This is a genomic window from Polaromonas sp. P1_E11 (assembly GCF_056405995.1).
Map to the genome: position 1 here is coordinate 847,667 of NZ_JBFUBA010000002.1, position 226,227 is coordinate 1,073,893.

Consider the following 226,227-nt stretch of genomic DNA (forward strand, 5'->3'; position numbering starts at 1 on the left):
GCCGCGAGTTGAGACGCATCGGGCAGTACACGCGGCGGCACGGCCTGGACCACAGGGGCGGCGGCGTCCGCAGGAAGGTCATAGCGCCACTTGAGGCTCAGCCGGCGTTCAAGCCAGTCAATCAATTCGGTGTGGCGCACCGGTTTGAGGATGAAGTCCTCGGGAAGGATGCCGGCATCGTTCTCGGCGCCCTTGTCGAATGCGTTGGCGGAAACAATGGCGAGGTGGATGTCCTCATGCCCCGACGCACGCACACGGCGCAGGGTTTCCCAGCCATCAATCCCCGGCATGGCCAGATCCATAAAGATCACGTCGGGCCGGTACCCGCTGGCCAGCAGGTCCATGCAATCGTGACCGCTGGCGGCGGTACGCAATTCAAACCCCATGGGCTCAAGCAGTTGCACCAGCAGTTCACGGTCAGGCTCTTCGTTGTCGACTACCAGCAGCTTGCGGCGGGCCCCGTCATAGCCGCGCGGCTGGCGCCTTGCCGGTTTGGTGGCGGCATCCTTGACGGCCCCTGCGGCCATGTGCACTTCGGGCAAAAACAGCCGGATGCGGAAAATCGAGCCTTCGCCCGGGGTGCTGACCACCGTCATCTCGCCACCCATCAGGTCGGTCAGCATCTTGGCAATCGTCAATCCCAAACCGGCGCCCGGTGTGCCTTCCGCGCTTTGGCCGGCTGTAGCCCCCCGCGCAAAAGGCTCAAAAATCCGGGACAACTCCGCCTCACCCATGCCCGGGCCGGTATCTTCAATGTCGATGTAAGCCATCTCGCGCGCATGGCGTAACCTGAAAATCACCTGGCCCTGCGCCGTAAACTTGATGGCGTTGCCCAGCAAATTGATGAGAATCTGCCGAACGCGTTTCTCATCGGCCCGCACCAGCTCCGGCAGATGACCGCTGGTCTCAAAGCGGAACCCGAGACCCTTGGCGGCGGCCTGCAGCTCGAACATGCCGGCCATCTCGTGCACACAGTCGGCGAAATGCATGGGCTTGACATTCAACGTGAGCTTGCCCGCCTCGATGCGGGCAATATCGAGCGTTCCCTCGATCAGCGAGAGCAGGTGTTCGCCCCCGCGCTTGATGACGCTGACGGCCTGTTTGCGGTGCGGCGGTATGGCGTTGTCTTCACCCATCAGCTGCGCGTAACCCAGGATGCTGTTGAGCGGCGTGCGCAATTCGTGGCTGATGGCGCTGATATAACGGCTTTTCGCCTGGTTGGCCTGGTCGGCATGGCGACGGGCCTCTTCTGCCACCAGCCTGGCCTGTTGCAGCGCCTCGTCTGTTTGCCGGTGCGACTCGATCTCCCGCATCAGCAAATGAGTCTGGCGGTTCGATTCTTCCTGGGCCACCTGGCGGCTTTTATGCGCCAGCACCAACCACCAGGCCACCAGGCCGGCGATGACCAGCAAGGCCATGTACGCCTTCATGAAACCTGAACGCAAAGCCGGCTCAGAGGGTTCGATGTCCGCCAGCGCGCTGATTTCCTGGTGGTACAGCAGGCCGAACACGCTGGCCAGCAGCGGCACGATGATGAGCATGAGCAGCAGGAAATGGCCCAGGCCCGTATCCAGGTAAGGCCAGGTGCGGCGCGGCAGCAGCCAGCGCAGCGCACCGGACCACTGCGCCGAGAGGCTGGCGTGCGGCTTGCACAGGTCGCCGCAGCGCGCGTCCAGCGTGCAGCACAGCGAGCAGATGGGGCCCTGGTAGGCGGGGCAGTGCGCCATGTCCGGGCCTTCGTAGGCGCGTTCGCAAATGACACACTGCTGCGTCGCATAGCGCTTGTAGGAACCGTCGGAAGCAGTCGCTCCGGAGCTGCGCGCAATGTAGTAACGGCCCTGGGTCGCCCAGGCGATCAAGGGTGCGGCCACAAATGCAGTACCCATGGCGATCACCGCGGAAAAAGCCCGCGCCGTTTCGCCGTAAAGCCCCAGATGCGCTGTGACCGACAAGAGCGAAGCCAGCGCCATGGCGCCCACGCCGACCGGGTTGATGTCATACAGGTGAGCCCGCTTGAACTCAATACCTTTGGGAGAAAGACCCAAGGGTTTGTTGACGACCAGGTCGGCGACGACAGCCATCACCCAGGCGATGGCGATGTTCGAATACAGCCCCAACACGTCGCCCAGTGCCTGGAACACATTCATCTCCATCAGCATGAAGGCAATGAGCGTGTTGAACACCACCCAGACCACCCGCCCGGGGTGGCTGTGCGTGATGCGCGAGAAAAAATTCGACCACGCGAGGGAGCCAGCGTACGCGTTGGTCACATTGATCTTGAGCTGCGACACCACCACGAACAGCGCCGTGGCCGCCACCGCCATGCCGTAATTCGGAAAGACATACTCGTAGGCCGCAAGGTACATCTGGTTGGGGTCTACGGCCCGGTCCAGCGGCACCATGTTGGAAATGGCCAGATAGGCCAGCAAAGCGCCGCCTAGCATCTTCACCACGCCGAGTAACACCCAGCCAGGCCCGCCCGCCAGCACACCCGCCCACCATCGCCAGCGGTTGGCCTCTGTCTGCACCGGCATGAAGCGCAAATAGTCGGCTTGCTCGCCCATTTGGGTAATCAGTGCGATTCCGACCGTCAAAGCAGCACCAAACAGGTGCAAATTGAATTCGCCGTTTGTTCCAGTCTCCCCTCCGTAGTGCAGAACACCCGAAAACGCACCGGGATCGCGCAGAAAGACATAAACAAAAGGCACCACCAGCATGACCAGCCACAAGGGCTGCGTCCAGACCTGCAGGCGGGAGATTGCGGAGACGCCGTGGGTTACCAGTGGAATAACCACTAGCGCGCAGATCAGGTAACCCCAGCTGGGCGGGATACCCAGGGCGAGGTCCAGCGCGTAAGCCATGACCGCCGCTTCCAGCGCAAAAAAGATAAAGGTAAATGAGGCGTAGATCAGCGAGGTCAGCGTGGAGCCGATATAGCCGAAACCGGCGCCGCGCGTCAGCAAGTCCATGTCGACGCCATAGCGCGCCGCGTAAATGCTGATGGGCAGGCCCGCCATGAAAATGATGAGCCCGGTGGCCATGATCGCCCAGAAGGCGTTGGTAAACCCGTACTTCACCAGCAGCGTGGCGCCCACGGCTTCAAGGATCAGGAAAGAAGCCGCGCCGAACGCGGTGTTGGCAACCCGCCACTCGGACCACTTGCGAAAGCGCTGCGGCGTGAAACGCAACGCGTAGTCTTCCATGGTTTCGCTCGCCACCCAGCTGTTGTAGTCGCGCCTGACCTTGATGATGCGCTGCACCGGCGCGTCGTTGCCTGACCCGGGCGTGGCAAAGGCCGCCGCATCGGACGCATCGGCAGGAAGTGGCGGTAGCGGTGGCGTAGCCGGTGCGTCCATGGGGGTGGGGCAAATGCGCGAGCGCGGAGTGGGGAACCGTACAGCGGTGCAGGTTCTATGCCATGACCCCAACCGGAGGGCCGAGCCTTGGCCTCTCCAGGCTCTTGTGGCACCATTCTTGCACCCCGGCAAGCATCCCCAAGCCGGCAGCCTGCCCTGAGAGAGCCCCATGGAATTGACGCCCCGAGAAAAAGACAAGCTCCTTATTTTTACCGCTGCCCTGCTGGCCGAAAGGCGCCGCGCCCGTGGCCTCAAGCTCAACTACCCCGAGTCCGTAGCGCTCATCAGCGCCGCCGTCATGGAAGGCGCCCGCGACGGCAAATCCGTCGCCCAGTTGATGAGCGAGGGCCGCACGGTGCTGACCCGCGCCGATGTGATGGACGGCATCCCCGAGCTGATCCCCGACATCCAGGTCGAAGCGACCTTTCCCGACGGTACCAAGCTGGTCACCGTGCACCAGCCGATTGTTTAAGTATTACCCGAGATCGCCACCATGCAAATCAAAGCCAAAAATGCTCTTTTTTTGATAGCTGCTTGCGCACTGTCGGCGGGCGCTAGCGCCCATATTGACCATCATTCCGGCGCTGTGGCGCATGACCACGCCAGCGCCTTCTTCAGCGGCTTCATCCATCCACTGACAGGCATGGACCACCTCGCGGCCATGGTGGCCGTGGGCCTGTGGAGCGCGCTGGCCGCGCGGCGTGCCGGGCCCGGGCTGTTGTGGGGCCCGCTGGGCTTTGCCGGCATGCTGCTGGCAGGCGCCCTGCTGGGCCTGCAGGGTCTGCAGATTCCCGCCGTCGAGCCCATGATCGCGGCTTCGCTGCTGGTCACGGGGCTGCTGGTCGCGACGCGCTGGCATGTGCCGGGTATCGCGGCCGCCCTCATCGTCGGTGTGTTCGCCGTCTTCCATGGCCTGGCCCACGGTTATGAACTGGCTCAAGCTCCCAGCGCCTGGGCCACGCTGTCGGGCATGCTGGCCGCGACGCTGCTGCTGCACCTGGCGGGCCTGGCTGCGGGCTGGGCGCTGCGCAGCGCCAGCGTCTGGCTGCCGCGCGCGGCTGGCGCCGCCGTCGCCCTCTTCGGCGTGACCCTGCTCGCCCAACTGGCCTGAGGCGCACCATGATTCCCGGCGAACTCATCACCGATGGCCCCGACCACGTACTCAACGCAGGCCGGCGCACGCTGACCGTCGTGGTGCAGAACACGGCAGACCGGCCCATACAGGTCGGCTCGCATTACCACTTCGCCGAAACCAACGGTGCGCTTGGCTTTGACCGTGATGCCGCGCGCGGCATGCGGCTGAACATCGCGTCGGGTACGGCGGTGCGCTTTGAGCCGGGGCAGCAGCGTACTGTCGAGTTGGTGGACTTCTCGGGTGATCGAAACATCTACGGCTTTCGCGGCCTGATCCAAGGAAAACTCTAATGGCAACCATTGGTCGCCGCGCCTACGCGGAAATGTTCGGCCCCACGGTCGGTGACCGCCTTCGGCTGGCCGACACCGAATTGGTGGTCGAAGTCGAAGCCGACTACACCTTGCGCGCCGGCAGCTACGGCGAGGAAGTCAAATTCGGCGGCGGCAAGACCATACGCGACGGCATGGCCCAGTCGCAAAAAACCCGTGCCGAAGGCGCGATGGATTGCGTGATGACGAATGCGCTCATCATCGACCACTGGGGCATCGTCAAGGCCGACATCGGCCTCAAGGGCGGGCGCATCGCCGCCATCGGCAAGGCCGGCAACCCCGACACCCAGCCCGGCGTTGACATGATCATCGGCCCCGGCACCGAGATCATCAGCTGCGAAGGCATGATCGTCACGGCCGGCGGCATTGACTCGCACATCCATTTCATCTGCCCGCAGCAGATCGAGGAAGCGCTGACTGCCGGCATCACCACCATGCTGGGCGGCGGCACCGGCCCGGCCACAGGCACCTTTGCCACCACCTGCACGCCCGGCCCCTGGAACATCGAGCGCATGCTGCAGGCAGCCGACGCCTTTCCGATGAACCTGGGCTTCCTGGGCAAGGGCAATGCCAGCCTGCCCGCCGCGCTGCACGAGCAGATCAACGCTGGTGTCATTGGCCTGAAGCTGCACGAGGACTGGGGCACCACGCCCGCGGCCATCAGCAACTGCCTGGATGTTGCGGAAGAAACCGACACACAGGTCGCCATCCACAGCGACACACTCAACGAGTCGGGTTTTGTCGAGAACACGATTGCCGCCACCAAAGGCCGCAGCCTGTGCGCCTTCCATACCGAAGGCGCGGGCGGCGGCCATGCGCCTGACATCCTGCGCGTGGTGGGCGAGGAGAACTTCCTGCCCTCCTCCACCAACCCGACCATGCCCTACACCGTCAACACGCTCGACGAGCACGTCGACATGCTGATGGTGTGCCACCACCTGGACGCCGGGATCGCCGAAGACCTGGCCTTTGCCGAAAGCCGCATCCGCAAGGAAACCATCGCAGCCGAAGACGTGCTGCACGACCTGGGCGCCATCAGCATGATGAGCAGTGACAGCCAGGCCATGGGCCGCGTCGGCGAAGTCATCATCCGCACCTGGCAGACCGCCCACAAGATGAAGCAGCAGCGCGGCAAGCTGCCCGGTGACAGCGACCGCCATGACAACTTCCGGGCCAAGCGCTACATCAGCAAATACACCATCAACCCCGCGATTGCCCATGGCATCTCGCACGAGGTCGGATCGGTCGAGCTGGGCAAGTGGGCCGACCTGGTGGTCTGGAAACCGGCCTTCTTCGGCATCAAGCCTTCAGTCATCCTCAAGGGCGGCTTTATCGCCATGGCGGCCATGGGTGACCCGAATGCCTCCATCCCTACGCCGCAGCCGGTGCACTACCGCCCCATGTTCGGCGGCTTCGGCGGCGCGATTGCCAAAGGTTCGCTGACTTTTGTCTCGCAAGCGGGGCTGAACGCTGGCGTCAAGGAACGCTTCGGCCTGGCCAAGACCGTGAGTGCCGTGAAAAACGTGCGCGGCGTGCGCAAGCAGCACATGGTCCACAATGCCTATCTGCCCAGGATGGAGGTTGACGCCCAGACCTACCTGGTGCGCGCAGACGGCCAGCTGCTGACCTGCGAGCCGGCCACCAGCCTGCCGATGACGCAACGATATTTCCTGTTTTAAGGTTCCATGCTCCAGGTTTCCAAAGTTATTTCGCAGGGCGCGGGCCTTGCGCCTGTTCTCGTCAAGCGCGCCTCCAGCATCGAGCTTGACTGGGACGTCCGCCAGAAAAGCCGGTTTGACGGTACCGATTCGCTGGGCCGGCAGCTCGGTATTTTTTTGCCGCGCGGCACGCTGGTGCGTGGCGGCGACGTGCTGGTGGCGGAAGACGGCTCCATGGTCAAAGTGATCGCCGCGCCTCAAGCCGTGCTCCGCATCACCGCTTGCCCGTCGCACGGCTCCCCTTTCGACCTGACGCGCGCCGCTTACCACCTGGGCAACCGGCATGTGCCGATTGAGCTCAAGCCCGACCACCTGAAAATTGAACCCGACCATGTACTGGCCGACATGCTGCGTGCCATGCACCTGATCGTGAACGAGGTTGAAGAAGCGTTCGAGCCTGAAGGCGGTGCCTACAGCGCCGGCGGCCACAGCCATGGGCATGACCACAGTCATGCGCAGCCCAGCCCCGCGCCGCACGTGCATGGCCCGGACTGCAACCATGGGCATGACGACCACACCCACGAAGCCCAGCCGGTCGCCATCCAGATCCACAGGCACAAGCCACACTAGGCCGCGTTGATGGACATGTCCGCCGCGCCTGCCGGGCAGCTATCGGCCGCCAGCCTGCTCCAGCTCATCTGGCTGGCCTCTCCGGCCTTGCCGGTAGGCGGTTTTTCATACTCGGAAGGGCTTGAAACCGCCATGGAACGGGCGCAACCCGCTACTGAAATAATAGCAAGTGACTGGTTAACCGACCAGCTTCAGCTGAGCCTGGCGCGCGGTGACCTGGCGGTGATTGCCCAGGCTATTCCCGCCTGGCGCCTGGGCGACCTGCAGCGCGTGCAGCAACTCAATGCCTGGGTGCTGCAAACCCGGGAAACCAGCGAACTGCGTGCCCAGGCCGAGCAAATGGGCAGGTCCCTGCTGGACTGGCTGCGCAACCATGACGATGCCAGCGCAGCGCACATTGAGGCCTGCGCGCAGATGCAGCCGACCTTCCCCGTCGCCTTTGCGCTGGCCGTTTCACAGACCGAGGCAGGCGTGCGCGACTGCCTGCTGGCTTACGCTTTCGGCTGGGCCGAAAACATGACACAAGCCGCCATCAAATCCGTGCCTTTGGGCCAAAGCGCCGGCCAGCGCATGCTGGCGCGCCTTGCCGGCGGCATACCTGCAGCGGTCGAGGCCGCCATGCAGTTGCCGGATGAGGAACGCCAGGCCTTTTCACCCATGCTGGCCATTCTTTCGTCACAGCATGAAACCCAGTATTCGCGGCTGTTCCGCTCCTGACTTCCCACTGCAAATTTCACTGCAAACCTCACCGCAATTCCAACAAAGCCCCCCATGAGCCTGCATCACATTGCCAACCGCACCAAAAAACTTCCCCCCTTGCGCGTCGGCATAGGGGGCCCCGTCGGTTCCGGCAAAACCACCCTGCTTGAAATGCTGTGCAAAGGCATGAAGGCCAAATACGACCTGGTCGCCATCACCAACGACATCTACACCAAGGAAGACCAGCGCATCCTGACCGTCAGCGGCGCGCTGGACGCTGAACGCATCATGGGCGTGGAAACCGGCGGCTGCCCGCACACCGCCATACGCGAAGACGCCTCTATCAACCTCGAAGCCATAGACCGCATGCTGGTGGACTTTCCCAACGCCGACGTCGTGTTTGTCGAATCCGGCGGCGACAACCTGGCCGCTACCTTCAGCCCCGAACTGAGCGACCTCACCATCTACGTGATCGACGTGGCCGCGGGCGAGAAGATTCCGCGCAAAGGCGGGCCGGGCATCACCAAAAGCGATCTGTTCGTCATCAATAAAACCGACCTGGCCCCACATGTGGGCGCTGACCTGGGCGTGATGCAGGCGGACACCATACGCATGCGCACCACGGCCAAGGGCCTGAAGCCTTTTGTCATGACCAATCTCAAGACCAATGCCGGCCTTGCGGAAGTCATTGCGTTTATCGAGACAAAAGGGATGCTGCTGGCCCAGCCCGAAGCCGCGTAGGGAGAGCAGGCAAAAAAAAGCCCGGAAGACCGGGCAGTAAAACTGGCTTCGCCAGTGGAGGGAGGTGCGACCCAGGACGGGCCGCAAGGAAAGTTTAGCCAGCGGCTGGCTGGCGGTGTGTAGGACAAGGTCGTGAATGCCGCCTGCGGACAGGGTTTCGGCGACAGGCCCTGGCCCCGACGGGCCGCTGCCTCATATATATAGCAGTCATATAGCAGGCCATTCTGACGTCCTTACAGCTCAAACTCGCTGGGGTGAACGGTTTCGAACATCCTGCCGTCCCGGAAGAAAACAACCATCCAGTTTCCAAATCGTTGCGTGGGATGCGCCGGAATGACCTGGTTCAGGGCATGTGCAATGGATTTCTTGACGGGTAACTCAATTTCCTGGATTTCTGGGGAAAGTGAGTCCACGCTAATCAACATGAAGGTTCCACGGTCCTGCACTTCGACCCGCGGAAACGACCAGCGGGCGCCAGTGGCATGCACAAACGCCGTAGTAACCTTCTCTGCCGCCTCGGGGGGGAATGCTTGAGCAGTCATATTTGTGTCCTCTAAAAGTGCTGTAACTGAATGTTTCAATCATGGCTGCGCCAGCGCCTTTAGTCACCGTTCCAAAAAACGTTTAGGAAGCGGAGAGGAAATAGTTCCAGGAAATAAGTCCGTTTTTTTGGCTCTATTTGCTTGACAGTCACAAAGTGACCAATGGCGTACCAAAAAGAGGTGGACTTCAGCCCTCTATTTTTGGCAGTACCCTGCCCTCGCGAATAATTCCCAGGTCTGGAAGGCAGCCGATGCGCCCGGCGCGCCTGTTGTCCAGGCTGCGAGACCGCATTTATCGACAGCGCCCCACCAACGAGCCAGATGACCGCTGACTAGCGGTTAAACTATGCGGCTCGGAAGCGTGGCAGAGCGGTTGAATGCAGCAGTCTTGAAAACTGCCGAGGATGCAAGTCCTCCGTGAGTTCGAATCTCACCGCTTCCGCCACTTGTTGGCACTGGCTTTTAGCTGCTCTAAAAGTGTGCTCTCCGGTTCAGCCTCAAGCGCTGCAACCGCAATCCAGTGCTCTGGATTTCTCCTAATTTGATAGCAAGATTTCCAGCAAGCCTAGGATTTAGGCGTTCCTGCTTCTGCGCCGTGGAGATCACGATGGCATTGCAGAGGATTGCGATGGCGAACCGAGCTCGAGCACAGAGAAAGCGACCCCTTGCGGCCGCTCCAAGCAAATTTCGTTTCGCATGCGAAACCGCTAGCCTTAAACTTCACCTCAACAAAACGAGGGGGGATTTATGAGAGAGTGGGTTCGAATTCTTTGTCTGACTCTTTTGGCGATGCTCATAAACACGAGCGGAAATGCGCAAACTCCTGTGCCCTCCGCCGGCGCTCAGGTCACTGCATATACGCCGACTCAAATCACTGAGATCGTTAAAACATCCTTCCAGAAGGATGATTTTGCGACGCTGGACAAGATGGCAACTCAGTTCCGGACCACCAAGAGCCGGTCCTCTTCTGGAAGCTGGAATCTCGCGATTTTCTACAGTAATTTCAGAGATGCGATGTACGAGGGAGGTAAAGCAAATTCAGATGAGCAGTGGCAGCGTATCGAAGAAAAAATCTCGCGCTGGGTTGCCAACAATCCGAATTCAGCAACTGCACCCATTTTTCTTGCATGGGCTCAGCTTCGACACGGATGGTTTTATCGAGGCAACGGTACTGCAAACACGGTAACCGAGGAGGGGCGGAGGCAATTTTCTCGATATGTATCGATGTCCGCAAATACCCTGGAGAAACATAAGCGCGTTAGCAGTATTGACCCAGAGTGGTACGTCATGATGCTGAGCTTGGCCAAGCATCGCATCATGAAAGACGGTGAATACGCATTGCTGTATGAGGAGGCGCTGAAGGTCGAGCCTCTTTATCACGATATCTATAAAGTCGTTGCGGATGCTGTGTCGCCAGCGTGGGGCGGTAGTATCGCGCAACTCGACGCGCTCGCAGCCGACGCTGTTAGACGGACAACTGCGGTTGAGGGAAGAGCGCTCTATGCCCGCATTTTCTGGTCTGTTTTGGATCGAAACAGCAACACTTTCGGCCAAGTCATGTCCTCCGGTAGTTGGACTCTCATGAAAACGGGCTTCGAAGACATGATCAGGCAATACCCTGACGATTGGAACAGAAACGCGTACGCAAAATTCGCATGTCAAGCAGGCGACGTGGATACGTTTATAGCAATGGCTAGAACCTTTAATGGCAAGCCCATGGAAGATGCATGGCCCGGCGACTACTTTCGAAAATGCAAAGAGTACGCTGCGAAGCTGCGACCAAATAGCCTACTTTGATTCTTTCCCACCATCTCCGGCACATTAAGTCGCATCAGCCAATATGGATCTCGACGGAGTACTCTCCCTCATCCTTCTTGTCTTGCATTGGCGCGTCGTGCTGTGCCTTATTACTAGTAGCGCGCTGGCGATTGCCCTGGTGCATCTGTTTCCCTGGTTGAGTGGCTTCCAGGGTGTCGTTCTTGCCCTGCTCGGTCTCGTTGCCGGCCTGATCTGGGAAACACACGCCACAACGCCAGAACAGGCAGAGGCGCAAAGGCCTTCCGAAACTACCGTCGGCGTAGCTTGCGCGAGTGCGCTTATAGCCGGCGCCACATGGGGGGCTTGCAGCGCAAGCTCTGTACATTCGTTCCTTGCCGGTGCAGTGATCTTCGTCATAGCCGCGTGGGGATGGATCTGGTTTGTGGGCGTTGCCCCGTCCTCGACGGCCAAGGGACGAATCTATCTCTGCATCGCCCTTGCAGCATTCGCATTTCCCATCGCGGCGGTGGTCACTCAAACTGTGCTCTAACCCGTCCTTCGAGCGGACCGCCTTCCGTGCTCCGCCTCAATCAGAACTGTCGGTTGCACATTCATCGAGATCATGTCGGTAATTCGAGGTTTTTCTTATCCCTCAATTAGAGGGGGCGGCGATTTGAACCAGCGAGTATGTTTGAAGCTTCGAGTCTTTCAGGTTCGCATAGTCAGTGTATTGCCCACAACACAAAGACAGGAAACGGAGGAAACACATGAACAGACTAGCCGCAATAGCCGCCATCCCATGGAGCGTTCTATTAGTGCTGACTCTCCTAGCCTCATGCGCATCGACACCTAAAGATGAGCCACCGCAACAGGAGAGACTCTCGGTCACAAGAAGGCTTTCTGCTGAAGAGGTCACCCGTCTATTGAACAGCCTGCCCCGATCCGAGCGGGAAGTTTGCAGGCGCCATTGCGGCGTTCGACTTTGCCCAATGCCGCCCAAATACGATGCTGCTGACTGTGGCTGGGTCTGCGAAGAAACTTGTCAATGCAGCCCCGGCTCTGCCTGCTAGAGCGATTAAAGAGCGGCCCCGACACTAGTCGCCAGTTCAGGCAAGAAGAGCTATGCAACGCATCATCGTTTTGCTTATCGTCGCCGCGCTTGGCTGGTATGGCTATGGAAAATACCAAAATCGGCTGAAAACCCAGCGTGCCGTTCAGGCTGAGGACTGGTCATCAAAACCGCCCTTGGCAAGCGAGCCGATATCTGCGCCGAAGCTTTTGCCCCCCAACACTTCGGCTTTCAAGTGCGATAGCCGAACGTACTGTTCCCAGATGACTTCTTGCGCGGAGGCCACATACTTTTTGAAAAACTGCCCTGGCACAAAGATGGATGGCGACAAGAACGGTATTCCCTGTGAAAAACAGTGGTGCCACTAGCTAGCGCCCGATCGTCTTGTCTCGCGCAAGAGCCAGTGAGCCTAACCTTTTCTTCAAGTGACCTGTCCTCACACGGGACGAGATCTTGTGGGTGACTCAGCGACAACCAGGGCAGCGCGGTTTTTTCACAGGGGCAGGCCCGGCGCCCGCAGCCGACGTGACACAAAGCAAAGCGACTGGCACCCAAGGGTGCAGCCGGGCCGGGTTATGGGCAGCGATGGTCAAACACAACGGAATGGGCTGTTTGGGCTGCTCTCGTCCATATTGAGGAGGTGATAACCACACTGTCCACCTAGAATCGGTTTGCGGGGTTTGGTCCCTTTTTTATCGACCTGAGTGAAACTCAAAATGGGCAATAAGTCTTTCAATAACAAGCACTTGGCTGGGTTTTCAGCGGCCAGGTTATACCGCAGACGCGATGTTATACCGCAGACCTTGCGGTATACATTACGTTAGGCATCGCGAGCGACACACCTATGGACTACGCCGATACCAAGTTCATGGAGCACATGGCTGCTAAGTCACCGCTCTCGCTGGACCAGATTTGCGAGATTGCGCAGCGTGCTCTGGATCTTCCTGAGTTCGATTTCGACGCTGAGAACGAAACGGAATGGGGCATCTCCGTCAAAGACGGTGTCGAGTACAACATCTCACGCCCATACAAGGAAGCAACACTGCAGGCGTGGGACCCAACGGTTCCCGAGGGCTTCAACATTGGGCTAATCCTGATCTTCCGCGAAGACACTGCGCTCCCATCCTCCACGTCCAACGCACTGGTTCAACACGTCGCTCAAACGCTCGCAGCGGCGCTCGGCACGCCCATTGCGCATCACCGCACTTGGCTTGGCGTTGGCAACGACGTCCCGAGAAGCGCACTATTCCTTCCCGGGCCAAGCGATGCCTAACCCTTCCATCGAGGGGACGTCACAAAGGCCGCTTCGCGCCCTTTGCGCCGCCCCTCATGTCAAACGTTAAGTCGCATGAAATACGCCGCGCTTTTTTTCATGCTGTTTGCGTCGGGAGCTTTCGGACAAACGGAGTGTGATCGAAACTGCGCACAATCGAAAGCGGGTTCGGAGTTCGAGAAGGTGGATGCCGAACTCAACCTCGTTTATCGGCGGTTAATGTCGTCACTATCGCAGGCTCAGAAAGATAAGCTTCGCGTCGAACAACGACTTTGGATTCATGAGGTTAGAGACGCTTCTTGCGCAAAGCGGATCGAGACAGAATGGGGAGGGTCTTGCCCAACCACTTGGTGTGTTATTGCCGAGGAGCAGTGCCGGGTGTCTGAAACCCAGGAGCGCACGAAGCAGCTTGAACAAATGGTTGAGGGAGTAATACGATGAGCATTCAACTTAATTGGTCGCCCGACACGGACACGCAACATCAGGCCATCGCTTCGCGGCGAGCGTTGCGTGCCGGTCAACTCCGACGTTAGACAGCACGTAGAGATGCGCCTAAACGTCCTCCGCACTGTGGGCCTCGCCCTTATTTGCTTGCTCACATCAGCGCAGGCGAGTGCAGATGCAGACCCGCCCGTTTCCTCCGCTACCATTCGCGTCTGCCTTGAATTTCAGTCTGAGGGGCGCGTCACGCAATCTAGCGAAGTGGCTCTCGCCCGGGCGATGGAGTTCATCGGCAAGCGACGCATTTCGAGCATTCAGGGAATCGTCTCGACGCCTGGTGCGGCCACTTATGAGGAAGTCGCTCGGGGCTACGTTCCGAACGACGCACAAATTGAGTTCACGATGTCTCGACTTCGCGCACTGGAGAATCGGATTGAAGCCTTTGTCCGAGAACGAAGGCCGCAGCATTGGAGTGTCGCCGCGCTGCCTGGCGGCCTTGTGCCGGGCTTTGGCTCCTGCCCAACTTTGATCATGTTCAATGTGGCTCCGGACGCAGCGCTCTGTGCTGGCCCGCGGTGCGAGTTCAGTTGTACGGATTTGGGCTGCGGGAAGGCACAATGAACCGAACTCACATGTGCGCCATGCTGTCTAACTTGGCAATCGACACGGACATCCTATCAGCCGGCTTTCGCCCGCCTACTGTTCGCCGGTCATTTCTACGTTAAAAGGCAACATGCGCCAATTCCTAGCCATCCTGATTCTGTCCGTCTGCTCTCAGGCGAACAGCGCCGTGACGTACAGCGACTCTGATTTCTCGTTGGTCCTTGGCGGGGATTGGGTGCAGGTTCGCCTATTGTTCGCGGAACATGTTGTCTTTCGCTCGAAGGCGCTGGGCTTGCACGTGAAGATCATGGGCATTACACAGCCGGTCCGACCTGATCGCACCCGGCTAGTGGCGACGAAGCTCCTCGAAGAGTCGATTCGGCGCGAGCACGCGAATGCCAAGGCAGGTGTGACCGTCACAATCACGAAGCAGGAGATATATGCCTTGAGTGATGGCACTGCCGGAACTTACAGGGGATTCGACAGCTCGGGGCGTTCATTCGTGACGGTGGAGCACACTCGCCCCATCAGGTCGGTATTGATGTTCTTCGAAGCGCCGACGTCGAACGCCGCCAACCTCGACCAAGCGGTTGAAGAGGTTGTTCAAGGACTATCGCAATGAATTGCGATTGCTCAGAGTCGCCCTCTAACTTGTCGCCCAAGGCGGACGCCTGTGGCGCCGCTTGTCTCCAACGTTAGACCGCATACAACCATGACGTTGCCTTTTGAGTATCAGAATCCAACTCTTCAGTTCGAACGTTTCATGGTCGACGCTCGCGATTGCGCGAGTCTGGCTACGACGAATATGGCCTGGAACATGGTGGTTGGTGTCTTGCACGCCTTTCGCCATCGCCTTTCAGTGAACCAGGCATTGGCCTTCGCCGCAGTGCTTCCACCAATGATTCGCGCCCTCTTCATTGAAGATTGGAACCCACAACAAGCTGTCCTGCCCTTCGGCGAGCCGGCTGACTGGCTCGCTGACGTCCGCTCGGTTCGTCCCGAACACAATTTCTCGCCGCCCGATGCCGTTGTCTCGGTAGCTACTGCACTGAGCAGGCACGTAGATACACAAGCTTTCGAAAGAGTTCTCGCTCTCCTGCCCGCAGAAGCTCGGCGCTATTGGCAGCCAAGAAATCCATCAAGTTCTGGGCCTGCCTCAAATGCGGTCTAACCCTTCCATCCCGCGGACATTCATGTCAAACGTTAGAGCTCACATGTGCAAAGTTGCACCACTCTCATTTCTCCTAGTCTTCGCTCTTATGGTTGGGTGCGATCAACCCACTTCAAAAGCGACAGCACCCGTACCGTCCCGGTCGGTTCAAATCGAGCAAGCAGAGTTCGGTTTGTTTACGATTGAAGACGGCAAAGCAAGTTTTACCCCTTCAAAGACCGTTCCCTTGTCGATCAATCAAGCCTACGGATGGGTTGTGAAGCTAAGAACAAAGCAAGAGACGGTCAAGTGGCGGGAGGAATTCACTCTGCCGTCAGCTCCAACTATGTGGGGTAGTCCGCCAGGGAGTTCTCAAGAATTTTCGGCCGATAAAAGGACGTCCATTCTTGAGCGAGAAGTTGCCCCCCAAAACGGAACAATTTTTAACTCATGGTCTGTCGCTGCTGGCGACCCACCGGGCCGCTACACCATCCGCCTATCAGTTGCAGATGCGGAGCCAGTAGTTTTCGAGTTCGAGGTCCGGTGAGCCCCAGCCCTTCCATCGAGAGGACGTCTTGCAGCTGGCTGCGCCAGCTGCGAGGCGCCTCTCATGTCAAACGTTAGATGCCATGGAAACTCTGCTCGTCCCGGCGCTCGCGCTTTTTGGGTTTGGCTTCGCGGTTGGCGCATTCTTGAATCATCCAGACGAACTCCCAACGCACCGGCTTCGTAGGTTTCTGTGGATCGGGTGGATAGGATGGACCATCCTCTGCGGTGCACTGTTGCACCTTGCGAACGAAAGGCTTTGTCCCCCCGGCGGTTGCATCGGAGTGGCCTTAGGGCTTGCGTGGTTCGGACTGGCACTAGTGTGGTTAGTTGGCGGGCTGTGCACGACGGCTGGTATCTATACTGCCCGGAACTATCTGAGGAATCACTAGTGGCAATGACATCAAACAAGTCGTTCGACACTGACGCCCAAGTGCTTCAATGCGCTCCGCGCACACGCCTCCCGCTCGCCGATCAACTCCAACATTGGGCCGCGCCATGAGAGTCATTGCAATTGTTTCGCTTCTTGTTCTGCCTGGTCCGATATTCCTGGCTTACTCGCAATTCATTGGCACCACGGGCTTTGAGTGGAAACACTTTTTGGCGAACTATGCCTGGTGCTCTGCCGTCTTGTATTGCTCCGGGTTGATTTTGATGGGGGCCCGTGCGAGCGTCACGCTATGGCTTGCTACCCTCGCCGCGGGGAATGCAGCTCTCATTGCATTCTGTGTTTGGATGGCCAGCCTCTTAGCGAAAAACTACAGGGACACCGAAATCGCATGGGTACTCCTCTTTCCAATTCAGGCACTGGTCATTGCGCTCGCGGTGTTGGCCTATTGGATTGCGCATCGGAAAAATGAGGGGCCTGGCCATGTTGCTTAAGCGCAGCGACTGGCATCCAAGGGTGCAGCCGGGCAGGGTTTCGGGGAGCGATGGTTAAACACAACGGGATCGGCTGTTTGGGCCACGCTCGTCCATATTGAGGAGGCGGTTACCACACTGCCCGCCTAGAATTGGTTTGAGGGGTTTGGTCTTTTTTTATCGACCTGAGTAAAACTCAAATAGACAATAAATCTTTTAATAACAGGCATTTGGTTGGCTTTGCAGCGGCCGGGTTATACCTCAGGGACGACGTTATACCGCAGACCTTGCGGTACACATTACATTAGACCCTTATCAGGGAGGAGATCATGCTTCGCGGCTACAAGAAGGCAGGAAACATCGCGCTAGGTATTGCTGCTGTCTGTGCGGCAGCAATCGTAGTACTCGGTCAGAAATCAACGAACGGAAACGTCTGGGGCCCTGGCGGCGCGCCACCGGTTCTGATGTACGCCACCGGTTTGAGCGTCGTAGCCATGTTCTGGGCGTACGTTAAGGCCAAAGGCCACTCAGGCTGGCTCGGAGTGTTATTGCCATTACTCAGTATCGTGGGGCTGGCCGTCCTGCTGAGGCTCACCGACAGGCATCCACAGACAGAAGTGCCGAGTACCAAGCAAGACGCAGCAAAGACCTGGGCCACCTACGCGCTTGTTACGGTCGGTCTCGGAGCTATGGCTTATGTCGTCTTCGTCATTAAGAGCAACGGGGTCTAACCAGTCATTCCACTGGACTGCCTTCGGCGGCCGGTGAATTCAAACGTTAGGCCACATAAATGCACCTCACAGACACCATTGGGTCACGCCTCTGCGTGCTAGCGTCGCTCGCGGCCCAGGAGCGATACATGGTCAACGCCACATCAGCGGAATACCTGCTTCCAGTCGAAGCAATCAATGACGCCTATACGGTAGTTCAAGAGTTCAGCAGCAATGGGCCGCGCCAAAGTCAGGTCGAGTACCGCGTAGTAGAGGCAGTTAACCACTTCGCTCTCGTGCTCAAGACTGAGAGCGAACACATTGACGCTCTCCTTGAACTTCCTTGGAAAGATCTGGTTCACAAGAATGCGTCATGGGCGGCGCTCAGAGAGGCCGCCGGAGCCTGTTTGCTAAGCATTGGGTTTGATCTTGCCCAATGGGAGCAGAGCCAGGGCTATGCGGCCTAATCCTTCAATCAACCGGACAAACCCCGGCAAGCCGGGTCACGCAGCTCTTGTCAAACGTTAATCCTCATATCAGATGTTGCATCTAACCTCAAACTCGCTCGTCTTCGCGGCGTTCTTTATTTCTGGCTGTGTCGCGACAGCGCCTCTATACACACCTCCTGCATCGGAGCGGAGTGCTTCTGTTTCTTTCGAAACGACGGTTACCGTTCCTACGCGTCACGCGTATGTCAGTGACTCTGGCACCTGCGCGGATCGAGGAAAGGTACAAAGTCCCGGAGAGTCGCGAGTTCCAGCCGAGAAAAAGGTGCTCATCCAGCAAGGCTTCTTTTCGATCTGGGCCCTCCATACTCAGCACTGCAATCTGGCGGCCACATTCACTCCCGTATCTGGTGAACGGTATGTGTCGTCATATCGAATGAATGGCGAAACGGGAGTGTGTCAAATGGATATCTCAAGAATAAATCGAGACGGAACGCGTTCGCCCGAACCTACTGCTGCCAAGGTTTCCTCGTGCCCAAGGCCATGACTTGGAAAGGCTGCGGCAAATGAAGGTTAACAGGTTAATCAACTCGGACGCTCAACGGCGTCCGGCCGCAGGCGCGGTCACCTTGAGTGGGCGCCGGTTACTTCTACGTTAGCCCTCATGGAGACTGTTCAGCTACTTGTCGTCGAAGAGCGATTCCAACTGAGTGTGATCGGGCTCACCGTGGTGCCAGACTTCCCGATGCCTAAAGGTTGCTGGTCTAACATTGAGGAAGAGGTCGTAGTAGTGACGCCCGCTGGTGAGAGTTTCAACACACTCGCTCAATTCAACATGACTCACTTCAATTTTGGCGGACGCGAGGTAGACCTCGACAAGCTTTGGAGGGTTGTGGTTTCCTTGCCATATCTCGAGAAGCCGGCTCTCCCAGTCGGCAGTCGTGTTTTGGTCCGCCCTGAGCTTCTTCACGCCATCACTGTTGGTAATGAGCGCTAACTTGTCAATCGATACGGGCCCCGCGACAGCGGAAGGCTGCTTCGCCACGAAGCGTCGTGGTCTGGTCATTTTTACGTTAAAAGAGAAAACTCAATGAAACTCGGTCCACTCCTTCTTGCTGTTGTGCTTTTTGCTAGCGGATGCGCATCAACCCCTCGCGCGCCGCAAGCCGTAGGGACTGCGAAGGAGGCAGCAGAAAAGCGAATTCGAATCACGGCTGACTCGCAAAGGGAACGCACTCTCCTTGCTGGGCTGGACAAGCGCCTCTACATCACCCACGTCGATGATGAATCGACCAATACAGCTTGCTTCCACTGGCCTGATTGTTATGCCGAAGAAGTGCTTGTCGCCCCTGGGAGGCACTACCTAAAGTTGAAGTTTGCGCACCTCGCCAGTTTCGCTCGCAGTACGGTGTGGTTCGACGCAGAAGAAGGAAAGAGCTATGTTGTTCGAAAGCGTCTTTCTGGCTATGGAGTGCAGTTTTGGGTAGAGGACGCGTCTACCGGGCGACCTGTAGGCGGACTTCCCGGTGCTGAAGAAGAAACTAAGAAGTGACTCCGTTGGCGGCTTTTTAACATGTCAGCCAACACGGACGCCTAAGAGGATTCGGCAGCTCTGCGGTCAACTCTTGGTCGCCGGTTGCCTCTACGTTAGACCACTCAATTGGAGGTGACAGTTATATGTACATCGATCCGCTTCTCGCATCCTTCATGGCGTTCGTTGCTGCCGTGATTCTGTTGGAGATCACGCGCGCCAAACGCATTTCCAGCAAGGGGCTCAACTTTATCCTGATTGCGATTGCCCTCTTGCTGTCGCTTTTTCTGTCAGCGTATACCTCTCGGTCACCGGAGGCGTCAGGCGGGCATCTGTTCTACTTTTGGGTCGCGTACGCCATCTTTTCGTCGTTCGTACGCAAGAAGAAGCGCGCGCGCGTAGAGGCTAACGAAGGGGCGACCGATGACCCCGCGACCTGACAGGTTGTTCGACATGGACGTCAACGGTCTTTCGCGCCTGCGGGGCTCCGTTCCGTTTTCCGCCGGTCAACTCCAACGTTAGACGCTCCATCATGCTCCTTGTCCGCTCGCTTGTTCTTGCACTCGTCGCCTCCGGCGCCCTGCCAAGTTCTGTTCGTGCTGGAACCGAGAAGACTCCAGCGGAAATCAGTTCCAGGTTGGAACAGTTGGAGCGTGAGCAAGCGAAATTACGGAAGCGGATCACGGAACAGCTCGATCAAATGGACGATGGGCCGCGCCGCGAGGAGCTAAAGGGCCTGCTCGCCGAGATCGAGCGCCGAATGATCAATTCGCGAAAACTCTATCTGGCACCGTCGGCGCGGATGACCGAGGAGATGAAGATTTATCACGCTCGGTTGATCCGAAGGATCGAGGACTGCGGCACCAGGAACTTTCCGAAAGAGAACGGCAAGAGCATCTATGGAAAGGGACTGATGGCAGTCACCCTGGACCGTGCGGGAAAGGCTGTGGAAACTGAAATCCTTGAATCTTCCGGAAGCAAGGCGCTCAATTCTCATATGGCGAGAATCGTGCGTGCGTCTTCGCCGTTCGGTCCGATACCGAAGCAAGTACGCGCGGAAGGCGAACAGCCCTTTGAACTCCTTGTTGTGCTCACACGCTTCGACTTTACCCACGATGCCGGCCCGACCCAGGATCTCGACGAGAAGGAGAGATGTCGGTGGAAATAGTTGAGTTAGTGACAGTAGGTGCGTCTAACATGTCCGTCAACGTGGATGCCAAAAGCCGCCCTGCAGTTGCGCCGCGTCGTTCTATGGTCGCTGGTTACGTCCGACGTTAGCCATTTCCGGAGTACCCTGGTCATGCTCAGAAAAATCATTGCCTTTTGCGCCGTCATCCTTTCAACACTGGGAATCCAGTCTGCGTATGCGAACGACTCGGCCACCCGAGGCGGCAAGCTCTCGGTAAAACCTGGCGATTTGATCGTTCAACAAGGCAAGGACGGCTGGAGGGCCATCATGATCCTCGCCGTGGACTCTTGGCCCGACGGATCGTTTGCGGCTCACTGCCTTACGTACAAGCCTGTTCTCACCAAGCCAACCGTTGAAACCGTTCGCCAAGCTCCCGTCTTTGTATGGCACGCGCCCATCGATGCTGGCAGCTTCCAGCAGGGGTGGGAGCGAATTGGCAACCAAGCACCATCAAAGGAAGAACTCGTCGGCTTTGTCGAGTACCTCAAGTTGACCGACTTTCCGCGATACCTCGCCTTCACGGGTCAAGACTCCAAGGAAATAGTCCGTAAAGCGAACGAGCACTACAAGCGTGCTTACGCGCTCGGTGACCAGGGCAAGAGGACGGAGGCGATTGACGAATACGGCCAAGCAATTGACCTTTTCCCTCTCTTCTACGAAGCCATCGACAACCGCGCTTTCACCTATATGGAACTTGGGCGGTTCAACGAAGCTCTCCACGATTTTGAAGAATCGTTACGAGTGAATCCAATTGGAGTGAGTGCATTTTTCTCCAAAGGAGAGTGCCTAATGAAGCTCGGCGAGCTGAAGGCCGCCGAGGCAGTCTTTCAGGAAGGGCAGAATCGCTTTCCAGCGCAACGCGCAATGTTCACAGAATTCCTGGAGCAGGTCCGGGTTCGGAAAAAAAATGGCTAACCCTGCATTCCGGCGGACGCCTAACGGTGCCGCTGAATTTGAACGTTATCTGGCTCGGGAGTGTCCGTGAGCTCCAGCAACAAAGGCCCGAACGCGAATCCCCTTCGCTCATTGATGGCCGAGGCGGCTGGCGAGAAGCACGTCTCATACGCGAACTTGGTCGAGGCCAAATTAGACCGCAATAGCGTTGCCGTCCTCGAAGGTGATTGGGGCGGCCAAATTTACTTGGTCGTGCGAGCCTCACATGTGCAGTGCGACGAGGTCCAACTTCAAACTCTTTTGGCCGAGCTCGACGACTTGGAGTGGGCAGAGCCGGATGGCGCTGGCCTCTACTTTGAATCGCGTGAAATTGGCCAGCCCGTACCAGGTGGTATGGGTGGAGGTGCGGTCGCTGCCGAATTCTGGCTGCATCCGAGGCTCGTTGCACACGAGGCAGGAGTCAGGGACGTTTTGAGCGGTGCTCAATCCAGCATTCATCCTGGAGCCAGATAACATGTCAATCGACATTGGCCCACAACAGCAAGCTGCGGCTTCGCCGCGAGTGTTGGTGGTCCGGTCATTTTTGCGTTAGCCGGCCCGAAGACCGGCCTCTGCTCCTTTCCCCACACAAAAAACCTATGACCCTCCGAACGAAAATGTTGTTGGTCCTCGCTGTCGTAACAGTCAGTCTCTCCACCACCTGTCTTGGGCGCGAGGATCAAGCTTCGGGGTATAGGGCCACCGACTCCAGTTACAAGGCTACTCTCGACGAAGCTGTCGCATTGCTCGACAGTTGGCGTGGAGATTCGTCGGTGCTCAACACAGCCAGAGTCAAGCTTGACAGCATCCTCCGCTCAAATCCCAACGTTGCAGCCGCCCATCGTGAATACGCTCGCTATCACATCATGAGTGGTTACATCAGCGGCAATCGCGTTGCACCGGCCTCGCTGGCCGCCGCCGAACGTTCTCTGAACGAGTCTCTCAGGCTCAATCCCAGGTACGCGGAAGCATATGTACTCGCGGGACACCTGTACTTCCTGCAGAATCGTTTGCCGGACGCAATGGATGCGCTAGCCAAGGCAAAGGCAATAGGCACCTCGGACCCATGGCTGCCGCTGAATACAGCAGATGTTTTGATTGCTCAAGGCAAGCTAGATGAAGCCGCGCTCAACTATCAGAGTGTTATTGCCAGTGGCACAAAGAACTCAAAAGCCATGCTGGCTGCATTCTCCGGCCTCATTCGGTGCTACGAGAACACCGGGCAGCTCCAGAAGGCAGACGAAGCATACAAGCGGAAAATTGCTTACGAACCCCAGTCTGCGTGGTCGTATGGGAACTATGCTGCCTTCTTGCTCTGTACAAAGGACGATGCAGAAGCGGCGATTGCTCAGTTCAGAAAGGCACTTGATCGAATGAACTATGGGATGGCGCGCAGCGGGCTCGCCGCGGCGCTGTACCGAAAGGGGGCCATGGGAGCAGAGGGCAGACATCCAACCGACGCCAGCGCCCTATTGAGAGAGGCGCAAAGTCTTCGCACCGGCACACCTGCAGAAGTTGTTACTTCATTCTGCGGAGGTGGCCCGGCTGTTTCGGCGGTATTGAGAGCAACAAATCAACCGTCTCCACCACCCTCGCGCTGAGGCCGGCCAACCCTTCCATCGAGAGACGTCGCCCGGCAAGCCGAGCGTCGCCTATCATGTAAACGTTAGAGCGCATATGATGACTGATCGCGATTCCACCAGGCTGACCGCTTTATCCGTGCTGCTCCGAATCGTGATTGCCGCAATCGGAGTTTTTCTTGGTCTATTTTTCCTTGTAATCATTGGGCTTACGGGCAGCAGCATCTACGCGCCGCGCCTTGCCATCGAAATATCCAAAGTGGCCATTTTGGTTGCGACAGCGTCCATCGTTGCTTGCTGCATGACACCCCCCAGGATTCTTCGCGGGAGATCTACCCAAGCGAGAGTCTTTAAGTACCTGCTAGTGTTTCTTGCTGCTCAGCCACTGATAACCGTACCCATTGCATACAAGTTCTTTCGGCATGCACTCTAACAATTCATTCAAGCGGACCCGTCTTCGGCGGTCCGCTTAAGTCAGACGTTAAGCGTCATAGGTAGACAGCATGCGTGACGACCTTTCAGAATCTGAAGCACAGCGGCTCATCGAGGCGCTTCTTAGCCCCGCTGAACGCGCTCGGGCTACTCACGAGCTTGCGACCTACGGCGCAAACGCTGTCCCCGTGCTGCGCTCGATTTTTGATGGAACAGCAAAGAATCAATTCGGCGTTTCCTATTGCAAGCTTGGTATACCTATTGACTGTGCGCTAGTGATCGTCTCTCTTCTCGGGCAGGTTGCAGCACCATTGGAGGAGTTTGTTCGTCAGCAGTTGACGGCAGACCATCCTTATGCAGAGAATGCCTTATTGGCGTTGAGGAACAACGGATGATCTCAAAACATTCGCGAACTGACGCTCAACCCTGCATTCAAGCGGGCCTGCACCAGCTAAGCGGGCTAGTCCGCTAAATTTGAACGTTGGGACTCAACGATGCAACATGTCTGGCTCGCTCTGGTGTTCGTACTTGCCGCAGTGCCGGCTCTCGCCGCCGGCCCTACGGAGAATGCAACCTCTCGCCATGCACAAGCGTATGGAAGTGATGAAAAGTGGTGGAAGTGCAATGCACTCGAACCTGCGAAGGGTTGCGATACCGGGCCGTTGAACGTTCTTGGTCTCTCCAAAGAAGAGGAGGCTTTCGTGAGGGATAAGCTGGATCGCATTGCATGGCGACCGCAGAAATTCGACAAGGAAGCGGTTGCCAAGCTTCTGAGCACCAAACCCTCGATGGATATTGCAGGGAGGCAAGCCTATAGCGCCGTGGGGCCTGGCGCAGATACCAACCGCGGTGTCTCCTTGTACTACGACGGAGGCGCCGTCTTCATGATCCATTGGTATCAACCAGGCCGCTTTCTCCTGGTTAAGGCGAGTTCGCTTTGAGTCCTAATCAGCTAGTCCACACGGACATCCAAGGACGTCCTCTCATTTGGCGCCGGTCACGCACGCGTTATGGGCCGTAGGCACCCTCTTGTCGTGCTGGTAGCTCAACAAGAAAAAAACGGGATGACCCGGTTGTCGCTATGAAACCTTGGGTCTGCGGGCTGATCTGCGCGGCCCTTATCGTTGTTGGCGCTGTCGTGACGCTTGCCATAACGCTTTGGTAGGCTACTTCGTCATCGGCCCTAAACGGGCATAGGATCAGTATCGTGAAACGTTGGTGGCACAGCCCTTATTTTTCCCTGATTGGCAACATTGCCGGACTTTGCCTCGCGCTTATTCTGGGATGGGTTTGCCTCGATGCGATGCTCACTGGCGAAATCAAGTTCAGTAAAGCCAATCGATGGATTCGATTGGAAAGCGAGCCAACTGTGTTTTGGCTCGCTTTCTGGTTTCAATTTGCCTTGGCGGTTTTCGTTGTTGCGGTGACTCCCAGATCAATACGCAAAGACATTCGTGCCATCCGGGAAAGTCGGGCGCAGTCCAAGAATACTTGATGACAGCTTTGGACTCATTGCAGTCTTCTGTAGCCCGTAATGGATCAAAATTTATGAACCGCGCTCCTCACGCTTGATCCGCTGTTTGACCGCCAGCCTGCGCATTTCCCAGCATCAGCCAGGTACTGATGCCGGCAACGACAGTGGACCAGAAGTAGACGGCACGGCCGGACTATGCGGCTTCTATCCTGTGGAAAGAACGAGGCAGAGCCCTGACATGTGACACCCCACAGATCACGATGGCGTTGCAAAACATCGCCATGACCGGGAGCCGACCGCTGCGAATTGCCATTCCGACCGGGATATCAGGTGCGATACCATGCCCTAGGTGAAGGGGATGAGCGTTATGCAACTTGTCGGAATCGTGTTGGCGATTGGTATTGGACTCGTGAGTTGGCCGGCAGCACTAGCACTGGGTGGATGGGGTTCTCCATTACGCGCTCTTGATTCACTTTTACTCTGGGCTCCCATAGTTGGCGCGGCAGCACCAATCGCTTTACTCTTATTTGTGAAAGGGGCAAAGGCATCCGGGGCGTGGGTGGTGGCGTTGGCTCCGCTTCTCGGTGTGCTGAACGTACTTTGGAGTGTCGACTTCTATACGGCTTACCTTGGATCCAGTCTTCTCTCGTCCGACCCAATCCCATGGACATTCGTGGTCTATTCTGCAATGTGGCTTCTGCCCTGGTTGTATGTGATCACTGCATTGAGCAAAAGAAGACTGTCCACATGAGCATGGTGCAGTATTCCGGGACATACAGCTATGCGCATGGCGCCGAGCAGATTGTTTTTGCGAATGACGGAGCAACGTTGCGAACTGAGATTCGAAGAATTCATAAACGACTGAGATTTAACGACGCAGACGCGTTGGTAGTCCGGTCACTTTGACGTTAGGCTCCAGAACATGCGACCCGGCACCGCCGTCCTTCTTGCCTTTCTTATAGTACTCCTGTCGATCGGCGCGTTCGTGGGTCTCGAGCTGGCAAGCATTCCCAAACTAGTGCCGTACAAGCTCCTCAACTTGGTCGGCATCGTGTATGGATTGCTAGGTCTGTTGGTTCTCTCTGAACTTGTCGCACCCACTGAGCGAATAAAAGCATTTTTGGTTCATTGGGTAGCTGGCGGCGTTCTCTGGGCCAGTACAGTAATCCCGCTGGGTGGGCTTATTGGTGCCGCTGTAGGCCACGAGTTGCCATCTGCCGGAAGCGCTGGCAAGTTCTTCGGAACATTTCTAGCCTATTCGCTGGGAGTTCTAACTCTTCTGGAGGTCACAGTGGTTAACCCAGAGGCCAAGTGGCTTAGGTTTGTGGCAACCCGCCATCAGTTTTTTGGACTAGTGCTGCTGCTCTCAAGTGCGGTCGCACAACTGGCTGCCGCATTTCAGGATCTGTACTCGTAAACCTAACCAGTCATTCCAGCGGATTGCCTGCCGCAGCCGCTGAATATCAGTATTAGGCGCCTCACGAATCCCATGGAGTTTCAACAAAAACAAGCTCTAGATATCGCTGAGGCGTCAGGGTACCTCCCGCATATTCGCGCGATCGCTCAGAGCGCCACAGCTGCGCTGTGGTGGTCCCGCGCTTCTTTGCCTATAGGGAGCGCCGTACTCCACAACGGAACACTTTGCGCAATAAACACGGGTGAGAAGACAATCTGCGTAACGGCAGGCCATGTGTACAGCAAGTACCTTGAGCACAAAAGAGCATTCGCCGACATCGAGTGCCAGGTCGGCAGTGTTCGAGTCAATCTTGAAGACTATCTAATCGATCACAACACCAGCCTAGACCTTGCGACCTTTGAAATATCGCCCATTCTCTTGGCGAGTTCTCGTGTTTCCGCTCACGGAGTACTGCAGTGGCCTCCTACGCAACTTCTAGAGTCGGAGATCGTGATCCTTGGTGGGTATCCTGGAAGGCTTCGCATCGAGCAATCAGGCAAACTGGGAACGCCGTTTGTGTCATTCATAGCCCGGGTCGCTCAGGCATCTACTGATCATTCGGCGATCCAACTGAATCTTGAGGACTCATATTGGCCTGACGGTTCTGGCGGGCTTGCGCCCCAATCCGAGCTAGGTGGCATGAGTGGCGGTCCGCTATTCCGATACCGGTCTGAAAACCTTGAATATCTTGAACTCGCCGGCTTCATCTACGAGGCTAGTGCATCGTATGGCATTCTTTTTGCCAGACATGCATCTTGCATTGATGGAGCTGGGCGAATTGCAAGCGACTCCTAACCCTTCCATCGACGCGGACGCCGTATTGGCAGGCTTCGCCAACGTATTGGCAGCCGGTCTCCAGCCTTAGTGTTCTGGGAAAAATCTCGCATAGCGCGTTAGCTCGTGTAAAGCACGCACCGCCTCACTTTCTTCGACTGGTCCCATTGCCCTCGGCCCGCCAGGCTTAGAACCTCGACGCATCGGGACGTGTAATCCTGCCCGGGTACGTACAGGCACAGGCCTGGCGCCCGCCGCCGACATGACACCCAGCGCAGCGACTGGCACCCAAGGCAAAGGCGCGGCCGGGTTACGAGGAGCGATGGTCAAACACAACGGAACCGGTTGTTTAGTCTGTGCTCGTCTATATGGAGGAGGCGGTTGGCAGACTGTCTACCTAGAATTGGTTTGCGGGGTTTGGTCTTTTTCTTATCGAGCTGAACGAAACTCAAAATAGACAATATGTCTTGTTAATAACAAGCACTTGGCGGATTTTCGGCGGCCAGGTTAAACCGCAGACCTTGCGGTATACATTACGTTAGCCGTCTTAGGGAGTTCCTTGTGCGCTATCTTCGCCTCGACATGCTGCATACAGGTGACGTACTCCTGGTCAAGAGTCCAGGCATGGGAAGCAACCTCATAGCGAAGGCGACCGGCGGCCCATACTCGCACGCCGCGCTCTATGCCGGCGACTTTCGCTTGTTTGAGGCTCTGACAACCGGAGTGGCGTACACAAGCCTTCCGCTGGTGAAGGTCGAGGTGCATGACGATGGTTCTTGGCATCAGTTTTGCGATATCACAGCATACGACCGTATCGAGGTATTTCGCGTACCGGAGAGTTCGCGTCCCAGCGACTATGGGTCAGACGCGTTCAAAGGAAAATTCTCTGACATTCTCTGGAAATACAACGGCCTGGACTATTCGAAACTCAATAGGCTCGCTAAAGCCGCCGCAATTGGTCGCGCGTTGCCCAAGGTTTCGGCCGCCGTCATGCACGTCCTGGGCGCGGCAGCGCTAGGTGATTCGCGCAAGGAATTGCCTGGTCCGTTCTGCTCTGAACTTGTTGTAGAAGCGCTAACCAAAGCGGGCTTCGACTTGTTGAAGGAAAGGCGGGACGCCAGCGCCGTTTCGCCGTCCGATCTCTCCGATCTATCGGTCACAACACTGGCGTTAGTGGATGGATGTTTTGACGAAATCAATGACTCGATCCCCGCTGATATTGAGAAGCAAAGAATGATTGAGAACCTTCCGTGGCCCGCCAGTAGCGACGTCGGCGGATCAAAGGCGCAGTCAAAGCGCATCAATGACTACGTTGATCGCTATACGCCGAAAGACGACTAGGCGTCAAAGAAATAGCCATGGCTCGAACGGACGACATGCTCTTTTTAGAAACCGACGGCGCGTGCGCGTGCTGCGGACTCAAGGATATTCGGGCGTTGACCATTCATCACATGGTCCAGTCCAGCCCCAAGGATGAGAGTTACGACAACAAGCTTGTGCTGTGCCATAACTGTCATCAGCGTCACCATCTAGGCAAAGGCCCCTCGGAGGAGGAGTTAAGAGTTATCAAACGGCGTCTGATCCTTAAAACGCTGACCACCCATGGGGCCAATGCGATGAAACAGGCGTATCGCCATGATGGTGTGGTTGCGATGCCATTCTTGGTAAATCATCTTGTCGAGTTCGGCTACATGCGCCAAGGTGAGGCAATCCGATTCGACACGGCGGACAACGGTGTTGAAGTAGTAACAGACGCCTCATACACACTGACAGCAGACGGTCGTAGTCTCATGGAGAAGTGGGACCTACGGTGAGTACTGACGCCCAACAAGTGCTTGCAGTGAACGTCCTCGCCCTCGGCGAGGCCACCTCTGAAGCTGAGCTGTTGAATTCCGTCGAAATCTGACCCAGTTATGGAGTGACCCCCTCGGACTGGACCACGGTGCTCACTCCAATAACCGGGACGGGGTCTTGCGGGGGGATTCAGCAGCGACCGGGGTAGCGCGGTTTTTTCACAGGGGTAGGCCTGGCGCCCGCAGCCGACGTGACACAAAGCAAAGCGACTGGCACCCAAAGGTGCAGCCGGGCCGGGTTAGGGGTGGTGATGGTCAAACACAACGGAATCGGCTGTTTGACCGGTACTCGTCCATATGGAGGAGGCGGTTAGTAAACCATCTACCTAGAATGAAATTGCGAGATTGGTTCTCGGTTTTTTCGAGCTGAATGAAGCTGGAAACGGATGAAGAGTTTTTCGTTATGCCCCCAAACGAGCCGCGTGGCTCATCAATCGAAGGAGAGAAACAATGTCCGATCAATCAAACCTCGACGCGCAAATGGCGGAGTTGAGGATGAAGCTGAAGACCAATCGAATGTTCTCGATCGAGTTGCTTGGGGCTATTTCACAAGTCTGCAGGCAAAACAATGTCACCCTTAGCAATGATCTGATTGGCCGTCTTGTGCTGGCTCGGCAAGATGAACTTGTTCAAGGCTTGAGTGTCCCGGAGTTGCCAGGCGGTACAAACTGCTAGTAGTCGAGGCATGCAACTACCCCAATACAGACAGTTAGGTCCGGGCGTGCTTTCACTGCATGCTTTGGATCGACATGACTGCGAGGCGATGATTGAGGAGGCAGAGTCGGGTGAGTGGACGCAAGCTGAGATCACAAACTACGACGATAGAGGCATGTTTACCCAGTACGTTGATCTCAAATCACGCAATGTTCAAGTAAAAGGGCCGGCGAAGATTCCTGACTTGTGCCAAATGTTTTCGGAAATTCTGACCAAGCGAGGCTTACTCGTCATCCACAACCATTGGGGCATAACGGACCTTCGGCTCAGTGGGCCACAGCTCGCCAAGTATGAGCCTGGCAGCCACATACGAGCTCACAATGACACTGCTACTGAGTTCTCGTCGAGGTGTGTTTCCGCGCTTTTGTACCTCAATGAAGAGTATGAAGGGGGCAGTTTGCTTTTCCCACGTCTAGGCTTAGAGCACAAGCCTGCGACCGGAGAGCTTGTTCTTTTTCCATCAGAATACCTTCACGCGGTTACTCCAGTAGTCTCAGGAGTTCGGTACTGTTTCGTCGGCTTTTATCTTGCCGAAGCCTTCGGAAATTGGGTTGAAAGGATGCATAACCTTTCGTTCCAGCCGACGGCTTCCGGCCGCAACTGAACACAACGTTAGACCGCAAATGCCAAGTCCCGAGCAGATCGTGAAGGACCAGTTCGCGAAGATCTTCGAATCCGGCGACTGGACTCTCTTCAAGGAAGTCGCGGAGGCCAACCTCCTAGAAGCAGCAAAGCTGAAGAAGGCTGCCTTCCCGCATGTCCGTCCCAAGCTCCAGTTGCTTATGCGGAATGCTCGCAAGCGCCTTTTGATTGGCGTGGGGATTGAGTTGCTTCTGAAGTCCATCTACTTAAAGCAGGGCTATGCCATCAATCAGCCGAAGAACGGTGTCGTGGGCTTGCAATTCCCGTTCAAGCTGATTGACGTGCATGCGAATGACTTGGATTCAAATCAGACCTACACTCTTGCAAGACTAATAGACAAACTCGGAAAGGTCGTCATTTTGGACGACGCCAAGGCTATCGACGAGGGCCTCCGAATCGCAAAAGTGTTTCGGAACAAGGAGGGGCACGTGGTGACGGCTACGCATAAGTTCGAGCCTGGAAACTACAAGACGGTCGCCACCTCGCTCGTCCTGATGTACGACGAGGTCTTTGAGCGGGAACTGGCAGTGAACTTCTCGCTCGCGCCAAATGAGAAAGGCGAGTGGCGAGTTGCGGTCTAACTTTACGTTAGAGGACAAGGACAACTACGTGGCAGCGCAAACGTGGCACAAAGCCTGGGTCCGGGAGAAGTGCGACATTGCGGGCCGACTTGCCCGAGGCGAGGCAGGCGGTGGCTATGCTGAGGCCGCTATCTTGCTCTGCGCTGCCCTGAGCGCGTTGGCGGCCGAAGCATGGCCGGGTCCAGGTAAGGACAGGGTACGCTTCGTTGAATTGCTCGTTCGCCTAGGCAAGTTCCGAAACCTCTGCACGACTATCAGCGTTCCGCTCCTCGTTCAAGCACTTGAGCTACAGGGCCGCAGACCTGACGCAGTGGCTCTCCGACGAGCAACGTCGCTGCCGGACTCAGCTCGCATACTCGTCGGACCGGAGGTGGATCGCTCTGAAGCAGAGGTGTTGGCAGTCTGCCCTTCATTTGATCCTGTGTTTTTGCGAACGTTCTCGTATGGGGCGTTGCTGTATCAGGAAATCCGCTCCTCCTATGCTCACGAGTACAGGCCGGGAGCGTCCGCCAACTCAGCGCCCATGACCGCGGCTCCAGACCAGGCTGTGAGCTATGTGAATCAGCTCAGAGAGCCAACATTCACATGCATTGATAGAAGCATCCACTTTCATGTGCCTTGGCTACGCGAGTTAGCGCGTGATTTGGCTGACGCTGTAGACGCCGCGAACCTTCCACAGATGGAGCCAGCCGTTTGATGGGTCAAAGGAGGGTAGGTAAGCGCGGAGACTCAGCGGCGACGGGGGCAGCGCGGTTTTTTCACAGCGGTAGGGCTGGCGCCCGCAGCCGACGTGACACCAAGCGCAGCTACTGGCACCCAAGGGTGCAGCCGGGCCGGTTTATGGGGAACTCTCCGCGCATAAAAATAAATCAGCTTCTGTATTTGCATTACTTCAATTTGAGGAGGTAATTGGCAGTTCGGACACCTAGAATGATCTGGTTAGCCAATTAGAGATGAAGAAGCATGATGCGTGCGGCGTCAGCCACATCGCCTATGTCACTCGCGATAAGAACATGAGGGGAAACAATGTCTGCCTGGACCAATTTTCTTGACGAAGTTAGAGAGGCCGAGCGAAATCTCGGAAGCCCGCCGGAGCCGTGGTACAGGGGACACACTAATCACAGCTGGCAACTAGTGCCAAGCCTACCAAGAGAATCGAACTGGGAAATAAAGGAGAAACAGCTGTTCTTCGAATTCAGTCGGACGGCATCTCGCCTCTTCGAGAAACGAACGAGCGATTGGGAAACGCTCTTCGACATGCAACATTATTGGGTACCTACGCGCCTACTTGATTGGACTACCGTGCTGGGTGTGGCCATCGCATTCATTCTCCACGGCGACTACTCAGACACGGAGGACAGCGCACTGTTTGTCCTAGATCCGATTGCACTTAATCGGCTCAGTGGACGTCCCGAAGTGATTAACATTCCAGAAGACAAAGGGTTCGACTACAAGACTATCTACTGGGAAAATCGCCCTTTCCAAATCGAACGACCATTAGCGGTCCGTCCAAGTCAACAGATCAGTGACCGGCTCCGAGCACAGCAGGGGACCTTTACCGTATACGGTACTGGTGCGGCCATGTTCGAAGTGGCTCCTACTACCAACTGCTTCCGAAAAATCATCCTTCCTGCAGCTGCAAAAGCTGAAGCACGTGAATTTTTGAGATGGGCAAATCTCGACGAATACACAATCTATCCTGATATCGTCGGGATGGCACATCACATTAAGCGCAAGATTCTCTAAGGATCAGTACTATGGAACTTAATAAACGAGATAGATTACTACTTATCAACCAATACAAGATTCTCGCCAGCCTTAACAAGGATGAAGCGGATCACTATCAGGAATTGATCAGCATTCTTGAGAATGGGTATGCAGTTTTCTACTCACAGTTTGATGAAGGGGTATGGGACGACATGTCACAAGAGGATGGTCAATTCGTCCTAAATATCTTGGATCTTTATCGCGCTATTGAAGATGTTAAACGCTCCACAAAGGACAAGCAGTTACTCCTTCACGCTTACTCCTTCTTCCGTGGTTTTGACGGAAATAATGAAACGGGTCACATGAGCTTTTGCCGTTTTCTGATAGAGACGCAAGGGAAATTCCAAGAGCAGCAACAGTACCTCTTAAAGAACGATAACTTAAATAGTCACATGCCAATGATCGATAAGTACAGCCGCATGTTGGACATGGCCAAAACGCTTCCGCATATATGGACAATGAATCCAGAGCAAGCTCTTACTGTTCTGGACGCTTAGAGTTCGTTCAAAACAAAGGAGGTCGAGGACAGTCGAACTCGACCGCCGATGAAGTTGCTTAGCTTAGACTTGAATGCCCCGGCTTTAGAACCCTGTAAATTGACCGTTTCACGCTTGAGGGGTGGGCGTTAAAAATCGCTGCAAGCGAATCCATGGTGTATCGGTTCGACTGACTGAATGAATAACGGTACGGAGAGATGAGTTCGATTTATGACCAACTATGAACTAGACAAAGACAATTCATTGTGGGTGAAAGGGTGGGGAGTATTTCGAAATAACCCATGGCATTTTGATCAATTATTTCCAACTAAATCTGAAGCAGAAGCTAGACGCAATCAGCTAGGTCAAACTTATGTTGTGGAATTTGGGTCTCGTCGATTAGCCACAGATGATTTCGTCGTTTCCTCGCCAACGGAATAATCTTTGGATTCAGACATGCGACGCTATTGCAAGCGGTCGCTTTAAATATCTCGCCAGGAGGCGTAAATATGCTTTGGCACGTTACTAACACGAGCCTCCACATCCTGGGATCGATTCACTTGACGGATGAGCCATTGCTCCTAAGCGAGAAAATGACTACGGCGGTGGACCGTGCGGAAGTTCTGGCGTTTGAAGCGAATCTGGATGCACCGCCTGATCCTCTCATCGGTAGATACAAGCGCGGTATTCGCCTAAGCAACAGTATTGCTGAGGATCTTTTTCGTGAGACCGTTAGTTTGTGGGATCAATTTCAATTTGATCGAGATGAACTTGAAAGCCTTCAGCCGTGGTTGGCTGCTACTCGGTTGACGAATGCCCTCGCACAACAGCACGGTCTTAAGTACGATGACGGCATCGATCGAAAGATATTCAACCAAGGCAAGCGCTTACGCAAAAAACACTTTTTCCTAGAATCAGTGAATGTTTTTTCAAACATCATGAGTCAATCGCCTCTTATAGAACAGGAGCGATACCTTGCCCTAATCGTGCGGGAGCCAAAGGAAGAAATGCAGCGTATACGACAAATGGTTGCAGCGTGGAAAGCTCAAAGGCCAGACGATTTGACCCCCATAGTCGAAAGAGAACTTAAGCTTCTTCCAAGCATCTTTGCAACTGGCGTTGATGGTCGAAACAGGAATTGGCTTCCCCAGTTATTGCGCCTAGTGCGAAGTGGAAAGGATACTGTAGTGATAGTTGGAGCTCTACACATGATAGGTCCGGGAAACCTCTCGGATTTGCTTCTGGATCACGGTTTCTCTTGTGTTCGGTGTACTTAGTCTCTGAGGGAACACCACCATTTCAGCGCAGGCTCGAGTGATCTGGTTTGAGTACTCAATAGATCGTGCGCTTCACGCCAATTGATTCAGCATTCAACTCAACCCCCACATGCGACAGAGTGCCATGGGATAAGCTTTAAAAGCTTCAACGAAAGGACCTTGCCATGCGCACGCTTTCCCCCAACGCTCTTGCACTTGCCTTCTCTACAGCTCTGTCCGCCTGCGCAGGAGGCCCTGCTGTATCAACGCCGGCATCTGCGCCGCCAAGCGGACCTTGCAACGCCGCACCAGCCCAATTCGCCGTGGGCCGCAATGTGAGCGCAGCGCTTCAAGAAGAAGCCCGCACACGCGCCGGCACCAAAGCCGTCCGGGTGCTGAAGCCCGGGCAGATCGTGACGATGGAGTTCAATGCTGATCGGCTGAGCCTGACTGTGGATGATGCTGGGCGCGTTACGCACGTCAGCTGCGGCTAGAAAAACCGCCGTGAAGCCAGTCAGCGCTTGCGGCTTTTGGCTTCTTCTTTTTCCAACTGCTGAAGCTGCCGCTTGCGCTTGGCCTTGTTGAGGGACTCGGGTTCTGGGGGGCGGTTGCGCAATGCTTCGGCTTCGCGTGCCTGCAGTTTTTCTTTGCGCTTTTTGTCGCGAAAGTGCACAAACAGCCGGCCCAGCGCGAAGCTGACGGCGCAGCTGATAACCAGAAAAATGACGGCTGGTGTTTCCATAGATCTTGTAGACGGGATGTTGCGTTGACGTTGACGTTGACGTTGACGTTGACGTTGACGTTGGCGTTGGCGTTGGCGTTGGCGTTGGCGTTGGTGTGCGGCGTTGACGTGGGCGCTAGTCGGCCAAAAACAATGTCTGCAGGTCGTTCAAAAAATCAAAGCCGCGCTCGGTGGGTTTGATGCGTATGAAGTCTCGCTCGATCAGGCCCTTGCGCTCGGCTTCTTCGAGGCCTCGCTGGATGGCGGTGACTGGCAGGCCGGTTTTTTCGGTGAAGTCTTGCAGCTTGAAACCGTCGCGCAGGCGCAAGGCGTTGAGCATGAATTCGAACGGCAGGTCGGCGCGGCTGACTTCTGTTTCTTGCGTGACGGCTTCGCCGGCCAGGGCCTTTTCCATATAGAGCTTGGGCTCACGGTAACGCACCTGGCGGACCACACGGTGGGCAAAGCTGAGCTTGCTGTGGGCGCCGGCGCCTATGCCGAGGTAGTCGCCAAACTGCCAGTAGTTGAGATTGTGAAAGCAGCGATGGCCGGGCTTGGCGTAGGCGGACACTTCATAGCGCTGCAACCCGGCGGCCTGCGTGATCTCGGTGATTTTGTCGAGCATGGCGTAGGCAGTGTCTTCTTCAGGCACTACGGGCGGAAATTTGGCGAAGTAGGTGTTGGGCTCGATGGTGAGGTGGTAAATCGAGATGTGGGGCGGCTGCAGCGCCAGCGCCTGCCGCATGTCCTGCTCCAGGCTTTCCATGGTCTGGCCGGGCAGCGCGTACATGATGTCGAGGTTGAAGGTGTCGAAGGCTTGTGCGGCTTCTTCTACCGCGGCGATGGCCTGGGCGCGGTCGTGCACGCGGCCGAGGGCTTTGAGGTGCTTGTCGTCAAAGCTCTGCACACCGACGGACAGGCGCGTGACGCCGGCGCTGCGAAAGGCCTTGAAGCGGTCTTTTTCAAAAGTGCCGGGGTTGGCTTCGAGCGTGATTTCGCAGTCGGCTTCCAGCCTGAGGCGTGCGCGGATGTCGGCGAGCAGGCGGTCTATGGCCTGGGGTGAAAACAGGCTGGGTGTGCCGCCGCCAATAAAAATACTGTGCACCATGCGACCCCAGATCAGGGGCAGCGCTGCCTCCAGGTCGGCCACCACGGCGTCGATGTAGCGCTGCTCTGGCATTTCACCGGCGACCTCGTGCGAATTAAAGTCGCAGTAAGGGCATTTCTTGAGGCACCAGGGCAGGTGCACGTACAGCGACAGCGGCGGCAACGCGGCCAGCTGCAGCGTGCCGCTGCGCATGTAGTGCTGGATGTCTTGCTGGGCCATGAGAGGAAGAGTGGTTACAGCCAACGCTCGCGCATGAGTTCGATCATTTGCTGTGCGGCCTTGCCGCGGTGGCTGTTGGCGTTTTTGACTTCAACAGGCAGCTGCGCGAAAGTTTGGCCGAACTCGGGGATGTACATCACAGGGTCAAAGCCGAAGCCGTTGCTGCCGGCGGGTACCGGTGCGATTTCTCCGGCCACGCGGCCTGAGGCGATCAGTGGCTCCGGGTCTTCTGCAGACCGGACCGCCACCAGGGTGCTGACCAGTGCCGCGCGGCGCTGGGCGGGCTGCGTCAGGCCGGCCATCTGCTCGAGCAAAGCCTTGACGTTGTTGTCGTCGCCCTTGGCATAGCCAAACTGCGTGGCGTAAAACGCGGTGTCCACGCCGGGCAGGCCGCCGAAAGCGTCTACGCACAAGCCGGCGTCGTCGGCCAGCGCGGGCAGGCCACTGAGGCGCGACGCCTGGCGGGCTTTGGCGAGTGCGTTTTCCACAAAGGTGCGAAAGGGCTCGTCAGCCTCCGGCAGGCCCAGCTCGGCCTGGCTGACCAGCGTCAGGCCCAGAGGGAGGAACATGGCCTTGAGCTCGGCAAGTTTGCCCTGGTTGTTGGATGCCAGTACGATTTTCATAAACAAAAATGGCTCTAAGCCAATGAGATCGGGCGCGAGCAGCTATTAATTTGATAGCGACTGTTTCTGCATGCCGACCAGCTCGACGATGCCTTTTTCGGCCAGCACCAGCAGTGCGTCCATTTCCTTGCGCGAGAATGCCGCGCCTTCGGCAGTGCCCTGCACTTCCACATAGTTGCCGGCGCCGGTCATGACGACGTTCATGTCGGTATCACAGGCGAAGTCTTCGGTGTATTCGAGGTCCAACAGGGGCGTGCCCTGCACAATGCCGACCGAGATTGCGGCCACGTGGTCGATGATGGGCGTTTGCTGGAGCTTGCCGCTGGCGAGCAGGGTGTTGACGGCGTCTTGTGCGGCCACAAAAGCGCCGGTGATGCTGGCAGTGCGGGTGCCGCCGTCGGCCTGGATGACGTCGCAATCGAGATGGATGGTGCGCTCGCCGAGTTTCTTGAGGTCAAACACCGACCGCATCGACCGGCCGATGAGACGCTGGATTTCCTGGGTGCGGCCGCTTTGCTTGCCTCGGGCGGCTTCGCGGTCGCCGCGGGTGTGCGTGGCGCGGGGCAGCATGCCGTATTCGGCGGTGACCCAGCCTTCGCCGCTGCCCTTTTTATGGCCGGGCACTTTTTCTTCAACGGAGGCGGTACACAGCACCTTGGTGCCACCGAACTCGATCAACACCGAACCTTCGGCGTAGGCTGTGTAGTGGCGGGTAATGCGCACGGGGCGCAGGGCGTCGGCCGCACGCGCGCCGCTTCGTTCAAACTGACTCATGGTGGATGGCTTTCTGGCAAGGCGCCGAACTAAATGGCGGAATTGAAGGGAATGGAACTGGAATGGAGCGGGAACGGGAACAGCAAGCGGCGCCGAAGGCGCAGCCACCGAAACGGCTAACCCGGGGTATCAGGCTTTTCTTGCGGCCGAGCGGCGAATGGCTTCGTTGATTTCAGCGATGGAACGTTCAATGGTCGCTTCGTCAAGGTCGTCCACCACGGTATCCAGCACGCCGGCCTGGATGGTCGAGGCGAAAACGCCGTCCATGATGCTGTCGGTAGACACGCCCCGGGTGGACTCGAAGGCATCGGGCGTTTCCCACTCCATGGCCAGCACGGTGACGTTGTCGCTGTGCTCGCCGCCGGTGCGCAAGGCATTTTCGACCAGATCGGGGACGGCATCGGAAACGCCTTTGCTGGCCAGCTGGCGGACAATTTCCGCGTCGCTCAGGCTGCCCCAGAGGCCGTCGGAGCACAGCAGCAGCTTGTCGCCCTGCTGCAGGGTCACGGGCCCGGCAACGTCAAAAACAGGTTTTGTCGGAGAACCGAGGCAGGTAAACAGAATGTTGCGGTTGATGCGTTCGAGCTTGATGACGCCGGCGCTTTGCTGTTCCAGGTAGGAGTGGTCGCGGGTGCGCGTCAGCAGTTCGCCGTCGCGCACCACATACAGGCGTGAATCGCCGCAATGGACCCAGGTGGCTCCAGTGCCCTGCAAAATCGCAGCGACCAGCGTGGTGCGGGGCGTGTCGAGCATGCCTTTTTCGCTGGCGTAGCGAATGATCTGGTGATGCGCCGCCATCAGCGCGGTGGAAAGAAACTCGGTGGTGTCTTCAATGACGGGACGCGCTTCTTTCTGGTACAGCGCGGAAATGGTCTGTAGCGCAAGCTGCGCCGCCACTTCGCCTTCAGGATGGCCGCCCATGCCGTCTGCCAGCACAAACAGGCCCGACTCTCGCGTGTAGCAATAGCCCATGCGGTCTTCGTTCTTCTCGCGCCCGCCTTTTCGGCTTACCTGAAAGACTGAGAATTTCATTTGAATTTAGTCGCGTAGCCAGTGGCTTTGCGCGCTGTTTTTTTCGTGTCAGACACCATGTTGTCAAACTGAAGGCGAACCTTTTCGCTGACGGTGAGTTTGGTGTAACGACGCTCACCTTCCCTGCTCAATTCTTTTTGTAATGCAAATACCGACTGGGGCCGTGACAAGGGGTCAAGGGACATGCACCACTCTACAACTTCAATCAGGTTGTCGGAATACACGCCACGCAAACGGGACAGGGCCAGCGACAAACGGTCCTTTTCAAGGCGTTGCGGCGCATCATTGGGGGGATAGCCCTGCATGGTGGCGTAAATGCAGGCACCGATCGCGTAAATATCGGTCCAGGGGCCCATGGAAGAGTCCCGGCGGTACATTTCGGGCGCGGCAAAACCGGGGGTGTACATGGGGCGGATGAAGTTGCCTTCCTTGCTCAGCACTTCCCGGGCTGCCCCGAAGTCGATCATGACGGCACGGTTGTCGTCGGTAATGAAAATGTTGGCAGGCTTGATGTCCAGGTGGAGCATCTTGTGCTGGTGCACGATGCGCAATCCGCGAAGGATTTCGTCGAAAAGCGAACGAATGGTTGACTCGCGGAAGACCTTCTGCTTTTTCAGCTCACGGGCCGTGATGATGAAATCCTGCAGGGTTCCGCCCTCCAGGTAGTTCATGACCATGTAAACAGTCTCGTTTTCACGGAAGAAATTCAGCACACTGACAACGGAGCCGTGTGAAATCTGGGCCAGCGAACGGCCTTCTTCGAAGAAACTTTTGAGTCCCAGGCGGTACAGCGAGAGTTTTTCAGCCTGAACCTGCGGAAGCAATTCCCCCGGGGCGCGGCCAGCCAGGGACGACGGCAGGTACTCCTTGATGGCAACCTGCTGGCCCTCGTTGTCGACGGCCAAGTAAACTACGCCAAAGCCACCGGCTGAAAGCTTTCGCACAACACGATAGCCACCAATCACGGTGTCGGGCGGCAATGGTGCGGGCTTGACCTTTGACATAATTTGGGATGAGCCAGAATGACTTGGTCAGTCTGGGTCTTGTTCTCTCTCTAGTAAAGCGTATTTTTAAATGTCAGTTTACAGCATGACGGGTTATGCAGCCGTGCAATCGAGCATGGCGCAATCCGCCCCGGAAACTGAATCGGGCGCGGATGCCAGCTCCCGTCTGGGCGTCGAAATACGCTCCGTCAACAGCCGGTTTCTTGATTTGGCGTTCCGCCTGCCCGACGAATTGAGGCAGGCCGAGCCCGCATTGCGCGAATTGCTCACCGGCAAGCTCAAGCGCGGCAAGGTGGAAGTGCGGGTTTCGCTGGAAAGTACCTCGGCCAGCACCCTGCGCGCGCCGTCTTCAGCCACCCTGCAACGGCTCGGGTCGCTGGAGGACAGCATCAAATCCTGGCTGCCGCAGGCACCCGCGCTCAGCGTGGCGGATATTCTGCGGATCGCCACCAATGAGGACAAAAAACCACATGACTACAGCGATGAGCTGCTCAAGCTGGCCAAAAAAGCCTTGAAAGAGCTGATGGCGGCCCGCGAACGCGAAGGCGCCCGGCTGGCCGACATGCTGCTTGACCGCACGGGACAGCTGCGTGCGCTGGCAGCGCTGGCGGTGCCCATGGTGCCCAAACTGGTTGAGCAGCAGAAAACCCGCTTCCTGGAACGCTGGAAAGAAGCCATGGCGCTGTCGGACGGCGCCACGCTGCCGGAAGTTGCACAGGACCGGGCGCTGACAGAGGCGACAGCCTTTGCCATCCGCATTGACGTCGCGGAAGAAATCACCCGCCTCTCTTCGCACCTGGATGAGATTGACCGCCTTCTGGCAAACGGCGGGGAACTGGGCAAACGCCTGGATTTCCTGATCCAGGAGCTGCACCGCGAAGCCAATACACTGGGCTCCAAATCGGCGTCCCTCGAGCTGACACGCATTTCTGTCGACATGAAAGTGCTTATAGAGCAGATCCGTGAGCAGGTCCAGAACGTCGAATAGCCCGCCCCCTAGCCTAAAACACCAAAATTACCGCCCAGGACGCATGGACTACCCCGGAAACCTCTTTGTTGTAGCCGCCCCCAGCGGGGCCGGCAAATCCAGCCTGGTCAAAGCCCTTCTGGAACTGGATTCACGCATCCAGCCCGCAGTGTCACACACCACACGCCCTCCGCGCGGCCAGGAAAAGCACGGCAGGGAGTACTTTTTTCTCTCGCCCGAGGATTTTGACGGCATGGTGCTGCGTGACTCCTTCCTGGAATGGGCACATGTGCACGGCCACCGCTACGGCACCTCGCGGCAGACCATTGAAGAGCGAATCGCCACCGGCGCCGACGTGATTCTGGAAATAGATTTTCAGGGTGCGATCAACATCAAACGGATTTTTGCCAATGCGGTGCTGATTTTCATACTCCCGCCAAGCTGGGAAGAGTTGCGCTCGCGCCTGCAGCGGCGGGGCGAAGACAGTGCCGAAGTCATCGAATTGCGGCTCAAAAACGCGGCCACCGAGATGGCCCAGGCCCGCGAATTCGACTTCGTTATAATTAACGAGTTATTTGAGCGGGCAGTTTTCGACCTGAAAACCATTGTGCATGCCCAACGGCTCAAGTTTTCGGCCCAGCGGCGAGCCCGCGCCGAAACCTTCCAGGCCCTTCAAATTCCCTGATTTCACCGCTTTACCCGTTATCGATCACACCGGAGATCACCATGGCCCGCATTACCGTTGAAGACTGCCTCGAAAAAATCCCGAACCGCTTCCAGCTGGTTCTGGCTGCCACCTATCGTGCACGCATGCTCAGCCAAGGGCACGCCGCCAAGATTGAAAGCAAGAACAAACCTGGCGTCACCGCTCTGCGCGAGATAGCAGAAGGCAAGATCGGCCTTGAAATGCTGAAAAAAGTGCCCTCCTGAGTCAACTCTGGCAACGCAAAAAAGCACCGCAACGCGGTGCTTTTTGCATTTATGGCGTCATAAAGTCCATTTTTTTTACGATTTATTCATGCCGCGATACATTTAAGGCATGAGCGCCATGCTTTCGCCTGTTGTTTCCAGCAAGTCGACCCCCGCCGCCGCCAACGCAGCAGCGGCAAGCTTTGCTGCGCTCACGGCGAAACTCGACTACATGAGCGCTGCCGACATTGACAATGTCCGGCGCGCCTATCGCTTTGCAGATGAGGCCCACCTGGGCCAGCTGCGCAACAGCGGCGAACCCTATATCACCCACCCTATAGCCGTCGCACAACAATGCGCCGAGTGGAAGCTGGATGCCCAGGCGCTCATGGCCGCCCTGCTGCATGACGCCATTGAAGACTGCGGTGTCACCAAGCCCGAGCTGATCGAGCGTTTCGGCGCGCCGGTGGCTGAACTGGTGGACGGGCTGACCAAACTCGAAAAGCTGGAATTCAACACCCGGGAAGAAAACCAGGCGGAGTCTTTCCGCAAGATGCTGCTGGCCATGGCACGCGACGTGCGGGTCATCCTGATCAAGCTGGCTGACCGGACGCATAACATGCGCACGCTGGGCGATGTCCCGCGCGCCAAATGGACCCGGATCTCGCGCGAAACCCTGGACATTTACGCGCCCATCGCCCACCGCCTGGGCCTGAACACGACCTACCGGGAATTGCAGGACCTTTCCTTCCAGCACCTGCACCCCTGGCGCTACGCCACCTTGACCAAGGCGCTGCAGAAGGCCCGCGGCCGCCGACGCGACGTGATCAAGCGGGTGCAGGGAGAGGTCGAATCGGCCTTTACCGGCGCCCATGTGCCGGTGATGATCTCGGGACGAGAAAAGACGCTGTACTCCATCTACCGCAAGATGGATGAAAAGCACCTTTCGTTTGCCCAGGTGACCGATCTCTATGGGTTTCGGGTGATCGTGAAAGACCTGACGACCTGCTACACGGCCATGGGGGTGTTGCACCAGCTCTACAAACCCCTGCCCGGAAAGTTCAAGGACTACATCGCAATCCCGAAGATCAACGGTTACCAGTCACTGCACACCACACTGGTTGGCCCCTTCGGTACCAACATCGAGTTCCAGATGCGCACCGAAGCCATGCATGTGGTGGCGGAATCCGGGGTCGCAGCGCACTGGCTTTACAAGGCCACCGACCCGGATGGCGACGCTTCGCAGCGGCTGGGGACCCAGTGGCTGCAATCGCTGCTCGACATCCAGCAGGAAACGCGCGATGCGGCCGAGTTCTGGGACCACGTCAAGATTGACCTGTTTCCTGAGGCGGTCTATGTGTTCACGCCGAAAAGCCAGATCATGGCCATGCCGCGTGGCGCGACCATCGTGGACTTTGCTTACGCCATTCACAGTGACGTGGGGCACCGCGCCGTGGCGGCCAAAGTCAACGGCGAGCAGGTGCCGCTTCGGTCCGAGTTGCATAACGGCGACGTGATCGAAATCATCACGGCTTCGGTCTCCAGCCCCAACCCCGGCTGGCTGGGATTCGTACGCACGGGGAAAGCCCGCTCCAAAATACGCCACCATCTGAAAACCATGGCGCTTTCCGAGTCGCAGGATCTGGGCGAGAAAATGCTCGCACAGGCGTTGCGTGCCGAGGGCATCGAACGCGAACGTCTCCCCGACGACGATGAGGCCCACCACGCCACCTGGGAAAAGATCCTGCGTTTTACCGGCAACCGGTCACGTGCCGATCTGCTGACCGACATCGGGCTGGGCAAACGGATCGCCAGCATGGTGGCCAAGCGCATCGTCACCCTTCTTGCCGAAAACGGTGAAAAACCCAATGCCCTGCTCATGAGCCGCGAACGCTACACCGCCCATGAGTCTGTGTCGCAAGGCGCGCTGGTGATCGATGGAAGCGAAGGCGCCTCCGTGCAGTTTGCCCCCTGTTGCCGCCCGATTCCTGGCGACGGCATCGTGGGCTACCTGGGGCGCGGTGAAGGTCTGGTGATACATACCGATGACTGCGCTGTCGCCAAGCGACTGCAGCACCGTGACAGCGAGCGTTTTATCGCCGTGGACTGGTCAGACGAGCCGGTGCGCACGTTTGAAACAAACCTCCTGGTCACCGTCTCCAATGGGAAAGGGGTCCTGGCGCGAGTGGCGGCTGCATTGGCCAGCGCCGAGGCGGACATTACCCATGTCGACATGGGCCAAGAGCCTTCGCATGACGCCACGGACCTGCGCTTCGGCGTGGCCGTGCGCGACCGCATCCACCTGGCTTCCGCCTTGCGCAGCGTGAAACGCACACCTTCCGTGCTGCGGGTGCAACGCGCCAAATCGTCCGGCTAATCAGCTGTCGACTTGTCCGGTGCGGGATACTCCACTTTCAGTACCTCGAGCGTCTGTACACCCTGCGGAGTCACGAGACTCACTTCATCGCGAACACGCGATTTGAGCAGCGCTCTGGCAACGGGAGATATCCAGCTGATTTGCCCCAGGGCGCTGTTGGCTTCGTCAATGCCGAGAATCGTCACGACCCGTTCGACTCCTTCGCCATCGGCGTAAGCCACTGTCGCGCCGAAAAACACCTGGTCGCTACCGTGGTGCACCGACGGGTTGCTGATTTCCGCAATTTCCAGTCTCTGCGTCAAAAACCGGATTCGTCGGTCGATTTCCCGCAGGCGCTTTTTGCCGTAGTGGTAGTCGCCGTTTTCGGAGCGATCCCCATTGCTGGCAGCCCAATGAACGATTTCCACCATTTTGGGCCGTTCGCTGTCGATCAGGTCCAGAAGTTCGCTGCGCAGGTGCTCGTAGCCCTGCGGAGTGATGTAGTTTTTGCCGCCTGCAGGCAGGGGCGCGAGCGTCAGCTCGTCGTCCTCCGGCTCAGTTTCTTTGGTAAAGGCTTTGTTCATGCTCCGGCCACCATAGCATTCATGGCTGCCGGCCATGAATGCACCTAAAAATCTTCCATTTTCAGCACGAGGGGATTTTCAGGCGTGTAGCTCACACCTGCCACGACCAGATCTGTGGCCCGGGCGTGAATCATTTCAGCATCCTGTTCATACGCTTTTTTCAGGGAATCCGGCCCAGGCGCGGCGCCGAAGAACTCCTCCATCGCCTCGCGCGAAATCCTCACGGGGATGGTGCTGCCCGCGTATGACAAGCCAAAACTGAGCCACTCGCCGTGGTCCTCTACATTCAGTGATCCCATGTTTCTCCTCCGGAATTAGGCTTCCAGAATAGCGGAGCTCTTGTTGGGCGTACAGCCCGTCCGGCGCCGCCCAGCCCCAGGAAAACCACTATCGCACTGGCAGCGGTATGAAAAAGGCCCCTAAAAGTGGGCCCCGGAAAGAAAAATAGCCTAGAGGGATGAGCCTCTAAGCTATTGAAATCACTTAAGAAAGTGGTGCGGCTGGCAGGAATTGAACCCACGACCCCTTGGTTCGTAGCCAAGTACTCTATCCAACTGAGCTACAGCCGCTAAGCCTCAAATTATAGCTTATTTAAATGGTAGGGCGTGAGTGACTTGAACACTCGACCAAAGGATTATGAGTCCTCTGCTCTAACCAACTGAGCTAACGCCCCACTCAAGGGATCGATTGTAAGGGCCTACTTGCTATGGCTGAGCGCGGTGCTCACCAGCTTGGAGGTGATGTCGACAATCTGGATCATTTTTTCGTAAGGCATACGCATCGGCCCTATCACGCCCAGGGTTCCCACGACCTGTCCGTCGACTTCATAAGGGGCCGTCACCACAGACAGTTCCTGATACGGAATCACCTGGCTTTCGCCGCCGATGTAAATCCGGACTCCCTCGGCGCGGCTCGAAACATCGAGGAGCCGCATAAGTTGCGCCTTTTGCTCGAAGAGATCAAAGAGCTTGCGCAGGTTACCCATGTCACCGGAAAAGTCGCTGACGGCCAGCAGATTGCGTTCGCCGGAAATAACCACCTCGTCGCGCGACTCGATGGCCTCCGAGCTGACCTTGACCGCCGCCTGCATCAACGTGGCGATTTCACCGCGAAGGGCTTCCACCTCGTTCTTCAGGCGCTCCCGCACCTCTTCGATTGCCATGCCGGCGTAATGTGAATTGAGGAAATTGGCCGCTTCAACCAATTGGGACTGCGTGTAGTCCGCCTCGGTGAAGATGACCCGGTTTTGCACATCGCCATCGGGCGAGACGATGATCACCAGAAAACGTTTTTCGGACAGGCGCAGGAACTCGATATGGCGAAAGACCGACGTCCGGCGTGGCGCCATGACGACACCCACGAATTGCGACAGGCTCGACAGCATGTGTGCCGCATTGCTGAGCACTTTTTGGGGTTGATCAGGTGCCAGTCGCGGCGCACCTATGTGGCCCGACGACGACAAGGAGTCGCGCTGGGTGGTCAACATCGTGTCCACAAAGAGCCGGTAACCCCGCGCTGTGGGAATACGCCCTGCCGAGGTGTGCGGGCTGACAATCAGGCCAAGCTCCTCGAGGTCGCTCATCACATTGCGTATAGTGGCCGGAGACAGTTCAAGGCCGGAAGCCTTTGAGAGCGTGCGCGAACCTACCGGCTGCCCATCGGCAATGTAGCGTTCAACGAGCGCTTTCAGCAGCAATCGGGCACGATCATCAAGCATGGTGCCATTCTACGAAGCTTCGGTTGCCATGTTGTGATGTAATTTGCCGATGAAGTCGCAATTTCGCCATGTCGCATTGATCGGCAAGTACCACGCACAAGGTTCCCGGTCAGCACTGGAGGAGATCGCACACTTCCTGGGCACCCAGGGTTGCGATGTGGCGATCGAGCAGGACACCGCCAGCAACACCGGCCTGACCCGGTTCCCGACTCTTGACGCAGCCGGCATAGGGGCCCAGTGCGACCTCGCCCTCGTCGTGGGGGGAGACGGCACCATGCTGGGCATAGGCCGGCTACTGGCCCAATTCGGCATCCCCCTGGTGGGCATCAACCAGGGCAGGCTGGGGTTCATCACCGATATCGCCTTTGAGGACTACCAGAACACACTCATACCCATGTTGCGTGGCGAGTATGAAGAAGATCGACGCTGGATGATGCAGGCCGAGGTCGTGCGTGACGGCAGGTGCGTCTTCAGCGCCACCGCCATGAACGACGTTGTCGTGAACCGCGGAGCGACCGCCGGCATGGTGGAACTCCGTGTGGAGGTGGATGGCCGCTTTGTGGCAAACCAGCGCGCAGATGGCCTGATCATCGCCTCGCCGACCGGCTCCACGGCCTATGCCCTTTCAGCTGGAGGGCCCTTGCTGCACCCATCGATTGCCGGCTGGGTGTTGGCGCCGATTGCACCGCATACCTTGTCCAACAGGCCCATTGTGCTGTCGGACTCGGGCGAAATTACCATTGAAATCGTCTCTGGCCGCGACGCCAGCGCCAACTTCGACATGCAGTCGCTGGCAAGTCTGTTGCATGGCGACCGCATCACCGTCAGGCGCTCCGAACACCAAATGCGTTTCCTGCACCCCAAAGGCTGGAGCTATTTCGACACGCTCCGGAGAAAGCTGCACTGGAACGAAGGCGTGGCCTGACCGGCCAGGATTCAAGTTATGAGCCTCAAAACCATATCGCTTCGCGACTTCGTCATCGTCCACAAGCTTGAGCTGGATTTGTCCGGCGGCTTCTCGGTGCTCACCGGTGAAACCGGTGCGGGTAAATCGATCCTGATTGATGCACTACAACTGGCGCTGGGCGCTCGAGCCGATGCCGGCGTGGTTCGCGAAGGCGCCGCACGCTGCGAAATCAGCGCAGAGTTTGACAGCCCCGCAGGCCTGGCCCCCTGGCTGGAACAAGCCGGCTTCGACAGCAGCGAAACCCTGCTGCTCAGGCGCACGATAGACGCGCAAGGTAAAAGCCGCGCCTGGATCAATGGCAGCGCGGCAACGGCCACCCAGCTCAAGGACATCGCCGACCAGTTGGTGGACATCCACGGCCAGCATGCGTGGCAAAGTCTGACCCGCCCCGACGCGGTACGCGGCTTGCTCGACTCCTATGCGGAAGTCTCTACCGGCGAGTTGTCACGCCTCTGGCAACAATGGCGGCTCGCCCAGAAAACATTGAACGACGCACGCGAAGCGCAAGACAGCCTGCAGCGCGAACGTGAGCGACTGGCGTGGCAAATCGGCGAACTCGACAAGCTGGCACCCGGGGCCGCCGAATGGGACGAGCTGAATGCCCAGCATGGGCGGTTGTCCAACGCGCAGGCTCTGCGCGATGCCGTACAGGCCGCCGTTGACGCATTGCAGGAGTCCGACGGGAACGCCACTGCACTGCTGGGACGGGCCATTGCATCGTTGCAAGGCCAGGAACACATCGAACCCGAGTTCAAGGGCATCCTCGAGGTGTTAAATGGCGCTCTGGCCCAGATGGAAGATGCAGTGCATTCGCTCAATGGCTATGCGCGGCACGCCGAGCTGGAACCCCAAAGGCTGGCCGAACTCGACGAACGTCTTTCGCTGTGGGTCAGCCTGGCGCGACGTTACAAGCGCACCCCAGCCGAACTGCCTGAATTGCTGGCCTCCTGGCGGGCCGAGTTGCACAAGCTCGACGAAGCCGCCGATCTGGTTCAACTGGAAAAAAACGAAAGCCAGGCAAAGTCAGCCTACCTGGACGAAGCCGGGCAGGTGTCGAAGGCGCGCAGCAAAGCTGCACCCAAACTCGCCAAGGCCATTACCCAGGCCATGCAGGGCCTAGGCATGCAGGGCGGCAAATTTGACGTTGCTCTCAGCAAACTTGAACAACCAGCCCAGCACGGGCTGGAGCAAGCCGAATTCCTGGTAGCAGGCCATGCCGGCAGCACACCTCGCCCCGTGGGCAAGGTCGCCTCCGGCGGCGAGTTGTCGCGCATCGCGCTGGCCATCGCCGTCACCACCAGCCAGCTGGGGCAGGCGCAAACGCTCATATTTGATGAGGTTGATTCGGGCGTGGGGGGTGCCGTGGCCGAAACCGTCGGGCGGCTGATGAAACAACTGGGTAAAGACCGGCAGGTCATGGCAGTCACCCATCTGCCCCAGGTAGCCGCCTGTGCCGACCAGCACCTTGTCGTTGCCAAGCGGGCCGAAAACGGCACCACCCTCAGCACCGTAGACCATGTCAACGGGGAACAGCGCGTGGCTGAAATCGCCCGCATGCTCGGCGGCGAGCGGCTTTCCGGTACTACGCTGGCCCACGCCAAGGAAATGCTGGGACAGTGATGGCAGCACTGGAAATGGTTCTTATCACCGGCATGTCGGGTTCCGGAAAATCGGTTGCCCTGCATGCACTGGAAGACGCCGGTTATTACTGCGTCGACAACCTTCCACCGGAATTGCTGACGCCCTTCGTCGCACTGGAGCAGCAGCACGGCGCCCAGAAAGTTGCCATTGCCATGGACGTGCGAAGCGCAATCTCGCTTCCCCTGGTGCCCCAGCAGCTGCGACAGTTGCGCGCCTCCGGCGTGGCGGTGCAATCCCTCTTCCTGGATGCCAACACCGAAACGCTGGTACGCCGCTTTTCCGAAACGCGCAGGCTTCACCCTCTGTCGCGCATTGACGCCTCCGACCAGCACCGGGCATTGGTAGACGCCATAGAGCTGGAGCGGGAGTTGTTGGGCGAAATGCGCGAGCAGGCCCACGTGCTCGACACCAGCATGATCCGCTCATCACAGCTACAGGGCTATGTAAAGTCGCTGATCTCCGCTCCCAGCACTCAGCTCACGCTGGTGTTCGAATCCTTTGCCTTCAAGCGGGGCGTGCCGCTAGACGCGGATTACGTGTTTGACGTTCGCATGCTGCCCAACCCTCACTATGAGTCGGGTTTGCGCCACCTGACCGGGCTTGATGAGGCCGTGGCAAGCTATCTCAAGGCCCACACGGAAGTGGGCGACATGTTCCGCCATATCGAGCAGTTTCTCAGCCATTGGCTGCATGCACTGGTACGTGACCACCGGAGTTATGTGACCGTGGCCATCGGCTGCACCGGTGGCCAACACCGTTCCGTCTACCTTGTCGAGGAATTGGCCGCAGCTTTCGGCCAGCAGTGGCGAACGCTGAAGCGGCACCGCGAGCTTGATGCCGTTTGACCCCAAACAAAGCTGAGCGCGGGGGCTTCATCCCCGGCGCCGCGGTCGGCTGCCTAGACGTCCCGTTCCAGCAGTTTGCGTATGGGCGCGGGCAGCCCCAGTGCAGGCCATTCGGCAGGGCCGAACCACGCACCTGGCCGTTCATCCGCAACCAAAGACCGGGGCATGGTTTGCCCGGCCCGAAAGCCTGCAATCCAAGGCGACAGGTGCAAGTCCTTGTGCGTCAGCACGTGGACAAAGCCTGGCAGCGGATCGAGCCTTTCCCGCAAGGAAGCCGGCAAATCCGCAGTCAGTGCCTCATCACTCTCAAAAACCGGCAGGCAATAAAGCCCACCCCAGATTCCCCGGCCGGGGCGCTTTTCAAGCCAGACCGAACCATCCGGCTTCTGCGCCCACAACAGACTCAGCGCCAGCGCACTGCGCTTGAGCTTTCGTGTCTTCACGGGATACTTGCCGGGATCGCCGGCGGCAAAACCGCGGCACAGCGTTTGTACCGGGCATAACAGGCACTGGGGCTGGCGGCCTACGCAAATCGAGGCACCCAGATCCATCAGTCCCTGCGTATAGCGTGGCATGGTTTCGGGCAGGTCCTGCTCGGGCAGCAGCTCTGCGGCGGTGTCCCATAGCGCACGCTCATTGGCACTTTGGGCAAGATCGGCGGAAAAACCCAACACCCGCGTGAGCACCCGTTTGACGTTGCCATCCAGAATGGCAACACGTTCGCCAAAACAAAACGAGGCGATGGCTGCGGCAGTTGAACGGCCTATGCCCGGCAGGGTCTGGAGCAGCTCTGCCGTCTCGGGGAACCGCCCGGCATGCAATGCCATGACATCCTGAGCGCAGCGGTACAGATTGCGCGCACGGCTGTAATAACCCAGTCCGCTCCATAACCCCAGCACCTCGTCTTCGGTAGCAGCAGCCAGCTCCTTCACCGTCGGGAAGCGCAAGAGAAATCGCGCGTAATAGTCCAGAACCGTTGCGACCTGGGTTTGCTGCAACATGATTTCAGACAGCCACACGCGGTAAGGATCACGTGTGTTCTGCCAGGGAAGGCTGTTGCGTCCGTGCGAAGCCTGCCAGCGCACAATTTCCCCGGCAAATCCGGGCAACTGATACGAGGCCGTTTGCTTGACAGCAACCGTTTTCCGCCCCGCAGGGGTCTTGGTGGATTGCGCCCGCGTCAACGCTCAGGCAGCCTCGGGCACTGCGGCATTTTCTGCGGCAGCGGCGCCATCCGGCGTCTTGGACTGCGCTGAAGAACCCATAAGATGGGAGGTCAGCTCCGTGAGCTTGTTGTCCAGCTCATCGAGTACACGCTCCTGAATATCGATTTCAGCGATCCGTTCATCCAGACCGGAAGCCGCTTGCTGGATGCGCTCGATAGCTTCAAGCCTGCGGCCGAAATTGCGCCGCCGCTCGCGCAACTGTGCATCAAGCTGCGATGCCGCCGACTTGTTCCAGAGCTCCACTTCGCCAAGGGCGGATTCGTAGACCACCCGCAGGCGCGTGGCCAGGGCTCGCACCAGCCGCTCGGAAAATTCCGGCTGCGAAAGTTTCAGAACATTGCCCACACCAAGATATTGCAAGTGGCTGCGCTCAATTTGCTCCAGGTCGTGCTCATAACGGATCAGTTCGGGTTCTTTTGGCGCCTGCAGCGAAAAACTGAATTCGGCATTAAGCTGGCGAAACGAGGCAGTCAACATGGACTGGATTTCACTGCTCATGATCTGCGACTTCTGCAGTCCCTCGCGAAGGCGCGAAAAAGTCTGGCCATAGGCCTTCTTCACGCCCAGCTTGATGCCCGGCTGCTTCAGCGCATGTGTCAGCTCGGCCAGTTCAGCCTTGAGCGTCGGAGTGCTGAGCAGATTGAATACGTCACGAAGCAATTTAAGGTGGACTGAACGTACCGCATGAATCTTCGAACCGCTGGTGTCGAACTCAGCCTGCTCCTGCTCGATGCGGCTGCGCATGTGTTTAATCACCGAGACGTTCTTACCTCTCAGGCCACGCAATTCAATCATCTGTTCGGCCAGATCGCGCCGGCGAATGTGCATGGCCCGCCCCGCTTCGGTCCGGAGTTCGCTGATACCGCCCGACACCGCAGTACGCAGGATTTTTTGGCGCTGTCCCATCACGCCCTGCCCCAATGCCAGCTCGAGGGCCGGCAGGTGGCTGGCTTCCAGCAAGGCCTTGTCTCTCGTGACCTTGGCCACCAGCCCTTTTTGGGCCGATACGGGAATGACCTGGGATTCAGGCAGACCCAGGATTTCAGCAGACGTTGCACGCTGCTTGTCGATCTGTGCCTGCACTTGTTCGGGCGTGCTTAACGCATCCCAAAGGGTGTCGATCTTGTTGAGCACCACCAGGCGCGCATCGGTGCCGTCACCGTCGGTGATCAAATGCTCGCGCCAGATGGCGAGGTCGGACTTGGTAACACCGGTATCGGCCGCCAGGATGAACACCACGGCATGGGCCTGGGGGATCAGGCTCACCGTCAATTCGGGTTCTGCGCCAATGGCATTGAGACCCGGCGTATCCAGGATGACCAGGCCCTGTTTGAGAAGCGGGTGCGCAATATTGATCAGTGCATGGCGCCACTTGGGCACCTCTATCAGGCCGTCAGCGCCTACGCGCGGGTTGTCTTCCGGGCTGCTGTCATGCCAGAACCCAAGAGAACGGGCTTCGTCCTGGGTGACATGGCGAACTTCGGCCACTTTCTCGAGCGCCTGCGCCAGTTGCGCCGGGTCATTCACGTCCAGATCGATCCGCGTCCATTTTTCGGGTACCGCGCGCCACTCCATGAGGGCCTGCTTCTGCAGGCGCGTCTCGATGGGCAGCAGGCGCAGGCAGGGGGGCACATCCGCGTCGTAGCCCAGCTCGGTCGGGCACATGGTGGTACGGCCAGCGCTCGCCGGCATGATGCGGCGGCCATAACCGGCGAAAAAGATCGCATTGATCAGCTCGGACTTGCCGCGCGAGAATTCGGCCACAAAGGCGACCATGACCTTGTCGGAACGTACCTGTGACTCGAGTCGCTGCAGGCGCTCCTCAACCGCAGCATCCAGCAGGTCATGGTCCTTCATCCACTCTGCAAGCAGTTTCAGGCGTAATGCAAATTCGCGCCGCCACGTGCCGTGCTGGTCAAATTGTTCGTTAAAAGACATCGGTCTACCGTAAAGTGTGTCGGTCAATATAGCATCGCAAACCCGAAAGAACCATTGGCGCGTCTACGGACTCACGGTTTCTGGCAATTCGCACAGTAAAAAGTGGACCTTTGCCCCTGCCGGAGGGTCTTTACCGGCGCGCTGCACACCCGGCAGGGCAAGCCAGCGCGGTCGTAAACCATGGCCTCTAGCTGGAAATAGCCCGTTTCACCCTGTGCATTCGAAAAGTCCCTCAGGGTGCTCCCCCCCTTTGTAACAGCCTGGGCGAGTACCTGGCGGATCGCCCCGTGAAGCAAGGCCGCACGGGGCTTGCTGATCCGGCTTGCCCGGGTGGTCGGCCGGATTCCGGCCAGGAACAGGGCTTCCGACGCATAAATATTGCCGACACCAACCACGGTCTCCCCGCCCAGCAGCACCTGCTTGATCGCCGTTTTCCGCAGTTTCAGTGCCTGGTGAAAGCTTTCCGAGTCAAAAGCGTCCGTCAGCGGCTCGACGCCGAGCCGGCCAAGCAGCTTTTGGGCGGCAGGCGCACCTTCATCGCTGGCATACACCACAGCCCCGAACCGGCGCGGGTCGTTCAGACGTAAAGTACCCTGGCTGGTGGCCATTTCAAAGTGGTCGTGCTTGCCCAAGGCGGGAAAACCGTCGCCAAAAGCCACACTGCCGGACATTCCGAGGTGGATCAGCAGCAGCCCGTTGCTCAGGTCCACCAAAAGATATTTGCCGCGGCGGCGAACCGCCAGCACCTTCCGGCCGGCAAGCTTGTGCGGCGCGCAGCCCAGCGGCCAGCGCAGGGGCTTGCCCATCTCGACGCGCTCAATGACGGCGCCGGCGATACGGTCCGCAAAGCTCAACCGGGTGACTTCGACTTCTGGCAGTTCAGGCATCGTTTTGTAACTATGGGTGCTGGTTCATGGGTGCAAGATGGCAGCGATGGGCTGGCCGGGGATCAGGGCCGCGGCGTAAAGCGGCAGCGCAGCCGTGGAGCTTCAATTATCATGGTTCGATGAAGAAAAAAATTGGCCTTGCCATCAGCGGCCTGTGGCTGGCTGTTCCCCTGGTCCTGGCGCAGACCGAAGAACCGCTCCTGGCTGCGCCCTCAACGCTTGTCGAGGCCAAAGCCGCACAGGAAGCGACTCCATCATCGCAGCTGGACGGCGCCCTTTTTTACCAGCTGCTGGTGGGTGAAATGACCCTGCAGGAAGGCGAGCCCGCCGCAGGATTTGCGCTCATGCTGGACGCCGCCCGCAAAACCGGCGATGCGCAGCTCTACCAGCGCGCTACGGACATCGCATTGCAGTCGCGCTCTGGCGACGCCGCACTGCAGGCAGCCCAGGCCTGGAAGGCAGAGCAGCCCGCCTCGCGGGACGCAAACCGTTATGTCCTGCAGATCCTGGTGGCATTGAACCGGATTGCCGACACGACCGAACCGCTGCAAACCGAAATCCGGCTCGCTCCGGAAGTGGAACGTGCTGCGGCATTGACTGCGGTACCCCGCATTTACGCGCGTGTGCCCGACAAAAAGCTGGCCAGCACGGTGGCCGAAGAAGCGTTGGCCACCTACCTGAACAGCCCCGCCACCGCCAGCGCCGCCTGGACCACGGTGGGGCGCATGCGGCTGGCCTCCGGCGACAGCAACGGCGCGCTTGCGGCAGCCAGGCGCGCGCAGGCTGCAGGCCCGCTCTCCGAAGGCCCGGCCCTGGTCGGGCTGGAACTGATGGACCCGAAACAGCCTGAAGCAGAAAATCTGGTCCGCAAATACTTTGAAGGCAACGCCAAAGCCCTGCCTGAAGTGCGGATGGCCTATGCGCGCGCGCTGCTGGATGCCCAGCGCTACGCCGAAGCCGCCGCCCAGCTGCAAGTGGTGACCCGCGAAAAACCCGAGCTTCCCGAAGGCTGGCTGGTGCTGGGCTCCCTGCAATTGCAGGACAACCAGCTGGCACAGGCACAAACCTCGCTGGAGCGCTACGTCACCCTGGCCCAGCAGCAGACCGCCGAGGGCGAGCGCAACCGCGGCCTGGCCCAGGCCTACCTCTCGCTGTCCCAATTGGCCGAAAAACGCAAGGACTATGCGGCGGCAGAAAGCTGGCTGGCCAGGATTGAAGATTCCGCTGACCTGACCCAGGCCCAAACCCGGCGCGCCTCCATCCTTGCCAGCCAGGGCAAACTGGAAGAAGGACGCCAGCTGATCCGCAAGCTCCCCGAACGCAACGCTGCGGACGCAAGACTGAAATTGAACGCAGAAGTAGGCCTGCTCCGTGAGTTCAAGCAGTACCAGCTGGCCCATGATGTGCTGGCGCAAGCCCTGGCAAAAAACCCCGACGAAACCGAACTGCTGTACGACCAGGCCATGATGGCTGAAAAGCTGGGTTCGATGGATGAAATGGAACGTCTGCTGCGGCGCGTCATCCAGCTCAAGCCCGACTACCACCACGCTTACAACGCCCTGGGCTATTCATTTGCAGATCGCAGCGTGCGCCTGCCGGAAGCGCGTGATCTGATTCGCAAAGCGCTCGAATATGCGCCCGCCGATCCATTCATCAAGGACAGCCTGGGCTGGGTCGAATTCCGAATGGGCAACACCTCGGAAGCCATCAAGATCTTTGAAGCCGCTTACAAAGCCAAACCGGACGCCGAAATCGCGGCCCACTTCGGTGAAGTGCTCTGGACAACGGGCCAGCGTGACCGCGCCGTGGCCATCTGGAAAGAAGGCCGGCTGCTGAGTCCCGAAAACGAGACCCTGCTCGAGACGCTCAAGCGCCTGCGCGTGAAGCTGTGACGGGAATTCGCGTCCTGCTGCCTGCACTGCGTGTCCACCTGGTCCGTCTGGGCCTGGTGTGCGCCTGCGCTATTGCTCCTCTTTTGATAGCTGGTTGCGCTCAACCGCAAAGGCTTTCGGGCACAAATGCCTCAAAAAATGAGCTTCGGACAGGCCGTATCAGCCTGCAGGTCCAAAGCGAACCCGTGCAGTCCTTTTCGGCCAGCTTCGAGCTCAAGGGCCAACCCGAGCGCGGCGAACTCTCGCTGATCAGTCCTTTGGGCAGCGTGCTGGGTGTGCTCCGCTGGTCGCCCGGTGAAGCCGTACTCGACTCAGGCAATGGCAAGATCCAGCGGTTTTCCTCGGTGGATGAGCTGATGGCCCAGGCGACAGGTGCGGCCGTCCCGGTGACCGCGCTCTTTGCCTGGCTGCAGGGCGACAATGCCAGTGTCAGCGGCTGGTCTGCAGACCTTTCGCGTTACGCGGAAGGCCGCATCACGGCCAGGCGGGTGCAGCCGGCACCCCCAGCCGACCTGCGTGTGGTCCTTGACCAATAATTCCGGGACGGATGTCCCGGCTTCTCCGCAAGGCCTCCTGTACCTTCACCCTCCTGGCTCCTGTTGCTTTGGCACTCCCAGTTCATGACGACCCATACCGCCCCCGTCCGATACGCCGCGCAGCCGCTCAAAGCCCTGTATGACGTGCCGGCGCCCGCCAAACTGAACCTTTTCCTGCACATCACCGGACGCAGGCCCGACGGCTACCACCTGTTGCAATCCGCATTCATGTTGATCGACTGGTGCGACACCCTGCACTTTGAACTGCGCCCCGATGGCCGGATCACCCGGGAAGACCTTGGCCAACTCAACGGGGGCAACCCCCGCGAATCCCAGGCCTTGCCCGCTGAGGACTTGTGTGTACGGGCAGCCAGAGCGCTGCAGGCGGCTTGCGGCACGCCTTTGGGCGTTCACATCGGCCTGCAAAAAAGCGTCCCTTCAGAAGCCGGCATGGGTGGGGGCTCATCCGACGCCGCCAGCTGCCTGCTGGCGCTGCAGCGGCTTTGGGGTGTGCGCCTGCCGACCCCAAAACTGCAAGCCATCGCCCTGTCGCTGGGCGCCGATGTCCCCTTTTTCCTGTCCGGTGGCCACGCCTGGGTGGAAGGCATTGGTGAAAAAATCACGCCGCTGGCCCTGCCGCCAGCCCGTTTTGTGGTGGTCAAGCCTCCTGCCGGCGCCTCCACGCCAGGAATTTTCAGCGCGGCAGGGCTCAAACGTGACACAGAAACTGCTACAATCCAAGGCTTTGCTGCAAATGCTGAAGGCCCTTTGAGATCGGTTGATTTCGGATTCGGCCGCAACGACTTGCAGCCGGTAGCGCAGGAGATATGCCCGCAGATTGGCCAGTCGATTGACTGGCTGAAAACGAAACATCTTCAAGGGCGCATGACCGGCTCCGGAAGTGCTGTATTTGCGCAACTGCCGCATGGCACGGATTTCACGGATTCAGGTTTGCCTGATGACTGGATAGTCCGGACATGCAGCAATTTGGAGGTGCATCCTCTGGCCGGTTGGTAAAATAACCGCTCTTTGAAGTGCGCTTTCAAGCGACCATAAATGGAAAAGTTTATAGGTCTGTTGTTGGCAACAACAACTGTCCTGTGTAGGGGTGTCGCCAAGCTGGTTAAGGCACCGGATTTTGATTCCGGCATTCGCAGGTTCGAATCCTTCCACCCCTGCCAAATTACTCGCCGTGGGCCGTAGCCCCGGTGTTGCGGTCCCGCCCGGAGCGGGCCCGTGTGACTCCTGACAGACCCGCGTGATGTGTATCAGCGGGTCTGTGTGTTTTTGGAAACACGCCAGGCAAGCGGCGCTCACTGCCAAGCCCGTTGCAACGTGTTGTCCCGTGCGTATTTTGCTTCGATAAAAATTTCAGCCACGTTCAAGTCCTTGTAGCAGCTGGGCCCCACATGCAAACGCACCATCCCGACTTCATGGTTTTCACCGGCAATGCCAATCCGAGCATGGCCTCCGACATCGCCCAGCACCTGGGCATTTCACTGGGTGCAGCCCATGTCGGCCGCTTTTCGGATGGCGAAGTCACCGTCGAGATCCAGCAGAACGTTCGGGCCCGTGATGTGTTTGTGGTGCAGTCGACCTGCGCACCCACCAACGACAACCTGATGGAACTGCTCATCATGGTCGACGCGCTGAAACGGGCTTCGGCCGAGCGCATCGCCGCGGTGATCCCGTATTTCGGCTATGCCCGGCAAGACCGCCGCCCACGTTCGGCGCGGGTGCCGATCACGGCCAAGGTGGTGGCCAACATGCTGCAGGCCGTAGGCGTGTCGCGTGTTTTGACGATGGATCTGCATGCCGACCAGATCCAGGGCTTTTTTGACATTCCGGTCGACAACATTTATGCGTCGCCAGTGCTGCTGGGCGACCTGCGGCAGAAGAATTACGCCGACCTGATGGTCGTGTCGCCCGATGTGGGCGGCGTGGTGCGCGCCCGGGCGCTGGCCAAGCAGCTGGGCTGCGACATGGCCATCATCGACAAACGCCGCCCCAAGGCCAACGTGTCTGAAGTGATGCACGTGATCGGCGACATCGAAGGCCGCAACTGCGTGATCATGGACGACATGATCGACACGGCCGGCACGCTGGTGAAGGCGGCTGAAGTGCTGAAAGAGCGCGGCGCCAAGAAAGTTTATGCCTATTGCACGCACCCGATTTTTTCGGGCCCGGCCATTGACCGTATCGCCCAGGGCGACGCACTCGATGAAGTGGTGATCACCAACACCATTCCGCTGAGCGCCCATGCAGCAAGCTGCAAGAAGATTCGCCAGCTCTCCGTGGCGCCGTTGATCGCCGAAACGATTCAGCGAATCGCCAAGGGAGAGTCGGTCATGAGTTTGTTTTCGGACCAGGACAACCTGTTCTGATCTGAAGCAAAAAGTAGCTGCCCTCGCCCCATGATGTTTGTCATGAGGCAAAAGCAGCTTTTTAAACCAGAACGAGACTGGTCGCGGTCCGTTCTTTATTGGAGTTGATTATGAAATTCGTCGCTTTTGAGCGCGCAAAGCAGGGCACGGGTGCGAGCCGCCGTCTCCGCATCACCGGCCGTACGCCCGGTATTGTTTACGGTGGCACCGGTGAACCCACGCTGATCGAAATCGATCACAACGCGTTGTTCCACGCCATCAAGAAAGAAGCGTTCCATGCTTCCATCCTCCAGATGGAACTGGCAGGCAAAGAACACAAGGTTCTGCTGCGCGACCTGCAAATGCACCCGTACAAACAGCAGATCCTGCACATCGACTTCCAGCGCGTGGAAGCCAAGACCAAGATGACCGTGAAAGTGCCCGTGCACTACAGCGGCGAAGAAGAGTCTCCGGCCGTCAAGACCGAAAACTGCCTGGTCAACCACGTGATCACCGAGCTGACCGTGTCCTGCTTCCCTGCCGACATCCCCGAATTCATCGCCGTCGACCTGAAGGGCCTGAAGAAGGGCTCACCGCTGCACATCAAGGACATCACCCTGCCAAAGGGCGTGAAGTTCGTGGCCAAGGGCCAGGACAACCCGGTTCTGGTGTCGGTGTCTGCCGTTTCCGAAGAAGCCGAGGCCGATGCCGCAGCAGCCGCTGCAGCAGCCGCACCGGTGGATCCGAAAGCCGCTAAAGCTGCTGCCGCCAAGGAAGCCAAAGCCGGCGCCAAGGCCGACGCTGCCAAGCCTGCCGCCAAGAAGTAATTAACCCACTTCACGCTCAGGCCTGAAAAGGCTCGCGGCCCTTGTCCTCCTGCAGGACAAGGGCCGTTTTTCTTGGCCAGCCTTCCCCTTCAACCCCGGGGATGCGAAGCACGACAGACACGCCCCTAGAATTGGACGGATGGAAATCTTCAAATGATCAAATTGTTTGTCGGGTTAGGCAACCCTGGCCCTGAATACGAAGCCACCCGCCACAACGCCGGTTTCTGGTTTATCGACGCCCTTTCGCAAGAGCTGAGAGCCCCGCTGAGCCTGGACAAGAGCTACCACGGCCAGGTCGCGCGCATCACCCTCAACGGCCAGAACGTCTGGCTGCTCAAGCCGCTGACCTTCATGAATGTCTCCGGCAAGTCGGTGGCGGCCCTTGCGCGCTTCTTCAAGGTCGCGCCTGAAGAGGTGTTGGTGGCACACGACGAAATGGACATCGTGCCCGGCCAGGTCAAGCTCAAGTTCAGCGGCAGCCACGCCGGCCACAACGGCCTGCGCGACATCCATGCGCAGCTGGGCACGGCCGACTACTGGCGCCTGCGCATCGGCGTAGGCCACCCGGGCGTCAAGGCCGAGGTGGTCAACTGGGTGCTGAAAAAACCTTCACAGGAGCACCGCGTGGCGATTGAAGACTGCATTGCCCGCTGCATCAAGGCCGTGCCCGAACTGCTCAAGGGCGAGATGGAAAAAGCCACGATGATGATCCACACCAGCATGCCGCCGCGGCCGAAACCGCCGCGCAAGGTGGATATCGAAGACTGAAATTCAGCCCCTCCGGGCCACTTCGCAAAAGATGGGGCGCTACTATTTTTATAGCTGCTTGCGCTCGTCAGTGTTGGCCCAGAGGCCTATTTGGCTATAAATTTGTGCTGCCGGGAGCATGCCAGGCCCGAAAACCCCACATCCCCGATGGGATCGGGTCACCGGGCTGTGACCACCGGAATGATGGTTTGCAGCCGCTGGTATTTTTCCCACAGGGTTTCCCGCGTTTCAATGTGCTGCGGGTTGATGGGGATGCAGGCAACGGGGCAAACCTGCACGCACTGGGGCTCATCGAAATGGCCCACGCATTCCGTGCATTTGTGCGGATCGATCTCGTAGATCTCCTTGCCCAGGTAGATCGCCTGGTTGGGGCATTCAGGTTCGCACACGTCGCAGTTGATGCACTCGTCAGTGATCATCAGGGCCATGTCAGCGCCCCTTTGCGGCTTGGTGTGCCGCCGCCAGTGCCGACGCCACCGCCGGGCTCACCATCTGGCTGATGTCGCCACCCAGCTTGCTGATCTCGCGCACCAGTGTGCTGCTGATGCATTGCAGCGGTGCGTCGGGTAGCAGAAACACGGTTTCCACCTCGGAGCGCAGTTTGCGGTTCATGGCCGCCATCTGCGCTTCGTAGTCAAAGTCGGTGATGTTGCGGATTCCGCGCACCACGGCTGAGGCCTTTTGCGCTGCGCAAAAATCCATGATCAAGCCGTCAAACGGCAGCACCTTGACGCCGGCAATACCCTGAGTGGCGGCCTGCACCTGCGCCACGCGCTCGTCCAGCGTGAACAGGGTTTTCTTGTGATGGGCCGTCGCCACCGCGATGACGATCTGGTCAAAAAGCCCGGCAGCGCGGCGCACCACATCGTCATGGCCCAGCGTGAACGGGTCAAACGTGCCGGAATAAACAGCGGTGCGGGAGGTGGCCATAGGAGGAATTATGCCCGCCCCACCCCTTTACCCGCCAATTGCCGCCCTGTAACCACGAGACGGGCAAGGCCTGGCCGGCGGTTCAGCCCGCTGGCGTACCCAGAGCGGCCAGCAGGTGGAAATGCACGGCGCCTGCCTTGCCGCTGCGGTGCACCTGCAAACCCAGCGGCAGCAGTTCCTCATCCGTCCAGGGTTTGGGCGCCTCCAGATAAACCACGCCGGTCGGGCCGATGGCCTGCGCTGCGGCCTTGAGCGTGGATTCGTACAGGGTGGACTCAAAAGGCGGGTCGAGCAGCACCAGTTGCAGGCTGCCCGGCGCGACGCGTTTCAAGGCGCTCAGTCCGTCGCCGCGCTCGATGCGGCACATGTCGGCCTTGAGCCTGGCCTGCACCGTCTTGAGCTGTTGCGCCAGCGCCGGGTCCTGCTCGCACAGCAGCACGTCGGCGGCACCGCGCGACGCGGCCTCAAAGCCCAGCGCGCCGGTACCGGCAAACACGTCGATACAGCGCCAGCCAGTCAGGTCCTGGCCCAGCCAGTTGAAAAGGGTTTCGCGCACGCGGTCTGGCGTGGGCCGCAGGCCCGGCTTGCTGGGCACCGGCAATTTGGTGCGTTTGTACAAGCCGCCGATGATGCGGATTTCGCCGGGCGGCACGGTTTTGCGAGCCACCACCTTGCCGCTTTTAGGGCGCGTTTTTTTTGGGGTGGCGGGAGTTGGGGTAGGAGCGGGCGTGTACTTCATGGTGCGGCGCCAAGGATAACAGTGACCATTTTTTCAGGCTGCAGCTTGCGTGCAAAAGCCGCCTTGACATCGGCCACCGTGACCTTGTCGACCTGCTGCGTCCAGGTATCCAGGTAGTTCAACGGCAGGTCGTTCCAGGCAATGCTCGACACGTTGTCAAGGAGCTTGCGGTTGCTGTCGATGCGCAAGGCAAAGCCGCCCACCAGATTGTCCTTCGCCGCCTTGAGTTCCGTCTCCAGCGGGCCGCTGGCCACAAAGTCAGCCACCACTTTGCGCACCAGGTCCACGGCCTGCACAGCCTGGTCGGGCCGGGTTTGCATGCTGATGGTGAAGGCGCCCGCGTGCAGGGCCGGTGAGAAATAACTCGACACGCCATACGTCAGGCCGCGCTTTTCACGCACTTCACTCGTCAGGCGCGAGACAAAACCGCCACCGCCCAGGATGTAATTGCCCACCGTCAGGGCGAAATAGTCCGGGTCCGAGCGTTTGTAGCCCGGCTGGCCGATCAGGACCTGCGCCTGCGCCGAGGCGAAAGGGATGCGTTTTTCAACCGGTGCGGCCAGCGGCGCGACCTCGGCCACGGCCGGCAACGGCGGCAGGCTGGCGCAAGCCGCTTTCGGCAGGCGCGAGAGCAATTTCGCGGCGATGGCATCAGCCTGCGCGCGCGTCACCGCGCCCACCATGCTGATGCGCGCGCGGCAAGCCGTCACGCCAGCAGCATGCGCGGCGCGCATGTCGGCCACACCGATGCGCGCCAGGCTTTCTTCCGTGACTTCATAGCCGTAGGGATGCGTGCCGTACACCGCCGGCGTGTAGGCGCGGCCGGCAACACTGGCCGGGCGGGTATAGGACTCGCGAATCGAGGCCTGCAGGCGCGCACGTTCGCGTTGCCAAACGGCTTCGGGAAAAGCCGGCTCGGCGATCTCACGGGCGGCCAGCGCTGCCGCTTTGTCCAGCAGCGCCGGGTCGGTCAGGGTGCGCAGCGAAAAGCTCAGGCGGTCGGACGTGGTACCGGCGCCGAACTGCGCGCCCAGATCCGCCCAGGCTTCGCTGAGGGCGTTTTCGTCGAGCGCCGGCTCGGGAACACAAAGCCCTCCACAAATGCCGTCCGGCCCCAAGCCATTGCTGGCACGCACACCTTTTTCCAGCAGGCCGGCCATCATGCTGGCCAGGCCGGCTTTGTCGGCCGGGTCGCGCCGGTTGCCGGCGTCCAGGTCGATCTGCACATCCAGCATGGCAATCGCCGGGCTTTCGACCAGGTACACCTTGGCGCCATTGGGCTGCGTCCAGTGCTGGATCGGCAGGGCAGCCAGCGCCAGCGATTGAAAAAACAAGCAAAAAAGGCCTGCAGCACCCGCGCGACGAGCGCAAGGTGCTATCGTTTTTATAGCAATCATGATGTGATCAACAATTTCTTTGGATGCGTGGATGCGGCTCAACGCTGCAAGTCACCGGCAGGCGCAGTGCCCTGGCGCGGCTTGCGGTTCGGGTCCAGCGGCTGCGGCAACAGCGTTGCCATCGTCATCTGGTCGTCACCAAAATATTTCGCGGCCACGGCCTGCACCTCGGCGCCCGTGATGCTGCGCAGGGCGGCAATGATGCGTTCGCTGGCATCCAGCGGCAGGCCCTGCACCCACTGGGAGCCGAGCTCGCGCGCCTGGTTGAAGACCGAGTCGAGCTTGTAGGTCTCGCTGGCCACCCACTGCGTCTTGACGCGGTTCAGCTCGGCCTCGCTCACGCCTTCGCGCGCCACCTTGGCCACCTGTTCGCGCAGCGCGTCGGCCACCTGCTGGGCGGTCTTGCCGGCAGCGGGCACGCCGTCGAGCGAGAAAACCTGCGGGCCACGGCCCATCAGGCCATTGGACGCACCGGCGCTGTCGGCCACACGGGACTGCTGCACCAGCGCGCGGTCGAGCCGGGCGCCGCTGTAGCCGTCCAGCACGGCGGCCAGCACCGTCAGCGCCAGCGCGTCGCGGCTGGCGCCGGCGGCCGGCGCGGCCAGGTCTGCCGGTTCGAGCTTGGGAACCTTGAAAACCATGCTGACATAGGCCTGGCTGGCCGGCGCCTTGAAGTCCATGCGGCGCACGCCGGCCTGCACGGGCTCGGTACGCGGCTTGCGCACCGGGATGGCGCGCGCGGGGATGCCGCCGTAGTATTTTTCGGTCAGCTTTTTGACCTGCGCGACATCCACATCACCGGCAATGACTACAGCGGCATTGGCGGGCACATACCAGCGGCGGTAAAAATCGCGCGCATCGTCAGGTGTCATGGCCTCGATGTCGCTCATCCAGCCGACCACCGGGCGCCGGTAAGGCGAGGCGGTAAACGTCATGGCGGTCATCTGCTCATACAGCATCGCGCGCGGCGAATCTTCGGTGCGCAGGCGCCGCTCTTCCTTGACAACCTCGATCTCGCGCTTGAACTCGTCGTCTGCCCACTGGTTGCCCGTAAAACGGTCAGCCTCCAGGCGCATGACGTCTTCCAGCTTGCTGGCCGGAATCTGCTGGTGGTAGGCCGTGTTGTCGCGGGCGGTGAATGCGTTGTCGCGTCCGCCCAGGGCGGCTATGCGTTTTGAAAACTCACCCGGTTTGACCTTCGCCGTTCCCTTGAACATCATGTGCTCCAGCACATGAGCCACGCCCGACGTGCCGTCGACCTCGTCCATGGAGCCCACGCGCACCCACAGCATGTGGGCCACGGTGGGGGCGCGGTGGTCGGGCTTAACGATGACCGTGAGGCCATTGGCCAGCGTGAACTGCTCGACCGATGCCGGCGCGGGCGTCTGCGCAAGGGCGGCCGTGCCCAGACACAGTGCCAGCACCAGCGCGGGCAGGTGCCGCACGGCCGACGGGCGAAGTATGGAAGATAGGGGTACTGGGGGTGTCAAAAGGGCTGGCCTGGGGTGTTTCATAGAATAGCTGTGTGGCGCCGCACGCTGTCCGGCAACTGTGCGACAGCCCTGGGGTCTGTGAATACTATTTTTGCAGATGCGTTGCGAGTCAAAAAGGCCTTGAGCAAGGCGCAAAACGCAGGCGGGGTAGACCCCGTCAAGGCTCTGCAACGCCGCGCAAGGCCTTTTTGATCGCAACCCGGAGGGAATGGGGTGAGAAAACCGCCACTCGGCGTTGCGCTCCTAGTCCAGACGAAAGTCTGGACGTCGTCACGCGCCTTGATTGGCGGCTTTCTCACCCCATTCGCATTTGCAAAAGTAGTATTCACAGACCCCTAGACTCCACAAGCATACCCAATGTTCAGTTTTTTCAAGAAAAAATCCCCTTCCCCTGCCCCCGCGGCGTCTTCTGCGCCCGATACGCCCTCACCGGCCGGCGGATCCACCCCGGATCCGGTGATACCCGCGCCCGCGCCGGCCCCTGCAGGCGGCGGCCTGATCGGCAGTGCGCTGGTCACCCCGATCACCATTCCGGTTCCCGGTGCCGTGGCCCCCGAGCGGGAACGCTGGCTCGGCAAGCTGCAGGCCGGGCTGCGCAAGACAGGCTCCAGCATCTCGACCGTGTTCACCGGCAGCCGCATCGACGATGCGCTCTACGAAGACCTGGAAACTGCGTTATTGATGGCCGATGCCGGCAGCAAGGCCACCGAACACCTGCTGGCCGATGTCAAGCGCCGCGTCAAGGAAGGCGGCATGACGCACCCGGTCGCCGTCAAGAATGCCTTGGTGGACTCGATCGCGCAGCTGCTCAAGCCGCTGGAGCAGCCGCTGGTGATCGGCCAGTACCAGCCCACCGTGATCATGGTGACCGGTGTCAACGGCGCCGGCAAGACCACGTCCATCGGCAAGCTCACGCGGCACCTGGCCACCGAAGGCGCCTCGGTGCTGCTGGCAGCGGCCGACACCTTTCGCGCCGCGGCGCGCGAGCAGCTCAGCGTCTGGGCTGACCGCAATACGGTCGAGATCGTGAGCCAGGAAGGCGGCGACCCGGCTGCCGTGAGTTTTGATGCCGTGAGCGCAGGCAAGGCGCGCGGCAAGGACGTGGTGCTGGTCGACACGGCCGGCCGCCTGCCGACGCAGTTGCACCTGATGGAAGAGCTGCGAAAAATCAAACGTGTGGTGCAGAAGGCGGATGCCACCGCACCGCATGAAGTCTTGTTGGTCATTGACGGCAACACGGGGCAAAACGCACTGGCCCAGGTCAAGGCCTTTGATGACACGCTGCAGCTGACTGGCCTCATCGTGACCAAGCTGGACGGCACAGCCAAGGGCGGCGTTCTGGCGGCCATTGCGTTGTGGGCCCGTGAACGTGCCATTGCCTCCCCCACACTGCGCCCGGTGTCGGTGTACTTCATCGGCGTGGGGGAGCAGCTGGAAGACCTGGAAACCTTCAACGCGCGTGAATTCGCGCAGGCACTGCTGGGCTGAACCAGCGAGCTTGCCGCTCAGGGCACCCCGAGTTTCAGCAGCAGCACCGAGATCACCACAAAGGCCACGATAAAAACGGTCTCGGCCAGCAGCAGCGCCACAGGCTTCCAGCCCAGCTTGAGCAGGTCTTCAAAACTGGTCTTCACACCCGCAGCGGCAATGGCCGTCACCAGCATCCAGCGCGACGCATCACTGGCCAGCTGAACCACGGGTGCTGCGATCAGCCCCGCACTGGCCAGCATGACCAGCACGACAAAAGCAATCAGGAAGCCCGGCACCAGCGGCACTTCCGTTTCAGGCACCTTGACGGCCGGATGGTTGCGGTACAGCACCGCAATGAACAGCACGATGGGCATCAGCATCATGACGCGAAACAGCTTGACCACGGTGGCCGTGTCACCCGCCTGCGGGCCGAGCATCATGCCGGCCGCCACCACCTGCGCCACGTCATGAATCGACCCTCCCAGCACAATACCGGCCTGCCCCGGCAGGAGCCCGATGGCCTGCAGGCTGAAAGGGTAGACCACCATCGCCAGGGTTGACAGCACCGTGACACCGACAACGGCCAGAAGTGTGAAGCGTTCGTTTTCTTTCGTCTGGGGCAGCACGGAAGACACGGCCAGCGCCGCCGACGCACCGCAGATGGCCACCGCGCTGCCCGACAGCAGGCCTTCATCACGCGAACACTTCAGCCAGCGCGCCAGCAGCACGCCCAGCAAAATCGTCAACACCACCGCCAGCACGATGACCACGGCGGTTCCGGCGCCCAGTTGGGCCACTTGCGCAAACGTGATGCGGGCACCCAGCAGCGCCACACCCACACGCAGCACCACGCGGCCGCAAAAGCCGATGCCTTTGGCCGCCTTGGGGTGGCTGTTGAGAAAATGGAACGCCAGGCCGATCAGCAAGGCATAGAGCAGTTGGGGGCCGCCATAGTGCTCGGAAATGAAAGTCGCAGCCAGTGCAATCACCATGCACACCAGTACGCCTGGAAAATGGGAAACCAGCGCCAGGCGCCATTTGAGAATCATGGAGGTATCAGACAGAAATATTGAAAGAAGGGTGCGAAGAATTTTGGCCATCGCAGTGGTGCATGAGGCTTTTTTCCAGCAGCGCCGCACCAGCAGGGCTTCCCGCCACCAGCATCCGGCTTTGCAGCAGCGGCAAGCCGTCCAGGGATCGCATCGTGGCGCCGGCCTCGCGCAGCAGCACCAACCCGGCTGCAGCGTCCCACGCGCCCATGCCGCGTTCCCAGAAGGCATCAGCCCGCCCGGCCGCCACATAAGCCAGTTCCAGCGCCATGGAGCCGCTTCGTCGAACCTGCCCAAACGTTCTCAGCACATCCCCGAATTCACGCAGGTAGTCGTCCATGAAAGGCGCGCCCGGTTTGGGAAACACCGTCGAAACCAGGCATTGCCCCGCAGGGCGCGCAGCAGCGCAGGCCAGGCGCTCCCCATTCAGGTATGCACCCAGACCCGATCCCGCAGTAAAAATTTCGTGGCGGGACGGATCCACGATCACGCCCAGTACCGGCTGCCGGTCCACACACAGTGCAATCGATACCGCGTACTGGGGGTAGCCGCGCGCAAAGTTTGCCGTGCCATCAATCGGGTCTACCAGCCAGGTGGGCTGCTCCGTCAATTCGCCGCCGCTTTCCTCGCCGACAAAACCACTCTGCGGCAAGGCTTGCAGCAGCGCGCTGCGCAAGCCCTCTTCCACTTCGCGGTCAAAACGCGTAACCCAGTCACCCGGCGCCTTCTGGCGAACATCCGCCGGCTGCAGTTCGGCCTGCGCCTTCCGGATGCGGTCGGCAGCCTCCATGCCCGCGAGCCGGGTTTTCTCCAGCACCACAACAAGGTCCATGGTCATGCCTTCTTGGACAGCACGCTGACATAGTCGTGCGCCTGGGTATTGATGGTGGAGACCCGGTATTCCACGGGCTTGTCGCCGAACGTCAGGGCCAGCCGGTGCACTTCCAGTACCGGGGAGCCCACCGCCAGCCCCAGCAGGCGCGCCTGGGTCCGGTCGGCCGCCGCTGCGCGTGCACGTTCCTGTGCCCGCAGGACGGTGATGCCGAAGTCCGTCTGGTACAGGGCATAGATCGTGCCGGGCCTTTCGACAAAACGTTTTTCGGTGAGGTTGCGGAACAGCGCCGCCGCAATGCTCAGCCGGTCATGCATGACCACCCTGCCCTGCAGGGCGAGGCGGTTTTCCGCCCTGAACACGGGCTCACCCGCCTTGATACGCAACGCGGCGGCTTCCTGCTCCGTGGCCCGTTCGCGCCCAAAAGCGATGCAGTCAATTTCCGGGTAGTCGCGGTCCCGCGCCGCATCGTCGTCACCGAAGTTCCAGTGCGGCTCCACGTGAAAAAACTGGAACATGAAGCGGGCATTGTTGTGCGGCGCCACAAAAGTTCCCTTGCCCTGCCGCCGCACCAGCACATGCTCGTGTACCAGCTCGTCAACGGCATGGCGCAGGGTGCCAATGCTCACCTGCAGGCTCGCAGCAATATTCGCCTCGCTGGGCAAGGATTTACCCGGACCGTAATGCCCGGTCTCGATGAGTTTTTGCAGCTCGCGCTTCACCTGGCGGTAGAGCGGCATGGCCTCTTCGCTCATCAACGGACGCAATGGAGCCGATGTGTTTTTGAGATTCACGGCCGCCATTGAAACACCAACGGGCGAGTCGTACAAGTCATATATATGAGTCAATTGACAAGGTGTTCCCGGCCCATAAAACTGGCAACTCGATTCACTCAGGCCATTCGGAGACCCCATGATTCATTTTGTATTGCATGACGCCAAAGACACCGTGGCCGTTGTGGTGGTGGAAGGTGTGAAGGCAGGAACCGCCATGACCGGCTGGATCATGGACGAGGACCGCATGATCAATGTGCAGGCCCAGCAGGACATCCCGATCGGCCACAAGGTGGCCCTCAAGGACATGGCTGTCGGCGACACCGTACTGAAGTACGGCATCGACATGGGCAAGGTTGTTGCCAACATCAAGGCCGGCCAGCACGCCCATGTGCACAACATCAAAACAAAACGCTGGTAACCCCCCGAAGCGGCCTGCGGCCGCCTCCCCCTGAGGGGCATCGCCTGTGGCCTGGCAAAGCCAGATCCACGTCGATTGCTGGAACAAACAATTCATCTAGGAACATATTCATGTCAGTCATCGATAAAGACACCACATTTTTGGGCTACCGCCGCGAAAACGGCCGCGTCGGCGTGCGCAACCACGTCATCATCCTGCCGCTGGACGACCTCTCCAATGCCGCTGCCGAAGCCGTGGCCCACAACATCAAGGGCTGCATGGCGATTCCGCATCCCTATGGGCGGCTGCAATTCGGCGCCGACCTGGAACTGCACTTTCGCACCCTGATCGGTGCCGGCTGCAACCCCAATGTCGCCGCCGTCGTGGTGATCGGCATTGAAGACAGCTGGACCAAAAAAGTGGTGGACGGCATCGCCAAGACCGGCAAACCGGTGGTGGGCTTCGGCATCGAAGGCCACGGCGACCATGAGACCATCATGAAGGCCTCCAAAGCCGCGCGTGAATACGTGCAATGGGCCAGCGAAAAGCAGCGCGAGGTCTGCGGCATCTCCGAACTCTGGGTCTCCACCAAGTGCGGCGAGTCCGACACCACGTCCGGCTGCGGCGCCAATCCCACCGTCGGCAACGCCTTCGACAAGCTGCACCCGCTCGGCAACTACCTGTGCTTCGGTGAAACCTCCGAGATCACCGGCGGTGAAAAAATCGTCGCCGACCGTTGTGCCACCGATGCCGTGCGCGACCAGTTCATGTTCATGTTCAACCGCTACCAGGACATGATCAACCGCCACAAGACCAGCGACCTGTCGGACTCGCAGCCCACCAAAGGCAACATCGCCGGCGGCCTCACGACCATCGAGGAAAAAGCGCTGGGCAACATTCAGAAGATCGGCAAGGTCTGCACGGTCGACGGCGTCATCGACAAGGCCGAGATGCCCACGCACCCGGGCCTGTGGTTCATGGACTCGTCCAGTGCCGCCGCCGAAATGGTGACCCTGTGCGCCGCCTCCGGTTACGCCGTGCACTTCTTCCCCACCGGCCAGGGCAACGTGATCGGCAATGCGATTGTTCCCGTGATCAAGATCTGCTCGAACCCGCGCACCGTGCGCCTGATGAGCGAACACATCGACGTGGACACCTCCGGGTTGCTGCAACGCGAGATCACGCTCGACCAGGCCGGCGACAAGCTGCTGGAGAACATGCTGCGCACCGCCAACGGCCGCCTGACCGCCGCAGAAGCGCTGGGCCACCGCGAGTTCGTGCTGACGCGTCTCTTTGAATCAGCCTAGAGCGAGGGCATATGGCGCGCATTGTCATCTGTGAATTCATGGACGAGCGCGCAGTGGCGCAGCTTGAAGCGGCACATGACGTGCTCTATGACCCGCAGCTGGTGGGCAACGCCGCCCGCCTGCAGGCCGAGGCGGGCCAAGCCGATGTGTTGATCGTGCGCAACCTGACGCAGGTGCGTGGCGAGCTGCTCGCCGCGATGGCCCGCTGCAAGGTGGTGGGCCGGCTCGGCGTGGGGCTGGACAACATTGACGTGCCGGCCTGCGAAGCCCGGGGCATCAAGGTCATTCCCGCCTCGGGCGCCAATGCGCTCAGCGTGGCGGAATACGTCGTGGCCAGCACCCTGCTGCTGCTGCGCGGTGCGTTTGCTTCCACCGAAGCCGTGGCAGCCGGCCAGTGGCCGCGCGCTGCGCTGAGCAACGGCCGTGAAGCTGCCGGGCAAACGTTGGGCATCATCGGTTTTGGCTCCATAGGCCAGACCACCGCCCGCCTGGCACGTGGCCTGGGCATGCACGTGATTGCCTATGACCCCGCGCTTGCACCCGATGCCCCGGTTTTCGCGCAGACCGGTGTGCGGTACGCCGGCCTTGACGACCTCATCAGCCGTGCAGATGCCGTCACATTGCATGTGCCCCTGGTGGATGCGACGCGCGGGCTGTTCAGCGCGGCACGCATTGGCCAGATGAAAAAAGGCGCAGTCCTGATCAATACCTCGCGGGGCCACATCGTCGACATCGCAGCAGTCAGTGCGGCGCTGCGGTCGGGGCAACTGGGCGGTGCGGCCATCGATGTATTCGACGCCGAGCCGCTGCCCGCGAGCGCGGCGTTGCAAGGATGCCCCAACCTGTTGCTTACGCCACACATTTCAGGTCTCAGCATGCAGTCAAATGAACGTGTATCGTTCATGATTGCCGACAAGGTGCTGGAGAGCCTGAAGTAAATGGTCCAACTGTCTATTGAAGAAGCGACACGTCTTGCCACGCTGGCGCTGCGCAAGGCGGGTGCGGCAGAAGCCATGGCAACCACGACTGCGAGAGCACTGGTCCGCGCCGAAGCGCAAGGGCTCGCTTCGCATGGCCTGAGCCGCGTGTCCCAATATGCCACCCACCTTCGCAATGGCCGGGCCGATGGCCATGCCGTCGCCGTCGTGGCGCACAAAAAAGGTGCGGCAGTGCTGGTGGATGCAAAGCAGGGCCTGGCTTTTCCCGCCTGCGACCTGGCGATCTCCACAGCGATTGCAACCGCCCGGGAACTGGGCGTGTGTTTTGTCGGCGTGACCAACAGCCACCATTGCGGGGTATTGGTGGACCATCTGCGCGCCGCAACCGATGCGGGCCTGGTAGGCCTTGGTTTTGCCAACGCACCGGCGGCCATGCCCGCGGCAGGCGGCAAGCATCCGATCTTTGGAACCAACCCGATTGCTGCCGCGTTTCCCCGCAGAAACGCTGATCCATTGTTGATTGACCTGTCTCTGAGCGAAGTTGCGCGCGGCAAGGTGATGGTTGCAGCCAAGGAAGGCAAATCCATTCCGCTGGGCTGGGCGCTGGACACGCAAGGCCGGCCCACAACGGATGCACAGGCGGCACTGGAGGGCTCCATGCTGCCGCTGGGCGCCGTGAGCAGCCCCAAAGGTTCCATGTTGGCGCTGATGGTTGAGCTGCTGGTGACAGCCGTGATTGGCGCGCAGTTTGCTTTTGAGGCATCATCGTTTTTTGTGGATGAGGGCAATCAGCCGCGAATCGGCCAGGCTTTCATCCTGATCGACCCGGGCGCGCTTGCAGGCACAGACACTTACTTTGAACGCATGGAAACCGTGATCGCCGAAATGCTGTCGGACGAAGGTGTACGTCTGGCAGGTGCAAGGCGTATCGCACTCGAAACGAAAGCACTACAGACGGGAATCAGCATTCCCGACGCACTCAAATCGCAGTTGGATCAGTTAGTGGGTTAACAGTTATTCAATCAAGAGGAGTAGGCATGAAACGTCGTGACATCGTATTGGCATCAACAGGTGCAGCCCTGACGGGCATTCCGGGTCTGGGGCTGGCCCAGCAGACCTTTCCCAAACCAGGCAGCACCATCAAGTATGTGGTCCCGTTCACGCCCGGCGGCCTGACCGACATGATGGCCCGCACGGTCGCCCAAAAGCTGTCCGAAGCGTGGAAGACTCCCGTGATTGTCGAAAACAAGGCTGGCGGAAACGCGCAGATCGGCGCCGAGCAGGTTGCCAAATCAGCGCCCGACGGCAATACGCTGCTGGCCATCACGTTGACACATGCCGCGAACGTATCCCTGTACCCTAATGCTCCTTACAGCTTCACCAAGGACCTGCGCCCGGTCGCCCTGATGGCCAATTCGCCGATGCTGGTCGTGGTTCCCACCGCCAGTCCCATCAAGGACTTCAAGGACCTGATGGCCGTGTCTAAAACCAAACAGCTGAGCGCGGGCTCGAGCGGCAACGGTACTCCGGCACACCTGACCATGGCTTTGTTCTGCGAGCTGAACAAAACGAAGATGGTCCATGTGCCCTACCGCGGCGGCGCGCCCTCGATGGTCGACCTGATCGGTGGCCAGCTGGACGTGATTTTTTCCAACTATCCGGAATCGATCGCTCACGTCAAAGGTGGAAAACTGCGCGCGATCGCGATCTGCAGCCTGGGCCGGCACCCGGGGGTGCCTGATGTCCCGACTGCTTTCGAGGCCGGTATGACTGGCCTCTTTGTCGAGAACTGGACAGGGGCCATGCTCCCGGCCAAGACCCCGGATGACATTGTCGACAAATACTCGCGCGAGATCATCAAGATCATGTATAGCGCTGACGTGGAAGAGCGCGCCAAGCAGCAAGGTTTTCGTGTCTCACAAAAGGGCTCAGAAGAGTTCGGCCGCTTCCTGAAAAGCGAAATAGACCGCTGGAGCCGGATTATCAAGACCGCGAAAATCACGCCGACCTGATCGGCAAGCACACCCGGTAAGCACAAAGTCCGCAGCCCGCTCGCGGTCTGCGTTACGTTTTGTAAAACACCGCTCAGGTTCTGGCGGCCTGACGGAAAATCCGCCCAGAGGCGATACCCGCCACTGGAGACATACATGAACGACATAGCGGATATTCCCGATATCGTTGCCGGGCCGCGCAGGGTTGACCAGCTGCTGGCGCACTACGGCGAAAGCCACCGGAACCCGCGCAACGAACTGATCCATTTCATCGCCATCCCGCTCATCATGCTGAGCCTGGTGGGCATGTTGTTTGCGCTTCACCCCTATGTTGCGTATGTGTTCGTCGCGGCCAGCATGGTCTACTACGCCCGCCTGTCGGCGGTGTTCTTTATGACCATGGCTGTCTGGTCGGTGCTGTTTCTGGGCCTGGTGTTCGCCATGGGGCCGCTGGTATTGCCGATTTGCGTCGGCATTTTTGTGGGCGCCTGGATCCTGCAATTCATCGGCCACAAGATCGAGGGCAAGAAGCCTTCTTTCTTTGAAGACATCCAGTACCTCTGGGTCGGGCCGCTCTTTGTGCTGAGCAAGCTGTTTGGCAAGCTGGGTATACGCTGGTGATCCATCCAGCTTGAAAACACCCGGGCGGCCTCCACCTTGGAGGTTTAAACCTTTTCACAGGCACCTCGCTTGATCAGCAAAATTCTGCGTTTTTTCCTCAAGCTCCTGTTTGGCATCTTCGCGGCGGTGTTTGCCGTCAGCCTGCTGGTCGCGGCCCTGATTGTCGTGGCGCTGAGCCTCCTGAAGTCGCTCGTCACCGGCCGCAAGCCGGCGCCGGCGATGGTGTTTGGCCGCTTCCAGCGCTATTCGCCCCAAGGCATGTGGCCGGGCGGGGCCGCCCAAGGCAACCCGGCCAGCCCCCGTGCCGGCGACGTGGTGGACGTGGAAGTCCGCGAAGTGCGTGACGACAAGCGCCTGCCGTAAATACCTGCGAGTTCCGATTTGGGCGGGCTGGTGGCTGAAAACCATGAGTTTGCTACTAAATTCATAGCTGCTTCCGCCCGTCCAGCTTGGATGAAAGGCCAAATTCGCTCTCCGGAATTGGCAAAAAAACTGACTCACAGCCCGTTTGAATTCGTTGTCAAATATGGCTTTAGCCCAATACACACGGGCGCAAGGAGCTATCAAATAGATAGCGACCGACCCACTGTCGGATAACGGCGGCATCCATACAAATCGATACCGCGCATTTACAAGGCAGAAACCAATCCCCCTGAACCAATGGCCCACAATGCGGCTCTTACCAAGGGTTTCCACTGATTAGCCTTGCGCTATCCGAGTCATTGAACCTATTGCTTAGCACTCTCTCTAACAGAGTGCTAATATTTAGCACCAGACGAAAGGAGTCTTGCTGTGTCTTATGCTCTTTCCCCCGCTTCCCTGACCGCTGTCGTGCCGAAATCGGGTACGTCCACAGCCGTCAACCCCTGGTCGCTGGTGCCCCCGCTGGGCAACCTGGACGCTTACATTTCCGCCGTGAACCGCCTCCCCATGCTCACCCTGGAGCAGGAGCAGGAATTTGCCAAAAACCTCAAGGAAAACAACGATCTCGACTCTGCCGGTAAGTTAGTGCTCTCTCACTTGCGCCTGGTGGTTTCGATTTCGCGCAAATACTTGGGTTATGGCCTGCCGCACGGCGACCTGATCCAGGAAGGCAACATTGGCCTGATGAAGGCGGTCAAGCGCTTCGACCCGGACCAGAATGTGCGCCTGGTGAGCTACGCCATGCACTGGATCAAGGCCGAGATTCATGAGTACATCCTGAAAAACTGGCGCATGGTCAAGGTCGCGACCACCAAGGCCCAGCGCAAGCTGTTTTTCAACCTGCGCTCGATGAAGCAAGGTTTCAAGGACGACGCCGATGTGGCGACGCACCGCGACACGCTGACCGAAGGCCAGATCGACTCAATGGCCAAGACACTGAACGTCAAGCGCGAGGAAGTCATCGAGATGGAGCAGCGCATGTCGGGCGGCGACGTGCTGCTGGACCCAAGCCCGAGTGACGACGGCGAAGACGCCTTTGGCCCGATTGCCTACCTGGCTGACGCCACGCAGGAGCCGACGGCACTGATGGAGTCTCGCCAGCGCGACAACCTGGCTTCAGACGGCATCACCGCAGCGCTGGAAGATCTCGACCCGCGTTCACGCCGCATCGTGGAAGAGCGCTGGCTCAAGGTGAACGACGACGGTTCAGGCGGCATGACGCTGCACGACCTGGCCGACGAGTACAAGGTCAGCGCCGAGCGGATCCGCCAAATTGAGGTGGCGGCCATGAAGAAAATGAAGAAGGTACTGGCCGCCTACGCCTGAACCCGGAGGCTCACGCTCTTTTGAAAAAGCCCGCACAGCAATGTGCGGGCTTTTTTCTTTTCCGAATCCCGATCGCAACCTTGCGAAACGGATTCGCTCAGGACTTGAGCAACAGGCGGATGTCGGACGCCAGCGCCTCAGCGCCGCTGCCGTAGCGGTTGTAAAGACGGATGCGCCCCTGGCCGTCGAAGATATAGCTGCCGGCGGAATGGTCCATGGTGTAGCTGCCCGGCGTTTTGCCGTCGACCTTTTTGTAATACACCTTGAAGTCCTTGGCGACCTGGGGCAATTGGTCCATGGTGGGCCGCAGCGCCATAAAGGTCGGGTCAAAATTACCCATATAGGCCTTGAGCAGTTCGGGCGTATCGCGTTCCGGGTCGACCGTGATGAAGATTGCCTGCAGCTTGTCGCCATCGGCGCCCAGCAGTTTCTTGACCTGCGCCAGCTCCGCCATGGAGGTCGGGCAAACGTCGGGGCACTGCGTGAAACCGAAGAACACCACCACCACCTTGCCGGCAAAATCTTTCAGCGTGCGCACCTGGCCATTGTGGTCAGCCAGCGTGAAGCCCTGCGCGTAGTCAGCGCCGGTGAGGTCAATGCTCTGGAACTGCGGCTTGTCCGGTGCGCATGCAGTAAAAATGCCTGCAGCGCCCACTGCAAGAGCGCAAGCAGCTATTGTTTTAATAGCAGATCGGCGAACGGGTGAGGCAGCCAGAGGCGTGCTGTGGGACTTCATGGTGGGAGCCTAGAGATAGTGGTCAAGCAGCAGCGCTGCGAACAGCACCGAAAGATGAATCAGTGAAAACCGGAAGGTCTTGCGTGCCAGCGCATCAGAGTAATTGCGCCACAGGCGAAAGCCATACCAGCTGAAGCCGATGCTGAGCGCGACAGCGGCAACGAGGTAGGGCCAGCCGCTCATCTTGAAGATAAACGGCATCAGGCAGGCGGGGAACAACACGAGCGTGTACAAAAACACTTGCAGGCGCGTGAACTCATTGCCGTGCGTGACGGGCAGCATGGGCAGGCCGGACTTGCGGTAGTCTTCCACGCGGTAGAGGGCCAGCGCCCAGAAGTGCGGTGGTGTCCAGAGGAAGATGATCAAAAAGAGGATCAACGCCTCCGGGCCGACCGAACCCGTCATGGCAGCCCAGCCCAGCACCGGCGGCATGGCGCCTGAGGCACCGCCAATCACGATGTTCTGCGGTGTCATCGGTTTGAGGATGACGGTGTAGACCACCGCGTAGCCGATGAAGGTGGCAAAAGTCAGCCACATGGTGAGCGGGTTCACCCACACATAAAGAATCCACGAACCGAGCGCGCACAGTGCGGCCGAAAAAGACAGCGTGAGCGGATTGCTGAGCTCGCCCTTGGCGGTGGGCCGCCAGGCGGTTCGCCGCATGCGCGAGTCAATCTGCTGCTCGACCAGGCAGTTGAAGGCGGCGGCAGCCCCTGCGACCAGCCAGATGCCGGCGCAGGCGATCAGCGCGAGCCGGACATCCGGCCACGACGGAACACCGGGAACAGCCAGCACCATGCCGATCAACGCGCAAAACACGATGAGTTGCACCACGCGCGGCTTGGTCAGTGCATAAAACTGCGCGAACCTTGAGGGCGCGCGAGGCATGGCGGGAGCCGGTGTGGCGGAGGGAGTACTGGGATTCATGGAAAGTCGCTAGGCATTCAATTTTGACGCATATGGCGCAGGGGGCCGCTGCGGCTGGAAAAGACCATGCCGCTGAGCACAATGACGAGGGCCGCGGCGCCACCGGTATGCATGACCGCAGCGAGCAAGGGCCAGCCCAGCACGGCGTTGCTGATGCCAGTGACCGCCTGCAATAGTATGAGCCCCGCGAGCCAGCGCGCGGAGGTAAGGAATGCAGGAACGCGGTGCAGGCAGAAGGCCAGCGCGAGGAACACGGCAAACACGAGGTAGGCCACCAGGCGGTGCACATAATGAATAGCAGTAAGCGCCTGGAAGCTGATATTGGCGCCATCATGGCCTGCGCCCAGTTCGCGCCACAGCGTGAAGCCCTGGCGGAAGTCCATGGCCGGCCACAGCGATCCCTGGCAACCCGGAAAATTGGTGCAAGCCAGCACCGCGTAGTTGGTGCTGACCCAGCCGCCCAGGGCAATCTGCACCCAGAGCAAGGCGAAGGCCACGATCACTGCAAAGCGCAAGCCGGCAGAAAGCGTCGTGGTGTTGACGCCCTGCGCTTGCGCATAACGCACCGCCTGCGCGCGCAACAGGGCTAGCAGAACCAGGCCACCTAGCAGGTGCAGCGTGACGATGGCCGGAAACAACTTCATGGTCACGGTGAGCGCGCCGAACGCACCCTGCAGGCACACCCAGATCAGCGTGATAGCAGGCCACCAGAATGAGACCGGTGCACGCTTGCGCTCCAGCCAGCTTGTCACCGCGAGCGTAAGAATAAGCACGCCAACGCCGGTCGCCAGATAGCGGTGGATCATCTCGATCCAGGCCTTGGAATGCGTCACGGGGCCGGTCGGCATGGCAGTCTGCGCAGCTTCGATGTGCATCTGGGCTCCGACCGGACTCGCGCTGCCGTAGCAACCAGGCCAGTCGGGGCAACCCAGACCGGAGTCGGTGAGCCGCGTGAACGCGCCGAAGATCACCAGATCAAATGTGAGGAACAGCGTCACCAGCGTCAGCACCCGCAAACGCTGCGCCACTGGCGCATTCTTGTTGTGCACCCACACCCAGGCCAGCGGCCCGAGCGCCACCACCAGGCCCATGATCATCAGGCGCAGGGCGGGGCTCAGGTCGTAGAGGTTTTGCGCTGCCATGACTAAAGCAAGCCGCCTATCGCCGTGCGCGCCAGGGCTTCAACCCAGCAGGGGCCGCGGAACCGGCTTTGCCGGGCCGCTGGCGCAGCGGCCCCCTCGGGGGGCAGCGAAGTACACGAAGTGACGAGCGTGGGGGTCACTATCTGCCTTCCTTGTCCCAGCTGCTCGAGGCGCGCAGCAGGCGCTCCAGGTCGCGCTTGGCCTTGGCGGCGGCGGCGGCGTCCATGTCGGCCGGGAAACGCATCATCCAGTTGCCGATGGGGTCGACCAGATAGAGATGATCCTCCAGACGCTGGCCCGCAGCGGGCTCCAGCCACTTCGCGAGTTCAGCTGGCGCCACACGCAGCACCGCCGACGAAGCTAGTGCGGGGAGCAAGGCATCACGCACCGGCGTTTCGTCCACCACCAGCCAGACGCGGTCCAGGCGCTCTTTTTCCTTGCCGAGGGACTCGCGCAGCTGGCGCTGGAAATACAGGTTCTGCTCGCACCGCGCACCACAGGCGCCACCGGCCACACTGATAAGCAGCCACTGGTCCTTGAGTGCCGTCAGCGTGCCGGCGCGGCCGTCGAGCGAGTGCGTGGCCAGGGGCGGCAGTGGACGCTGTGGGTCAATCAACTCACCAAAGTTGCGGCGGCCTTCGGGCCGGATCAGGTAGTAGGTGACGTAAGACGCGATGACAGGTGCCGCGCACACCAGCAGCACGGCCAGCATTTTCCAGCGGCCTGCCACGGTGCCGGGTGTGCCCGTATTGGACTGATCCAGCACGGGCATGGCATGCACGGTCAGGCCCAGGGGCTGGTCTTGCAGTCCGGCTGCAGCAGCGTGGACGGGAGGAGTATCAGGGGTATGAGGGATAGCAGGCGTATCGTTTGTCACGGCAATTGATCGCGGCGTTTGCCGCGCATGTGGGTACGAAAAGGAAGGACCAGCTGAAACCAGCCATACAAAAGAACCACCAGGCCGCAAAGGCCGAACCACTGGAAGGCATATCCGTAGTGCTTGTCCACGCCCAGGTTGGGCGCGGCCCACTCACGCAGCAGGCCTTCGCTGGGCGCACCGGTCTGCAGCAATGAGACATCCAGCAGCGGCAGGCCGGTTTGCACCCGGAAAGCAGGCAAGTCGAGATTTTGCCGTATGCGCCCGCTCTCGGCACCCTGGAATTCGTAGAGCCTGGAAGGCGGCGGGGCCATGCGGCCCTCAACCGTCACGGTGCCTGGCGGGGTGGTGACCTCCGGAAGGCGTGTACGGTCGGCAAAGTTGCGCGGTACCCAACCGCGCTGCACCAGGATGGCCTGCTGGCTGCCTTCCAGTAGCAACGGTGTCACCACCACAAAACCCGTCTTGCCGCTCATGGGCCTGTTGTCGAGATACACCGTGTGCTCGGCGCGCCAGCTGCCCTTGAGGATGGCTGGCCGGTGAATGTCCTCAGCGAGGCGCTGGCTGGCAAGCAGCGAACGCACATCCAGCGCTGGAAGCCGGCCTTTGGAATCGACAGCTGCCTGCAGTGCTTCCTTTTGCGCGGCGCGGCGCAGCTGCCATTGGCCCAGCGAAAAGGTTGTGCCGGCCACCACCAGTGCGGCCACCGTGAGAATCCAGAAGCGAGGGGAGTGCAAAGCACGTGTCATGAGCCGATAATCCTGTTCATGACTTACCTGATCGCACTGGCGTTTATCGCCATTTTTGCCAGCCTGGCCTCCGCACTGTTTTTTATGCTCAGGGGCGGCAAGGGCAGTGAAGGCGCCGAAAGCAGCAAACGCAAAAACAGCAACATGGCGCGTGCACTGGCGTTCCGTATCGGGTTTTCGGTGTTGCTGTTTGTTTGCATTCTGATTGCGTGGAAGCTTGGTTATATCCAGCCTACCGGCATCCCTGCTGGTAAATAACAGCCACGCTGAGTGGCGAAATAAATAACAAAGGCCGCATCAAGCGGCCTTTGGTTGAGCGGCTCTCACCGCGTTGGTTCCGCCTTACAGCCAGTAAACCAGGATGTAGAGGCCCAGCCACACCACATCCACAAAGTGCCAGTACCAGGCGGCGCCTTCAAAGCCGAAATGCTTTTCAGGGGTGAAATGGCCTTTTTGCAGGCGCAGCGTGATGAAGAACAGCATCAGCATACCGACGAACACGTGAAAACCGTGAAAGCCCGTGAGCAGGAAGAAGGTCGAGCCGTACACGCCGGACGACAGCTTCAGGTTCATCTCATGATAGGCATGGAAATACTCGTAGCCTTGCACGAACAGGAAGACCAGGCCGAGCAGCACCGTCGCCCACATAAAGGCAATGGTTCGTGCGCGCTTGCCTTCGATCAAGGCATGGTGGGCGATGGTGATGGTGACGCCGGAGCTCAGCAGCAGCGCCGTGTTGACGGTGGGCAAGGAACCCATGATGCTGGCCCAGATGCCGCCACCAATCATCAGCGGCTTCATGGCCGTGAAGGGCTCAACGATGTCGGCGGGCGATGTCGTGGCACCAGCCACGATAGACGGCCAGGCCGCCCTGAAATCAGGCCAGAGCAGCGCGTTTTCCAGGCTGCCCAGTGCGGGCAAGGAGTGCGAACGGGCCCACCACAACGCAGTGAAGAACGCGCCGAAGAACATCACTTCCGAGAAAATGAACCAGCTCATGCTCCAGCGGAAGGACATGTCGATCTTGCGGCCGTACATGCCGCCTTCGCTTTCGGCGATGGACTGGCTGAACCAGCGGAACAACGTGACCAACCACCACACCATACCGAAGGCCAACGACCATTTGCCCCAGTCGGCGCCATTGATCCACTGGCCGGCACCCAAGATGACAAAAAACAGGCCAATAGATGCCATCACCGGATGGCTCGATGGGCTGGGGACGAAGTAGTGGGGGGTTGACCCGTGGGTTGCTGATGACATCGCTCGACTCCTGTTTTTCTCTCGAATTTCCAAATAATCTTTTAACTTGTACCGTGGGGCATTGTGAGGATGCCGCGCTTTAGCGCGCGACCATCCACTTTGCCAGCAGCACCAGGACTGCGACAAACACGACCACGGCAATCAGCCCCACCACAATGATGTGGAGAGGGCTCAAATTCTTCACGTCTTCTTCGTAGTCGCCGCGTGCACGCAGGCCTACAAAGGACCAGGCCACAGCCTTGACCGTGCGCCAAAAAGAGGGTTTGCGGGGGGTTGCGGCCATGCTCATGCGCCTGCCTGTTTTTCAGGTGGCACGGCGGCAGTCGTTGCCTTGGGCGTGACGGGCGCAGCCGGCGTCTTGCCGCCCACTTCAAAGAAAGTGTAGGACAGCGTGATCGTGCTCACATCTTTCGACAGTTTCGGGTCGATCACGAAGGCCACGGGCCACTGCTTTTTCTCACCGGGCGCCAGGGTGTACTGGCTGAAGCAGAAGCACTCAAGCTTGTTGAAATGCGCACCGGCCTGCGCGGGAGCGTAGCTGGGGATGGCTTGGGCGGACATGGTCCGGTTCTGCACATTCTGGAACTCGTACATCACTGTGGTCAGCTCGCCCGGATGCACCTGCAGCGTGCTTTTCGCAGGCTTGAAATGCCAGGGGCCGCGCGAATTCGCGTCGAACTCAACTGTGATAGTGCGGCTGAGATCTACCTGGGTGTTGGCCGGCTGGCTGGATGTCGCTCCGGGGATCTGGCGGTCGGAGAGGGCCAGCACGTTGATACCGGTCATCTCGCAGATTGCCTTGTAGATGGGCACCAGCGTGTAGCAGAAGGCAAACATGCCGACCACGATCACGCCCAGCTTGCCGAGCATCTTGAGGTTTTCGCGCTTGAGCCGCATCACATCGGTACTGGTTTGAGATTGAGGTCGACCTGGCAGCTCAATGGCTCAGGAAAATCATCTTGGCCATGAAGCCGGCAAAAAAGACCAGCGCGACCGAAGCCAGTATGAGGGCCAGCCTCAGGTTGCTCTTCTTTTGTTCGGGTGTCGTCATGGCGATTACCGTTGAGCTAAATCAGCCGATCACGCGGGTTGCCGAGGCATCCAGCTTGGGCGGTGTTTCATAGGTGTGGAAAGGTGCAGGCGACGGGACTTCCCATTCCAGGCCTTCGGCGCCCTTGCCGCCCTCGTCCACCCAGGGATTCTGCCTGGCAGGTGCACCCTGGCCGCGCATCGTGGGCACCACGATGAACAGGAAGAAGTACAGCTGGGCAAATCCGAAGAAGAACGCGCCCACGCTGGCCACGGCATTGAAGTCCGCGAACTGCATGGGGTAGTCGGCATAGCGGCGCGGCATGCCGGCCAGGCCCAGAAAGTGCATCGGGAAGAAAGTCACGTTGAAGGAAATCAGCGACCACCAGAAGTGGATCTTGCCGCGGGTTTCGTTGTACATGACACCGGTCCATTTAGGCGACCAGTAGTAGTAGCCGGCAAACAGGGCGTAAAGCGAACCGGCCACCAGCACGTAGTGGAAGTGGGCCACCACGTAGTAGGTGTCCTGCAGTTGCGTGTCGATCGGTGCGACCGAAAGGATCACGCCCGTCAGGCCGCCGATGGTGAACACGAAGATGAAGCCCACTGCAAACAGCATGGGGGTTTCAAAGGTCATGGAGCCGCGCCACATCGTGGCGATCCAGTTGAACACCTTCACGCCCGTGGGCACGGCGATCAGCATGGTGGAGTACATGAAGAACAGCTGGCCCGTGACTGGCATGCCGGTGGTGAACATGTGGTGCGCCCACACAACGAAGCTCAGGATGGCAATGGAGCCGGTGGCGTACACCATGGAGGCGTAGCCGAACAGGCGCTTGCGCGAGAAAGCCGGGATGATCTGGCTGATGATGCCGAAGGCCGGCAAGATCATGATGTAAACCTCGGGGTGGCCGAAGAACCAGAAGATGTGCTGGTACATCACCGGGTCGCCGCCGCCCGCGGGGTTGAAGAAGCTGGTGCCGAAGTGGCGGTCAGTCAGCGTCATGGTGATGGCGCCTGCGAGCACGGGCATCACGGCGATCAGCAGGTAGGCGGTGATCAGCCAGGTCCAGCAGAACATCGGCATCTTCATCAGCGTCATGCCGGGAGCGCGCATGTTGAGGATGGTGACGATGATATTGATCGAACCCATGATGGACGAAGCACCCAGGATGTGCATCGCAAAAATACCGGCGTCCATGGACGGGCCCATTTGCAACGTGAGCGGCGCGTAGAGCGTCCAGCCCGCGGCGGGTGCGCCACCGGGCATGAAGAACGATCCCACCAGCATGATGCCGGCCGGGATCAACAGCCAGAAGCTGAAGTTGTTCATGCGGGCAAAAGCCATGTCGGCCGCGCCGATCTGCAACGGAATCATCCAGTTCGCAAAACCCACGAAGGCCGGCATGATGGCGCCGAACACCATGATCAGGCCGTGCATGGTGGTGAGCTGGTTGAACAGTTCGGGGTTGACCAGTTGCAGGCCGGGCTGGAACAGCTCAGCGCGAATCAGCAGGGCCAGCACGCCACCGAACATCAGCATGAAGAAGCTGAACAACAGATAAAGCGTTCCGATGTCTTTATGGTTGGTCGCGAAGACCCAACGGCGCCAGCCCGTCGGGGCATGGTGATCGTGGTCATCATGTGCGTGATCGTGATGGTCTAGAACTGCACTCATCTTGGCTTCCTTTGGTGGCTTGTGCCTGTAGCTTGTCTTTTGCGGCCGGCAAGGTCACGCCGGCGAAATGATGGAATCTGCGGGTAACGCCTGAGGCTTACTTGCGAGCCGCCTGTATTTCAGCGGGCTGGACGATCTGGCCGGTCTGGTTGGACCAGTTGTTCTTGGAGTAGCTGATCACGGCGGCGAGGTCGGTGTCGCTCAATGCCTTCCACGAAGGCATCGCGCCGCCGGCAGCGCCGTTCAGCACAGTCATGATCTGTTTCTTGTGGTCGGCATCCAGCACGATGGCCGAACCGTCGAGTGGCTTGATGGGGCCGGCGCCTTTGCCGTTGGCCTGATGGCAAGCGGCGCAATTGGCGGCGTAAATCTTTTCACCACGGGCCTTCAGATCAACCAGCGTCCAGACTTTGGAAGGATCATCCGCCTTGGCTGCGGCTTCCTTGGCCTTGACGGCCACCCACGCGCTGTAATCGGCTGCGGACACAACCTTCACATGAATGGGCATGTAGGCGTGCTCCTTGCCGCACAGTTCCTGGCATTGTCCGTAGTAGTCGCCCTCTTTCTCGGCGCGGAACCAGGTGTCGCGCACGAAGCCGGGAATCGCATCCTGCTTGATGCCGAAGGCCGGCACCGCGAAGGCGTGGATCACGTCGCTGGCGGTAGTGATGATGCGGATTTTCTTGTTGACGGGAACAACCAGCGGGTTGTCGACCTTGAGCAGGTAGTTGTCGGGAGCTTCGCCGGCCTTGGGGCCGCCGTTGTCGGACATTTCGCGGTGCGTGTTGTCGAGTGTGGAGACAAAGCCGATGCCTTCGCCTTCGCCCTTGATGTAGTCGTAGCCCCATTTCCACTGGATGCCGGTGGCCTTGATGGTGAGGTCGGCGGCGGTGGTGTCCTTCTGGGCGACCAGCACCTTGGTGGCCGGCAGGGCCATGGCGATCACGATGATGAAGGGGACGATGGTCCAGGCAATTTCAACAGCGGTAGATTCGTGGAAATTGGCCGATTTGTGGCCGACCGACTTGCGGTGTTTCAGGATGGAATAGAACATCACCCCGAAAACAGCCACAAAAATCACGAGGCAGATGGCCATCATGAACCAATGCAGCCACTGCTGCTCTTCGGCAATTTTGGTCACGGCCGGGTGCAAATTCAGCTGATTGACGGCCGGGCCGCCCTTCAGGTCGTTGACGGCGTAAGCGGCGGTGCTGACCCAGGCGGCCGCAGATGCCAGAATTGCGCCTGCATGCTGCATGCCAAGCCGTGTCATTTTGCTCATGGTGTTGCTTACGTTCATCGTGATCACTTTTTCTGCTTCAATTACCGACCAAATTAACCGGCTGATTATAAAGTTAGCGGCAAGCCCTCCTGCCGCACCTGAACTGACACAAGTCTTTCAGGAACTGTCAAACACTCCGCAACGCCATGCGAATCTCGCGGGCCAGCGCGGGCCGCAGCTCTGGCCGCACATGCCGCCCGACCTGGACAGACCGGCCCTGCCCGGACACCTCAATCAGCGATCCATCCCCATCCCTGGGCTCGATCCGGACCCATTCGCGGTTGAATTCAGCCCGCTCGGTACGCCCTGCCGTTTCCAGCTCCACCACCAGCCGCTCACCCTGCAGGACGATTTTTTCACCGTCCCCCGCATGCCTGGCATAGGCCACAAAAGCAGCCCCCACCGCTATCAGCTCGATCCAGGCAAAAGGCATCACCATGGTGGCACCCTGCAGCCAGAAAAAACCAGCAATACCCAGTGAAACACCGCACAAAGACACATACAACCAGCCCAACTGGGCCGGTGTGAGTGAACAGTGACGCTTGAGAAGCCACAGCACAGCATCGTGGCTGTGGGCGCCCTGTGCGGGCAAGGTGGCAAAACGAAACGCTGGTGTTGGCTGCAGCATGTGGCAACCCTCAAAAAAAACTGCGGTTAACGCTGGGCATTGACCGCATGAGGCTTGGGAACATACCCAAAAATTCAGCTTTGAATTGTAGCCGGGTTTACCTTGCCGCCCCTTCTGAAAACCCGTCAATACCGGGGATTGGGAGCGCCTGCGCAACACCTGCCGGGCATCTAGCCGCCGGAGCGCTGGCCCTGCAGCATGCTGCGCATATCGGCGACCGACACCGCACTGAGCGGACTGACCTTGATCCGCGGCGGCGCCTTGAGCGCGTGGCCATAAATGATTTCAAAGGTGAGGCTGAGCCGCCCGTCTTCGCCCCTGACGAGATGGCGGGACAGCGCACTTTCAAGCTGCGCCTTCCAGGCCCGCCCCCTCAGGGCAGGAAACCGCGCCGGGTGAAAATTGCGGCCCAGCTCCTTGATGTCTTCCAGCAGCCGCGCCGGGGTCGCATAGGTGAGGGTGATGCGCTCCATGTCCATCACCGGCTCGGCAAACCCCGTCTGCACCAGCATGTCACCCCAGTCATGCATATCGGTCAACTCATGGCCGGCCGGCGGCCAGCCCAGTTGCGCATACACCTCGCGCAACTCCTTCGCGGTATCCGGGCCCAGGCAGGAAAACATCAGGAAACCGTCTACCTTCAGCGTTTGGTGCCAGTGCGCCAGCAGGGCCTGCGGGTCGGCCGATTCGTGCAGCGCCATGTTGGCCCAGAGCATGTCGGCAGTTCCTGCCGGCGGCGCCTCAAAATGCACGGGAGCCGCCAGCCACCGGCGTGGACGCCACCACGGTTTTGCTATATTTTTGATAGCTGCTTGCGCCCGTTCGGAGCTGCTCTCAACCACAAAACACCTTGATTTTGGGTAAGCTTCGGCCAGTGTTTCCTGCGCCTGGGTCCCTCCGCGCAACGCCCCCCAGTGCACCCACGCACGCGGCTGCAGCTTGATCCACTGCAACCGGTCCATCATGCGCCGCGCCACTTCTTCATGAAGCCACGGCGAGGCCAGCGGAGCGGTGCGGTCCCAGTGGCTGACGGCGATCGGGTCAAGCGTGGGTGGGCGCTGTGTAGGGGTCATGGAAGGAGCAAAGAGGGCAAGGGAGCGCGGAGGCCAGCCAAGGCAAGCAGGGAAGGTACGCGAGTATATTGACACGGTGTTCACACGTCTGCTTGCTCCCGCCGCATTCCTGTCTTGGCCGACCGGCCGCTCCGGAGGCTTCCCGGGCCTGGCCAGCCAGTGCGCTGTGTGCCGCAGCTGGCCGGCGCGCCAGGTGTGCGGCGCCTGCGTGGCCCGGTTTGCCTTGGCCGTCCCGCGTTGCCCCCACTGCGCTCTCGCGTTGCCTGCCGATCTTTCCATGGGCCTTCGGGCCGGGCCGCAGCCGTGTGGCGCCTGTGTCAGCCACCCGCCACCGCTGGACGGCGCCTTTGCCGCCGTGCACTATGCCTACCCCTGGTCCACGCTGATTGCGGGCTACAAATTCGGCGAGCAGCACGGCTGGGCCGCTTTTTTTGCCAGGCTGCTGGCCCAGTCGCCGGGCGTAGCCGGGCTCATGGCGGAACTGACCCCCGGCGACTGGATCGTTCCGGTGCCGCTGTCGGCGGAGCGCCTGCAGATGCGCGGCTTCAACCAGGCCTGGGAGTTGTGTGTGGCGCTGGCCCAACAAACACGCACAGAGGGTCAAACCGATCCCAGGCTGCTGCTGCGGGTAAAGCACACCCGCCCGCAAAGCCAGCTCAAACGCAAGGACCGGCTGGCCAACGTCAAGGGTGCTTTCCAGGTGGATCCGCTGCGCACGGGGGAACTGCAGGGACGGCGCGTGGTGCTGGTGGATGACGTGATGACCAGCGGCGCCTCGCTGTATACGGCCGCACAGTCCTTGCGGGATGCAGGCGCCGCACACGTTGGCGCCGTTGTCCTTGCGCGGACCGAATAAAGCCCCCACGCTTTTCACTTCGTGTAATACGCTGCCCCCCGAGGGGGCGCTGCGCCTGCGGTCTGGCAAAGCCAGTCCCGCGGCCCCGGCTGGCCAGGAACCCCATGCGCACCTATAGCTGGAATAACGACAAGGCGGCCATAGGAACCGGGCTCGCGCCGCACGACAATCCAGCCATGTTCAATATTGTTCTGGTCGAACCTGAGATCCCCCCCAACACCGGCAATGTCATCCGGCTGGCAGCCAATACCGGCTGCCGCTTGCACCTGGTGGAACCGCTGGGGTTTTCGATGGATGACAAACACATGCGCCGGGCGGGGCTCGATTACCACGAGTACACCCAGGTGCTGCGGCATGCCAGCTGGCAAGCCTTCCTTGAAAGTGAGCAACCACCCTCAACCCGACTCTTCGCCATGACCACGCACGGCTCCGGCAGCGTCTATGACACGCGCTTCCTGCCCGGTGACTGGCTGGTTTTCGGCGCCGAAACCCGCGGCCTGGCGCCAGAGTTACGAGAATCCTTTGCGCCACCGCAGCGCCTCAAGGTTCCCATGCTGCCGGGCCAGCGCAGCCTGAACCTCTCCAACACCGTGGCCGTTACCGTGTTTGAGGCCTGGCGGCAAAACGGGTTTTCAGGGTCGCCCGGCATGCCCGGATGAGACATAAGTCCGCTTTTGCCAACCTTTGGACCAGCGCCCCCTTGCCAGGATCTAGGTAAAAACCCTAAACTCCAATGCTTCAAGCCTAAAGTTCTCGCTGCAGGCCCGAACGTGCGGATTGCCACTACCCGGCCCTTCCTGCGTTATCCCTTCCCACCGCCCAGTCCACAAGACTGGAAGGAAAAACACAGTGAATATGGTCATCCAGCGTATTTTCGGCAACAGCACGTCCCGTCTTTCCAGCACCGCCAAAGCAGCCAACCGGCTCTCGGTCGAGCAGATCCAGGAAAGCCTGCGCACCCTTTTGCATGATTGCGAAGATCCGCGCACCCCGCGGGTGATCTACAAGATCAACCTGGCCAAAACGCCCTCCGACCTGTGGCTGCTGCGCAGCGACCTGCACCAATGCATCGCACATGCGCATTCCCAGACGGAAGCCGCCGAACGCATCAATGGCCTGATCGGTGTTTTTGAGGGATGGCTGCCGGCCAGCCAGCTGACGCGCATCTAGCGCCAGCGGCGCGTTCAAGGGTATCGCCGCACCAGCGATTCCGCCACGCAAACCGGCTTGGGCGAACCTTCGCATTCCACAGTCACTTCCCAGGTCATCTGCATGCCGTCGTTGTCAATGGCCTGGGCCGCCAGCAGTTTCATGCGTGCCCGCAGACGGCTGCCGACGGGCACCGGCGCGGTAAATCGTACCTTGTTGAGCCCGTAATTCACGCCCATGCGCGAGCCGGTAATCTCAAACGACGACTCGAAAAAACGCGGCAGCAGTGACAAGGTCAGGAACCCATGGGCGATCGGCCCGCCGAACGGGCCGGCCGCCGCCTTTTCAGGGTCCACATGAATCCACTGGTGGTCGCCCGTCGCTTCGGCAAACAGGTTGACCTGTTGCTGCGTGATGGTGATCCAGTCGCTGACGGCGACTTCCTGGCCGGTGCAGGCGGCCAGGTCGGCCAGGGTTTCAAAGGTTTTCATGCCGCCACTGTAGCGACACGCAGGGGCGCGGCATGTCGGCTCAGCGACAAACCGGCGCGATGCTCAGAGGTTCAACGGTCAAGCCACCGGCAGATGCCCTGCCACTGTTCCATGTCTTTTTCAACACGGCTGGGTGCCACGTCAAACACCGTCAGCCCCCGCGCGGCCAGGTGAATGTAGTTCTGCGTGTCGCGCAGGTAGCCCAGCACCGGCAAACCCAGCCCTTCAACGAAACTGCGCAGCTTGTCGGCGGCAATCGTGCGCGAATCCACGCGCATGCCGACAATGCCCACCTGCATCTTGCCGGCGTGCTTGTGTTCCGCCAGCTGGTCCAGGAAGGTGCGCGTGGCAAAGATGTCGAAGACGCTGGGCTGCAGCGGCACGATGACCTTGTCGGCCAGCTTCAAGACATCGTTAAAGCGCGAACCATGCAACCCGCCGGGCGTGTCGAGCACCACATGCGTCGTGCCCTTGGGGGGTTTGACGATCAGGTCTGCATTCACATCCCAGGTGGCAATCGGCCGGGCGGCGGGCGGGCGCAGCCCCAGCCACAACCGTGAAGACTGCTGCCTATCGGCGTCTCCCAGCATGACCGCATGGCCCTGGCTGGCAAAGTATCCGGCAACGTTGGTGGCCAGCGTCGTTTTGCCGACGCCCCCCTTCGGATTGGCGATCACAACCACGGGCATGCGAATCTCCTCGGTTTGGAACTTGTCGTTCCTGGGAACTCTTGGTCTTGCTTTTCCGCTATGGTAACGGCATGGACACAGTTCTCACAACCACTGATAAATCGGCGGGCAACACGGCAAATCCTGATATTTATGTCATTGCAGCCCATCCCGCCTGGCGCGAATCACGGGTCAACCGCCCGCTGATGGAGGCCGCGAAGGCCCTGCCCCGTGTCCAGGTGCAGGATCTGTACTCGAGCTATCCCGACTACGCCATCGACGTGCCCAAAGAGCAGGCCGCCCTGGAACGCGCGCAACTGGTGGTGCTGCTCCACCCCATGCATTGGTACTCGATGCCCGCACTGCAAAAGCTCTGGCTGGACGACGTGCTTACCTACGGCTGGGCCTATGGCGAAGGCGAGGAGGAAGGCGCAAGAGGCCGGGCACTGCAGGGTAAAGACCTGTGGCTGGTCGCCACCACAGGCGGCCCCGAAACGTCCTATCACCCACAAGGCTACAACCGCTACTTTTTTGACGCCTTCCTGCCGCCGTACGAGCAAAGCGCCGCGCTGTGCGGCATGCGGTTTTTGCCGCCTCTGGTGTTGCACGGCGCCCACAGCGTTGACAGACAAACCGTTGCCGATCACATCGCAACCTTCCGCCAGCGCCTGCAAAGCTATCCCGACTGGCCTGAACTGGAAGACCTGGAGCAATGCGCCGCCTGCGTGGTTCCCATGAAGGATCGGCCAGTGGAGCACACTGACCATGTCAAAGCCGAGAGCCAATTTTCCGCCGGGCCGCCCCAAGGAAAACTAGCCCCTATTGATAGTGAAAGGGGCAGCGTAACGCCGAAGGCACACGAAGTGAAAAGCGTGGGGGCTCCATGACTGAACACGCACCCGCCTGGCTGACCAACAGCTTCATCTACCTGGCCGCCGCGGTGATTGCCGTGCCCCTGGCCAAGAAACTCGGCCTCGGCTCCATCATCGGCTACCTCGCCGCCGGCATCGCCATAGGCCCCTGGGGCCTGGGCCTGGTCACCAATGTGCAGGACATCCTCCACTTCGCCGAGTTTGGCGTGGTGTTGATGCTGTTCCTGGTGGGGCTGGAGCTGGAGCCCAAACGCCTGTGGAATTTGCGCCGGCCCATCTTCGGCTGGGGCAGTGCCCAGGTGCTGGGCTGCGCCGCCCTGCTCACGGGCGTCGCGATGGCATTTGGCGTGAGCTGGCAAATAGCGCTGGTGGCCGGCCTCGGGCTGGCGCTGTCGTCCACCGCCATCGCGCTGCAGGCCATCGGCGAGCGCCACCTGATGCCGACATCGAGCGGCCAGGCGGGGTTTTCCATCCTGCTGTTCCAGGACGTGGCGGCCATCCCGATTCTCGCGCTGTTGCCCCTGCTGGGTGCAATCGGTGGAGAAAATGAAGCTGTAGCGCACACCAGCCGTGCGCTGGAAGCTATCAAAATCGTAGCAGCCATCGCCGGCATCATCATGGGCGGCCGCCTGCTGCTGCGGCCCCTGCTGCGCTGGATCGCCAACAGCGGCACACCCGAAATTTTCACCGCAGCCTCGCTGCTGCTGGTGGTGGGCATTGCGGCTCTGATGCAGTTCGTCGGCCTGTCGATGGCCCTGGGCGCTTTTCTGGCGGGTGTGCTGCTGGCGGAAAGTGAATACCGCCGCGAACTCGAGACCGATATCGAGCCTTTCAAGGGCCTGCTGCTGGGCCTCTTCTTCATTGCTGTCGGCATGAGCATCGACTTCGGCGTGCTCTGGAAATCGCCCGGGTTGATGGCCGCCATCCTGGTGGGCTTCCTCGGCCTGAAACTGGTGGTGATCTACGGCCTGGCGCGCCTCATGAAGCTGCCTTTCCAGGAACGCCCGGTGTTCGCGGTGCTGCTGGCGCAGGGCGGCGAGTTCGCCTTCGTGGTGTTCCAGGCAGCCGCCGGGGCGCATGTGTTTTCCGCTGAGATCGCCTCACTGCTGATAGGCGCGGTGGCGCTGTCGATGCTGCTGAGCCCGCTGCTGCTGGTGGCCGTCGACAAGCTGCTGCTGCCGCGCTGGGCCGGCTGCGACACGCCGCAACTCGAAGAGATTTCCGAGCAGCAGGAGGCGCCGATCATCATTGCCGGTTTTGGCCGCTACGGCCAGATCATCGGCCGCATGCTGCTGGCCCAGGGCATTCCGGCCACCGTGCTGGACCACGACGCAGAAATGGTCGAAACCGTGAGGGCGTTCGGCTACCGGGTGTTTTACGGCGATGCGACGCGGCTGGACCTGCTGCGCACTGCCGGCGCGGCCACGGCCAAAATCCTGGTGCTGTCGGTTGACGACATGGAGCAGTCGCTCAAGATTGTCGACCTGGCGCGCGAGCATTTTCCGCAAATGCAGATCGTTGCCCGCGCGCGCGACGTGACACACTGGAACGCGCTGCGTGACCGCGGCGTGATGCAGGTGGAACGTGAGGTGTTCGAGTCCAGCCTGCGCAGCGCGCGCACGGTGCTGGAGCTGCTGGGCCAGCCGCCGCACGAAGCGCGCCAGGCGGCAATGCGCTTTCGCCGGCACAACCTGGAGCTGTTCGAACGCATGTACCCGCATCGCAAGGACCGCACCAAGGTCATTGCCGTAGCCACACAGGGACGCCTGCAGCTGGAAGAACAGCTGGCCCAGGAACGCCAGCAACAGGCGCAGCGCCGGCCAGTTGCCTGGCAGGGCCAGGAATCTGAATAAAATGCCGCTTCAGCCCTTTATCAACGGGCGCCAGCAGCTATCTTTTTTATAGCAAAAGAAATGAAGCCGTCGGCGGCCTACCGGTTCGACTGATCCTCGCGCCGCCGCTGCTCCATGGCCCGCCGTTCCACACATACCGGGTGCTGGGCGAAGCCCGGCTTGGCACACTGCTCAGACATGCAGATCTGAAAACCGAGGAGGATGCGCCCTTCACAGGCCTGCCGCGGATTGCCGGCCACCGCCTGCGGTGCCGGTGTGGCAGAGTGGTCAGTCGCCGCAGGGGAAGGGGTAGCAACGGATTTGGGCTGAACCTGTTTGGCCTGCCGTTCTTTTTCCAATGCAGCCTTTCGGGCGGCGGCCGCAGCCGCAAGCGCCGCCCTGGAGGCCGCAGACAGAGGTGCCCGCGCCACGGAAGAGGAGGCAGCCGAAGCCGCAGGCTGGGCCTGCGCAGCTTGCACTGCGGGTGCAGCTGCAGCAGGCGCCGCAGACACCACGGGCGAAGTGGAAGCTGCCGGCGTCGCCACCGCCGCGCCGGGCGCTGCCTTGGCCGCTATATTCGCCGGTATATTCGCCGATGTGGCAGACGGGGCGACAGGGGCCCCGCGGCCTGAAAGGGATTTCCATCCAAGGCCAATCACGGCCAGTGCCACCAGGCCCGCCAGACCCCACACAAGGTAGCGGTAGGCGGGTGCAGGTGAAGCTGCCTTTGCGGGTGTCGTTGCGACTCCAGGCGACGCCAGGGGACTGCGCCGCCGTGCCGATTTTGACTTTATCGGCGGCCGTGCGGCGTCGTGGGTATTCGCGGCTGGGCTCTTGGCGGGAATTGCAGCCGCACCTTGCTTTGAGCGCCCGCTGGCCGACTCTGATGTTGCCGGGCTCACGGCTGCATCGCTGAACACGGTCTCCGGCCAGTCGGTGGATGCGTCATGCGCTTCGGGGTCCGGTTGAGCCGCAGCGACCACCGGTGTCCCCAGGCGCGTGGCATCCGGGTCATCGGCGGCGGGTTTCGCCGGCACATGAGGCGGCAAAGGCGCCTTGGCCGCCGCCTCTTCCAGGGCCTTCCAGGCCATATCGGTGTCGGTGCCGGAGGCGGATACGCTGGCCGGCGCTGGAGGGGCCGGCGGCGCTGGTTGTGTGTCGGGACGCGGAACAATCAGCGTTCCTGTACCCAGGCGCCGGCCGATGTCCGAGTCGTCTGCGCCAGGCACGCCGAGTTTTTTGAGGCGGCGGCGCGCCAGGTCGGCATAGATACCCGACGGGAACTTGGCCAAAAAGCCCTGGATGTCTTCCACATCCATGGACTCCTTGATGTCTTTCCAGTAGACGAGCTCGAGCTCCTGCGTCACGACCGAGATGTTGGCGCTGGTGCCCGACGGCTGGTCAACCAGCGCTTCGCCGGACAGCATGGTGGAAGTCCAGGTTGAATTGCTGCCGGGCCCGGGCGCCACGGCGGCCGGAACCACCGAGATATCGGGCGCCTCGCGTGCAGCGGCCTGCAGCGCGGCAAGGAACTCCTGCGCGCTGGCATACCGCTGGTCGCGCGATTTGGCCAGGGCCTTGGCCACCACGGCATCCAGCGCAGCGGGCAATCGGGCATTGAACGCACCCGGCATGACCGGGGTATGCCCGACGATCTGCTGGATGGTGGCGAAGTCGGTGTCACCGTCAAACGGCCGCTTCCCGGTAAGTAACTGATACAGCACGATGCCGGCAGCAAACAGGTCTGCGCGGGCATCAATCGGCCGGCCCTGCACCTGCTCGGGCGACATGTATTTCAGCGTTCCGACCATGGAACCCTGCGTACGGGTCGCTTCGCCGGAATCCTGGATGCGCGCCACACCGAAGTCGGTGAGCTTGACACGCCCGCTCGTCTCGATCAGCAGGTTGGCCGGTTTGATGTCGCGGTGGACGATGCTTTGCCTGTGCGCGTAATCCAGCGCCGAAAGCAGGTCGCCCATGATGCCCAGGGTTTGCTCCAGGGTGTAGAGGTGGCCCTTGTCGAGGTGGTGCTTGAGGTCGTCGCCGTCGACGAATTCCATGACCAGGAAGGCAATGTCGCCGTCACGGTCGGAGTCATAAACGCTGACGATGTGGGGATGCTGCAGGCGCGCCGCAGACCGGGCCTCGGTGCGAAAACGCACTTCGTACTCTGCGGCGGCCTCTTCCGACAGATTTTCGACCTTGATGGTCTTGATGGCCACGCGACGGTCAAGGTTGGGATCCCGCCCCTCATACACCAGCCCCATCGCCCCCTTGCCGAGGACGCGGATGAGATCGTAACGGCCAAGTTTCTTGAGACTCATGAGGGAATTGAAATGGACGTAACTGGCGGAAACCGTGCTGCGGGCCTGAGGGGCACGCCTACGTCTTGAAACAAAAAACGATTCTAGCCTGCATCATGCAGCGAAAAAGGTCCGGAATACGCCCTCCTCCGCGGATCAGGTCCTGATGGAAAACGTGACAAGCGGGGCATTTTCGTCGGTACGCTCGCAGCCAGGCACGATCTGGCCGCTGCCAACCAGGTAGCACTCGGTGCGCCGCAGCACCACCGCCTCACTCTGGTTGCCCAGGTACACCCAGGTGCCGTAGCTGGAAGCGTCCGTCAATACAAAATGCCCGCCACGCCATTCGAGGGTGGCATGCATGCGCGAAACACGGGGGTCGTTCAAGGTCAGCGCCGCATCGGCGGCCCGGCCCAGCGCCAGCTTGCTGCTTTTCGAATCCAGCCTGACGGTCTGTTCCGCAAAACTAAGCTCCAGGAAGGCCTGGCTGGGTGAAGAGAACATCGAGCGCCCGGCCATGGTGGCGTCCTCGTCGCGACCGGCCTGCCATTCCACACGGTAAACGTGGCTGGCTTCGGCCCTGCCGCGAAGGTACATGGGGCCCATGCTGCGCAGGGATGCCCTTTGGGCGGGCAACAGGGCGGTCCAGACGTTTTCGGTCGTGAGGATCTGGGCGGCACCCGCAAGGTCTGCGAGCCGGGCAGCGGAATTGACGGTGTCACCGAAACAGTCGCCGTCGATTTCAACCACTTCACCCGACTCGATACCCATCTGCATCTGTACCGGGGTGCCGCTGCCGCCCGGCTTGATCGGTTTTTCCTGAAGGCGCTTCTGGATGCTGATGCAGGCCGACAGCGCGTCGCCCTCGTTGGGAAAAACCACAAAGAGGCCATCGCCCAGCAACTTGACCACGCGCCCCTGGTGTTGCTGGAAAACCTGGCTCAGTACGCCGATGAGCTGGGTCACGAAGTGCGATGCCGTTTCATCGCCCAGCCGTTCGAACATGCTGGTGCTGCCCACAAGATCTGCAAAAACGACGGTGGTCATGAAGGGCGTTAGCCGCGGTGCGCGCTTCTTGTTCTCATGGCAGCGATTCTCACAGAAATTCGCAGTGAAGAGGCCGGTGAAATTCCCGGGTTCCCCGCAAGAACCCGGCGGATACGCCGGGTTTCACGGGCTGCAGTAGACGGGAAAGGTAAATACCGGTAAAGCAATTGGAGGGCGGCATCAGAATCTGCGCCGCCTGCTTCATGCCTTTTTAACGAAAAGCATCCCAAAGCAGTTTGCACCCGGTCAGCAGCATGCCGACATACAGCAGACGGTAGAAAAGCACCTGGCTGATGCTCCGGGCCATGCGCACGCCTATCCACACGCCCAGCGGCGCCAGCGGCAGCAAAACCAGCGAAGTCGCCATGTTGCGCAGGTCAAGCAGGCCCAGCCAGGCATACGGAATCCACTTGGAAAGGTTGATGACAAAAAAGAAGGCGGCCATGGTGGCCGTGAACTTCACCGGGCTCAGGCGCATGGGAATCACATAGGCGCTCAGGGGCGGCCCGCCTGCGTGCGACACAAAGCTCGTGAAGCCCGAGGTCACCGTCAGGATGGCGCCCAGCCACTTCGGCGGCGGCGGGCTGTCAGGCCGGGGCGGGAACAACAGGCGCTGCGCCAAAAACAACAAGGTGAATATTCCCACCACCCCGGCTACGACCCGGGCGTCCAGCACCTTGAACAACAGCGCCCCCACCACGGTTCCCACCAAACCAAAAGGAATCAGGAATTTCAGAAACTTCACATCGAAGTCCCGGCGAAAAGCCGCCAGCCCCAGCAAGTCCATCAGCAGCAGCACCGGCATCAGGATGGCGGCGGCCTGCGGCACGGTGACGGCCAGCGCCATGACGGGAACCGCAAGAGACCCGAAGCCGGCCCCAAAACCACTTTTGCTGATGCCCAGCATCAGCACGGCGGGAATTGCCACGGCATAGAAGAAGGCGTCGGTGATCAGCGGAAAAGCCATGGATTTATGTGAAAAGCATCGGTTACCCAGAAGGGACGGGCGCAAGCAGCTATTAAAACAATAGCAAACCGGGACCAGGGATGTATTTCACCACAGGCCGTCCATGCAATGGCGATTGCCTCAGGCGCCCCGCACGCGAGGGAATGCCCAGTCACGGTCTGGGCTAGACACGCTCCAGAATCACCGCGATGCCCTGCCCTACGCCGATGCACATGGTCGCCAGCGCGTAACGGCCACCGCCCTTGTGCAACTGGTTGACGGCCGTGGTGGCCAGCCGCGCTCCCGAAGCCCCCAGCGGATGGCCCAACGCTATCGCACCGCCGTTGGGGTTGACGCGCGGATCGTCGTCCCGCACGCCCAGCATGCGCAGTACGGCCAGCCCTTGCGCGGCGAAGGCTTCGTTGAGCTCGATCACGTCCATCTGTTCGATCTTCAGGCCGGTGAGCGCCAGCACTTTTTGCGTGGCCGGCGCGGGGCCAATGCCCATGATGCGCGGCGCTACGCCGGCTGTGGCCATGCCGACCACACGCGCTTTCGGCGTGAGGCCATTTTTGGCGGCCGTGGCCTCGTCGGCCAGCAGCAGCGCGCAGGCACCGTCATTCACGCCGCTGGCGTTGCCTGCGGTCACTGTGCCGTCCGGCCGCACCACGCCCTTGAGCCTGGCCAGCGCTTCGAGCGAGGTTTCGCGCGGGTGCTCGTCTTTGCCCACCACAATCGGGTCGCCCTTTTTCTGCGCAATCGTCACGGGCGTGATTTCAGCGTCGAAATAGCCTGCCTTTTGCGCAGCCACGGCCTTGAGCTGGCTGGCCAGCGCCATTTTGTCCTGGTCTTCGCGGCTGATCTTGTAATCGGTTGCCACGTTCTCGGCAGTCTCGGGCATGGCATCGACACCGTATTTTTCCTTCATCAACTTGTTGATGAAGCGCCAGCCAATGGTGGTGTCATACACCGCATTGGCGCGGCTGAAGGCGCTCTCGGCCTTGGGCATCACAAAGGGCGCGCGGCTCATGCTCTCAACGCCGCCGGCGATCATCAGGGTGGCTTCGCCCGACTTGATGGCACGTGCGGCACTGCCCAAGGCATCCAGGCCCGAGCCGCACAGGCGGTTGATGGTAGAGCCCGGCACGTCCATGGGCAGGCCCGCCAGCAAGGCGGCCATGCGCGCCACATTGCGGTTGTCCTCACCGGCCTGGTTGGCGCAGCCGTAGAGCACATCCGTGACGGCCTGCCAATCCACGTTCGGGTTACGCGCCATCAGCGCCTTGATCGGGATCGCGCCCAGGTCGTCGGTGCGCACGCTGCTGAGGGCACCGCCGTAGCGGCCGAAGGGGGTGCGGATGGCGTCGCAGATGAAAGCTTGAGTCATGGTGTGTGTGCGTTGAGTGAAGTGAGATCAGGCGGCCGCAATCGGCAGGCCCACCAGTTTTTCAAGTTCGGCGTGGGTGAGGCCTTCGACGGTGTCGATCAGCTTCAGGCCCTGCGGTGTGCACTCAAGCGTTGCGATGTCGGAGTACACGCGCTTGACGCAGGCGATGCCGGTCAGAGGATAAGTGCATTGCTGCACCAGCTTGCTGGCGCCCTGCTTGGTCAGCAAATCCATCATCACCCAGGTTTGCCGCGCGCCTATGGCCAGGTCCATGGCGCCACCTACTGCGGGAATCGCGCCTGGCTCGCCGGTGCTCCAGTTGGCCAGGTCGCCCGTGGCCGAGACCTGAAACGCGCCCAGTACGCAGATGTCGAGGTGGCCCCCGCGCATCATCGCGAAACTGTCGGCATGGTGGAAGAAGGAGCCACCCTTGAGCAGCGTCACCGGCTGCTTGCCGGCGTTGATCAGGTCATAGTCTTCCTCGCCTTCGGCAGGCGCAGGTCCCATGCCGAGAATGCCGTTTTCGCTTTGGAGAATAACCTCGCGCCCGGCCGGCAAATGGTTGGCTACCAGCGTGGGCTGGCCGATGCCGAGGTTGACGACGGCCCCGTCAAAAATGTCCTGTGCGACACGGGCTGCAAGCTGGTCTTTGGTTCGGCGTTGGTACGTCATGGTCATGCCGCCTTTTTGAAGCCGCCAGCCTGGGTGGCGGTGCGGGGGATTTTGACAATGTGATGCACGAAGATGCCGGGCGTCACAACGGCTTCAGGATCCAATGCGCCGAGTTCGACGATGTCGTGCACGGTGGCAATCGTCTTTTCCGACGCGGTCGCCATCACCGGGCCAAAGTTGCGTGCGGCCATGCGGTAGGTGAGGTTGCCCCAACGGTCGCCGCGCTCAGCCTTGATAAGGGCCACGTCACCGCGGATCGGCATCTCAAGCACGTATTGCTTGCCGTTGATTTCGCGGGTTTCCTTGGCGCTGCCGTCGGCGTTGCGCGCCAGCTCGGTGCCGTAACCCGTGGGGCAGAAGAAGGCGCCTATGCCGGCGCCCGCGGCGCGTATGCGCTCGGCCAGGTTGCCTTGCGGCACGAGTTCCAGCTCGAGCTTGCCGCTGCGGTACAAGCCGTCAAACACCTGGCTGTCAGCCTGGCGCGGAAAGCTGCAGATGATCTTGCGTACGCGCCCGGCCTTGAGTAGAGCCGCAAGGCCTGTCTCGGCGTTGCCGGCGTTGTTGTTCACCACCGTCAGGTCTTTGGCGCCCTGCTCAATCAGGCCATCGATCAGCTCGTTGGGGATACCGGCGGTGCCGAAGCCGCCAATCAGCACGGTTGAGCCGTCTTTCACCTCTGCCAGCGCATCGGCGACGGAGGCGGCAATTTTGTTGATCATTCAAAAGTCTCCAGCTGCGGGTGGCCTGCAGAAATCATCGAGCCACCGCTTAAATATTGTTCGACATAAGAACAAGAGTTCGTATAATGAATTCTAGGAGATTTTGATCACCATGGCAAACGCCGCATCCACGCCCATTGCCGGTCCGAAGCCCGGAGACGCCTACGTCCAGTCGTTTGCGCGCGGGCTGGAGGTTATACGCTCGTTCAACACCGAAGCACCGCGGCAAACGCTGACCGAAGTGGCGGGACGCAGTGGCTTGAGCCGTGCGGGCGCCCGCCGCATTTTGCTGACGCTGGAGACGCTGGGCTACGTGCACAACGACGGCAAGCTGTTCAGCCTCACGCCGCGCATCCTGGACCTGGGCTTTGCCTATCTCTCCTCGATGCCGATCTGGAACCTGGCTGAGCCGGTGATGGAAGCGCTGGTTGCAGAGGTCAAGGAGTCGTGTTCGGCCGCGGCGCTGGACGGCACGGACATCGTCTACGTGCTGCGTGTGCCGACGCACAAGATCATGAGCATCAGCCTGGGCGTGGGCTCGCGCCTGCCGGCTTACTGCACGTCGATGGGGCGGATGCTGCTGTCGGCCCTGCCTGAGGCCGAAATCATGAAATGCCTGCAGGCCTCAGAGCTGACGGCGCGCACCAAGTACACCGTGACCGACATCAAGGAGCTGATGGCCAAGGTCGCGCAAGCCCGCAAGCAGGGGTGGTCGCTGGTGAATCAGGAGCTGGAGGAAGGTTTGGTGTCGATGGCGGCGCCCATCACCAACAGGGCTGGCCAAACAGTGGCGGCGCTCAATATCAGCGGCCAGGCCAACCGCACCAGCGCCAAAGCCATGCAGGAAACGATGCTGCCGCAACTGCTGGCGGCGGCACAGGCAATCTCGCGCATGTTGATCTAGACACACCCCCGTCCAAGCTCACTGCGTGTAGCTTGTTCCCCCCTCGAGGGGGCGGCGCCTGCGGCCCGGCAAAGCCGGTTCCGCGGCCCCTGCTGGTGTGAGACGGAGTGCGGTGGCTACGACTTTTTAAACCCAACGACGAGTACGACGGCGCCCAAGACGATTGCGCCCAGGCTGAGCCACTGGGGAATGTTGACCGACTCTTTTTCTTTCACGGTCAGCTGTATGGGGCCGAGCTTGGCGGCGGTCGTGTCTTTGGTGAAACTGAAGCCGCCGGTGAAGAAACCGGCCAGGCCCAAAACGATCAGGACAATGCCTGTGATACGTGCTGCGTTCATGTGAAATCTCCTCGCCGGGCTTGTGGATGGTTGTGGAATGGCCTTACCCCGGAACTGCGCCACCGTGCCTCGTAATGTAGGCAGGAGCAGGAAAACTGTCTGTAGGACGCAACCCGCGAGCGCTGTGGCCCAAGCGCTGATAAGTAAACCATCACGCCGGCAACGGGAACGGCCTGCGTGATAACCTTTCACCATGTTCACGCCCTCTCAAGCCGACGTACGCCGGTTTTTTTGCTCTGTTTATGCCAAAGCCCACGCCGGTCAACCGATGGAAGCTATCGAAACCATAGCAAGCCAGTGGATCGAAGAGCATCCCGAATACCATGCGGACTTTGCCGACGCCGACAGTGCGCTCGAAAAAATGTATGACGTGGAAGCGGGCAAGACCAACCCCTTTTTGCACCTGTCCATGCATTTGTCGATCAGCGAGCAATGCTCCATCGACCAGCCGCGCGGCATTCGCCAGGCCGTCGAGCTGCTGACGGCCAAACGCAACTCGCTGCACGATGCACACCACGAAACCATGGACTGCCTGGGGCAGATGGTCTGGGAAAGCCAACGAGCCGGACGCCCGCCCGACGGCGCGGCCTACATCGACTGCGTGCAGCGCAGGGCAACAAGAGACTAGCCCCCACGGTCGCTCACTTCGTGTGGCCTGCGGCCTTTCTCCCTGCCCCTTTCATCACGAAAGGGGGCCGACCGCCCTGCGGCCCGGCACAGCCGGATCCGCGGCTCATGCTGGTGAAAACGGGGAAGCCGAGATAAAAAAAAAGCCGCTGAGACAGCGGCTTTTTTATTGAGCGAAAAATTTCCGGATCAGCGGAATTTCTTCTGCGGAATGGTCTTCAGGTCACCGTCTACCGACGACAGGTAGTTGGCCAATTGCTTCAGCTCAACATTGGTGTACTGCTTGGCCATGCCGGACATGATGGCATTGCCGCGGCCAACCTTGGGGTTGTTTTCTGTCTTGTAGGCCTTGAGCGCCACGAACAGGTAGTCAGCATGCTGCCCACCAATCTTGGGATAGGCCGGATCAATCGGCTTGCTGAAGTTGGCGCCATGGCAAGACGCGCAGTTGGCCTTGTTCAACAGGGCCTGGACTTCCGCGCTTGGTTCTTTGGCCGGCTTGGCCGGCAGCTCTGCGGCGCCGGCCACCACACCGTCAGCACTGTAGTGCGCGGCGAGGTCGGCGATGTCCTGGTCGGTCAGCGAATCGGCAATGGCGCGCATGGTGGGATGTTTGCGGTCACCTTTTTTGTATTCGTTGAGCGCGGCGACGATGTATTTGGCGCCCTGGCCTGAAATCATCGGGACCTTATAAACCTCGGGGAAAGAGGCCTGGTAGCCCTTGATGCCATGGCAACCGATGCACATGGCATTCTTGGTTTCGCCGGCTTTGGCATCGCCCTTGATCTCCTGGGCAAGGCTTGCAACCGTCACGCAAGAGACAGTTACGGCGAATATCGTGGTGAACAGCTTATTCATTTTGCGCGCACAATCAGGTGGGAATTCATCGTATAAAACAACCTTGGATTATATCTGGGCCTGCCGTGGCCAGGCACCCCTTGCCGGCAACCCGTGCAAACGCCCTTTCAATTTTCACCTCCTCCCCCCAAGAACATGAAATTTCTAGGTTCCAAGAACTATGTCGCCACCCAGGACCTGATGCTGGCCGTGAATGCAGCCGCAGCCCTGAAAAAGCCGCTGCTCGTGAAGGGTGAGCCGGGCACCGGCAAGACCATGCTGGCCGAGGAAGTGGCCGAAGCGCTCAACTTGCCGCTGTTGCAATGGCACATCAAGTCCACCACCAAGGCGCAGCAGGGCCTGTACGAATACGACGCGGTGTCGCGCCTGCGCGACTCGCAATTGTCGACCGTGGACGGCGGCGAAAAGGTCAAGGACATCCACAACTACATCGTCAAGGGCGTGCTGTGGCAAGCTTTTACCTCGGAAACGCCGGTCGCGCTGCTGATTGACGAGATTGACAAAGCCGACATCGAGTTCCCGAACGACCTGCTGCGCGAAATTGACCGCATGGAGTTCTACGTGTACGAAACACGTGAGCTCATCAAGGCCAAGCACCGGCCGCTGGTGTTCATCACCTCCAACAACGAAAAAGAGCTGCCCGACGCATTTTTGCGCCGCTGCTTCTTCCACTACATCAAGTTCCCCGACGCCGACACCATGAAGCAGATCGTGGACGTGCATTTCCCCGACTTGAAGAAAGAGTTGCTGACTGCGGCCATGAAGACTTTTTACGACGTACGCAACCTGCCTGGCCTGAAGAAGAAACCGTCGACTTCCGAGTTGCTGGACTGGCTCAAACTGCTGGTCGCCGAAGACATCCCGCTGGACGCCCTGCAAAGCAAGGACGACAAGGTCGCCGTACCGCCGCTGGTGGGCGCGCTGCTCAAGAACGAGCAGGACGTGACCTTGTTCGAGAAACTGGTTTTCATGCAGCGCAACAATCGTTAAACAACATGTACATCACAGAACTAGCCCCCGCAGTTCTTGATGAGCTGGATCCAAAGACTCTGCAGCCAATCCGCAAAATTATTGTTGTCAGTTAGAGCTAACTCATATGAACCAAAAATCACTGTTGATCGAGGGTATTTCAGACGCGGTGGGCTTTGTCGGCGGTGCGCTCCTTGGTTTTTGGGCCGGCCATCTGCTCGGCTTCGATATTTTTGAAGCCGGCTACGGCAACAGCGCCATCGCCGGCATCGTGCTGGTGGGCTTGGGCGGCGGCGGCGGCTTGCAACTTGCACGGGCCTGGCGCCGCCGCAAGAAAGCCGATTGACCGCACACACCTGACTGGGATACGCCCATGCAACGCTCAACCGCCCCCTTCCACCGCGCAGCCCTGCACAGCAGTTGCCTGGCCGCATTGCTGGCCCTGACACTGCTCCCCGCCCCGTCATATGCCTTCTGGGGCCTCCTCGGCAAGGTGGGCTCCACTGCCGGCAAAGGCGCTGCCGGTGCGGCAGGTGCTGCGGGTAAAGGCGCCGCTGGCGCAGCGGGCGTGGCTGGCGCAGTTGAGGTAACGCAGGGCGCCAATGCGGCGGCGAAGGCAGCCAAAGCCGCCGGCGCGGCGGAGCTCGGCGCGGGCGACGTCGCTGCCGCAGCCGGTGCCGCCGAACGCAACGCGGCGACCGGCGCGATGAGTGCCGACGAACTGTCGCGCGCATCAGGCCTGGGCAAGGCCGTGCCCGACGACGTCGCCGCCATGCTGACGGCGCCGGGCCGAAAACTCAGCGATGTGCCTGACGCCGGTACACGCTCCTGGCTGTCGTTCCCGCGCAAGCAGCTGACGGCGACGGACGCCGACCTGATGGTCCACGACTACGTGAAGCTGCTGGAAGGCCGGCCCGCCGCCGGGCCGCCGCGTCTGCGCGCCAAGGCCTCGATCGAATCCGAGAAGGCTGCCGCCGCGCGGCCGGTGCCGCCGCACCGCCCTGTTGCAGACGTTCCCTGGCATGCCGTAGAGCTGCTGGTGCGCGCGGCCCATGCCGGCCACACCGGCGCCAGAAATGAACTGAACAAGCTGTGCCGGGACAATCCGCGCGGCCAGGCCGCCACAGCCTGCGCCACGCTGCGGTCCACGTGAACACGCTAAATATGAAAAGGATTGCCGGATGGCCTTCGTAGAACCCGTCACCCTCACGACGCGCGGCGTCAAGCTAGTTCCGCTCACGCTGGCACACGAAGCAGGCCTCAAGGCCGCAGCCGCCGACGGCGAACTCTGGAAGCTGCGCATCACCTCCGTGCCTGAACCTCATGAGACGCTCGACTATATTGAAACCGCGCTGGCGACGGGCAACCGTTTCGCTTTTGCCGTAACCGACGCGGCCACCGGCGAAGTGCTGGGCTCCACCAGCTACCACGACATCGTGCCCAGCCTCAAGCGCGTCGAGATTGGCTACACCTGGTACGCCGCGCGCTGCCAGCGCACTCATGTCAATACCACCTGCAAGCTGCTGATGCTGAGCCACGCCTTCGACACGCTGGACTGCAACGTGGTCGGCTGGCGCACCGACAACTTCAACTATGCGTCCCAGCGCGCCATCGAGCGCCTGGGAGCCCGCAAGGACGGCGTGCTGCGCGGCCATGCGCTGCGCCGCGACGGCACCATACGCGACACTGTGATGTACAGCCTGGCTGCCGGCGAATGGCCCGAGGTGAAAGCACAACTGCTGTACCTGCTCGACAAGCCAAGAGCCTGAGGCGCGCGCCCAGGGCCTGTTAACGCTATTTATGCAAATGCGAATGAGGTTAAAACGGCGCCAATCAAGGCGTGCGACGACGCCCAGACCGGGCGTCTGCGCTAGGAGCGCAACGCGGAGTGGCGCCGTTTTAACCTCATTCCCTCCGGGTTGCGATCAAAAAGGCCTTGCGCGGCGTTGCAAAGCCTTGACGGGGTCTACCCCGCCTGCGTTTTGCGCCTTGCTCAAGGCCTTTTTGAGTCGCAACGCATCTTGCATAAATAGCGTTAACAGGCCCTAGGAGTTTTCCATGCTGATCGATTTCTTCTACACCCTGCGTTCGGCCAAGTTACCGGTCTCCGTCAAGGAATACCTGATGCTGCTCGAGGCGCTACAGGTCGGCGTCGTCGGCCCAAACAGCGACAAGCTCGACGCCCATGACGGCGAAGGCGCATGGAAGATCGATGACTTCTATTACCTCAGCCGCACGGTGCTGGTGAAAGACGAGAAAAACTACGACAAGTTTGACCGCGCCTTTTCTGCCTACTTCAAGGGCGTGGAGATGCTGGCTGACTTCACCAAGGACATCCCGCTCGAATGGCTGCGCAAAAACCTCGAGCTGGAGCTCAGTCCCGAAGAGAAAGCCAAGATCGAAAAGATGGGCTGGGACGAACTCATGGAAACGCTCAAAAAACGTTTTGAAGAACAGAAGGAACGCCACGAAGGCGGCAGCAAATGGATAGGCACAGGCGGCACCTCGCCCTTTGGCGCCAACGGCTTCAACCCGCAAGGCATACGCATTGGCCAGGAAAAAAGCCGCAACAAGAGCGCAGTGAAAGTCTGGGACCAGCGCGCCTACAAGGACTACGACGACACGCAGGAGCTGGGCACGCGCAACATCAAGGTCGCGCTGCGCCGCCTGCGCAAGTTCGCGCGCCAGGGCAATGTGGAAGAGCTGGACCTGGACGACACCATACGCTCCACCGCGGCCAATGCCGGCTGGCTGGACATCAAGATGGTGCCCGAGCGCCACAACAACGTGAAGGTGCTGCTGCTGATGGACGTGGGCGGCACCATGGACGAGCACATCCACCGTGTTGAAGAAATGTTCTCGGCCGTCAAAGCCGAGTTCAAGCACCTGGAGTTTTATTACTTCCACAACTGCGTCTATGACTTCATGTGGAAGAACAACCGCCGCCGCTTCAGCGAGAAATTCCCGACCTGGGACATCATCCGCAAGTACAACAAGGACTACAAACTCATCTTCGTCGGCGACGCGACCATGAGCCCTTACGAAATCCTGCAGCCGGGCGGCAGTGTGGAATACAACAACGAAGAAGCCGGCGCCGAATGGATGCAGCGCCTGACCAACGCATTTCCCAAGTTCGCCTGGATCAACCCCGAGCCGCAGGGTGTCTGGCAATACCGCCAGAGCATCAGCGTGATCCAGCAACTGGTGAACCAGCGCATGTACCCCCTGACCATCAAGGGCCTCGAAGAGGCCATGCGAATGCTCTCGAAGTAGCGTTCGCCTCCTACGCCTGAGCGCTGGGGCGCTCAAGTAAACTGCCTTCGTGACCCATCCAAGTACCCATTGCGCACGGACGGCCACTCCGGCAGGATTGCCTACAAACGCCGGCTTCATCCCTGCTTTCGCCCTCTTTGCGATGCTCCTCGCGCCGCTGGCCGCCGCGCAAACAGCCGCGCCCATGAGCAGCACAACCACGCCACCGTCCGGCGTTACGCAGACCGCCCCCGCCCCGCCGCCGCCCCAAAAAGTCACGCCCGAACCCACCCCGCAAGGCGCCACAGGCCCCACCAGCGCCGAACCCGAGGTCACCGCCTTCGACATTGCCGTGCGCGCGCCGGGGACCGTCAAGGAACTGCTCGAAAGACACCTTGAGCTGCAGCGCTACCGCGCCGTGACCGACCTGGACGAGGCTGAGCTGGCCCGCCTGATCGTTCTGGCCGAGCGCAATGTGCGCAACCTGGTGGGCACGCTGGGCTACTTCAGCCCAACCATCACCATCACACGCGAAGGCGGTACTGCAGTGGGGTCGGGTCAGCGGCCGACCATTGTGGTAGCGGTGGAGCCGGGCCAGGCCACGAGGGTCGGGCCGGTGGCCATCGACTTTGCAGGCGATATTGCCGAATCCCCAGACCCCGATGCACAGGCCCAGCGCGCGGAAATCCAGCGTGACTGGCGTCTGCCCACGGGCCAACGCTTTACGCAGGACGCCTGGGACAGCGCCAAGACACAGGCCTTGCGCGACCTGGTAGCCCGCCGCTACCCGGCCGGCAAGCTGGCGGGCAGCCTGGCCGACGTGGACGCGCCGGAGCACAGCGTAGCCCTGAGCCTCAAGCTCGACTCCGGCCCCCTCTACCGCCTGGGCCCCATGCAGGTCACAGGTGTCGAGCGCTACGACCCGGTGCTGGTGCCGCGCCTGGCACGCCTCAATGCCGGCGCCGTGTACGACCAGAGGCAGCTGACCGAAGCGCAGCAGCGGCTGGCCTCCAGCGGTTATTTCGATTCGGCTTATATCTTTGTCGATCCCGAAAGCGACCCCCAGGCAGCACCCGTCCAGGTACAGGTGCGCGAAGCCAAACTGCAGAAGGTCATTCTGGGCGTGGGCGTTACCACCGACAGCGGGCCGCGTGCCTCGATTGAGCACACACACCTGCGAGTGCCGGGCACCAATTGGCGCGCCGTCACCAAACTGCAACTCGAAAAAAAATCCCCTTTCGCCCAGACCGAGTGGACATCGATTCCCGATGAGGCCAGCTGGCGCTGGGTGGCACTGGCGCGCAGCGAACGTGTCGACGACGACGAGCTCGTCACCCGCTCCGGGCGCCTACGCTTTGGCCGCACGCAGGCCGGCGAACGCATAGACCGCAACATCTATTTGCAATACGACAGGGCGAGCGTAAGCGGCAGCGGCCAGATCAACAGCTCCGCCGCCGACATCGGCGACGGCTCGGCCCTGACGGCCAACTACGTCTGGACCGGGCGTTACTTCGACAGTCTGCCTTTCCCAAACAAGGGCTACGGCCTGGGCTTTGAACTCGGCGCCGGCAGCACCATGGGGTCGCAGCACCTGCCTCTCACCCGTGCCGTGGGCCGTTGGCTCGGCATTGTGCCGCTGGAGCGGGGTCGCATTGCCATGCGCGCCGAGGGCGGCGCCGTGCTGGCAAAAGACTCAGCGCGCATTCCCGGTGCCCTGCTGTTCCGCACCGGTGGCGACACCACGGTGCGCGGCTACGGCTACCGCGACATCGGTATCAAACTGGACAACGGCGTGACTGGGCCGGGTCGCTACATGGCCGTGGGCAGCGTGGAATACCAGCGCCCCATGCTGCGCGACGGCCGGCCCAGCGAATGGGAGAACACTTTCTTCATCGACGCGGGCGCCGTGGCCGACAACCCCAAAGACATGAAACCCTCCGTCGGTGTCGGTACCGGCGTGCGCTGGAAAAGCCCTATCGGGCCGCTGCAGATTGACCTGGCCTATGGTGTGAAAGTCAAACAACTGCGCCTGCACGTCAGCGTGGGATTTGTTTTCTGATGGACGCGCCTGATACCCCCGTCACGCCCGTTGCCGTGCCCAAACCGGCACGCCCGCCACGTCTTTGGCTGCGCGCCATTGCATGGGCCACCGGCAGCGTGGTGGTGCTGGCCATAGCCGCCACGACAGGCGCCTGGTGGTGGGCCGGCACCGACGGCTCGCTGGCCACCGCGCTGGCCTGGATAGCCCGAACCCAGCCACTCAGCGCCGAACGCGTCATGGGTTCGCTGCGCGAAGGCGGCCATATCGACCAGTTGGTGTGGGAACAGGATGGCCTGCGCGTGGATGTAAGGGACATCACCCTGGCCTGGCAGCCCTGGTCCTTGCTGCACGGCACGCTTGAGGTCAACCGGCTGGCCGCGGCCAGCGTGCAGGTGAACGACCAGCGCCCGCCTTCAACAACACCGTCGGTGCCGCCCTCAGCGCTGGGCTTGCCGCTGCCGGTGGTGCTTGACGGGTTTTCAATCGGACAGTTTCAATGGACGGGCGGCGCGGCGTTTTCAGCCTCCGCCATCACGGGCAACTACGCGTTCAAGGGCATAGACCACCAGCTGGAATTGCTGAGCGCGCAGGTAGCGCACGGCCGCTACAACGGGCGCGCGACCTTGTCGTCACACCACCCCTTGAAGCTTGATGCCAGCCTGGCAGGCGCGCTGGACACGCAGATTCCCGGCACCAAAGCGCCCGTGCCGCTGGCTTTCAAAGCCACGGCCCGCGGCCCTCTCACCGAACTGCTGGTGAAGGCCGAGCTGCAAATGAGCGCGCAGCCTTCCGCCACATCACCCCCCAAAAAACAGCGGCAACCGCAGGCAACCGCCACAGCACGCGTGATGCCCTGGGCCGCCCAACCCCTGCCGCAAGCTGATGCGAATTTTCGCGACTTGGACGTAGCGGCCTTCTGGCCCGAAGGCCCACAAACCTTGCTGACGGGCAGCGCCAACGTGCGGCCTGCACCCTCTGCAAGTTCACCGGCAAGCGCTTCACCAACATCCGCCTGGCAATTGCAACTGCAACTGGCCAACGCCCTGCCCGGACCCTGGGACCAGCACAAGCTGCCCCTGGATCGGCTGGAAACTCAAGGCGAATGGCGCAGCGGCACAGCCATGGTGCGCACGCTCAAGGCTCAGCTGGGCGGCGGCGAGTTGCTGGCCAGCGGCGAGTGGGCTGATGCGCCCGCCACATCCCCTGCAGCATCCGCCTGGAAGCTGCAAGCGACGCTCCAACACGTCAACCCGGCTCTCTTGCACAGTCAGCTGGCGCCGCTGCCGCTGGACGGCAAAGCCGGCATCCGCAGCCAGGGCGCGGCCATAGGCTTCGACGCGAACTTGCAGGCAGCACGCAGCGACGCTAGCGCCCGGAGCAATCCGCTGGGCCAGCTGCGCCTGCGCGATGTCAGCGCCACCGGCAGCTGGAATGCCGAACAGGCCGGCGGCACGCTGGCGTTGTCGGCCCTGCGCATCCGCACCGACGACGCCGAGCTGACAGGCCAACTCGAAGCCCAACCCGGCGCAAAAGGCGGCAAGGGAAAACTCACACTGACAGCCCCCGGACTGGACGCTCAACTGCAAGGGGAACTGCGGAAAACCAGCGGCAAAGGCGACCTGAGCCTGCGCGGCCGCGACATGGCGCAAGCCCTGCGCTGGCTGCAAAAACTCCCCGGCCTGCCCGCATCATTGAAGAGCGCATCAGCGAGCGGCAACGCTGAGCTGCAAGCCAGCTGGCAAGGTGGCTGGCAAGATCCGGCCTTGCAGGCACGGCTGGACCTACCGTCGCTTGACTGGCGCATGGCAACGCCTGCGCCCGCCGCTGCGACAACTTCCAGCACAGCGGGAACAGCACCAGTCGCTAACGCAGAGGCCCTGAAAATCCGCGCCTTCCAGGCCACACTCTCCGGCCGCCTGAGCCAGGCACAGCTGGCCACGCAAGGCCGCATGGAAGCAGGCCAGCGCCGCTACACCCTGCAGCTGGCAGCAGAAGGCGGGCGGCTCAACACCGGTGCCGTGCTGAACGCCCCGCTCGTTGAATCCGCATGGCAAGGCCTGGTCAAGCAGCTCAGCGTGAGCGTGGAAGACCCCACGCTGGGCAAGGGCGCCTGGCAGCTCAAGACCCGCAGCACCGTGCCGCTCAAGTGGACGCCTGTGCGCAATGGTGGCCTGTTTGAAAGCGGCGCGGGAGAAGCCCTTCTGGTCGCGCCGCCTTCGGGCGCATCCACCAGTGCACCTTCGCAGGCCACGCTGGCGTGGCAGCCGGTTCGCTGGCGGCCGGGCCGTGAGATCATCACCGCCGGCAAGCTCAGCGGCCTGCCGCTGGCCTGGATAGAACTGCTGGCCGGCCCGCAAATGGCGGGCGCAGGCCTGGGCGGCACTCTGCTGCTGGATGGCGACTGGGACGCCACGCTGGGTGACACGCTGCGCCTGAAAGCCAGCCTCGCTCGCAGCAGCGGCGACATCACCGTGCAAGCCGAAACCGTGCAAGGCGTGTCGACGCGCGTGGCAGCCGGCGTCAAGGAAGCGCGCCTCTCGCTGGTCAGCGAAGGCGAAGCGCTCACGCTGGCCCTGCGCTGGGACAGCGAACGCGCGGGCACGGCAGACGGCCAACTCCGCACACGGCTGGCCCGCGCGCCCGCCACGGCCGGCGGTGGCTGGCTCTGGCCGGCCGATGCACCGCTGGCCGGCCAGTTGCGCGCGCAGCTGCCGCGCATTGGTGTGTGGTCAGTGTTGGCGCCGCCGGGCTGGCGGCTGCGCGGCTCGCTGGGCGCTGACGTCGCCATCAGCGGTACCCGCGCCGCGCCGCAACTGGCCGGCGACCTGCAGGCCAATGACCTGGCGCTGCGTTCGGTGGTGGACGGCATCGAGTTCGGCAACGGCCGCTTGCGCGCCAAACTCGACGGCACACGCATGCGCATCAACGAATTCACGCTGCAGGGCGCGGGCGACAAAGGCACAGGCGGCGTCATCAACGCCCAAGGCGAAGCCGGCTGGGTGGAAGGCAAGCCGCAGGTGCAGCTCACGGCCAGGCTCGAACGCCTGCGTGCCAGCATACGTACCGACCGGCAACTGACGGTCTCGGGCGAGGTGCAAGCCGGCCTCAAGGGACAACAGACTGAACTCACCGGCAAGCTGGTGGTCGACCAGGCCCGCATCATCCTGCCCGACGAAGGCACACCGCAACTTGGCGACGACGTGGTGGTGCGCACCACCCGCGGCGCGGCGGCCGGCCAAAAGGCGCCCGCGCAGACCAGCGACGAAATCGCCGACCGCGACGCTCGCCCCGTCAAACTGGCAGTGGAGCTCGACCTGGGCCGCGACTTCCGCATCCAGGGCAAGGGCATAGACACGCGGGTGCGCGGCGTACTGGCCCTGAGCGGTGAAACGCTGCGCGAGCCCCGGCTCAACGGCACCATCAACACGGCAGGCGGCCAGTACCGCGCCTACGGCCAGCGCCTGGATGTGGAGCAAGGCATGCTGCGCTTTACCGGCGCCATCGACAACCCTTCACTCGACATCCTGGCGATCCGCCCCAACCTCACGCAGCGCGTCGGCGTGCAAATTACCGGCACCGCCCTGCTGCCGCGCGTGCGCCTGTACGCGCAACCCGAGCTGCCCGACGCCGAAAAACTCTCGTGGCTGGTGGTGGGCCGCTCGTCGGCTTCGGGTGGCGCCGAAGCCGCGCTGCTGCAGCAGGCCGCCCTGGCCCTGCTGGGCAGCAAGGGCGGCGGCATGTCAGGCGGCCTGGCCGCCTCGCTAGGGCTGGACGAGTTGTCGTACCGCGGCGCCTCCAGCAACACCGACGGCACCACCACCGAAGGCGCCGTTACCCTGGGCAAGCGCTTTTCGCGCAATTTCTATGCAGCCTATGAGCGGACCGTGACTGGCGCCTTGGGCACGCTCTACGTGTTCTACGACCTCTCGCAACGCTTCACGGTGCGCGCCCAGGCCGGCCAGCAAAGTGCGGTGGATTTGATCTTCACGGTGCCTTACGACTGAAGCGCCGGCGCGTATGCAGAAGCGGCGTTCGTCACCGAATACAATTGCAGCTTCTCCAAGAGAAGTGCCGCCATAGTTCAATGGATAGAACGAGTGCCTCCTAAGCGCTAGATACAGGTTCGATTCCTGTTGGTGGTACCAGACTCATTACATCTCCAGGGCATCCACCGCATCTCGGGGTGCGCCGGGAGGCGTTGATTTCCCGCCCTGCCTTGTCGAGCCGCTCTTAGAACACTAAAAAATGTCCGGTGAGTTTCAACATATCCTGTTGCTGGATACCAAGAAAAACCGGTTGAACGCCGGACCCAAGGCACGGCTGGACACAGCGCATTTCCTGCGGCAGAGCGGTTTTTCCATTCAGAACATCCCGGGCAGCCGATCCAAATACTGGCGCCGGTTGATCGCGTTTTTCCTGTCATACGCCAGGCTGCGGTTTCAGAAAACCGATGTGCTGTGGTGCCAGTTTCCGCCCGAGTTGCCGACTCGCGCAGTGCTGGAAAAAGCCCGGCGGAAAAACATCCCCACCGTCGCATTCATTCACGACCTGGAAGGGCTCCGAATGGACCCACCCCGTCTTGATCTCGTTGAAAAAGAAGCCAACGAGCTCAGGCAGTTCACGCATGTTCTGAGCCTCAATGACACCGTCAGCGAACTCTTGAGACGCTACGGGCTGGAGCCCGCCGCTACCCTGAACTGTTGGGATTATTTTTGCCCGGAACCGGAAGCCGGCGCCGTTGACGCTCGTGCGCCCGATCTGCAGACCTTTCATAAACGGTTGGTGTATGCAGGCAACCTGTCCGCCGGCAAATCGGGTTTTATCTACCGGCTGGGTGAACTTGCCGGCCTGGACTTCGAGCTTTACGGCGCCGGCCTGGACACCGGCTTCGGCGTCCAGGAAAACATACAGTACCGGGGCACCTTTTCTCCGGACTACCCGCCGTTCCAGGCTAACGGGGCGTTCGGCCTGGTCTGGGATGGGGCCACGCTTGATGGATGTTCGGGTGACTACGGGGCCTACCTGAAATTCAATACACCTCACAAGGCCTCCCTGTACCTCAGCCAGGGTCTACCGGTAGTGGTGTGGCGACACGCCTGCATTGCGCCGCTGATAGACGCCCATGGCGCAGGTATTCTGGTCTCGTCGCTTCATGAGCTGGAAGAGGTGTTCGCTGGCCTCAACCAGGCCGACTACGAAAGACTGGGCAAGGGTGCGGAGGAACTGGGCCGGAAAATCCGGGCTGGCCACTTCATCAAAACTGCCGCCGCCCAGGTTCTGACGGCATTCAGCTGAGCAGCTTCCCTCTACGCGACGGTGCGGTGGACATACACCTGAGCCCGGTATTAGTTTGCTATATTTTTAATAGCTGCTTGCGCCCTACTACAAAGGCCCCAAGAGGTTTTTCTCATATATTCGGTGAAATTCCTCAACGCCGGGACCAGCGGGTGCTCTAGCTGCGCCAGAGGTCCTGCATGGTGCGGCGAAAACGCTCCCCTGGCCGACCCGCTCCTGACCCGGCGGCCTTGTATTCCCCGGTGACGGCCATACCCGCCACATACACCTCGGTAAAAGCGACGTTGGGGCTCGAAAACACCAGCGCATCCAGCAGGTGATCAACCGGCACACCCAGCAGCGCGGGCGAGTCGGTGTCCAGCATCACAAAATCCGCCCGATGGCCGGGCGCCAAGCCGCCCTGCGTCTCGCCAGCAGCGGTGAAACCTCCCGCCAGCGCAGATTCAAACAAGCCGGCGGCGCTGCTCTCCTGGCCCAGGATGCGTGCTGCGATGTTGCGCTGGCGCAGGGTGAGGCGCTGTGAATATTCGAGCAGGCGCAGCTCTTCGGGCCAGCTGCGGGTGACGTGGCTGTCTGAGCCTATGGACCATTTGCCGCCGGCGGCCGCGTAGGCCGGCAAATCAAACACGCCGTCGCCCAGATTTGCTTCAGTTGCGGGGCAAATCACGATGGAGGCGCCTGTGCCCTGCACGCCTTGCAACTCGGCAGGCGTGGCATGGGTGGCGTGGACCAGGTTCCAGCGGGAATCGACGTCGGCGTTGGTGAGCAGCCATTCAATCGGGCGCTGGCCGGTGTGCTCCAGGCAGTCATCGACTTCCTGCGTCTGCTCAGCGATATGGATATGCACCGGCAGGCCGGCTGCTTTGGCTGCGCCTGTGAGCTCATGCAGCGCAGCCGGGCTGGCGGCGCGCAATGAATGCACGGCCACACCGGTATTGATGCGCGCGTCGCCCTTTGTCTGGCGCTGGATGTCTTCCACCATGCGCATGACGCTCTCTGGCGTGGACGAAAACCGGCGCTGGTCTTCCCGCAAACCCCCGGCCTTGAAGCCCGAACGCATGTAGAGCGTGGGCAGCAAGGTCAGGCCAATGCCGGTGCGTTGCGCAGCGCGCACCAGGGCCAGCGACATTTCTATCGGGTTGGCATAGGGGGCGCCGCTGATGTCGTTATGCAGGTAATGGAAGTCACAGACCTGGGTATAGCCGCCGGCCAGCAGCTCGGCATAGAGCTGGCTTGCAATCGCTTCGAGCTGCTCGGGCGTGATGCGGTTGGCCGCGGTGTACATGCGGTCGCGCCAGCTCCAGAAATCGTCGGATGCGTGGGCGCCCGCGCTGCGCCGCTCCGTCAGGCCCGCCATCGCGCGCTGAAAGGCATGGCTGTGCGCATTGACCAAACCAGGCAGGACCGGGCCAGGCAGACGCGTGGCGCCTTCCTGCTGCTGCGCCGTGGCCCCGGGCTCCACGCTTTGCCAGGTGCCGTTGCCGGCGACCGTCAGCAGTACGTCTCTGGACCACGCACCTTTCACCCAGGCCGCTTCGGCGAAAAAAGTCTTTGCTTCATTTTTCATAGCTGCTCGCGCACGCCAGAAGGGCGCTGGAGACCATTTTCTCTAACAAAGGCTGAACCTGAGAGGCCAGCGTCTCGTCATACGCATAGGGCGGCGCTTCCTGCATGTAAAGACTCTGGCACATCTCCAGTTGCACGGCGTGCACATCGTTGGCCGGCTGACCGTAGTGGCGCGTGATGTAGCCGCCCTTGAAGCGGCCATTGACGGCGGTGGTTATGTGGGGTGCAGTAGCGCAGGCTTGCACCACCGCGGCGGTGATGGCGTCATTCGCGCTCGCGCCACTGGCTGTACCGATGTTGAGGTCGGGCAGCTTGCCTTCAAACAGCCAGGGGATTTGCGAACGGATGCTGTGCGCGTCCCACAGCAGCGCAAAACCATGCTGCGCCTTGAGGCGCGCGAGCTCACCGGCCAGCGCTGAATGGTAGGGCTGCCAGCAGGCCTCTTGGCGCCGTGCGCGCTCTTCAGGCGCGGGCTCGTAGCCCGGCTTGTAGAGCGGCTCGCCGCTGAAAAACCGGGTGGGGCACAGCTCGGTGTTCGATGCGCCTGGATACATGGGCGCATCGTCAGGCGGGCGATTCAGGTCGATCACGTAGCGCGAATAACGCGGCCGCAACACGCTGGCGCCCATCGCCGGCAAAAAGCTGTACAGCAGGTGCAGGTGCCAGTCGGTGTCTTCGACACGGAGGGCTTCGTCGGTGTAGCCACCTTTCAGCTCAGCCGGAATTTCGGTGCCGATGTGCGGCATGCTGACCAGTAGCGGCACAGTGCCTTTATGCAAGGTAAAAACTTCACTCATGCGATCTGTCCCTTGAAAACTGTTTGAAGGTGCGGGTTCGCGCCAAAGGCGTAGCTCAGCTCCGCCGGCCGCTCAACGCCCCACAGCACAAAATCAGCCCGCATGCCGGCGGCCAGCACGCCCCGGTCGCGCAGACCTAGCGCAGCGGCGGCATGGCGTGTGACGCCGGCCAGCGCTTCTTCAGGCGTCAGGCGGAACAGCGTGCACGCCATGTTGAGCATCAGCAGCAAAGAGGTGCAGGGCGAGCTGCCCGGATTGCAGTCGGTGGAGATCGCCATCGGCACGCCGTGTTCGCGCAGCAGCGCCACCGGCGGCAGTTTGGTCTCACGCAGGAAATAGAACGCGCCAGGCAACAGCACGGCCACCGAACCTGCCGCCGCCATGGCCTGCGCTCCCTCGGCCGACAACCATTCGAGATGGTCGCAACTGAGCGCACCATAACGCGCCGCCAGCTGCGCACCGCCACTGTCGCTGAGCTGCTCGGCATGCAGCTTGACCGGAATGCCCAAGGCCTTGGCCGCAGCGAAGACACGCTCGGTCTGCGCGGTGCTGAAGGCGATGCGCTCGCAAAAGGCATCGACCGCATCCACCAGGCCTTCAGCGTGCAACACCGGCAGCATCTCCAGCACGGCATCGACATACGCATCGGTGCGGCCGGAAAATTCGGCCGGCACGGCATGCGCGCCCAAAAAGGTGGTGCGAATGTCGACCGCATGGGTTTGGCCCAGCGCGCGGGCCACCGAGAGTGTCTTGCGTTCATGCTCCAGCGCCAAGCCATAGCCGGATTTGATCTCCAGTGTGGTCACGCCTTCCGCGATCAGGCGCTGCAGCCTGGCTGCGCTCTGCACCTGCAGTTGCTGAGCGCTGGCGGAGCGTGTGGCTTTGACGGTAGAGGCGATGCCGCCGCCGGCGCGGGCAATCTCCTCATAGGTCGCGCCGTTCAAGCGCAACTCAAATTCATGGGCGCGGTCGCCGCCATAAACGAGGTGCGTGTGGCAATCAATAAGGCCGGGTGTGATCAATGCACCGCCCGCGTCGTGTTGCGTGTTGCAGCGAGCCAGAAGATCTGCGGGTACATCGGCACGCGGGCCAACCCACGCAAGGGATTCGCCGTCCGCCACCAATGCAGCGTCTTCTATCAACCCATAGGGCTGCGCGGCGCCGGCTTGCAGCGTGGCCACGCGGCAGTTTGTCCAGAGTTTCAGGCTCATGAGGGGATCTCCATCCAGAGGGCACCCTGTGCGGCGACGCGCACTGCCGCGCTAACTGTCACCGCGCGCCAGGCAAGGCTGGCAGGCTCCAGCCGCAAAACTTCTTCATCAAATAGCACGGTTGCGCCCGAGTTATGGGCGTAAACAGCTATCGTTTTAATAGCATGCAGGGTTTCGGAAAAACGCCCCTCTACACGAACCATCCGCGAAGGTTCGCTGCCCCGGCGCACCATCAGGTTGAAATCGCGCGTCTTGCCGTCAATCAATTCACAGCCTGTGGCGGCAGCGCCGTCAAAGCACAAGGGCGCATCGCCGGCGGTCACGCGGTGGGGCACACCCGCCACGTCCAGCTGCACGCCCGCGCCTTCAAGCACCGCGAACCAGCGCTCGATGCCCTCGAACTTCGAGAATGGCCCGCTCTTGTCCACATCGGCCACCGACATGCGCCAGACCCAGTCACCCGCATCGGGCCACATGGCCAGCTCGCGCGTCACACCGCCGCCATTTCGCCACGGCGTCGCCGCAATGTCGGCCAGCCGCACAACATTCCAGCCGGAGTCGTCCGCCGAGGTCATGGAAGTCATGCCTGAAACTTCCCCGCAAAGCTGTAACGCGAGCCCGGGTACACCAGACGCGCCACACTGGCGATGTTGCTGCCGCTCACGGTGCGCCGCATCATGGCGAGGCACGCCTCTGCGGGCTTGATGTCCAGGTGTTTGGCCTCCAGCGCCGAGGGCAGGCAGGCCTCGATGGAATAGCTGGCCTCGGTGAGCGGCGCCTGCTCCAGCAAATGGTGGGTGGGCGTGGTCTGGGTGAAGTCGGTCTTCAAATAATCCGGCGCCGCCGCCGGGTTCACATAGCGGTCTTCATACTGGATGGGCACGCCGTTTTCCAGGTGAATCAATATGGTGTGAAACACCCGCCCGCCCGGCCGCAAGCCAAGGGTACGCGCCAGATCGGCGCTGGCTTTTTCAGATTCTGCGAGCAGCACGCGCGAGGTGTGCACGTGCCCCCGTTCCACCACTTCCTCATGAATGTCACGAATGGTGAGTGTGGAAGAAATGCGGTGCAACTCCGCCACAAAAGTACCGGAGCCCTGGATGCGCGTGACCATGCCCTCGCCCATCAACTCGCGCAGCGCCCTGTTCACCGTCATGCGGCTGACGCCGAACTGCTCCATCAGCACGGCTTCGCTGGGCACCGGGTCGCCGGGCTTCCAGGTGCCGGCGCTGATGCGTTTTTTGATGAATGCCTTGACCTGACCGTAGGCAGGCAGTGGTGTGGTGGCCATGGTTCAGCGCAGTGTCCGCGTGTGTAAGAAAAAAACATTGTCACCGCAAATTTTGCCCCTTCATCGGCCGGTCAGGGTTGCCGGGCCGGCTTTTTGCGCACAAACCATAGATTACCGCAGTTGACACAAGTTGTATAGACAACTACGATTTATCCCATCGCCGGTTGATTCCTTTTTCTGGCGCTGTCTGAAATTCCCCTGTTATCCCGTCTTCTCCGGAGCAGCCCATGTCCGATCTTTCCCAAACTCCTTTTCTCGACAGCAAGGCCCGCCCCGTGCGCGCGCCCCGCGGCAGCACCCTCACCTGCGCCAACTGGCAGATCGAGGCGGCCTACCGCATGATCCAGAACAACCTGGACCCGGAAGTCGCCGAAAACCCTGACGAGCTCGTGGTGTATGGCGGCATCGGCAAGGCCGCTCGCAATTGGCCGGCTTTTGACGCCATCCTCGACTCCCTGAGCAAGCTCAAGGCCGACGAAACCCTGCTGGTGCAGTCGGGCAAGCCGGTCGGCGTGTTTCGCACCCACGCGGGCGCGCCGCGCGTGCTGATCGCCAACTCCAACCTGGTGCCCAAGTGGGCGACCTGGGAGCATTTCAACGAGTTGGACCGCGCGGGCCTGATGATGTACGGCCAGATGACGGCCGGCAGCTGGATTTACATCGGCACCCAGGGCATCGTGCAAGGCACATATGAAACCTTCGTGGAAGCGGGCCGCCAGCATTTCAACGGCGACCTGGCAGGCCGTTGGGTGCTGACTGCCGGCCTGGGCGGCATGGGCGGCGCGCAGCCGCTGGCTGCTACCTTTGCCGGCGCCTGCTCGCTCAACATCGAGTGCCAGCAGTCCAGCATCGACTTCCGGCTGCGCACACGTTACGTCGACAAGCAGGCCAAGGATCTTGACGAAGCGCTGGAGATGATCAGGCACCACACCTCGCGCAAGGAGGCAGTTTCCATCGCCCTGTGCGGTAATGCGGCCGAAATTGTTCCCGAGTTGGTCAAGCGCGCCAACGCGGGCGGCATACGCCCCGACATCGTGACCGACCAGACCTCGGCCCACGACATCATCAACGGCTACCTGCCTGCAGGCTGGACGGTCGCGCAGTGGCGCGCCGCCCAGAAAGACCCGACCCAGCATGCTGCGTTGACAAAAGCCGCTGGGGAATCCTGCGTGGCGCACGTCAAAGCCATGCTGGCCTTCCACGAGATGGGCATTCCCACGGTGGACTATGGCAACAACCTGCGTCAGGTGGCCAAGGATTTCGGCGTCGACAACGCCTTTGACTACCCCGGCTTTGTGCCCGCCTACATTCGCCCGCTCTTTTGCCGCGGCGTTGGCCCCTTCCGCTGGGTGGCGCTCTCGGGCGACCCGGAAGACATTCAAAAAACCGACGCGAAGATGAAAGAACTCTTCCCAAACAACAAGCACCTGCACCGCTGGCTCGACATGGCCGAAGAGCGCATCGCTTTCCAGGGCCTGCCGGCGCGCATCTGCTGGATAGGACTTGGCGAGCGCCACCTGGCAGGCTTGGCCTTTAACGAGATGGTCAAGAACGGTGAGCTCAAGGGCCCCATCGTGATCGGCCGCGACCACCTGGACAGCGGCTCCGTCGCCTCGCCCAACCGCGAGACCGAAGCCATGAAAGACGGCAGCGACGCCGTGAGCGACTGGCCTCTGCTAAACGCGCTGCTCAACACCGCCAGCGGCGCAACCTGGGTCAGCCTGCACCACGGCGGCGGCGTCGGCATGGGCTATTCGCAGCACTCGGGCGTGGTCATCGTGTGCGACGGCACTGCCGAGGCCTCAGAGAAATTAAGCCGCGTGCTGTTCAATGACCCGGCCACCGGTGTGATGCGTCATGCCGATGCAGGCTATGACATCGCCAAGCAAAGCGCCAAAGACAACGGGCTGAACCTGCCGATGATGGGACGCTAAAGCGTGGCGTTCCGCTCGAACCACGCGCCCGTATGGCCGGCGGCGCATAGCCGTTTTTTTTGACGAACCTGGGATCCCCCTCATGAACATCCAACCCGGCTATCTCACGCTCTCCCAGCTTCGGCAAGTTCACACCAGACGTGAAACACTCGCCATTGACCCATCTGCTGTAGCGGGCATTCGCGCCAGTGCAGCCCTGGTACAGCATGCGGCACAGGGTGGTGCCGCCGTCTACGGCGTCAACACCGGCTTTGGCAAGCTGGCCAATCAGCGCATAGCGCAGGCCGATCTCGAAATCCTGCAACTTAACCTGCTACGGTCTCACGCCGTGGGTGTGGGCGAGCCCATGCCCGAGCGCGTGGTGCGACTGGTGCTGCTGCTCAAGGCCGCGAGCCTGGCACGCGGTTATTCCGGTGTGCGGGAAGTCGTGATCGATACACTGATAGCGCTCTACAACAAAGGCCTGACGCCGGTGATCCCCTGCCAGGGCTCGGTAGGCGCTTCGGGCGACCTGGCCCCCTTGGCCCACCTGTGCCTGCCACTCATTGGCGAAGGTGAGGTCTTCTACCAGGGCGAGCGCATCGCCGCAGCTGAGGCACTCAAGCAAGCCGCCATCACGCCGGTGAAGCTCTCGGCCAAGGAAGGCCTGGCGCTGATCAACGGCACTCAGGTTTCGACCGCGCTCGCGCTGGATGCACTGCTCGCCACCGACCGCCTGTTTGAAGCGGCTGTGATCTCGGGCGCCGTCACGCTGGACGCTGCGCGCGGCAGCGACGGCCCGTTTGACCCACGCATCCACGCCGTGCGCGGCCAACCGGGCCAGATCGACTGCGCTGCGGCCTACCGCGCCATCATGGTGGGCAGCGAGATTCGCCGCTCGCACCTCGAAGGCGACGACCGCGTGCAAGACCCTTACTGCCTGCGCTGCCAGCCACAGGTGATGGGTGCCTGCCTGGACCAGATGCGTTACGCCACGCAGGTGCTAATGCGCGAAGCCAATGCCGTGACCGACAACCCGCTGGTGTTTGCTGACGATGCAACGCTGCTCTCGGGGGGGAATTTCCATGCGGAGCCGGTCGCATTGGCTTGCGATGCATTGGCCGTGGCCATTGCAGAGATAGGCGCCATCACAGAGCGCCGCATTGCCATGCTGGTCGATACCGTGGCCTCGCGCCTGCCGGCCTTCCTCACACCCGAGCCGGGCCTCAACTCTGGCTTCATGATCGTGCATGTCACAGCCGCCGCGCTGGCCTCTGAAAACAAATCACTGGCCCACCCCGCCAGCGTCGACAGCCTGCCGACCTCGGCAAACCAGGAAGACCATGTGAGCATGGCCACATTCGCGGCGCGCCGGTTGCAACCCATGCTGCGCAACACCGAATACATCGTGGCGATCGAACTGCTGGCTGCCGCACAAGGTATTGAATTTCTGCGACCGCTCAAGAGCTCCACCGTGCTGGAGGGTGTGCTGCAACTGGTGCGCCAGGTCTCACCGGCCATGATGCATGACCGCAGCCTTGCGCCCGACATGGAGAAGGTGCACCAATTGGTGGCGGGCGGGCTGATTGGTCTGGCCGGTGAAGCGCAAATCACCGAGCTAACGGCCTTGCGGCTGGCATGAAGCCTGCATACAGTAGCGATATCCCAACCCGTTCCCTACAGGAGAAATCTTTCATGAAGAAGCACCTTGCCTTTTCACTGCTGGCCGCTTCGGCCGCACTGGCCACGATGAATGCCCAGGCGCAGGAAACCAAAGTCGCCGTCGGCATCTCGGGGTGGACGGGTTTTGCCCCGCTGACCCTGGCCAAGGAAGCCGGTATCTTCAAGAAAAACGGGCTCGACGTCTCCATCAAAAAGATTCCGCAAAAAGACCGCCACCTGGCCATTGCCTCGGGTGATGTGCAGTGCGCCGCCACCACGGTAGAAACCTGGGTGGTGTGGAATGCCAACGGCGTGGCCACCACGCAGATCTTCCAGCTCGACAAGAGCTACGGCGCCGACGGCATGGTGGTCAAGCCCGCCATCACCAAAATCACTGATCTCAAAGGCAAAACCGTGGCCGCCAGCGCGCCCGGCACCTCGCCCTATTTCGCCCTGGCGTGGATGCTGAAGAAAAACGGCATGAGCACCAAAGACGTGAAGGTCGTCAACCTTGAGCCGCAGGCCGCGGCAAACGCCATGATTGCCGGCACCGACGGGGTGGATGCCGCCATGACTTACGAGCCCTACCTGGGCGCAGTGCGCGCCAAGCCAGAGGCCGGCAAGATCCTCGCCACCACACTGGACTACCCCATGGTGATGGACACCTTCGGCTGCACGCCCAAGTTCCTGTCTGAAAACCCCAAGGCTGCCAAGGCCCTGGCCGACAGCTACTTTGAGGCCGTCGAGATGATCCAGAAAGAACCGAAGAAGAGCTTCGAGATCATGGGCGCCGACGTGAAGCAGACCGGCGAAGCCTTTGAGGCCTCTTCCAAATACCTGCGCTGGCAGGACCGCGCAGCCAACCAGAAATTCTTTGCCGGCGAACACGCCGCCTTCAGCAAGGAAGCGGCCGAGCTGTTGATGGAAGCGGGCATCATCAAATCGCTGCCCGACATGAGCAAGCTGGCCGACACGCGTTTTCTCAAGTAAGCACGCGAAAGCATGCGGCCACTACAACCCGTCTCGCCCGGCGCGCGCATCGCGCTGGGTGTGAGTTTCTTCGTTCTCTTCTTCGTGGTGTGGGCCATCTTCACGCTGGGCGGCTATGTCTCCAAGACATTCCTGGCCGACCCCATCACCATGGTGAAATCAGGTTACGACCTGCTGGCCAACCAGGGTTTCGCCAAGGACATCGGCATGACAGTCTGGCGGGTGCTCGGCGGCTTTGCGATTGCGGCCTTGCTGGCTGTGCCGCTGGGCGTGATGATGGGCGCGTACAAACCGGTAGAAGCGTTCTTTGAACCCTTTGTGAGCTTCGCACGCTATCTGCCTGCCTCGGCCTTTATTCCGCTGCTGATTTTGTGGACCGGGATTGGCGAAACGCAGAAGCTCGCCGTGATTTTTATCGGCTCCTTCTTTCAACTGGTGTTGATGATTGCCGTGAGCGTGGGCAACACGCGGCGCGACCTGGTCGAGGCGGCCTATACGCTGGGTGCGGCCGATCGCGGCATTGTCGTTCGCGTCTTGCTGCCCAGTTCGGCACCCGAAATCGCGGAAACCCTGCGCATGGTGTTGGGCTGGGCCTGGACCTATGTGATCGTTGCCGAGTTGATTGGTGCATCGAGCGGCATCGGCCACATGATCACCGACAGCCAGGCACTGCTGGCGACAGACCAGATCATCTTCGGCATCATCGTCATTGGTGTGTTCGGCCTGGTCACCGACCTGGCGTTTAAAGCGTTCAATAGAAAACTTTTCCCGTGGGCTCAGTTAGGCCGATGACTTCATCTTCCACACCGATCCTGACCGTCACCCAGCTGTCGAAGACCTTTGCCGCCAACAAGGGCTCCGGCACCGTAGCGCTGCAAGCAACTGATCTGGCGGTTGCCGAGAACGACTTCATCACCATCCTCGGCCCTTCAGGCTGCGGCAAGTCCACACTGCTGCGCATGGTCGCCGGGCTGGACACACCCACCAGCGGCACCATCGTGCTGGACGGCAAACCCATAGCGGGCCCGGGCGCCGACCGCGGCATGGTGTTCCAGAGCTACACGCTCTTTCCGTGGCTCACGATTTTTCAAAACGTCTGCTTTGGCCTGCGGGAGAAAGGCATGCCACTGGAAAAGCAGCACGATATCGCGCACCAATTCATCAAGAAGGTCGGACTGCAGGGATTTGAGAACCATTTCCCCAAACAGCTTTCAGGCGGCATGCAGCAACGCACAGCACTCGCTCGTGCCCTTGCCAACAACCCGCGCATCCTGCTGATGGACGAGCCCTTCGGCGCACTGGACCATCAGACGCGTGAGCTGATGCAGGAGCTGCTGCAAGGCATCTGGGAGGCCGAGCAGAAAACCGTGCTGTTCGTGACGCATGACATCGATGAGGCCATCTTTATGGGCAGCCGCGTGGTCGTCATGAGCGCAAGACCGGGCCGCATCAAGTGCGACATTGCTGTGCCGCTGGCGCATCCGCGGCATTACTCGGTCAAGACGACGCCGGTTTTCACGAATCTCAAGGCGAAACTCACCGAAGAAATCCGCGTCGAAGTGCACCGGGCGGCGGGCCAGCAGGCGCCCGTCGTTTAATCCGTCTGGGCTTTGGGTCGTGCGGCCTGCGTCATGCGCAGGGCGCTGCAAACACCGGCCGTGGCGGCAAATGCAGCGGCCAGCCAAAGGGCAATCAAGGGGCCCTGACCGCCTTCGCCGGGACTGGACACGGCAAAAATCATCGCCAGTAAAACCGCGCCCAATGTCTGTCCCGTCAGACGCGCCGTGCCAAGCATGCCGCTGGCGCCGCCGCTGCGGTGTGCGGGCGCCGAGGTAATGATGGTGTGGTTGTTGGGTGACTGAAAGAGGCCGTAGCCGATGCCGCACAGCGCCATGCGCCAGACGATGTCGGCCTGCGCCGGATGCGCGGGCAACAAGCCCAGCGACACCAGCCCCAGGCAGAGCATGGCCATGCCGACGCCGCCCAGCAGGCCGCCTGGATAGCGCCCTATGAGCCGGCCCACCAGCGGCGAAGTGACCACAATCGCCAGCGGCCAGGCGGTGAGCAGCAAGCCCGCCTCGAGGTGGCTGAAGCCGTAGCTACCCAGCAGCAAAAAGGGCAGGCAGATATAGGCCAGCGTCTGCGCGCAGAAGGCGCCGATCGACGTGCCCATGGACAGCGCGAACACGGGAATGCGCAGCAAATCAAGCGGGAATAACGGCACGGGCATGGCCAGCTGGCGGCGCACGTAGACCACGCCGATGACGATTCCGACGGCCAGCTCGGCCAGCGGCAGCCACAAGGATGATGCAGCACCCGGCACAGCTTCCACACGTACACCCAGGCCGTCCACACCCAGGAACACCAGGCCGAACATCAGGGCGTTGAGCACCACATCGACCGGCGAGAGCTTGAGGCTCTCTGCCTTGGCGGTGTTCTCGGGCAGGGCCTTTCGACCCCACCACAGCGACATCAGGCCGAATGGCACATTGAGCGCAAACAGCCATGGCCACGAACCGGCGGAAAGAATGCCGGCCGCAATCGACGGGCCGGCCACCGAGGCGGTTGCCACCACCAGCGAATTGATGGCGATGCCGCGGCCGAGCAGGTGTTTGGGGTAGATGAGTCGAACCAGCGCGGTGTTGACGCTCATGAGGCCAGCCGCGCCCAAGCCCTGCAGCGCGCGGGCCAGGGCCAGTGTGGTCAATGAATCAGCCAGCGCACAGAGCAGCGAAGCCAGCGTGAACACGGCCATGCCCGCCAGGTAGACGCGCCGGTAACCGATGATGTCGCCCAGTGTGGCCAGCGGCAGCAAGAGCGCCAGCGTGGCGACCTGGTAGGCGTTGACGACCCAGATGGACTGGGCGGGCGCGGCGTTCAGTTCACGGGCGATGTCCGGCAGCGCCAGGTTAACGATGGTCCCGTCGAGCACCGCCATGACAATACCGAGAATGATGACCAGTAACGCACGCAAGCGTTCGCGAGCGGGCAAACCATCCTGAACAATCATGCGTACCTTTGCTGGAACTGATGGGGATCAGGTCAGTCGCCATGAAGGCAGCCCGTTGAATCCCAAAGGCCCCGATTTTACGGGCGCAGCATGGGACGCGCAGCGTGGGGCCGCCGACGGGAAATGCCGCGCCCGCACGCGCTCAGGCGCATGGCCTGCGGTCGGCGGCTTGCAGCGTCTCCGTGCCACTTTTTTTCACAAATGGCCACCGGATCATTCACATCGTGCGCAAGCAGCTATCTATTTGATAGCAGAGAATAAAAAATCCCGGGCTGCAAATGCAGGACCGGGATTGGGGTTGCCATTCCGGCAGGCCTTGCCGAGGCAAACCGTTGGGCAGCTTACTTCATGCCGTACTTCGCCTTGGCATCGTTCTGGCAGCTGTCCTTGGCGGTTCCGGTGAGGGCATCGCAGCGCTCTTTGGCAGCCTTGTACTCGGCTTCACGCTTTTCGGCGCTGGCGTCCTTCTTGGCTTCGGTCACTTTTTCAGTCTTGTTCTTGCTGGTGTCGGCTGAGGTCTTGGCGACCTTGGCGTCTTCCTTGGCTTTGACGTGGGCCGCTTTGGCATCTTTCACGCAGACGTCCTTGTCATTGCCTTTCAGGTCATCGCACTTTTCCTTGGCGACGTCGTAGGCGGCATCGCCTTTGGCGAAGGCCACCTTTTCGGTGTTGCGCGGGCTGGGCTTGTACTGGGCTTCCAGTTCGGCCTTGGCGACTTTTTCAGTGCCTTTGGCTTCGGCCACGCAGATGTCTTTGGCATTGTCTTTCAAGGCGGCGCACTTGTCGCGGCCGGCTTTGTAGTCGGCGGAGATGCGGTCGCTCTCGGCTTTATGTTCCGCTTTGGTCATAGCCAGGGCCTGGCCGGCAAAAGCACAGGACATCACGGCGGTCAGCATCAGTAATTTGGCTTTCATGGATTTTCCTTTGAATGAGTTGGAGTTATGGATTGGCAGATTGGTTATGGATGGACTCTGGAGCGTTCAACAGCGGATCAATAGCGCTCAAAAAAATCGGTCGGGTTGCGGTCTTTCCAGGCGGTGACCTGCTTCTCAGCCTCATCCTTGCTGAGGCCGTGGCGCTCCTGGATGCGGCCCAGCAGCTGGTCGCGTTTGCCGGCGATCACATCGAGGTCGTCGTCAGTGAGCTTGCCCCACTGCTCTTTGACCTTGCCTTTGAATTGAAGCCAGTTGCCTTCCACGCGGTCTTTGTTCATGGTGTCCTCCTGAACGTCAGTTGATAAATTCGCCCGTGGCACTGATGTCCTCTGTCGTGTCGTCGTGTCATCCTCGTCCGGGCGGCATGGTCAACCATACGTTCGTTGTTTCTCTCCCCCCGTAGGCCCCCGTATTTGATGAGCGTAGGCTCATGCTTACAGGTTGGACGCCGACGCAAGAGTACCGCTCATCAAGGCCAAGGCCTGAGTGGGGTGAGGGGGACGGGAAGTGGCTGCTTGCGCTTACTTTGACCGCAGCGTGCGGCTGAGCAGCGCGACGGGCAGCAAGCCCACCAGTACCAGCGCCAGCGCGGGCAAGGCGGCCTCACCCAGCCGCTCGTCACGCGCGAGCTGGTAGGTGATCACGGCCAGGGTGTCGCTGTTGAAGGGCCGCAGCACCAGCGTGGCGGGCAGCTCTTTCATCACATCGACAAACACCAGCAATCCAGCCGCGGCGACCGAGCGCTTGAGCAGCGGCCAGTGCACGCGACTGAGAATGCCCAAGCCACTGGTACCCAGCATGCGCGCGCTGTCGTCAAAGCTGGCCGGAATGCGCGAGTAGCCGCTTTGCAGGCTTTGCAGCGCCACGGCGCTGAAGCGGACCAGGTAAGCCCAGACCACACCGAGGATGGTGGCGGTAACCCAGTAGCCCGCGCTGGTCTGCGGCGCAGCGGCCTGCAACCAGCCCACGGGCAGCAGGAGACCCACCACGATCACCGCGCCGGGCACGGCATAGCCCAGGCCCGCCAGGTGTACGGCAGCGCGGGTGAGCAGGCCCGGCTGCCGGCGCACCGCAAAGGCCAGGCCCAGGGCAAGCGCAGTGGCCAGCAGTGCGCTCAAGCCTGCGAGGCCAATGCTGCTGAGCGTCCAGCCAATGAATTTGTCCCACAGCAGGTTGTCCCAGCCCAGCACCAGCGGGCGCAGCATAAAGAACACCGGCAGCACAAAGCCCAGCGCGATAGGCACGGCGCACACGAGCCAGGCCGAAAAGGCGCGCAGGCCGCGCAACTGCACGGGGGCCGCGTCTTGCGCGCCGGCGCGTGCGCCGCGGCCGGTGGCAAAGCGCATGCGCTTTTGCGCGCTGTGCTCAATCCACAGCAGCAGCGCGACGAAGAACAGCAACACGGTCGCCAGCTGCGCCGCGGCGATGCGGTTGTCCATCGAGAGCCACGCCTTGTAGATGCCGGCGGTGAAAGTCTGAATGCCGAAGTAGCTGGAGACACCAAAGTCGGCCAGGGTCTCCATCAAGGCCAGCGCCACACCGGCGGCCACGGCGGGCCGCGCCAGCGGCAGCGCCACACCGCGGATGCGGCGCGACAACGGTGCGCCCAGCAGGCGTGCGGCTTCCATCAGGTGCACGGCGCGCTCAGACAAGGCTGTGCGCGCCAGCAGGTATACATAGGGGTAGAGGGCGGCGGTGAACACCAGCACCGCGCCGCCCAGGCTGCGCACCTCCGGCAACAGCCGGCCCTGCAGGCCGAAGGTGGCGCGTAGCCATGTTTGCAGCGGGCCGGCGTATTGCAGGAAGTCGGTATAGGCGTAGGCCAGCACATAGGCCGGCATGGCCAGCGGCAGCAGCAGGGCCCACTCAAACGCCCGGCGCCCCGGAAAGTCAAACAAGGTGACCGTGGTGGCGGTCGCCATGCCTACTAGCGCCACACCGAACGCCACACACAGGCACAGCGTCAGTGATGTCCGGGTGTAGTCGGGCAGCACGGTCTGCAGCATCTGCAGCAGGATGAATTGCGCTTCGCCATTGAACTGCAGCCAGGACAGAGCCACCGCCAGCACCGGCAGCGTGAGCAGCCCGACCAGCACAAAGAGCACAACAGGAGGGAAATATCGGCGAAACATGGAGCCCCGGAAAGCCTCAGCAAAAAGGCCTCTCGCGGGGAGGGGCCCTGCCCCCGCCTGCGTTCGCCATGGTCTTGCAGTCAGTCACTGCAAATGAGAATTGTAAGCATCTACAATTGTTTGCATGTTTCTGGATATCTCCCAGCTCGGCCTGCACTACGCCGGCCGCACAAAGCCCGCCGTGGACGGCGTGTCGTTCAGCCTTCAGGCCGGGGAGATCGGGGTCCTGATCGGGCCTTCAGGTTGCGGAAAAACTACCTTGCTGCGTGCAGTGGCAGGCCTGGAGCGGGCCAATGCCGGCAGCATTAAGCTGGCAAAGGATGTGGTGAGCAGCGCCGCCGTGCATGTGCCGGCCGAATCCCGCCGCATCGGCATGGTGTTTCAGGACTACGCCCTGTTCCCGCACCTTGATGCTGCGCACAACGTCGCCTTCGGGCTCACTCATCTTGCACCCGCCCAGCGCAATCAGCGCGTCAGCGACGTGCTGGAGCTGGTCGGACTGGGCAATGTGCACAAACGCTTTCCGCATGAACTTTCAGGCGGCCAGCAGCAACGCGTGGCACTGGCGCGCGCGCTGGCGCCGCAGCCGCGCCTGCTGCTGCTGGATGAACCGTTTTCGAACCTGGACGTGGACCTGCGCGAGCGCCTGGCGCACGAGGTTCGCGGCATCCTGAAGGCGGCCGGCGCCACGGCGCTGTTTGTCACGCATGACCAACTCGAGGCCTTCGCCATCGGCGACCGCATCGGCGTGATGCACCAGGGTAAGCTGCACCAGTGGGACGAGGCTTATGCGCTGTACCACCGCCCCGCCACCCGATTTGTGGCCGACTTCATCGGCCATGGAGTATTCGCACAAGCGCATATCGAGCAGCGCGGCGACGACGTGGTGGTGCACACTGCGCTGGGCGACCTGACGGACATGCTCGAATGCCCCTTGCCTGGCGCTTATGCCGGCGGCCTGTGCGACGTGCTGCTGCGCGCCGACGACATCGTCCATGACGACAGCGCGCCGGTGAAGGCACAGATCGTGCGCAAGGCGTTTCGCGGCTCGGAATTTTTGTACACCCTCAAGCTGCAGACGGGCGAGACGGTGATGGCGCATGTGCCTTCGCACCACAACCATGCACTGGGCGAGTGGATAGGCATACGTGCCGAGGTCGACCATGTGGTGACCTTTCCCCGTGAAACCGTTGCTGCGCCCTAGCCGCAATTAGCTCCGCCGGCCACTTTACCCTTGCGTCTGCCTTAGATGCTCAATGTCTTCCCGCAGCGTCTGCGCCCACACCCGGCGGGTCTGGCCTTGCGGGGCCTGCGCCTGGCCAAAGGTGACCACCGCCTTGAGCGGCGGCGCTGTAAGGGTCCGCCAGATTGATCCGACCAGGGTTTCGTCATCCACATAACTGGGTGCAAAGCTGGTTGCGCCACTGGCGGCGTCGATGAATTTCAACGCCACCGGCTGCACTGGCACCGAAGCTTCAATGGCGGCCTGGATGAGGTTGGCGTGAAAGTGCTTGAGCGTGATGCCGTCGCCCGTCGTGCCTTCGGGGAACACCGCCAGGATGTCGCCTGCGCGAAGACGGTCCGCCATTTGCGTGACGACGCGGTGGGCGTCGCGCCGCGACTCGCGTTCGATGTACAGGGAGCCTGCGCCGTCGGACAGCGTGCGTACGAAGGGCCAGTCCCGCACATCCGCCTTGGAGACAAAGCGGCAATGGCGCGAGGCATGCATCACCAGGATGTCCAGCCACGAAATATGGTTGGCCACCAGCAGCACCGGGCCGGTGGCCGGCGGCGTGCCTTTGACCACCAGTTCAATGCCCACGATGCGCAGCATGGCCCCGGCCCATGCCTGCACGCGGGCCTCCTGCTCAGCCTGGGGCAGTTTGGGGAAAGCAGTCTTGATCGTCCAGAAACCCTGGACGGCGTGCACGGTGGCGCGCAACAAGGTCCCACAAAAGTGAAGCCATTTCATACGGAAGCAGCGCCTCAGTGCGAAGCGCCAGGAGCTTCATAAGCGAGCTGTCCGCCCACGATCGTCCAGCGCACGCGCGCAGGCATCTGGTGGCCCGAGAACGGTGTGTGCTTGCCCTGGCTGCGCAAAATGCTGGGCTCGACCGTCCACTCGCCGGCGGGATCGAACACGCAGATGTCGGCCACGCCACCCTTGACGAGTTGCCCCGCGCTGGCCTGCAGCGTGCCGAGCGCACTGCCCAGCACCCGCGCGGGTTCACTCGTAAGCACCGCCAGTGCGCGCTGCAGACCAGCATCGCTGTCAGTACCCCATTTGCAAGCCAGGCCCAGCAGCAACTCAAGCCCTGTGGCGCCCGGCTCGGCTTCGGCAAAGGGCAAGGTTTTGGCGTCTTCGTCGACGGGCGTGTGGTCTGACACCAGCGCGTCGATGGTGCCGTCGGCCAGGCCCTGGCGAATGGCGTCGCGGTCGCGCTGCTGGCGCAGCGGCGGGTCCAGCCGCATGCGGCTGTCGAAGTAACCGATGTCCACGTCGGTCAGGTGCAGGCTGTTGATGCTGACATCGCAGGTCACGGCCAGGCCTTCTGCCTTGGCCTTGGCCACCAGCGCTACGCCCGCGGCGCTGCTGATGCGGCAGAGATGTACGTGCGCGCCGGTGGCCCGCACCAGCTCGAAGATGGTGTGCAGCGCGATGGTTTCGGCGGCGACGGAGACACCGCTCAGGCCCAGGCGCGTGGCCAAAGCGCCGCTGGCAGCCACGCCGCTGCCCAGGTACATCTCTTGCGGGCGCAGCCAGACGGTGTAGCCGAAGGTCGATGCGTATTGAAGGGCGCGCATCATGACTTGTGTATTGGCCAGCGGCACTTCGGCCTGGCTGAAGCCGACGCATCCCGATTCCGTCAGCTCGACCATCTCGGTCAGCGTCTCGCCTTTGAGCCCTCGCGTGAGCGCGCCCAGCGGGAACACGCGCGACTGATGCAGCTTCTCGGCGCGGAACTTGAGCATCTCGACCAGGCCGGGCTCATCGAGCACCGGGTCGGTATCAGGCGGGCAGACCAGGCTGGTCACACCACCGGCAACGGCTGCTGCCAGTTCGCTTTCGAGCATGCCTTCATGCTCGTGGCCGGGTTCGCGCAAACGTGCCGATAAATCGATGAGGCCGGGTGCCACGATGCAGCCGGTCGCATCAATCGTCTTGTTGGGCGCGAAATCGGCGGGTGAGCTTTTGAGCGAGACGATGCGGCCTGCGGCAATCGCCACATCGCAAACTTCGTCGAATTTGGAGGCGGGGTCAATGACGCGGCCGTTTTTGATGAGTATCTTCATTCTTTTTTTCTCCGGGCGTTCAGGCTTCGTTTCCGGCGACTATGCTCATCACCGCCATTCGGACGGCGATGCCGAAAGTCACTTGCGGCAGGATCACACTTTGCGTGCCGTCGACGACAGCCGAGTCGATCTCCACGCCGCGATTGATGGGGCCGGGGTGCATGACGATGGCGTCGGGTTTGGCCAGTTGCAGTTTTTCGGTGGTGAGGCCAAAGCTCTTGAAGAACTCCTGGCTGCTGGGCAGCAGCGCCCCCGACATGCGTTCGTTCTGCAGCCTGAGCATGATGATCACGTCAGCACCCTTGATGCCTTCTTCGAGTGTGTTGCAGACGCGCACGCCCATCTGCGCCATGTCGGCCGGGACCAGAGTCTTGGGTCCAACCACCCTAACCTCAGGGCAACCCAGAGTGGTGAGTGCGTGGATGTCGGAACGCGCCACACGCGAGTGCAGCACATCACCGACGATGGCGACCGTGAGCTTGCTGAAATCTTTCTTGTAGTGCCGGATGGTGTACATATCGAGCAGGCCCTGCGTGGGGTGCGCATGGCGGCCGTCGCCGGCATTGATGACGTGTACATGCGGTGCAACGTGCTGGGCAATCAGGTAGGGTGCGCCCGATTCGCTGTGACGCACCACAAAGAGGTCGGCGGCCATGGCGCTCAGGTTGGCGATGGTGTCGAGCAGCGACTCACCCTTGGAGGCCGAGGAGCGCGCGATGTCGAGGTTGATGACATCGGCCGACAGCCGCGTGGCGGCGATTTCGAAGGTGGTGCGGGTGCGGGTGGAGTTTTCAAAGAAGAGATTGAAGACACTCTTGCCGCGCAGCAGCGGGACTTTTTTGACTTCGCGGTTGTTGACGCTGACGAAGTTGGCGGCGGTGTCGAGGATCTGCGTCAAGGTGGCCTTGGGCAGGCCTTCAATCGACAGCAGGTGGATCAGCTCGCCGTTTTTGTTGAGTTGCGGATTTCGTCGATACAGCATGTGATGGACTCCTTGGGGTCTCTTGATTTTTGTGTCTTGGTTTCTTGATTTTGTTGGCCGATCAGCCCTGAACCTGGAAGCTGAACTTGCCGTCTTCTGCGCGGGCCAGCTCAAGCGACTGCGAAGAGGGCAAGGCCACGCGCGCCACGGCCAGGTCAGGCTGCACCGGCAGCTCGCGCCCGCCCCGGTCTACCAGCACGACCAGCTTGACGCTGGCAGGCCGGCCGTAGTCAAACAGCTCGTTGAGCACCGCACGGATGGTGCGGCCGGTGTAGAGCACGTCGTCGACCACGACCAGGTGGGCTCCGTTCACGTCAAAAGGCAGCAAAGTCTGCCCACTGGAGGCCAGGCCCCGCTGCGAGAAATCGTCGCGGTGCATGGAGGAAGACAGCACGCCTGCCTCACCCTCCAGGCCCAGGTCTTTTTGCAGGCGCTGCGCCAGCCAGGCGCCGCCGGAGGCCACGCCGACCAGCTTGGGCTGCAAGGGATAGGACGCCAGTTGCTGGCGCATGCCGCGCAGCAGGTCGCTGTATAGCGCCTCCGCGTCAAGGGTCAGGCTGCTCATGGGAAACTCCTTAAAAACTGCTCGAGGATGATGCAGGCCGAGGCCGCGTCGGCATCGACTGCGCCGCCGGCGAGTGCCTCGGTGGTGCTGTAGCGCTCATCCACCTCAAAGACCTGCAGACCGAAGCGCCCGCGAAGCTGGCGGGCGAACTTCTGCGCCCGCGCGGTATTGACGTGGCTGGCGCCGTCGGGATGGAAGGGAACACCGACGACGAGGGCGTCAGGCTGCCACTCCTTGATACGCGCCTCGACGGCCTTGAGGCGGGCGTCGCCGCCTTCAGCGGCAATGGTGGGTTGGGGCGTGGCGGTGCGGGTTAGCACGTTGCCGGTGGCCACGCCGGTGCGCTTGAGACCGAAGTCGAAAGCCAGAAAGGTTTGGAGGCCAGTGGCCCGAGGGGAAGGCATGGCCGCAAGGCTCATGCGTGACCGGCCTCGGGAGAGAGCATCCAGCTTTGCAGGCCCAGCAGCATGAGCGCCTTGTCGTAGCGTTGCTCTACCGGTGTGTCGAAAATCACGCCGACATCGGCAGCGACCGTGAGCCAGCTGTTGTCCGAGATTTCGGATTCCAGCTGGCCTTCACCCCAGGCAGAATATCCGAGGGAGACGAACACCCTGCGCGGGCCAGCGCCCGTGGAGAGCGCTTCCAGTACGTCTTTGGAGGTGGTCATTTCGAGGCCGCCAGGAATCGTCATCGTCGATGCATAGACCGATTCGTTGCCGGGCATCATGGATTCGTGGAGCACAAAGCCCCGTTCGGTCTGGACCGGGCCGCCCTGGAATACCGGGGATTGGGTCAGGTCGTCGCGCCGCAGAGGCAACTCGACCTTGTCGAACAGGTTCTTGAGGTTTATATCGCTGGGCTTGTTGATGACCAGCCCCAGCGCACCCCGGTCGCTGTGTTCGCACATGTACACCACGCTCTTGGCAAAAGCTTCATCATCCATCCCCGGCATGGCAATGAGGAAGTGGTGCGTGAGGTTGATCGATGCAGAATCCGTGGCCATGGCGGGATTTTACGCCGGACGGGACGGCGCGGGGAGCCCACCCTGCCGGCCACCCGCCAATCCGCGGGGATCTAAGGCCGGATAGCCGCTTTTCGCTACGATGGCCGGATGCACAAGAAGTATGAAACGGGGTTAATGTGGTTCAGGCGCGACCTGCGGGTTCAGGACAACGCTGCTCTGTACCACGCGCTGAAGTCATGTAAGCAGGTGTATTGCGCGTTTGTTTTTGACAAAGCCATTCTGGAAGCTTTGCCTCGAGTTGACCGCCGCGTGGAATTCATACGGGAATCGGTACTGAGCCTGGACGGCCAGCTGGAGAAGCTGGGCGCTGCGGCTGGCAGCCTCGGTGCCGGCCTGTTGACGGCCCATCACGATGTCGTGGACGCGGTGGTGCGGCTGGCGGCAGAGCTGAGAGCCAATGCCGTCTTTGCCAATCACGATGACGAGCCGCAGTCACTGGCGCGCGACGCCGCAGTACAAGCGGCGCTTGAGGCCGGGGGCAAGGCCTTTTACAGCTTCAAGGACCACGTTATTTTTGAACGCCAGGAGTTGTTGACCCTGGCGGGCAAGCCTTACACCGTGTTCACGCCCTACAAAAATGCCTGGCTGAAGAAGGTGGACGATTTTTACCTCAAAGCTTATCCCGTCGAAAAGTACGGTATGGCCTTGGCGGCGGTATCGGCAAGCAGGCGCCCTGTGCCATCGCTGGGCGAGTTGGGGTTTCGGGCCAGCAACCTGTCGGCACTGAAAATCCCCACGGGCAGTGAAGGCGGTGCCCAGCTTTTTGGGGATTTCATTGGCCGCATGGCGCAGTACAAGGAGGTACGGGACTTCCCGGCCGTCAAGGGCCCGAGTTACCTGGGCGTGCACCTTCGGTTCGGCACGGTGTCGATACGGCACATGGCTGCGTTCGCTTTAAACGCTGCAAATCGAGGGAATGAAGGTGCCGCCACCTGGCTCAGCGAATTGATCTGGCGTGATTTCTACGCGCAGATCCTTGCCAATTTTCCGCACGCCGGCGGCAGCGCGTTCAAGCCGGACTATGACGCGATTGCGTGGGAAAGCGGCGAAAAAGCCGTGGCGCTGTTTCAGGCTTGGTGCGAAGGCCGGACGGGCTACCCGCTGGTGGACGCGGCAATGGCCCAGATCAACCAGACGGGCTATATGCACAACCGCCTGCGCATGGTGACTGCCAGTTTTCTGGTGAAAGACCTTGGCATCGACTGGCGTTGGGGCGAACGCTACTTTGCCGAAAAGCTCAACGACTTTGACCTGTCAGCCAACAACGGCGGCTGGCAGTGGGCAGCAAGCACGGGTTGTGACGCGCAGCCTTATTTCCGCATCTTCAACCCGGTCAGCCAGAGCGAGAAGTTCGACGCCGCGGGTAAATTTATTCGCAAATACCTGCCGGTGCTGGCACAGCTGCCAGACAAGGCATTGCACAGCCCCTGGCTTGCGACACCGCTGGAACTGGCCGCCGCGGGTGTGGTGTTGGGCCAAAACTACCCGATGCCCATCGTGCAGCATGACAAAGCGCGGGCACTGACGCTGCAGCGCTATGCGGTCGTAAAAAAGGCCTGAGAGGAACCCTCAGGCCTTGCTATTATTTTAGGAGCTGCTTGCGCACGACCTACCTAGGTCACAGGCTTTTTTCTGCTTTTTTACCTCAGGCGGTTGCGGTGGTCTCGGCAGCGCAATAGTGGCGCACAAGGCTCATCAACTCTTCTTCAGAGAACGGCTTGCCCAAATAGTGGTCAACACCCAGTTCCTTGGCATGTTCACGGTGCTTCTCGGCGATGCGGGACGTGATCATGATGATGGGCAGGTTACTGAGGCGCACGTCAGCCCTGATGTTGCGCGCCAGGTCAAAACCATCCATGCGCGGCATTTCGATATCTGACAGCACCACGGCTGGCCGCTCTTCCTGCAGGCGTTCAAGCGCTTGCAGACCGTCGGCCGCCATGGAGACACGGTAGCCTTCACGCTGAAGCAGGCGTTGCGTAACCCGGCGAACCGTAATGGAGTCATCGACCACAAGAATCAACGGGATCTGCGGGGCGACAGGTGCCGCCATCGTCGTTTTCGCGACGCTGCCGCTGCCGCCGTCGGTGGTTGCCGCGGTAGCGCCGGAGCCTTCAAGCATGTGCGGCTCGGCCCGGTCTGAACTCCATGCGCGCGCCTGCTGGCCATACACGGAAGCCAGCGCAACCGGGTTGTAAATCAGCACGACCGCACCGGAAGCCAGCACTGACATACCGGCCAGGCCAGGCAAACGGGACAACTGGGGGCCCAAGTTCTTGACCACAACCTCCTGGTTGCCCAACACTTCATCGACGTGCAGGGCAATGCGCTGTGCGGCGCTTCGGAAGATCACGACCGGTGTGGTCTTGCCCTGGGCTTCGGCGCTGTGGTGCGAGGCCTGCAGCAATGCGCCGGACCAGAAGAAGGGCATCGACTCGCCGGCAATTTCCAGTGTGCCGGTGTTATAGGCCTGCTGCAGCTCTTTGGCCGAAGCGCGCCTGACGGTTTCCACCACGTTGGCAGGTACGCCGATTGAGAGATTGCCCGAGCGGATCATCACCACCTGCGTCACAGCAGTGGTCAGCGGGAGTACCAGCTTGAAGTGCGTTCCCTGACCGGCGACGGTGGAGGTTTCGATCCGGCCACCGAGCGCGTTGACTTCGGAGCGGACCACATCCATACCGATGCCGCGTCCTGCCAGCTCGGTCACCTGCGCGGCCGTAGAGAAGCCGGGCATGAAAATCAGGTTCGCGGCGTCGCCGTCTTCCAGCGGTTGATCAGCCGTGATCATCCCGAGGCTGATGGCCTTTTCGCGGATACGTGCCAGGTTCAGGCCAGCGCCGTCATCGCTGAAGTCAACCGAAACGTCGTTACCTTCCTGGCGCAAGTGAACGGTGATCAGGCCGACCGGGTCCTTGCCCGCATCGGTGCGAACCTGCGTACTTTCAATACCGTGGGCCACGCAGTTGCGCAGCAAGTGCTCAAAGGCCGGTGTCATACGGTCCAGCATGCCGCGGTCCATTTCCATGGTACCGCCCAGCAAGTCCAGGCGGACCTGCTTGCCGGTTTCCTTGGAAGCCTGGCGCACCACGCGGTACAAGCGCTCGGAGATGCCTTCGAACTCCACCATGCGGGTACGGAGCAAGTCGCGCTGCAGTTCTCGGGTCTGGCGAGCCTGCGCGATCAAGTCGTCTTCGGTGGCTTCCACCGTGCGCTGCAAGGTGCGCTGCACGGTTGCCACGTCATTTACCGACTCGGCCATCATTCGCGTCAGTTCCTGTACGCGGGTAAAGCGGTCGAACTCCAGCGGGTCAAACCCCGCCTGGGCTTCCTTGGCCTGAGCCAATCGCGACTGCATCTGAGTTTCAGCCTGCAACTCAATATCCCGTAGCTGCTGGCGCAAGCGGTTCAAGTTACCGCTCATGTCGTTCAGCGAGCCCCGGAGCTGGCTGAGTTCGGCTTCCAGCCGGGAGCGCGTGATCATGACCTCACCAGCCTGGTTCACCATGCGGTCGAGCAACTGGGAGCGCACACGGATCGAGGCGTTGGCCGCCTGTCGCAGCGGCTGCATGGCCATGGTCTGCGGCGCAGGCACGGTGAGCTTGCGGCCAGCACCGGCGGCAACCGGAGCGACGCTCTCGGCTGGAGTCTCCGGCGCATCCACTGCTGGAGCGGGCGTGTCTTGCGTGTTCGACTTCAGTACGGGCTCAACGGCAGCGATAGGCGCGATAGGCGCAAGCGTGACGGGGGCAGCCGCAGCAGCCGCATCAGCACGGCGCAAGGCCTCAAATGTCGCTTCCATGGCGTCAAAACGCGTCATCAGGGGTTCGAATTCCTGGGTTGAAGCCGCATCAGAGCCGAGATGCTCGATTTCGGACTCAATCCGGTGAGCCATTTCGCCTAGCCGTAATGCACCTGCCAGCCGGGCGCTACCTTTGAGCGTGTGGAGTGCGCGCAGGACTTCCATGCGTGCGCCCTGGTTATCAGGACGTGAAGACCACTGCCGCAGTGCGCCCCCCAGCTGGGGCATGAGTTCTGCAGCTTCTTCTTCAAAAATCGGGAACAAGTCGGGGTCGATCGCATCGACCGCATCGATTTCATCGTCCTCGTCCTCATCGAAGTTCGAGGTCACTGGTGCAGCCACGGTCGCTACCAGCCGGGCAGGCGGGGCGATGACAGCAGCAGTTGGGGGCACTGGCGTGACCTGCACGGGGATAGGCGTTTCAATTACCCGGGCCAGAGTCACTTCTGGTTCTGGTTCCAGTGAACGCACGGGCTCTGCAGAGATCGTTTCCACCTGCGCCGATTCGGGGGAGAAGTCGAAGTCGGAAAAATCATTACCCGGGGGCAAAACCGAATCAGAGAAGTCGAGTTGCTTCAGCCTGTCAAGAATGGTTGCATCCGCCTCCTTGAGAAACCCGGCGGCAAACTGGTGCAGAAGCCGGCGGATGTCTTCTGCGGCATCAACAAATACATGCCCATACCTGGCAGCGCCATTGCTGTGATGAGCGCTGGACTGCTGCAAAGCCTGTTCAAGCGCCCGAGCCATTTCAGACAGGGCATGGAACCCGACTGTCGCGGAACTTCCCGCGAGGGAATGCGCCAGGGCGACGGTAGAGGCGCTGACCGGTTGGTTCAGCTCGAGCGACCATTCCGCCACTTCGGTCACAAGCCGGCGTGACCACTCATCAGCTTCATTCAGATAGACGTTGTAAAGCGGAATTCCGATGCGCAAGGCTCCGATGACCTTGACCTGTTCGTCGCCATTGCCATCCAATGGCAGCACACTGTCAGCTCCATCGACCGCATCATCCGTCTTCGGCACTTCGGCAGCCTGCAGGTGTTGCGGCTGCCCCGCCAGCCCACCTTCGGCCGCTGGCAATTGTTGGTGCTCCTCTGGGGTGAAATCAAAGACCACAGGCGCCGGCTGTTCAGCCGCCGCAGCCTCAGCCTGAAAGTGCCTGTCAAAATCTGCGTCCGACAGTTCGATCGGCTCTGTTGCATCCATCTCCAGGGACGCGAACGGCTCCGCCGCAGCGGGCTGCGTTGACGCAGATGTTGTACCAGCCGTCGCGGAAACCGCGGACAGACTGCCGAAATCAATGCCTTCAATTTCTGCCACAGACGGACCTGCAGGCTCCAAGGGGTTCGCGGTCGCCGCTGTACCTTCCGCCTCAAACATGAGGTCAAAATCCAGATCCGTCACAACGGCCGGGTCGGTAGCAGGTTCAGCAGCAGCTTCGGGAACACCTGAATCCAGCTCCAGTTCAGGTGCCAACGCCATTGGCGTTGCTGCAGCCGCAGCGACCACAGGAACCTCGGCAGCGTCGACTACGGCAGTCACCAAGGGGCTGTAACGGCCCTCGGTGCGCATTGCATCGGCGCTGGCACGGAAGGTAGACGCCGACCACGAGCCATCGCGATTTCCTGCAATGTCTTCAATCCACTTTGCAAAACCGCCCATGGCTTCCAGCGACAAGGCCCGGAATTCATCCGTGGCAACCTTCTGGTCGGCCAGCCAACTATTGAGCATCTGCTCAAGCGACCACGCCGCTTCGCCGAACTCGTTGAGCCCCACCATGCGGGAACTGCCTTTGAGCGTATGAAAAGCACGCCGCAAAACAGTGAGTTGCGATACATCGGCCGGATCATTGACCAGTGCGGCCAAAGCTTGCTGGCCGTTGCCGACAACTTCGCGCGCCTCTTCAAGAAAGATGTCACGGAGGTCGTCTTCTTCAAAATCATCCGACGCGGCCGGGCTCTCAGGCGCCGCCTGCACCGGCGTTACGGCAAATGCCAAGGTCGTCAGCGCCTCCGCGGCAACACTCGCGTTGCTTCCGGAAACAGCGACGGCGGCTTCGCGCGCACTTTGGGCAAGCGCTGGCTGTTCGGCCAGCGCCGCATGCGTGGCCAGCGTGTCAAGTTTGAGCGTGAGGTTGTGGTCAGTTTCGCCAAGACCCGCATCCTGCACAACAGAAATAACTTCCTGTGACAGCACATCATTGTTGACCGTGACAGAGGTCGCCGCACTGGCGGCGTTCTGGGTACGGCCCATCAAAGGCTTGAGCTCACCTTTTTCCGCATCGTAAACAAACAGTTTCTTCGCCAGCGCCGGCTGGTAATTCAACATGTCAATGAGGAAACTCAAGGCGCCAAGGTTGTTGCCGAGGTGCTCGAATGTTCCAGCCGCACGCGCGAGCTGTTCATCAATTTCAGTGACCAGCATCTGCTCGACGCTGTCTCGCATGCGCAGCACGGCGTGCGAGGCCTGGTCAAGCCCCAGTACCGACAGCACGCCACGCATTTGTGAAAGCTGGCCGGGCACGGATTGAAGCGCGACTTTGTCCTGCGGGTTGCGGAAAAACACATCAAGTGATTTTTCAAGCTCACCCAGCGACACACGCAACTCACCGACGACACTGCCCATGGTCTGCTTGTCGCTGACCCGGCGATACAGCTCTTCCATCCAGCCTTCCAGAGGCTGTGGCTCGCCGCCTGCACGGACGCCTTCCAGCCGTTCTGCAAGATTGGCTGTTCTCACCGCGAGTTGGGGATCGTTGGGATCCAGGTCATCAAAAGCAGCTTCAAGGTAAAGCACCGAGGTGGCCACTTCCATGGCCAGTTCTATTCCAGGGGCCTGACCAGACCGGACCGTCGTATCCACGGCGCGAGTCAGCGCCTGCGCGAGTGGTTCGCTGGGCGGATGAAGCTTGAGCAGAGAATCCGTGACGAGGCTGAACTGGTCGGTCACGGACTTGAATTTATTGGCGTCCCCGGCGGAAAGTGACGACCAGGTTTCTTTCGCAGACGTGATGCGCTTGCGGGCCTGGGCTAGCAGAGCCGGATCAAAACGCCCGAACTGAACGAGCTCATAGTCCACCGGTTTGAATCGGTTGAGACCATAGGCTGACCGGACTGCCGAAAGCGCAGGCGTGTCGCTGGCACGGGGAGAAACAGCCTGCGAACAGAAGAAGAGCAAATCCTGCGCCAGCCGATCCGATACCCCCGTATCACCCTTGGCAAGCGAGGCATACTGCATCAGGATTCGTGATGCAGCTCGCCGCACATAGATGTCCGACCCGAGCAACTCATGCGCGACCGCTTCGAAATAGGCCGCCGCGATCTTCCAGAATATCCTGGGTTGGCGGTCCGCCTGTCTGGCCGCAAATCCGAGGCTGAGCTCCTTCATTTTTTTGGCTGCCTGCGGTGCCTTACCCTTCATGATTTGAAGCACCGATTGATCCATGACAGCGCGAGCACCATCATCGTAATTGCGGGGCTCCGCTGTCGTCGCCAGTTCAGGCTCCAGCCAGCGCCACTCAAGCGGCCACAAGTCAGCCGGATGAATGCGGTCGGCCCGCACCAATTCCTGCACATCACGGTATTGGGGGAAAAGCGAAACGGGCGAAACGGGCTTGTCGGCCAGCACACCTTCCAGATACTCGGTCAGCGCAAAACTGGCGCGCTCGATTTTGCCGGCAGCGTCCTGGCTGCATTGCTCAGGTTGCTGCACAAATTTCTGTACCGCAGCTTCCATCGCTCGCAACACCAAGGCTGGCCCGGCAAGGCCCACCATTTCAAGCGCGCCCACGGCCTGATGCAGTTGCTGCCGTGCGATACGCAACTGGCTGGCGTCAAGCGCCGCAAGATCGGACCCACGCGCAGCTTCTGCGTCCCGCACAAAACGCTTCAGTGCTTTAGCAGCACCGTCCAGCGACTTGCGAAGTTCGTCAAGTACCCAGGCCAGGGGGCCCAGGTCATTGACAGCGAGGTCGAGCTCGGCAGCTGTTGAGTTCGGGACGTTGGATTGCATAGATAACGGGCCGGTTCAGGAATCGGTGTCAGGGGCGAAAGCTGCGTTCAACGCACAACAAGCTGGCATCAGGCGATCTTGAATCGGGACACCGACTGGCGCAGCTCTTCAGCCATGCGGGAAAGGTCTCGCACCTGCTGTGCCGTGGAGCGGGTACCTTCCCCGGTCTGTTCCGTCACCGCAAAAATGTGCTGGATATTGCCAGCCACCACGTTCGCCGATGCGGCTTCGCGAGAGGCGGAGTTTGAAATCTGCTCAATCAGGTCAGCAAGGCGGCGTGACACCTGGTCAATCTCGGTCAGTGCGGTACCCGCGTTATCGGACAGCTTGGCCCCTTCAACCACACCCTGCGTGGAGCGTTCCATAGCGGCTACGGCATCCTGTGTGTCGGTCTGAATGGCTTTCACCAGGGCCGAAATCTGGCGTGTGGCATCTGCGGAACGTTCAGCCAGTCGCTGCACCTCTTCCGCAACCACCGAGAAGCCTCGTCCGGCTTCACCGGCTGACGCAGCCTGAATGGCGGCGTTCAGCGCCAGCACGTTGGTCTGTTCGGTAATGTCGGAAATCAGTTCGGTAATTTCACCAATCTCCTGCGAAGACTCACCCAGTCGCTTGATCCGCTTGGAGGTTTCCTGAATCTGGTCGCGGATGGAGTTCATACCGCCGATGGCGTTCTGCACGGCCTGCAGGCCGGATTCGGCGGCTGTCAGTGATTGGCGCGCCACCTGGGAAGATTCCTGCGCCTGTGTGGACACTTCGTTAATTCGGGATGCCATGTCAAGCACCGACTGGCCGGTTTCGCGAATCTCACGCAGCTGTTCGGTAGAAGCCGCCAGCAGTTCAGTTGAAGTGCTTTCCACCTGCGCCGTCGTCTGTGCAACGCGGGTAGCCGTGTTTTGCACGTTACCCACCAGCTGCCGCAACTCTTCCACCGTGTAGTTCACCGAGTCAGCGATGGCACCGGTAATGTCTTCGGTCACGGTCGCTTCCTGCGTCAAGTCGCCTTCAGCCACTGTCTGCAACTCATTCATCAATCGCAAAATGGCCGCCTGGTTGGCGTCATTGACGCGCTTGGCGTCCTGCTCTTGTCCTTTCGCTTCCTGTCGCTGGGTTTCAGCAACAGCCTGACGCTGCTTGCTGTCCTCCACCTGCAGCTTGGCCAGGCCGGCTGCGCACAATAGGGCAAAGGTAGCAGCACCCGCGAGGATGGCCAGTGACAAAACGCTCAGGCCGGTTTGCAGCGACAACTTGCCCTGCAAATCCTCAAGGCCGCGGCGAAGGGGCTCGCTGTCCGCAATAATCGAAGATTGCGCTTCACGGGCAGACACCAGACCCTGCAAGTTACCCAAAATGGCACCAGCTTGCACACGGGTTTGCTCATAGAGCGCCATCAGGGCTTCCAGCCGCTCGCGCGTTTGCGGATCTTTGGAGCCAGCCAGGCGCAACTCGGGGCTGCCTTCCTGCAAACCCTGCGCAATTTCCTTGAACGAATTCAAATCCTTGCCCAAGAGAAACACGGCTTCAGGGCTCACACCCTCCATGGTCAGAAACTCATTGGCAGACTTACCAATCCGCTGGGTCAACATCACCAGCTGACCGGATGCCGAAATTTCAGCCGGCGCCGCATTCTGCTGGAGTTTGAGTGACGAAACAGTTTCTGCAATTTCCAGCAAATCCGAAGACTGGCGGTTAATGGTGCGCAGAGCGTTACCCACCTGGGTCAGAATATTTTGCTGACCCATCACGGTTTTCGCGTTCTTTTCAGCACGCTCCATGAAAGGAGTGACCTTTTCCACGTCAGATTGCAGGTCATCGCTCACAGGCGCCAGACGCAGACTTTCTTCACCGGATTTCAGGCCGCGCACGGTTTTGGCCAGTACGTCAGAACTCTCACGCACGTCAGGGAAGGCCTGGGCGCTGCCCACCAGCGCCTGAGACACCGATTTCGCCAGACGCTGCGACTGCATCAATGACTGTCCGGTGGCCGCCACCTGTTGAGCCACTTTGTCCGCCTGGCTCAGTGCCAGGAAAGTCACCGTACCCAGGACAGCAACCGCGACGGCGAGGAAAAACACCAGCACCCGCTGATGCTGACCGATGGTCCTGCGGCCCAATAAAGGCAGACGCAGCAGCTCTTGATTTACCGCAGGTGCGCCGTCCTCGGCGTTCGCCATGCGGCTGGGCGCGAAAGCATCGTCATTACCACCCGGCTGCCGAATCGCTGCGGTCTGAAGCGCAGCCTGATCCATGGCTCCGGTCGCAAGAGGATCTGGCGTACCGACGGAAGCCATGTCCATGCTGTCCTCGGGCTGATCGGGCTTGGTTTTAAATAGCTTCTGGATATTTTCAATAACAGACATGGTGAGCCTTCCGGGAGAGAAACAGTGTGCGCTATGCGCCTATCGTCAAAAAATGCGCTTGCTGGGCAAGCAACTGAAGGTTGATTTCCTGCCAGGTTGCACCATTGAGGTCAACGTACTGGTTGCCAAAGAAATCGGGCGCGTCCGGCGCTTTTTCGGAAAAATCACTGAACGCCTCCTGATTGCGCAGCCCGGACAGCTTGTCGATCAGCAATGCGCAGTTAACTTCCAGGGCGCTGTTGAGTGCAACAAGCCTGGAATCCGTGCGTGCAAGTTCGTTTTTGGGAGGGGGTGCTTTGCCGCTGACATAACTCGCCAGATCCACGACGCCAAACAGGCCACCGCGCAAATTGGCAACACCGGCGAACCAGGCTTGCGTATACGGCACAGGCTGCGTACTGACCCACGGGAAAATTTCACCGGATTGGCTCAGGGGAAACAGGTATTTCTTCCCGCCGGCCTCCACGGCCAGCCAGGACGCGGCAACACCTTGCGTCCGCGCAATCTGCAACCTGTCGGCCAGCCGGGTTTGTAGCTCTCTAAGTGCTTGTCTGTTCGCCATGCTTTGGTTTTACGCCGTAAATCAGCCAAGGGCCTTGATTTTGGCCATCAGCTCATCAGCATCCACAGGCTTGGTGATGTAGTCGCGGGCGCCCTGCCGCATACCCCAGACACGGTCAGTTTCCTGGTTCTTGCTGGTGCACATCATGATGGGGATATCCGAATACAACGGGTCGCGCGTGATGGCGCGCGTCAGCTGGAACCCGTTTTGCCCCGGCATCACCACATCCATCAGGATCAGTTCGGGCTTGTCTTCCGCCAGGCGGCGAAATGCGTCTTCTGCATTTTCAGCAGTTTTGACTGTGAAACCATTTTTGACCAGCAAATCGGTCAAGAACATCAATTCGGTTTTGGAGTCGTCAACTACCAGTATTTTCTTGATTGCCATCACACTACTCCTTGTTTAGCGCTGCCGAGATCCTGTACGGTCTGCAGCAGCTGATCTTTTGTAAAAGGCTTGGTCAGGTAGTCTTGCGAACCCACCATACGACCCCGCGCCTTGTCGAAAACGCCGTCTTTTGAGGACAGCATGACGATCGGGACGCCAGCAAACTTTGCGTTGCGCTTGATAATCGCACAGGTTTGATAGCCATCCAGGCGGGGCATCAAAATGTCGCAGAAGATCAGGTTGGGTTCGTAGTCGTTGACCTTGGACAGGGCATCAAACCCGTCTTCGGCCAGCAATACTTCATGCCCCCCCTGCTTCAGGAATATCTCGGCGCTGCGCCGAATGGTATTGCTGTCATCGATGACCAAAACCTTTAGTCCGGAACTGGGAATACTCACTGCCTATGCTCCTCATGTTGCAGGCCCCCGGCAAATGCCGGCCTGCGATTGTCCAGGCAAGTGCCTAAGACGCTTATATCTGAACCATTTCAAAGTCTTCCTTGCGGGCTCCGCATTCGGGACAGGTCCAGTTCATGGGCACTTGCGCCCATGGCGTCCCGGCGGCAATCCCGTGTTCGGGCGCACCGGCAGCTTCGTCGTAAATCCACCCACAAATTAAACACATCCACGTCATTGATTGAGTCACAGCTTAAGTTGCCTTCGAATAGAATGCAACAATTGTATCGAGGCGGCGTTGCTTATTCGCGTACAAGGCAAAATCGCAGCCTATGGCAAACCCCAAAAATCCTCAACTGGACAGCCGACAACTCCAAATCGAGGATACCGACGCATCGCCGGCTTGCGTCATGACATTCAACGCCAACGACCCCAGCGGAGCGGGTGGACTGACTGCGGATATTGCATCGATCACCTCTGCCGGAGCCCACGCGCTGGCAGTTGTAACAGGCGCTTATGTGCGCGACACGGCCGAAATTTTCGACCATTTTTCATTCGACGAAGAGGCTGTAACCGACCAGGCGCGCTCAGCGCTGGAGGACATGGCGGTATCCGCCATCAAGGTCGGATTTGTCGGCAGCCCCGAGAACATCAGCACCATTGCCGAGATCGCATCGGACTATGCCGATGTGCCGCTGATTGCGTATATGCCCAACCTGTCATGGTGGGAAGAAAGCGAAATTGACAGCTATCTGGACGCCTTTCGCGAGCTGATGCTGCCGCAAACCACGGTGTTGGTCGGCAACCACAGCAGCCTGTGGCGCTGGCTGCTGCCGGACTGGTCCGGGGAGCGCAATCCCTCGGCCCGGGACATTGCCAAGGCCGCTGCCGACCTGGGTGTTCCCTACACGCTGGTCACCGGAATCCCCATGCCCGACCAGTTCATCGACAACGTGCTGGCCACGCCGCAAGCCGTGCTTTACAGCGAAAAATTCGAACGTTTCGAGGCGGTCTTTGCCGGCGCAGGTGATACGCTGTCCGCAGCCCTTTGCGCGCTGCTGGCCAACGGCCATGACCTGCAGGCGGCCACCTCCGAGGCACTGACTTACCTGGACCACAGCCTGGATGCCGGCTTTCACCCCGGCATGGGCAATATCGTGCCGGACCGCCTGTTCTGGGCACAGGCCGACGTCGATGAATCCGAAGACGAAGCGGCCGATGCCGGGGCTGGCGATGATGCCGCCCTGGTTTTGAAGACTGAAATTGACCTGCCCCCCAATGGAACAACCAAACACTAAGCACCCTGCCAGGCCCCTCACCGCCGGACTTTCCCGCAACAACGCACTGTTTGAGCGTGCCAAAAAACTGATCCCCGGGGGCGTCAATTCCCCGGTTCGGGCCTTCAAGGCCGTAGGCGGCACGCCTCGTTTTATCCAGCGCGCACAGGGGGCCTACTTCTGGGATGCGGACGGCCAGCGTTATATCGACTACATCGGTTCCTGGGGTCCCATGATCCTGGGCCACGGCCATCCGGCGGTGGTGGAAGCCGTGCAAAAAGCCGTGCTGGAGGGCTTTTCCTACGGCGCACCGACCGAGCGTGAAGTGGAGCTCGCCGAAGAAATCGTGCGCCTTGTGCCTTCGCTCGAAATGGTGCGACTGGTAAGTTCCGGCACCGAAGCCGCCATGAGCGCGATCCGCCTGGCGCGTGGCGCCACGGGCCGCAGCAAGATCATCAAATTTGAAGGCTGCTACCACGGCCATGCCGATGCATTGCTGGTCAAGGCCGGTTCGGGCCTGGCCACGTTCGGCAACCCGACCAGCGCCGGCGTGCCACCCGAAGTGGTGCAGCACACCCTGGTGCTGGAATACAACCACCTCGCCCAGCTTGAAGAAGCCTTCGCCCTGCACGGCAAGGACATCGCCTGCCTGATGATCGAGCCGATCGCCGGCAACATGAATTTTGTGCGTGCCAGCGTGCCCTTCATGAAGCGCTGCCGCGAGCTGTGCACTCAGTACGGTGCACTGCTCGTGTTCGACGAGGTCATGACCGGCTTTCGCGTGGCGCTGGGTGGCGCACAAAGCGTTTACGCCCGCAGCATTCCCGGCTTCAAGCCCGACATGACGGTCATGGGCAAGGTGATAGGCGGCGGCATGCCGCTGGCCGCCTTTGGCGGCACGCGCGCAGTGATGGAGCAACTGGCACCGCTGGGCCCGGTCTACCAGGCCGGCACGCTCTCAGGCAACCCCGTGGCCACCGCCTGCGGCCTGGCAACTTTGCGCGAGATCGCCAAACCCGGCTTTTACGAAGCGCTGGGCGCCCGAACCCGCAGCCTGGTCACCGGCCTCACGCAGGCCGCCGGCAAAGCCGGTGTGCCGTTTTGCGGTGACAGCGAAGGCGGCATGTTCGGCTTTTTCCTGCTCGGCCAATTGCCGCAGAACTACGCCACGGTCATGACGACCGACAGCCCTGCGTTCAATCGCTTCTTTCATGCGATGCTGGACAGCGGGGTGTATTACGCGCCGGCGCTGTATGAAGCGGGCTTTGTAAGTTCGGCGCATACGGACGCGGACATCGAAGCGACGGTGGCGGCGGCGGCCAGGTTCTTTGCCGCCGGCTGAGGCAGCGCCCTGACCATATATTGCAGTACTCGGGCTTCAGCCCAATCAGGGCGGGCGCGAGCAGCTATCAAATCAATAGCAGTCGCACATTGATGCAGGGGTTCAAGGCGCGGAAAGTGTTCTTGCGCCGCCTCTGGCCTGTTCAGCCGAAAGGGAAAAGGGACGCATTATGCTATTAATTTGATAGCTGCTCGCGCCCGTCCCTATTGGGCTATCGATAAAAAACCCTCAGAACGTGACTTAATGCCGGAAATGCCGGACCCCGGTCAGCACCATCACCACTTCGCGCTCGTCGGCTGCCGCGATAACCTCGTCGTCCCGCATGCTGCCGCCGGGCTGGATCACGCAGGTCGCGCCGGCGTCCACCACCACATCGAGGCCGTCGCGGAAAGGGAAAAAGGCGTCGCTCGCCACTGCTGAACCCTGCAGCGTCAGCCCGCCGTTGGCGGCCTTGATGGAGGCTATGCGCGCCGAATCAATGCGGCTCATCTGGCCGGCGCCGACGCCCAGTGTCATGCCGTCCTTGCAAAAGATGATGGCGTTGGACTTGACGTACTTCGCGACCTTCCAGGCAAACAGCATGTCGTGCAGCTGCTCCTGCGTCGGCTGCAGCTTGCTGACGACTTTCAGGTCGCCAATGGCCAGTTCGTGGTTGTCTGCGGTTTGCATCAGAAGGCCCGAGCCGACGCGCTTGACGTCCATCAGGTTGCGTCCCTGCTTCCAGGCCGTGTCGCCGCCGGGCGGCAGGTCAATCTGCAAAATCCGCACGTTGACCTTGGTTTTGAAAACTTCGAGCGCTTCGGGCGTGAAGGCGGGCGCCATCAATACTTCAACAAACTGCTTGGAAATCTGCTGCGCCGCGCGTTCGTCGAGCGGGCAATTGAGGGCAATGATGCCGCCGAAGGCCGAAGTCGGATCGGTCTTGAAGGCCTTGCTGTAGGCTTCGAGGCCGTCCTTGCCCACCGCCACGCCGCAGGGATTGGCGTGCTTGACGATCACACAGGCGGCGCCGTCCTTGATGAGGTCAAAGCTCTTGACGCATTCCCAGGCGGCATCGGCGTCGGCGATGTTGTTGTACGAGAGCTCTTTACCCTGCAGTTGTTTGGCTGTCACCAGCGAGCCGGGCGCGGGATACAGATCGCGATACAGCGCCGCCTGCTGATGCGAGTTTTCGCCGTAGCGCAGATCCTGCACCTTCACGAAACGCCCGTTGGCCTGGCCGGGGAACATGCCGTGGCTGCCGTCGGCCTGGATGCCGGAGAGATAGTCGCTGATCGCGCCGTCGTACTGGCTGATGCGGTTGAATGCCGCTACCGACAAGGCGAACTTGGTCTTGTCGGTCAGTTTGCCGCCGGTTTTCAATTCGGCCAGCACACCTTCATACTGCGAGGCATCAGTCAGCACGCCCACGTCTTTCCAGTTCTTGGCCGCGGAGCGCACCATGGCCGGGCCGCCGATGTCGATGTTCTCAATCGCGTCTTCCAGCGTACAACCGGGCTTGGCAACGGTGGACTCAAACGGGTAAAGATTGACCACCAGCAGGTCGATGGTGTCAATGCCGTGGGTTTTCAGCGCGGCCATGTGCTCCGGCACATCGCGCCGGGCCAGCAGGCCGCCGTGGATCTTCGGGTGCAGCGTCTTGACACGGCCGTCGAGCATTTCCGGGAAACCGGTGTGGTCGGCGACTTCGGTCACCGGCAGGCCGGCGTCAGCCAGCAGCTTGGCCGTGCCGCCCGTGGACAGCAGCTTGATGCCCAGGGCATGCAGCGCCTGCGCGAATTCGAGGATGCCGGTTTTGTCCGAAACGGATATCAGTGCGTTCATTTTTGTCTTCTCTAAAGGAGGATGGCCGGCGAAAGGGCCGGACCATGGGAGCGTGTTTTTATTTGATGAGCTTGTGCTCAACCAGCTTCTTGCGCAGGGTGTTGCGGTTCAGGCCCAGCCATTCGGCGGCGCGCGACTGGTTTTGCTCGGCATGCTGCATGACAACTTCCAGCAGCGGTTTTTCCACTACCTTGACCATCATCTCGTACATGCCGTCGGGCTCGGTGCCACGCAGGTCCTTGAAATAGCCTTCCAGACTGGTGCGTACGCACTCTTCGATATGTTTTTTGCTCATGCAGCAGCTTCTTCCTGATTTTCCTGATTTTTATCTTTGCCCGCCCGTGCCTGCGCACGCACGCCCTCGTCCTCAACCTCGATGGCAGCAACCGGAATCCGGTCCATCTGCGCCCCCAGCCCTTCAAAAAAAGCACTCACCGCCTTCAGTTGCGCTTCGCAGTCTTCCAGCAGGTTCATCTGCGCGCGAAACGCCTCACCGCCGGGCAAGGTCTTCACATACCAGCCGATGTGCTTGCGCGCCGTCCGCACGCCGGTGTATTCCCCGTACAAATCGTAGTGGTCGCGCAAATGGTCAAGCAGCAGGCGTTCAACTTCCGCCACCAGCGGTGGCGCAAGATGCGTGCCGCTTGAAAGGAAATGTGAAATCTCGCGAAAAATCCACGGACGCCCCTGCGCTGCACGGCCGATCATCACGGCGTCAGCGCCGGTGTAAGCCAGCACATCGCGGGCCTTTTCAGGGCTGGTGATGTCACCGTTGGCCACCACCGGAATGCGCAGGGCGGCTTTCACGGCAGCAATCGTGTCGTACTCGGCATCGCCCTTGTAACCTTGTTCGCGCGTGCGGCCATGCACCGTGATCATCTGCACGCCGGCGCTTTCGGCGGCACGGGCAATCGCCAGGGCGTTCTTTTCGGCCTGGCACCAACCGGTGCGCATCTTGAGCGTGACCGGCACATTGCGCGGTGCACAGGCGGCCACCACGGCATCCACGATCTGCAGCGCCAGGGGTTCGTCCTGCATCAGCGCCGAGCCTGCCCACTTGTTGCAGACCTTCTTGGCCGGGCAGCCCATGTTGATGTCGATGATCTGCGCGCCGCGGTCGATGTTGTAGGCGGCGGCTTCGGCCATCATCTGCGCGTCGGTACCGGCAATCTGCACGGCGATGGGCGCCGCTTCACCTTCATGGTTCGCGCGGCGCGAAGTCTTCAGCGTATCCCACAGGTCGCGGCGCGACGTCACCATCTCGCTGACGGCATACCCGGCGCCGAGCTTCTTGCTCAGCTGGCGGAACGGCCTGTCCGTGACACCGGCCATGGGCGCGACAAACAGGTTGTTTGCCAAAGCGTAGGGGCCGATGTTCATGGGAAGTGAGCGCTGCGAGGTTGCTGAAAAAGGAGGCACGATTGTACCTGCCCAAAATTTCAGCAATTGAAATTTGCACACGGAGTTGTAAGCGTCTTCCTGACACGGTGGCTGGGCCGCCTTGCCTATACTCAAATAGATATATGGAAGCCTGGATTCACCGCCTGATAGAACTTTTGGCCTTGCCCGAATACGGCTTGAGCACGGTATTTGTGGTTTCCTTCATCTCGGCCACGCTGTTGCCGCTGGGCTCGGAGCCGGTGGTCTTCGGCCTGGTCAAGCTCAACCCTGCCATGTTCTGGCCTGCTGTGCTGGTAGCCACTGCGGGCAACACGCTGGGCGGCGCGCTTGACTGGTGGATGGGTTACGGCGCCCACAAGGTGGTGGACAAATACCAGCACTCATCGCACCACGGCCGTGCAGTGCGATGGCTGGAGACACTCGGTCCGAAAGCCTGCCTGCTGGCCTGGTTGCCGGTGGTCGGAGACCCGCTGTGCGCGGTCGCGGGTTGGCTCAAGTTTCCGTTCTGGCCCTGCCTGGCTTACATGGCGGTCGGCAAATTTTTGCGCTACTTTTTGATGACCGGCAGCCTGATCTGGGCCTTTCCCGGCGTGGTGACCGGATAGGCATCAGGAGAAGTATCAGAAGCGTTCGTGTGGCAGCAGGTAGCGCCACTGACCGGGTTGCAGCTGGCTCATCGCCACACGGCCGATACGCAGCCGCTTCATGCCTTGCACCTGAAGGCCGACGCTCTCGCACATGTAGGCAATCTGCCCCGGAACTTCACCCTTGAGGGCAAAGCGCAAGCGCTTTTCACTTTGCCAGCTCACCTTGGCCGGCGGCAACAAAACACCCTTGAAGGTAAACCCGTGGTCCACGCGGTTCAGCCGGTCCAGCCCGCCGGCTTTGATGTCACCGCTGACATCGACGATCACTTCGTGTTCCATCACGCGGGCGTCTTCGCGCAGCTTGCGCACCACGCGCCAGTCCTGCGTCAACACAACCAATCCGCTGGCAGGTGTTGCCAGCGGCGTCACCAGTTCCGCCGTGGAGAAATGCTTCTTGAGAGGCCGGATGCCGGAGCGGTCGTCACGCGATTGTGTGGCGGCCGACAGCAACCGGGCCACCTGCGCCGCGCCGCCATCGGAACTCGCGTCCTGGCCGGCGGGCTTGTGCAGCAGCAGAGTCACCGGTGTCATCGCGAGCAGGCTCGCATCCTTGTCCAGCACGATGGCCTGGTCCGACACCCGGAACTGGGGCTCCTCGACAGTCACCCCGTCAACAGTGACCCAGCCGCCTTCGATGTACTGCTCGGCTTCGCGGCGTGAGCAGGACAGCATTTCTGCCAGGCGTTTGGCAAGGCGAACGGGCTCTGTCATCGCGGCGTGGCCTTCATGGCGGATCAAGCGTGGATGAGAGATCAGCCTTGGGCCGCCACCACACCGATTTCCACGTGGTACTGCGGCGCCGCCAGGCGCGGGCTCATGACCGTGGCACGCGCGGGCGTGGCGCCGGGCACTACCCAGGTTTCCCAGGCACGGTTCATTTCACCGAAGCTGTCCATATCGGTCAGCCAGATGGTGGCGCTCAGCAGGCGCGACTTGTCGCTACCCGCTGCTGCCAACAGGCGGTCGATATTGGCCAGGATGCTGAGGGTCTGCTCGTACACGCCAGCGCCGGCGTCGTTGCCGGCCACCTGGCCTGCCAGGTAAACGGTTTTATTATGGATAACGGCCTGGGACATGCGTGGGCCGGTTTCGATGCGCTGGATGGTCATGGTGTTCTCTTTCTCTCTCAAAGCAAGGGTTTCAGGGGGATGGCCTGCTCTGGCAAGCCGGCAACGGGCCGCCATCCGATGGTGCGGGTCGTCGTGAGGTATTGTGGCGCGACTTCCGTGATGCCGCCGCCCGTGACATCCAGGCCACGCAGTAAATCCGGCCCCTCAGGTTACCCGGGGGCCTTGGCAACTCAGCTGCTGAACAGGAAGTTCATCACGTCGCCATCCTTGACGACGTATTCCTTGCCTTCACTGCGCATCTTGCCGGCATCCTTGGCGCCCTGCTCACCCTGGTAGGTGATGAAGTCTGCAAACGCAATCGTCTGGGCGCGGATGTAGCCCTTTTCAAAGTCGGTGTGAATAACGCCCGCGGCTTGCGGGCCGGTGTCGCCCACGTGGATGGTCCAGGCGCGCACTTCCTTCACGCCCGCGGTGAAATAGGTCTGCAGGCCCAGCAGCTTGTACGCCGCCAGGATGAGGCGGTTGAGCCCCGGCTCATCCTGGCCAATCTCCGCGAGGAACATCTTTTTGTCTTCCTCGTCCATGTCGGCCATCTCGGCCTCCATCTTGGCGCAGATCGCCACGACCGGCGCCTTTTGCTCTGCCGCGTAAGCCTTGAGGCGGTCCAGGAAGGGGTTGTTCTCAAAACCGTCCTCGGCCACGTTGGCCACAAACATGGCCGGCTTGGCGGTGATCAGGAAAAACTGGCCGAGCAGCGGCAGTTCTTCCTTGCTGAAGTCCACAGTGCGCACCGGTTTGCCTTCATTGAGCGCGGCCTGGCATTTCTCCAGGATGGCCACCAGCTTGACTGACTCCTTGTCGCCCGAGCGGGCCGTCTTGGTCACGCGGTGCAGGGCTTTTTCAACTGCTGCCAGGTCGGCCAGACAAAGCTCCGTCTGGATGACTTCGATGTCGGAAATCGGGTCCACCTTGCCGGCAACATGGATCACGTTGTCGTCTTCAAAGCAACGCACCACATTGACGGTGGCGTCGGTTTCGCGGATATGGGCCAGGAACTTGTTGCCCAGGCCCTCGCCCGTGCTGGCGCCCGCCACCAGGCCTGCAATGTCCACAAATTCGACGATCGCCGGAACAATGCGTTCAGGCTTGACGATTTCAGCCAATTGCGCCAACCTCGGGTCGGGCACTTCCACGATGCCGACATTGGGCTCAATGGTGCAAAAGGGGTAGTTTTCAGCCGCGATCCCCGCTTTGGTCAACGCATTGAAAAGGGTGGATTTACCGACGTTAGGCAAGCCTACAATGCCGCACTTCAAACTCATGAGAAACCTTCAAAAACAGGCTGAGAAGTGTATTCGATGCGCGCCCGGCCGGGGTTGGAGTGCTTTGTGGCAGGCATTCGCCATCTTTGTGCTGGCCGGTTTTTTGGGTGCCCTGGCGAATCCTGCACAGGCCCAGCCCATCGTGGCTTTAAACGACGCCAAGCCGACCCTGGACGTGGCAGCGGCGAGTTTGACATGGGTTGACAGCGACGGCCAGGCCGGCATCGATCAATTGGCCGGCGGCCATCCAGGGGCCTTGTTCGTCCCCTCGGTTGCCGATACGGTGCATTCGCTCGGCCCGCACGCGGCGCTCTGGCTGCATTACCGTTTTGCCAGGTCATCCGGTTCGCGCCAGGACTGGTTGCTTGAGTTTCCCCTGCCCCTGCTGGACCTGGCGACGGTGTACCAGCGTGCACCGTCGGGAGGGTGGATTGCCGAAACTGCCGGGGACACCGTGCCGGTCTCCAGCTGGCCCGAACCCGGCCGTTACGGGCATTTCCGCCTGAACCTGCCGGACAACGGCGTGCATGACGTGTATGTGCGCATACAGCACCAGACGGAGGTCAGCATTCCGGTTCGGGTCAGCACGCGAGGCAACCTGACGCAGCGGCTTCAGCTGGAATACCTCGCGATTGGCGTGGTATTTGGCGCACTGGTGCTGTTGATCATTGCCTGCGTTGCCCAGAGCTGGGTTTACAGCGACCGGGCCTATGGGTGGTATTCCGTGTACGCCGTCATCATGGCCCTCGTCGTAGCCGCATGGACGGGAGTGGCTGGACATCTTCTCTGGGGCAACTTCAGCACCTGGAACAACATGGCGCAGGGCTTTCTCGCCATGCTGGGGGGCGGCTCGGCGCTGCTGGTCGTGCATCACCTGTGCGGCACCGGTTCACGCCACAAGTGGTTTGAGCGGCTGGCCTACTGGACAGGCATGGCCGGAGCCCCGCTGGCGCTGGCTTATCTCGTGCTGGAGCGCGGCCTGGGCATAGGCCTCCTCGGGACTTACCTGGTTGCCGTCGTTGCGCTGGGAACAAGCCGGGCCTACATGACGTGGCGACGCCACGATGTCGTCGGTTTCTGGGTACTGGCGGCTTTCTCTCCTCTGGGGCTGGTAACGCTCCTCACCGTCACCAGCATCCTGGGCCTGTTTTCCCTGTCGTGGCTGTCTCATTACGGCCTGATGGCGGCGCTGACCATTGAGGTACCCTTGCTGCTGGTGGCGCTGAACACGCGTTCCCATGAGCGCCACGCCGTGGAAGCGCGCGAGCAGGCCATGTCCAGCCAGGATGCCCTCACCGGCCTGCTCGCCTCGCACCTTTTTCACGACCGCTTCAAACAGGTGGTGGGCCGGGCGCAGCGCCACAAGGAGCCGGCGGCCGTGGTGTATATCGAACTGGTCAACTACCGGTATATCAAGAAGACCTGGGGCACAGCAGTGGCCGAGCAAAGCCTGCTGCGAAGCGTGATCAAGCTGCGCCGGATCCTGCGCGACGTCAACACCGTGGGGCGCATCGACGAAGCGCGCTTTGGCCTCATTCTTGAAGGCGTCGCATCACGCCCGCCGGTCACCGATCTGGCGGCACGCCTGATCGCGGCCGGCCTCATGCCACTCAAGGGCCTGAAACCGGAGGTCGTTCTGCAATTTCATGTCGCGGGTGTGCTGCTGAGCGAGCGCCTTGGCAGCCACGAGGAAATTTCCACGGCCCTGGCCGACCTGCTGCACAGCATGGCGGCTCGCACCCGCCGCCCCATCCGCTTTCTCGAGCCGGAGTTGACACACCCCATGCCGCTGGACGCCGAATCAACGCTGGACAGCCTCTCAAGCGGCCCGCAGGCGCCGGAGGCGCTCCCTGCGTCCACGGCCACCCACGCCCCGCCGCCCCTGCGGGCGGTCAAGAGTCATTCAAACAGATAACTCGCACCCACCGGCTGACCCACCTTGAGCTGGTGGTCAATGCCCGCCAGCACAATGGCATTCATGCCGAACGTCAGCGCGCCGTTCACCCGTGCATCCTGGCGATAGGTTTGCAGCATGTCGCCCACTTCCGGGCTGCTGACCGCCGTCGCGGGATCGATATTCGGAATCGGGCAGCGCGGACAGGGCTTGACCGGCTTGAGCTGGACCACGCCTTGCGCCGTCGCGACCTGCAGCACCTCAATGCGGTCCTCATCGTGCGGCGCCAGGCTGTCGGCACCAGTGGCATCGCCCAGCACGATGTTTGGACGAAAGCGCTCCATGCCCACCGCGGGGGTGCCGGCAGCCACCAGCTTTTCGTTGAAATTCGCCAATGAAGCTTCGCTGAGTACCAGCAACGGGTAACCGTCGCTGAATTGGTTAAGCGCCTCCACATCGCCAGTCCACTGCGGGCTGCAAACCCGCTTGTGTTCGGGGTCAAACCGCACCAGGCGTGCAGTCTGGCCCAGGAAGTCGGTGAACCATTGGGCCGCGATGGCACCCATGTCATACGCCTGGACTTCGTCTTTCCAGACCCGCACGCGAACCGGCTCTTCCACCTGGTCCAGCGCAATGTGAAGGGCCAGCATGCCGGGCGCCCGCAGCACCATGTCATGGTGCCTCAGCTGGGGCCTGATCAATGCCATGCGCGGCAACTCACGCTGGGTGAGGAACTCGCCCTTGCTGTCCACCACCATCCAGGCACGGTCAAATTCCAGCCCGGTTTCGGTCAGCAGGGCATCCTGCACCTGCACGCCGGCACAGGATTTCACCGGGTACACATAAAGGCGTGAAATCACAGCCCTGAGGTCGGAAGGTGCGTCGTCGGGTAATGTTTCGTTCAATGGATCGCTCACTTTTGAAGCCTTTACGTTCAGGAAGCCTGGCACAGAAATCACGAAAGGATTGCGTGCCCCAAAACACCAATTTTGCCCTGCCTCCTAAAATGGGCCATGTCCAAGAGCTTTGATGTCTGTATTCGCGGCGATGGCGTGGTTGGCCGCACGCTGGCCCTGCTGCTGGCGCGTGAGCGACTGCGCGTGGCTTTGGTCACCCGGCCTGAAAAGCCGCCGGGGATGCACACCGCGCCCGATGTGCGTGCTTACGCCCTCAATAGCGCGTCGCGCAGCGTGCTGGAAACCCTGCGCGCCTGGCCCGACGCGGCCTTTGCCACGCCTGTGGTCGAAATGCAGGTTTGGGGAGATAACGGCGGCAAGCTGGATTTCACGGCGCGCAGTGTAGGCCAGGAAGCTCTGGCCTGGATTGTGGACGTCCCGGCGCTGGAACAGCAATTGAGCCAGGCAGTTCGCTACCAGCCGCAAATCGAGACGGTGGACGCGCCTGCCAAAGCCGCGCTCGACGTGATTTGCGAAGGCCAGAAAAGCGCCAGCCGTGATGAGTTCGCCCAGATCCGGCCGGTCAACTGGACCATCAAACCCTATCCGCAAAAGGCCGTCGCAGCACGGCTTGAACTGGACAAGCCCCATGGCGGCATTGCCCGCCAGTGGTTTACCCACGGCGACATACTGGCTCTTTTGCCTTTATCGGGTGCCAACGGGAACTTGGCGGCGCTGGTGTGGTCTGTCCCTGTACAGCGCGCCGCCATGCTCGAACAAATGTCCGCGGAAGAATTTTGTAACACCCTCAAGGCCGTGTGCGGTGAAGAGACCGGCAACCTGCGCCTGACGAGCGAGCGGGCAAGCTGGCAGCTTTCCCTGTCAAGCGCCGGGCACTGGGTCGGCCCCGGCTGGGCTTTGGCAGGCGATGCGGCGCATACGGTGCACCCGCTGGCCGGTCAAGGCTTGAACCTGGGCCTGGCCGATGCGGCTTGCCTGGCCGAAGTGATTTCACAACGTGAGTACTGGCGCGGATTGGGTGATGAAAAACTGTTGCGGCGCTACGAAAGGGCCCGCAAGGCCGACGTAGCGGCAATGGGCGCTGTGACCGACGGTTTGCACGGCATTTTTGCGCAACCCGACGGACGCTGGCAGGCCCTGCGCAATTGGGGCATGAAGGGGTTCGAGCGCAGCGGTTTGCTCAAGGCCTGGCTGACGCGGCAAGCCGCAGGTTTATGAACGACAGAGAAACCGACAGGAACTGAAATGAAAATCGTGAAATTGATGGGCGTGCTCAGCCTGGCGGCGTTCAGCCTGGTTCCTGTTTTTGCGCAGGAAGCCGTTATCCGCAAAAACCTGTCCGAGAAATTTCCGGCTTTTGCAAAAATCGATGAGATCAGCAAAACACCAATGAACGGCCTCTATGAGGTACGTGTAGGCTTCAATATCTTCTACACCGACGAGCAGGGCAACTACCTCCTGGAAGGCCAGCTCCTGGACGTAAAAACCCGCAAAAACCTGACCGAGGAGCGCGTCGACAAGCTCAGTGCGGTTGCTTTCGAAAAGCTCCCTTTGGCTGACGCTGTCAAGATTGTCCGCGGCGATGGCAAACGCAAGCTGGCGGTGTTTGAAGACCCCAATTGCGGCTACTGCAAACGATTCGAACAGGATCTCACCAGCGTTGACAACATCACCGTCTATCTCTTTCTGTACCCCGTACTCGGAGCGGACTCCATCGCCAAGTCGCGCAATATCTGGTGTGCCAGGGACAAGGCGAAATCCTGGAACGACTGGATGCTGCGCAACACCACGCCTGCAACCGCCGAATGCGATATCGCAGCCATCAAGCGAAACCGGGACTTTGGCCAGAAGTACAACATCACCGGCACACCCACCCTGATTTTTGTCGACGGATCCCGCGCACCCGGCGCGGTCAGTGCGCAGGAAGTTGAAAAAATGCTGCTAAGCGCAAAAGCCCCTTGATGATTTGAGCGAATTTATTCTAAAAATAAACCGTAAAGCCATATAAGACGGGCGCAAGCAGCTATATATTTAATAGCAACAATAATTTTCAAGCTTCGGCGCCCCGGAAGCACGCCAAGCGCCTGACCACAGACCTGGGGTATTCTTTGGACAAGATGTCAGGCACTCAACGAAATAACCCCATTCCCCTTCACTACCGCGTCGAAACAGGCGACCTGCACGCCCACCTCTTTCGCGTGACCCTCACGATCGCACAACCCGACGCCTTGCAAAGAGTGTCGCTGCCTGTGTGGATCCCCGGCAGCTACCTGGTGCGGGAGTTCTCCAAAAACCTGCAGAACCTGGAAGCCCGCCAGGCAGGCCGCACGCCGCTTGGGGCAGAGCAGCTCGATAAATGCACCTGGCAGATTCAGTGCTCACCTGCCAGACCGCTGGTACTGCACTATGAGGTGTACGCCTGCGACAACTCCGTGCGCAGCGCCTGGCTGGACGCCCATCGCGGCTTTTTCAACGGCACCAGCCTGTGCCTGAGAGTGCAGGGCCAGGAAAAAGCCGTGCATGTGCTGGAGATCCCCGCACCGAAAGCCGTCAAGGGCTGGTCACTGGCCACAGGGCTCACGCCGCAGGCAGTCAACAAGCATGGGTTTGGTACCTATCGGGCGGCCGATTACGACGAGCTGGTGGACTGCCCCGTGGAAATGGGCGCTTTCTGGAGCGGTACATTCACGGCGCGCGGGGTGCCGCATCGCGTGGTGGTGGCGGGCGCGGCCCCGAGCTTCGACGGCGCCAGGCTGCTGGCGGACACCCAGAAGATTTGCGAAACAGAGATCCGCTTCTGGCATGGCGCGAAAAAGCCTCCTTTCAAGAGTTACCTCTTCATGCTGAACGCGGTGGACGACGGCTATGGCGGACTCGAGCACCGCAACTCGACGGCGCTGATCTGCAACCGGAAGGACTTGCCGCGCCTGGGTGAATCCCGCACAGCAGAAGGCTACACCACGCTGCGCGGCCTCATCAGCCACGAATATTTCCACACCTGGAACGTCAAGCGGCTGCGTCCCGCGGAGTTTGAGCGCTACGACTACGGCGTCGAGAATTACACCGGGCTGTTGTGGTTTTTTGAGGGCTTCACCAGTTACTACGACGACCTGGTGCTGCGCCGCGCAGGCCTGCTGGACAACGCCGGCTACCTCAAGCTGCTCAACAAGACCATCAACCAGGTCATGCAGACCCCGGGCCGGCAGGTTCAGTCCGTCGCCCAGGCCAGCTTCGATGCCTGGGTGAAGTATTACCGGCAGGATGAAAATACGCCCAATGCCACCGTGAGCTACTACACCAAGGGAGCACTGGTGGCGCTGTGCTTTGACCTCACGCTTCGGGCAGAAGGCGGAGCAGCCAGGGGCGCGACACTGGACAACGTGATGCGCGCACTCTGGCAGCGCTGCAAGGCCGGCCCCATGCGCGAGACAGATTTTGCAGAGGAGCTTGCAGCCGCAGGACACCGCCCATTTGCCACCGAGCTGGCGCAATGGGTGCATGGGTGCGAAGAACTCCCGCTCAGGGCCTTGCTGGAACAGCATGGCGTGACAGTTGCCGAAGAACCTGCGCAACTGGCCCACCGGCTGGGCTTGCGCGCCAGTGAAACCCAGGGTGTGGTGCAGGTCAAGACCGTGCTGCGTGGCGGCGCTGCCGAGCATGCCGGGTTTGCGGCGGGAGATGAATGGCTGGGAGTGGAACCCATTGCCGCAAGCGCACGGCAACTGCAGGGCGGTTGGCGCATGAACCGGCTCGACGACCTGCTGCACTACGCAGGCACGGCCAAAAAAGTCATTGCCCTGGTCGCACGCGACAAACGCCTGCTGCGGCTGGAGCTGTCCATGCCACCCGCACTGACCACCTGGCGCCTGGCGGTGCGGGATGCCGCGCTGATGGACCAGTGGCTCGGCCAAAGAGCCTGACCCGGCGGGTTCACTTACCTGCCAGATGAGAGGGCCACTGGAGAGGCCCACTGCCTGCGCCTGCATGGCTACTGAGCTCCGCGAGCCCGTGGCATCATTGCCGGACGCATTTCCAGCCAAAGGACCTATTTCATGTCTTCCACGACCTACGAAACCATTGAAACCCGCACCGAAGGCCCGGACTCCCGCAAAGTGGGCATTGTCACGCTGAACCGGCCCAAGCAACTCAATGCCCTGAACGACCAGCTCATGGATGAGCTGGGCCGGGCCCTCAAGGCGTTTGATGCCGACGGGACCATCGGCTGCATCATCCTGACCGGCAGCGAAAAGGCCTTTGCCGCTGGCGCCGACATCGGCGCCATGGCCACCTACAGTTTTTCCGACGTTTACAACAACGACTACATCACCCGCAACTGGGAGCAAATCCGCAGCATCCGCAAGCCGGTGATTGCTGCCGTCAGCGGCTTTGCGCTGGGCGGCGGCTGCGAGCTCGCCATGATGTGCGACTTCATCATCGCTGCCGACAACGCAAAGTTCGGCCAGCCTGAAATCAAGCTGGGCATCATTCCCGGTGCTGGCGGCACGCAGCGCCTGCCCCGTGCCGTGGGCAAGGCCAAAGCCATGGACATGACCCTGACGGGCCGCATGATGGATGCCCAGGAGGCAGAGCGTTCAGGCCTGGTCAGCCGCGTGGTACCACTGGAAAAGCTCATGGACGAAGCCCTGGGCGCCGCGCTGATGATCTGCAGCTACGGCCAGACCAGCGTCATGGCCGCCAAGGAAGCCCTCAACCGGGCATTTGAAAGCGGCCTCAGCGACGGCGTGATGTTCGAACGGCGCCTGTTTCATTCACTGTTTTCCACCGAAGACCAGAAAGAAGGCATGGATGCCTTCGTGAACAAACGAAAGCCAGTGTTCACTCACCGCTAAAAGTAGGCCTGAAAACCAAGCAGAAGCCGCGGAACCGGCTTTGCCGGGCCGCAGGCGAACGGCCCCCTCGGGGGGCAGCGAACCACACGAAGTGGGGAGCGTGGGGGCTGCTATAATCTTGGGTTCGGTCGTATAGCTCAGTTGGTTAGAGCGCAGCATTCATAATGCTGATGTCGGTGGTTCAAGTCCACCTACGACCACCAGGAATGCGCCAAAGCCTCAGAGGGTCCTTCCCCCTGAGGCTTTGTTCTTTGTTATTCTTCCGTTTATTCACAGCCTCTGGACACATACCATGAACCGCTGCACTCCCCGCCTGGCCACACTTCTGATGATGCTGGCCGCTTCTGCCGGCCTGCTGAGCCTGCCAGCCCTGGCTCAGACCGATTCGGCCGAAGCCGTCAAGCCCAACATCCGTAAGTTCCCCCCCAAGGCCATCCGTGGCGAAATGGTGGTGGTGGCGCCGCCAGTGATCTCCATGGACGGCAAGCAGGACCGGCTCTCCGTAGGCTCACGCATACACGACATCAACAACAATTTCGTGTTGTCTGGCCCACTCCTGAACCAGAAGCTGGTGGTGAACTACGTGCGCAGCAACACCGGGGAGGTGCATGAGGTCTGGATCCTCAACGCTGAAGAGGCCAAGGAAAAGCGGGCGGGGGGCACCGGCACGGTGTTCAATTTCAGCAGCGGCACCCCTGCCAAGGCAGTGGACAACGGCAAGACGCCGTACGACCAGTTACCTGCCTACAAGCAGTAACACTCACCGCCTCAAGCATCAAATCAGCTTCACGCCCTTTAAACACGGGCGCGAGCAGCTATTAATTCAATAGCAACCGCGGCAATCCCACGAAAAACGCCAATCGGTCAGCATCATGAGCAAAAAAGTCTTCATTAAAACCTTCGGCTGCCAGATGAACGAGTACGACTCGGACAAGATGTCCGACGTGCTCCACGCCGCCGAAGGCTACGAGCCGACCCAGGACATGGAACAGGCCGACCTGATCCTGTTCAACACCTGTTCCGTGCGCGAAAAGGCGCAGGAAAAGGTCTTCAGCGACCTGGGCCGCGTCAAGCACCTCAAAGAAAAAGGCGTGCTGATCGGCGTCGGCGGCTGCGTGGCCAGCCAGGAAGGCGCGGCCATCATCCAGCGCGCACCTTATGTCGATGTGGTCTTCGGCCCGCAAACCCTGCACCGCCTGCCGCAGCTGCTGGCCAACCGCGCCCGGCTGGGCAAGCCACAGGTCGACATCAGCTTTCCAGAGATCGAAAAATTCGATCACCTGCCGCCGGCGCGGGTTGAAGGTGCCAGCGCCTTTGTGAGCATCATGGAAGGCTGCTCCAAGTACTGCAGCTACTGCGTGGTGCCCTACACCCGCGGCGAAGAGGTCTCTCGGCCCTTTGAGGACGTGCTGGTCGAAGTCGCCGGCCTGGCGGACCAGGGCGTCAAGGAAGTCACGCTGCTCGGGCAAAACGTCAACGCTTACCGCGGCCCCATGGGCGGCACGGCCGAGATCGCCGACTTCGCGACGCTGCTTGAATACGTGTCCGACATCCCCGGCATCGAACGCATCCGCTACGTCACCAGCCACCCCAACGAGTTCACGCAGCGCCTGATCGACGCCTACGCCAGGCTGCCCAAACTGGTCAACCACCTGCATCTGCCGGTGCAACACGGCTCGGACCGCATCCTCATGGCCATGAAGCGCGGCTACACCGCCATGGAATACAAGAGCACCATCCGCAAGCTGCGCGCCATCCGCCCGGACCTGGCCATGAGCAGCGATTTCATCGTGGGTTTCCCCGGCGAGACCGAAGACGACTTCGGCAAGATGATGAAGCTGATCGACGAAATCGGCTACGACACCTCGTTCAGCTTCATTTACAGCCCGCGCCCCGGCACCCCTGCCGCCGCGCTGCATGACGACACACCGCACGAGGTCAAGCTCAAGCGCCTGCAACATTTGCAGGCCACGATTGACGACAGCGTGCGCGCCATCAGCGCCAGCCGCCAGGGCACGGTGCAGCGCATTCTGGTGGAAGGCGCCTCGCGCAAGGACCCGACCGAACTCATGGGCCGCACGGAGTGCAACCGCGTGGTCAACTTCAAGGGCCAGCCGCGGCTGATCGGCCAGATGCTGGACATCACCATCACCCAGGCCACGCAGCGTTCGCTGCGCGGCGAAGTCCTGACGCGGGACGTCGCCGTGGCGGCCTGAGACCGCCCGCATTGCTCAAGCACTCGACACGCATGCTGCAACGATTTTCGTTCCGGCAACTTCTGGTGATCGCCTTCCTGCTGATTGCTGCCCTGCTGGGCGCCGCCTCGCTGCGGGCGCTGTTTACCCTGGAAGACCTTTCGCTGCAAAGCCGCAGCAATGCCGCACGTGCCCTCGAACTCAGCAGCGCGGCGCAGTCCCTGGCCGAGCGCAGCGTATCGATGGAGCGCACATCCCGCCAGTCGGTCGTCCTCGACGACCGGGTATTGCGTGAGCGCTTCGGTGACGAGGCCCGTGAAGCAGCGAACATCCTGACCAGTCTGGCGCGAGAAGACATACCGGTTGCCAAAGCCCGACAATGGCGCGCGCACATGCAGAGCATCGGCGATCTGCTGACCGGCCCGACGGGTACCGCGCTGGACCGGGAGCGCCAGCTGGCGCAGGAATTCCGCGAACTGGAAAGTGTCAACGCCAGCATCGCCGTGCAGGTGCAACAGGCGATTCAGCAACGCAACAAGTCGCTTGAGGGCAAGCTCGAGGCAAGCCGCCAGCGGCTGACCCAGCAGGTAACATGGGCCATCGTGCTGGCTATCGCCATGGCGCTGGCATTCGGCGTGTGGTTCACGTTGCCGCTCAGGCGCCTGGAGAACGCCATCGTGGGCCTGGGGGAAAACCGGCTCGACCAGGTCATCACCATCCAGGGGCCGGCCGACCTGGCGCTGGTGGGGCAACGGCTGAATTGGCTGCGCCTTCGGCTGGTGGAGCTGGATGCCGACAAATCGCGTTTTTTGCGCCACATCTCACACGAGCTCAAGACGCCGCTGGCATCACTGCGCGAAGGGGTGTCGCTGCTGGAAGACGGCGTAGCCGGCTCGCTGAGCAATGACCAGCGAGAAATAGCGCAAATCCTCAGGCACAACACCGGCGTACTGCAAAGCCAGATTGAAGACCTGCTGCGCTTTAATACGGCCGCGTTCGAGGCGCGCCAGTTAAATCGCCAGAATGTCGACCTGTTGCAACTCCTCGAGGAGCAGGTGTATGCGCAGCGCCTGCAGTGGCGCGCACGGGAACTGACGGTCAGCGTCGTCGGCGAACCCGTTGTAATGGAAATCGATCCCGAAAAAATCGGCACCGCGCTGGCCAACCTGCTGTCCAACGCCATCCGCTATTCACCACCCAAAGGGCAGATCCGGCTGGAACTGAGTCCGCTGCGGGGGTTCGTCCGCATCGACATCCACGATCAGGGCGTCGGCGTGGCGCAGGCCGACCGCGAACGGATTTTCGAGCCCTTTTACCGCGGTGAACGCCAGCCGGTCGACGTGGTTCGGGGCAGCGGTATCGGCCTGTCCATCGTTCATGAATACATTGCCGCACATGGTGGAAGCATCGTCCTGATGCCCGATCAACCTGGTGCACACTTCAGAATAGAGCTTCCTCATGTTTCCAAGTACTGATTTCCTCCCCCCTCCGCCTGCGGCCCGCTTCTCCGGGCGCGGCCTGCTGCCCGCCCTGGCGATGTCGGCCTTGCTGGCCGCGTGCAGCAGCGGTGGCCCCGCCCCCGAGCGTGGCGCCAATACCGCAGCCGTCCTGGCAGCCCGGGCTGCGGCCTCTGCTGCCGAAGCCGCGCGGGCCAGCGCCAGCCAACCCGTGCCGCTCCCGGAATCGGTCGTTTTTGCCAGCGGCATGACCTTGCGCATGCTGGCTTACGCCGAGCGCGTACGCCTCATGCAGCCGCCGGAACTCACCCAGGAAACCGGGCGGCTCGGAGACGCCGCCAGCCCCGAGGCCCAACTCCAGCTCTCGCTGGTGCTGGCCCAACTGCGGCAGTTGCCCGAACTGATACGTGCGCAGGAACTGCTTGCCCGCGTATTGGGCAATGCCGATGCCCAGCCGCTGCATCCGCTGGCAAGGCTGCTGGCGTCACGCTACGCCGAACAGCGCCGTCTGGAAGAGCAGCTTGACAAACAAGGCCAGCAACTGCGCGATGCGCAGCGCAGGCTGGACCAGACCAACGAGCGGCTGGAGGCGCTGAAGGCTATTGAACGCAGCCTGACCAGCCGGCAACCGGCGGCAACGGCCTCGGCGCCCACACCCCCTGCCAGCCGGGCCCGTCCCACCGCACCATGAGCGAATCAGCCCTGACAGCGCCCCACCTGCTCGTCGTTGATGATGACGCCGACATGCTGCGCCTGCTCACCATGCGGCTCACTGCAGCGGGCTATCGCGTCACGGCGGTGACGTCGGCCGAAGCGGCGCTGACGCAGCTTCATATTGAACGGCCGCAGCTGGTACTCAGCGATGTACGGCTTCCCGGCCGGGACGGCCTGGCGCTGTTCGACGACATACGACAGCAGCATCCTTCGCTGCCGGTGATTCTGCTGACCGCGCATGGCACCATTCCTGATGCGGTGAAAGCCACCGAACGCGGCGTTTTCACCTATCTCACCAAACCCTTTGACGGCAAAAGCCTGCTCGACAAGATTGCCCAGGCGCTGGCGTTGAGTGCCCCCGCGAACCCGGCCAAACGGGGCAGTCCCGAAGCCTGGCAAAACCAGATCATCAGCCGCTCCAGCCGCATGGCAGAAGCCCTGGCTGAAGCGCGCATGGTGGCGCAGTCGGACGCCAGCGTGCTGCTACGCGGTGAAAGCGGCACCGGCAAGGAGCTGCTCGCCCAGGCCATTCACCAGGCAGGCGCACGGGCCAGCAAGCCTTTTATTGCCGTGAACTGTGGCGCCATTCCCGAGGCCTTGCTGGAATCCGAGCTGTTTGGCCACGTCAAGGGCGCCTTCACCGATGCGGTGGCCAATCACAAAGGCCTTTTCCAGGCCGCAGACGGCGGCACTTTGCTGCTCGATGAAATCGGTGACATGCCGCCCGCACTCCAGGTCAAGCTGCTGCGCGTGTTGCAGGAGCGCGTGGTGCGGCCTCTGGGCTCCAGCCAGTCGATTCCTGTGGATGTGCGCATCATCTCGGCCACGCATCGCGATCTTGACGCTGCCATGGCTGAGGGCCAGTTCCGCGCCGACCTTTATTACCGGCTCAATGTGGTCACGCTGACATTGCCGCCGCTGTCGGAGCGGCGCGAAGACATTCCGCTGCTGGCCAATCACTTCCTCTTGAAACTGGCCGCCAAGTACGACAAGCGACTGAGCGGCTTCGCGCCCGAAGCTATCAAGGCCCTGACCACCGCGGCCTGGCCGGGCAATGTGCGGCAGCTCTACAACGTGGTGGAGCAGGTCTGCGCGCTGTCGACCACGCCGCTGGTGCCGTTGGCACTGGTGCAGCGGGCCCTGCGCTCGCCCAGTGTGCAGGTGCTCACTTTTGCCGAGGCCAAGCAGCACTTTGAGCGCGACTACCTGGTGGGGCTGCTCAAACTGACAGACGGCAACGTGGCCGACGCAGCCCGGCTGGCCGACCGGAACCGCACGGAGTTTTACCGCCTGATGCAAAAGCACGGGCTCACGCCGGGCCACTTCAAGGCTGAGAGCCCCGGTTCGACCTGAGTTTGTCGCTATGCTGCTGTGGGCCGTCGCTGGTTAGCGACAGGTTTAAACCTTTGATTTAAAACGATTTAATCGAACCGCCTGCGGAAGTTGTCGCTCACCGGCGACAAAAAACGCGATTCCAGGCGGTTTTAAGGCGGCTTACATTTGGTTAAATCAAGTATCACGCCCAACCCATTGATTTAAAACAATTTTTTGAAGCTGGCACAGGGTTTGCCCTAGTCATGGCATGCCAGCTTTTTTCCTGTCTTTTTTCGGTGCCTCCGTTGGCCATAAGCGCGGCGCCATGCTTCTGCTGCGGGCCCGTATCGCGGCCTGCGCCAGCCTTGCGGCACTGACGCTCGCAGGCGGCCAGGCGCACGCCTTTGACCTGGACGATGTGGCCGCTATCGCGCGCCAGCGCTCACAAGCGCCCTGGCGTGAGGCTTCCCATGCCGTGCCCGCCGAACTCGCCAAGATGGCGTACGACAACTACCGCGACATCCGCTTCAACGCCGCCAGCACGCTGTGGCGCGCCGACAAACTTCCCTTTGAAGCGAACTTTTTCCATGTCGGCCGGCACGGTGATTCGGTTCGCATTCACGAAATCACGACAGCGGGTGTGAAGCGTCTGCCTTACGACCCAGCCACCTTCAATTTCGGGAAAAACAAATTATCACCCGAGACCTGGGGCGACCTGGGCCACGGCGGCGTGCGCTTTTTCACCAACCTCAACTCGCCCACCTACAAGGACGAGCTGGTGGTGTTCACCGGTGCCACGTATTTCCGGGCGCTGGGTTCGGGACAGCGCTACGGACTCTCGGCGCGTGGCCTGGCGGTTGACACCGCAGGCGGCACTGGCGGGGGCAAGGAAGAGTTTCCCCGCTTCACGGACTTCTGGCTGCAAAAACCCCTGGGTGACAGCAAGCAGCTGACGGTATTTGCGGTCATGGATTCGGAGCGCATGACGGGTGCCTATCGCTTTGACATCCAGGCCGGCGAGCAAACCACCACGAATGTGCAGGCGCGCATCTTCATGCGTACGGCGAATACCAGCGGCAACAGGACCCCCGTCACCACGCTGGGCATCGCGCCGCTGACGAGCATGTTTTTCTTTGGCGAAAACCAGCCCCGCCCCGGCGATTTCCGGCCCGAAGTGCACGACTCCGACGGCCTGATGATGGCTACGGGTGACGGTGAATGGCTCTGGCGGCCCCTGCAAAATCCGTCCTCCCCGCTGGTGACGTCTTTCGCCATGAAGTCGCTCAAGGGCTTTGGCCTGATGCAGCGCGACCGCGCCTTTGCCAGCTACGAAGACACCGAAGCCCGCTATGAGACGAGGCCCAGCGCCTGGGTCACGCCCGTAGGCGACTGGGGCGCCGGCCGGGTCGAGCTGCTGCAATTTGCCACGCCCGACGAGACCCACGATAACGTGGCGGCCTATTGGGTACCCGAAAAAATACCGGCTCCTGGCCAGTCACTGGACATCGCCTGGCAAATCAGCTGGCAGGGCAAGAACCAGCAACTGCCGCCCAACAGCTGGGTCACGCAATCACGCCGCGGCACCGGGTACTCGAAGGCCGGAACCGATCTCACGGGCCAGGTCCAGTACATCATCGACTTTGCCGGTCCGGCGCTGGACGCACTGCCCGAGGACGCCAGGGTCGAAGCCATCTCCAGCGCCGATACCAATGGCCGTGTGCTCGAAAGCATGGCCTACAAAAACCCCGCCACCGGCGCCTGGCGCATGACGCTGCGAGTGCTGCGGCTGAACCCGGCCCAGCCCATTGAGCTGCGCGCCTTCCTCAAACATGACAACCACACTGTGAGCGAAACATGGACCAACCTGATCACACTCTGATTCCATCCGCTGCACGCAGCGCCCTGCGCGAGGAACGCCACCCCAATTCGGTGACGGCGCCACCGCTGAACCGCGGCTCCATGGTGCCCCGGCCCTGGCGTGGTTTCTGGAACAGCATGGCCACCGCGCTGCTGCTGCCCATGTTGTCGATATTCCGGGCTGCCGCGCCGGCACCATCCCATCGCCTGCCTGCCGCCCGGCTTGAGCGCTGGCAGCACGCAGCCCGGCGCCGGCGCACGGTGTTCTTGCTGCTGACAGTCATCAGCACCGTGCTGGCAACCAGCATCTTTGCGGACATGCAGCCCGACTATGACAACGCCTGGCTGCAGTACGGCCAGATCAGCCTGTTTGCCCTTCTGTCGGCCTGGGTAGTGACAGGTTTCATGACGGCGATGATGGGTTTTTACGTCACGATCTTCGGTGACAAACACGCGCTGTCCGCCAAAAAAGTTCAGCACTACCCGCTGGATGCGTCCACACGCACCGCGATCATCATGCCCATCTGCAATGAAGACGTGCGCACAGTTTTCGCCGGCCTGCGCGCCACCTGCGAGTCGGTCGCGATGACCGGCCACGTGCAGAGCTTTGACGTGTTTGTGCTGTCAGACAGCAACAACCCGGCCATCATCAAGGCCGAGCGCGCCGCGTGGGAAGACCTGCGCACCCAGCTGGCCGGCCACCCGGACCAGCCGCAGATCGAGGTGTACTACCGCCTGCGTAAACGCCGCACCGACCGCAAGGCGGGTAACGTGGCCGACTTTTGCCGTCGTTGGGGCAAGGACTACCGCTACATGGTGGTGCTGGACGCCGACAGCGTGATGAGCGGCGACTGCCTGGTGTCCATGGTCAAGCTGATGGAAGCCAACCCCAAGGCCGGCATCATTCAGACCGCAACGCAGGCCATCGGCCACGTGACGCTGCATGCGCGCGCGCAGCAATTCGCCTCGCGCGTGACCGGCCGCCTCTTCACGCTGGGCATGCAGTTCTGGCAGATGGGCGAGTCGCACTACTGGGGCCACAACGCCATCATCCGCATTGAGCCCTTCATGAAGCATTGCGCACTGGCGCACATCAAGGGCGCGGGCGGCATGGCGGGCAGCATCATGTCGCACGATTTTGTCGAGGCCGCGCTGATGCGCCGCGCCGGCTACCACGTCTGGCTGGTGGGCGACCTGGTGGGCAGCTACGAGCAGCAGCCGCCCGACCTGCTGGCCGAACTGCAGCGCGACCGCCGTTGGTGCCAGGGCAACCTGCAGAACTCGCGCCTGATCGCCGAACCGGGCATTCACCCCGTGCATCGCTCCATGTTCGGCACGGGCGCGATGGCGTATCTGTCGGCACCGCTGTGGTTGTGTTTCCTCACGCTGGGCACGGCGCTGTGGCTGTCGGGCTCGCCCATGATTGCCGACTGGATGCTGCTGCCCGGCGAGCTGATGGCACTCTGGGGCTGGACGCTGTGCATGCTGTTTTTGCCGCGCGTCCTGGGCATCGTGGCCGTGCTGGTCAACCGCCAGCAGCAATCCTATGGCGGCACCGTCGCCCTGCTGCGCAGCGCTTTGCTTGAAACCCTGATTGCGCTGTTGCAGGCGCCCATCCGCATGCTCGCGCATTCGCTGTTTGTGGTGGTGGCCCTCACCGGCCTGAAGCTGGAATGGAAATCGCCCCCGCGCGAAGCGGCCGCTGTGCCCTGGCGCCACGCGCTGGCGCAGCTGGCACCCATGTCCGGCGTGATTGCGCTACTGGCCGTCGGCATTGCCGTGATCGATGCCCGGGCGCTGATCTGGTTGATCCCTGTCGGCCTGCCGCTGCTGCTGGCGATCCCGATGACGGTGCTCACCAGCAAGGTCGGCGTGGGCACGGCCCTGCGTGCGCAGAACTACCTGCTGATCCCGGAAGAGACCCGTTCGCCAGCAGTGCTGCGACGCGCCTGGCTGCACGCAAGCCGGCTGGCCCAGCCGCGGCTGAAGGCGGCCTGAAAATGGCCTGACTTCCGGGCAACCCATGAAAAAAGCCGCTTGAAGCGGCTTTTTTCATGACAGGTGGACGCTATTAATTCAGGAGCTGGTTGCGCCCGTCCTTATTGGGCGGCAGCCATTTCCCCCCTTAAACAGCGAATTGATCAAAACTTGGGCATGCCTTTCATGCCGCCCATGCGTTTCATCATTTTCATCATCCCGCTGCCCTTCATCTTCTTCATCATGCCCTGCATCTGCTCGAATTCATTGAGCAGGCGGTTGACTTCCTGAACATGCACGCCGGAGCCGGCGGCAATGCGGCGCTTGCGGGTGGCCTTGATGAGTTCGGGCTTGCGGCGCTCCAGCGGCGTCATGCTCTGGATGATGCCTTCCTTGCGCTTGATGTCTTTTTCAGCCTTGTCCATGTCGACCTGGCCGGCCTTGGCCGCCATTTGTGCGGGCAGCTTTTCCAGAAGGCTGGAGAGCCCGCCCATGTTCTTCATTTGCTGCAACTGGCTCAGGAAGTCGTTGAGGTCAAAGCCGTCGCCGGACTTGATCTTGGCGGCGAGCTTCTGGGCAGAGGCCATATCCACCCCGGCGGCCACCTGCTCGACCAGCGCCAGAATATCGCCCATGCCGAGGATGCGGCCGGCGTGGCGCTCGGCATCGAACACCTCCAGGCCGTCGATCTTCTCGCTGGTACCGGAGAATTTGATGGGTGCGCCGGTGATCTGGCGCACGCTGAGCGCCGCGCCGCCGCGCGAATCGCCGTCGGTCTTGGTCAGGATGATGCCCGTGAGCGGCAAGGCCTCCTTGAACGCCTTGGCGGTGTTGACCGCGTCCTGGCCCTGCATCGCATCGACCACGAACAGGGTTTCAACCGGGTTCAGGATCGCGTGCAGCTCCTTGATTTCGGCCATCAAGGCTTCGTCAATGGCCAGCCGGCCGGCCGTATCGACCAGCAGCACATCAAAAAAGTGCTTGCGGGCGTAGTCAATGGCGGCTCGTGCGATGTCGGCCGGTTTCTGGTCGGGCGTGCTCGGAAACCATTCGGCGCCGGCCTGTTTGGTCACCGTCTTGAGCTGTTCGATGGCGGCAGGGCGGTAGACGTCGCCTGAGACCGTCAGCACTTTTTTCTTGCGCTTTTCAATCAGGTGCTTGGCCAGCTTGGCAGTGGTGGTGGTTTTACCCGCGCCCTGCAGGCCGGCCATCAGGATGACCGCCGGCGGCTGGGCCGCCAGGTTGATATCGCTCACGCCCTCGCCCATGGTGGCGGCGAGTTCCTTGTTGACAATGCCCACCAGCGCCTGGCCCGGCGAGAGAGAACCCATCACTTCCTGGCCCAGCGCTTTTTCCTTGACCCGGGCAATGAAGTCGCGCACCACCGGCAGCGCCACGTCGGCCTCCAGCAAGGCCATGCGTACCTCGCGCAGCATGTCCTGCACATTGGATTCGGTGATGCGGGCCTGGCCCCGCATTTCCTTGACGAGACGGGATAACTTGTCGGTAAGAGCTGAGGCCATGGGAAGGCGCCACGAACGCGGCGCAGTTAGGTGGAAAAGAAAGGCTGCAGCGCAAGGCTGCCCGAAAGGGGAAAAAGAGGCAGTAAAGGCTAAACTCTAGCCATGATTTTAGCTTTGAGCGACTGGTGGGGTCTTGCAGCGGCAGCCGGTGCTGCCGTCGCCTACGCTGCATTGGCACTGGCCTCCCCGCGCCTGAGCCCCACCGCCATCCGCGGCCTGCTGCTGGCGGCCTGGCTGCTGCACGCGCTGGCGCTGGCCGACGGCCTGCTGGGCGAGCCCCCCCGTTTCGGCTTTGCACCGGCGCTGTCCATGACAGTCTGGCTGGTGCTGACCGTTTACGCCATCGAAAGCCGCCTGTTTCCACAACTCCAGGCCCACTGGACGTTGGCAGGGCTGGGCAGCGCAGCTGTCATCCTGACGGTCATTTTCCCCGGTACCACCTATCACGCCATCGCGTCCCCCTGGCTGCCGTTGCACTGGGCCCTGGGCATTGCGTCTTATGGGTTGTTTGCTGCCGCAGTAGTGCACGGCTGGCTGATGACGCGCTCCGAGCGCTCCATCCGGCTGGCCGCACAAACCGATGCGGGTGTGCCGCTGTTGACGCTGGAGCGGCTCACCTTCCGCTTCGTGGAGGCCGGCTTTGTATTACTGTCGGCCACGCTGTTTGTAGGCTGGCTATTTGCCGAAACACTCTACGGGCCCGGCCTGGCCTGGAAATGGAACCATAAAACCGTGTTTTCGGTCCTGGCCTGGCTGACGTTTGCCGGCCTCCTGATCGGCCGGGCCCGCCTCGGATGGCGTGGCCGCAAGGCCGTCCGTGTGCTGTACCTGGGCTCCGGCCTCCTGCTGCTGGGCTACGCCGGTTCGCGCTTTGTACTTGAAGTCATTCTGAGGCGGGCATGAAATACCTTCTGGTCATGGGATTCGTGCTGGTGGTTTTCTGGCTCTGGCGCCACAACCGCGATACGGAAAGAAACGATGCGGCGGCTGCCCACCCCCGCCAGGCACCGGGCCGCGAAACGGCCGTTGCGGAGATGATCGCATGCGATGTCTGCCACGTGCATTTGCCGAAGTCCGACGCCCTGACAGGCGGCAAGGGGATTTATTGCAGTGACGCGCATCGCCGCCAGGCAGGAGACTAGGGCCTGCTAACACTATGTTTACAAATGCGAATGGGGTGAAAACGGTGCCAATCAAGGCGCGCGACGAATCCCAGACCGGGAGTCTGGGTGAGGAGCGCAACGCATCTTGCAAACATAGTGTTAGCAGGCCCCAATGAGCACGCCATCCCACTGGTTTGAAACGGGGGGCAAGGCATCAGGCGCGTGGGAGAGCGTGCCCGAACTGGGTTCCTTTGGCCGTTTGTGGCGTGTCTTCATGACGGCACGCGTTGCCATCGCCACGGTGCTCGTCATCCTTCAGGCGGTTATCTACGCGTTGGGCAACATCACCAACCGCTGGTCCATCGCGGTATGCATAGCCTACCTGTGCGCCACGCTGGCCGTGCGGGTTTGGGCCAAGCCGCGGCCGCCGGGCAGTACCTTTGACGCACAGTGGGCATTGACCATCGGCGTGGACGTCATCACGTTCTCAACGCTCAATGTCCTGCAATCGAGCGGCATCAATTACACGCCGCTGTTTGCCCTGCCGGTGCTCCTCGCCTCCATCCTCGGGCCGATTTTGCTGGCCTTCGGAACCGCTGCCAGCGTGACGTTGCTGCTGCTGGCCGACGCCTGGTGGAGCTCACTCCAGGTGCTGGGCGATTTCAATGCACGATTCCTTCAGTCGGGCTTGAGCGGTTCCGGTTTTTTCCTGGTTGCGCTGCTTGCAAACCACCTGGCGTTGCGGCTGGCCCGTGAAGAACAGCTGGCAAAACGCAGCCAGTCCGCCGCGCGCATGCAGACGCAGGTGAACGAACTGGTCATTGAAACCCTGGCCGACGGTGTGCTGGTGGTTGATATCAACGGCATCGTCCGGTCGGCCAATCCGGCATCCAGGCGTCTGCTGGGAGCCCGGGGTTCAGTTCGCAGCGCGCCTTTCATCCTCGTCATGGAAGCGGCCTGGTCACCCCTGGCGGAGCTGATGCACAGCACGTTCAGCACGCAAACCCCCCAGGAAGCGGACATCAGCCTTGAATATCCGGACAGCAATACCCGGCGGCTTCATGTGCGCACCCGCCTTGCCGCCTCAAAAAACGGCACCCATGAAAGCCTTTGTGTGATGTTCCTGGAAGACCTCCGTGAAATGGAAGCCCGCGTGAGGACCGAGAAGATGGCCGCCATGGGACGCATGTCGGCCGCAGTGGCGCACGAAATCAGGAATCCGCTGGCGGCGATCTCTCAGGCCAATGCCCTGCTGGAAGAAGACCTGCAGGACGAGCCGCACCGCCAGCTCACCGGAATGATCCGGCAAAATGCACAGCGTCTCGCCAGAATCGTCGATGAGGTATTGAACATTTCACGTGCCCAGGCACACCTGCCCTCGCCGCAAACCACCACTCTGGCACTGGACGAAACCGCTCACAAGGTTGCCACGGACTGGGCAGGGCAGACTGCGGCATCCCAACGCATGAAGATCACGGCAGATTCGGGTAACGCCGTTGTGTGCTTTGAGCCCGAGCATTTGCGCCGCCTCATGGTCAACCTCCTGGACAACGCCCTGCGCTATGCCAGCACGTCTTCGCAGGCGATTGAAGTCTCCACCCAGCTTGTTACGCCGGGGCAGGCCCGTCTGTCTGTATGGAGCGATGGCCAGCCCATGGAGCAAACCGTGCAGACACACCTGTTCGAGCCATTTTTCTCCTCTGAAAGCCGCTCCAGCGGATTGGGCCTGTACATCTGCCGTGAATTGTGCGAACGCTATGGCGCCCTGATCGGCTACCAGCGCGTGCAGCGCAGCGGCGTTGATGGAAACGAATTTTTTGTCATATTCGCACCTTCCGGCCCGTCTGTGACCTTGCCTGCGGCTTCTTTTGCCACAATGCCAACCTGAAAACCATGAACACCCCCATTCCCGTTTCCCAGCAGGCACGCATCCTTGTCATTGACGATGAACCGGATTTGCGCACCCTGTATGAGCTCACGCTGCTCAGGGAAGGGTATCGGGTGGAGGCGGCCGGTGACCTGCTGCAGGCCCGCGAACAGCTCAAGGCGCATCACTTTGATGCCGTGATCACCGATATGCGCCTGCCAGACGGCCTTGGCCTCGAATTGCTGCGCGACATGGTAGATCAGCAAAGACCCGAACGGTGCGTGGTGATTACGGCCCACGGCTCGGCCGAAAATGCGGTAGAAGCCCTCAAGGCCGGCGCGTTTGACTACCTCACGAAACCGGTCGACCTCAAACAGTTCCGCAGTGTGGTGGCATCAGCTGTGCAGGGCGCCAAGCATCCGGCACAACAGGCCAAAAGCGATCGAAGTGCACCGGAACACGGGACCTCTGCCTCCGGCCAGAAAAAAACCGGGGACGGCGCCCAGATTCTGCAAAAACTGGTGGGTGAATCGGCCGTCATGCGCGCCGTCAAGTCGCGTATCGTCAAGGTGGCGGGGAGCATGGCGCCCGTCCTCATTCAGGGGGAGTCGGGCACCGGCAAGGAGCTGGTTGCACGCGCCGTACACGGCTGCAGCCACCGTGCGGCAGGGCCTTTTGTCGCCGTCAATTGCAGCGCCATACCCGAGAACCTCCTCGAAGCGGAGTTTTTCGGTGCACGCAAGGGTGCCTATACCGGATCAGCGCAGGACCGGCAAGGCTACTTCCAGGCAGCCAAGGGCGGAACCCTGTTTCTCGATGAAATCGGCGACCTGCCGCTGGCCATGCAATCCAAACTCCTGCGCGCTATCCAGGAGCGCACCGTCAGGCCGCTGGGTTCGCCGCAAGAAGATACCGTGGACGTGCGCATCGTCAGCGCAACACACAAAAACCTGGCGGCGGAAGCCCAGGAAGGGACATTCCGCCAGGATCTTTATTACCGGCTCAACGTGATTGAAATTGCCGTGCCGGCCCTGCGCGAACGCAGGGAGGATTTGCCGGCACTCTGCACTGCCCTGCTGTCAAGAATCTGCCAGGAGTCCGGGTTCAAGATGCCCGAGTTGACGGACGCCGTGATGGAACAGCTGCAGTCCAGGCCCTTTAACGGCAATGTCAGGGAGCTGGAAAACATCCTGCACCGGGCGGTGGCGCTCGGCGAAGGAAGCGCACTGCATTTTGATGCGCCGGCCGAAGAACATGTCCCCGTCCCGGAAAACCTGCAGGATTACCTGGATGGGCAAGAGCGAAACATCCTGACCAAGGTTTTGCTGGAAACCGGCTTCAATCGCACGGCCGCCGCCGCGAGGCTGGGTTTGAGCCTGCGGCAGATCCGCTACCGCATTGCACGCCTGAATATCGCCACGCCGGGCAATGACGACCTGGCCGACGGACTTGACCCTGCCGATGACCCCGCCTGAAAGGCCCAATGCCCTTCCCCGGCCTTTGTGGCAAAACGGCTGGTACCGCTATGCACGCGCACTGGCTTCGCCCAACTTTGGCCCACGCCCTCCCGGTACGCAAATCGACCTGATCGTCATCCACTCCATCAGCCTGCCGCCAGGTGAGTTCGGCAATGACAACGTCCAGCGCCTTTTCACCAACCAGCTCGACTGGGAGGCACACGCTTACTTTCAGGGCATTCGCGGCCTGCAGGTTTCATCGCACTTTTTCATCGCCCGAACCGGCGCGCTGTGGCAATTTGTGAGCGGTGACGACCGTGCCTGGCATGCCGGGGAATCCAGCTACCGCGGACGCACCAACTGCAACGACGATTCCATCGGCATTGAACTGGAAGGCCTTGAAGGGGATACCTTTGAAGCGTCCCAATATGAAACCCTGACCGGGCTATGCGCCTCGCTTTTGCAGCGCTATCCCATCGAGCATATCGCCGGGCACGAGCACATTGCACCCGGCCGCAAGCAGGACCCGGGCCCTGGCTTCAACTGGCCTCTGCTGCAAAAATCGCTGTCGTCACCAGCTAGGTGTTTTCCCGAAATCATGTGACCAGCGCACCCTGACGCGCTCACCATTGCGGTGCGTCTCGCTGTCGAAATTTCCGGTTATTTTTACCGCGCCAGCAGCGACCGGCGCTCCCAACCAAAAGCCCGCGAAAAGTCGCGCCACAGCGCTGCATCAGCTTCGCAAGCCTGATGGCATCAGGCTTTCAGCGAAGTTGAACGAGCCGCCATCAAGCCCTGATCGAGTCGTCTGGAATGGGGCCCAAAAAGCCACAAAACGTAACGGTGCATTTAGTCAGCGATACACTACCTGTAGTGGCTTGTATTCCCTCCATACCCTAGGTATAGTGTCTAAGCCCTAATTCAGTTTGATGTAATTCGGGTCAGGAAATGAAGGAGCAGGTTGATAGACCTGTGCAATACCTCAATGTATCCAGAGACCCCGAACAGCGCATCAAACCACCATAAAACAAAGCAAAGAGGAAGTCATGCAAACTGCACAACACGCGGTGCCCGTCACGTCGAGCGTTCTGGCAAGCAACCCAGCAACCGGCGATACCAACGCGCAAAGCAACCCGCTCGCCCATTACCAGATCATCCGCCGCAATGGCGGTGTGGTGCCGTTCGAACCCAACAAGATCGCCGTGGCCATGATGAAGGCTTTCCTGGCCGTGCATGGCACGCAGGGTGCGGCTTCGGCCAGCGTCCGAGAAACGGTTGACGGCCTGACCCAGGCGGTCATCCGCGCCCTGATGCGTTCGCGCCCAGGCGGTGGAACCTTTCATATAGAAGACGTGCAGGACCAGGTCGAGCTGGGCCTGATGCGCGGCGGCCACCACGAGATTGCCCGCGCTTACGTGCTGTACCGCGAAAAGCGCACGCAGGAGCGCGCACGCCAGCCGCAAACCCAGGCGCCCGCGGCACCGCTGATCCATGTGACCGACCGCGGCAACCGCGTCGCGCTGGACATTCGCAACCTGCAGGCGTTGATTGAAGCCTCCTGCGCCAACCTGGGCGCGGATATCAAGCCCGACCCGATCGTTGCGGAAACCATGCGCAACCTCTATGACGGTGTGCCCATTGACGAGGTCTACAAGGCGTCCATCCTGGCAGCGCGCACCCTGATCGAGAAAGACCCTGACTACACCTACGCCACCGCACGCCTGCTGATGCACACCATCCGCCGCGAAGTGCTGGGTGAAGAAGTCAGCCAGGAAGACATGGCGATTCGCTACGCCGAGTATTTTCCGCAGTTCATCGCCAAGGGCGTGCAAAACGAGTTGCTCGACGAAAAGCTCCAGCAGTTCGACCTGACCCGCCTGGGAGCCGCGCTCAAGCCCGAGCGCGACCTGAAATTCGACTACCTCGGCCTGCAAACCCTGTTTGACCGCTATTTCCTGCACGTGCGCAAGCAGCGCATTGAGCTACCACAGGCTTTCTTTATGCGCGTGGCCATGGGCCTGTCGCTCAACGAGATCAACCGTGAAGAGCGCGCGATCGAGTTCTACGAAATCCTGTCGTCCTTCGACTTCATGTCGAGCACGCCCACCCTGTTCAACGCCGGCACCCTGCGCTCGCAGCTGTCGTCGTGCTACCTGACGACCGTCGCCGACGACCTGGGCGGCATCTACGACGCCATCAAGGAAAACGCCCTGCTGTCCAAATTTGCCGGCGGCCTGGGCAATGACTGGACGCCTGTGCGCGCCCTGGGCGCTCATATCAAGGGCACCAACGGCGAATCACAAGGCGTTGTGCCTTTCCTCAAAGTCGTCAACGACACCGCCGTGGCGGTTAACCAGGGAGGCAAGCGCAAGGGCGCCGTCTGCGCCTACCTGGAAACCTGGCACCTGGATATTGAAGAGTTCCTGGAACTGCGCAAGAACACCGGCGACGACCGCCGCCGTACGCACGACATGAACACCGCCAACTGGATTCCCGACCTCTTCATGCGCCGCGTGATGGAAAAGGGCAGCTGGACGCTGTTCTCGCCCTCCGACACGCCCGACCTGCACGACAAGTTCGGCAAAGACTTCGAAAAGATCTATACCGCCTACGAAGCCAAGGCCGAGCGCGGCGAGATCAAGCCATCCCGCAAGCTGCAGGCCACCGACATGTGGCGCAAGATGCTGTCCATGCTGTTTGAAACCGGCCATCCCTGGATCACCTTCAAGGACGCCTGCAACGTGCGCTCGCCGCAGCAGCATGCCGGCGTTGTGCATTCGTCCAACCTGTGCACCGAGATCACCCTCAACACCAGCGACACCGAAACCGCTGTCTGCAACCTGGGCTCGGTCAACCTCGTCCAGCACTTGAAAGACGGCGCAGTCGACCACGAGAAGCTTAAAAAGACCATCACCACGGCCATGCGCATGCTGGACAACGTGATCGACATCAACTACTACGCCGTCAAAAAGGCCCGTGATTCCAACATGCGCCATCGCCCTGTGGGCCTGGGCATCATGGGTTTCCAGGACTGCCTGTATGAACTGCGTGTTCCCTATGCTTCCCAGGAAGCCGTCGAGTTCGCCGACAAGTCCATGGAAGCCGTCTGCTACCACGCCTATTGGGCGTCGACCGAACTGGCCAAAGAGCGCGGCAAGTACGCCACGTACAAAGGCTCACTCTGGGACAAGGGCATCCTGCCGCTGGACACGCTGGACATGCTGGCCGAGCAGCGCGGTGGCTATGTGGAAGTCGACCGCTCCGCCAGCCTTGACTGGGACGCCTTGCGCAAGAAGATTGCCAAAGACGGCATGCGCAATTCCAACTGCGTGGCCATTGCGCCCACAGCCACCATCTCCAACATCATCGGGGTGGATGCCTGTATCGAACCCTGCTTCGGCAACCTGTCGGTCAAGTCCAACCTGTCCGGCGAATTCACGGTCATCAACCACTACCTGGTCCGCGACCTGAAGCGCCTCGGGCTGTGGGACGACGTGATGGTGGTGGATCTGAAGCACTTTGACGGCTCCCTGCGTCCGATCGATCGCGTGCCGCAGGACGTCAAGGCGCTCTACGCCACGGCGTTTGAGATTGAAACTTCCTGGATTGTCGAAGCGGCAGCGCGCCGCCAGAAGTGGATTGATCAGGCACAGTCGCTCAACATTTATATGGCGGGCGCTTCGGGCAAAAAGCTCGACGACACCTACAAACTGGCCTGGCTGCGGGGCCTCAAGACGACTTACTACCTGCGCACGCAAAGCGCTACTCATGCCGAGAAGTCGACTGTGACGGCCGGAAAAATGAACTCGGTTTCTTCCGGCACGGCAACTTCGGGCGGCGGCATGAGCGCGCTTGAAGCGGCCGCCGCTGCAGCTCAGGCCCAGATGAGTGCATCACCTGCGACCGACATCAAGTTCTGCGCAATCGATGACCCCGGTTGCGAGGCCTGCCAATAAAAAGTCGAATCGTGCGCTGAGCTTCATCGCACGATTCGATGTAATTGAGCAACACAATTTTGTAGCGATGTGAATGAACACTTTTCATTTTGTATCGCTGCTTTCATAATCCCAAAGTATTGGAAACCTCTATGTTGACCTGGGACGAAGAAGTCAAACCATCTTTGCAAACATCTCACAACAGCGGCTTGCCTGAAGGCCGCTCGATGGAACTTCCGCCTCTTTCTTTGAACACTGCCGAGCAGCCCCAGGCGCAAGTGCGCATGCTCAACGACGGCGCGTTCACACCTGTGCAAGCTGCAGCACCTTCTACGCCTGCCGCTGCACCCGCCAAGGCGCAACGCGTCAAGGCCTCCGACAAACGCATCATCAATGGTCAGACCGACGTCAACCAGCTGGTGCCGTTCAAATACAAGTGGGCCTGGGAAAAATACCTCGCCACCTGCGCCAACCACTGGATGCCGCAGGAAGTGAACATGACACGCGACATCGCGCTCTGGAAAGACCCGAACGGCCTGACCGAAGACGAACGCCGCCTGGTCAAGCGCAACCTGGGTTTCTTCGTGACCGCCGACTCGCTGGCCGCCAACAACATCGTGCTGGGCACTTACCGCCACATCACAGCACCCGAATGCCGCCAGTTCCTGCTGCGCCAGGCTTTTGAAGAGGCCATCCACACCCATGCCTATCAGTACATCACTGAATCGCTGGGCCTGGACGAAGCCGAAATCTTCAACGCCTATAACGAAGTGCAATCCATCAAGGACAAGGACCAGTTCCTGATTCCTTTCATTGAAGTGATCTCCGACCCCCACTTCAAGACCGGCACCACCGAGGCCGACCAGACCCTGCTCAAGTCGCTGATCGTGTTTGCCTGCCTGATGGAAGGCCTGTTCTTCTACGTGGGCTTCACACAGATTCTGGCCCTGGGCCGCCAGAACAAAATGACAGGTGCCGCCGAGCAGTACCAGTACATCCTGCGTGACGAGTCGATGCACTGCAACTTCGGTATCGACCTGATCAACCAGCTCAAACTGGAAAACCCCCATCTCTGGACCGCAGAATTCAAAGCCGAGATCAAAGCCCTGTTCATGAAAGCCGTCGAACTGGAATACCGCTATGCCGAAGACACCATGCCGCGCGGCGTGCTCGGCCTCAATGCGTCCATGTTCAAAGGCTACCTCCGCTACATTGCCAATCGCCGCGCCACGCAGATCGGACTTGAAACTCTCTTCCCCAACGAGGAGAATCCGTTCCCATGGATGAGCGAAATGATCGACCTGAAAAAAGAGCGTAACTTTTTTGAAACCCGTGTGATCGAGTACCAGTCCGGTGGTGCCCTTTCCTGGGATTGATTGACAAGAAAAATACGCGAGACAAGCGACCAATGATTTCAAGAATTGCAATGACCAATGACAGCACCGAAGAGTGCGCGTTGGGCATTGCTCCTGTGTTCGCGGCGCTGGGACCGGTTTATCCGGGGCCCAACGCCGTGAATCGCTTTACGTACTCCAACCGTGAAGTGCTCTTTGCAACGTGATCAAGGAGAAAACTATGGCAACTGCGAAAAAAACTGCGGCTAAAAAAGCTGCTCCAAAGAAAGCCCCTGCGAAAAAAGTAGCGGCTAAGAAGGCTCCTGCGAAAAAAGCAGCAGCGAAAAAAGCTCCGGCTAAAAAAGCTCCAGCGAAAAAAGTAGCGGCTAAGAAGCCAGCTGCGAAAAAATCGCCAGCGAAAAAGCCAGCAGCCAAGAAGGTAGCGGCCAAGAAGCCAGCGGCGAAGAAAGCCGCTGCGAAAAAGCCGGCAGCCAAGAAGGCCGCGAAAAAGGTAGCGAAGAAACCAGCGGCGAAAAAAGCCGCTGCGAAGAAGCCTGCCGCCAAGAAAGCAGCGAAAAAGCCCGCTGCGAAGAAAGCCGCGAAAAAACCTGCTGCCAAAGCTGCGAAAGCACCCGCTGCAGCGGCTGCCCCTGCGGCTCAGACTACTCTGAACCCGCAAGCTGCCTGGCCGTTTCCAACAGCCAGCAAGCCGTAAGCAGTAAGGTATTTCTGCTTGGAGCCCGATATCGAAAGGTGTCGGGCTTTTTTCATGGCTGGCCCGTTCCTGAGGCCGCCCATAATCGCCGCCCCTGTTTACCGCCGCCGGACCACTCCAGCCCATGAAATCGCTCCCCGCGTTGCCTGAACTTCCTTTTCTGCGACGGGAAAAGAATGGGGACGTACTGATCGACATCCATGTGGTGCCCAACGCCGCCAAAACCGAGATGATGGGCCTGCATGGAGAGGCCGGCCAGCAGGCGCTGCGCCTGCGATTGCAGGCACCGCCCGTGGAAGGCAAAGCCAATCAGGCCCTGGTGAAATGGCTGGCCGGTTGTCTCCGCGTTCCGCAGCAGGCGGTCACGCTGACCCGCGGAGAGGCTTCAAGGCGCAAGCAGTTGCGCGTCAGCGCCGCAGTTGCAAGCCAGGCTGCGTGGAATGAATGGCTGAAAGCACTGGGCCACCGCGAGCCATAGTCCCGCGTAAGGCACCGCGAGAAAGAGAAGAAAGGGAGATTCGCTGCCCGCTACTAATTTGATAGCTGGTTGCGCCCGTCCTGTCGCGCTCAATCGCCGATTTGTTCTGAACTCAGCGTGTAGTTCTGACCACCGCGTGTCGCGATCTTGTGTGCGCCCACCCTGTTACCCAACGCGGCGCAGCGGTCCAGCGCCCAGCCTTTTTCCAGGCCAAACAGCAAAGCGCCGCGAAAAGCATCGCCGCATCCCGTCGGGTCGACCACTGTTTCGGCCTTCACCGGCGGGACCAGGGTTTTCTCGCCGCCAATCCAGACTTCGCAACCCTCTGCACCCAGCGTCACCACCAGGCCCTGCACTCGTCGGGACAACTCGGCGCAGGACAGGCCCGTGCGGTCGCACAGCATTTTGGCCTCGTAATCGTTGACGGTCACCCAGGTCGAAAGCTCCACAAAATGCGAAAGCTCCTTGCCGTCAAACATCGGCAGGCCCTGGCCCGGATCAAAAACAAACGGAATGCCGGCCGCCTTGAACTGCTCGGCGTGCTGCAGCATGGCATCACGCCCGTCCGGCGAAATAATGCCCAGCTTGATGTCATCGCGTGCGTCAATGCGGGTGATGTGGGCCTGCATCATGGCGCCTGGGTGAAAAGCCGTGATCTGGTTGTTGTCACGGTCGGTCATGATCATCGCCTGGGCCGTATAGGTGTCGCCCACCTGCCGTACAAATTCCGTGCTGATGCCCAGCGTCTTCATGCGCTCTACATATTCGGCGCCGTCGCTCCCAACAGTGGCCATTGGCAGCGGCTTGCCGCCAAGCTGCTGCAGGCTGTAGGCAATGTTGCCGGCACAGCCGCCAAACTCGCGGCGCAGCGCCGGCACCAGAAACGACACGTTCAGGATATGCAGCTGGTCGGGCAGGATCTGCTCCGAAAAACGGCCCTCAAAGGTCATGATGGTGTCAAACGCCAGGGAGCCACAAATCACAGCAGACATTCAGTTCTCTCGTTTCAATCAGGGGTAAAAAACCAGGACACGGTAGCCGGCCACCCGCAAGGGAGCCGCCGGCGCGGAAGACGGCGGTGACGCTGCTGCAGCAGCGTCCGCATCAGCGGATATTTTCATGATGACCAGGCCCGGCACTTCGGAGCGGGCGGCCAGGGTCGATGATTTGGCGCCAAACTGCGCCGGTGCCAGGATGCGGCGCACCACGGCCTGGTCCTGCGAATCGGTCAGGGTCACTTCCAGGGACGGCATTTCCAGAAGCGTCACACCCGTGTTTTTGAGCGTAAAACTTAGGCGGTAGGCATCAGGCCCGATGCGGTTGAAGGTGGAGCTGTCTATGACCAGCGACTCGATATGCCGTGGCGCACGAATGTCACAGCGCAACTGGCCGCAAATGCCCTGAAGCGCCGGCACGAGCCGGGGCTCCAGCGCGGCCAGCGTGTCCCTTTGCTGGACGGCCCACTGCAAGACCAGCAGGGCCAGCAGCAGCAGGGACAACAAGGCCATGGTCCACCGTGTCAGCGGCCGTTTCCAGAAAGCCTTGCGTCTGGCCTCCCGCACAAAAGACACATCGTGTTCCACGCGCGAATCCGGCATGCCGGAATCCACGTCCGAAAAGGCAAAACTGGAATCATCATCGACCGCCGGACGCACCATCACCGGCCGGCGGGCTGGCGGCTCATCCGGCAACACGCTGTCCGGCAGTTCCATCGGATCCTGCTGGCGTTCCTGTTGAGCCCGCTTCCAGCGCACAGGGTCAAAATCAGCCGCGCTGTCCTGCGCATCGGCAGGGCCCGTGCTGGAAGGCCTTAGCGGCACCCGGTCGGCAAAGGACCTGGCCGGCGCCCATTCCTGCGAGTCCGCGGCAGCGGCAACAGCCACGACTGGCGGCGCCGGCGCGGAAGGGACAAATTCCGGCAGCGGCATGGGTTCGGTGTCCGCGACCCCAAACGGTACGGCCGGCATGGGCGATGCCATGTCACGCGGCAGCAGATGCGCGGACGCATCAAAGACTTCAGCGCAATGCCCGCATCGCACCCAGCCCTGTGAGACTTTGAGTTGGTCGGTCACGACTTTGAACATCGTGCCACATGCGGGACAGCGCGTAATCAGGCTCATTTAGCGCTGTATTGTAGGGGCGTGACCCCGCTGGCGGCCTGAAAACCGCCATGCGCGGGAGGGAGCCGGCTCAGAAGCCGGTGGTCATCAAAATCCAGCCTTCTTGCGCATCATGCACGGTGAGCTGGCAATAGGGTGAATACGCTTCCTTCAGTTCATCCGCCTGGCGATCCAGAATGCCGGCCAGCACGAGATGGCCGCCCTTTTCGACATGTGCGCACAGCAGCGGTGCCAGCACTTTCAGCGGTGTGGCCAAGATGTTGGCCAGCACGGTCTGATATTTGCCAGACGCCTTCTCCGGGAGCCCGGCATTGAGTGCCACATGGTTGGCTTCAGCATTGGCGCGCGTCGACTCAACGGCAGCCGGGTCGATATCGACGGCATCGATGTCCCGTGCGCCGAACTTCGCAGCGCCAATGGCCAGGATGCCCGAGCCACAGCCGTAATCCAGGACGCGGCCCAGATTTTTACCGGCGGAGCCCTGGCTTGCAATCCAGCGCAAGCACATGCGTGTGGTGGGGTGAGTCCCGGTACCGAAGGCCAGGCCCGGGTCCAGGCGAATCACCTGCCGGGCCTCGACGGGCGGCTCATGCCAGGTAGGCACGATCCAGAATTCAGGGGTGATGTCGACTGGCGAGAACTGTGACTGCGTGAGACGCACCCAGTCTTGTTCCGGCACGGGCTGAACAGCGACCACGCTGCAGCCTGCAAAAAAATCCTGGGCAGCCAGCACCTCAGCCGCATCACGCGCCAGGACTTCGGTGGCAAACAGCGACACAATACGCGAACGCTCCCAACCCGCCCTGGGCGGCGGCATGCCGGGTTCACCGAACAAAGCCTGCTCGGCCGGCGTCTGCGCGTCGGCATCTTCCACCGACACACTGAGCGCGTCGAGCGCGTCGAGCGCCTCGCTAAGGATTTCGACTTCGTCGACGGGGGCCAGCAGGATCAGTTCAAACATCGTTCATTGCCTCGCGGGGAGCTGTACGCCGGGGCGACAGGGTATTCAATTCAAGCCGGGGCCGCGGATCTGGCTTCGCCAGTCCGCAGGCGCAGCGGCCCCCTCGGGGGGCAGGAAGCTACACGAAGTGAGCGACCGTGGGGGCTAACGCTCGCGTTTTGACAGCCACTCTTCAAGATAGTGGATGTTGGTGCCGCCGTCCATGAACTTGGCGTCCACCATCAGTTCACGATGTAGCGGAATATTGGTATTGATGCCTTCGACCACGGTTTCGGCCAGCGCCGTGCTCATGCGGGCTAGCGCCTGCTCACGCGTGTCGCCGTGCACGATGATCTTGCCGATCATGGAGTCGTAGTTGGGCGGCACAAAATAGTTGGCGTAAATGTGCGAGTCCACCCGCACACCCGGCCCGCCCGGTGTGTGCCAGGTCGTGATGCGGCCTGGCGACGGCACGAACTTGTAGGGGTCTTCCGCGTTGATGCGGCATTCGATCGAATGGCCTTTGAGCTGGATGTCACGCTGGGCAAAAGGCAGCTTTTCACCGGCCGCCACCATGATCTGGGTGCGCACGATGTCCACGCCGGTGATCCATTCGGTGACCGGGTGTTCCACCTGGACACGCGTGTTCATCTCGATAAAGTAGAACTCGCCGTTTTCATAAAGAAATTCGAAAGTGCCCGCACCGCGGTAGCCGATTTTCTTGACGGCCGCGACGCAGCGTTCGCCGATGCGCTCGATCAACTTGCGCGGAATCCCGGGCGCCGGCGCTTCTTCGATGACTTTCTGGTGGCGGCGCTGCATGGAACAGTCGCGCTCACCCAGCCAGACCGCATTCTTGTGCTGGTCGGCCAGGATCTGGATTTCGATGTGCCGCGGGTTCTGGAGAAATTTCTCCATATAGACCTCGGGGTTGCCGAAAGCCGCACCGGCTTCGGCCTTGGTGGTCTGCACCGCGTGCAGCAGGGCTGCCTCGGTGTGCACCACGCGCATGCCTCGCCCGCCGCCGCCGCCGGCCGCCTTGATGATGACGGGGTAGCCGACCTGCTTGGCGGTGCGCTTGATGATGACCGGGTCATCCGGCAAGGCACCTTCAGAGCCAGGTACACAAGGCACACCGGCCTTGATCATGGTCTGCTTGGCCGAGACCTTGTCGCCCATGATGCGGATCGACTCCGGCGTGGGGCCGATGAACTTGAAGCCGCTTTTTTCCACGCGCTCGGCGAAGTCGGCGTTTTCGCTCAGGAAACCGTATCCGGGGTGAATGGCTTCAGCATCCGTCACCTCGGCTGCCGAGATGATGGCGGGCATGTTGAGGTAGCTGTCTTTGGAAGGCGCCGGGCCGATGCAGACCGACTCGTCGGCCAGCTTGATGTATTTGGCCTCGCGGTCGGCTTCGGAATAGACCATCACGGCCTTCACGCCGAGTTCGCGGCAGGCGCGCTGGATGCGCAGGGCAATCTCACCCCTGTTGGCGATCAGTATTTTCTTGAACATGCGTCGGTAAGCCTGGTTTGGAAAGGAGGCAAGGCGCCCGCTTATTCAATGATGAAGAGTGGTTGGCCGTATTCGACAGCCTGGCCGTTTTCCGAAAGGATCTTGGTGACGGTGCCCGATTTGTCGGCTTCGATCTCGTTGAGGATCTTCATGGCCTCGATGATGCAGATGGTCTCGCCTTCCTTGATGACGCTGCCGATTTCGACAAAAGGCTTGGCGCCGGGGCTGGCAGAGCGGTAGAAAGTGCCCACCATGGGCGACTTGACGGCATGCCCGGCAGGCGCTGCGGGCGCTGCCTCGGCAACCGGTGCGGCAGGCGCGCCGGCCACGGGCGCTGCTGCGGGAGCTGCTACCATGGCAACCGGCTGCTGCATCACCAGGGGGGCGCCGCTGGATTTGACGATGCGCACTTTGCCTTCGGCTTCAGTGATCTCCAGCTCGGAGACGTTGGACTCTGAGACGAGGTCGATCAGGGTCTTGAGTTTTCTTAAATCCATAGGGTCTCTCCAACGACGGTAGATGCTGGCGCGGGATCTCGGCGCAGCTTTTTTGACTGAAAGGCTGGAAACGGAAGGCACTTGACGCGGCCACCGATCTTCCTTCTTTTTTCACTTACTTTCTGCTTTTACGCTTTAAAGCGCTTATCAGTTAATTACTGCGGGGACCAGCCAGGCGGCTTGCCCCCGGGAAAGCGCAGAGTGTACATCAAGCCGAGGGGCATTCCCAACCGTCTGGCGGCTGGCCACTCCGCCTCAAAAAGTCCATGGAAGATGCCGTTAGAAGCTGTTCACTGCTGTTACCGAAGGTTTCGACGCAGCGCAGGCCATCGCCAATGCCTTGCGGCTAACTGAGCTTGGCCCAGAGCGCCAGGTCTTCCGGCAGGACTTTGCCGATCTTGCGGTGAAGCAGTTCACCTGAAGCGCTGAACACCGCAGTAAAAGGCAGGCTGCCGGCGAGATTGCCCAGTGACTTGCTGAGCTCCGTTCCACCCAGGCCGGCCATGCCGACCGGGAAATGCAGCGGTTTGGTTTGCAGCCAGGTTCGCACAGCGCTGGGCTGATCGACAGCCAAACCCAGCACTTGCAGGTTTTTATCGCGATTTTCCTGGTAGAAGTAATCCAATAGAGGCAATTCCTCTACGCAAGGCGGGCACCAGGTGGCCCAGAAATTCACCAACAGCAGCTTCCCGCGAAAGGTGCTCAAAGACAGGTTCTTGCCGTCGGGCGTGTCGAAGTTCAGGCTCCAGAATGCGTCGGTCGCACTGCCAGATGTACTGCCGGGGGTGGGCGCCACCACCTTTTCATCCACTGCATGGGGCTGGAATTTCCACCAGGAGACGCTCGCACCCGCCAGGCCGGCCAAGGCGGCGGCGCTGCCATAAAGCATGTTTCTGCGATTCACGTGTCTGAAGTTCCGGTTTGGGGGGAAAGCAATTTTTGCACGGCAGCCAGGTCACCCCGCGGGGTCCGCCCCTTGGCGTCGGGCCGCAGGGCACCGCGCAGGTCATCGTGGTCATACACCATCAGGTGCACGCCCACCGTTTCATTCAAAGGTTTGCACACACTTCGCAGACTGAGCGCTTCCACGCTGTCACCGGTAAAACCAGTCACGGTACGCGGCTCATAGTCCACATTGTGCTCAATCAGGGCAATCTCGGCTGATTTGGGGTCATCGCAGAACAGCTGGATATAGATGTCGGACAGCCGCGTGGCCGTGCCGTGCCAGACGGCGCCGCCCAGGTAGGGCCGAAACTGCACCAGCCGCTCCATCCATATCAGCGCCAGTTCACGCAGGGCCGCCAGCTCGGCAGGCTGGGTGTCGGCACAGAAAAGCGCGATGTATTCGCGGACGGCGTCTTCCAGCTCGTCATTGCCCGGCAGTTCGGTACGGGCCGGCAGCGCCATCTGTTTGACGGCACGGCGTTTAGCCGGACCATATTCCAGCCCTTCTTCCACCACCAGTGCGGCGGCCGTGGCGGCTATTTCGGATTTGAGGGTAGGAAGTGTCAAGATCGGCTGGCTTCGACCAGGAAAGGCCAAATCGAAGGTCAATGGGTGATGCGGATAAATGATGCGGGTGCGGGCGAAGCGATTGTGCCTCGGGTTGGGTTCCCGCCAGACGCTAAAGTTCACCCGGACCCAGGGCACACCAGGTTGCTATGAAATCAATAGCTTCTTGCGCCCGTCCGCATTGGCCTGAAGGCATTTTCGACATGAATTTTCACCCAGCTATCGAACCCAGACCTATGGGGCCCGCGGGAAGCCCTGCCTAGAATACAGGCCATGCACATACATATTCTGGGAATCTGCGGCACCTTCATGGGGGGCCTGGCCGCCCTGGCGCGGGAAGCAGGGCACAAAGTGACAGGCTGCGACACCGGCGTCTACCCGCCCATGAGCGACCAGCTGCGCGGCTTGGGGATTGAGCTGATCGAGGGCTACGGCGCCGACCAGATGGCCTTCGAGCCCGACGTGTTTGTGGTCGGCAACGTGGTGTCGCGTGCCCGGGTTGCCGATGGCAGCGCCAAATACCCGCTTATGGAAGCCATCCTGAACAGCGGCAAGCCCTACACCAGTGGCCCGCAATGGCTCTCGGGCCACGTGCTGCACCACCCCACTCACCACCCGACCGGGCCACGCCATGTGCTGGCAGTGGCCGGCACGCACGGCAAGACCACCACCACGGCCATGCTGGCCTGGATTCTCGAAGCTGCCGGGCTGAAGCCGGGTTTCCTGGTCGGCGGCGTGCCGCTGAACTTCGGCGTGTCGGCCCGGCTGGGCGAAGGCAACACCTTTGTCATCGAGGCCGACGAATACGACACCGCCTTTTTCGACAAGCGCAGCAAGTTCGTGCACTACCGGCCACGCACGGCCATCCTGAACAACCTCGAGTTTGACCACGCCGACATTTTTGACGATCTGGCCGCCATCGAACGGCAGTTTCACCACCTGGTGCGCACCATCCCTTCACAAGGCCGCGTGGTCGTCAATGCCGCCGAGGCCAGCCTGCAGCGCGTGCTGGCCCAGGGCTGCTGGAGTGAGCAACTGCTCTTCGGCAGCGGCCTGCTGAATAAGAGCGGTTTCATGGCCCACGGCGAGCCGCACGACTTTCATGTGCTCAAGGCCGGCGAAGCCGTGGCCCATGTGCAGTGGGGCATCAGCGGCGTGCACAACCAGCTCAATGCGCTGGCCGCCATCGCGGCGGCTGAGCACGTCGGCGTGGCGCCCGAAGCCGCCGCCCGGGCGCTGGCGGACTTCCAGAACGTCAAGCGCCGCATGGAAGTGCGCGGCGTGATTCCGCGCAAGGGCGGCGACATCACCGTGTATGACGACTTTGCCCACCACCCCACCGCCATCCACACCACAGTAGACGGCCTGCGCCGCCAGCTGCAAAGCGCAGGCCGGGGCAGCGAACGCATCCTTGCCATCTTCGAGCCGCGCAGCAACACCATGAAACTGGGCGCCATGACGGCCCAGCTACCCTGGAGCCTGGAGCAGGCCGATCTGGCGTTTTGCCATGCTGGCGGTCTGGACTGGGATGCGCGCGCCGCGCTCGCGCCCATGGGGGATCGCGCGCAGGTGGCCGGCACCATTGACCAGCTGCTCGCGCAGGTGATGGCGGCCACCCGGCCGGGTGACCACTTGCTGTGCATGAGCAACGGGGGGTTTGGCGGGATTCACGCCAGGCTGCTGAAGGCGCTGAAGGCCTGAAAACAAACCCGGCTGGCAGGGGCCGGTTCAGGGGACGACCCGATACGAAACGAGCAGGCCGGTACTTTCTTAAAGCCAGCATGAGCCCCGGAACCGGCTTTGCCGGGCCGGAGGGCGGGCGGCCCCTCGGGGGGCAGCGACCCACACAAAGTGGGGGAGCGAGGGGGCCTTAGTAGCTGATGCTCAGCGCATCAACGTCCACATGCACAACGGGCTTGGCCAGCGCCGCGCTGGCGGCGCGGGCAAACTCCTGCGCCCATTGGGCATCCGCAAATTTCGCCGGCCCGGCGGCCTGGGCGATGACGACCACCTTGTCGGCCGTCAGCAGCTTGCCGGTCGGCCGCAGCGGCTCACATTCCATCCGGGTGAACTCACCGTCAAGCCACACCCTTGCCACATCGTGCGGCATGGGCTGCACTTCATTGAGGTCCAGGCGGATGGGCGGACGGCCCTTGAAGGTCACACTGACTTCGCTGCGCATGATGGGCTCCTGATCAGGGGTTCATGGTCGGCAACTTGCGGGCCCGGCGGCTATTCGCACAAACCCGCGCGTCGGCAAACCCTACTTTTTGGCCCGGCGTGCCTGCACGGCAGTCGAAAGGATTTCCAGCACGTCCAGCGAGTCGTTCCAGCCCAGGCAGGCGTCGGTGATGCTTTTGCCGTATTCCAGCGCTTTTGAGTCGTCCTTGCCGGGCGTGAATTTCTGCGCGCCTGGGTTGAGGTGGCTTTCCACCATCAGGCCGAACACATGGCGTGAGCCGCTGGCCACCTGGCCTGCGATGTCGCGCGCCACTTCGACCTGCTTTTCGTGTTGTTTGGAGCTATTGGCGTGGCTGCAGTCAACCATCAGCGTGGCAGGCAGTTTGGAGGCCTCGAGCTCTTTGCAGGCCGCCGCGACGCTTGCCGCATCGTAGTTCGGTGCCTTGCCGCCGCGCAAGATCACGTGGCAGTCCTTGTTGCCGTTGGTCTGCACGATGGCGACCTGGCCGTTTTTGTGCACCGACAAAAAGTGGTGGCCGCGCGCTGCCGCCTGAATAGCGTCGGTGGCGATACGGATGTTGCCGTCGGTGCCGTTCTTGAAGCCGATGGGCGCCGACAGGCCCGAAGCCAGTTCACGGTGTACCTGGCTTTCCGTCGTACGCGCACCGATGGCGCCCCAGGAAATCAGGTCGCCGATGTATTGCGGCGAGATCACATCGAGGAACTCGCTGCCGGCGGGCAGGCCGATACGATTGATGTCGATCAGCAGCTGGCGTGCGATGCGCAGGCCTTCGTCGATGCGGAAGGTTTCATCAAGGTACGGGTCGTTGATCAGGCCCTTCCAGCCGACGGTGGTGCGCGGTTTTTCGAAGTAAACGCGCATCACGATTTCCAGCGTGCCTTCGTACTTCTTGCGCTGCAGGGCGAGTTTACGGGCGTAGTCCAGTGCGGCCATCGGGTCGTGGATGGAGCACGGCCCGACAACGACAAGCAGACGGTCATCCTTGCCCTGGATGATGTTGTGGATGCTTTTGCGGGTTTTGCTGATCAGCGTCTCGACGGCGGTGCCGCGGATCGGGAAAAAGCGGATGAGATGCTCGGGAGGGGGTAACACGGTGATGTCCTTGATGCGTTCGTCGTCGGTCTGGCTGGTCTTTTCGACGTTCGCATACCAGTTGTCGCTGGCGGAGGTGGGCTTGGCATTCATCGCTGTTTTCCTTTTCTTTCGGGATTTCAATCAGGTCGTCACAAGTCAGGTCATTTAAAAATTGAACGGGCAAAAAAAAACCGCCGGAGGCCGGCGGTTTTTGGAGAATCGGTGCGTTTTATCGGGTCACGCGTTGATCTCTCTACCGCCGGAAGCGCTTGAGAACCAAAAGTAACCGAAGTAAAACTTGGCCGAATTCATAAGCTGAAATGTAGCACAGGTCAAAAACACGCCTTTTCAGGCCCGGATCAGGCTGTTCCGCCCACGGTCAGGCCGTCGATGCGCAGTGTTGGCTGGCCGACGCCCACTGGTACGCTCTGGCCTTCCTTGCCACAGGTGCCCACGCCGCTGTCCAGCGCCATGTCGTTGCCCATCATGGTGACGCGGGTCAGCGCGTCGGGGCCGTTGCCGACAATCGTCGCGCCCTTTACCGGGTAAAGGATCTTGCCGTTTTCCACCCAGAAGGCTTCGCTGGCCGAGAACACGAACTTGCCGGAGGTGATGTCGACCTGACCGCCGCCGAAGTTGGTGGCATACAGACCCTTTTTGATGCTGGCTACGATTTCTTCAGGCTGCTTGTCGCCGCCCAGCATGTAGGTGTTGGTCATGCGCGGCATGGGCACATGGGCGTAGCTTTCGCGGCGGCCGTTGCCCGTGGGCTTGACCTTCATCAGGCGCGCGTTGAGCGAATCCTGGATGTAGCCCTTCAGGATGCCGTCTTCAATCAACACATTGCGCTGACTGGCGTGCCCTTCGTCGTCGACGTTGAGCGACCCGCGGCGATCAGCAATCGTGCCGTCATCCAGCACCGTGACACCCTTGGCCGCCACGCGCTGGCCGATCTTGCCGGAAAACGCGCTGGAGCCCTTGCGGTTGAAATCGCCCTCCAGGCCGTGGCCGATGGCCTCATGCAGCAAAATGCCGGGCCAGCCCGAACCCAACACCACCGTCATTTCGCCGGCCGGCGCGGGGCGTGCATCCAGGTTGGTCAATGCTGCTTTCACGGCGTCGTTCACATATTCGGCAATCTGCGCGTCGTCAAAATAGGCCAGGCCAAAACGCCCGCCGCCGCCGCCCGAGCCGACTTCACGCCGGCCTTTCTGCTCGGCAATCACCGTTACGCTCAGGCGCACCAGCGGGCGCACATCAGCGGCCAGCGTACCGTCGGCGCGCGCCACCATCACCACGTCGTACTCGCTGGCCAAGCCCGCCATGACCTGCACAATGCGCGGGTCCTTGGCTTTGGCGAGTTTTTCCACCTTCTCCAGCAACTTGACCTTGGTGGTGCTGTCCAGCGTGGCGATCGGATCCAGGCCCTGGTAGAGCGAACGGCTGCCGGCGATCTTGCGGACCGGCGTCTTCACGCGCGCCGATTTGCCGCCGGCAGAAATGCTGCGTACGGTGCGCGCCGCGTCGAGCAGCGATGCTTCGGAAATATCGTCGGAATAGGCAAAGGCGGTTTTTTCGCCGCTCACGGCGCGCACGCCCACGCCCTGGTCGATGCTGAAAGAGCCCGTCTTCACGATGCCCTCTTCCAGGCTCCAGCCTTCGCTACGGGTGTACTGGAAGTAGAGATCGGCATCATCAGCGCCGTGGGAGGTGATTTCGCCCAGCGCGCGGCTCAGATGCGCATGCGTGAGGCCGAAAGGCGCCAACAGCAGCTTTTCGGCAACCTCCAGCCGTCCGGATGTGGACTCCACGGTCGGCCGCGCAGCGGAGGAGATAGTGGATTTGTTGGCGGTGGCAGTGGGCGTGGAGCGGAGGGAGGTCATGCGGCCATTGTAGGCAGTCTGCCCTGCCCCGTCAGCGCCTGTTCACGCACCGGTATGAGGCCCAAGGGCTTTGCCCGCGAGTTACGGCCGTCGGTGGGCAAGTCTCGGTCATGATGCCCTGTGCGGGCCCCTCAGCGAACTCAGGCAATTAGCGGCCGGTAACGCATTGACAGCGCTTCGCGCACCTGCTCCAGGGGTTGACGCCAGTCCCCAGCCTCGGCCTGGCGAAATATCCTTGCGCTCGGATACCAGGGGCTATCGCTCCTCTCCAGCAGCCAACGCCAGTCGGGAATGTATGGAACCAGAATCCATACCGGTTTACCCATGGCACCCGCAAGGTGTGCCACGCTGGTATCCGACGTGACAACCAGGTCCAGTGAGTCGATCACAGCCGCGGTATCGGCGAAAGTCTTCAGCGCCTCGCCCGGACAGAGGATGTGTGGTTGCGTCTTCATGACAGGGACGTCCACTTCACGAAGCATGGGTTGAAGGCATATTGCCGGCATTCCGGCGGGCAGGGCCTGCAGAAATTCCGCAAGCCGCAGGGAGCGTAGCCGGTCGCGCTTCTGATTGGCGTTGCCGGACCAGACAATGCCCACCTGAGGGGTGGCAGATCCGGCAAGGGCAGCAAGCCGCTGTTGCCATGCCGCCTTTTTATCGGGATCGGCTTTCAAATAAGACAAGCTCGCCGGCACAAACCCGGTCCGATGATGCCCCAGGGCCAATGGAAGGCTCATCAGGGGGCAATAGCAATCAAACGGCGGCAAGGGCTCATGCTCCTCCAGAACGCGGATCCCCCCCGGAAGAGTCCCCATCAGCTCTTTAAGGCCCGCCTGCACCTGAAGCACCACGTGCGCACCGAGCGCGGCCACTTCAGTGGCGTATCTGGAAAACTGGATGGTGTCTCCAAATCCCTGTTCACATGAGAGCAGGATCGTTTGACCGGCGATAGCTTCCCCGCCGAGCCAGAGAGGCCTGGCGAAGACCTTGCGCTCTTTCACATCTTTTTCTTTCCCGCTCCTGAGCCGCCACTCGTATTCGTTCCAGCCCGTTGCATAGTCGCCATTCAGCAGGGCGCTAAACCCGAGATTGAAATGAGCGGCGAAATTCCCGGGGTCCAGCTCAAGGGCCGTCCGGTAACTTTTGATGGCGTCATCGTGGAAGCCCTGTTCACTCAAGGAAATACCGAGGTGAACCAGCGTATTCGCGTCCCCGGGGTTGAGATCCAGTGCCCGGCGCATCAACGGGATCGCCCGCGCGAAATCTCCCGCAGCCTCACACGCTGCTCCCAAATTGCTCATGATTTGAGCATTCTCAGGCTCCAGTGCGAGCGCTTTTTCGTAGGGCTCTATTGCGCTGAGCGGCAAATTCCGGCTGCTGTACAGGTTCCCCAGATTACACAGAAGGCCCACCGAGTCGGGAAACCGGCGAATACCTTCCCTCATGATCTCCTCGGCTTCCTTCAGTTCATCATGACGAAAGAGTTCATAGCCCAAACCGAGCCACGCCAGCTCAAAACCGGATTCAATCCTGAGTGCTTCCCTAAAATGGTAGATCGCCTGCTCAGGGTTTGTCTCCTGCTGAGCCATAGTGCCCAGCATGAAATGCGCATCAAGCTGGCCCGCATCAAGCATCAGCGCATGCTCAAGCATGGCGGCCGCTTCGAGCAACCGCTTTTGCTCCGATAACACATAGCCCAGATTCACAAAGGCCGACGCGTCCATCGGGTCAGCACAGGTAGCTTCGGAATACATGGCCCCCGCCGCATCCAGCTTGCCGTCCCCCAGCAAGGCGTTGCCCTTTTTCTTCAACTCACCGCACCGTACCAGGTCCCGCGCTGATGTCGCGTCGGGAGGAGGCACCACAGGCTGATAGCGATTCTTGAGCGCCCGGCGCACCTGGGCCAGGGGATGGGCCCAGTCGCCCGGAACGTTCTGCCTGAATATCGTGACGCCGGGATACCACGGACTATCGGTCCTATTCAATAACCAGCGCCAGTCGGGAATATGGGACACCAGCAGCCAAACCGGCTTTCCCAGCGCACCCGCCGCATGCGCCACGCTGGTGTCAACCGTCACCACAAGGTCAAGTGCGTCAATCAACGCCGCAGTGTCCGAGAAACTCTTGAGTTCGGGCCCCAAAAAAGTAACCCTTGAATCAGCCTTCATTACCGGCAGGTCCGATTCGCGCACCTCGGGTTGCAGGCACACCGCATGCACGCCGGCAGGCAGCAACTTGAGAAATTCGGCTAACGCGATGGAGCGCTGGCCATCCCGTTCGTGATGCACATACCCCGACCAGACGACGCCGATTTTTGGCACTGAGGGCTGGCCCATGTCCGCCAGCCGGCGTTGCCACTCCAAACGTTTGGCGGCATCGGCTTTCAGGTAGTGCTGTTGGGACGGTATGTAGCCACTGCGATGATGGCCCAAAGCCAGGGGCAGGCTCATCAGGGGGCAATGCACATCAAATGACGGCAGGGGATGGTCCTGCTCCACCACAAGGGCAACACCGGCCAGTCCGGCCATGAGTTCACCGAGCCCCCGCTGAACCTGCAGCACAACGCGCGCGCCCAACGCCGCCACATCCGCCGCATACCGGCAAAACTGCAGCGTATCGCCGTAACCCTGCTCGCAGTGCAACAAAATGGTCTTGCCTTCGATCGACTGAGCCCCAAGCCACAACGGCTGCGGGAAAACCTTGTGAGGCCTGAAGGCCGCGTCCAGCGGCATACGAAATCGCCACTCATACTCCGGCCATCCCGTTGCATAGTCCCCCGCCACCAGGCTGACAAGGGCGAGGCTGATATGGCTGCGCAAATGCTCGGGATCCAGCTTGACGGCGGCATTGAAGCTCTTTGCGGCGTCTTCAAAACACGCTCTTGACCAAAGTCGCAGGCCCAGTTCGAAGAGGATATTCACCTCGCCAGGCTTGAGCGTCAGTGCGCGCCGCATCAGGGTGACTGCATGCTCATGTTCGCCCGCGTCATCGCGGGCAATGCCAAGCGCGGCCATAAACTGCGCATTCTGCGGATCCGTTGCCAGGGCCTGCTCGTAACTCTCGATGGCCCTGAGCGGTAAATTCCGGCTACTGTCCAGATTTCCCAATCTGAAGAGCAGCCCTGCCGATTGCGGGAAACGAATCATTCCGCCGCGGATAGCCTTTTCCGCGTCGTCGCGCTCTCCGCTTGCCAGCAACGCGTCAACCAGCCCCTCGTAGGCAGCCTCCAGCCCCGGATCGATACGCAAGACTTCACCGAAGCGATAGACCGCGCGCGGCAGGTCACCTTGCCTTAGTGCCATCGTGCCCAAGACCAGATGGGCGTCCGGCCGATTGGGATCGAGAACCAGGGCGACGTCCAGTGCCGCCCGCGCTTCCATCAGCTTTTTTTGCTCAAGCTGGGCACGCGCAAGGCCGACAAAGGCCGATACATCACCCGGGTCGGCTTCGGTGGCTTCGCGATAGAGCCGGGCTGCCTCATAAAACCGGCCTTCTGCCAGCGAGGCATTGCCTTCCTTTTTGAGTGCAGCGCAGCGGTCATCGTCGGGGGTATCGGCGCCGATCGCCACGCTCGACGAGGCAGGCAGGATCTTTTTTAGAAGTCCGAACATGCTGCTCCAGAAACTGTCATGACTACAGCTGCAAGGAAAGCCACCGCGTCAATTCGTCGGCATAGGCATCATTGACGCCGCGGTCTTTCAGCGTCCACAAAAAGGCGTTGCCCAGTTTGGCTTTTTGGTAGGTATTGAGTTTGTTCGCCCGTTTAAAGGCGGCGAGTTCATGCGACATCTTTACCAGCGTTTTTTCTGCTTTTTCTGCAAATTTCTTTTCATTCACCGACTCCTTGGCCGGCAGCTCGCGGATCACCAGTTCCGCCAGGGAAATACCGCACTGACCTGCGGCCCGTGTGTCAAACCAGTCAAAAAATCCCATGTGAACCTCCTTGTTTAGCTCTGCACCAAACGCTTGGCCTTGGCAATAGACATCAGCATGCCGATGGCCAGCCCCAGCGTCACCATGGCCGTGCCGCCATAGCTGATGAAAGGCAGCGGCACGCCCACTACGGGCAGGATGCCGCTGACCATGCCCATGTTGACGAAAGCATAAGTGAAAAAAATCATGGTCAGCGCACCGGCCAGCAGGCGCGAAAACAGGGTCGAGGCCTCCAGCGCAATGGCCAGCCCGCGCAAAATCAGGAAGATAAACGCTGCAATCAACAACAGATTTCCCAACAGACCGAACTCTTCGGAATACGCCGCGAAGATGAAGTCAGTGGTGCGCTCGGGAATGAACTCCAGGTGCGTCTGGGTGCCGGCCATAAAGCCCTTGCCGGTGATGCCGCCCGAGCCAATGGCGATCATGCCCTGGATGATGTGAAAGCCCTTGCCCAGCGGGTCGCGCGACGGGTCGAGCAGCGTGCAGATGCGCTGCTGCTGGTAGTCGTGCAGGATGGGCCAGCGCACGCCGTCGGCGCAGATTTGCGGCTCGAACCACACCACGAGGAACACGCCGATGAGGCCCAGCAGCACTGGCGGCAGGATCAGCTTCCAGCTCAGCCCGGCGAAAAAGATCACCGCCAGCCCCGCGGCCAGTACCAGCAGGGAAGTTCCCAGATCAGGCTGCTTCATGATGAGCCCAACTGGAACGACCAGCAGCAGCCCGGCGGCCAGGAAGTCCAGCGGGCGCAGTTGGCCTTCGCGTTTCTGGAACCACCAGGCCAGCATCAGCGGCATGGCGATTTTCAGGATTTCGCTGGGCTGGATCACCACGCCCACATTCAGCCAGCGCCGCGCACCTTTTTTGGTGACGCCAAAGATCGCCACCGCCACCAGCAAGGCCACGCCGGCGATGTACAGCGGCACGGCAAACGCCATCAGGCGCTGGGGTGGAACCTGGGCCACCACAAACATGATGGCGCCGGCAATCAGCATGTTGCGGCCATGGTCAACAAACCGGGTGCCGTGGTCATATCCTGACGAATACATGATCAGGAGGCCTGCACAGGCCAGCAAAAACACCGCAAACGCCAGGAGGCCGTCAAAGCCCTGGAGCAAAGGCAAGGTTCGCTGATAAAGGGAGGGTTTGTCGAAAACGGCGGCCATGCGCGGATTATCCGTCAGCCTTGAAGCCGAAAACGCGCGGCCGGGCATCCCGCGGAGGCGAGTTTTGCTATCAATTAAATAGCTGCTTGCGCCCGACCTGATTGGCTTGAAACCCTGTTTTACTTAAAACCGGCAGCAAACACCGCGAAACCCCGGAAATCGGTCCCGGCAAAATCCGGGGGTGGCCGGCCCGTCTAACATGCGGCATGCGCACCACCCACCTGCTCTATCTCCACGGATTTCGTTCGTCCCCGCAATCCGTGAAAGCAAAAAAAATGGCCGCTGCCGTGCAGCAGCGCCATCCCGCCGTTCACTGGTGGTGCCCGCAGCTGCCGCCTTCACCGCACGCCGCGCTGCAGATGGTGAAGGACGAAATTGCCGGCTGGCCCGGCAAGCCGGGCTACCAAAGCATGGGCGTGATCGGTTCTTCGCTGGGCGGCTTTTACGCCACTGCGGTGGCCGAACAGGCTGGGTGCAAGGCCGTGCTGCTCAACCCGGCCGTGGAGCCGGCGCGCGACCTTGCCCGCTACATCGGCGAACAAACGGCCTGGAACAACCCGGAAGAACACTTTTTCTTCGAGCCCCACTTTGTGGATGAGCTGAAAGCGCAGCAGGCCGGACCGCTGAAAACGCCACAAAATTACTTCACCATCGTCGCGAAGGGTGACGAAGTGCTGGACTGGCGTGAAATGACGGCCCGTTATGCGGGCGCTCACATCCGGCTTCTTGAAGGGGGTGACCACGCCCTCAGCGACTTTGACCGCCACCTCCCGGCAATTCTCGACTTCCTGGCATTGGCCTGAAATCTCTCTGAAGCAGCCCTGATTACACTAGTCTCAAGTCATCAAAGACACCAAAGGGATCCCGTTTTGTTTGTATTGTTTGAAGAAGCCGGCAAGTTCCTGGCCGGCCGCATTTTGTCCGAGAGCGATGCGTCGCTGCAGGTTGAGCTCGACTCGGGCAAGCGTGTGAAAGTCAAGGGCGTCAATGCCTTGCTGAGATTTGAAAAACCGTCGCCCGCCGACATGATGGCCGCGGGCCAGAAATTGAGCCAGGACATTGAGCTGGACCTGGCCTGGGAATTCGCCAGCGAAGACGAATTCGGCTTTGCCGACCTGGCGCGCGACTACTTCAGCGCCGACGGCAAGGCTGCCTCGCTGGAACAGCAGGCCGCAGCGCTCTTTCGCCTGTATGACGCGCCGCATTACTTCCGCCGCGCCGGCAAGGGACGCTTCAAGAAGGCACCGGCGGAAATCCTGCAGCAGGCGTTAGCCGCCATCGAAAAGAAAAAGCAGGTCGCGGCGCAAATCACCGCCTGGGCCGAAGAACTGGGCCGCGGCGAATGCCCGGCGCCGGTGCGCGAGCAGCTCTACAAAATCCTCTTCAGGCCCGACAAGAACAGCGCGGAATACAAGGCTGTCGTTGAGGCCTCGCGCGCCACGCACACCGCGCCGCTCGATTTGCTGCAAAAGGCCGACGCCATCGCCTCGCCCTACCAGTTCCACTGGAAGCGCTTTTTATTCGAGAACTTTCCCAAAGGCACGGGTTTCCCGGCGCTGCAGGCGCCCGAAGTCAAGGACGAATTGCCGCTGGCCGACGTGAAAGCGTTTTCCATCGACGACTCAGCCACCACCGAAATCGACGACGCGTTGTCCGTACAGGGCCTGGGCAGCGGCATTGTCACGCTGGGCATCCACATCGCCGCGCCGGGCCTGGCCGTATTGCCCGGCAGCCCGATTGACACCGTGGGCCGAGCGCGGCTTTCCACCGTGTACATGCCCGGCTACAAGCTGACCATGCTGCCGGATGAAATCGTCAAAAGCTATACGCTGCAGGAAGGCCGCAACTGCCCGGCCCTGTCGCTGTACCTCACGCTCGATGAGGCCACGCTGGAGATCAAGGAAAGCGTGACCCGGCTGGAGCAGGTGCCCATCGTCAGCAACCTGCGTCACGACGTGCTGGACAGCACCTTCACCGAGGCTTTTTTTGAAACTGCGCAAAGCAATCCGCCTGCCGGCGTGCAATGGGGTGTGGAGCTGACCTTTCTGCACCGGCTGGCCAAACACCTGAAGGGGCAGCGCGAAATCGTGCGCGGCAAGCCCGAAAACTTCAACCGGCCCGACTACAACTTCAGGCTGGATAACCCCACAGGCGGCGAGCCCCAGGGCAACGAGACGGTCAGCATCAGCACGCGCCAGCGCGGCGCACCGCTGGACTTGATCGTGGCCGAGGCCATGATCCTGGCGAACAGCACCTGGGGCGAGTGGCTGGCCGAGCACGGCGTGCCGGGCATTTACCGCAGCCAGGCCAGCCTGGCGCCCGGCGTGAAAGTGCGCATGGGCACCAAGGCCCTGCCGCACGCGGGCATCGGCGTCAAAAGCTATGCCTGGAGTACCTCGCCACTGCGCCGCTACACCGACCTGGTCAACCAGTGGCAAATCATTGCCTGCGCACGCCATGGCCGCACGGCGGCACTGGCTGCACCGTTCAAGCCCAAGGACGCCGAGCTGTTTTCCATCATCTCGGGCTTTGACGCCGCCTACAGCGCCTATAACGGGTTCCAGGCCGGCATTGAGCGCTACTGGACACTCAAATACCTGCAGCAGAACAACATCACCGAGCTGACGGCCACCGCCTTCAAGGACAACCTGGTGCGCGCCGACGAGTTGCCGCTGGTGCTGCCGGCCGCTGGTGCGCAGGGCCTGCCGCGTGGCGCGAAGGTGCGTATAAAGCTGGGCGAGATCGACGAGATCACGCTGGATATTTCCGGCACGGTGGTCGAGCGGCTGGACATGGAGATGGATGAGTCTCCTGATCCGCTGGGCGAGGAGGATGGCGAGTCCGAGATGGCCGCCGGCCCGATCTCGATTGCAGTCGATGTCAATGAGCCACAAACCGATGCCGCTGTGGCGGCTCCGGTCGCCGGTTAACACCGCAATACGCTCATAAACACCGATAATCTCTTCCTGTGAAGTCACCAAGCACACTGCAAATCGCCCTGGGCGCCTCCATCGCCTTTCATGCGGTGTTGCTGACGGCGCGTTTTGTTGATCCGGAGCGGTTTAACCGCGTCTTCCAGGACACGCCGCTGGAAGTGATCCTGGTCAATGCCAAGTCCAACGAAAAGCCCGACTTTGCCAAAGCCATCGCACAGGCCTCGCTGGCCGGCGGCGGCGAGATGGAAAAGGGCCGCGCCACCTCTCCCTTGCCGCCTTCGGCCCTGACTCAAATCGGCGAGTCTGATGAGGACTCACAACGCAAGGTTGAGTCGATGCAGGAACAGCAAACACAATTGTTGGCCCAACTCAAAAACGAGCTGGCATCCATGCCACCACCGGATCCAAGGCTGATGGCCAATGATCCGCTCCAGGCGGAGCAAAAAGAGCGGCGCCGCCAGATGATCAAAATTCTGGGCGAAATTGAAAAGCGCATCAACGAAGAAAATGCCAAGCCAAAGAAACGCTATATCAGCCCGGCTACAAGTGAACAGGTCTATGCGATTTACTACGACGTCCTGCGTCGCAAGGTTGAGCATCAAGGCACGATGTATTTCCCCGAAATGGGTGGTAAAAAACTTTACGGTGACCTGATCATGACTATTGTCGTGAACTTCGATGGGCAAGTTGTTGAAACGACCATTGAACGCAGTTCGGGCAATACCTTTCTTGACAGGCGGGCACAGGCGATTGCAAAGAGCTCCGGGCCTTTTGGCACGGTCCCTATAAATGTACGAAGTGGCCTCTTGCGTACGGGCTTTAATCGCCTTGCTTTCGTCCAGACCTTCACCTTCAATCGCGACGACACGCTTGAGACCAAACTCACAAGCCGCTGAGCTCATGAATACGTCCCGCCATGGATAAATATTACGTCCTGGGCAACCCGATCGCGCACAGCAAATCCCCGCTGATCCACGCACGATTTGCCGAGCTCACGGGGCAATCCCTGCAATACGACCGCCTGCTGGTGCCGCTGGAGGCGTTCGCCGCCACACTGGCTGAACTGGTACGGGGCGGCGTAAAAGGCTGCAACGTCACGGTGCCTTTCAAGCTGCAGGCCTTTGCAGCCGCTGCCACGCAGACTGACAGGGCTCAACTGGCCCAGGCCGCCAACACCCTGGTACTGCAAGGCGGCGCCATCCACGCCGACAACACCGACGGTGTAGGCCTGGTGAACGACATCCAGAACAATGCCGGTGTTTCACTGGCCGGGCGGGATGTGTTGCTGATCGGTGCGGGCGGCGCTGGCGCTGGCGCGTTGGCCACCCTGCTGGGGGCAGGACCACGCCGGCTGGTGCTGGTCAACCGCACGCGGGCGAAAGCCGACGCGCTGGTGGCACGCCACCGGGCACACGCGTCCATGCAAGGTCTGCTACAAAAAACAGAGCTGCTCGCGCACGATTTGCAAGGGCTGCAGGGCAATTTCGATGTAATTATCAATGCCAGCGCAAGCAGCCTGGCGGGCGAAGGTGTGCCGGTTCCAGCCAGCGTGCTCAAGGCAGGCTCGCTGGCCTGCGACATGATGTACGGCCCCCCAGCTGCGGGCTTCATGGCCTGGGCCCGGGACAACGGCGCGACGCCGCGCGACGGGCTGGGCATGCTGGTGGAACAGGCCGCCGAGGCCTTCGCACTGTGGCGCGGGGTTCGTCCGCCCTCTGCCCAGGTATTGCAGGAAATGCGGGCGCAGCTGGCATGAAGGCATGCACGCCATGAAAGCGCTTTTCAGGCTCATCGGCCTCGGGCTGCTGGCAGGCCTGGCGCTGCAGCTGTTTTTTGTGGCGCGCATTGCCATGATGGCCGTGGTGGACCCGGAATCCACCGCGTTCCAGCGTTCGGAGGCCTACCAGGTAGTGCGCAACACCGGATCCCTCAAATGGCGGCAGCAATGGGTGCCTTACGACGACCTGCCGGATAACCTCAAGCGCGCAGTAATCGCATCGGAAGATGCCAGCTTCGCCGAGCATGACGGCGTGGACATGGAAGCGCTTGAAAAGGCCTGGGACAAAAACGCCAAGGCCGAGCTGCGCGCCGCACAGTCCGCCAGCCGTCTGGCCCCCACCAAGGCAGCGGCAACACCCGCCAGGCCGGTAAAAATTATTGGCGGCTCCACCATCACCCAGCAGCTCGCCAAAAACCTGTTCCTGTCGGGTGAGCGCACGCTTTTGCGCAAAGGCCAGGAGCTGGTGCTGACGCTGCTGCTTGAAGCCCTGCTCGGCAAGGAGCGCATTCTGGAAATCTACCTCAACAGCGTGGAGTGGGGCGAAGGCATTTTTGGCGCCGAAGCGGCTGCGCAGCACTATTACCGCAAGCCCGCGTCAAAACTGAGCGCCTACGAATCTGCGCGGCTGGCCGTCATGCTGCCACGCCCCAAATACTTTGAAACGCGGCCCGGCTCGGGCTACCTGGCTTCGCGCGCCAGCACCATCACGGCCCGCATGGGCGGTGTGGAATTGCCTTGAATGCTGAACAGCAAAAAGGGCCGAATCCCATGAACGACAAGTTTTCTCCCATCCTGGCCAAGCTGATGGGGCTTTTCCTGCTGGGACTGATCCGCACGCTGACCGGTGCACAGGCCCGCTGGCAAGGCTGCCCGCCCAAGGCGGAACAGCGTATTTATTTTGCCAACCACCAGAGCCATGCCGACCTGGTGCTGATGTGGGCGGCGCTGCCGGAAGAGCTTCGCAGCATCACGCGGCCGATTGCCGCGAAGGACTACTGGACCAAAACGCCTTTCAAGAAATGGATCACCACGGCGGTCTTCAACGCGATTTACGTAGACCGTGCCAAGACCGGCGACCAGGACCCGCTGGAGCCGCTGATCGATGCCCTGAACAGCGGGGATTCGATCATCCTGTTTCCGGAAGGCACGCGCGGCAATCAGGAAGAGCCGCAAAAATTCAAGGCAGGCCTTTACAACCTGGCGATGAAATTCCCGCAGGTGGTACTGGTGCCGGCCTGGATCAACAATGTGCAGCGCGTCATGCCCAAGGGTGAAGTCGTGCCGGTGCCCATTTTGTGTTCGGTCACCTTTGGCGCACCTGTCGCGCTGACCCCTGGCGAAGACCGGGGCGAATTCCTGGCGCGCGCACGCCAGGCGGTCATGGCGCTGCGGGAATCCTGATGAACACCTTTTTGCGCAACCTTTCCCCCTCACACCAGGTCGGCCTGCTGTTCGTATTCGTGTTCGGCATCCTGACCGTGATCAGCGTGGCTGCGTTCGTGATGGCCCTCAAGGACACGCACGAAGACGACCTGCACACCCAGAAACTCAAGGAATTCAACGGCCTGCTGCGTACCTCGTGGTTCATGTCCACGGTGTTCTGGATCGGCTGGACGCTGGGAGAAACCGTGGCGACCGTGCTGTTCGGCATGGTGGCTTTTTTTGCGCTGCGCGAATTCATCACGCTTTCACCGACCCGGCAGGGTGACCACCGCAGTCTGGTGCTGGCCTTTTTTGTCGTGCTGCCGGTGCAGTTTGCGCTGGTCATCACGCGGCACTTTGACCTGGTGACCGTGTTCATTCCGGTCTACGTGTTCCTGGCGATACCGGTGGTCAGCGCGCTGGCCGACGACCCGCACCGTTTCCTCGAACGCAACGCCAAGCTGCAATGGGGCATCATGGTCTGCGTCTACGGCATCAGCCACGTGCCTGCCCTGCTGCTGCTGAAGTTTCCCAACTACCAGGGCAAGAACGCCTTTTTGGTGTTCTTCCTGGTGTTTGTGGTGCAAAGCTGCATGATCGTCCAGCACCTGGTGGGCCGCAAACTGCAACGACCGGGCAGCGCGCCCAATGTCAGCAAAAGCTTTAACTGGACCAGCTGGTTGATCGCCGTCGTTGGGGCCAGCCTGCTGGGCGGCCTGCTCGCGGGCCTCACGCCCTTCAAGCCGGCGCAGGCGGTGGCCATGGCTTTCATTGCCTGCGTATCAGGCTCGCTCGGGCACCTGGTGATGAAAGCCCTCAAGCGTGACCGCGGCATTCCCAACTGGGGGAACCGCGGCGTGGGCGTCACCGGTGCCAGCGGCCTGCTGGACCGCGTGGATGCGCTGTGCTTTGGTGCACCCATCTTCTTTCACTCGGTTCGATGGTATTTTGGGCTGTAAGCCAATATAAATGGGCGTGAGCAGCTACCAAATGCATAGCACATGAGAATCCTCGGAATCGACCCCGGCCTGCAGGTCGCAGGTTTTGGCGTGATCGACATGGACGGCCAGCACCTGCGTTATGTGGCCAGCGGCACCATCAAGACCACACATATGGAACGCAGCGATTTGCCGGGCCGGCTGAAAGTGCTGTTTGAGGGCGTGTGCGAAGTGGTGGAGCGCTACCAGCCCGACGCGGCCTCTGTCGAAATCGTTTTTGTCAACGTCAACCCGCAGGCGACGCTGCTGCTGGGCCAGGCGCGCGGGGCCTGCATTACAGCCCTGGTCTCGCGCCAGCTGACGGTGGCGGAATACACGGCGCTGCAGCTCAAAAAGGCGGTTGCGGGCTATGGCAAGGCGGGCAAGGCCGAGGTGCAGGAGATGGTGATGCGCCTGCTGAAGCTGCCCTCCCTGCCTGGCAAAGACGCGGCCGACGCGCTGGGGCTGGCGATTACCCACGCCCATGTCGGCAGCGCCATGGCGCGGCTGGCTCAGGCCAGTGGCACAGGTGCAGGAATGGCGGGAAACTATCGAGGTGGGCGCAGCCGCTAACGCAGCAGGAGCATCCAGGCAGCCCGTTGACTCGCTATGCAACGCGCTCGAGTATCAGTACCGCAAAAAATCCGAACGCGGCGATCAACGTCCATTTGAGGATGATGAGGCCAAAGCGCTTGAAACGCGCCTGCCCGGTACCGGCGTAAAACATGAACGACACCACTGCGGCCAGCAAAAACAGCAGGATGAGCCAGCGAAACAGCAGCATGGCGTGTTCCGCCGGCCCTACCAGGCGCGCGCCAGCGTGGCGAAGCCTTGCGGTGCTTTTTTCTCGTCCTCGAAGGTGACGACTTCGTAAGCGTCCTGGTGCGACAGCAGCTCGCGCAGCAGCTTGTTGTTCATTGCGTGGCCGGAGCGAAATGCGCTGTAGGCGGCCAACAGCGGTTTGCCCAGCAAATAGAGGTCGCCCATGGCATCGAGGATCTTGTGCTTCACGAATTCGTCGTTGTAGCGCAGCCCGTCGCTGTTGAGCACCTTGTAGTCGTCCATGACGATGGCGTTGTCCAGCCCGCCGCCCAGCGCCAGGCCGTTGGCGCGCATCATTTCCACATCCTTGGTGAAGCCGAAGGTGCGGGCCCTCGCGATGTCGCGTGTGTAGGCGCCCGAGCCCATGTCGAACTCCACACGCTGACCGGTGGAGTCCACCGCAGGGTGGTCGAAATTAATTTCAAAACTGAGCTTGTAGCCTTCATAGGGGCTCAACCGCGCCCACTTGGCGTTGGCGCCCTCGCCTTCGCGCACTTCCACCGGCTTGATCACGCGGATAAATCGCTTGGGGGCGGCCTGCAGCGCGATGCCCGCCGATTGCAGTAAAAAAACAAACGACGAAGCTGAACCGTCCAGGATCGGCACTTCTTCGGCCGTGATATCAACATACAGGTTGTCGATGCCCAGACCCGCGCAGGCCGACATCAGGTGCTCAACGGTGTGCACCTTGGCGCTGCCGCTGGCGATCGTCGACGCCAGCCGCGTATCCGTCACCGCCTGCGCGGAAATAACGATGTCCACCGGCTGAGGCAAATCCACACGGCGAAACACAATACCGGTATCGGGCGCCGCCGGCCGCAATGTCAGTTCCACCCGCTGGCCGCTGTGCAGGCCCACGCCCACGGCTTTGGTCAGGGATTTAAGGGTACGTTGCTGAAGCATAGGAGTGATTTTAAGTGTTGCAGCCGATTGCCGCAGTTGGAGTCTTTGATGGCCACCATAGCCAAGGTGCTACAAGTCTTGCCCTGTTACAGGTGCTGCCTGAAGAATGCCGTCCAGTGCGGCACCGCGACAAAGCGATTCTTCCAGTAGCCCGTGTGGAAAACCTTGCTGACACATCGGGCCATCATGGCGTTGACGTCGTCGCCGGGCATGGTGATGCCGCTGTTAAGTTCGGTCACGCCCGACTCATCGACCAGAATATCGCATTTGGCATAGTGCGGCCCGAAGACATTGCGTTGCCGTTTGTAAGGCGCGTCGAAACTGTGGCCTTCGCCTTCCAGCACCACGATCTTCGCGTTCCCACCGCGCCCGTTCATCCAGCCCACGTGGCGTTCACAGTACCGGCTCGGGGTTTCGTCGTCCACTTCACCCGTGATGAAAAGAAATGGGGTATTCACGTAGGCGTCACGCCGGGCATTGCGGTAACCGCAGTAGCCATACAACCCCACCACCGCGTCGACGGGTTTGAGCTTGAAGTCGTCGGCGTACAAGCGCCGCATGTTGCGCTCAATCACTGCGTGGGCGAATTTCTGCTGCATCATGACCGCGGCACCGCCACCCTGCGACTCACCGATGCTGCCGACCTTCTCGAAACCGCGGCCGCGCAGCCAGCTGGCAGCTGCGAGGCTGTCAGTGGCCATGTTGAATTCGTTCCCGCCTTTGCGCGACGCCGCTGGATAGTCGTTGTGCGTCACATCGATGCCTCGAGGCTTCCAGTGATCAATTACCAGCGCTGCGAAACCCTCCTTCTGAAGGCTGTCCACATAATCGAACATGCGGCTGTCGATACCCTGCGATCCGTGCGAAATCAGCACCACCTTCGTCTGCCCGGGCTGGCTGAAGAGGTAGCCCTGGGCATGGAGTTTGTTGCAGACAAAGGGCGTCCCCGCACACACCATGCTGGGCCAACCCACCTTTTCGGCTGCCTCGACTCTGGCGGTCTGAGCGAGCGCAGGCTGCGCGGAAACAACAACCAGCGCGGCACAAAACCCTCGTATATTCATGGCGACCTCTTTTTCTGGAGACGCTCTGCGTTGCAAGGCCCAAAAAAGGGCGGACTGCCAGCCCGCCCCTTTCGCCCTGCCTTGCGGAAACCTCAGTCCGCCTGCTTGCGCAGGAAGGCCGGAATCTCGAAGTCGTCCATCCCGCCGGAGGCCAGGGCATCGACTTTTGCGGCCGCCTGCGTCCGGTTGGTACGCCACACGCTGGGAACCGACATGTTGCCGTAGTCAGGCTGTGCCGATCCCATGGCCGTCTGCGCCGTGCCGGCGCCATTGGCCGTTGTGTTCAGCGTCGGGACGTTGAACGGCACGTTGTCAGTACCCGTGCGCAGCACCTGCAGCGGCGGCGCATGGCGGCGCACGCCCTGGCGGGACAAGCCCGTTGCGACCACGGTCACACGGATGTCGTCGCCCAGCTCATCGTCGTAGGCCGTGCCGTAGATCACATGCGCATCGGGGGAAGCGTATGCGCGGATAGTGTTCATCGCAAGCTTTGATTCACTGAGCTTGAGCGAGCCCTTGGCCGCGGTGATCAGCACCAGCACGCCTTTGGCGCCCGACAGGTCAATGCCTTCCAGGAGCGGGCAGGCTACAGCCTGTTCGGCGGCGATGCGCGCACGATCAGGACCGTTGGCCTTGGCCGTTCCCATCATGGCCTTGCCGGGTTCACCCATCACGGTGCGCACGTCTTCAAAGTCGACGTTGACGTGGCCGGGCACGTTGATGATTTCGGCGATGCCGCCCACGGCGTTTTTCAGCACGTCGTTGGCATGCGCAAAAGCCTCATCCTGCGTGACGTCGTCGCCCAGCACTTCGAGCAGCTTTTCATTGAGCACCACGATCAATGAGTCAACGTTGGCTTCGAGTTCTGCCAGGCCGAGGTCGGCGTTGGTCATGCGGCGACCGCCTTCAAAATCAAACGGCTTGGTCACCACGCCGACCGTCAGGATGCCCATCTCCTTGGCCACGCGTGCGATCACGGGGGCCGCGCCGGTACCGGTACCGCCGCCCATGCCTGCGGTGATGAACAACATGTGCGCGCCGGCAATGGCGCTGCGAATATCGTCCACCGCCAGCTCTGCCGCATCGCGACCCTTGTCGGGCTTGCTGCCCGCGCCCAGACCGCTGGCGCCCAGCTGGATGGTCTTGTGCGCGCTGCCGCGGCTGAGTGCCTGCGCGTCAGTATTGGCGCAGATGAATTCGACGCCTTGCACGCCGCATTCGATCATGTGCCCCACAGCGTTGCCGCCACCGCCGCCCACGCCGATCACCTTGATCTGTGTGCCCTGGTTAAATTCTTCGATTTCAATCATTTCGATGCTCATTGGGAGCCTCCTAATCAATAAACTGCAGTTGCCAAAATTTTCAGAACGTTGTATTTATGTTTGACATGACAGGCTTACGCAGGGGGATCCGCCCCGCCTGAATGCATACAACGCGAGGGCCTGCCGATAAAAGTGGAATAGGTATTCATGATCAGAAATTCCCCACAAACCAGTCTTTGACCCGGCCGAATGCGTTGTGCACACTGCCTGCCTTTTGCGACACCTTGTAGCCCCGCATGCGCGCCAGCCGGGCTTCTTCGAGCAAGCCCATGACCGTGGCGGCGCGGGCCTGAGCCACCATGTCTGACAGCGCACTGTTGTAGCGCGGTATGCCCCGGCGAACCGGTTTGAGGAAAATGTCCTCGCCGAGCTCCACCATGCCGGGCATGACGGCACTGCCACCGGTAATGACGATGCCCGAAGACAACACCTCTTCGTAGCCCGACTCGCGGATCACCTGCTGGACCAGCGAGAAGATTTCCTCGATACGCGGCTCGATCACGCCCGCCAGTGCCTGCTTGCTCAGCATGCGCGGGCCGCGGTCGCCCAGGCCGGGCACCTCCACCTGCTGGTCCGGGTCAGCGAGCAATTGCTTGGCATAACCGCTTTCCACCTTGATATCTTCTGCGTCCTTGGTGGGTGTGCGCAAGGCCATGGCGATGTCGCTGGTGATGAGGTCACCGGCGATCGGGATCACCGCGGTGTGCCGGATGGCGCCACCGGTGAAGATGGCCACGTCGGTGGTGCCGGCACCGATATCGACCATCGCCACACCGAGCTCCTGCTCGTCCTGTGTCAACACGGCCAGGCTCGAAGCCAGCGGGTTGAGCATGAGCTGATCGACTTCAAGCCCGCAGCGCCGCACGCATTTGATGATGTTTTCAGCCGCGCTCTGGGCGCCCGTCACGATGTGCACCTTGGCTTCCAGGCGTATGCCGCTCATGCCGATGGGCTCGCGCACGTCCTGGCCGTCAATCACGAACTCCTGCGGCTCCACCAGCAGCAGACGCTGGTCGGTCGAGATGTTGATGGCCTTGGCCGTCTCGATCACGCGCGCCACGTCGGCCTGCGTGACTTCCTTGTCCTTGACCGCCACCATGCCGCTGGAGTTGATGCCGCGGATATGGCTGCCGGTGATACCGGTGTAGACACGGGCGATCTTGCAGTCGGCCATCAGTTCGGCCTCTTTCAGGGCCTGCTGGATGCTTTGCACCGTGGCGTCAATATTGACAACCACCCCGCGTTTGAGCCCGTTGCTCGCCGCGATGCCCAGGCCGGCAAGCTTGAGCTCTCCGCCCGGCATGACCTCGGCCACCACCGCCATGACCTTGCTGGTTCCGATGTCCAGCCCGACCACCAGATCTTTGTATTCCTTGGCCATATGTTTACCTTTTTTTCTTTCCGTCGTCTTTGTCAGCGGGGCTTCCCGTGGTGACACCCCTGAGCCTGATCGCATACCCGTTGCCGTAACGCAGATCGGCGGATTCCAGGTCCCGCCCGTACCGGGATGACACCTGTGTCACCGTGGCAATAAAGCGGCGGGTCCGCACCTGTATTTCGTCCAGCGACCCGTGCCCGAGCTCGATCACGGCGCCGCTGTCCAGCTGGGCACGCCAGCCACCCTGGTTGGTCATCTGCAATTGCTCCAGCGTGGCATCTGTTTCATCGAACATCGGCGCCAGCGCCTGGTAGGCCTGCAGTACCTGCGCCGCCTGACCCGGCGGCCCATTGAGCACCGGCAGGACTTCCGCCTCGACGTCGCCCTGATTGGCCTCAAACACTTCACCGAAGCTGTTGACGAGCCGGACATCGCCCTCAGCCCCCCAGAACGCCACCGGCTTGTGTTCCTGCAGCACCACCTTCAGCCGATTGGGAAATTCACGCTGCACCAGCGCCCTGCGCACCCAGGGAACGGACTCGAACACCGCGCGTGTGGCGCCCAGGTTCACCGTGAAAAAATTGCCGGACAACCTGGGCGCCACATTGGCCCGCAGCGTCACCGCGTTGTTGTGCGCCAGATCGCCCTCCACACGGATTGCGTTCAGGCTGAACAGGGACTGGCGCATGAGCCACGCCACAGCCAGTGACGCAACCATGGCGGCAAACGCCAGGCCCAGAACCACCGAGAAGGTGTTCATGAGCTTGACGTCCAGCGGCAAGGAAGGCGGCAGTGGCAGGGTTCTGCTCAAGCGGCGACTCCTCCGTGTTTTTGGTGATCGAGCGAAGCAGTCTTCAGCACTTCGATGCAAAGGTCTTCATACGAGATCCCGGCTGCACGGGCGGACATGGGCACCAGCGAATGCCCGGTCATGCCCGGCGACGTGTTGATCTCCAGCAGGTAGGGCTTGCGCGTGGCCTTGTCTACCATCACGTCGGCGCGGGCCCAACCGCGGCAATTGAGAATGCGAAAGGTGTCCAGCACAAGCTGTTGGATGACAGCCTCTTCGCCCTCGGGCAGCCCGCAGGGCACCAGGTACTGGGTGCTGTCGGTGAAGTATTTGTTCTGGTAGTCGTAGTTGCCGTCGGGCGCCACTATGCGGATGACCGGCAGTGCGCGCGCACCGGCACCGGTACCCAGCACCGGGCAGGTCACCTCGTCACCGCTGATGAATTGTTCGCACAGGACATCGGCATCGAGTTTTTCTGCCTGTGCCACGGCGCCGGCCATGGCGGAGCGTTCCGTCACCTTGGTCAGCCCGATCGATGAACCTTCGCGTGCCGGCTTGACGATCAACGGCAGGCCGAGCGCATCCGGCAAGGCGGCAATGTCGGCAGCGCCATAAGTGCCGCGGCGCAGCAGACGGTACTGAGGCGTCGGCAATCCTTCGGAAATCATCACGCGCTTGGTCATGACCTTGTCAATGGCCATGCTGGAAGCCATGACACCGGAACCGGTGTAGGGAATTCCCAGCAATTCGAGCGCGCCTTGCACCGTGCCATCCTCGCCGAAGCGTCCATGCAATGCAATGAAGCAACGCTCGAACCCGTCCTTCTTCAGCTCGCTCAGGTCGCGCTCGGCGGGATCGAAGGCGTGGGCATCCACGCCACGCGAACGAAGCGCTTTCAGTACCCCGTTACCAGACATCAGCGAGACTTCGCGCTCGGCCGACAGCCCGCCCATCAGGACGGCGACTTTTCCAAAATTCAACATGTCTGCTTTCATGTCCGGACCTCTCTGGAGCCTTCATGACCTGCCGGCTCCAGCATTTCTGCAACCCTTGCGGGCACCATGCCGATGGATCCGGCACCCATGCACATCACGACGTCCCCATCCAGCGTGTTGTCAAGGATGGCCTGCGGCATGGCATCGATCTCATCCACAAAGACAGGTTCTACCTTGCCGGCCACGCGCAAAGCCCGCGCCAGCGAGCGTCCGTCTGCCGCCACGATGGGCGCTTCACCGGCGGCATATACCTCGGAGAGCAGCACCGCATCGGCGTTGCCGATGACCTTGACGAAATCTTCGAAACAGTCACGTGTGCGGGTGTAGCGGTGCGGCTGGAAGGCCAGCACCAGTCGCCGTCCGGGGAAGGCGCCGCGCGCGGCAGCCAGCGTCGCGGCCATTTCCACCGGGTGATGGCCATAGTCTTCGATCACGGTGAAATGTCCGCCGCCCTTGGCCGGCATGTCCCCGTAACTCTGGAAGCGCCGTCCGACGCCCCGGAATTCAGCCAGCGCTTTCTGTACTGCCGCGTCGGGCACGTTGAGCTCAACGGCAATGGCAATGGCCGACAGGGCATTGAGCACGTTGTGCTCGCCGGCCAGATTGAGCACCACGTCCATGTCTGGCAAGGTCACGCCATTGCGGCGCTGTGCCGTGAAATGCATCTGTGCGCCCACTGGCCGCACGTTGACGGCGCGCACCTGCGCATCTTCGCCGAAACCATAACTGGTAATGGGGCAGGAAACCTGCGGCACGATGTCGCGCACGGCCGGGTCGTCGGTGCACAGGATCGCCGTACCGTAAAAAGGCATGCGGTGCAGGAAGTCGACAAAAGCTTTCTTGAGGTTGCCGAAATCGTGACCGTAAGTCTCCATGTGGTCAGCGTCGATGTTGGTGACGACCGCCATCACGGGCAGCAGGTTCAGGAACGAGGCGTCCGATTCGTCGGCCTCGACCACGATGTAGTCGCCCGAGCCGAGCTTGGCGTTGGCGCCAGCGCTGTTGAGGCGCCCGCCGATCACAAAGGTCGGGTCCAGGCCGCCCTCGGCCAGCACGCTGGCGACCAGGCTGGTGGTGGTAGTTTTGCCATGCGTCCCGGCAATCGCGATGCCCTGCTTCAGGCGCATCAGTTCGGCCAGCATCAGCGCGCGCGGCACCACGGGAATGCGTTTTTCACGCGCCGCCAGCACCTCGGGGTTGTCGGCCTGCACGGCGGTGGATGTCACCACGGCGTCGACCATCTCAAGGTTGCCGGCGGTGTGGCCGACGAAGGTCTTGATGCCGAGCTTGCCCAGGCGCCGCAGCGTTGGGCTGTCTGACAGGTCAGACCCCGAAATGACGTATCCCAGGTTGTGCAGCACCTCTGCAATGCCTGACATGCCGGCGCCGCCCAGACCGATGAAGTGAATGTTTTTGATGGCGTGTTTCATGTCGCCAGCTCCTCGCAAGCGGCCACCACGCGGGCCGTGGCTTCAGTTTTTTGCATGCTTTTGGCCTGTAAGGCACTCTGGACGAGCGCAAGCCGCTCTGTTTTTTGTAGCATTTCTGCCAGCATTCCGGCGCTGAGGTCGCGCTGCTGGACCAGCCATCCACCGCCCTGGTCGACCAGGAACTTCGCGTTGACTGTCTGGTGGTCGTCGACCGCCGCGGGAAAAGGCACAAACAGTGCCGCAGCGCCTACAGCAGCGATTTCCGTGACCGTACTGGCGCCGGCGCGGCAAATGACCAGGTCGGCATCGGCGAAGGCCTTCGCGGTGTCTTCAATAAAAGGCGTGAGCTCGGCCGACACGCCAGCCGCTGCATAGTTGGCGCGCAATTCCTCAATCTGCAGCGCGCCGCTTTGGTGGAGAACATGTGGTCGTTCTGCCTCAGGGATCAGTGCGAGGGCTTTGGGCACCAGCTCGTTCAACCCCCGGGCACCCAGGCTTCCGCCGACCACCAGCAGTTTCAGCGGACCGCTGCGTCCGGCAAAGCGCTCTTGCGGGCCGGGCTGCCGGGTAAATGCTGGCCGCAGGGGGTTGCCTATCCATTCGGCTTTGGGCAACACGCCCGGAAATGCGGTGAAGACGCGGTCAGCCACATTCGCCAGCACCTTGTTGACCATACCCGCCACCGAATTCTGCTCGTGCAGAATCAGGGGCTTACCCAACAGCACGCTCATCATCCCGGCCGGAAAACTGATGTAGCCGCCCAGGCCGACCACCACATCGGGCTTGACGCGGCGTACCACCTGGATGCTTTGCCAAAACGCCTTGAGCAGGCGCAGGGGCAAGAATGCCAGCGTGACCGGCCCTTTGCCCCGCACACCGGAAAAATCAATCGATTCGAAGGGAAAACCGCGGGGCGGCACCAGCTGGCTTTCCATGCTGGAGCGGACGGCGCTGCCACGCCCGCCCAGCCAGTGCACCCGCCAGCCGCGCTCCCGCAGGGCCTCAGCCACGGCCAGGCCCGGAAAGATGTGCCCGCCCGTTCCTCCGGCCATCACCAAAGCACAGTGTTGCTTGCTCATGCGCGGCCTCCTCTCATGAGCAGGCGATTCTCATAGTCAATCCTCAGCACCACGGCCAAAGAAATCAGGTTCATCAGAATCGCCGAACCGCCATAACTCATCAGCGGCAATGTGAGGCCCTTGGTTGGCAGTGCACCGAGGTTCACGCCAATGTTGATGAAGGTCTGGAAACCTATCCAGATGCCCACGCCTTGCGCCACCAGACCGGCAAACAGGCGGTCCAGGGCAATCGACTGGCGACCGATGTGCATGATGCGGCGGGTCATCCACATGAACATGCCGATCACCGCCAGCACGCCCAGCAATCCAAACTCCTCGCCGATCACAGCCATCAGGAAGTCGGTGTGCGCTTCGGGCAGCCAATGCAGTTTCTCAATGCTGCCGCCCAGGCCCACACCGAAAATCTCGCCGCGGCCGAAGGCAATCAGGGAGTGGGAGAGCTGGTAACCCTTGCCCATGGAGTATTTGTCGCTCCACGGGTCGAGATAGGCAAAGATGCGTTCACGCCGCCATTCGCTGAGCATCACCATCAGGCTGAAGGCAACCACCACTACAGCCGCGATGACAAAGAACATGCGGGCGTTGACACCGCCCAGGAAGAGAATGCCCATCGCAATGACCGAGATCACCATGAACGCGCCCATGTCGGGTTCGGCCAGCAATAGCAATCCGACAATTGCTATGGCCACAGCCATGGGCATCACCGCGCGGAAGAAGCGCTCTTTCACTTCCATCTTGCGGACCATGTAATCGGCCGCATAGAGAAGCACCGCGAATTTCGCCAGCTCTGAAGGCTGAAAGTTCATGATGCCCAGCGAAATCCAGCGGCGGGCGCCATTCACGCCTTTTCCGATAAAGGGCACCAGGACCAATATCAGCAGCAGCAGCGAGAGGACAAACAGCCAGGGCGCCAGTTTTTCCCACGTGGCCAGCGGCACCTGGAATGCCAGGACGGCGACGACGAGAGCCACCACCAGCGACAACACATGGCGCAGCAGGAAATGGGTATGCGCATAGCGCGCGAATTTGGGGTTGTCGGGCATGGCCACGGAGGCCGAATACACCATCACAAGGCCCCACATCAACAAGGCCACAGTGACCCACAGCAGCGCCTGGTCAAAACCGGCCATGCGAACAGGAGGTGCGGCCAGCGTCTGTGGCCGGCTGTGTCCGGCAAGCCGCACGGGAAGGACTTCCGACGCGGCCTTGCCGAAACCGGAGAACCAGCCAAAAAAGCGCACAACAGCCGTCACAGCACATGCCCCTGTTCTTGCGCCAGCGCCTGCACGGCTTCGCAAAAGACCTTGGCCCGGTGCTCGTAGTTGTCGAACATGTCGAAGCTGGCACAGGCCGGCGACATCAGGACGGCGTCACCGGTCTGCGCCTGCTTCGCGGCCTGCGTGACCGCTTCTTCCATCGAGGCGGCATCAAATGTCGGGATATTGCGCGGCAAGGCTTCCTTGATCAAGGGCGCATCCCGCCCTATCAGCACCACAGCGCGGACATGACGCTGCACCGGGTCGGCCAGCGGTGAGAAGTCCTGCCCCTTGCCTTCGCCGCCCAGAATGAGCACCAGTTTGCGCTCGACGCCCAACCCTGTAAGCGCTGCCACGGTGGCGCCCACGTTGGTGCCCTTGCTGTCGTCGAAGTACTCGACATCATTGACGACGGCCACCGATTCCACGCGATGCGGCTCACCGCGGTATTCGCGCAGGCCGTGCAGCATGGGGGCCAAATTGCAGCCTGCAGCCACGGCCAGGCCCAGTGCCGCCAGGGCGTTGGTGGCGTTGTGCCGCCCGCGTATGCGAAGGGCTTCAATCGGCATCAGGCGCTGCACATGCAGCTCCACCTCTTCGTCCTTGCGACGCTTGATGGTTTCGTCCGCCTCGGCCGCGCGCACCAGCCAGGTCATGCCATTGACGGTTTCGATGCCGTAGTCGCCGGGGCGCTGCGGCTCGCCGGCACCGAAGGTCGCATGGGCACGCACTTGTGGCGGCTTCAGGCGCACCTTGACGGGCGGCGGCAGCATGGCCATCACGCGAGCGTCATCGCGATTGAGCAGCATGAAGGTGCTGGCACCGAAGATCCTGGCTTTCGCCGCGACGTAGGCGTCCATGTCGCCGTGCCAGTCCAGATGGTCCTGCGTGATGTTGAGCACCACGGCGGCCGTTGGCTCAAAGCCCTGCACGTCGGCGAGCTGGAAACTGGACAGCTCCAGCACCCAGACTTGCGGCAGGGTTTGCGCATCCATATGGGCCGACAGCGTGTCGAGCAGCGTCGGGCCTATGTTGCCAGCCACGGCCACGGTTTTTCCGGCGCGCTGCACCAGTTGGCCCAGCAGCGAAGTCACCGTGGTTTTACCGTTGGTTCCCGTGATGGCCAGCACTGCGGGACGGTAGCCTGGCACGGGTTCGATTTGCACCAGGGCCAGCAGAGCCGCGGGCAGTGTGGCATCTTCACCGGCCTCGTCTGGAACCGGCGCGTCGTCCGTGGCATCCGGTGCGGCAATGACCGTCTCTTGCATGTCGCCTGAAGCGTCGGCCGCCACAGCGGCCTGGTCTTCGGGTGAATCAGCGACATCGGCTACAGCGGCTTCGTCAACAGCTTCGGGCACGTCGGGCAAGCGCACTTCAGCCGTTGGTTCGGCAGATGCAGCAGCCAGGCCGGATTCCTCGATTGCCTCAACGGCCGGTGGCTCGCGTAGATCCGCCAAAGCCCGCGCGAACAAATCCAGCTCCCCACCCACAGGCAATCCCATGGCGCGCGCGGCATCAGCCACGGGCGCGATGGTCTCGGGCGTCAGGCCGGGCGAGCGATAGACGGCGCGCACGGACGTGCCCTGCACCAGTTCGGGCGTGAAGGCGCCACTTAAAAATTCCACGCCCGGAAGTTCTTCGCGCAAGGTGGCGAGTAAGGGCGGCGCTTCACGCGTGTCGGCGACCGTCACGTGCGCCCCGTGGCGCGCGCACCAGCGCGCCATGGCGAGGCCGGACGCACCCAGGCCCAGAATCAACACGGTTTGGTCTTGTAAATGCCGCATGCCTGTTACCTGAGCTTCAAGGTGGAAAGGCCGACAAGGCACAACAGCATGGTGATGATCCAGAAACGCACGACCACCTGAGTTTCTTTCCAGCCGCTTTTCTCGAAGTGATGGTGCAGCGGCGCCATCTTGAGGATGCGGCGGCCTTCGCCGTAGCGTTTCTTGGTGTACTTGAACCAGGTCACCTGCATCATCACGGAGAGGGCTTCGACGACAAAGATGCCGCCCATGATGGCCAGCACGATTTCCTGGCGCACGATGACCGCGATGGTGCCCAGCGCGGCACCCAGCGCCAGCGCGCCCACGTCGCCCATGAAGACCTGGGCCGGGTGCGTGTTGAACCAGAGGAACGCCAGGCCGGCGCCTGCCATGGCCGAACAGAAAATGAGCAGTTCGCCGGAACCCGGAATGTGCGGAAAGAAAAGGTATTTGGAATAGACCGAGCTGCCGGTCACGTAGGCGAATACACCCAGCGCGGAGCCCACCATGACCACGGGCATGATGGCGAGGCCGTCCAGCCCGTCGGTGAAATTGACGGCATTGCTCGAACCCACGATCACGAGGTAGGTCAGGATCACAAACCCGAACACACCCAGCGGGTAACTGATTTCCTTGACAAAAGGCACGAGCAACCCGGCCTTGGGCGGCAGGTTCACATCAAAGCCCGACTGCACCCAGCTGAAGAACAACTCCAGCACCCTCATGTTGGAGCTTTCAGAAATGCTGAACACCAGGTAGAGCGCTGCCACCAGGCCGATAATGGACTGCCAGAGGAACTTCTCGCGCGAGCGCATGCCTTCCGGGTCCTTGAGGACGACCTTGCGCCAGTCGTCTGCCCAGCCTATGGCGCCAAAGCCCAACGTGACGATGAGGACGATCCAGACGAAACGGTTGGACAAATCGAACCACAGCAACGTGGAAATTCCGATGGACAGCAGGATCAGCACACCGCCCATGGTGGGCGTGCCGCTCTTGCTCAAATGGGTCTGCATTGCGTATTCCCGAATCGGCTGCCCGATCTTCAGCGAGATCAGCCGCCGGATCACAAAGGGGCCGGCCAGCAGACCGATCAGCAGTGCTGTGAGCGCGGCCATGACTGCACGGAACGTCAGGTACTGGAACACCCTGAAGGACCCGAATTCGGGGGAGATTGACTGAAGCCACTGGGCCAGACTAAGCAGCATGGGGCTCGTCCTTCTGAAGTTGTTGATGTTGTTTTTGATCTTGCGCCTTGGCCGTGATGGCCTGGACCACGCGTTCCATCTTCATGAAGCGCGAACCCTTGACCAGCAAGCTGCCGGTGTGAGGCAGCTCGGCCAGCACGGCGGCAGCGAGTTCGTCCATGTCGCCGAAAATCTGCGCGCCGCCGAAACCGGCCGCGGCATGCTTTGACTGCTCGCCCAATGTGAACAATTTTTCAATACCCAGCGCGCGTGCATGGCGCCCGGCTTCATCGTGGAACTGCGGTCCCTGGTTGCCGACCTCGCCCATATCGCCCATCACCATCAGGCGCGGGCCGGGCAGTTCGGCGAGGACCTCCAGCGCGGCGCGCATGGAGTCGGGATTGGCGTTGTAGCTGTCGTCGACCAGCGTCAACACCCGGCCCGGCAGGGCCACGCCGATGGCACGGGAACGGCCCTTGACCGGCACAAAAGCCGTGAGGCCCACGGAGACGGATGCCAAGGGAACGCCCGCTGCCAGGGCGCAAGCCGCGGCGGCCAGGGCGTTCTTGACGTTGTGCCGGCCGGCGATGTGCAGAGAGAAATCGGTGTTGCCCGCCGGGGTCGTAGCCACCACCTTCCAGCAGCCGCCCTCCCATTGCGCGGTGCCTGTGATATCGGCGGCGCCCGAGAGAGCGAAGGTCAGCACCTTGCGCTTGCCGACCAGCTCACGCCACAGCGGGGTGTAGTCGTCGTCGGCCGGAAAGACCGCCGTGCCGCCCGCATCCAGCGACGCGAATACCGAGCCGTTTTCGCGCGCCACCGCTTCCACCGTGGCCATGAATTCCAGATGTTCGCGCTGCGCATTGTTCACCAGCGCGACGGTAGGCCTGGTAATTTCGGCCAGATAGGCAATCTCGCCCGGGTGGTTCATACCCAGCTCAACCACCCCCACTTCGTGCGCGGCCGACAGGCGCAACAGCGTGAGCGGCACACCGATGTCGTTGTTCAGGTTACCTTCAGTGGCGAAGGCCTTGTCGGCCTTCCAGGCGCGCAAGATGGCCGCGATCATTTGCGTGACGGTGGTTTTCCCGTTGCTGCCCGTCACCGCCACCAGTGGCAGACGGAACTGGGAGCGCCAACCGGCAGCCAGTTGACCCAGCGCCACGCGCGTGTCGGGCACTTCCAGCCCCGGCAGGCCGGCTTGCGCCAGGCCATGATGGGCAATCGCCGCGACTGCGCCCCGTGCCTTGGCTTGTGCGAGGAAATCATGGGCATCGAAGCGGTCGCCCTTGAGCGCCACAAAGAGGTCGCCCGCCTGCAAGCTGCGCGTGTCGGTGTTGACCCGCAAGGCCTGAACGCCGCCGCCACCCACGAGGCGAGCAGCGGGTAACCAGCCCAAGGCCTGCTGCAGGCGCATCATGGCCGGCCCTCCTGCTTGGGCGAAGCCAGGGCGTCGAGCGCCGCCTGCGCATGCTCGCGGTCGGAGAAGGGAAGCTTTACACCGCCCACTTCCTGAAAACTTTCGTGGCCCTTGCCTGCCAGCAGCACAATGTCTTCGGGGCGGGCCAGGCTCAAGGCGTGCGTGATGGCGGCTGACCGGTCGGCCTGAACGTGCACGGCATCGCGGTGGCTCAGGCCCAGCAAGACCTGGCAGATGATGCCCAGCGGATTCTCGCTGCGCGGGTTGTCGCTGGTCACAACCACCTGGTCGGCATTTTTTTCGGCTACGGCTGCCATCAACGGACGCTTGGTGGTGTCGCGGTCACCACCGCAACCGAACACGCACCAGAGCTGTCCATTGCGGTGTGCCGCTGCCGGCCGCAGCGCGAGCAGCACCTTTTCAAGAGCGTCGGGCGTGTGGGCGTAATCGATCACCACCAGCGGCCGGCCCGGGACGGCCAGCGTCTCGGTGCGCCCGGGCACGGGCAGCAGGCCGGCACAGGCCTTGACCGCATCGGCCAGCGACACACCCATGGCGCGCAGGGCCGCGAGCACACCGAGCAGGTTGGACACGTTGTACTGGCCCACCAGTCGGGCAGCCAGCGTATGGCTTTCGGCACCCTCCGTCACCTCAAAGCTCAAGGCATCAGTGCCATGCTCGATCTTGCGCGCCTGC

General features: G+C 61.0%; 219 protein-coding genes and 6 tRNA genes (2 of these 225 only partly in view). 121 read left to right on the forward strand and 104 right to left on the reverse strand.

Features of this window, described 5'->3' with window-relative positions:
- Positions 1 to 3,356: the 5' portion of a hybrid sensor histidine kinase/response regulator gene (locus AC1D11_RS11470; RefSeq protein ID WP_477649003.1), read on the reverse strand. It extends 187 nt beyond the left edge of the window; 3,356 of the gene's 3,543 nt are visible here — the first part of the coding sequence; the start codon lies at positions 3,354 to 3,356; the stop codon falls past the left edge of the window.
- Between the two features lie 169 nt (positions 3,357 to 3,525).
- On the opposite strand from AC1D11_RS11470, the gene AC1D11_RS11475 reads away from it, so the two are divergent.
- The 7 genes from AC1D11_RS11475 to ureG are packed head-to-tail and all read left to right on the forward strand — an operon-like array spanning position 3,526 to position 8,548.
- Positions 3,526 to 3,828, forward strand: coding sequence for an urease subunit gamma (locus AC1D11_RS11475; protein WP_007874763.1), 303 nt, complete (start codon positions 3,526 to 3,528; stop codon positions 3,826 to 3,828).
- A gap of 21 nt (positions 3,829 to 3,849) precedes the next feature.
- Positions 3,850 to 4,467: a HupE/UreJ family protein gene (locus tag AC1D11_RS11480; RefSeq protein WP_477649004.1), complete on the forward strand. Its 618-nt coding sequence runs from the start codon at positions 3,850 to 3,852 to the stop codon at positions 4,465 to 4,467.
- 8 nt (positions 4,468 to 4,475) lie between these two features.
- Positions 4,476 to 4,781: an urease subunit beta gene (locus tag AC1D11_RS11485; protein ID WP_477649005.1), complete on the forward strand. Its 306-nt coding sequence runs from the start codon at positions 4,476 to 4,478 to the stop codon at positions 4,779 to 4,781.
- Positions 4,781 to 6,499, forward strand: coding sequence for an urease subunit alpha (ureC, locus tag AC1D11_RS11490; RefSeq protein WP_477649006.1), 1,719 nt, complete (start codon positions 4,781 to 4,783; stop codon positions 6,497 to 6,499). Before AC1D11_RS11485 ends, ureC begins: the two co-directional genes overlap by 1 nt.
- Before the next feature lie 6 nt (positions 6,500 to 6,505).
- Positions 6,506 to 7,108 carry an urease accessory protein UreE gene (gene ureE / locus AC1D11_RS11495; protein ID WP_477649007.1) on the forward strand — a complete coding sequence of 201 codons (603 nt, stop codon included), beginning with the start codon at positions 6,506 to 6,508 and terminating at the stop codon, positions 7,106 to 7,108.
- Positions 7,109 to 7,123: 15 nt separating this feature from the next.
- On the forward strand, positions 7,124 to 7,825 hold the full coding sequence (locus AC1D11_RS11500) for an urease accessory protein UreF (protein ID WP_477651043.1): 702 nt from the start codon (positions 7,124 to 7,126) through the stop codon (positions 7,823 to 7,825).
- A gap of 54 nt (positions 7,826 to 7,879) precedes the next feature.
- Positions 7,880 to 8,548, forward strand: coding sequence for an urease accessory protein UreG (ureG, locus tag AC1D11_RS11505; RefSeq protein WP_477649008.1), 669 nt, complete (start codon positions 7,880 to 7,882; stop codon positions 8,546 to 8,548).
- Between the two features lie 233 nt (positions 8,549 to 8,781).
- On the opposite strand, the gene AC1D11_RS11510 is transcribed toward ureG, so the two are convergent.
- Entirely contained in the window at positions 8,782 to 9,090 is a 309-nt protein-coding gene (locus AC1D11_RS11510; RefSeq protein ID WP_477649009.1) for a hypothetical protein, read from the reverse strand.
- Between the two features lie 355 nt (positions 9,091 to 9,445).
- Here AC1D11_RS11510 and AC1D11_RS11515 point away from each other — a divergent pair.
- The 17 genes from AC1D11_RS11515 (at position 9,446) to AC1D11_RS11595 (ending at position 21,582) form a co-directional block, all read left to right on the forward strand.
- A tRNA-Ser gene (locus AC1D11_RS11515) sits at positions 9,446 to 9,535 on the forward strand.
- Between the two features lie 302 nt (positions 9,536 to 9,837).
- Complete coding sequence (locus AC1D11_RS11520; protein ID WP_477651034.1) at positions 9,838 to 10,887, forward strand: hypothetical protein; 1,050 nt, start codon at positions 9,838 to 9,840, stop codon at positions 10,885 to 10,887.
- A gap of 43 nt (positions 10,888 to 10,930) precedes the next feature.
- Complete coding sequence (locus AC1D11_RS11525; RefSeq protein WP_477650717.1) at positions 10,931 to 11,398, forward strand: hypothetical protein; 468 nt, start codon at positions 10,931 to 10,933, stop codon at positions 11,396 to 11,398.
- A gap of 572 nt (positions 11,399 to 11,970) precedes the next feature.
- Positions 11,971 to 12,285 (forward strand): excalibur calcium-binding domain-containing protein, encoded by a 315-nt coding sequence (locus AC1D11_RS11530; RefSeq protein ID WP_477651035.1) that lies wholly within the window; start codon positions 11,971 to 11,973, stop codon positions 12,283 to 12,285.
- A gap of 476 nt (positions 12,286 to 12,761) precedes the next feature.
- Entirely contained in the window at positions 12,762 to 13,190 is a 429-nt protein-coding gene (locus AC1D11_RS11535; protein ID WP_477651444.1) for a hypothetical protein, read from the forward strand.
- A gap of 75 nt (positions 13,191 to 13,265) precedes the next feature.
- Positions 13,266 to 13,631, forward strand: coding sequence for a lysozyme inhibitor LprI family protein (locus AC1D11_RS11540; protein WP_477651445.1), 366 nt, complete (start codon positions 13,266 to 13,268; stop codon positions 13,629 to 13,631).
- A gap of 733 nt (positions 13,632 to 14,364) precedes the next feature.
- Positions 14,365 to 14,856 carry a hypothetical protein gene (locus AC1D11_RS11545; protein ID WP_477650525.1) on the forward strand — a complete coding sequence of 164 codons (492 nt, stop codon included), beginning with the start codon at positions 14,365 to 14,367 and terminating at the stop codon, positions 14,854 to 14,856.
- A gap of 90 nt (positions 14,857 to 14,946) precedes the next feature.
- A complete protein-coding gene (locus AC1D11_RS11550) occupies positions 14,947 to 15,405 on the forward strand; it encodes a DUF2267 domain-containing protein (RefSeq protein ID WP_477650526.1) in 459 nt (152 codons plus the stop codon).
- Between the two features lie 172 nt (positions 15,406 to 15,577).
- On the forward strand, positions 15,578 to 15,931 hold the full coding sequence (locus tag AC1D11_RS11555; RefSeq protein ID WP_477650527.1) for a hypothetical protein: 354 nt from the start codon (positions 15,578 to 15,580) through the stop codon (positions 15,929 to 15,931).
- 497 nt (positions 15,932 to 16,428) lie between these two features.
- The gene (locus AC1D11_RS11560) at positions 16,429 to 16,812 is read left to right on the forward strand and encodes a hypothetical protein (RefSeq protein WP_477651037.1); all 384 of its coding nucleotides are present in this window, start codon (positions 16,429 to 16,431) and stop codon (positions 16,810 to 16,812) included.
- A 308-nt stretch (positions 16,813 to 17,120) separates the two neighbouring features.
- Positions 17,121 to 17,522: a hypothetical protein gene (locus AC1D11_RS11565; RefSeq protein ID WP_477650093.1), complete on the forward strand. Its 402-nt coding sequence runs from the start codon at positions 17,121 to 17,123 to the stop codon at positions 17,520 to 17,522.
- A 128-nt stretch (positions 17,523 to 17,650) separates the two neighbouring features.
- Complete coding sequence (locus AC1D11_RS11570; RefSeq protein WP_477650092.1) at positions 17,651 to 17,968, forward strand: hypothetical protein; 318 nt, start codon at positions 17,651 to 17,653, stop codon at positions 17,966 to 17,968.
- A 643-nt stretch (positions 17,969 to 18,611) separates the two neighbouring features.
- A complete protein-coding gene (locus tag AC1D11_RS11575) occupies positions 18,612 to 18,944 on the forward strand; it encodes a hypothetical protein (protein ID WP_477650091.1) in 333 nt (110 codons plus the stop codon).
- A 93-nt stretch (positions 18,945 to 19,037) separates the two neighbouring features.
- Complete coding sequence (locus AC1D11_RS11580) at positions 19,038 to 19,499, forward strand: hypothetical protein (protein WP_477650090.1); 462 nt, start codon at positions 19,038 to 19,040, stop codon at positions 19,497 to 19,499.
- Positions 19,500 to 19,624: 125 nt separating this feature from the next.
- Positions 19,625 to 19,918 (forward strand): hypothetical protein, encoded by a 294-nt coding sequence (locus AC1D11_RS11585; protein WP_477650089.1) that lies wholly within the window; start codon positions 19,625 to 19,627, stop codon positions 19,916 to 19,918.
- Positions 19,919 to 20,010: 92 nt separating this feature from the next.
- The gene (locus tag AC1D11_RS11590; RefSeq protein WP_477650088.1) at positions 20,011 to 20,646 is read left to right on the forward strand and encodes a TonB C-terminal domain-containing protein; all 636 of its coding nucleotides are present in this window, start codon (positions 20,011 to 20,013) and stop codon (positions 20,644 to 20,646) included.
- A 132-nt stretch (positions 20,647 to 20,778) separates the two neighbouring features.
- A complete protein-coding gene (locus AC1D11_RS11595; protein ID WP_477650087.1) occupies positions 20,779 to 21,582 on the forward strand; it encodes a tetratricopeptide repeat protein in 804 nt (267 codons plus the stop codon).
- Positions 21,583 to 21,822: 240 nt separating this feature from the next.
- Here AC1D11_RS11595 and AC1D11_RS11600 read toward each other — a convergent pair whose 3' ends face one another.
- Positions 21,823 to 21,993, reverse strand: coding sequence for a hypothetical protein (locus tag AC1D11_RS11600; RefSeq protein ID WP_477650086.1), 171 nt, complete (start codon positions 21,991 to 21,993; stop codon positions 21,823 to 21,825).
- A 206-nt stretch (positions 21,994 to 22,199) separates the two neighbouring features.
- On the opposite strand from AC1D11_RS11600, the gene AC1D11_RS11605 reads away from it, so the two are divergent.
- The 15 genes from AC1D11_RS11605 (at position 22,200) to AC1D11_RS11675 (ending at position 35,099) form a co-directional block, all read left to right on the forward strand.
- On the forward strand, positions 22,200 to 23,201 hold the full coding sequence (locus AC1D11_RS11605; RefSeq protein ID WP_477650085.1) for a tetratricopeptide repeat protein: 1,002 nt from the start codon (positions 22,200 to 22,202) through the stop codon (positions 23,199 to 23,201).
- 482 nt (positions 23,202 to 23,683) lie between these two features.
- Positions 23,684 to 24,007, forward strand: a complete 324-nt coding sequence (locus tag AC1D11_RS11610) for a hypothetical protein (protein ID WP_477650084.1) — start codon at positions 23,684 to 23,686, stop codon at positions 24,005 to 24,007.
- A gap of 99 nt (positions 24,008 to 24,106) precedes the next feature.
- Positions 24,107 to 24,553, forward strand: a complete 447-nt coding sequence (locus AC1D11_RS11615) for a hypothetical protein (protein ID WP_477650083.1) — start codon at positions 24,107 to 24,109, stop codon at positions 24,551 to 24,553.
- A 266-nt stretch (positions 24,554 to 24,819) separates the two neighbouring features.
- Positions 24,820 to 25,107, forward strand: coding sequence for a hypothetical protein (locus AC1D11_RS11620; protein WP_477651402.1), 288 nt, complete (start codon positions 24,820 to 24,822; stop codon positions 25,105 to 25,107).
- Positions 25,108 to 26,008: 901 nt separating this feature from the next.
- Positions 26,009 to 26,503, forward strand: a complete 495-nt coding sequence (locus AC1D11_RS11625) for a hypothetical protein (protein ID WP_477650069.1) — start codon at positions 26,009 to 26,011, stop codon at positions 26,501 to 26,503.
- A gap of 72 nt (positions 26,504 to 26,575) precedes the next feature.
- Complete coding sequence (locus AC1D11_RS11630; protein WP_477650068.1) at positions 26,576 to 27,337, forward strand: hypothetical protein; 762 nt, start codon at positions 26,576 to 26,578, stop codon at positions 27,335 to 27,337.
- Positions 27,338 to 27,940: 603 nt separating this feature from the next.
- A complete protein-coding gene (locus AC1D11_RS11635; protein ID WP_477650067.1) occupies positions 27,941 to 28,657 on the forward strand; it encodes a C40 family peptidase in 717 nt (238 codons plus the stop codon).
- Between the two features lie 17 nt (positions 28,658 to 28,674).
- Entirely contained in the window at positions 28,675 to 29,130 is a 456-nt protein-coding gene (locus AC1D11_RS11640) for a hypothetical protein (RefSeq protein ID WP_477650066.1), read from the forward strand.
- 489 nt (positions 29,131 to 29,619) lie between these two features.
- Positions 29,620 to 29,844 carry a hypothetical protein gene (locus tag AC1D11_RS11645; RefSeq protein ID WP_477650065.1) on the forward strand — a complete coding sequence of 75 codons (225 nt, stop codon included), beginning with the start codon at positions 29,620 to 29,622 and terminating at the stop codon, positions 29,842 to 29,844.
- A gap of 10 nt (positions 29,845 to 29,854) precedes the next feature.
- Positions 29,855 to 30,487: a prolyl hydroxylase family protein gene (locus AC1D11_RS11650; protein WP_477650064.1), complete on the forward strand. Its 633-nt coding sequence runs from the start codon at positions 29,855 to 29,857 to the stop codon at positions 30,485 to 30,487.
- Positions 30,488 to 30,506: 19 nt separating this feature from the next.
- A complete protein-coding gene (locus AC1D11_RS11655; RefSeq protein ID WP_477651390.1) occupies positions 30,507 to 31,106 on the forward strand; it encodes a hypothetical protein in 600 nt (199 codons plus the stop codon).
- Positions 31,107 to 32,132: 1,026 nt separating this feature from the next.
- A complete protein-coding gene (locus AC1D11_RS11660) occupies positions 32,133 to 32,852 on the forward strand; it encodes an FRG domain-containing protein (RefSeq protein WP_477650062.1) in 720 nt (239 codons plus the stop codon).
- 11 nt (positions 32,853 to 32,863) lie between these two features.
- The gene (locus AC1D11_RS11665; protein ID WP_477651446.1) at positions 32,864 to 33,370 is read left to right on the forward strand and encodes a YfbU family protein; all 507 of its coding nucleotides are present in this window, start codon (positions 32,864 to 32,866) and stop codon (positions 33,368 to 33,370) included.
- Between the two features lie 488 nt (positions 33,371 to 33,858).
- Positions 33,859 to 34,626, forward strand: coding sequence for a TraB/GumN family protein (locus AC1D11_RS11670; protein WP_477651213.1), 768 nt, complete (start codon positions 33,859 to 33,861; stop codon positions 34,624 to 34,626).
- 164 nt (positions 34,627 to 34,790) lie between these two features.
- Positions 34,791 to 35,099, forward strand: coding sequence for an I78 family peptidase inhibitor (locus tag AC1D11_RS11675; RefSeq protein ID WP_477651214.1), 309 nt, complete (start codon positions 34,791 to 34,793; stop codon positions 35,097 to 35,099).
- 20 nt (positions 35,100 to 35,119) lie between these two features.
- On the opposite strand, the gene AC1D11_RS11680 is transcribed toward AC1D11_RS11675, so the two are convergent.
- The 6 genes from AC1D11_RS11680 to AC1D11_RS11705 all read right to left on the reverse strand — a co-directional run bounded on the left by AC1D11_RS11680 (position 35,120) and on the right by AC1D11_RS11705 (position 40,086).
- Positions 35,120 to 35,347, reverse strand: a complete 228-nt coding sequence (locus AC1D11_RS11680; RefSeq protein ID WP_477651215.1) for a hypothetical protein — start codon at positions 35,345 to 35,347, stop codon at positions 35,120 to 35,122.
- A gap of 115 nt (positions 35,348 to 35,462) precedes the next feature.
- The gene (gene hemW, locus AC1D11_RS11685; protein WP_477649614.1) at positions 35,463 to 36,653 is read right to left on the reverse strand and encodes a radical SAM family heme chaperone HemW; all 1,191 of its coding nucleotides are present in this window, start codon (positions 36,651 to 36,653) and stop codon (positions 35,463 to 35,465) included.
- A 14-nt stretch (positions 36,654 to 36,667) separates the two neighbouring features.
- The gene (locus AC1D11_RS11690; protein WP_477649613.1) at positions 36,668 to 37,276 is read right to left on the reverse strand and encodes a non-canonical purine NTP pyrophosphatase; all 609 of its coding nucleotides are present in this window, start codon (positions 37,274 to 37,276) and stop codon (positions 36,668 to 36,670) included.
- A 45-nt stretch (positions 37,277 to 37,321) separates the two neighbouring features.
- The gene (gene rph / locus AC1D11_RS11695) at positions 37,322 to 38,050 is read right to left on the reverse strand and encodes a ribonuclease PH (protein ID WP_477649612.1); all 729 of its coding nucleotides are present in this window, start codon (positions 38,048 to 38,050) and stop codon (positions 37,322 to 37,324) included.
- 129 nt (positions 38,051 to 38,179) lie between these two features.
- Positions 38,180 to 39,082 carry a PP2C family protein-serine/threonine phosphatase gene (locus AC1D11_RS11700; RefSeq protein WP_477649611.1) on the reverse strand — a complete coding sequence of 301 codons (903 nt, stop codon included), beginning with the start codon at positions 39,080 to 39,082 and terminating at the stop codon, positions 38,180 to 38,182.
- A complete protein-coding gene (locus tag AC1D11_RS11705; RefSeq protein ID WP_457282180.1) occupies positions 39,079 to 40,086 on the reverse strand; it encodes a serine/threonine protein kinase in 1,008 nt (335 codons plus the stop codon). Before AC1D11_RS11705 ends, AC1D11_RS11700 begins: the two co-directional genes overlap by 4 nt.
- A 70-nt stretch (positions 40,087 to 40,156) precedes the next feature.
- Here AC1D11_RS11705 and AC1D11_RS11710 point away from each other — a divergent pair, with 70 nt between their 5' ends.
- The 4 genes from AC1D11_RS11710 to AC1D11_RS11725 all read left to right on the forward strand — a co-directional run bounded on the left by AC1D11_RS11710 (position 40,157) and on the right by AC1D11_RS11725 (position 44,339).
- Positions 40,157 to 41,074: a YicC/YloC family endoribonuclease gene (locus tag AC1D11_RS11710; RefSeq protein WP_457282181.1), complete on the forward strand. Its 918-nt coding sequence runs from the start codon at positions 40,157 to 40,159 to the stop codon at positions 41,072 to 41,074.
- Positions 41,075 to 41,117: 43 nt separating this feature from the next.
- A complete protein-coding gene (gmk, locus tag AC1D11_RS11715; protein ID WP_477651217.1) occupies positions 41,118 to 41,738 on the forward strand; it encodes a guanylate kinase in 621 nt (206 codons plus the stop codon).
- Positions 41,739 to 41,779: 41 nt separating this feature from the next.
- A complete protein-coding gene (rpoZ, locus tag AC1D11_RS11720; RefSeq protein WP_011482283.1) occupies positions 41,780 to 41,983 on the forward strand; it encodes a DNA-directed RNA polymerase subunit omega in 204 nt (67 codons plus the stop codon).
- A 109-nt stretch (positions 41,984 to 42,092) separates the two neighbouring features.
- A complete protein-coding gene (locus AC1D11_RS11725) occupies positions 42,093 to 44,339 on the forward strand; it encodes a RelA/SpoT family protein (protein ID WP_477651218.1) in 2,247 nt (748 codons plus the stop codon).
- Here AC1D11_RS11725 and greB read toward each other — a convergent pair.
- The 5 genes from greB to hrcA all read right to left on the reverse strand — a co-directional run bounded on the left by greB (position 44,336) and on the right by hrcA (position 46,619).
- Positions 44,336 to 44,902 (reverse strand): transcription elongation factor GreB, encoded by a 567-nt coding sequence (gene greB, locus AC1D11_RS11730; protein ID WP_477649607.1) that lies wholly within the window; start codon positions 44,900 to 44,902, stop codon positions 44,336 to 44,338. The genes AC1D11_RS11725 and greB overlap by 4 nt on opposite strands.
- 44 nt (positions 44,903 to 44,946) lie before the next feature.
- Positions 44,947 to 45,201, reverse strand: coding sequence for a hypothetical protein (locus tag AC1D11_RS11735; RefSeq protein ID WP_477649606.1), 255 nt, complete (start codon positions 45,199 to 45,201; stop codon positions 44,947 to 44,949).
- A 193-nt stretch (positions 45,202 to 45,394) separates the two neighbouring features.
- A tRNA-Arg gene (locus tag AC1D11_RS11740) sits at positions 45,395 to 45,471 on the reverse strand.
- 27 nt (positions 45,472 to 45,498) lie between these two features.
- Positions 45,499 to 45,575 (reverse strand) — tRNA-Ile (locus tag AC1D11_RS11745).
- A gap of 24 nt (positions 45,576 to 45,599) precedes the next feature.
- Positions 45,600 to 46,619: a heat-inducible transcriptional repressor HrcA gene (gene hrcA / locus AC1D11_RS11750; protein WP_477649605.1), complete on the reverse strand. Its 1,020-nt coding sequence runs from the start codon at positions 46,617 to 46,619 to the stop codon at positions 45,600 to 45,602.
- 49 nt (positions 46,620 to 46,668) lie between these two features.
- Between hrcA and AC1D11_RS11755 the strand changes: the two genes are divergently transcribed.
- Genes AC1D11_RS11755 through rapZ form a run of 3 tightly spaced genes read left to right on the forward strand, consistent with a single transcriptional unit; the run spans position 46,669 to position 50,072 of the window.
- On the forward strand, positions 46,669 to 47,544 hold the full coding sequence (locus AC1D11_RS11755) for an NAD kinase (protein WP_477649604.1): 876 nt from the start codon (positions 46,669 to 46,671) through the stop codon (positions 47,542 to 47,544).
- Between the two features lie 18 nt (positions 47,545 to 47,562).
- Positions 47,563 to 49,206: a DNA repair protein RecN gene (recN, locus tag AC1D11_RS11760; protein WP_477649603.1), complete on the forward strand. Its 1,644-nt coding sequence runs from the start codon at positions 47,563 to 47,565 to the stop codon at positions 49,204 to 49,206.
- On the forward strand, positions 49,206 to 50,072 hold the full coding sequence (gene rapZ, locus AC1D11_RS11765) for an RNase adapter RapZ (protein ID WP_477649602.1): 867 nt from the start codon (positions 49,206 to 49,208) through the stop codon (positions 50,070 to 50,072). Before recN ends, rapZ begins: the two co-directional genes overlap by 1 nt.
- 53 nt (positions 50,073 to 50,125) lie before the next feature.
- Here rapZ and mutY read toward each other — a convergent pair whose 3' ends face one another.
- From mutY to mutM, 3 genes are all read right to left on the reverse strand, one after another.
- Positions 50,126 to 51,181, reverse strand: a complete 1,056-nt coding sequence (mutY, locus tag AC1D11_RS11770; RefSeq protein WP_477649601.1) for an A/G-specific adenine glycosylase — start codon at positions 51,179 to 51,181, stop codon at positions 50,126 to 50,128.
- Between the two features lie 78 nt (positions 51,182 to 51,259).
- Entirely contained in the window at positions 51,260 to 53,236 is a 1,977-nt protein-coding gene (locus AC1D11_RS11775) for a dynamin family protein (RefSeq protein WP_477649600.1), read from the reverse strand.
- Between the two features lie 71 nt (positions 53,237 to 53,307).
- Positions 53,308 to 54,123, reverse strand: coding sequence for a bifunctional DNA-formamidopyrimidine glycosylase/DNA-(apurinic or apyrimidinic site) lyase (gene mutM / locus AC1D11_RS11780; protein ID WP_477649599.1), 816 nt, complete (start codon positions 54,121 to 54,123; stop codon positions 53,308 to 53,310).
- A gap of 119 nt (positions 54,124 to 54,242) precedes the next feature.
- Between mutM and AC1D11_RS11785 the strand changes: the two genes are divergently transcribed.
- From AC1D11_RS11785 to pth, 7 genes are all read left to right on the forward strand, one after another.
- Positions 54,243 to 56,015 (forward strand): tetratricopeptide repeat protein, encoded by a 1,773-nt coding sequence (locus AC1D11_RS11785; protein ID WP_477649598.1) that lies wholly within the window; start codon positions 54,243 to 54,245, stop codon positions 56,013 to 56,015.
- A 56-nt stretch (positions 56,016 to 56,071) separates the two neighbouring features.
- Positions 56,072 to 56,551, forward strand: coding sequence for an outer membrane lipoprotein LolB (locus AC1D11_RS11790; RefSeq protein ID WP_477651229.1), 480 nt, complete (start codon positions 56,072 to 56,074; stop codon positions 56,549 to 56,551).
- An 84-nt stretch (positions 56,552 to 56,635) separates the two neighbouring features.
- Entirely contained in the window at positions 56,636 to 57,568 is a 933-nt protein-coding gene (ispE, locus tag AC1D11_RS11795; protein ID WP_477649596.1) for a 4-(cytidine 5'-diphospho)-2-C-methyl-D-erythritol kinase, read from the forward strand.
- Positions 57,569 to 57,655: 87 nt separating this feature from the next.
- Positions 57,656 to 57,732: transfer RNA gene (locus tag AC1D11_RS11800), tRNA-Gln, on the forward strand.
- Positions 57,733 to 57,960: 228 nt separating this feature from the next.
- Complete coding sequence (locus AC1D11_RS11805) at positions 57,961 to 58,935, forward strand: ribose-phosphate pyrophosphokinase (protein WP_457282195.1); 975 nt, start codon at positions 57,961 to 57,963, stop codon at positions 58,933 to 58,935.
- Positions 58,936 to 59,045: 110 nt separating this feature from the next.
- Positions 59,046 to 59,741 carry a 50S ribosomal protein L25/general stress protein Ctc gene (locus tag AC1D11_RS11810; protein ID WP_431098044.1) on the forward strand — a complete coding sequence of 232 codons (696 nt, stop codon included), beginning with the start codon at positions 59,046 to 59,048 and terminating at the stop codon, positions 59,739 to 59,741.
- 153 nt (positions 59,742 to 59,894) lie between these two features.
- Positions 59,895 to 60,509, forward strand: a complete 615-nt coding sequence (gene pth, locus AC1D11_RS11815) for an aminoacyl-tRNA hydrolase (protein WP_477649595.1) — start codon at positions 59,895 to 59,897, stop codon at positions 60,507 to 60,509.
- Positions 60,510 to 60,667: 158 nt separating this feature from the next.
- On the opposite strand, the gene AC1D11_RS11820 is transcribed toward pth, so the two are convergent.
- The 5 genes from AC1D11_RS11820 to AC1D11_RS11840 all read right to left on the reverse strand — a co-directional run bounded on the left by AC1D11_RS11820 (position 60,668) and on the right by AC1D11_RS11840 (position 65,089).
- A complete protein-coding gene (locus AC1D11_RS11820; protein ID WP_477649594.1) occupies positions 60,668 to 60,937 on the reverse strand; it encodes a YfhL family 4Fe-4S dicluster ferredoxin in 270 nt (89 codons plus the stop codon).
- 1 nt (position 60,938) lies between these two features.
- Positions 60,939 to 61,439, reverse strand: a complete 501-nt coding sequence (gene coaD / locus AC1D11_RS11825; protein WP_477649593.1) for a pantetheine-phosphate adenylyltransferase — start codon at positions 61,437 to 61,439, stop codon at positions 60,939 to 60,941.
- An 82-nt stretch (positions 61,440 to 61,521) separates the two neighbouring features.
- Complete coding sequence (rsmD, locus tag AC1D11_RS11830; RefSeq protein WP_477649592.1) at positions 61,522 to 62,178, reverse strand: 16S rRNA (guanine(966)-N(2))-methyltransferase RsmD; 657 nt, start codon at positions 62,176 to 62,178, stop codon at positions 61,522 to 61,524.
- Positions 62,175 to 63,575, reverse strand: a complete 1,401-nt coding sequence (locus AC1D11_RS11835; protein WP_477649591.1) for a M16 family metallopeptidase — start codon at positions 63,573 to 63,575, stop codon at positions 62,175 to 62,177. Before AC1D11_RS11835 ends, rsmD begins: the two co-directional genes overlap by 4 nt.
- 38 nt (positions 63,576 to 63,613) lie before the next feature.
- Entirely contained in the window at positions 63,614 to 65,089 is a 1,476-nt protein-coding gene (locus AC1D11_RS11840; RefSeq protein WP_477649590.1) for a M16 family metallopeptidase, read from the reverse strand.
- Positions 65,090 to 65,425: 336 nt separating this feature from the next.
- Here AC1D11_RS11840 and ftsY point away from each other — a divergent pair, with 336 nt between their 5' ends.
- Entirely contained in the window at positions 65,426 to 66,556 is a 1,131-nt protein-coding gene (gene ftsY, locus AC1D11_RS11845) for a signal recognition particle-docking protein FtsY (RefSeq protein WP_477648372.1), read from the forward strand.
- A 17-nt stretch (positions 66,557 to 66,573) separates the two neighbouring features.
- Here the strand turns inward: ftsY and AC1D11_RS11850 are convergent, their stop codons facing one another.
- The 3 genes from AC1D11_RS11850 to AC1D11_RS11860 are packed head-to-tail and all read right to left on the reverse strand — an operon-like array spanning position 66,574 to position 69,222.
- A complete protein-coding gene (locus tag AC1D11_RS11850) occupies positions 66,574 to 67,587 on the reverse strand; it encodes a YeiH family protein (protein ID WP_477648371.1) in 1,014 nt (337 codons plus the stop codon).
- Positions 67,588 to 67,594: 7 nt separating this feature from the next.
- Positions 67,595 to 68,425 carry an inositol monophosphatase family protein gene (locus tag AC1D11_RS11855; protein ID WP_477648370.1) on the reverse strand — a complete coding sequence of 277 codons (831 nt, stop codon included), beginning with the start codon at positions 68,423 to 68,425 and terminating at the stop codon, positions 67,595 to 67,597.
- Positions 68,422 to 69,222 carry a GntR family transcriptional regulator gene (locus AC1D11_RS11860; protein WP_477648369.1) on the reverse strand — a complete coding sequence of 267 codons (801 nt, stop codon included), beginning with the start codon at positions 69,220 to 69,222 and terminating at the stop codon, positions 68,422 to 68,424. The genes AC1D11_RS11855 and AC1D11_RS11860 overlap by 4 nt, the downstream gene beginning before the upstream one ends.
- A 109-nt stretch (positions 69,223 to 69,331) precedes the next feature.
- Between AC1D11_RS11860 and AC1D11_RS11865 the strand changes: the two genes are divergently transcribed.
- From AC1D11_RS11865 to rpoH, 8 genes are all read left to right on the forward strand, one after another.
- On the forward strand, positions 69,332 to 69,613 hold the full coding sequence (locus AC1D11_RS11865; RefSeq protein WP_007862870.1) for a UxaA family hydrolase: 282 nt from the start codon (positions 69,332 to 69,334) through the stop codon (positions 69,611 to 69,613).
- Positions 69,614 to 69,723: 110 nt separating this feature from the next.
- On the forward strand, positions 69,724 to 70,899 hold the full coding sequence (locus AC1D11_RS11870) for a UxaA family hydrolase (protein ID WP_348046432.1): 1,176 nt from the start codon (positions 69,724 to 69,726) through the stop codon (positions 70,897 to 70,899).
- A gap of 11 nt (positions 70,900 to 70,910) precedes the next feature.
- A complete protein-coding gene (locus AC1D11_RS11875) occupies positions 70,911 to 71,837 on the forward strand; it encodes a hydroxyacid dehydrogenase (RefSeq protein WP_477648368.1) in 927 nt (308 codons plus the stop codon).
- A complete protein-coding gene (locus AC1D11_RS11880; RefSeq protein WP_477648367.1) occupies positions 71,838 to 72,848 on the forward strand; it encodes an Ldh family oxidoreductase in 1,011 nt (336 codons plus the stop codon).
- Between the two features lie 26 nt (positions 72,849 to 72,874).
- Positions 72,875 to 73,849 (forward strand): Bug family tripartite tricarboxylate transporter substrate binding protein, encoded by a 975-nt coding sequence (locus AC1D11_RS11885; RefSeq protein ID WP_477648366.1) that lies wholly within the window; start codon positions 72,875 to 72,877, stop codon positions 73,847 to 73,849.
- A gap of 135 nt (positions 73,850 to 73,984) precedes the next feature.
- Positions 73,985 to 74,449 carry an Mpo1 family 2-hydroxy fatty acid dioxygenase gene (locus AC1D11_RS11890; RefSeq protein WP_477648365.1) on the forward strand — a complete coding sequence of 155 codons (465 nt, stop codon included), beginning with the start codon at positions 73,985 to 73,987 and terminating at the stop codon, positions 74,447 to 74,449.
- Between the two features lie 69 nt (positions 74,450 to 74,518).
- Positions 74,519 to 74,812 (forward strand): hypothetical protein, encoded by a 294-nt coding sequence (locus tag AC1D11_RS11895; RefSeq protein WP_457282211.1) that lies wholly within the window; start codon positions 74,519 to 74,521, stop codon positions 74,810 to 74,812.
- A 456-nt stretch (positions 74,813 to 75,268) separates the two neighbouring features.
- Positions 75,269 to 76,198, forward strand: a complete 930-nt coding sequence (gene rpoH, locus AC1D11_RS11900) for an RNA polymerase sigma factor RpoH (RefSeq protein WP_477648376.1) — start codon at positions 75,269 to 75,271, stop codon at positions 76,196 to 76,198.
- A 97-nt stretch (positions 76,199 to 76,295) separates the two neighbouring features.
- Here the strand turns inward: rpoH and AC1D11_RS11905 are convergent, their stop codons facing one another.
- From AC1D11_RS11905 to AC1D11_RS11925, 5 genes are all read right to left on the reverse strand, one after another.
- Positions 76,296 to 76,934, reverse strand: coding sequence for an SCO family protein (locus AC1D11_RS11905; RefSeq protein WP_477648364.1), 639 nt, complete (start codon positions 76,932 to 76,934; stop codon positions 76,296 to 76,298).
- 9 nt (positions 76,935 to 76,943) lie between these two features.
- Positions 76,944 to 77,861 (reverse strand): heme o synthase, encoded by a 918-nt coding sequence (cyoE, locus tag AC1D11_RS11910; protein WP_477648363.1) that lies wholly within the window; start codon positions 77,859 to 77,861, stop codon positions 76,944 to 76,946.
- Positions 77,862 to 77,878: 17 nt separating this feature from the next.
- A complete protein-coding gene (locus AC1D11_RS11915; protein ID WP_477648362.1) occupies positions 77,879 to 79,003 on the reverse strand; it encodes a COX15/CtaA family protein in 1,125 nt (374 codons plus the stop codon).
- Between the two features lie 139 nt (positions 79,004 to 79,142).
- Positions 79,143 to 79,775, reverse strand: coding sequence for a hypothetical protein (locus AC1D11_RS11920; protein ID WP_477648375.1), 633 nt, complete (start codon positions 79,773 to 79,775; stop codon positions 79,143 to 79,145).
- Between the two features lie 101 nt (positions 79,776 to 79,876).
- The gene (locus AC1D11_RS11925; protein ID WP_477648361.1) at positions 79,877 to 80,629 is read right to left on the reverse strand and encodes an SURF1 family protein; all 753 of its coding nucleotides are present in this window, start codon (positions 80,627 to 80,629) and stop codon (positions 79,877 to 79,879) included.
- Positions 80,630 to 80,647: 18 nt separating this feature from the next.
- Between AC1D11_RS11925 and AC1D11_RS11930 the strand changes: the two genes are divergently transcribed.
- Positions 80,648 to 80,887, forward strand: a complete 240-nt coding sequence (locus AC1D11_RS11930) for a twin transmembrane helix small protein (RefSeq protein ID WP_457282216.1) — start codon at positions 80,648 to 80,650, stop codon at positions 80,885 to 80,887.
- Positions 80,888 to 80,971: 84 nt separating this feature from the next.
- Here AC1D11_RS11930 and AC1D11_RS11935 read toward each other — a convergent pair whose 3' ends face one another.
- The 8 genes from AC1D11_RS11935 to AC1D11_RS11970 all read right to left on the reverse strand — a co-directional run bounded on the left by AC1D11_RS11935 (position 80,972) and on the right by AC1D11_RS11970 (position 87,579).
- Complete coding sequence (locus tag AC1D11_RS11935) at positions 80,972 to 81,889, reverse strand: cytochrome c oxidase subunit 3 (protein ID WP_477648360.1); 918 nt, start codon at positions 81,887 to 81,889, stop codon at positions 80,972 to 80,974.
- Positions 81,890 to 81,968: 79 nt separating this feature from the next.
- On the reverse strand, positions 81,969 to 82,172 hold the full coding sequence (locus AC1D11_RS11940; RefSeq protein WP_457282218.1) for a DUF2970 domain-containing protein: 204 nt from the start codon (positions 82,170 to 82,172) through the stop codon (positions 81,969 to 81,971).
- 2 nt (positions 82,173 to 82,174) lie between these two features.
- On the reverse strand, positions 82,175 to 82,786 hold the full coding sequence (locus AC1D11_RS11945) for a cytochrome c oxidase assembly protein (RefSeq protein WP_477648359.1): 612 nt from the start codon (positions 82,784 to 82,786) through the stop codon (positions 82,175 to 82,177).
- Positions 82,787 to 82,826: 40 nt separating this feature from the next.
- A complete protein-coding gene (locus AC1D11_RS11950) occupies positions 82,827 to 82,940 on the reverse strand; it encodes a cytochrome oxidase small assembly protein (protein WP_457282220.1) in 114 nt (37 codons plus the stop codon).
- A gap of 21 nt (positions 82,941 to 82,961) precedes the next feature.
- Positions 82,962 to 84,596 carry a cytochrome c oxidase subunit I gene (gene ctaD / locus AC1D11_RS11955; protein ID WP_477648358.1) on the reverse strand — a complete coding sequence of 545 codons (1,635 nt, stop codon included), beginning with the start codon at positions 84,594 to 84,596 and terminating at the stop codon, positions 82,962 to 82,964.
- Positions 84,597 to 84,693: 97 nt separating this feature from the next.
- The gene (coxB, locus tag AC1D11_RS11960; RefSeq protein WP_477648374.1) at positions 84,694 to 85,869 is read right to left on the reverse strand and encodes a cytochrome c oxidase subunit II; all 1,176 of its coding nucleotides are present in this window, start codon (positions 85,867 to 85,869) and stop codon (positions 84,694 to 84,696) included.
- 136 nt (positions 85,870 to 86,005) lie between these two features.
- A complete protein-coding gene (locus AC1D11_RS11965; protein ID WP_477648357.1) occupies positions 86,006 to 86,506 on the reverse strand; it encodes a DUF2244 domain-containing protein in 501 nt (166 codons plus the stop codon).
- A 170-nt stretch (positions 86,507 to 86,676) separates the two neighbouring features.
- Positions 86,677 to 87,579, reverse strand: a complete 903-nt coding sequence (locus AC1D11_RS11970) for a methyltransferase domain-containing protein (protein ID WP_477648356.1) — start codon at positions 87,577 to 87,579, stop codon at positions 86,677 to 86,679.
- Between the two features lie 76 nt (positions 87,580 to 87,655).
- On the opposite strand from AC1D11_RS11970, the gene AC1D11_RS11975 reads away from it, so the two are divergent.
- From AC1D11_RS11975 to AC1D11_RS11985, 3 genes are all read left to right on the forward strand, one after another.
- Complete coding sequence (locus tag AC1D11_RS11975; RefSeq protein WP_477648355.1) at positions 87,656 to 88,435, forward strand: ComF family protein; 780 nt, start codon at positions 87,656 to 87,658, stop codon at positions 88,433 to 88,435.
- A gap of 176 nt (positions 88,436 to 88,611) precedes the next feature.
- The gene (gene trmL, locus AC1D11_RS11980; RefSeq protein WP_477651230.1) at positions 88,612 to 89,094 is read left to right on the forward strand and encodes a tRNA (uridine(34)/cytosine(34)/5-carboxymethylaminomethyluridine(34)-2'-O)-methyltransferase TrmL; all 483 of its coding nucleotides are present in this window, start codon (positions 88,612 to 88,614) and stop codon (positions 89,092 to 89,094) included.
- 190 nt (positions 89,095 to 89,284) lie between these two features.
- Positions 89,285 to 89,605, forward strand: coding sequence for a hypothetical protein (locus AC1D11_RS11985; protein ID WP_457282225.1), 321 nt, complete (start codon positions 89,285 to 89,287; stop codon positions 89,603 to 89,605).
- Between the two features lie 14 nt (positions 89,606 to 89,619).
- On the opposite strand, the gene AC1D11_RS11990 is transcribed toward AC1D11_RS11985, so the two are convergent.
- Positions 89,620 to 90,075 (reverse strand): MaoC family dehydratase, encoded by a 456-nt coding sequence (locus tag AC1D11_RS11990; RefSeq protein WP_477648354.1) that lies wholly within the window; start codon positions 90,073 to 90,075, stop codon positions 89,620 to 89,622.
- 71 nt (positions 90,076 to 90,146) lie between these two features.
- The gene (locus AC1D11_RS11995; protein WP_457282227.1) at positions 90,147 to 90,764 is read right to left on the reverse strand and encodes a nucleotide-binding protein; all 618 of its coding nucleotides are present in this window, start codon (positions 90,762 to 90,764) and stop codon (positions 90,147 to 90,149) included.
- A 71-nt stretch (positions 90,765 to 90,835) separates the two neighbouring features.
- Between AC1D11_RS11995 and kefF the strand changes: the two genes are divergently transcribed.
- Entirely contained in the window at positions 90,836 to 91,630 is a 795-nt protein-coding gene (gene kefF / locus AC1D11_RS12000; RefSeq protein ID WP_477648353.1) for a glutathione-regulated potassium-efflux system oxidoreductase KefF, read from the forward strand.
- Complete coding sequence (gene kefC / locus AC1D11_RS12005; RefSeq protein ID WP_477648352.1) at positions 91,627 to 93,468, forward strand: glutathione-regulated potassium-efflux system protein KefC; 1,842 nt, start codon at positions 91,627 to 91,629, stop codon at positions 93,466 to 93,468. The genes kefF and kefC overlap by 4 nt, the downstream gene beginning before the upstream one ends.
- A 77-nt stretch (positions 93,469 to 93,545) precedes the next feature.
- Here kefC and AC1D11_RS12010 read toward each other — a convergent pair whose 3' ends face one another.
- The 6 genes from AC1D11_RS12010 to AC1D11_RS12035 all read right to left on the reverse strand — a co-directional run bounded on the left by AC1D11_RS12010 (position 93,546) and on the right by AC1D11_RS12035 (position 100,521).
- Positions 93,546 to 95,771, reverse strand: coding sequence for a serine/threonine-protein kinase (locus tag AC1D11_RS12010; protein WP_477648351.1), 2,226 nt, complete (start codon positions 95,769 to 95,771; stop codon positions 93,546 to 93,548).
- Between the two features lie 135 nt (positions 95,772 to 95,906).
- The gene (locus tag AC1D11_RS12015) at positions 95,907 to 96,797 is read right to left on the reverse strand and encodes an adenylate/guanylate cyclase domain-containing protein (protein WP_457282231.1); all 891 of its coding nucleotides are present in this window, start codon (positions 96,795 to 96,797) and stop codon (positions 95,907 to 95,909) included.
- Positions 96,798 to 97,008: 211 nt separating this feature from the next.
- Positions 97,009 to 97,764 (reverse strand): sulfite exporter TauE/SafE family protein, encoded by a 756-nt coding sequence (locus AC1D11_RS12020; RefSeq protein WP_477648349.1) that lies wholly within the window; start codon positions 97,762 to 97,764, stop codon positions 97,009 to 97,011.
- 163 nt (positions 97,765 to 97,927) lie between these two features.
- Complete coding sequence (gene pcaF / locus AC1D11_RS12025; RefSeq protein ID WP_477648348.1) at positions 97,928 to 99,130, reverse strand: 3-oxoadipyl-CoA thiolase; 1,203 nt, start codon at positions 99,128 to 99,130, stop codon at positions 97,928 to 97,930.
- A 27-nt stretch (positions 99,131 to 99,157) separates the two neighbouring features.
- Positions 99,158 to 99,808 (reverse strand): 3-oxoacid CoA-transferase subunit B, encoded by a 651-nt coding sequence (locus AC1D11_RS12030; protein ID WP_477648347.1) that lies wholly within the window; start codon positions 99,806 to 99,808, stop codon positions 99,158 to 99,160.
- The gene (locus AC1D11_RS12035; RefSeq protein WP_477648346.1) at positions 99,805 to 100,521 is read right to left on the reverse strand and encodes a 3-oxoacid CoA-transferase subunit A; all 717 of its coding nucleotides are present in this window, start codon (positions 100,519 to 100,521) and stop codon (positions 99,805 to 99,807) included. Before AC1D11_RS12035 ends, AC1D11_RS12030 begins: the two co-directional genes overlap by 4 nt.
- A gap of 112 nt (positions 100,522 to 100,633) precedes the next feature.
- On the opposite strand from AC1D11_RS12035, the gene AC1D11_RS12040 reads away from it, so the two are divergent.
- Positions 100,634 to 101,425: an IclR family transcriptional regulator gene (locus AC1D11_RS12040; RefSeq protein WP_477648345.1), complete on the forward strand. Its 792-nt coding sequence runs from the start codon at positions 100,634 to 100,636 to the stop codon at positions 101,423 to 101,425.
- 116 nt (positions 101,426 to 101,541) lie between these two features.
- Here the strand turns inward: AC1D11_RS12040 and AC1D11_RS12045 are convergent, their stop codons facing one another.
- Positions 101,542 to 101,763, reverse strand: a complete 222-nt coding sequence (locus AC1D11_RS12045) for a hypothetical protein (RefSeq protein ID WP_436156572.1) — start codon at positions 101,761 to 101,763, stop codon at positions 101,542 to 101,544.
- Positions 101,764 to 101,956: 193 nt separating this feature from the next.
- On the opposite strand from AC1D11_RS12045, the gene AC1D11_RS12050 reads away from it, so the two are divergent.
- Complete coding sequence (locus AC1D11_RS12050) at positions 101,957 to 102,391, forward strand: DUF1841 family protein (RefSeq protein ID WP_477648344.1); 435 nt, start codon at positions 101,957 to 101,959, stop codon at positions 102,389 to 102,391.
- A gap of 188 nt (positions 102,392 to 102,579) precedes the next feature.
- On the opposite strand, the gene AC1D11_RS12055 is transcribed toward AC1D11_RS12050, so the two are convergent.
- A complete protein-coding gene (locus AC1D11_RS12055; protein ID WP_477648343.1) occupies positions 102,580 to 103,248 on the reverse strand; it encodes a c-type cytochrome in 669 nt (222 codons plus the stop codon).
- A 135-nt stretch (positions 103,249 to 103,383) separates the two neighbouring features.
- Between AC1D11_RS12055 and AC1D11_RS12060 the strand changes: the two genes are divergently transcribed.
- From AC1D11_RS12060 to AC1D11_RS12100, 9 genes are all read left to right on the forward strand, one after another.
- The gene (locus tag AC1D11_RS12060) at positions 103,384 to 104,238 is read left to right on the forward strand and encodes an AAA family ATPase (protein ID WP_457282248.1); all 855 of its coding nucleotides are present in this window, start codon (positions 103,384 to 103,386) and stop codon (positions 104,236 to 104,238) included.
- A gap of 106 nt (positions 104,239 to 104,344) precedes the next feature.
- Positions 104,345 to 104,563 (forward strand): hypothetical protein, encoded by a 219-nt coding sequence (locus AC1D11_RS12065; RefSeq protein WP_457282249.1) that lies wholly within the window; start codon positions 104,345 to 104,347, stop codon positions 104,561 to 104,563.
- 27 nt (positions 104,564 to 104,590) lie between these two features.
- The gene (locus AC1D11_RS12070) at positions 104,591 to 105,370 is read left to right on the forward strand and encodes a hypothetical protein (protein ID WP_477648342.1); all 780 of its coding nucleotides are present in this window, start codon (positions 104,591 to 104,593) and stop codon (positions 105,368 to 105,370) included.
- A gap of 28 nt (positions 105,371 to 105,398) precedes the next feature.
- The gene (locus tag AC1D11_RS12075) at positions 105,399 to 105,986 is read left to right on the forward strand and encodes a GNAT family N-acetyltransferase (RefSeq protein WP_477648341.1); all 588 of its coding nucleotides are present in this window, start codon (positions 105,399 to 105,401) and stop codon (positions 105,984 to 105,986) included.
- 289 nt (positions 105,987 to 106,275) lie between these two features.
- Positions 106,276 to 107,490 (forward strand): vWA domain-containing protein, encoded by a 1,215-nt coding sequence (locus AC1D11_RS12080; protein ID WP_477651220.1) that lies wholly within the window; start codon positions 106,276 to 106,278, stop codon positions 107,488 to 107,490.
- Between the two features lie 184 nt (positions 107,491 to 107,674).
- On the forward strand, positions 107,675 to 109,528 hold the full coding sequence (locus AC1D11_RS12085) for an autotransporter assembly complex protein TamA (RefSeq protein WP_477648339.1): 1,854 nt from the start codon (positions 107,675 to 107,677) through the stop codon (positions 109,526 to 109,528).
- Entirely contained in the window at positions 109,528 to 113,514 is a 3,987-nt protein-coding gene (locus tag AC1D11_RS12090) for a translocation/assembly module TamB domain-containing protein (RefSeq protein ID WP_477651221.1), read from the forward strand. The genes AC1D11_RS12085 and AC1D11_RS12090 overlap by 1 nt, the downstream gene beginning before the upstream one ends.
- Positions 113,515 to 113,580: 66 nt before the next feature.
- Positions 113,581 to 113,655: transfer RNA gene (locus tag AC1D11_RS12095), tRNA-Arg, on the forward strand.
- Positions 113,656 to 113,755: 100 nt separating this feature from the next.
- The gene (locus tag AC1D11_RS12100) at positions 113,756 to 114,805 is read left to right on the forward strand and encodes a glycosyltransferase (protein ID WP_477648337.1); all 1,050 of its coding nucleotides are present in this window, start codon (positions 113,756 to 113,758) and stop codon (positions 114,803 to 114,805) included.
- A 157-nt stretch (positions 114,806 to 114,962) separates the two neighbouring features.
- Here AC1D11_RS12100 and AC1D11_RS12105 read toward each other — a convergent pair whose 3' ends face one another.
- The 5 genes from AC1D11_RS12105 to hutC are packed head-to-tail and all read right to left on the reverse strand — an operon-like array spanning position 114,963 to position 119,670.
- A complete protein-coding gene (locus AC1D11_RS12105; RefSeq protein ID WP_477648336.1) occupies positions 114,963 to 116,372 on the reverse strand; it encodes a formimidoylglutamate deiminase in 1,410 nt (469 codons plus the stop codon).
- Positions 116,362 to 117,168, reverse strand: coding sequence for an N-formylglutamate deformylase (hutG, locus tag AC1D11_RS12110; RefSeq protein WP_477648335.1), 807 nt, complete (start codon positions 117,166 to 117,168; stop codon positions 116,362 to 116,364). The genes AC1D11_RS12105 and hutG overlap by 11 nt, the downstream gene beginning before the upstream one ends.
- A complete protein-coding gene (gene hutI, locus AC1D11_RS12115) occupies positions 117,165 to 118,379 on the reverse strand; it encodes an imidazolonepropionase (protein ID WP_477648334.1) in 1,215 nt (404 codons plus the stop codon). Before hutI ends, hutG begins: the two co-directional genes overlap by 4 nt.
- Complete coding sequence (locus AC1D11_RS12120) at positions 118,376 to 118,963, reverse strand: HutD/Ves family protein (protein ID WP_477648333.1); 588 nt, start codon at positions 118,961 to 118,963, stop codon at positions 118,376 to 118,378. The genes hutI and AC1D11_RS12120 overlap by 4 nt, the downstream gene beginning before the upstream one ends.
- Entirely contained in the window at positions 118,960 to 119,670 is a 711-nt protein-coding gene (gene hutC / locus AC1D11_RS12125) for a histidine utilization repressor (RefSeq protein WP_477648331.1), read from the reverse strand. The genes AC1D11_RS12120 and hutC overlap by 4 nt, the downstream gene beginning before the upstream one ends.
- 227 nt (positions 119,671 to 119,897) lie before the next feature.
- On the opposite strand from hutC, the gene hutU reads away from it, so the two are divergent.
- The 5 genes from hutU (at position 119,898) to AC1D11_RS12150 (ending at position 125,833) form a co-directional block, all read left to right on the forward strand.
- Positions 119,898 to 121,604 carry a urocanate hydratase gene (gene hutU, locus AC1D11_RS12130; RefSeq protein WP_477648330.1) on the forward strand — a complete coding sequence of 569 codons (1,707 nt, stop codon included), beginning with the start codon at positions 119,898 to 119,900 and terminating at the stop codon, positions 121,602 to 121,604.
- Between the two features lie 82 nt (positions 121,605 to 121,686).
- Positions 121,687 to 123,225, forward strand: a complete 1,539-nt coding sequence (hutH, locus tag AC1D11_RS12135) for a histidine ammonia-lyase (RefSeq protein WP_477648329.1) — start codon at positions 121,687 to 121,689, stop codon at positions 123,223 to 123,225.
- 53 nt (positions 123,226 to 123,278) lie between these two features.
- Positions 123,279 to 124,235, forward strand: coding sequence for an ABC transporter substrate-binding protein (locus tag AC1D11_RS12140; RefSeq protein WP_477648328.1), 957 nt, complete (start codon positions 123,279 to 123,281; stop codon positions 124,233 to 124,235).
- A gap of 12 nt (positions 124,236 to 124,247) precedes the next feature.
- A complete protein-coding gene (locus AC1D11_RS12145) occupies positions 124,248 to 125,027 on the forward strand; it encodes an ABC transporter permease (RefSeq protein WP_477648327.1) in 780 nt (259 codons plus the stop codon).
- On the forward strand, positions 125,024 to 125,833 hold the full coding sequence (locus tag AC1D11_RS12150; protein ID WP_477648326.1) for an ABC transporter ATP-binding protein: 810 nt from the start codon (positions 125,024 to 125,026) through the stop codon (positions 125,831 to 125,833). The genes AC1D11_RS12145 and AC1D11_RS12150 overlap by 4 nt, the downstream gene beginning before the upstream one ends.
- Here AC1D11_RS12150 and AC1D11_RS12155 read toward each other — a convergent pair.
- The 4 genes from AC1D11_RS12155 to AC1D11_RS12170 all read right to left on the reverse strand — a co-directional run bounded on the left by AC1D11_RS12155 (position 125,830) and on the right by AC1D11_RS12170 (position 130,312).
- On the reverse strand, positions 125,830 to 127,245 hold the full coding sequence (locus tag AC1D11_RS12155) for an MFS transporter (RefSeq protein ID WP_477648325.1): 1,416 nt from the start codon (positions 127,243 to 127,245) through the stop codon (positions 125,830 to 125,832). The two genes, AC1D11_RS12150 and AC1D11_RS12155, sit on opposite strands and share 4 nt — an antisense overlap.
- Positions 127,246 to 127,586: 341 nt before the next feature.
- The gene (locus AC1D11_RS12160; protein ID WP_477648324.1) at positions 127,587 to 128,159 is read right to left on the reverse strand and encodes a hypothetical protein; all 573 of its coding nucleotides are present in this window, start codon (positions 128,157 to 128,159) and stop codon (positions 127,587 to 127,589) included.
- Between the two features lie 77 nt (positions 128,160 to 128,236).
- The gene (locus AC1D11_RS12165) at positions 128,237 to 128,458 is read right to left on the reverse strand and encodes a CsbD family protein (RefSeq protein WP_477648323.1); all 222 of its coding nucleotides are present in this window, start codon (positions 128,456 to 128,458) and stop codon (positions 128,237 to 128,239) included.
- 243 nt (positions 128,459 to 128,701) lie between these two features.
- The gene (locus tag AC1D11_RS12170) at positions 128,702 to 130,312 is read right to left on the reverse strand and encodes an ABC transporter permease (protein ID WP_477648322.1); all 1,611 of its coding nucleotides are present in this window, start codon (positions 130,310 to 130,312) and stop codon (positions 128,702 to 128,704) included.
- 124 nt (positions 130,313 to 130,436) lie between these two features.
- Between AC1D11_RS12170 and AC1D11_RS12175 the strand changes: the two genes are divergently transcribed.
- A complete protein-coding gene (locus tag AC1D11_RS12175) occupies positions 130,437 to 131,516 on the forward strand; it encodes an ABC transporter ATP-binding protein (RefSeq protein WP_477651223.1) in 1,080 nt (359 codons plus the stop codon).
- A gap of 24 nt (positions 131,517 to 131,540) precedes the next feature.
- On the opposite strand, the gene AC1D11_RS12180 is transcribed toward AC1D11_RS12175, so the two are convergent.
- The 6 genes from AC1D11_RS12180 to AC1D11_RS12205 form a co-directional block, all read right to left on the reverse strand.
- A complete protein-coding gene (locus AC1D11_RS12180; protein WP_477648320.1) occupies positions 131,541 to 132,284 on the reverse strand; it encodes a lysophospholipid acyltransferase family protein in 744 nt (247 codons plus the stop codon).
- A gap of 14 nt (positions 132,285 to 132,298) precedes the next feature.
- Entirely contained in the window at positions 132,299 to 133,606 is a 1,308-nt protein-coding gene (locus AC1D11_RS12185) for a dihydroorotase (RefSeq protein WP_477648319.1), read from the reverse strand.
- 19 nt (positions 133,607 to 133,625) lie between these two features.
- Entirely contained in the window at positions 133,626 to 134,588 is a 963-nt protein-coding gene (locus AC1D11_RS12190) for an aspartate carbamoyltransferase catalytic subunit (RefSeq protein WP_092131839.1), read from the reverse strand.
- 61 nt (positions 134,589 to 134,649) lie between these two features.
- On the reverse strand, positions 134,650 to 135,153 hold the full coding sequence (gene pyrR / locus AC1D11_RS12195) for a bifunctional pyr operon transcriptional regulator/uracil phosphoribosyltransferase PyrR (protein ID WP_477648318.1): 504 nt from the start codon (positions 135,151 to 135,153) through the stop codon (positions 134,650 to 134,652).
- On the reverse strand, positions 135,150 to 135,572 hold the full coding sequence (gene ruvX / locus AC1D11_RS12200) for a Holliday junction resolvase RuvX (protein WP_477648317.1): 423 nt from the start codon (positions 135,570 to 135,572) through the stop codon (positions 135,150 to 135,152). Before ruvX ends, pyrR begins: the two co-directional genes overlap by 4 nt.
- On the reverse strand, positions 135,569 to 136,156 hold the full coding sequence (locus AC1D11_RS12205; protein ID WP_457281035.1) for a YqgE/AlgH family protein: 588 nt from the start codon (positions 136,154 to 136,156) through the stop codon (positions 135,569 to 135,571). Before AC1D11_RS12205 ends, ruvX begins: the two co-directional genes overlap by 4 nt.
- 135 nt (positions 136,157 to 136,291) lie before the next feature.
- On the opposite strand from AC1D11_RS12205, the gene AC1D11_RS12210 reads away from it, so the two are divergent.
- Positions 136,292 to 137,737 (forward strand): cryptochrome/photolyase family protein, encoded by a 1,446-nt coding sequence (locus AC1D11_RS12210; RefSeq protein WP_477648316.1) that lies wholly within the window; start codon positions 136,292 to 136,294, stop codon positions 137,735 to 137,737.
- A gap of 85 nt (positions 137,738 to 137,822) precedes the next feature.
- Here the strand turns inward: AC1D11_RS12210 and AC1D11_RS12215 are convergent, their stop codons facing one another.
- The 6 genes from AC1D11_RS12215 to AC1D11_RS12240 form a co-directional block, all read right to left on the reverse strand.
- Positions 137,823 to 143,990, reverse strand: a complete 6,168-nt coding sequence (locus AC1D11_RS12215; protein ID WP_477651224.1) for a hybrid sensor histidine kinase/response regulator — start codon at positions 143,988 to 143,990, stop codon at positions 137,823 to 137,825.
- A 68-nt stretch (positions 143,991 to 144,058) separates the two neighbouring features.
- A complete protein-coding gene (locus AC1D11_RS12220) occupies positions 144,059 to 146,350 on the reverse strand; it encodes a methyl-accepting chemotaxis protein (protein WP_477648314.1) in 2,292 nt (763 codons plus the stop codon).
- A 31-nt stretch (positions 146,351 to 146,381) separates the two neighbouring features.
- Complete coding sequence (locus AC1D11_RS12225; protein WP_092131850.1) at positions 146,382 to 146,912, reverse strand: chemotaxis protein CheW; 531 nt, start codon at positions 146,910 to 146,912, stop codon at positions 146,382 to 146,384.
- A 21-nt stretch (positions 146,913 to 146,933) separates the two neighbouring features.
- A complete protein-coding gene (locus AC1D11_RS12230; RefSeq protein WP_007864987.1) occupies positions 146,934 to 147,299 on the reverse strand; it encodes a response regulator transcription factor in 366 nt (121 codons plus the stop codon).
- Positions 147,299 to 147,697, reverse strand: coding sequence for a response regulator (locus AC1D11_RS12235; RefSeq protein ID WP_457281039.1), 399 nt, complete (start codon positions 147,695 to 147,697; stop codon positions 147,299 to 147,301). The genes AC1D11_RS12230 and AC1D11_RS12235 overlap by 1 nt, the downstream gene beginning before the upstream one ends.
- A gap of 73 nt (positions 147,698 to 147,770) precedes the next feature.
- Positions 147,771 to 147,944: a rubredoxin gene (locus AC1D11_RS12240; protein ID WP_092131853.1), complete on the reverse strand. Its 174-nt coding sequence runs from the start codon at positions 147,942 to 147,944 to the stop codon at positions 147,771 to 147,773.
- Between the two features lie 82 nt (positions 147,945 to 148,026).
- Here AC1D11_RS12240 and thiD point away from each other — a divergent pair, with 82 nt between their 5' ends.
- Both thiD and hemL read left to right on the forward strand, forming a co-directional pair.
- Positions 148,027 to 148,992, forward strand: coding sequence for a bifunctional hydroxymethylpyrimidine kinase/phosphomethylpyrimidine kinase (thiD, locus tag AC1D11_RS12245; RefSeq protein WP_477649930.1), 966 nt, complete (start codon positions 148,027 to 148,029; stop codon positions 148,990 to 148,992).
- Positions 148,973 to 150,313, forward strand: coding sequence for a glutamate-1-semialdehyde 2,1-aminomutase (gene hemL, locus AC1D11_RS12250; RefSeq protein ID WP_477649931.1), 1,341 nt, complete (start codon positions 148,973 to 148,975; stop codon positions 150,311 to 150,313). Before thiD ends, hemL begins: the two co-directional genes overlap by 20 nt.
- Before the next feature lie 240 nt (positions 150,314 to 150,553).
- Here the strand turns inward: hemL and purH are convergent, their stop codons facing one another.
- Genes purH through dusB form a run of 3 tightly spaced genes read right to left on the reverse strand, consistent with a single transcriptional unit; the run spans position 150,554 to position 153,517 of the window.
- The gene (gene purH, locus AC1D11_RS12255; protein ID WP_477649932.1) at positions 150,554 to 152,137 is read right to left on the reverse strand and encodes a bifunctional phosphoribosylaminoimidazolecarboxamide formyltransferase/IMP cyclohydrolase; all 1,584 of its coding nucleotides are present in this window, start codon (positions 152,135 to 152,137) and stop codon (positions 150,554 to 150,556) included.
- A gap of 58 nt (positions 152,138 to 152,195) precedes the next feature.
- A complete protein-coding gene (locus AC1D11_RS12260; protein WP_348047983.1) occupies positions 152,196 to 152,432 on the reverse strand; it encodes a Fis family transcriptional regulator in 237 nt (78 codons plus the stop codon).
- Positions 152,429 to 153,517: a tRNA dihydrouridine synthase DusB gene (gene dusB, locus AC1D11_RS12265; RefSeq protein WP_477649933.1), complete on the reverse strand. Its 1,089-nt coding sequence runs from the start codon at positions 153,515 to 153,517 to the stop codon at positions 152,429 to 152,431. Before dusB ends, AC1D11_RS12260 begins: the two co-directional genes overlap by 4 nt.
- 143 nt (positions 153,518 to 153,660) lie before the next feature.
- On the opposite strand from dusB, the gene AC1D11_RS12270 reads away from it, so the two are divergent.
- Complete coding sequence (locus AC1D11_RS12270) at positions 153,661 to 154,143, forward strand: YqaA family protein (protein ID WP_477649934.1); 483 nt, start codon at positions 153,661 to 153,663, stop codon at positions 154,141 to 154,143.
- A gap of 15 nt (positions 154,144 to 154,158) precedes the next feature.
- Here AC1D11_RS12270 and AC1D11_RS12275 read toward each other — a convergent pair whose 3' ends face one another.
- The 3 genes from AC1D11_RS12275 to ychF all read right to left on the reverse strand — a co-directional run bounded on the left by AC1D11_RS12275 (position 154,159) and on the right by ychF (position 156,577).
- Entirely contained in the window at positions 154,159 to 154,896 is a 738-nt protein-coding gene (locus tag AC1D11_RS12275) for an rRNA pseudouridine synthase (protein WP_477649935.1), read from the reverse strand.
- A 41-nt stretch (positions 154,897 to 154,937) separates the two neighbouring features.
- The gene (locus tag AC1D11_RS12280) at positions 154,938 to 155,294 is read right to left on the reverse strand and encodes a RidA family protein (protein ID WP_477649936.1); all 357 of its coding nucleotides are present in this window, start codon (positions 155,292 to 155,294) and stop codon (positions 154,938 to 154,940) included.
- A gap of 191 nt (positions 155,295 to 155,485) precedes the next feature.
- Entirely contained in the window at positions 155,486 to 156,577 is a 1,092-nt protein-coding gene (ychF, locus tag AC1D11_RS12285; protein ID WP_477649937.1) for a redox-regulated ATPase YchF, read from the reverse strand.
- A 142-nt stretch (positions 156,578 to 156,719) separates the two neighbouring features.
- Between ychF and AC1D11_RS12290 the strand changes: the two genes are divergently transcribed.
- Positions 156,720 to 158,492: a sensor domain-containing diguanylate cyclase gene (locus tag AC1D11_RS12290; RefSeq protein ID WP_477651447.1), complete on the forward strand. Its 1,773-nt coding sequence runs from the start codon at positions 156,720 to 156,722 to the stop codon at positions 158,490 to 158,492.
- Here the strand turns inward: AC1D11_RS12290 and AC1D11_RS12295 are convergent.
- On the reverse strand, positions 158,477 to 159,388 hold the full coding sequence (locus AC1D11_RS12295) for an MOSC domain-containing protein (protein WP_477649939.1): 912 nt from the start codon (positions 159,386 to 159,388) through the stop codon (positions 158,477 to 158,479). The genes AC1D11_RS12290 and AC1D11_RS12295 overlap by 16 nt on opposite strands.
- Positions 159,389 to 159,484: 96 nt before the next feature.
- Between AC1D11_RS12295 and AC1D11_RS12300 the strand changes: the two genes are divergently transcribed.
- From AC1D11_RS12300 to mdoH, 12 genes are all read left to right on the forward strand, one after another.
- Positions 159,485 to 160,606 (forward strand): FAD-dependent monooxygenase, encoded by a 1,122-nt coding sequence (locus AC1D11_RS12300; RefSeq protein ID WP_477651226.1) that lies wholly within the window; start codon positions 159,485 to 159,487, stop codon positions 160,604 to 160,606.
- A 27-nt stretch (positions 160,607 to 160,633) separates the two neighbouring features.
- Positions 160,634 to 161,350 carry a DsbC family protein gene (locus tag AC1D11_RS12305; RefSeq protein WP_477649941.1) on the forward strand — a complete coding sequence of 239 codons (717 nt, stop codon included), beginning with the start codon at positions 160,634 to 160,636 and terminating at the stop codon, positions 161,348 to 161,350.
- Between the two features lie 155 nt (positions 161,351 to 161,505).
- Positions 161,506 to 163,308, forward strand: a complete 1,803-nt coding sequence (locus tag AC1D11_RS12310) for a M61 family metallopeptidase (protein ID WP_477651227.1) — start codon at positions 161,506 to 161,508, stop codon at positions 163,306 to 163,308.
- A 132-nt stretch (positions 163,309 to 163,440) separates the two neighbouring features.
- Complete coding sequence (locus AC1D11_RS12315; RefSeq protein WP_477649050.1) at positions 163,441 to 164,238, forward strand: enoyl-CoA hydratase; 798 nt, start codon at positions 163,441 to 163,443, stop codon at positions 164,236 to 164,238.
- A gap of 126 nt (positions 164,239 to 164,364) precedes the next feature.
- Positions 164,365 to 164,441, forward strand: a tRNA-Met gene (locus AC1D11_RS12320).
- 89 nt (positions 164,442 to 164,530) lie between these two features.
- A complete protein-coding gene (locus AC1D11_RS12325) occupies positions 164,531 to 164,995 on the forward strand; it encodes a hypothetical protein (protein ID WP_477649051.1) in 465 nt (154 codons plus the stop codon).
- A 115-nt stretch (positions 164,996 to 165,110) separates the two neighbouring features.
- Entirely contained in the window at positions 165,111 to 166,454 is a 1,344-nt protein-coding gene (gene miaB / locus AC1D11_RS12330) for a tRNA (N6-isopentenyl adenosine(37)-C2)-methylthiotransferase MiaB (RefSeq protein ID WP_477649052.1), read from the forward strand.
- Between the two features lie 32 nt (positions 166,455 to 166,486).
- Entirely contained in the window at positions 166,487 to 167,908 is a 1,422-nt protein-coding gene (locus AC1D11_RS12335) for a sensor histidine kinase (protein WP_477649053.1), read from the forward strand.
- Positions 167,892 to 168,581, forward strand: coding sequence for a hypothetical protein (locus tag AC1D11_RS12340; protein ID WP_477649054.1), 690 nt, complete (start codon positions 167,892 to 167,894; stop codon positions 168,579 to 168,581). The genes AC1D11_RS12335 and AC1D11_RS12340 overlap by 17 nt, the downstream gene beginning before the upstream one ends.
- Positions 168,578 to 169,957, forward strand: a complete 1,380-nt coding sequence (locus AC1D11_RS12345) for a sigma 54-interacting transcriptional regulator (RefSeq protein ID WP_477649055.1) — start codon at positions 168,578 to 168,580, stop codon at positions 169,955 to 169,957. Before AC1D11_RS12340 ends, AC1D11_RS12345 begins: the two co-directional genes overlap by 4 nt.
- 286 nt (positions 169,958 to 170,243) lie before the next feature.
- On the forward strand, positions 170,244 to 171,797 hold the full coding sequence (locus tag AC1D11_RS12350; protein ID WP_477649056.1) for a glucan biosynthesis protein G: 1,554 nt from the start codon (positions 170,244 to 170,246) through the stop codon (positions 171,795 to 171,797).
- Positions 171,773 to 173,773, forward strand: coding sequence for a glucans biosynthesis glucosyltransferase MdoH (mdoH, locus tag AC1D11_RS12355; RefSeq protein WP_477649057.1), 2,001 nt, complete (start codon positions 171,773 to 171,775; stop codon positions 173,771 to 173,773). Before AC1D11_RS12350 ends, mdoH begins: the two co-directional genes overlap by 25 nt.
- Positions 173,774 to 173,916: 143 nt before the next feature.
- Here the strand turns inward: mdoH and ffh are convergent, their stop codons facing one another.
- Positions 173,917 to 175,275 carry a signal recognition particle protein gene (gene ffh / locus AC1D11_RS12360; RefSeq protein WP_457281060.1) on the reverse strand — a complete coding sequence of 453 codons (1,359 nt, stop codon included), beginning with the start codon at positions 175,273 to 175,275 and terminating at the stop codon, positions 173,917 to 173,919.
- A gap of 102 nt (positions 175,276 to 175,377) precedes the next feature.
- Here ffh and AC1D11_RS12365 point away from each other — a divergent pair, with 102 nt between their 5' ends.
- The 10 genes from AC1D11_RS12365 (at position 175,378) to AC1D11_RS12410 (ending at position 186,164) form a co-directional block, all read left to right on the forward strand.
- Entirely contained in the window at positions 175,378 to 176,178 is an 801-nt protein-coding gene (locus AC1D11_RS12365; protein WP_477649058.1) for a cytochrome C assembly family protein, read from the forward strand.
- Entirely contained in the window at positions 176,175 to 176,417 is a 243-nt protein-coding gene (locus tag AC1D11_RS12370) for a PP0621 family protein (RefSeq protein ID WP_477649059.1), read from the forward strand. The genes AC1D11_RS12365 and AC1D11_RS12370 overlap by 4 nt, the downstream gene beginning before the upstream one ends.
- A 133-nt stretch (positions 176,418 to 176,550) precedes the next feature.
- Positions 176,551 to 178,266, forward strand: coding sequence for a sensor histidine kinase (locus tag AC1D11_RS12375; RefSeq protein ID WP_477649060.1), 1,716 nt, complete (start codon positions 176,551 to 176,553; stop codon positions 178,264 to 178,266).
- A 5-nt stretch (positions 178,267 to 178,271) separates the two neighbouring features.
- Positions 178,272 to 179,720: a sigma-54-dependent transcriptional regulator gene (locus AC1D11_RS12380; protein ID WP_477649061.1), complete on the forward strand. Its 1,449-nt coding sequence runs from the start codon at positions 178,272 to 178,274 to the stop codon at positions 179,718 to 179,720.
- Positions 179,707 to 180,306, forward strand: a complete 600-nt coding sequence (ampD, locus tag AC1D11_RS12385) for a 1,6-anhydro-N-acetylmuramyl-L-alanine amidase AmpD (RefSeq protein WP_477649062.1) — start codon at positions 179,707 to 179,709, stop codon at positions 180,304 to 180,306. The genes AC1D11_RS12380 and ampD overlap by 14 nt, the downstream gene beginning before the upstream one ends.
- A 442-nt stretch (positions 180,307 to 180,748) precedes the next feature.
- Positions 180,749 to 183,658, forward strand: a complete 2,910-nt coding sequence (locus tag AC1D11_RS12390; protein WP_477649063.1) for a ribonucleoside-diphosphate reductase subunit alpha — start codon at positions 180,749 to 180,751, stop codon at positions 183,656 to 183,658.
- A gap of 131 nt (positions 183,659 to 183,789) precedes the next feature.
- Positions 183,790 to 185,013, forward strand: coding sequence for a ribonucleotide-diphosphate reductase subunit beta (locus tag AC1D11_RS12395; protein ID WP_477649064.1), 1,224 nt, complete (start codon positions 183,790 to 183,792; stop codon positions 185,011 to 185,013).
- A gap of 50 nt (positions 185,014 to 185,063) precedes the next feature.
- Entirely contained in the window at positions 185,064 to 185,198 is a 135-nt protein-coding gene (locus tag AC1D11_RS12400; RefSeq protein ID WP_477649065.1) for a hypothetical protein, read from the forward strand.
- A gap of 14 nt (positions 185,199 to 185,212) precedes the next feature.
- Positions 185,213 to 185,686, forward strand: coding sequence for a histone H1-like DNA-binding protein (locus AC1D11_RS12405; protein WP_431098248.1), 474 nt, complete (start codon positions 185,213 to 185,215; stop codon positions 185,684 to 185,686).
- Between the two features lie 124 nt (positions 185,687 to 185,810).
- Positions 185,811 to 186,164: a DUF167 domain-containing protein gene (locus AC1D11_RS12410; protein ID WP_477649066.1), complete on the forward strand. Its 354-nt coding sequence runs from the start codon at positions 185,811 to 185,813 to the stop codon at positions 186,162 to 186,164.
- Positions 186,165 to 186,253: 89 nt separating this feature from the next.
- On the opposite strand, the gene AC1D11_RS12415 is transcribed toward AC1D11_RS12410, so the two are convergent.
- From AC1D11_RS12415 to AC1D11_RS12445, 7 genes are all read right to left on the reverse strand, one after another.
- Complete coding sequence (locus AC1D11_RS12415) at positions 186,254 to 187,156, reverse strand: carbohydrate kinase family protein (RefSeq protein ID WP_477649067.1); 903 nt, start codon at positions 187,154 to 187,156, stop codon at positions 186,254 to 186,256.
- Between the two features lie 18 nt (positions 187,157 to 187,174).
- Complete coding sequence (locus AC1D11_RS12420; protein ID WP_477651248.1) at positions 187,175 to 188,248, reverse strand: zinc-ribbon and DUF3426 domain-containing protein; 1,074 nt, start codon at positions 188,246 to 188,248, stop codon at positions 187,175 to 187,177.
- Between the two features lie 106 nt (positions 188,249 to 188,354).
- A complete protein-coding gene (prmA, locus tag AC1D11_RS12425) occupies positions 188,355 to 189,245 on the reverse strand; it encodes a 50S ribosomal protein L11 methyltransferase (RefSeq protein ID WP_477649069.1) in 891 nt (296 codons plus the stop codon).
- A gap of 144 nt (positions 189,246 to 189,389) precedes the next feature.
- On the reverse strand, positions 189,390 to 190,739 hold the full coding sequence (gene accC / locus AC1D11_RS12430) for an acetyl-CoA carboxylase biotin carboxylase subunit (RefSeq protein ID WP_477651247.1): 1,350 nt from the start codon (positions 190,737 to 190,739) through the stop codon (positions 189,390 to 189,392).
- A 41-nt stretch (positions 190,740 to 190,780) separates the two neighbouring features.
- Complete coding sequence (accB, locus tag AC1D11_RS12435) at positions 190,781 to 191,236, reverse strand: acetyl-CoA carboxylase biotin carboxyl carrier protein (RefSeq protein ID WP_477649071.1); 456 nt, start codon at positions 191,234 to 191,236, stop codon at positions 190,781 to 190,783.
- A 346-nt stretch (positions 191,237 to 191,582) separates the two neighbouring features.
- Positions 191,583 to 192,140, reverse strand: coding sequence for a TlpA disulfide reductase family protein (locus AC1D11_RS12440; RefSeq protein WP_477649072.1), 558 nt, complete (start codon positions 192,138 to 192,140; stop codon positions 191,583 to 191,585).
- Positions 192,137 to 192,748 (reverse strand): hypothetical protein, encoded by a 612-nt coding sequence (locus AC1D11_RS12445; protein WP_477651246.1) that lies wholly within the window; start codon positions 192,746 to 192,748, stop codon positions 192,137 to 192,139. The genes AC1D11_RS12440 and AC1D11_RS12445 overlap by 4 nt, the downstream gene beginning before the upstream one ends.
- Positions 192,749 to 193,021: 273 nt before the next feature.
- On the opposite strand from AC1D11_RS12445, the gene mpl reads away from it, so the two are divergent.
- Positions 193,022 to 194,449, forward strand: a complete 1,428-nt coding sequence (gene mpl, locus AC1D11_RS12450) for a UDP-N-acetylmuramate:L-alanyl-gamma-D-glutamyl-meso-diaminopimelate ligase (RefSeq protein WP_477649074.1) — start codon at positions 193,022 to 193,024, stop codon at positions 194,447 to 194,449.
- 169 nt (positions 194,450 to 194,618) lie between these two features.
- Here mpl and AC1D11_RS12455 read toward each other — a convergent pair whose 3' ends face one another.
- From AC1D11_RS12455 to rodA, 6 genes are all read right to left on the reverse strand, one after another.
- The gene (locus AC1D11_RS12455) at positions 194,619 to 194,930 is read right to left on the reverse strand and encodes a hypothetical protein (RefSeq protein WP_477649075.1); all 312 of its coding nucleotides are present in this window, start codon (positions 194,928 to 194,930) and stop codon (positions 194,619 to 194,621) included.
- An 81-nt stretch (positions 194,931 to 195,011) separates the two neighbouring features.
- Positions 195,012 to 196,136 carry a 3-deoxy-7-phosphoheptulonate synthase gene (locus tag AC1D11_RS12460; protein ID WP_477649076.1) on the reverse strand — a complete coding sequence of 375 codons (1,125 nt, stop codon included), beginning with the start codon at positions 196,134 to 196,136 and terminating at the stop codon, positions 195,012 to 195,014.
- A gap of 248 nt (positions 196,137 to 196,384) precedes the next feature.
- The gene (tldD, locus tag AC1D11_RS12465; RefSeq protein WP_477649077.1) at positions 196,385 to 197,908 is read right to left on the reverse strand and encodes a metalloprotease TldD; all 1,524 of its coding nucleotides are present in this window, start codon (positions 197,906 to 197,908) and stop codon (positions 196,385 to 196,387) included.
- Between the two features lie 140 nt (positions 197,909 to 198,048).
- A complete protein-coding gene (locus AC1D11_RS12470; protein ID WP_477649078.1) occupies positions 198,049 to 201,519 on the reverse strand; it encodes a tetratricopeptide repeat protein in 3,471 nt (1,156 codons plus the stop codon).
- Between the two features lie 22 nt (positions 201,520 to 201,541).
- Positions 201,542 to 201,841 carry a hypothetical protein gene (locus AC1D11_RS12475; RefSeq protein WP_477649079.1) on the reverse strand — a complete coding sequence of 100 codons (300 nt, stop codon included), beginning with the start codon at positions 201,839 to 201,841 and terminating at the stop codon, positions 201,542 to 201,544.
- 14 nt (positions 201,842 to 201,855) lie between these two features.
- Positions 201,856 to 203,010 (reverse strand): rod shape-determining protein RodA, encoded by a 1,155-nt coding sequence (gene rodA / locus AC1D11_RS12480; RefSeq protein WP_457281082.1) that lies wholly within the window; start codon positions 203,008 to 203,010, stop codon positions 201,856 to 201,858.
- 206 nt (positions 203,011 to 203,216) lie between these two features.
- Here rodA and AC1D11_RS12485 point away from each other — a divergent pair, with 206 nt between their 5' ends.
- The 8 genes from AC1D11_RS12485 to ruvC all read left to right on the forward strand — a co-directional run bounded on the left by AC1D11_RS12485 (position 203,217) and on the right by ruvC (position 210,698).
- The gene (locus tag AC1D11_RS12485) at positions 203,217 to 203,813 is read left to right on the forward strand and encodes a YqiA/YcfP family alpha/beta fold hydrolase (protein ID WP_477649080.1); all 597 of its coding nucleotides are present in this window, start codon (positions 203,217 to 203,219) and stop codon (positions 203,811 to 203,813) included.
- Between the two features lie 66 nt (positions 203,814 to 203,879).
- Positions 203,880 to 205,940, forward strand: a complete 2,061-nt coding sequence (locus tag AC1D11_RS12490) for a ribonuclease catalytic domain-containing protein (RefSeq protein WP_477649081.1) — start codon at positions 203,880 to 203,882, stop codon at positions 205,938 to 205,940.
- Positions 205,941 to 205,978: 38 nt separating this feature from the next.
- The gene (locus AC1D11_RS12495) at positions 205,979 to 206,842 is read left to right on the forward strand and encodes an energy transducer TonB (protein WP_477649082.1); all 864 of its coding nucleotides are present in this window, start codon (positions 205,979 to 205,981) and stop codon (positions 206,840 to 206,842) included.
- A gap of 8 nt (positions 206,843 to 206,850) precedes the next feature.
- On the forward strand, positions 206,851 to 207,702 hold the full coding sequence (gene aroE, locus AC1D11_RS12500) for a shikimate dehydrogenase (RefSeq protein ID WP_477649085.1): 852 nt from the start codon (positions 206,851 to 206,853) through the stop codon (positions 207,700 to 207,702).
- A gap of 13 nt (positions 207,703 to 207,715) precedes the next feature.
- Positions 207,716 to 208,465 (forward strand): transglycosylase domain-containing protein, encoded by a 750-nt coding sequence (locus AC1D11_RS12505; RefSeq protein WP_477649083.1) that lies wholly within the window; start codon positions 207,716 to 207,718, stop codon positions 208,463 to 208,465.
- Between the two features lie 29 nt (positions 208,466 to 208,494).
- Positions 208,495 to 209,127 (forward strand): lysophospholipid acyltransferase family protein, encoded by a 633-nt coding sequence (locus AC1D11_RS12510; RefSeq protein WP_477649084.1) that lies wholly within the window; start codon positions 208,495 to 208,497, stop codon positions 209,125 to 209,127.
- Entirely contained in the window at positions 209,127 to 210,107 is a 981-nt protein-coding gene (locus AC1D11_RS12515) for a phosphatidate cytidylyltransferase (protein ID WP_477651244.1), read from the forward strand. Before AC1D11_RS12510 ends, AC1D11_RS12515 begins: the two co-directional genes overlap by 1 nt.
- Positions 210,108 to 210,149: 42 nt before the next feature.
- Entirely contained in the window at positions 210,150 to 210,698 is a 549-nt protein-coding gene (ruvC, locus tag AC1D11_RS12520; RefSeq protein WP_477648687.1) for a crossover junction endodeoxyribonuclease RuvC, read from the forward strand.
- 34 nt (positions 210,699 to 210,732) lie between these two features.
- Here ruvC and AC1D11_RS12525 read toward each other — a convergent pair whose 3' ends face one another.
- The 14 genes from AC1D11_RS12525 to AC1D11_RS12590 form a co-directional block, all read right to left on the reverse strand.
- Complete coding sequence (locus tag AC1D11_RS12525) at positions 210,733 to 210,909, reverse strand: hypothetical protein (RefSeq protein WP_477648686.1); 177 nt, start codon at positions 210,907 to 210,909, stop codon at positions 210,733 to 210,735.
- Between the two features lie 17 nt (positions 210,910 to 210,926).
- Positions 210,927 to 211,850 (reverse strand): UDP-3-O-acyl-N-acetylglucosamine deacetylase, encoded by a 924-nt coding sequence (gene lpxC / locus AC1D11_RS12530; protein ID WP_477648685.1) that lies wholly within the window; start codon positions 211,848 to 211,850, stop codon positions 210,927 to 210,929.
- A gap of 86 nt (positions 211,851 to 211,936) precedes the next feature.
- The gene (locus AC1D11_RS12535) at positions 211,937 to 212,914 is read right to left on the reverse strand and encodes a dienelactone hydrolase family protein (protein WP_477648684.1); all 978 of its coding nucleotides are present in this window, start codon (positions 212,912 to 212,914) and stop codon (positions 211,937 to 211,939) included.
- A gap of 92 nt (positions 212,915 to 213,006) precedes the next feature.
- Positions 213,007 to 214,236 (reverse strand): cell division protein FtsZ, encoded by a 1,230-nt coding sequence (ftsZ, locus tag AC1D11_RS12540; RefSeq protein ID WP_457281095.1) that lies wholly within the window; start codon positions 214,234 to 214,236, stop codon positions 213,007 to 213,009.
- Positions 214,237 to 214,387: 151 nt separating this feature from the next.
- Entirely contained in the window at positions 214,388 to 215,617 is a 1,230-nt protein-coding gene (gene ftsA / locus AC1D11_RS12545; RefSeq protein ID WP_477648683.1) for a cell division protein FtsA, read from the reverse strand.
- 4 nt (positions 215,618 to 215,621) lie between these two features.
- Entirely contained in the window at positions 215,622 to 216,425 is an 804-nt protein-coding gene (locus AC1D11_RS12550; RefSeq protein ID WP_477648682.1) for a cell division protein FtsQ/DivIB, read from the reverse strand.
- Entirely contained in the window at positions 216,422 to 217,399 is a 978-nt protein-coding gene (locus tag AC1D11_RS12555) for a D-alanine--D-alanine ligase (RefSeq protein ID WP_477651448.1), read from the reverse strand. Before AC1D11_RS12555 ends, AC1D11_RS12550 begins: the two co-directional genes overlap by 4 nt.
- Positions 217,396 to 218,829 (reverse strand): UDP-N-acetylmuramate--L-alanine ligase, encoded by a 1,434-nt coding sequence (gene murC / locus AC1D11_RS12560; protein WP_477651243.1) that lies wholly within the window; start codon positions 218,827 to 218,829, stop codon positions 217,396 to 217,398. Before murC ends, AC1D11_RS12555 begins: the two co-directional genes overlap by 4 nt.
- Complete coding sequence (murG, locus tag AC1D11_RS12565) at positions 218,826 to 219,908, reverse strand: undecaprenyldiphospho-muramoylpentapeptide beta-N-acetylglucosaminyltransferase (RefSeq protein ID WP_477648679.1); 1,083 nt, start codon at positions 219,906 to 219,908, stop codon at positions 218,826 to 218,828. The genes murC and murG overlap by 4 nt, the downstream gene beginning before the upstream one ends.
- Positions 219,905 to 221,161 carry a putative lipid II flippase FtsW gene (gene ftsW / locus AC1D11_RS12570; protein WP_477648678.1) on the reverse strand — a complete coding sequence of 419 codons (1,257 nt, stop codon included), beginning with the start codon at positions 221,159 to 221,161 and terminating at the stop codon, positions 219,905 to 219,907. Before ftsW ends, murG begins: the two co-directional genes overlap by 4 nt.
- On the reverse strand, positions 221,158 to 222,948 hold the full coding sequence (gene murD / locus AC1D11_RS12575; protein WP_477648677.1) for a UDP-N-acetylmuramoyl-L-alanine--D-glutamate ligase: 1,791 nt from the start codon (positions 222,946 to 222,948) through the stop codon (positions 221,158 to 221,160). The genes ftsW and murD overlap by 4 nt, the downstream gene beginning before the upstream one ends.
- Positions 222,949 to 222,953: 5 nt before the next feature.
- Positions 222,954 to 224,132, reverse strand: a complete 1,179-nt coding sequence (mraY, locus tag AC1D11_RS12580; protein ID WP_477648676.1) for a phospho-N-acetylmuramoyl-pentapeptide-transferase — start codon at positions 224,130 to 224,132, stop codon at positions 222,954 to 222,956.
- Positions 224,122 to 225,531, reverse strand: coding sequence for a UDP-N-acetylmuramoyl-tripeptide--D-alanyl-D-alanine ligase (locus AC1D11_RS12585; protein WP_477648675.1), 1,410 nt, complete (start codon positions 225,529 to 225,531; stop codon positions 224,122 to 224,124). The genes mraY and AC1D11_RS12585 overlap by 11 nt, the downstream gene beginning before the upstream one ends.
- Positions 225,528 to 226,227, reverse strand: the end of a protein-coding gene (locus AC1D11_RS12590; protein WP_477648674.1) for a UDP-N-acetylmuramoyl-L-alanyl-D-glutamate--2,6-diaminopimelate ligase. The gene runs 794 nt beyond the window's last position; the window shows 700 of its 1,494 coding nt (coding positions 795-1,494); its start codon lies beyond the right edge, outside the window; the stop codon is at positions 225,528 to 225,530. Before AC1D11_RS12590 ends, AC1D11_RS12585 begins: the two co-directional genes overlap by 4 nt.

Coding starts and splice junctions, on each gene's coding strand:
- AC1D11_RS11595 (WP_477650087.1), top strand. CDS start 20,779: ATGCTCAGAAAAATCATTGCCTTTTGCGCCGTCATCCTTTCAACACTG.
- AC1D11_RS12315 (WP_477649050.1), top strand. CDS start 163,441: ATGTCTTCCACGACCTACGAAACCATTGAAACCCGCACCGAAGGCCCG.
- hutU (WP_477648330.1), top strand. CDS start 119,898: ATGTCCGATCTTTCCCAAACTCCTTTTCTCGACAGCAAGGCCCGCCCC.
- AC1D11_RS11650 (WP_477650064.1), top strand. CDS start 29,855: ATGCAACTACCCCAATACAGACAGTTAGGTCCGGGCGTGCTTTCACTG.
- AC1D11_RS11500 (WP_477651043.1), top strand. CDS start 7,124: ATGTCCGCCGCGCCTGCCGGGCAGCTATCGGCCGCCAGCCTGCTCCAG.
- kefC (WP_477648352.1), top strand. CDS start 91,627: ATGACTGAACACGCACCCGCCTGGCTGACCAACAGCTTCATCTACCTG.
- cyoE (WP_477648363.1), bottom strand. CDS start 77,861: ATGAATCCCAGTACTCCCTCCGCCACACCGGCTCCCGCCATGCCTCGC.
- AC1D11_RS11560 (WP_477651037.1), top strand. CDS start 16,429: ATGAGAGTCATTGCAATTGTTTCGCTTCTTGTTCTGCCTGGTCCGATA.
- AC1D11_RS12400 (WP_477649065.1), top strand. CDS start 185,064: ATGACCAATGACAGCACCGAAGAGTGCGCGTTGGGCATTGCTCCTGTG.
- AC1D11_RS11635 (WP_477650067.1), top strand. CDS start 27,941: ATGGGAAGCAACCTCATAGCGAAGGCGACCGGCGGCCCATACTCGCAC.
- AC1D11_RS11865 (WP_007862870.1), top strand. CDS start 69,332: ATGATTCATTTTGTATTGCATGACGCCAAAGACACCGTGGCCGTTGTG.
- AC1D11_RS12230 (WP_007864987.1), bottom strand. CDS start 147,299: ATGGCAATCAAGAAAATACTGGTAGTTGACGACTCCAAAACCGAATTG.
- AC1D11_RS12210 (WP_477648316.1), top strand. CDS start 136,292: ATGTGGTTCAGGCGCGACCTGCGGGTTCAGGACAACGCTGCTCTGTAC.
- AC1D11_RS11540 (WP_477651445.1), top strand. CDS start 13,266: ATGAAATACGCCGCGCTTTTTTTCATGCTGTTTGCGTCGGGAGCTTTC.
- ftsZ (WP_457281095.1), bottom strand. CDS start 214,236: ATGAGCATCGAAATGATTGAAATCGAAGAATTTAACCAGGGCACACAG.
- AC1D11_RS12075 (WP_477648341.1), top strand. CDS start 105,399: ATGGCCTTCGTAGAACCCGTCACCCTCACGACGCGCGGCGTCAAGCTA.
- prmA (WP_477649069.1), bottom strand. CDS start 189,245: ATGTTTGAACTGATCCTGCTGGCCCCCGTCGACGAAGTCGAAATCCTT.
- AC1D11_RS11970 (WP_477648356.1), bottom strand. CDS start 87,579: ATGACCCCTACACAGCGCCCACCCACGCTTGACCCGATCGCCGTCAGC.
- AC1D11_RS12030 (WP_477648347.1), bottom strand. CDS start 99,808: ATGACCATGACGTACCAACGCCGAACCAAAGACCAGCTTGCAGCCCGT.
- mutM (WP_477649599.1), bottom strand. CDS start 54,123: ATGCCTGAACTGCCAGAAGTCGAAGTCACCCGGTTGAGCTTTGCGGAC.
- recN (WP_477649603.1), top strand. CDS start 47,563: ATGAGCCTCAAAACCATATCGCTTCGCGACTTCGTCATCGTCCACAAG.
- AC1D11_RS12375 (WP_477649060.1), top strand. CDS start 176,551: ATGAGCACGCCATCCCACTGGTTTGAAACGGGGGGCAAGGCATCAGGC.
- AC1D11_RS12175 (WP_477651223.1), top strand. CDS start 130,437: ATGTTTCTGGATATCTCCCAGCTCGGCCTGCACTACGCCGGCCGCACA.
- AC1D11_RS11530 (WP_477651035.1), top strand. CDS start 11,971: ATGCAACGCATCATCGTTTTGCTTATCGTCGCCGCGCTTGGCTGGTAT.
- AC1D11_RS11665 (WP_477651446.1), top strand. CDS start 32,864: ATGGAACTTAATAAACGAGATAGATTACTACTTATCAACCAATACAAG.
- AC1D11_RS11945 (WP_477648359.1), bottom strand. CDS start 82,786: ATGCGGCTCAAGCGCGAAAACCTCAAGATGCTCGGCAAGCTGGGCGTG.
- rodA (WP_457281082.1), bottom strand. CDS start 203,010: ATGGCCGCCGTTTTCGACAAACCCTCCCTTTATCAGCGAACCTTGCCT.
- AC1D11_RS11755 (WP_477649604.1), top strand. CDS start 46,669: ATGAAGTCGCAATTTCGCCATGTCGCATTGATCGGCAAGTACCACGCA.
- AC1D11_RS12185 (WP_477648319.1), bottom strand. CDS start 133,606: ATGAAGATACTCATCAAAAACGGCCGCGTCATTGACCCCGCCTCCAAA.
- tldD (WP_477649077.1), bottom strand. CDS start 197,908: ATGACCTCCCTCCGCTCCACGCCCACTGCCACCGCCAACAAATCCACT.
- ftsY (WP_477648372.1), top strand. CDS start 65,426: ATGTTCAGTTTTTTCAAGAAAAAATCCCCTTCCCCTGCCCCCGCGGCG.
- AC1D11_RS12050 (WP_477648344.1), top strand. CDS start 101,957: ATGTTCACGCCCTCTCAAGCCGACGTACGCCGGTTTTTTTGCTCTGTT.
- miaB (WP_477649052.1), top strand. CDS start 165,111: ATGAGCAAAAAAGTCTTCATTAAAACCTTCGGCTGCCAGATGAACGAG.
- trmL (WP_477651230.1), top strand. CDS start 88,612: ATGTTCAATATTGTTCTGGTCGAACCTGAGATCCCCCCCAACACCGGC.
- AC1D11_RS11565 (WP_477650093.1), top strand. CDS start 17,121: ATGCTTCGCGGCTACAAGAAGGCAGGAAACATCGCGCTAGGTATTGCT.
- AC1D11_RS11680 (WP_477651215.1), bottom strand. CDS start 35,347: ATGGAAACACCAGCCGTCATTTTTCTGGTTATCAGCTGCGCCGTCAGC.
- AC1D11_RS12370 (WP_477649059.1), top strand. CDS start 176,175: ATGAAATACCTTCTGGTCATGGGATTCGTGCTGGTGGTTTTCTGGCTC.
- greB (WP_477649607.1), bottom strand. CDS start 44,902: ATGAACAAAGCCTTTACCAAAGAAACTGAGCCGGAGGACGACGAGCTG.
- AC1D11_RS12485 (WP_477649080.1), top strand. CDS start 203,217: ATGCGCACCACCCACCTGCTCTATCTCCACGGATTTCGTTCGTCCCCG.
- AC1D11_RS11710 (WP_457282181.1), top strand. CDS start 40,157: ATGTCAGTTTACAGCATGACGGGTTATGCAGCCGTGCAATCGAGCATG.
- AC1D11_RS11940 (WP_457282218.1), bottom strand. CDS start 82,172: ATGGCCGCAACCCCCCGCAAACCCTCTTTTTGGCGCACGGTCAAGGCT.
- ureE (WP_477649007.1), top strand. CDS start 6,506: ATGCTCCAGGTTTCCAAAGTTATTTCGCAGGGCGCGGGCCTTGCGCCT.
- hutH (WP_477648329.1), top strand. CDS start 121,687: ATGAACATCCAACCCGGCTATCTCACGCTCTCCCAGCTTCGGCAAGTT.
- AC1D11_RS12275 (WP_477649935.1), bottom strand. CDS start 154,896: ATGACAGAGCCCGTTCGCCTTGCCAAACGCCTGGCAGAAATGCTGTCC.
- AC1D11_RS11670 (WP_477651213.1), top strand. CDS start 33,859: ATGCTTTGGCACGTTACTAACACGAGCCTCCACATCCTGGGATCGATT.
- AC1D11_RS12225 (WP_092131850.1), bottom strand. CDS start 146,912: ATGGCGAACAGACAAGCACTTAGAGAGCTACAAACCCGGCTGGCCGAC.
- AC1D11_RS11675 (WP_477651214.1), top strand. CDS start 34,791: ATGCGCACGCTTTCCCCCAACGCTCTTGCACTTGCCTTCTCTACAGCT.
- AC1D11_RS12345 (WP_477649055.1), top strand. CDS start 168,578: ATGAGCGAATCAGCCCTGACAGCGCCCCACCTGCTCGTCGTTGATGAT.
- AC1D11_RS12165 (WP_477648323.1), bottom strand. CDS start 128,458: ATGAACAAAGACCGCGTGGAAGGCAACTGGCTTCAATTCAAAGGCAAG.
- AC1D11_RS11690 (WP_477649613.1), bottom strand. CDS start 37,276: ATGAAAATCGTACTGGCATCCAACAACCAGGGCAAACTTGCCGAGCTC.
- AC1D11_RS11655 (WP_477651390.1), top strand. CDS start 30,507: ATGCCAAGTCCCGAGCAGATCGTGAAGGACCAGTTCGCGAAGATCTTC.
- AC1D11_RS12420 (WP_477651248.1), bottom strand. CDS start 188,248: ATGTTCAAAGTCGTGACCGACCAACTCAAAGTCTCACAGGGCTGGGTG.
- accC (WP_477651247.1), bottom strand. CDS start 190,739: ATGTTCAAGAAAATACTGATCGCCAACAGGGGTGAGATTGCCCTGCGC.
- purH (WP_477649932.1), bottom strand. CDS start 152,137: ATGAACGCACTGATATCCGTTTCGGACAAAACCGGCATCCTCGAATTC.
- AC1D11_RS11610 (WP_477650084.1), top strand. CDS start 23,684: ATGCGTGACGACCTTTCAGAATCTGAAGCACAGCGGCTCATCGAGGCG.
- AC1D11_RS12155 (WP_477648325.1), bottom strand. CDS start 127,245: ATGATTGTTCAGGATGGTTTGCCCGCTCGCGAACGCTTGCGTGCGTTA.
- AC1D11_RS11580 (WP_477650090.1), top strand. CDS start 19,038: ATGAAACTCGGTCCACTCCTTCTTGCTGTTGTGCTTTTTGCTAGCGGA.
- AC1D11_RS11640 (WP_477650066.1), top strand. CDS start 28,675: ATGGCTCGAACGGACGACATGCTCTTTTTAGAAACCGACGGCGCGTGC.
- AC1D11_RS11930 (WP_457282216.1), top strand. CDS start 80,648: ATGACTTACCTGATCGCACTGGCGTTTATCGCCATTTTTGCCAGCCTG.
- ruvX (WP_477648317.1), bottom strand. CDS start 135,572: ATGAGCCTTGCGGCCATGCCTTCCCCTCGGGCCACTGGCCTCCAAACC.
- AC1D11_RS12350 (WP_477649056.1), top strand. CDS start 170,244: ATGCTTCTGCTGCGGGCCCGTATCGCGGCCTGCGCCAGCCTTGCGGCA.
- hutC (WP_477648331.1), bottom strand. CDS start 119,670: ATGGCCACCACACCACTGCCTGCCTACGGTCAGGTCAAGGCATTCATC.
- AC1D11_RS12305 (WP_477649941.1), top strand. CDS start 160,634: ATGAAAATCGTGAAATTGATGGGCGTGCTCAGCCTGGCGGCGTTCAGC.
- AC1D11_RS12085 (WP_477648339.1), top strand. CDS start 107,675: ATGAGCAGCACAACCACGCCACCGTCCGGCGTTACGCAGACCGCCCCC.
- AC1D11_RS12035 (WP_477648346.1), bottom strand. CDS start 100,521: ATGATCAACAAAATTGCCGCCTCCGTCGCCGATGCGCTGGCAGAGGTG.
- AC1D11_RS11625 (WP_477650069.1), top strand. CDS start 26,009: ATGCGACCCGGCACCGCCGTCCTTCTTGCCTTTCTTATAGTACTCCTG.
- AC1D11_RS11520 (WP_477651034.1), top strand. CDS start 9,838: ATGAGAGAGTGGGTTCGAATTCTTTGTCTGACTCTTTTGGCGATGCTC.
- mraY (WP_477648676.1), bottom strand. CDS start 224,132: ATGCTGCTTAGTCTGGCCCAGTGGCTTCAGTCAATCTCCCCCGAATTC.
- AC1D11_RS12040 (WP_477648345.1), top strand. CDS start 100,634: ATGGCAAACGCCGCATCCACGCCCATTGCCGGTCCGAAGCCCGGAGAC.
- AC1D11_RS11850 (WP_477648371.1), bottom strand. CDS start 67,587: ATGATTCTCAAATGGCGCCTGGCGCTGGTTTCCCATTTTCCAGGCGTA.
- AC1D11_RS12145 (WP_477648327.1), top strand. CDS start 124,248: ATGCGGCCACTACAACCCGTCTCGCCCGGCGCGCGCATCGCGCTGGGT.
- AC1D11_RS12090 (WP_477651221.1), top strand. CDS start 109,528: ATGGACGCGCCTGATACCCCCGTCACGCCCGTTGCCGTGCCCAAACCG.
- AC1D11_RS11905 (WP_477648364.1), bottom strand. CDS start 76,934: ATGAAGTCCCACAGCACGCCTCTGGCTGCCTCACCCGTTCGCCGATCT.
- AC1D11_RS11550 (WP_477650526.1), top strand. CDS start 14,947: ATGACGTTGCCTTTTGAGTATCAGAATCCAACTCTTCAGTTCGAACGT.
- AC1D11_RS11535 (WP_477651444.1), top strand. CDS start 12,762: ATGGACTACGCCGATACCAAGTTCATGGAGCACATGGCTGCTAAGTCA.
- pth (WP_477649595.1), top strand. CDS start 59,895: ATGATCAAATTGTTTGTCGGGTTAGGCAACCCTGGCCCTGAATACGAA.
- AC1D11_RS11570 (WP_477650092.1), top strand. CDS start 17,651: ATGGTCAACGCCACATCAGCGGAATACCTGCTTCCAGTCGAAGCAATC.
- AC1D11_RS12070 (WP_477648342.1), top strand. CDS start 104,591: ATGCAACGCTCAACCGCCCCCTTCCACCGCGCAGCCCTGCACAGCAGT.
- AC1D11_RS12335 (WP_477649053.1), top strand. CDS start 166,487: ATGCTGCAACGATTTTCGTTCCGGCAACTTCTGGTGATCGCCTTCCTG.
- AC1D11_RS12260 (WP_348047983.1), bottom strand. CDS start 152,432: ATGAGCAAAAAACATATCGAAGAGTGCGTACGCACCAGTCTGGAAGGC.
- AC1D11_RS11915 (WP_477648362.1), bottom strand. CDS start 79,003: ATGGCAGCGCAAAACCTCTACGACCTGAGCCCCGCCCTGCGCCTGATG.
- coxB (WP_477648374.1), bottom strand. CDS start 85,869: ATGACACGGCTTGGCATGCAGCATGCAGGCGCAATTCTGGCATCTGCG.
- dusB (WP_477649933.1), bottom strand. CDS start 153,517: ATGAACATCGGCCCCTACGCTTTGGCAAACAACCTGTTTGTCGCGCCC.
- AC1D11_RS12505 (WP_477649083.1), top strand. CDS start 207,716: ATGAAAGCGCTTTTCAGGCTCATCGGCCTCGGGCTGCTGGCAGGCCTG.
- AC1D11_RS11810 (WP_431098044.1), top strand. CDS start 59,046: ATGAAATTCGTCGCTTTTGAGCGCGCAAAGCAGGGCACGGGTGCGAGC.
- AC1D11_RS12205 (WP_457281035.1), bottom strand. CDS start 136,156: ATGGCCACGGATTCTGCATCGATCAACCTCACGCACCACTTCCTCATT.
- lpxC (WP_477648685.1), bottom strand. CDS start 211,850: ATGCTTCAGCAACGTACCCTTAAATCCCTGACCAAAGCCGTGGGCGTG.
- rph (WP_477649612.1), bottom strand. CDS start 38,050: ATGAGTCAGTTTGAACGAAGCGGCGCGCGTGCGGCCGACGCCCTGCGC.
- hutI (WP_477648334.1), bottom strand. CDS start 118,379: ATGAGCCTGAAACTCTGGACAAACTGCCGCGTGGCCACGCTGCAAGCC.
- AC1D11_RS12105 (WP_477648336.1), bottom strand. CDS start 116,372: ATGAAAAATGAAGCAAAGACTTTTTTCGCCGAAGCGGCCTGGGTGAAA.
- AC1D11_RS12395 (WP_477649064.1), top strand. CDS start 183,790: ATGTTGACCTGGGACGAAGAAGTCAAACCATCTTTGCAAACATCTCAC.
- AC1D11_RS11965 (WP_477648357.1), bottom strand. CDS start 86,506: ATGCTGCAGCCAACACCAGCGTTTCGTTTTGCCACCTTGCCCGCACAG.
- pcaF (WP_477648348.1), bottom strand. CDS start 99,130: ATGACTCAAGCTTTCATCTGCGACGCCATCCGCACCCCCTTCGGCCGC.
- AC1D11_RS12460 (WP_477649076.1), bottom strand. CDS start 196,136: ATGAATGCCAAGCCCACCTCCGCCAGCGACAACTGGTATGCGAACGTC.
- AC1D11_RS12585 (WP_477648675.1), bottom strand. CDS start 225,531: ATGATGCGCCTGCAGCAGGCCTTGGGCTGGTTACCCGCTGCTCGCCTC.
- AC1D11_RS11885 (WP_477648366.1), top strand. CDS start 72,875: ATGAAACGTCGTGACATCGTATTGGCATCAACAGGTGCAGCCCTGACG.
- AC1D11_RS11820 (WP_477649594.1), bottom strand. CDS start 60,937: ATGGCCCTGATGATCACTGACGAGTGCATCAACTGCGACGTGTGCGAA.
- AC1D11_RS12365 (WP_477649058.1), top strand. CDS start 175,378: ATGATTTTAGCTTTGAGCGACTGGTGGGGTCTTGCAGCGGCAGCCGGT.
- AC1D11_RS12510 (WP_477649084.1), top strand. CDS start 208,495: ATGAACGACAAGTTTTCTCCCATCCTGGCCAAGCTGATGGGGCTTTTC.
- AC1D11_RS12190 (WP_092131839.1), bottom strand. CDS start 134,588: ATGCTGTATCGACGAAATCCGCAACTCAACAAAAACGGCGAGCTGATC.
- AC1D11_RS11630 (WP_477650068.1), top strand. CDS start 26,576: ATGGAGTTTCAACAAAAACAAGCTCTAGATATCGCTGAGGCGTCAGGG.
- AC1D11_RS11835 (WP_477649591.1), bottom strand. CDS start 63,575: ATGATTGCTATAAAAACGATAGCACCTTGCGCTCGTCGCGCGGGTGCT.
- AC1D11_RS11600 (WP_477650086.1), bottom strand. CDS start 21,993: ATGCAGCCAGAATTCGGCAGCGACCGCACCTCCACCCATACCACCTGG.
- AC1D11_RS12170 (WP_477648322.1), bottom strand. CDS start 130,312: ATGTTTCGCCGATATTTCCCTCCTGTTGTGCTCTTTGTGCTGGTCGGG.
- AC1D11_RS12020 (WP_477648349.1), bottom strand. CDS start 97,764: ATGGCTTTTCCGCTGATCACCGACGCCTTCTTCTATGCCGTGGCAATT.
- AC1D11_RS12325 (WP_477649051.1), top strand. CDS start 164,531: ATGAACCGCTGCACTCCCCGCCTGGCCACACTTCTGATGATGCTGGCC.
- AC1D11_RS11705 (WP_457282180.1), bottom strand. CDS start 40,086: ATGTCAAAGGTCAAGCCCGCACCATTGCCGCCCGACACCGTGATTGGT.
- AC1D11_RS12140 (WP_477648328.1), top strand. CDS start 123,279: ATGAAGAAGCACCTTGCCTTTTCACTGCTGGCCGCTTCGGCCGCACTG.
- ftsA (WP_477648683.1), bottom strand. CDS start 215,617: ATGGCCAAGGAATACAAAGATCTGGTGGTCGGGCTGGACATCGGAACC.
- AC1D11_RS12515 (WP_477651244.1), top strand. CDS start 209,127: ATGAACACCTTTTTGCGCAACCTTTCCCCCTCACACCAGGTCGGCCTG.
- AC1D11_RS11855 (WP_477648370.1), bottom strand. CDS start 68,425: ATGACCATGGACCTTGTTGTGGTGCTGGAGAAAACCCGGCTCGCGGGC.
- AC1D11_RS12310 (WP_477651227.1), top strand. CDS start 161,506: ATGTCAGGCACTCAACGAAATAACCCCATTCCCCTTCACTACCGCGTC.
- murD (WP_477648677.1), bottom strand. CDS start 222,948: ATGCGGCATTTACAAGACCAAACCGTGTTGATTCTGGGCCTGGGTGCG.
- AC1D11_RS11615 (WP_477650083.1), top strand. CDS start 24,107: ATGCAACATGTCTGGCTCGCTCTGGTGTTCGTACTTGCCGCAGTGCCG.
- mdoH (WP_477649057.1), top strand. CDS start 171,773: ATGGACCAACCTGATCACACTCTGATTCCATCCGCTGCACGCAGCGCC.
- AC1D11_RS12380 (WP_477649061.1), top strand. CDS start 178,272: ATGAACACCCCCATTCCCGTTTCCCAGCAGGCACGCATCCTTGTCATT.
- AC1D11_RS12475 (WP_477649079.1), bottom strand. CDS start 201,841: ATGGGATTTTTTGACTGGTTTGACACACGGGCCGCAGGTCAGTGCGGT.
- ychF (WP_477649937.1), bottom strand. CDS start 156,577: ATGAGTTTGAAGTGCGGCATTGTAGGCTTGCCTAACGTCGGTAAATCC.
- ampD (WP_477649062.1), top strand. CDS start 179,707: ATGACCCCGCCTGAAAGGCCCAATGCCCTTCCCCGGCCTTTGTGGCAA.
- AC1D11_RS11605 (WP_477650085.1), top strand. CDS start 22,200: ATGACCCTCCGAACGAAAATGTTGTTGGTCCTCGCTGTCGTAACAGTC.
- AC1D11_RS11880 (WP_477648367.1), top strand. CDS start 71,838: ATGGTCCAACTGTCTATTGAAGAAGCGACACGTCTTGCCACGCTGGCG.
- AC1D11_RS12280 (WP_477649936.1), bottom strand. CDS start 155,294: ATGACCATCCAGCGCATCGAAACCGGCCCACGCATGTCCCAGGCCGTT.
- rsmD (WP_477649592.1), bottom strand. CDS start 62,178: ATGAAGTACACGCCCGCTCCTACCCCAACTCCCGCCACCCCAAAAAAA.
- AC1D11_RS11510 (WP_477649009.1), bottom strand. CDS start 9,090: ATGACTGCTCAAGCATTCCCCCCCGAGGCGGCAGAGAAGGTTACTACG.
- AC1D11_RS11950 (WP_457282220.1), bottom strand. CDS start 82,940: ATGACGACACCCGAACAAAAGAAGAGCAACCTGAGGCTGGCCCTCATA.
- AC1D11_RS11545 (WP_477650525.1), top strand. CDS start 14,365: ATGCGCCAATTCCTAGCCATCCTGATTCTGTCCGTCTGCTCTCAGGCG.
- hemL (WP_477649931.1), top strand. CDS start 148,973: ATGGAACAACCAAACACTAAGCACCCTGCCAGGCCCCTCACCGCCGGA.
- AC1D11_RS12270 (WP_477649934.1), top strand. CDS start 153,661: ATGGAAGCCTGGATTCACCGCCTGATAGAACTTTTGGCCTTGCCCGAA.
- murG (WP_477648679.1), bottom strand. CDS start 219,908: ATGAGCAAGCAACACTGTGCTTTGGTGATGGCCGGAGGAACGGGCGGG.
- AC1D11_RS11585 (WP_477650089.1), top strand. CDS start 19,625: ATGTACATCGATCCGCTTCTCGCATCCTTCATGGCGTTCGTTGCTGCC.
- AC1D11_RS12055 (WP_477648343.1), bottom strand. CDS start 103,248: ATGAATAAGCTGTTCACCACGATATTCGCCGTAACTGTCTCTTGCGTG.
- AC1D11_RS11775 (WP_477649600.1), bottom strand. CDS start 53,236: ATGTCTTTTAACGAACAATTTGACCAGCACGGCACGTGGCGGCGCGAA.
- AC1D11_RS11785 (WP_477649598.1), top strand. CDS start 54,243: ATGAAGAAAAAAATTGGCCTTGCCATCAGCGGCCTGTGGCTGGCTGTT.
- AC1D11_RS11875 (WP_477648368.1), top strand. CDS start 70,911: ATGGCGCGCATTGTCATCTGTGAATTCATGGACGAGCGCGCAGTGGCG.
- ruvC (WP_477648687.1), top strand. CDS start 210,150: ATGAGAATCCTCGGAATCGACCCCGGCCTGCAGGTCGCAGGTTTTGGC.
- AC1D11_RS11870 (WP_348046432.1), top strand. CDS start 69,724: ATGTCAGTCATCGATAAAGACACCACATTTTTGGGCTACCGCCGCGAA.
- AC1D11_RS11990 (WP_477648354.1), bottom strand. CDS start 90,075: ATGAAAACCTTTGAAACCCTGGCCGACCTGGCCGCCTGCACCGGCCAG.
- AC1D11_RS12100 (WP_477648337.1), top strand. CDS start 113,756: ATGTCCGGTGAGTTTCAACATATCCTGTTGCTGGATACCAAGAAAAAC.
- AC1D11_RS11525 (WP_477650717.1), top strand. CDS start 10,931: ATGGATCTCGACGGAGTACTCTCCCTCATCCTTCTTGTCTTGCATTGG.
- AC1D11_RS12220 (WP_477648314.1), bottom strand. CDS start 146,350: ATGTCTGTTATTGAAAATATCCAGAAGCTATTTAAAACCAAGCCCGAT.
- AC1D11_RS11575 (WP_477650091.1), top strand. CDS start 18,612: ATGGAGACTGTTCAGCTACTTGTCGTCGAAGAGCGATTCCAACTGAGT.
- ureG (WP_477649008.1), top strand. CDS start 7,880: ATGAGCCTGCATCACATTGCCAACCGCACCAAAAAACTTCCCCCCTTG.
- AC1D11_RS11805 (WP_457282195.1), top strand. CDS start 57,961: ATGCAAACGCACCATCCCGACTTCATGGTTTTCACCGGCAATGCCAAT.
- kefF (WP_477648353.1), top strand. CDS start 90,836: ATGGACACAGTTCTCACAACCACTGATAAATCGGCGGGCAACACGGCA.
- AC1D11_RS12180 (WP_477648320.1), bottom strand. CDS start 132,284: ATGAAATGGCTTCACTTTTGTGGGACCTTGTTGCGCGCCACCGTGCAC.
- mpl (WP_477649074.1), top strand. CDS start 193,022: ATGCACATACATATTCTGGGAATCTGCGGCACCTTCATGGGGGGCCTG.
- AC1D11_RS11645 (WP_477650065.1), top strand. CDS start 29,620: ATGTCCGATCAATCAAACCTCGACGCGCAAATGGCGGAGTTGAGGATG.
- rapZ (WP_477649602.1), top strand. CDS start 49,206: ATGGCAGCACTGGAAATGGTTCTTATCACCGGCATGTCGGGTTCCGGA.
- AC1D11_RS11660 (WP_477650062.1), top strand. CDS start 32,133: ATGTCTGCCTGGACCAATTTTCTTGACGAAGTTAGAGAGGCCGAGCGA.
- rpoZ (WP_011482283.1), top strand. CDS start 41,780: ATGGCCCGCATTACCGTTGAAGACTGCCTCGAAAAAATCCCGAACCGC.
- AC1D11_RS11735 (WP_477649606.1), bottom strand. CDS start 45,201: ATGGGATCACTGAATGTAGAGGACCACGGCGAGTGGCTCAGTTTTGGC.
- accB (WP_477649071.1), bottom strand. CDS start 191,236: ATGGATTTAAGAAAACTCAAGACCCTGATCGACCTCGTCTCAGAGTCC.
- AC1D11_RS12455 (WP_477649075.1), bottom strand. CDS start 194,930: ATGCGCAGCGAAGTCAGTGTGACCTTCAAGGGCCGTCCGCCCATCCGC.
- AC1D11_RS11920 (WP_477648375.1), bottom strand. CDS start 79,775: ATGCCCGTGCTGGATCAGTCCAATACGGGCACACCCGGCACCGTGGCA.
- AC1D11_RS12120 (WP_477648333.1), bottom strand. CDS start 118,963: ATGACTTCCATGACCTCGGCGGACGACTCCGGCTGGAATGTTGTGCGG.
- AC1D11_RS12045 (WP_436156572.1), bottom strand. CDS start 101,763: ATGAACGCAGCACGTATCACAGGCATTGTCCTGATCGTTTTGGGCCTG.
- AC1D11_RS11840 (WP_477649590.1), bottom strand. CDS start 65,089: ATGAAACACCCCAGGCCAGCCCTTTTGACACCCCCAGTACCCCTATCT.
- AC1D11_RS12535 (WP_477648684.1), bottom strand. CDS start 212,914: ATGAATATACGAGGGTTTTGTGCCGCGCTGGTTGTTGTTTCCGCGCAG.
- AC1D11_RS11995 (WP_457282227.1), bottom strand. CDS start 90,764: ATGCCCGTGGTTGTGATCGCCAATCCGAAGGGGGGCGTCGGCAAAACG.
- ispE (WP_477649596.1), top strand. CDS start 56,636: ATGACGACCCATACCGCCCCCGTCCGATACGCCGCGCAGCCGCTCAAA.
- AC1D11_RS12010 (WP_477648351.1), bottom strand. CDS start 95,771: ATGAGTCTCAAGAAACTTGGCCGTTACGATCTCATCCGCGTCCTCGGC.
- AC1D11_RS11890 (WP_477648365.1), top strand. CDS start 73,985: ATGAACGACATAGCGGATATTCCCGATATCGTTGCCGGGCCGCGCAGG.
- AC1D11_RS12415 (WP_477649067.1), bottom strand. CDS start 187,156: ATGTCTGCTGTGATTTGTGGCTCCCTGGCGTTTGACACCATCATGACC.
- ureC (WP_477649006.1), top strand. CDS start 4,781: ATGGCAACCATTGGTCGCCGCGCCTACGCGGAAATGTTCGGCCCCACG.
- AC1D11_RS12080 (WP_477651220.1), top strand. CDS start 106,276: ATGCTGATCGATTTCTTCTACACCCTGCGTTCGGCCAAGTTACCGGTC.
- AC1D11_RS11935 (WP_477648360.1), bottom strand. CDS start 81,889: ATGTCATCAGCAACCCACGGGTCAACCCCCCACTACTTCGTCCCCAGC.
- thiD (WP_477649930.1), top strand. CDS start 148,027: ATGGCAAACCCCAAAAATCCTCAACTGGACAGCCGACAACTCCAAATC.
- ffh (WP_457281060.1), bottom strand. CDS start 175,275: ATGGCCTCAGCTCTTACCGACAAGTTATCCCGTCTCGTCAAGGAAATG.
- AC1D11_RS11485 (WP_477649005.1), top strand. CDS start 4,476: ATGATTCCCGGCGAACTCATCACCGATGGCCCCGACCACGTACTCAAC.
- hrcA (WP_477649605.1), bottom strand. CDS start 46,619: ATGCTTGATGATCGTGCCCGATTGCTGCTGAAAGCGCTCGTTGAACGC.
- AC1D11_RS12405 (WP_431098248.1), top strand. CDS start 185,213: ATGGCAACTGCGAAAAAAACTGCGGCTAAAAAAGCTGCTCCAAAGAAA.
- AC1D11_RS12300 (WP_477651226.1), top strand. CDS start 159,485: ATGTCCAAGAGCTTTGATGTCTGTATTCGCGGCGATGGCGTGGTTGGC.
- AC1D11_RS11725 (WP_477651218.1), top strand. CDS start 42,093: ATGAGCGCCATGCTTTCGCCTGTTGTTTCCAGCAAGTCGACCCCCGCC.
- AC1D11_RS12470 (WP_477649078.1), bottom strand. CDS start 201,519: ATGTTCGGACTTCTAAAAAAGATCCTGCCTGCCTCGTCGAGCGTGGCG.
- ctaD (WP_477648358.1), bottom strand. CDS start 84,596: ATGAGTGCAGTTCTAGACCATCACGATCACGCACATGATGACCACGAT.
- AC1D11_RS12015 (WP_457282231.1), bottom strand. CDS start 96,797: ATGACCACCGTCGTTTTTGCAGATCTTGTGGGCAGCACCAGCATGTTC.
- AC1D11_RS12340 (WP_477649054.1), top strand. CDS start 167,892: ATGTTTCCAAGTACTGATTTCCTCCCCCCTCCGCCTGCGGCCCGCTTC.
- AC1D11_RS11590 (WP_477650088.1), top strand. CDS start 20,011: ATGCTCCTTGTCCGCTCGCTTGTTCTTGCACTCGTCGCCTCCGGCGCC.
- AC1D11_RS12160 (WP_477648324.1), bottom strand. CDS start 128,159: ATGAAAGCCAAATTACTGATGCTGACCGCCGTGATGTCCTGTGCTTTT.
- AC1D11_RS12525 (WP_477648686.1), bottom strand. CDS start 210,909: ATGCTGCTGTTTCGCTGGCTCATCCTGCTGTTTTTGCTGGCCGCAGTG.
- AC1D11_RS12390 (WP_477649063.1), top strand. CDS start 180,749: ATGCAAACTGCACAACACGCGGTGCCCGTCACGTCGAGCGTTCTGGCA.
- AC1D11_RS11475 (WP_007874763.1), top strand. CDS start 3,526: ATGGAATTGACGCCCCGAGAAAAAGACAAGCTCCTTATTTTTACCGCT.
- hemW (WP_477649614.1), bottom strand. CDS start 36,653: ATGGCCCAGCAAGACATCCAGCACTACATGCGCAGCGGCACGCTGCAG.
- AC1D11_RS12065 (WP_457282249.1), top strand. CDS start 104,345: ATGAACCAAAAATCACTGTTGATCGAGGGTATTTCAGACGCGGTGGGC.
- AC1D11_RS12215 (WP_477651224.1), bottom strand. CDS start 143,990: ATGCAATCCAACGTCCCGAACTCAACAGCTGCCGAGCTCGACCTCGCT.
- AC1D11_RS11925 (WP_477648361.1), bottom strand. CDS start 80,629: ATGACACGTGCTTTGCACTCCCCTCGCTTCTGGATTCTCACGGTGGCC.
- coaD (WP_477649593.1), bottom strand. CDS start 61,439: ATGGCCACCTCCCGCACCGCTGTTTATTCCGGCACGTTTGACCCGTTC.
- AC1D11_RS12555 (WP_477651448.1), bottom strand. CDS start 217,399: ATGAAAGCAGACATGTTGAATTTTGGAAAAGTCGCCGTCCTGATGGGC.
- AC1D11_RS12060 (WP_457282248.1), top strand. CDS start 103,384: ATGAAATTTCTAGGTTCCAAGAACTATGTCGCCACCCAGGACCTGATG.
- gmk (WP_477651217.1), top strand. CDS start 41,118: ATGGACTACCCCGGAAACCTCTTTGTTGTAGCCGCCCCCAGCGGGGCC.
- murC (WP_477651243.1), bottom strand. CDS start 218,829: ATGAAACACGCCATCAAAAACATTCACTTCATCGGTCTGGGCGGCGCC.
- AC1D11_RS11480 (WP_477649004.1), top strand. CDS start 3,850: ATGCAAATCAAAGCCAAAAATGCTCTTTTTTTGATAGCTGCTTGCGCA.
- AC1D11_RS12410 (WP_477649066.1), top strand. CDS start 185,811: ATGAAATCGCTCCCCGCGTTGCCTGAACTTCCTTTTCTGCGACGGGAA.
- hutG (WP_477648335.1), bottom strand. CDS start 117,168: ATGAGTGAAGTTTTTACCTTGCATAAAGGCACTGTGCCGCTACTGGTC.
- AC1D11_RS11700 (WP_477649611.1), bottom strand. CDS start 39,082: ATGAAATTCTCAGTCTTTCAGGTAAGCCGAAAAGGCGGGCGCGAGAAG.
- AC1D11_RS12150 (WP_477648326.1), top strand. CDS start 125,024: ATGACTTCATCTTCCACACCGATCCTGACCGTCACCCAGCTGTCGAAG.
- pyrR (WP_477648318.1), bottom strand. CDS start 135,153: ATGAGCAGCCTGACCCTTGACGCGGAGGCGCTATACAGCGACCTGCTG.
- AC1D11_RS11860 (WP_477648369.1), bottom strand. CDS start 69,222: ATGGCGGCCGTGAATCTCAAAAACACATCGGCTCCATTGCGTCCGTTG.